General features: G+C 41.5%; 194 protein-coding genes, 1 other RNA gene and 1 pseudogene (2 of these 196 running past the window's edge). 98 read left to right on the top strand and 98 right to left on the bottom strand.

Annotated elements, in window-relative coordinates; translation table 11 throughout:
* The 14 genes from ACLOAU_RS22855 to ACLOAU_RS22790 all read right to left on the bottom strand — a co-directional run.
* Positions 1-1,326 carry the 5' portion of a hypothetical protein gene (locus tag ACLOAU_RS22855; RefSeq protein ID WP_427864227.1) on the bottom strand. 369 nt of this gene lie to the left of the window's left edge, so only the first 1,326 of its 1,695 coding nucleotides appear in the window; the start codon lies at positions 1,324-1,326; its stop codon lies beyond the left edge, outside the window.
* Between the two features lie 56 nt (positions 1,327-1,382).
* Complete coding sequence (locus ACLOAU_RS22850; protein WP_427864226.1) at positions 1,383-3,185, bottom strand: RagB/SusD family nutrient uptake outer membrane protein; 1,803 nt, start codon at positions 3,183-3,185, stop codon at positions 1,383-1,385.
* Between the two features lie 70 nt (positions 3,186-3,255).
* Entirely contained in the window at positions 3,256-6,447 is a 3,192-nt protein-coding gene (locus tag ACLOAU_RS22845; protein ID WP_427864225.1) for a SusC/RagA family TonB-linked outer membrane protein, read from the bottom strand.
* A 434-nt stretch (positions 6,448-6,881) separates the two neighbouring features.
* The gene (locus ACLOAU_RS22840) at positions 6,882-8,624 is read right to left on the bottom strand and encodes a hypothetical protein (RefSeq protein ID WP_427864224.1); all 1,743 of its coding nucleotides are present in this window, start codon (positions 8,622-8,624) and stop codon (positions 6,882-6,884) included.
* 20 nt (positions 8,625-8,644) lie between these two features.
* Entirely contained in the window at positions 8,645-10,654 is a 2,010-nt protein-coding gene (locus tag ACLOAU_RS22835) for a M60 family metallopeptidase (RefSeq protein WP_427864223.1), read from the bottom strand.
* Positions 10,655-10,674: 20 nt separating this feature from the next.
* Positions 10,675-12,402 (bottom strand): LamG-like jellyroll fold domain-containing protein, encoded by a 1,728-nt coding sequence (locus ACLOAU_RS22830; protein ID WP_427864222.1) that lies wholly within the window; start codon positions 12,400-12,402, stop codon positions 10,675-10,677.
* Between the two features lie 113 nt (positions 12,403-12,515).
* Positions 12,516-14,069: a DUF5008 domain-containing protein gene (locus tag ACLOAU_RS22825; protein WP_427864221.1), complete on the bottom strand. Its 1,554-nt coding sequence runs from the start codon at positions 14,067-14,069 to the stop codon at positions 12,516-12,518.
* Between the two features lie 81 nt (positions 14,070-14,150).
* On the bottom strand, positions 14,151-14,894 hold the full coding sequence (locus ACLOAU_RS22820) for a fasciclin domain-containing protein (RefSeq protein WP_427864220.1): 744 nt from the start codon (positions 14,892-14,894) through the stop codon (positions 14,151-14,153).
* A gap of 2 nt (positions 14,895-14,896) precedes the next feature.
* Positions 14,897-16,534 carry a RagB/SusD family nutrient uptake outer membrane protein gene (locus ACLOAU_RS22815; RefSeq protein ID WP_427864219.1) on the bottom strand — a complete coding sequence of 546 codons (1,638 nt, stop codon included), beginning with the start codon at positions 16,532-16,534 and terminating at the stop codon, positions 14,897-14,899.
* Positions 16,535-16,537: 3 nt separating this feature from the next.
* Positions 16,538-19,693, bottom strand: a complete 3,156-nt coding sequence (locus tag ACLOAU_RS22810) for a SusC/RagA family TonB-linked outer membrane protein (protein WP_427864218.1) — start codon at positions 19,691-19,693, stop codon at positions 16,538-16,540.
* Positions 19,694-19,731: 38 nt separating this feature from the next.
* Complete coding sequence (locus tag ACLOAU_RS22805) at positions 19,732-20,760, bottom strand: DUF5007 domain-containing protein (RefSeq protein WP_427864217.1); 1,029 nt, start codon at positions 20,758-20,760, stop codon at positions 19,732-19,734.
* 56 nt (positions 20,761-20,816) lie between these two features.
* Positions 20,817-21,506 (bottom strand): fasciclin domain-containing protein, encoded by a 690-nt coding sequence (locus ACLOAU_RS22800; protein ID WP_427864216.1) that lies wholly within the window; start codon positions 21,504-21,506, stop codon positions 20,817-20,819.
* 8 nt (positions 21,507-21,514) lie between these two features.
* Positions 21,515-23,038 carry a RagB/SusD family nutrient uptake outer membrane protein gene (locus ACLOAU_RS22795; protein ID WP_427864215.1) on the bottom strand — a complete coding sequence of 508 codons (1,524 nt, stop codon included), beginning with the start codon at positions 23,036-23,038 and terminating at the stop codon, positions 21,515-21,517.
* A gap of 20 nt (positions 23,039-23,058) precedes the next feature.
* The gene (locus tag ACLOAU_RS22790) at positions 23,059-26,031 is read right to left on the bottom strand and encodes a TonB-dependent receptor plug domain-containing protein (protein WP_427864214.1); all 2,973 of its coding nucleotides are present in this window, start codon (positions 26,029-26,031) and stop codon (positions 23,059-23,061) included.
* Positions 26,032-26,736: 705 nt separating this feature from the next.
* On the opposite strand from ACLOAU_RS22790, the gene ACLOAU_RS22785 reads away from it, so the two are divergent.
* From ACLOAU_RS22785 to ACLOAU_RS22730, 12 genes are all read left to right on the top strand, one after another.
* Positions 26,737-30,864 carry a hybrid sensor histidine kinase/response regulator transcription factor gene (locus tag ACLOAU_RS22785; RefSeq protein WP_427864213.1) on the top strand — a complete coding sequence of 1,376 codons (4,128 nt, stop codon included), beginning with the start codon at positions 26,737-26,739 and terminating at the stop codon, positions 30,862-30,864.
* Positions 30,865-30,899: 35 nt separating this feature from the next.
* Positions 30,900-32,330, top strand: coding sequence for an SDR family oxidoreductase (locus tag ACLOAU_RS22780; protein ID WP_427864212.1), 1,431 nt, complete (start codon positions 30,900-30,902; stop codon positions 32,328-32,330).
* Between the two features lie 49 nt (positions 32,331-32,379).
* Positions 32,380-33,369 carry a YCF48-related protein gene (locus ACLOAU_RS22775; protein ID WP_427864211.1) on the top strand — a complete coding sequence of 330 codons (990 nt, stop codon included), beginning with the start codon at positions 32,380-32,382 and terminating at the stop codon, positions 33,367-33,369.
* 219 nt (positions 33,370-33,588) lie between these two features.
* On the top strand, positions 33,589-33,855 hold the full coding sequence (locus tag ACLOAU_RS22770) for a hypothetical protein (RefSeq protein WP_427864210.1): 267 nt from the start codon (positions 33,589-33,591) through the stop codon (positions 33,853-33,855).
* Between the two features lie 668 nt (positions 33,856-34,523).
* Positions 34,524-35,306 (top strand): sensor histidine kinase, encoded by a 783-nt coding sequence (locus ACLOAU_RS22765; RefSeq protein WP_427864209.1) that lies wholly within the window; start codon positions 34,524-34,526, stop codon positions 35,304-35,306.
* Positions 35,296-35,937, top strand: coding sequence for a response regulator (locus tag ACLOAU_RS22760; protein ID WP_427864208.1), 642 nt, complete (start codon positions 35,296-35,298; stop codon positions 35,935-35,937). Before ACLOAU_RS22765 ends, ACLOAU_RS22760 begins: the two co-directional genes overlap by 11 nt.
* A 47-nt stretch (positions 35,938-35,984) precedes the next feature.
* A complete protein-coding gene (locus ACLOAU_RS22755) occupies positions 35,985-36,545 on the top strand; it encodes a hypothetical protein (protein ID WP_427864207.1) in 561 nt (186 codons plus the stop codon).
* Positions 36,546-37,184: 639 nt separating this feature from the next.
* Complete coding sequence (locus ACLOAU_RS22750) at positions 37,185-37,958, top strand: sensor histidine kinase (RefSeq protein ID WP_427864206.1); 774 nt, start codon at positions 37,185-37,187, stop codon at positions 37,956-37,958.
* Between the two features lie 76 nt (positions 37,959-38,034).
* A complete protein-coding gene (locus ACLOAU_RS22745; protein WP_427864205.1) occupies positions 38,035-38,727 on the top strand; it encodes a hypothetical protein in 693 nt (230 codons plus the stop codon).
* Positions 38,727-41,495, top strand: coding sequence for a TonB-dependent receptor (locus ACLOAU_RS22740; protein WP_427864204.1), 2,769 nt, complete (start codon positions 38,727-38,729; stop codon positions 41,493-41,495). The genes ACLOAU_RS22745 and ACLOAU_RS22740 overlap by 1 nt, the downstream gene beginning before the upstream one ends.
* 1 nt (position 41,496) lies before the next feature.
* Positions 41,497-42,648: a DUF4249 domain-containing protein gene (locus tag ACLOAU_RS22735; protein ID WP_427864203.1), complete on the top strand. Its 1,152-nt coding sequence runs from the start codon at positions 41,497-41,499 to the stop codon at positions 42,646-42,648.
* Between the two features lie 10 nt (positions 42,649-42,658).
* Entirely contained in the window at positions 42,659-45,007 is a 2,349-nt protein-coding gene (locus ACLOAU_RS22730; RefSeq protein WP_427864202.1) for a hypothetical protein, read from the top strand.
* A gap of 24 nt (positions 45,008-45,031) precedes the next feature.
* Here ACLOAU_RS22730 and ACLOAU_RS22725 read toward each other — a convergent pair whose 3' ends face one another.
* Both ACLOAU_RS22725 and ACLOAU_RS22720 read right to left on the bottom strand, forming a co-directional pair.
* A complete protein-coding gene (locus ACLOAU_RS22725) occupies positions 45,032-45,769 on the bottom strand; it encodes a copper homeostasis protein CutC (protein WP_427864201.1) in 738 nt (245 codons plus the stop codon).
* Between the two features lie 71 nt (positions 45,770-45,840).
* A complete protein-coding gene (locus ACLOAU_RS22720; protein ID WP_427864200.1) occupies positions 45,841-46,869 on the bottom strand; it encodes an isoaspartyl peptidase/L-asparaginase family protein in 1,029 nt (342 codons plus the stop codon).
* 191 nt (positions 46,870-47,060) lie between these two features.
* Here ACLOAU_RS22720 and ACLOAU_RS22715 point away from each other — a divergent pair, with 191 nt between their 5' ends.
* Complete coding sequence (locus tag ACLOAU_RS22715; protein WP_427864199.1) at positions 47,061-47,606, top strand: NADPH-dependent FMN reductase; 546 nt, start codon at positions 47,061-47,063, stop codon at positions 47,604-47,606.
* Between the two features lie 77 nt (positions 47,607-47,683).
* Positions 47,684-48,388: a class I SAM-dependent methyltransferase gene (locus tag ACLOAU_RS22710; RefSeq protein WP_427864198.1), complete on the top strand. Its 705-nt coding sequence runs from the start codon at positions 47,684-47,686 to the stop codon at positions 48,386-48,388.
* A gap of 218 nt (positions 48,389-48,606) precedes the next feature.
* On the opposite strand, the gene ACLOAU_RS22705 is transcribed toward ACLOAU_RS22710, so the two are convergent.
* Positions 48,607-49,095, bottom strand: a complete 489-nt coding sequence (locus tag ACLOAU_RS22705; RefSeq protein ID WP_427864197.1) for a nuclear transport factor 2 family protein — start codon at positions 49,093-49,095, stop codon at positions 48,607-48,609.
* Between the two features lie 93 nt (positions 49,096-49,188).
* Here ACLOAU_RS22705 and ACLOAU_RS22700 point away from each other — a divergent pair, with 93 nt between their 5' ends.
* From ACLOAU_RS22700 to ACLOAU_RS22690, 3 genes are all read left to right on the top strand, one after another.
* Positions 49,189-50,847, top strand: a complete 1,659-nt coding sequence (locus ACLOAU_RS22700) for a beta-N-acetylhexosaminidase (RefSeq protein WP_427864196.1) — start codon at positions 49,189-49,191, stop codon at positions 50,845-50,847.
* Positions 50,848-52,824 (top strand): glucosamine-6-phosphate deaminase, encoded by a 1,977-nt coding sequence (nagB, locus tag ACLOAU_RS22695; RefSeq protein ID WP_427864312.1) that lies wholly within the window; start codon positions 50,848-50,850, stop codon positions 52,822-52,824. It begins immediately after the preceding gene.
* Between the two features lie 261 nt (positions 52,825-53,085).
* Positions 53,086-54,498, top strand: coding sequence for a sensor histidine kinase (locus ACLOAU_RS22690; protein ID WP_427864195.1), 1,413 nt, complete (start codon positions 53,086-53,088; stop codon positions 54,496-54,498).
* A gap of 79 nt (positions 54,499-54,577) precedes the next feature.
* On the opposite strand, the gene ACLOAU_RS22685 is transcribed toward ACLOAU_RS22690, so the two are convergent.
* Both ACLOAU_RS22685 and ACLOAU_RS22680 read right to left on the bottom strand, forming a co-directional pair.
* Positions 54,578-55,585 (bottom strand): bestrophin family protein, encoded by a 1,008-nt coding sequence (locus ACLOAU_RS22685; RefSeq protein WP_427864194.1) that lies wholly within the window; start codon positions 55,583-55,585, stop codon positions 54,578-54,580.
* Between the two features lie 92 nt (positions 55,586-55,677).
* Entirely contained in the window at positions 55,678-56,499 is an 822-nt protein-coding gene (locus ACLOAU_RS22680; protein ID WP_427864193.1) for a DUF5694 domain-containing protein, read from the bottom strand.
* A gap of 194 nt (positions 56,500-56,693) precedes the next feature.
* Between ACLOAU_RS22680 and ACLOAU_RS22675 the strand changes: the two genes are divergently transcribed.
* From ACLOAU_RS22675 to ACLOAU_RS22660, 4 genes are all read left to right on the top strand, one after another.
* Positions 56,694-57,713, top strand: coding sequence for a sensor histidine kinase (locus tag ACLOAU_RS22675; protein ID WP_427864192.1), 1,020 nt, complete (start codon positions 56,694-56,696; stop codon positions 57,711-57,713).
* Positions 57,710-58,411, top strand: a complete 702-nt coding sequence (locus ACLOAU_RS22670) for a LytR/AlgR family response regulator transcription factor (RefSeq protein WP_427864191.1) — start codon at positions 57,710-57,712, stop codon at positions 58,409-58,411. Before ACLOAU_RS22675 ends, ACLOAU_RS22670 begins: the two co-directional genes overlap by 4 nt.
* Before the next feature lie 115 nt (positions 58,412-58,526).
* On the top strand, positions 58,527-58,976 hold the full coding sequence (locus ACLOAU_RS22665; RefSeq protein ID WP_427864190.1) for a GNAT family N-acetyltransferase: 450 nt from the start codon (positions 58,527-58,529) through the stop codon (positions 58,974-58,976).
* Between the two features lie 21 nt (positions 58,977-58,997).
* Positions 58,998-59,414 carry a DUF6157 family protein gene (locus ACLOAU_RS22660; RefSeq protein ID WP_427864189.1) on the top strand — a complete coding sequence of 139 codons (417 nt, stop codon included), beginning with the start codon at positions 58,998-59,000 and terminating at the stop codon, positions 59,412-59,414.
* A 54-nt stretch (positions 59,415-59,468) separates the two neighbouring features.
* On the opposite strand, the gene ACLOAU_RS22655 is transcribed toward ACLOAU_RS22660, so the two are convergent.
* Together ACLOAU_RS22655 and ACLOAU_RS22650 are read right to left on the bottom strand one after the other, a co-directional pair.
* Positions 59,469-61,253: a C25 family cysteine peptidase gene (locus ACLOAU_RS22655; RefSeq protein WP_427864188.1), complete on the bottom strand. Its 1,785-nt coding sequence runs from the start codon at positions 61,251-61,253 to the stop codon at positions 59,469-59,471.
* 105 nt (positions 61,254-61,358) lie between these two features.
* A complete protein-coding gene (locus ACLOAU_RS22650; protein ID WP_427864187.1) occupies positions 61,359-61,676 on the bottom strand; it encodes a ferritin family protein in 318 nt (105 codons plus the stop codon).
* Positions 61,677-61,823: 147 nt separating this feature from the next.
* Here ACLOAU_RS22650 and ACLOAU_RS22645 point away from each other — a divergent pair, with 147 nt between their 5' ends.
* From ACLOAU_RS22645 to ACLOAU_RS22595, 11 genes are all read left to right on the top strand, one after another.
* Entirely contained in the window at positions 61,824-62,462 is a 639-nt protein-coding gene (locus ACLOAU_RS22645; RefSeq protein WP_427864186.1) for an SGNH/GDSL hydrolase family protein, read from the top strand.
* Positions 62,463-63,065: 603 nt separating this feature from the next.
* Complete coding sequence (sufB, locus tag ACLOAU_RS22640; protein WP_427864185.1) at positions 63,066-64,550, top strand: Fe-S cluster assembly protein SufB; 1,485 nt, start codon at positions 63,066-63,068, stop codon at positions 64,548-64,550.
* Between the two features lie 138 nt (positions 64,551-64,688).
* Positions 64,689-65,102 (top strand): four helix bundle protein, encoded by a 414-nt coding sequence (locus tag ACLOAU_RS22635; protein ID WP_427864184.1) that lies wholly within the window; start codon positions 64,689-64,691, stop codon positions 65,100-65,102.
* A 28-nt stretch (positions 65,103-65,130) separates the two neighbouring features.
* On the top strand, positions 65,131-65,880 hold the full coding sequence (sufC, locus tag ACLOAU_RS22630) for a Fe-S cluster assembly ATPase SufC (RefSeq protein ID WP_427864183.1): 750 nt from the start codon (positions 65,131-65,133) through the stop codon (positions 65,878-65,880).
* Between the two features lie 108 nt (positions 65,881-65,988).
* Entirely contained in the window at positions 65,989-67,293 is a 1,305-nt protein-coding gene (gene sufD / locus ACLOAU_RS22625) for a Fe-S cluster assembly protein SufD (RefSeq protein WP_427864182.1), read from the top strand.
* Between the two features lie 80 nt (positions 67,294-67,373).
* Positions 67,374-68,621 carry a SufS family cysteine desulfurase gene (locus ACLOAU_RS22620; RefSeq protein ID WP_427864181.1) on the top strand — a complete coding sequence of 416 codons (1,248 nt, stop codon included), beginning with the start codon at positions 67,374-67,376 and terminating at the stop codon, positions 68,619-68,621.
* A 1-nt stretch (position 68,622) separates the two neighbouring features.
* Positions 68,623-69,171, top strand: coding sequence for a hypothetical protein (locus ACLOAU_RS22615; protein WP_427864180.1), 549 nt, complete (start codon positions 68,623-68,625; stop codon positions 69,169-69,171).
* A gap of 14 nt (positions 69,172-69,185) precedes the next feature.
* Positions 69,186-69,620, top strand: a complete 435-nt coding sequence (locus ACLOAU_RS22610) for a SufE family protein (protein ID WP_427864179.1) — start codon at positions 69,186-69,188, stop codon at positions 69,618-69,620.
* A gap of 37 nt (positions 69,621-69,657) precedes the next feature.
* Positions 69,658-69,969 carry an iron-sulfur cluster assembly protein gene (locus tag ACLOAU_RS22605; RefSeq protein ID WP_427864178.1) on the top strand — a complete coding sequence of 104 codons (312 nt, stop codon included), beginning with the start codon at positions 69,658-69,660 and terminating at the stop codon, positions 69,967-69,969.
* A gap of 9 nt (positions 69,970-69,978) precedes the next feature.
* On the top strand, positions 69,979-70,446 hold the full coding sequence (locus ACLOAU_RS22600; protein WP_427864177.1) for an Rrf2 family transcriptional regulator: 468 nt from the start codon (positions 69,979-69,981) through the stop codon (positions 70,444-70,446).
* A gap of 137 nt (positions 70,447-70,583) precedes the next feature.
* The gene (locus ACLOAU_RS22595) at positions 70,584-70,802 is read left to right on the top strand and encodes a hypothetical protein (protein WP_427864176.1); all 219 of its coding nucleotides are present in this window, start codon (positions 70,584-70,586) and stop codon (positions 70,800-70,802) included.
* Between the two features lie 64 nt (positions 70,803-70,866).
* Here ACLOAU_RS22595 and ACLOAU_RS22590 read toward each other — a convergent pair whose 3' ends face one another.
* The 5 genes from ACLOAU_RS22590 to ACLOAU_RS22570 all read right to left on the bottom strand — a co-directional run bounded on the left by ACLOAU_RS22590 (position 70,867) and on the right by ACLOAU_RS22570 (position 79,268).
* Positions 70,867-74,622: an ATP-binding protein gene (locus ACLOAU_RS22590; protein ID WP_427864175.1), complete on the bottom strand. Its 3,756-nt coding sequence runs from the start codon at positions 74,620-74,622 to the stop codon at positions 70,867-70,869.
* Positions 74,615-75,412 carry a nucleoside triphosphate pyrophosphohydrolase gene (gene mazG, locus ACLOAU_RS22585; RefSeq protein WP_427864174.1) on the bottom strand — a complete coding sequence of 266 codons (798 nt, stop codon included), beginning with the start codon at positions 75,410-75,412 and terminating at the stop codon, positions 74,615-74,617. Before mazG ends, ACLOAU_RS22590 begins: the two co-directional genes overlap by 8 nt.
* A gap of 163 nt (positions 75,413-75,575) precedes the next feature.
* Positions 75,576-76,397: an alpha/beta hydrolase gene (locus ACLOAU_RS22580; protein WP_427864173.1), complete on the bottom strand. Its 822-nt coding sequence runs from the start codon at positions 76,395-76,397 to the stop codon at positions 75,576-75,578.
* A 100-nt stretch (positions 76,398-76,497) separates the two neighbouring features.
* Positions 76,498-77,652, bottom strand: coding sequence for a 1-deoxy-D-xylulose-5-phosphate reductoisomerase (locus ACLOAU_RS22575; protein ID WP_427864172.1), 1,155 nt, complete (start codon positions 77,650-77,652; stop codon positions 76,498-76,500).
* 116 nt (positions 77,653-77,768) lie between these two features.
* Positions 77,769-79,268, bottom strand: a complete 1,500-nt coding sequence (locus ACLOAU_RS22570) for a GH3 family acyl-acid amido synthetase (RefSeq protein ID WP_427864171.1) — start codon at positions 79,266-79,268, stop codon at positions 77,769-77,771.
* A gap of 153 nt (positions 79,269-79,421) precedes the next feature.
* On the opposite strand from ACLOAU_RS22570, the gene rplU reads away from it, so the two are divergent.
* The 4 genes from rplU to ACLOAU_RS22550 all read left to right on the top strand — a co-directional run bounded on the left by rplU (position 79,422) and on the right by ACLOAU_RS22550 (position 82,300).
* On the top strand, positions 79,422-79,721 hold the full coding sequence (rplU, locus tag ACLOAU_RS22565) for a 50S ribosomal protein L21 (protein ID WP_427864170.1): 300 nt from the start codon (positions 79,422-79,424) through the stop codon (positions 79,719-79,721).
* A gap of 57 nt (positions 79,722-79,778) precedes the next feature.
* Positions 79,779-80,042: a 50S ribosomal protein L27 gene (gene rpmA, locus ACLOAU_RS22560; protein ID WP_114791204.1), complete on the top strand. Its 264-nt coding sequence runs from the start codon at positions 79,779-79,781 to the stop codon at positions 80,040-80,042.
* A 186-nt stretch (positions 80,043-80,228) separates the two neighbouring features.
* A complete protein-coding gene (locus ACLOAU_RS22555) occupies positions 80,229-80,513 on the top strand; it encodes a hypothetical protein (RefSeq protein ID WP_427864169.1) in 285 nt (94 codons plus the stop codon).
* Between the two features lie 104 nt (positions 80,514-80,617).
* A complete protein-coding gene (locus ACLOAU_RS22550; RefSeq protein ID WP_427864168.1) occupies positions 80,618-82,300 on the top strand; it encodes a helix-hairpin-helix domain-containing protein in 1,683 nt (560 codons plus the stop codon).
* Positions 82,301-82,676: 376 nt separating this feature from the next.
* Here the strand turns inward: ACLOAU_RS22550 and ACLOAU_RS22545 are convergent, their stop codons facing one another.
* Positions 82,677-83,150, bottom strand: a complete 474-nt coding sequence (locus ACLOAU_RS22545) for a DUF3276 family protein (RefSeq protein WP_427864167.1) — start codon at positions 83,148-83,150, stop codon at positions 82,677-82,679.
* A 256-nt stretch (positions 83,151-83,406) separates the two neighbouring features.
* Between ACLOAU_RS22545 and rseP the strand changes: the two genes are divergently transcribed.
* Positions 83,407-84,792: an RIP metalloprotease RseP gene (gene rseP, locus ACLOAU_RS22540; RefSeq protein WP_427864166.1), complete on the top strand. Its 1,386-nt coding sequence runs from the start codon at positions 83,407-83,409 to the stop codon at positions 84,790-84,792.
* 264 nt (positions 84,793-85,056) lie between these two features.
* Here rseP and ACLOAU_RS22535 read toward each other — a convergent pair whose 3' ends face one another.
* The 5 genes from ACLOAU_RS22535 to ACLOAU_RS22515 all read right to left on the bottom strand — a co-directional run bounded on the left by ACLOAU_RS22535 (position 85,057) and on the right by ACLOAU_RS22515 (position 89,627).
* Positions 85,057-86,043, bottom strand: a complete 987-nt coding sequence (locus tag ACLOAU_RS22535) for an IS256 family transposase, variant Zn-binding type (RefSeq protein WP_427864165.1) — start codon at positions 86,041-86,043, stop codon at positions 85,057-85,059.
* A 124-nt stretch (positions 86,044-86,167) separates the two neighbouring features.
* Positions 86,168-86,541, bottom strand: a transfer-messenger RNA (tmRNA) gene (gene ssrA, locus ACLOAU_RS22530).
* 90 nt (positions 86,542-86,631) lie between these two features.
* Positions 86,632-86,898, bottom strand: a complete 267-nt coding sequence (locus ACLOAU_RS22525; protein WP_427864164.1) for a hypothetical protein — start codon at positions 86,896-86,898, stop codon at positions 86,632-86,634.
* Between the two features lie 190 nt (positions 86,899-87,088).
* Positions 87,089-87,736 (bottom strand): rhomboid family intramembrane serine protease, encoded by a 648-nt coding sequence (locus ACLOAU_RS22520; RefSeq protein ID WP_427864163.1) that lies wholly within the window; start codon positions 87,734-87,736, stop codon positions 87,089-87,091.
* A gap of 61 nt (positions 87,737-87,797) precedes the next feature.
* Positions 87,798-89,627: an ABC transporter ATP-binding protein gene (locus ACLOAU_RS22515; protein WP_427864162.1), complete on the bottom strand. Its 1,830-nt coding sequence runs from the start codon at positions 89,625-89,627 to the stop codon at positions 87,798-87,800.
* 138 nt (positions 89,628-89,765) lie between these two features.
* Between ACLOAU_RS22515 and ACLOAU_RS22510 the strand changes: the two genes are divergently transcribed.
* The 3 genes from ACLOAU_RS22510 (at position 89,766) to ACLOAU_RS22500 (ending at position 92,425) form a co-directional block, all read left to right on the top strand.
* Complete coding sequence (locus tag ACLOAU_RS22510; protein WP_427864161.1) at positions 89,766-90,959, top strand: hypothetical protein; 1,194 nt, start codon at positions 89,766-89,768, stop codon at positions 90,957-90,959.
* Positions 90,960-90,998: 39 nt separating this feature from the next.
* Positions 90,999-91,691: an ROK family protein gene (locus ACLOAU_RS22505; RefSeq protein ID WP_427864160.1), complete on the top strand. Its 693-nt coding sequence runs from the start codon at positions 90,999-91,001 to the stop codon at positions 91,689-91,691.
* Between the two features lie 152 nt (positions 91,692-91,843).
* Positions 91,844-92,425, top strand: coding sequence for a DUF1003 domain-containing protein (locus ACLOAU_RS22500; protein WP_427864159.1), 582 nt, complete (start codon positions 91,844-91,846; stop codon positions 92,423-92,425).
* Between the two features lie 7 nt (positions 92,426-92,432).
* Here ACLOAU_RS22500 and ACLOAU_RS22495 read toward each other — a convergent pair whose 3' ends face one another.
* From ACLOAU_RS22495 to ACLOAU_RS22445, 11 genes are all read right to left on the bottom strand, one after another.
* A complete protein-coding gene (locus ACLOAU_RS22495; protein WP_427864158.1) occupies positions 92,433-92,606 on the bottom strand; it encodes a hypothetical protein in 174 nt (57 codons plus the stop codon).
* Positions 92,607-92,682: 76 nt separating this feature from the next.
* Positions 92,683-93,729: an oxygen-dependent tRNA uridine(34) hydroxylase TrhO gene (gene trhO / locus ACLOAU_RS22490; protein ID WP_427864157.1), complete on the bottom strand. Its 1,047-nt coding sequence runs from the start codon at positions 93,727-93,729 to the stop codon at positions 92,683-92,685.
* A 364-nt stretch (positions 93,730-94,093) separates the two neighbouring features.
* The gene (locus tag ACLOAU_RS22485; protein ID WP_427864156.1) at positions 94,094-94,438 is read right to left on the bottom strand and encodes a hypothetical protein; all 345 of its coding nucleotides are present in this window, start codon (positions 94,436-94,438) and stop codon (positions 94,094-94,096) included.
* A 75-nt stretch (positions 94,439-94,513) separates the two neighbouring features.
* Positions 94,514-96,964: a penicillin acylase family protein gene (locus ACLOAU_RS22480; RefSeq protein WP_427864155.1), complete on the bottom strand. Its 2,451-nt coding sequence runs from the start codon at positions 96,962-96,964 to the stop codon at positions 94,514-94,516.
* Positions 96,965-97,118: 154 nt separating this feature from the next.
* Positions 97,119-98,522: an MBL fold metallo-hydrolase gene (locus ACLOAU_RS22475; RefSeq protein WP_427864154.1), complete on the bottom strand. Its 1,404-nt coding sequence runs from the start codon at positions 98,520-98,522 to the stop codon at positions 97,119-97,121.
* 147 nt (positions 98,523-98,669) lie between these two features.
* Positions 98,670-99,575, bottom strand: coding sequence for an alpha/beta hydrolase (locus ACLOAU_RS22470; protein WP_427864153.1), 906 nt, complete (start codon positions 99,573-99,575; stop codon positions 98,670-98,672).
* Between the two features lie 65 nt (positions 99,576-99,640).
* Entirely contained in the window at positions 99,641-100,096 is a 456-nt protein-coding gene (locus ACLOAU_RS22465; protein WP_427864152.1) for a DUF4268 domain-containing protein, read from the bottom strand.
* Between the two features lie 63 nt (positions 100,097-100,159).
* Entirely contained in the window at positions 100,160-100,918 is a 759-nt protein-coding gene (locus tag ACLOAU_RS22460) for a polyprenol monophosphomannose synthase (protein WP_427864151.1), read from the bottom strand.
* A gap of 94 nt (positions 100,919-101,012) precedes the next feature.
* Positions 101,013-101,786 carry an exonuclease domain-containing protein gene (locus ACLOAU_RS22455; RefSeq protein WP_427864150.1) on the bottom strand — a complete coding sequence of 258 codons (774 nt, stop codon included), beginning with the start codon at positions 101,784-101,786 and terminating at the stop codon, positions 101,013-101,015.
* Between the two features lie 119 nt (positions 101,787-101,905).
* Positions 101,906-102,625, bottom strand: coding sequence for a DUF3307 domain-containing protein (locus ACLOAU_RS22450; protein ID WP_427864149.1), 720 nt, complete (start codon positions 102,623-102,625; stop codon positions 101,906-101,908).
* Positions 102,622-103,221: a hypothetical protein gene (locus tag ACLOAU_RS22445; protein ID WP_427864148.1), complete on the bottom strand. Its 600-nt coding sequence runs from the start codon at positions 103,219-103,221 to the stop codon at positions 102,622-102,624. Before ACLOAU_RS22445 ends, ACLOAU_RS22450 begins: the two co-directional genes overlap by 4 nt.
* Before the next feature lie 437 nt (positions 103,222-103,658).
* Here ACLOAU_RS22445 and hisG point away from each other — a divergent pair, with 437 nt between their 5' ends.
* The 10 genes from hisG (at position 103,659) to ACLOAU_RS22395 (ending at position 112,832) form a co-directional block, all read left to right on the top strand.
* Positions 103,659-104,516 (top strand): ATP phosphoribosyltransferase, encoded by an 858-nt coding sequence (gene hisG, locus ACLOAU_RS22440; RefSeq protein WP_427864147.1) that lies wholly within the window; start codon positions 103,659-103,661, stop codon positions 104,514-104,516.
* An 84-nt stretch (positions 104,517-104,600) separates the two neighbouring features.
* Positions 104,601-105,869 carry a histidinol dehydrogenase gene (gene hisD, locus ACLOAU_RS22435; RefSeq protein WP_427864146.1) on the top strand — a complete coding sequence of 423 codons (1,269 nt, stop codon included), beginning with the start codon at positions 104,601-104,603 and terminating at the stop codon, positions 105,867-105,869.
* A 34-nt stretch (positions 105,870-105,903) separates the two neighbouring features.
* Entirely contained in the window at positions 105,904-106,977 is a 1,074-nt protein-coding gene (gene hisC, locus ACLOAU_RS22430; RefSeq protein WP_427864145.1) for a histidinol-phosphate transaminase, read from the top strand.
* On the top strand, positions 106,978-108,117 hold the full coding sequence (gene hisB, locus ACLOAU_RS22425) for a bifunctional histidinol-phosphatase/imidazoleglycerol-phosphate dehydratase HisB (protein WP_427864144.1): 1,140 nt from the start codon (positions 106,978-106,980) through the stop codon (positions 108,115-108,117). It begins immediately after the preceding gene.
* 62 nt (positions 108,118-108,179) lie between these two features.
* Entirely contained in the window at positions 108,180-108,803 is a 624-nt protein-coding gene (gene hisH, locus ACLOAU_RS22420; RefSeq protein WP_427864143.1) for an imidazole glycerol phosphate synthase subunit HisH, read from the top strand.
* 1 nt (position 108,804) lies between these two features.
* Positions 108,805-109,935 carry a 1-(5-phosphoribosyl)-5-[(5-phosphoribosylamino)methylideneamino]imidazole-4-carboxamide isomerase gene (gene hisA, locus ACLOAU_RS22415; RefSeq protein ID WP_427864142.1) on the top strand — a complete coding sequence of 377 codons (1,131 nt, stop codon included), beginning with the start codon at positions 108,805-108,807 and terminating at the stop codon, positions 109,933-109,935.
* Positions 109,936-110,134: 199 nt separating this feature from the next.
* On the top strand, positions 110,135-110,890 hold the full coding sequence (gene hisF, locus ACLOAU_RS22410) for an imidazole glycerol phosphate synthase subunit HisF (RefSeq protein ID WP_427864141.1): 756 nt from the start codon (positions 110,135-110,137) through the stop codon (positions 110,888-110,890).
* Between the two features lie 75 nt (positions 110,891-110,965).
* Positions 110,966-111,559, top strand: a complete 594-nt coding sequence (gene hisIE / locus ACLOAU_RS22405) for a bifunctional phosphoribosyl-AMP cyclohydrolase/phosphoribosyl-ATP diphosphatase HisIE (protein WP_427864140.1) — start codon at positions 110,966-110,968, stop codon at positions 111,557-111,559.
* A gap of 271 nt (positions 111,560-111,830) precedes the next feature.
* Positions 111,831-112,334, top strand: coding sequence for a DinB family protein (locus tag ACLOAU_RS22400; protein ID WP_427864139.1), 504 nt, complete (start codon positions 111,831-111,833; stop codon positions 112,332-112,334).
* 54 nt (positions 112,335-112,388) lie between these two features.
* On the top strand, positions 112,389-112,832 hold the full coding sequence (locus ACLOAU_RS22395) for a VOC family protein (protein ID WP_427864138.1): 444 nt from the start codon (positions 112,389-112,391) through the stop codon (positions 112,830-112,832).
* 77 nt (positions 112,833-112,909) lie between these two features.
* Here the strand turns inward: ACLOAU_RS22395 and ACLOAU_RS22390 are convergent, their stop codons facing one another.
* From ACLOAU_RS22390 to ACLOAU_RS22380, 3 genes are all read right to left on the bottom strand, one after another.
* The gene (locus ACLOAU_RS22390; RefSeq protein ID WP_427864137.1) at positions 112,910-114,307 is read right to left on the bottom strand and encodes a Gfo/Idh/MocA family protein; all 1,398 of its coding nucleotides are present in this window, start codon (positions 114,305-114,307) and stop codon (positions 112,910-112,912) included.
* Positions 114,308-115,434: 1,127 nt separating this feature from the next.
* A complete protein-coding gene (locus tag ACLOAU_RS22385; RefSeq protein ID WP_427864136.1) occupies positions 115,435-116,628 on the bottom strand; it encodes a C1 family peptidase in 1,194 nt (397 codons plus the stop codon).
* Between the two features lie 139 nt (positions 116,629-116,767).
* Positions 116,768-118,393, bottom strand: a complete 1,626-nt coding sequence (locus ACLOAU_RS22380; RefSeq protein WP_427864135.1) for an ABC-F family ATP-binding cassette domain-containing protein — start codon at positions 118,391-118,393, stop codon at positions 116,768-116,770.
* A gap of 250 nt (positions 118,394-118,643) precedes the next feature.
* Here ACLOAU_RS22380 and ACLOAU_RS22375 point away from each other — a divergent pair, with 250 nt between their 5' ends.
* Positions 118,644-119,411, top strand: a complete 768-nt coding sequence (locus ACLOAU_RS22375; RefSeq protein WP_427864134.1) for a hypothetical protein — start codon at positions 118,644-118,646, stop codon at positions 119,409-119,411.
* 58 nt (positions 119,412-119,469) lie between these two features.
* Entirely contained in the window at positions 119,470-120,078 is a 609-nt protein-coding gene (locus ACLOAU_RS22370; protein WP_427864133.1) for a hypothetical protein, read from the top strand.
* A 16-nt stretch (positions 120,079-120,094) separates the two neighbouring features.
* Here the strand turns inward: ACLOAU_RS22370 and ACLOAU_RS22365 are convergent, their stop codons facing one another.
* The gene (locus ACLOAU_RS22365) at positions 120,095-120,400 is read right to left on the bottom strand and encodes a hypothetical protein (RefSeq protein ID WP_427864132.1); all 306 of its coding nucleotides are present in this window, start codon (positions 120,398-120,400) and stop codon (positions 120,095-120,097) included.
* Positions 120,401-120,473: 73 nt separating this feature from the next.
* On the bottom strand, positions 120,474-120,665 hold the full coding sequence (locus tag ACLOAU_RS22360) for a hypothetical protein (RefSeq protein WP_427864131.1): 192 nt from the start codon (positions 120,663-120,665) through the stop codon (positions 120,474-120,476).
* 194 nt (positions 120,666-120,859) lie between these two features.
* Between ACLOAU_RS22360 and ACLOAU_RS22355 the strand changes: the two genes are divergently transcribed.
* Positions 120,860-121,393, top strand: a complete 534-nt coding sequence (locus ACLOAU_RS22355; protein ID WP_427864130.1) for a hypothetical protein — start codon at positions 120,860-120,862, stop codon at positions 121,391-121,393.
* 8 nt (positions 121,394-121,401) lie between these two features.
* On the opposite strand, the gene ACLOAU_RS22350 is transcribed toward ACLOAU_RS22355, so the two are convergent.
* From ACLOAU_RS22350 to ACLOAU_RS22340, 3 genes are all read right to left on the bottom strand, one after another.
* On the bottom strand, positions 121,402-121,965 hold the full coding sequence (locus tag ACLOAU_RS22350) for a CPBP family intramembrane glutamic endopeptidase (RefSeq protein WP_427864129.1): 564 nt from the start codon (positions 121,963-121,965) through the stop codon (positions 121,402-121,404).
* Between the two features lie 63 nt (positions 121,966-122,028).
* Positions 122,029-122,193, bottom strand: coding sequence for a hypothetical protein (locus tag ACLOAU_RS22345; protein WP_427864128.1), 165 nt, complete (start codon positions 122,191-122,193; stop codon positions 122,029-122,031).
* A 456-nt stretch (positions 122,194-122,649) separates the two neighbouring features.
* Positions 122,650-123,714 carry a hypothetical protein gene (locus ACLOAU_RS22340; RefSeq protein WP_427864127.1) on the bottom strand — a complete coding sequence of 355 codons (1,065 nt, stop codon included), beginning with the start codon at positions 123,712-123,714 and terminating at the stop codon, positions 122,650-122,652.
* A gap of 374 nt (positions 123,715-124,088) precedes the next feature.
* On the opposite strand from ACLOAU_RS22340, the gene ACLOAU_RS22335 reads away from it, so the two are divergent.
* Positions 124,089-124,712: a TetR/AcrR family transcriptional regulator gene (locus tag ACLOAU_RS22335; RefSeq protein ID WP_427864126.1), complete on the top strand. Its 624-nt coding sequence runs from the start codon at positions 124,089-124,091 to the stop codon at positions 124,710-124,712.
* Between the two features lie 62 nt (positions 124,713-124,774).
* Here ACLOAU_RS22335 and bla read toward each other — a convergent pair whose 3' ends face one another.
* The 6 genes from bla to ACLOAU_RS22305 form a co-directional block, all read right to left on the bottom strand.
* On the bottom strand, positions 124,775-125,689 hold the full coding sequence (gene bla, locus ACLOAU_RS22330; RefSeq protein WP_427864125.1) for a class A beta-lactamase, subclass A2: 915 nt from the start codon (positions 125,687-125,689) through the stop codon (positions 124,775-124,777).
* A gap of 23 nt (positions 125,690-125,712) precedes the next feature.
* Complete coding sequence (locus tag ACLOAU_RS22325; RefSeq protein WP_427864124.1) at positions 125,713-126,369, bottom strand: YidH family protein; 657 nt, start codon at positions 126,367-126,369, stop codon at positions 125,713-125,715.
* Between the two features lie 218 nt (positions 126,370-126,587).
* Complete coding sequence (locus tag ACLOAU_RS22320; protein ID WP_427864123.1) at positions 126,588-127,505, bottom strand: alpha/beta hydrolase; 918 nt, start codon at positions 127,503-127,505, stop codon at positions 126,588-126,590.
* Between the two features lie 41 nt (positions 127,506-127,546).
* Positions 127,547-128,152 carry a hypothetical protein gene (locus ACLOAU_RS22315; RefSeq protein WP_427864122.1) on the bottom strand — a complete coding sequence of 202 codons (606 nt, stop codon included), beginning with the start codon at positions 128,150-128,152 and terminating at the stop codon, positions 127,547-127,549.
* Between the two features lie 123 nt (positions 128,153-128,275).
* Entirely contained in the window at positions 128,276-129,475 is a 1,200-nt protein-coding gene (locus tag ACLOAU_RS22310) for a S41 family peptidase (RefSeq protein WP_427864121.1), read from the bottom strand.
* Between the two features lie 232 nt (positions 129,476-129,707).
* Positions 129,708-130,628 (bottom strand): ClpXP adapter SpxH family protein, encoded by a 921-nt coding sequence (locus ACLOAU_RS22305; RefSeq protein WP_427864120.1) that lies wholly within the window; start codon positions 130,626-130,628, stop codon positions 129,708-129,710.
* A gap of 161 nt (positions 130,629-130,789) precedes the next feature.
* Here ACLOAU_RS22305 and ACLOAU_RS22300 point away from each other — a divergent pair, with 161 nt between their 5' ends.
* A complete protein-coding gene (locus tag ACLOAU_RS22300; protein WP_427864119.1) occupies positions 130,790-131,101 on the top strand; it encodes a winged helix-turn-helix transcriptional regulator in 312 nt (103 codons plus the stop codon).
* A gap of 31 nt (positions 131,102-131,132) precedes the next feature.
* Here the strand turns inward: ACLOAU_RS22300 and ACLOAU_RS22295 are convergent, their stop codons facing one another.
* The 7 genes from ACLOAU_RS22295 to ACLOAU_RS22265 all read right to left on the bottom strand — a co-directional run bounded on the left by ACLOAU_RS22295 (position 131,133) and on the right by ACLOAU_RS22265 (position 135,919).
* Positions 131,133-131,651 (bottom strand): hypothetical protein, encoded by a 519-nt coding sequence (locus ACLOAU_RS22295; protein WP_427864118.1) that lies wholly within the window; start codon positions 131,649-131,651, stop codon positions 131,133-131,135.
* 47 nt (positions 131,652-131,698) lie between these two features.
* On the bottom strand, positions 131,699-132,052 hold the full coding sequence (locus ACLOAU_RS22290; RefSeq protein ID WP_427864117.1) for a response regulator transcription factor: 354 nt from the start codon (positions 132,050-132,052) through the stop codon (positions 131,699-131,701).
* A gap of 1 nt (position 132,053) precedes the next feature.
* A complete protein-coding gene (locus tag ACLOAU_RS22285) occupies positions 132,054-133,553 on the bottom strand; it encodes a PAS domain S-box protein (protein WP_427864116.1) in 1,500 nt (499 codons plus the stop codon).
* Positions 133,554-134,104: 551 nt separating this feature from the next.
* Entirely contained in the window at positions 134,105-134,299 is a 195-nt protein-coding gene (locus ACLOAU_RS22280; protein ID WP_427864115.1) for a hypothetical protein, read from the bottom strand.
* A 212-nt stretch (positions 134,300-134,511) separates the two neighbouring features.
* Positions 134,512-135,270 (bottom strand): DUF72 domain-containing protein, encoded by a 759-nt coding sequence (locus tag ACLOAU_RS22275; protein WP_427864114.1) that lies wholly within the window; start codon positions 135,268-135,270, stop codon positions 134,512-134,514.
* 27 nt (positions 135,271-135,297) lie between these two features.
* Positions 135,298-135,654, bottom strand: coding sequence for a mechanosensitive ion channel domain-containing protein (locus ACLOAU_RS22270; RefSeq protein WP_427864311.1), 357 nt, complete (start codon positions 135,652-135,654; stop codon positions 135,298-135,300).
* A 25-nt stretch (positions 135,655-135,679) separates the two neighbouring features.
* Positions 135,680-135,919 carry a mechanosensitive ion channel family protein gene (locus ACLOAU_RS22265; RefSeq protein WP_427864113.1) on the bottom strand — a complete coding sequence of 80 codons (240 nt, stop codon included), beginning with the start codon at positions 135,917-135,919 and terminating at the stop codon, positions 135,680-135,682.
* 304 nt (positions 135,920-136,223) lie between these two features.
* Between ACLOAU_RS22265 and ACLOAU_RS22260 the strand changes: the two genes are divergently transcribed.
* Positions 136,224-138,068, top strand: coding sequence for a chloride channel protein (locus ACLOAU_RS22260; RefSeq protein WP_427864112.1), 1,845 nt, complete (start codon positions 136,224-136,226; stop codon positions 138,066-138,068).
* 33 nt (positions 138,069-138,101) lie between these two features.
* Here the strand turns inward: ACLOAU_RS22260 and ACLOAU_RS22255 are convergent, their stop codons facing one another.
* From ACLOAU_RS22255 to ACLOAU_RS22245, 3 genes are all read right to left on the bottom strand, one after another.
* Positions 138,102-140,249 (bottom strand): cation:proton antiporter domain-containing protein, encoded by a 2,148-nt coding sequence (locus ACLOAU_RS22255; protein WP_427864111.1) that lies wholly within the window; start codon positions 140,247-140,249, stop codon positions 138,102-138,104.
* Between the two features lie 25 nt (positions 140,250-140,274).
* Complete coding sequence (locus ACLOAU_RS22250; protein WP_427864110.1) at positions 140,275-140,862, bottom strand: hypothetical protein; 588 nt, start codon at positions 140,860-140,862, stop codon at positions 140,275-140,277.
* A 384-nt stretch (positions 140,863-141,246) separates the two neighbouring features.
* On the bottom strand, positions 141,247-141,441 hold the full coding sequence (locus tag ACLOAU_RS22245) for a hypothetical protein (protein WP_427864109.1): 195 nt from the start codon (positions 141,439-141,441) through the stop codon (positions 141,247-141,249).
* Positions 141,442-141,641: 200 nt separating this feature from the next.
* Between ACLOAU_RS22245 and ACLOAU_RS22240 the strand changes: the two genes are divergently transcribed.
* Positions 141,642-143,024, top strand: a complete 1,383-nt coding sequence (locus ACLOAU_RS22240; protein ID WP_427864108.1) for a sigma-54-dependent transcriptional regulator — start codon at positions 141,642-141,644, stop codon at positions 143,022-143,024.
* Positions 143,025-143,035: 11 nt separating this feature from the next.
* Here the strand turns inward: ACLOAU_RS22240 and ACLOAU_RS22235 are convergent, their stop codons facing one another.
* The 11 genes and pseudogenes from ACLOAU_RS22235 to ACLOAU_RS22185 form a co-directional block, all read right to left on the bottom strand.
* Positions 143,036-143,263 carry a hypothetical protein gene (locus ACLOAU_RS22235; protein WP_427864107.1) on the bottom strand — a complete coding sequence of 76 codons (228 nt, stop codon included), beginning with the start codon at positions 143,261-143,263 and terminating at the stop codon, positions 143,036-143,038.
* Between the two features lie 223 nt (positions 143,264-143,486).
* Positions 143,487-143,864 carry a response regulator transcription factor gene (locus tag ACLOAU_RS22230; protein ID WP_427864106.1) on the bottom strand — a complete coding sequence of 126 codons (378 nt, stop codon included), beginning with the start codon at positions 143,862-143,864 and terminating at the stop codon, positions 143,487-143,489.
* Positions 143,861-145,942, bottom strand: coding sequence for an ATP-binding protein (locus tag ACLOAU_RS22225; protein WP_427864105.1), 2,082 nt, complete (start codon positions 145,940-145,942; stop codon positions 143,861-143,863). Before ACLOAU_RS22225 ends, ACLOAU_RS22230 begins: the two co-directional genes overlap by 4 nt.
* Positions 145,923-148,637, bottom strand: a complete 2,715-nt coding sequence (locus ACLOAU_RS22220) for a CheR family methyltransferase (RefSeq protein ID WP_427864104.1) — start codon at positions 148,635-148,637, stop codon at positions 145,923-145,925. Before ACLOAU_RS22220 ends, ACLOAU_RS22225 begins: the two co-directional genes overlap by 20 nt.
* 68 nt (positions 148,638-148,705) lie before the next feature.
* Positions 148,706-149,794 carry a chemotaxis protein CheB gene (locus ACLOAU_RS22215; RefSeq protein WP_427864103.1) on the bottom strand — a complete coding sequence of 363 codons (1,089 nt, stop codon included), beginning with the start codon at positions 149,792-149,794 and terminating at the stop codon, positions 148,706-148,708.
* A 222-nt stretch (positions 149,795-150,016) separates the two neighbouring features.
* On the bottom strand, positions 150,017-150,355 hold the full coding sequence (locus ACLOAU_RS22210; protein ID WP_427864102.1) for a Rieske 2Fe-2S domain-containing protein: 339 nt from the start codon (positions 150,353-150,355) through the stop codon (positions 150,017-150,019).
* Complete coding sequence (locus ACLOAU_RS22205; RefSeq protein WP_427864101.1) at positions 150,319-150,468, bottom strand: hypothetical protein; 150 nt, start codon at positions 150,466-150,468, stop codon at positions 150,319-150,321. The genes ACLOAU_RS22210 and ACLOAU_RS22205 overlap by 37 nt, the downstream gene beginning before the upstream one ends.
* 106 nt (positions 150,469-150,574) lie before the next feature.
* Positions 150,575-152,707: a catalase gene (locus ACLOAU_RS22200; protein WP_427864100.1), complete on the bottom strand. Its 2,133-nt coding sequence runs from the start codon at positions 152,705-152,707 to the stop codon at positions 150,575-150,577.
* A 38-nt stretch (positions 152,708-152,745) separates the two neighbouring features.
* Complete coding sequence (locus tag ACLOAU_RS22195) at positions 152,746-153,282, bottom strand: YciE/YciF ferroxidase family protein (RefSeq protein ID WP_427864099.1); 537 nt, start codon at positions 153,280-153,282, stop codon at positions 152,746-152,748.
* Positions 153,283-153,451: 169 nt separating this feature from the next.
* The gene (locus tag ACLOAU_RS22190) at positions 153,452-154,024 is read right to left on the bottom strand and encodes an MDR/zinc-dependent alcohol dehydrogenase-like family protein (RefSeq protein ID WP_427864310.1); all 573 of its coding nucleotides are present in this window, start codon (positions 154,022-154,024) and stop codon (positions 153,452-153,454) included.
* Between the two features lie 165 nt (positions 154,025-154,189).
* A pseudogene (locus ACLOAU_RS22185) lies at positions 154,190-154,519 on the bottom strand (alcohol dehydrogenase catalytic domain-containing protein); the annotation flags it as partial.
* 232 nt (positions 154,520-154,751) lie between these two features.
* Between ACLOAU_RS22185 and ACLOAU_RS22180 the strand changes: the two are divergent.
* Positions 154,752-155,147: a hypothetical protein gene (locus ACLOAU_RS22180; RefSeq protein ID WP_427864098.1), complete on the top strand. Its 396-nt coding sequence runs from the start codon at positions 154,752-154,754 to the stop codon at positions 155,145-155,147.
* A gap of 17 nt (positions 155,148-155,164) precedes the next feature.
* On the opposite strand, the gene ACLOAU_RS22175 is transcribed toward ACLOAU_RS22180, so the two are convergent.
* Entirely contained in the window at positions 155,165-155,365 is a 201-nt protein-coding gene (locus ACLOAU_RS22175; protein ID WP_427864097.1) for a KTSC domain-containing protein, read from the bottom strand.
* A 130-nt stretch (positions 155,366-155,495) separates the two neighbouring features.
* Here ACLOAU_RS22175 and ACLOAU_RS22170 point away from each other — a divergent pair, with 130 nt between their 5' ends.
* The 7 genes from ACLOAU_RS22170 (at position 155,496) to ACLOAU_RS22140 (ending at position 161,013) form a co-directional block, all read left to right on the top strand.
* Positions 155,496-156,005 carry a CinA family protein gene (locus tag ACLOAU_RS22170; protein WP_427864096.1) on the top strand — a complete coding sequence of 170 codons (510 nt, stop codon included), beginning with the start codon at positions 155,496-155,498 and terminating at the stop codon, positions 156,003-156,005.
* A gap of 2 nt (positions 156,006-156,007) precedes the next feature.
* A complete protein-coding gene (locus ACLOAU_RS22165; RefSeq protein ID WP_427864095.1) occupies positions 156,008-156,673 on the top strand; it encodes a DUF6766 family protein in 666 nt (221 codons plus the stop codon).
* A 224-nt stretch (positions 156,674-156,897) separates the two neighbouring features.
* On the top strand, positions 156,898-157,365 hold the full coding sequence (locus ACLOAU_RS22160) for a hypothetical protein (RefSeq protein WP_427864094.1): 468 nt from the start codon (positions 156,898-156,900) through the stop codon (positions 157,363-157,365).
* 42 nt (positions 157,366-157,407) lie between these two features.
* On the top strand, positions 157,408-158,271 hold the full coding sequence (locus tag ACLOAU_RS22155; RefSeq protein WP_427864093.1) for a chromate resistance protein ChrB domain-containing protein: 864 nt from the start codon (positions 157,408-157,410) through the stop codon (positions 158,269-158,271).
* Between the two features lie 40 nt (positions 158,272-158,311).
* Positions 158,312-158,830, top strand: a complete 519-nt coding sequence (locus tag ACLOAU_RS22150) for a hypothetical protein (protein WP_427864092.1) — start codon at positions 158,312-158,314, stop codon at positions 158,828-158,830.
* Between the two features lie 8 nt (positions 158,831-158,838).
* Positions 158,839-160,008, top strand: coding sequence for a chromate transporter (locus tag ACLOAU_RS22145; protein WP_427864091.1), 1,170 nt, complete (start codon positions 158,839-158,841; stop codon positions 160,006-160,008).
* 348 nt (positions 160,009-160,356) lie between these two features.
* Entirely contained in the window at positions 160,357-161,013 is a 657-nt protein-coding gene (locus tag ACLOAU_RS22140) for a hypothetical protein (protein WP_427864090.1), read from the top strand.
* Between the two features lie 133 nt (positions 161,014-161,146).
* Here the strand turns inward: ACLOAU_RS22140 and ACLOAU_RS22135 are convergent, their stop codons facing one another.
* A complete protein-coding gene (locus ACLOAU_RS22135; protein WP_427864089.1) occupies positions 161,147-161,605 on the bottom strand; it encodes a hypothetical protein in 459 nt (152 codons plus the stop codon).
* 115 nt (positions 161,606-161,720) lie between these two features.
* On the opposite strand from ACLOAU_RS22135, the gene ACLOAU_RS22130 reads away from it, so the two are divergent.
* The 4 genes from ACLOAU_RS22130 to ACLOAU_RS22115 all read left to right on the top strand — a co-directional run bounded on the left by ACLOAU_RS22130 (position 161,721) and on the right by ACLOAU_RS22115 (position 166,553).
* Positions 161,721-164,126 (top strand): PAS domain-containing protein, encoded by a 2,406-nt coding sequence (locus ACLOAU_RS22130; RefSeq protein ID WP_427864088.1) that lies wholly within the window; start codon positions 161,721-161,723, stop codon positions 164,124-164,126.
* Between the two features lie 291 nt (positions 164,127-164,417).
* On the top strand, positions 164,418-164,966 hold the full coding sequence (locus ACLOAU_RS22125) for an RNA polymerase sigma factor (RefSeq protein WP_427864087.1): 549 nt from the start codon (positions 164,418-164,420) through the stop codon (positions 164,964-164,966).
* Positions 164,963-165,673, top strand: a complete 711-nt coding sequence (locus ACLOAU_RS22120) for an anti-sigma factor (protein ID WP_427864086.1) — start codon at positions 164,963-164,965, stop codon at positions 165,671-165,673. Before ACLOAU_RS22125 ends, ACLOAU_RS22120 begins: the two co-directional genes overlap by 4 nt.
* Positions 165,648-166,553: a DUF4097 family beta strand repeat-containing protein gene (locus ACLOAU_RS22115; RefSeq protein WP_427864085.1), complete on the top strand. Its 906-nt coding sequence runs from the start codon at positions 165,648-165,650 to the stop codon at positions 166,551-166,553. The genes ACLOAU_RS22120 and ACLOAU_RS22115 overlap by 26 nt, the downstream gene beginning before the upstream one ends.
* Before the next feature lie 133 nt (positions 166,554-166,686).
* Here the strand turns inward: ACLOAU_RS22115 and ACLOAU_RS22110 are convergent, their stop codons facing one another.
* The 4 genes from ACLOAU_RS22110 to ACLOAU_RS22095 form a co-directional block, all read right to left on the bottom strand.
* Positions 166,687-168,117, bottom strand: coding sequence for a Gfo/Idh/MocA family protein (locus tag ACLOAU_RS22110; protein WP_427864084.1), 1,431 nt, complete (start codon positions 168,115-168,117; stop codon positions 166,687-166,689).
* Between the two features lie 155 nt (positions 168,118-168,272).
* Complete coding sequence (locus tag ACLOAU_RS22105) at positions 168,273-171,428, bottom strand: glycoside hydrolase family 2 TIM barrel-domain containing protein (protein WP_427864083.1); 3,156 nt, start codon at positions 171,426-171,428, stop codon at positions 168,273-168,275.
* A gap of 109 nt (positions 171,429-171,537) precedes the next feature.
* Complete coding sequence (locus tag ACLOAU_RS22100) at positions 171,538-171,810, bottom strand: chaperone modulator CbpM (protein WP_427864082.1); 273 nt, start codon at positions 171,808-171,810, stop codon at positions 171,538-171,540.
* Between the two features lie 3 nt (positions 171,811-171,813).
* Entirely contained in the window at positions 171,814-172,725 is a 912-nt protein-coding gene (locus ACLOAU_RS22095; RefSeq protein WP_427864081.1) for a DnaJ C-terminal domain-containing protein, read from the bottom strand.
* Between the two features lie 166 nt (positions 172,726-172,891).
* Between ACLOAU_RS22095 and ung the strand changes: the two genes are divergently transcribed.
* From ung to ACLOAU_RS22080, 3 genes are all read left to right on the top strand, one after another.
* A complete protein-coding gene (gene ung, locus ACLOAU_RS22090) occupies positions 172,892-173,563 on the top strand; it encodes a uracil-DNA glycosylase (protein WP_427864080.1) in 672 nt (223 codons plus the stop codon).
* A gap of 138 nt (positions 173,564-173,701) precedes the next feature.
* A complete protein-coding gene (locus ACLOAU_RS22085; RefSeq protein ID WP_427864079.1) occupies positions 173,702-174,439 on the top strand; it encodes a lysophospholipid acyltransferase family protein in 738 nt (245 codons plus the stop codon).
* A 20-nt stretch (positions 174,440-174,459) separates the two neighbouring features.
* A complete protein-coding gene (locus ACLOAU_RS22080; RefSeq protein WP_427864078.1) occupies positions 174,460-175,119 on the top strand; it encodes a class I SAM-dependent methyltransferase in 660 nt (219 codons plus the stop codon).
* 11 nt (positions 175,120-175,130) lie between these two features.
* On the opposite strand, the gene ACLOAU_RS22075 is transcribed toward ACLOAU_RS22080, so the two are convergent.
* Entirely contained in the window at positions 175,131-178,076 is a 2,946-nt protein-coding gene (locus ACLOAU_RS22075; RefSeq protein WP_427864077.1) for a putative LPS assembly protein LptD, read from the bottom strand.
* 217 nt (positions 178,077-178,293) lie between these two features.
* Between ACLOAU_RS22075 and ACLOAU_RS22070 the strand changes: the two genes are divergently transcribed.
* The 6 genes from ACLOAU_RS22070 to ACLOAU_RS22045 all read left to right on the top strand — a co-directional run bounded on the left by ACLOAU_RS22070 (position 178,294) and on the right by ACLOAU_RS22045 (position 185,293).
* On the top strand, positions 178,294-179,238 hold the full coding sequence (locus ACLOAU_RS22070; protein WP_427864076.1) for an N-acetylmuramoyl-L-alanine amidase family protein: 945 nt from the start codon (positions 178,294-178,296) through the stop codon (positions 179,236-179,238).
* Between the two features lie 163 nt (positions 179,239-179,401).
* Positions 179,402-180,385 (top strand): MlaD family protein, encoded by a 984-nt coding sequence (locus tag ACLOAU_RS22065; RefSeq protein ID WP_427864075.1) that lies wholly within the window; start codon positions 179,402-179,404, stop codon positions 180,383-180,385.
* A complete protein-coding gene (locus ACLOAU_RS22060) occupies positions 180,382-182,100 on the top strand; it encodes an OstA-like protein (protein ID WP_427864074.1) in 1,719 nt (572 codons plus the stop codon). Before ACLOAU_RS22065 ends, ACLOAU_RS22060 begins: the two co-directional genes overlap by 4 nt.
* Before the next feature lie 95 nt (positions 182,101-182,195).
* On the top strand, positions 182,196-183,401 hold the full coding sequence (locus ACLOAU_RS22055; protein WP_427864073.1) for an ABC transporter permease: 1,206 nt from the start codon (positions 182,196-182,198) through the stop codon (positions 183,399-183,401).
* 99 nt (positions 183,402-183,500) lie between these two features.
* The gene (tsaD, locus tag ACLOAU_RS22050; RefSeq protein ID WP_427864072.1) at positions 183,501-184,541 is read left to right on the top strand and encodes a tRNA (adenosine(37)-N6)-threonylcarbamoyltransferase complex transferase subunit TsaD; all 1,041 of its coding nucleotides are present in this window, start codon (positions 183,501-183,503) and stop codon (positions 184,539-184,541) included.
* A gap of 35 nt (positions 184,542-184,576) precedes the next feature.
* Positions 184,577-185,293: a tRNA1(Val) (adenine(37)-N6)-methyltransferase gene (locus ACLOAU_RS22045; RefSeq protein WP_427864071.1), complete on the top strand. Its 717-nt coding sequence runs from the start codon at positions 184,577-184,579 to the stop codon at positions 185,291-185,293.
* 22 nt (positions 185,294-185,315) lie between these two features.
* Here the strand turns inward: ACLOAU_RS22045 and ACLOAU_RS22040 are convergent, their stop codons facing one another.
* On the bottom strand, positions 185,316-186,425 hold the full coding sequence (locus tag ACLOAU_RS22040) for a Gfo/Idh/MocA family protein (RefSeq protein WP_427864070.1): 1,110 nt from the start codon (positions 186,423-186,425) through the stop codon (positions 185,316-185,318).
* 74 nt (positions 186,426-186,499) lie between these two features.
* The gene (cmk, locus tag ACLOAU_RS22035) at positions 186,500-187,183 is read right to left on the bottom strand and encodes a (d)CMP kinase (RefSeq protein ID WP_427864069.1); all 684 of its coding nucleotides are present in this window, start codon (positions 187,181-187,183) and stop codon (positions 186,500-186,502) included.
* A 213-nt stretch (positions 187,184-187,396) separates the two neighbouring features.
* On the opposite strand from cmk, the gene ACLOAU_RS22030 reads away from it, so the two are divergent.
* The 7 genes from ACLOAU_RS22030 (at position 187,397) to ACLOAU_RS22000 (ending at position 195,045) form a co-directional block, all read left to right on the top strand.
* Positions 187,397-187,996, top strand: coding sequence for a bifunctional nuclease family protein (locus ACLOAU_RS22030; protein WP_427864068.1), 600 nt, complete (start codon positions 187,397-187,399; stop codon positions 187,994-187,996).
* Positions 187,997-188,055: 59 nt separating this feature from the next.
* Complete coding sequence (gene ispE / locus ACLOAU_RS22025) at positions 188,056-188,868, top strand: 4-(cytidine 5'-diphospho)-2-C-methyl-D-erythritol kinase (RefSeq protein ID WP_427864067.1); 813 nt, start codon at positions 188,056-188,058, stop codon at positions 188,866-188,868.
* A gap of 39 nt (positions 188,869-188,907) precedes the next feature.
* A complete protein-coding gene (locus ACLOAU_RS22020; protein ID WP_427864066.1) occupies positions 188,908-189,960 on the top strand; it encodes a prenyltransferase/squalene oxidase repeat-containing protein in 1,053 nt (350 codons plus the stop codon).
* 109 nt (positions 189,961-190,069) lie between these two features.
* Positions 190,070-191,887, top strand: a complete 1,818-nt coding sequence (locus ACLOAU_RS22015; protein WP_427864065.1) for an ABC transporter ATP-binding protein — start codon at positions 190,070-190,072, stop codon at positions 191,885-191,887.
* Entirely contained in the window at positions 191,887-193,053 is a 1,167-nt protein-coding gene (locus tag ACLOAU_RS22010) for a glycosyltransferase family 4 protein (protein WP_427864064.1), read from the top strand. The genes ACLOAU_RS22015 and ACLOAU_RS22010 overlap by 1 nt, the downstream gene beginning before the upstream one ends.
* 1 nt (position 193,054) lies before the next feature.
* Positions 193,055-194,044 (top strand): glycosyltransferase family 2 protein, encoded by a 990-nt coding sequence (locus tag ACLOAU_RS22005; RefSeq protein ID WP_427864063.1) that lies wholly within the window; start codon positions 193,055-193,057, stop codon positions 194,042-194,044.
* Complete coding sequence (locus ACLOAU_RS22000; RefSeq protein ID WP_427864062.1) at positions 194,041-195,045, top strand: UbiA family prenyltransferase; 1,005 nt, start codon at positions 194,041-194,043, stop codon at positions 195,043-195,045. Before ACLOAU_RS22005 ends, ACLOAU_RS22000 begins: the two co-directional genes overlap by 4 nt.
* Here ACLOAU_RS22000 and ACLOAU_RS21995 read toward each other — a convergent pair whose 3' ends face one another.
* The 4 genes from ACLOAU_RS21995 to rpsO all read right to left on the bottom strand — a co-directional run bounded on the left by ACLOAU_RS21995 (position 195,046) and on the right by rpsO (position 198,963).
* Positions 195,046-195,432 carry a DUF3037 domain-containing protein gene (locus ACLOAU_RS21995; RefSeq protein WP_427864061.1) on the bottom strand — a complete coding sequence of 129 codons (387 nt, stop codon included), beginning with the start codon at positions 195,430-195,432 and terminating at the stop codon, positions 195,046-195,048.
* Positions 195,410-196,177 carry a HipA family kinase gene (locus tag ACLOAU_RS21990; protein ID WP_427864309.1) on the bottom strand — a complete coding sequence of 256 codons (768 nt, stop codon included), beginning with the start codon at positions 196,175-196,177 and terminating at the stop codon, positions 195,410-195,412. Before ACLOAU_RS21990 ends, ACLOAU_RS21995 begins: the two co-directional genes overlap by 23 nt.
* Before the next feature lie 89 nt (positions 196,178-196,266).
* Entirely contained in the window at positions 196,267-198,438 is a 2,172-nt protein-coding gene (pnp, locus tag ACLOAU_RS21985) for a polyribonucleotide nucleotidyltransferase (protein WP_427864060.1), read from the bottom strand.
* A gap of 255 nt (positions 198,439-198,693) precedes the next feature.
* On the bottom strand, positions 198,694-198,963 hold the full coding sequence (gene rpsO / locus ACLOAU_RS21980) for a 30S ribosomal protein S15 (RefSeq protein WP_114791094.1): 270 nt from the start codon (positions 198,961-198,963) through the stop codon (positions 198,694-198,696).
* Between the two features lie 124 nt (positions 198,964-199,087).
* Between rpsO and ACLOAU_RS21975 the strand changes: the two genes are divergently transcribed.
* The 9 genes from ACLOAU_RS21975 to ACLOAU_RS21935 all read left to right on the top strand — a co-directional run bounded on the left by ACLOAU_RS21975 (position 199,088) and on the right by ACLOAU_RS21935 (position 215,404).
* Positions 199,088-199,696: a MiaE family protein gene (locus ACLOAU_RS21975; protein WP_427864059.1), complete on the top strand. Its 609-nt coding sequence runs from the start codon at positions 199,088-199,090 to the stop codon at positions 199,694-199,696.
* A 454-nt stretch (positions 199,697-200,150) separates the two neighbouring features.
* On the top strand, positions 200,151-201,374 hold the full coding sequence (locus ACLOAU_RS21970) for an ROK family protein (RefSeq protein ID WP_427864058.1): 1,224 nt from the start codon (positions 200,151-200,153) through the stop codon (positions 201,372-201,374).
* A 95-nt stretch (positions 201,375-201,469) separates the two neighbouring features.
* Positions 201,470-204,907, top strand: coding sequence for a SusC/RagA family TonB-linked outer membrane protein (locus ACLOAU_RS21965; RefSeq protein ID WP_427864057.1), 3,438 nt, complete (start codon positions 201,470-201,472; stop codon positions 204,905-204,907).
* 12 nt (positions 204,908-204,919) lie between these two features.
* On the top strand, positions 204,920-206,500 hold the full coding sequence (locus ACLOAU_RS21960) for a SusD/RagB family nutrient-binding outer membrane lipoprotein (RefSeq protein ID WP_427864056.1): 1,581 nt from the start codon (positions 204,920-204,922) through the stop codon (positions 206,498-206,500).
* Positions 206,501-206,929: 429 nt separating this feature from the next.
* Positions 206,930-210,307 (top strand): SusC/RagA family TonB-linked outer membrane protein, encoded by a 3,378-nt coding sequence (locus ACLOAU_RS21955; protein WP_427864055.1) that lies wholly within the window; start codon positions 206,930-206,932, stop codon positions 210,305-210,307.
* A 33-nt stretch (positions 210,308-210,340) separates the two neighbouring features.
* Positions 210,341-212,032 carry a SusD/RagB family nutrient-binding outer membrane lipoprotein gene (locus tag ACLOAU_RS21950; protein ID WP_427864054.1) on the top strand — a complete coding sequence of 564 codons (1,692 nt, stop codon included), beginning with the start codon at positions 210,341-210,343 and terminating at the stop codon, positions 212,030-212,032.
* A 68-nt stretch (positions 212,033-212,100) separates the two neighbouring features.
* Positions 212,101-212,667, top strand: a complete 567-nt coding sequence (locus ACLOAU_RS21945; RefSeq protein WP_427864053.1) for a redoxin domain-containing protein — start codon at positions 212,101-212,103, stop codon at positions 212,665-212,667.
* Positions 212,657-213,973: a cytochrome c gene (locus ACLOAU_RS21940; protein ID WP_427864052.1), complete on the top strand. Its 1,317-nt coding sequence runs from the start codon at positions 212,657-212,659 to the stop codon at positions 213,971-213,973. Before ACLOAU_RS21945 ends, ACLOAU_RS21940 begins: the two co-directional genes overlap by 11 nt.
* A gap of 9 nt (positions 213,974-213,982) precedes the next feature.
* Positions 213,983-215,404: an alpha-L-fucosidase gene (locus ACLOAU_RS21935; RefSeq protein WP_427864051.1), complete on the top strand. Its 1,422-nt coding sequence runs from the start codon at positions 213,983-213,985 to the stop codon at positions 215,402-215,404.
* Positions 215,405-215,411: 7 nt separating this feature from the next.
* Here the strand turns inward: ACLOAU_RS21935 and ACLOAU_RS21930 are convergent, their stop codons facing one another.
* The 5 genes from ACLOAU_RS21930 to ACLOAU_RS21910 all read right to left on the bottom strand — a co-directional run bounded on the left by ACLOAU_RS21930 (position 215,412) and on the right by ACLOAU_RS21910 (position 218,674).
* Positions 215,412-216,020 (bottom strand): DNA-3-methyladenine glycosylase family protein, encoded by a 609-nt coding sequence (locus tag ACLOAU_RS21930; RefSeq protein WP_427864050.1) that lies wholly within the window; start codon positions 216,018-216,020, stop codon positions 215,412-215,414.
* Positions 216,021-216,194: 174 nt separating this feature from the next.
* On the bottom strand, positions 216,195-216,749 hold the full coding sequence (locus tag ACLOAU_RS21925; protein ID WP_427864049.1) for an NUDIX hydrolase: 555 nt from the start codon (positions 216,747-216,749) through the stop codon (positions 216,195-216,197).
* A 113-nt stretch (positions 216,750-216,862) separates the two neighbouring features.
* On the bottom strand, positions 216,863-217,399 hold the full coding sequence (locus ACLOAU_RS21920; protein WP_427864048.1) for a YfiT family bacillithiol transferase: 537 nt from the start codon (positions 217,397-217,399) through the stop codon (positions 216,863-216,865).
* A gap of 4 nt (positions 217,400-217,403) precedes the next feature.
* Positions 217,404-217,847, bottom strand: a complete 444-nt coding sequence (gene bamJ / locus ACLOAU_RS21915) for a BamJ family beta-barrel-assembly machinery protein (RefSeq protein ID WP_427864047.1) — start codon at positions 217,845-217,847, stop codon at positions 217,404-217,406.
* Between the two features lie 65 nt (positions 217,848-217,912).
* On the bottom strand, positions 217,913-218,674 hold the full coding sequence (locus ACLOAU_RS21910; protein WP_427864046.1) for an ABC transporter ATP-binding protein: 762 nt from the start codon (positions 218,672-218,674) through the stop codon (positions 217,913-217,915).
* 148 nt (positions 218,675-218,822) lie between these two features.
* On the opposite strand from ACLOAU_RS21910, the gene ACLOAU_RS21905 reads away from it, so the two are divergent.
* Positions 218,823-220,097, top strand: a complete 1,275-nt coding sequence (locus ACLOAU_RS21905; RefSeq protein WP_427864045.1) for an aspartate kinase — start codon at positions 218,823-218,825, stop codon at positions 220,095-220,097.
* Here ACLOAU_RS21905 and ACLOAU_RS21900 read toward each other — a convergent pair.
* Both ACLOAU_RS21900 and ACLOAU_RS21895 read right to left on the bottom strand, forming a co-directional pair.
* On the bottom strand, positions 220,094-220,855 hold the full coding sequence (locus ACLOAU_RS21900) for a GLPGLI family protein (protein WP_427864044.1): 762 nt from the start codon (positions 220,853-220,855) through the stop codon (positions 220,094-220,096). The two genes, ACLOAU_RS21905 and ACLOAU_RS21900, sit on opposite strands and share 4 nt — an antisense overlap.
* 6 nt (positions 220,856-220,861) lie before the next feature.
* A complete protein-coding gene (locus ACLOAU_RS21895; RefSeq protein ID WP_427864043.1) occupies positions 220,862-223,660 on the bottom strand; it encodes an outer membrane beta-barrel protein in 2,799 nt (932 codons plus the stop codon).
* A gap of 297 nt (positions 223,661-223,957) precedes the next feature.
* Between ACLOAU_RS21895 and glgB the strand changes: the two genes are divergently transcribed.
* From glgB to ACLOAU_RS21880, 3 genes are all read left to right on the top strand, one after another.
* Complete coding sequence (gene glgB, locus ACLOAU_RS21890) at positions 223,958-225,922, top strand: 1,4-alpha-glucan branching protein GlgB (RefSeq protein WP_427864042.1); 1,965 nt, start codon at positions 223,958-223,960, stop codon at positions 225,920-225,922.
* 106 nt (positions 225,923-226,028) lie between these two features.
* Entirely contained in the window at positions 226,029-230,126 is a 4,098-nt protein-coding gene (locus ACLOAU_RS21885; RefSeq protein ID WP_427864041.1) for a hybrid sensor histidine kinase/response regulator, read from the top strand.
* 268 nt (positions 230,127-230,394) lie between these two features.
* Positions 230,395-230,686 carry the 5' portion of a SusC/RagA family TonB-linked outer membrane protein gene (locus tag ACLOAU_RS21880; protein ID WP_427864040.1) on the top strand. It continues 2,858 nt past the right edge of the window, so 292 of the gene's 3,150 nt are visible here — the first part of the coding sequence; the start codon lies at positions 230,395-230,397; the stop codon falls past the right edge of the window.

Below are 230,686 nucleotides of genomic sequence, written 5' to 3'. Positions count from 1 at the left end.
AGTAGTTCCCGAAAAATTATCACCATCAAAAAGTACAGCAGTGGTACCGATGGGAAGCGAAACAGACGATGCATCGTTATCGGTCAATCCTTTTGCTACCAATTCAGCAGTAGTATAAGAGCCAAAAGGCAGAGAGACCTTATAGCCTCCATAGCTACAGTTCTGATACAGTACCAAACTGTCTACTATTTGCGGTACATCATTCACAAATTTAAAGGCATAGGATTTTGTATGCAGATTGCCGTTTGCTAATATTAACCGGATATTCAGATTATAATCGATAGTGCCCTTTATCCTGAAATCATTGATATTACAAACCACCCTGAAGCTATCATTATTAAGAGTAGGTACCGCCCACTGTACCGAATTATGATCGGTGTTGTTGGTAGTAACCGGATCGAAATACAATAAGGCATGTGGGGCTGTATGAGAGCTGGTATATTTGCCGCTTATAGTAATAGTACCGGCGGTAGTATTTACATCAAACTGTTTTAGTACGATATTTGCAGAACTGCTGGTATAAAAACTACCTCCCGATGCAGGTTGAAATACCTCGTTTTTGTCGAGTATCGCACAATCGCCATAGCTCAGGAAAGTTGCAGAGTAGCCAAAAGTGCTATTGCCCGACCCCATAAGACTCGTCCCCAATGAGGGTTTTTCAGAAGTATATTTTTCTTCATCGTGTGGTAAATTCAAACCGTGCCCGAGCTCATGAAGCATACCGCCCATCAATGTAGATACCTGTGCAGCATTACCAAGATTGGCCACGCTCAAACCCGCGTGATCAACGGCAAAGCAGTTTTTACCCCATCCATAATAGGGCTGATCGAAAACATCTGTGCGTTTGGGGAGCAGGAGCAATGTATGATTATTACTGCTGAACTCAGAGGGATGGGACGCTTTATATACATTGATTTCATTAATGATCTTAGCGGCCGATACAGAAGCAGAATAAGGATAAGATGCCTGCCCCTCTTGTGCATTGATGGTAATAAGTCTTACTTTGTTGGTGGCAGAATCGAGTGGCAATCCAAAAGTCTTCTCACCAAAGCCATTCCTGTTCATTTCAGATTTGACCCAGTTTTGAAAGTAGATCAGGTATTCGCTTACACGCGTTTTGTAGTCGCTGGGCGCCGGATTATCAGTAGGTATAAAATAGACGACATTAAGATTGACGGGATTGGTTATAAACCCGGCAGTATTCACCGCCCTTGCTGTTGTGTTGCCAGACTTATCAGAAGCCGGTGCTTCATACTTTTTGCAGCCGTAGGTACCGGTAGCCAAAAGCGCGTAAAAACCAAAAACTGTGATCATTTGTTTAGCCATGAGAGTTGATTTTTATTATGAAGAGATAGTTAACGACGGCAGGTGAGACTCACATACTATTTGTCTGGCCAGCCCGGGTTTTGTGGCTTTAAATTGGGGTTTAATAAGAGATCTTCCAGTGGGATAGGAAACAGATACTGGCGATCATTAAACGCACGGTTACGACCCGGCAAGGTTTTTTGATAAGGTTCTATATATCCATTTTCATTTAAATAAATATCAGTACCTATTCGCAGTGTTGGATATTCGGATTGAACGAATTTCATTCCCAACACAGGGATATTCAAAAACCTGCCCGCTTTCCACCGAACTAAGTCGTCCCAACGGGTGTCTTCCGCTACCATTTCTATTCGCCTCTCCCTCCTAATTTCTCGCAGCAATGCGGACGGTGTATAGCCACAATATTGTGAATATGCGGCATCCAGTTCGGGGTCATTAGGTACGTTAGTAACCTGTAGAGCCGGCATTCCTACCCGGCCTCTAATGGTGTTTATAGTGCGGTCAATAACCGTTTGGCTGGCTTCACCTAATTCGGCCTTTGCTTCGGCATAAATAAGTAAGGTTTCTGCGTATCTGAAAACCGGCGTTGCCTGCATACCGTTAGTGATCCTGTTCCAGTCAGCAGGATCGTTCAAAAACCATTTTGCCATGCGGTATCCTGTTACCGCCTTATTACCCGATAGCCCGGGAATGTTAGGTTTAGGAGCATTGTTAGAACCCTGCACAGCTGTTGACGAATTTTGATAAGCGCCATACTGCGCTACGGTTTGTGCTAACCGGGGATCCCTATTGGTGAATTCTTTTGTTATAAGTCCCCTGTCTGCACTATTAAACAAAGGGCTGGTACTGATAGGTAGTCCATCTGTGCACAAATATTCATCGATCAGACTACGGGTAAGGCTGATCTGGTGTCTTAAATTCTGGGTATAATACCTGCTAAAGGCAGATCCCATCTGTAATGTTTCGGAATATTCACGCCAAAGGATCACTTCGGTGTTACCAGAGTAGCTGTATTGCCCAAAAAATTTATTATATGTATCTGTTGCCCCCGCATACTTATAAATCGTGTACCCGGCGGCCATAATTTTTTCACAAGCATCAGTTGCATAACGCAAAAACTTTTCTCCGTTGGGGAGGTTGTGGTATTTTCGAAATGTACCTTCATGTAAACCAATTCTCGCCTTTAGATGTAATGCAACATTTTTATTAATACGCCCTGCCTGCTCACTTCCTTTGTTAGGTAACCATTCAATAGCTTTATCCAATATATCAATTACCGAATCCATTACCTGAGCACGTGGCGTTCGCGGGGCCATTAGCTCAGAAGACGTTACATTGAGTTCGGTATTCAGCCAGGGCACGTCTCCAAATAGTTTTACCTTTTCGAAATAATCCCAGGCTTTGAAAAAATATACTTCTCCCAGGTACAGGTTTTTCACCGCATCAGAAGCATTTACTTTTTGATAATTGTTGATAAAAATATTAAGTCGCCTGATGTCGCTAAAGTTCCAGCCCCCTGATCCGCTCGCGGTAGGAACATTGTAAGTATTAGCGGGCACTGCCATAAAATTAACAGAAGCCATATTGTCCGAGATCACGTCTCCGTATACAATTTTAGATGCATTAACTCCCCAGGGTTGCAACGTACCATCTGCGAAGCCGGTTCCAAACCCGGTTATGTATATGGGATAGATAGCATTATTGTATAAACGAAGGTCATTTTCGGTTGCCCAAAAGTTATTATCGCCCAACCTATCCAGCGGAAGACGTGTGGTAAATCCGTCCTTTTTGCAAGATCCCAGAAAGAGCCCGGAGAGGGAAAGAACAATGAGTATATAATTATGTCGCAACTGTTTCATACTTTATATTTTGTAAATTTTGAGTTACCATCCCTTCTCCCGGCAAGCCAGGAAACCGGATACTATTCTTTTAGAAAGTAGCCTGTATGCCCACTGCAACAGATTTCAATACCGGATAACTGGCTGAAAGCACTTCGGGATCAAAATATTCAGGCACTTTGGATATCTGTAATAAATTGAATGCTGATGCGCTTACTCTCAGTTTTTGCATGGCCACCTTTTTTGCTATAGCTGACGGTAAGGTATATCCCAGAGAGATATTTTTAAGCCGCAGGTACGCCGCATTTTGCAGAAAACGGCTTTGAGTAGTCACGTTAGATGCCTTGCCCCGATAGGCGGGATAAATGGCATCCCTTCTATCGGGCGTCCAGCTGTTTTCATACACTTCCCTTGTACCCGAACCTCCGTTAATGGCTCCCCAGAAAAGATTATCCGTTATATAAACGTCCCGCTTGCCAATACCCTGCAAAAAAATATTCAGGTCGAGGTTCTTCCAACTCAAAAAGGTATTCAGGCTAAACGCATATTTGGGAGTTGAATTTCCGATCACTCTCAAATCGCCCGGATTGGTAACAGTTGTTCCTGCATAAATAGAGTCATTGCCATCAAGATCTCTAAACCTTGTATCACCGGGAAAAATAAGGCCCGTGCCATGTGGGCTCCTGTTGAAACTGTGCAAAGGCGCATTTTTTATTTCAGTGCTATCCTGGAAAATACCATAGGTTTCATAACCCCATATATCGCCTACCACCATACCATCAAACAAGGTGCTCAAAAGTTTGTTAGGATTATTTTTAAAACTTACCACTACTGTTTTGTAGTTCGACAAGGTAGCAGTAACATCATAGGTAAGTCCTCCAGAGGTAGTGCTTTTGTAATTTGCCTGGAAATCAAAACCTTTGGTATCTAATATACCAGAATTAGTAATGGGCGATGCTGCGCCCAGTACGGCTGGATATTTTTCACCATCAACCAAAATATTAGTCGTTTTTCGATCATACCACGAAAAGTTGATATTCAGCTTTCTGAATAAAGTAGCATCAAAACCAAGGTCGAGCGTCGTCGCCGTCTCCCATGTCAGTGCGGGATCAATCAAACCCGGTGGATTTACACCTACCGGCCTGGTGCCGCCAAAAATATAATTTACCTGCTGCGTAGTTGAATAAAGACGTAACCATAAATCAGTGCCTACATTTTGATTCCCAAGACTACCGTAAGAGCCCCTGAATTTCAGGTCGCTTACTACAGATTTTAAAGGTTCAAAGAACTTCTCTTCTGAAATGCGCCAACCAGCTGAAAACGTGGGGAACATTTTGAACCTGGTAGCAGTGGCAAACCTTGAACTGCCGTCATAGCGACCATTAGAACCCAGTAAATACTTGCCTTTGTAATCATAGGTAAAACGATAGAAAGCGCCTTTAACGGCCCACTCCCGTTCTTCGTCTCCACCCGTTAACTGACCTGTAGCCTGGCCAATAGTTGGGACATCTGCGCTGATAATATTTGTCTTATTATCCCATAAATAGTCTCTTTTATTCAACTCCTGGTTATATCCAACTAATCCATACAGATTGTGATTGTTTAGTTTCAATGTGTAATCTGTATAAATATTGGTTACAAAATGATTGATACCTGTAACTGACTTATATACATAGCTGGGGTTGGTATAATCCGTTGCTAGCTGGTTCCATACTGTAGCCACCCTTTCCTGGTAAGGAACCACCGTTTTATTGCGTGCATTTTCTGAGCGATAAGAAAAGTCTGCTTTGATGTTCCAGTTTTTAACCGGCGTAAGCGACGGCGAAGCAGTGACCAACAAAATATCCTCATCATCTTTATCCAGCGAATTGTATTGCATGAAAGAAAGAATATTATCCGTCAGGGCATTGGGTACCGGCGCGTTAGCAGGTGTTCTCAGTGGCATGAATATATTTCGTCCCGGCTCCTGCGATAAGGCTCTCCACCAGCCCCCCTTTCCTGAAGGATTTACGGGTTGTGTATAAACCGATCGGTTGTAACTGGTTTTCAGATCTACCTTGAACCAATCGGTTACTGTGGTTGATGTATTCAACATGAAGTTGTATCTCTTAAACTTATCGGTATTAAAACGATACATGCCCTCCTGCCCAAAATATCCCAACGAAGCATAGTAAGTTGTTTTTCCTGCACCGCCTGATAAATTAAGATTGTGTTTTTGCGACGGAGACCAGTCTCTTACAGCCAATTCGTATGGATTTACACTGGCGATCCAGTTAATAGTATTACCAGTCATGAAATACGGATTTCTCGACGGATCATTTTTGTAAGCGATGATGCTATCCAGCAACGCCTGTACATTCTGCGGCACTCCCTGATTGGTAAAAGAAAAAGCATTCACGGCTGCCCTTTGGATTTCCTCTGCACCCAGCAGATCGGGTACTGCACTGGGCCGGTTCCACTGAAACATATTAGAGTAACTCACATTGGCTTTAGTACCTGCTTTACCTTTTTTGGTCGTTACCAGTATCACACCGTAAGCACCTCTTGCTCCATATACTGCTGAAGATGCTGCATCACTTAATACAGAAATAGACTGTATGTCATCCGGATTCAGCATATTAATATCCATCTCTACCCCGTCTACCAATATATAAGGGCTACCGTTTTGTACCTTTATCGTATTATTATCGTTTACGTCCTTAAAAAACGATGTACCTCCACGTATATTGATGGAAGGCATGGTATTGGGAGCACCGTTGGCAATAGTTACATTCAGATTAGGGGCCAGGCCCTGCAAAGCCTGCCCTATATTGTTTACCGGCCTGTTCTCAAGCATTTTGGAATCTATCTGTGTAATGCTACCGGTAAGATATTGTTTCTTCTGGGTACCAAAGCCTACTACCACTACCTCGTCCATACCCTTTATTTCTGCTGACAACTTCACATCTATGATTACCTGATCACCAACCGTTACCGACTGAGTTTGATACCCCACATAAGTAAAATCTAAAACGGCATTGCTATTTTGAACAGTGATAGTATACTGACCACTTTCGTTGGTGACTACTGCGCTATTAGTCCCTTTCTCAGATATGGTAACGCCTTCAATTGGCTTCGTTGTTACAGCATCTGTTACCGTCCCTTTTATAACCAGCGCATAGCTATTAATGCCGGATCCTGAGGCGCTGCCAATAGTCATTAAAAAAATAAAAAGAATAAAAGCTGCCTGCCTCGAGAAAATCCATCTGATGGTACAGGGAATTATTTGTTTAGAATCGTGCATGATCAATACGGTTTAAAAAATTTGGCATAAGAGATCTTCATTGCGGAAACGGCTTTATTCTCAATGGCAACTTTTAAATATAAATTGCTGGCAAGCTTATTCAATATAGCTGCTTTAAAGGCGCCGGATTTATAGTTTCCTTGTTTTCGAATGTATAACCGCATTCAAAAAAAGGAAGGGGGCTATCTTAAATAAAATAGGTGGATTTTGTAAAACACCTGCAACATATTGATTAATAATGGCGCAGTTTTAGTATTATTGACGGCTCACTTTATACTTATGTAAAAAAAAGTTGCTAACAAAAATAAAAGGCCCTTCCTGCAAGCATTGCAAGGAAAATAATGGACACCTGATTCTACTGCGCGTACAATTCCAATGGCGATAATCAGTCACTCCCCATTTTAAAGAAAGGCCCCTAAAATGTCAGATGCTTTTTATTTTACAAATTCGGTTTCAAAATCTTTAAGCCATACCTTGCCTTCGAATCCCCAGGAGTCAGATACTTTGGCATTGAGCCAGTAGAAAATGGTGGGAACAATATCAGTACTTGATGTTTGAAGCGTATTACCTGATGTGATACAAGCCTGATCTACCAGGCTCCATCCCCTACCACCAAATGTGTTAAAAGAAAAATCTTTACCTGCGGCGCCCGGCGCATAATTTTTCAACAGCTTTCCCTCTCCTTCATCCATAGGCCAGTAACCGATTAGATTGGCGTACCTGGGATGATTGGTTTCGATGGCTGTGGCGCAGGTATTATTAGTTATTTCAACATCAGTAAGCGCGGTGTTCCATATATTCAGGTTACTAACAATCGCGTTGGAAGCGCCTAAGGAACTTCCGATATTGCCCACCACCAGGTTTGATGCTGGGGCAGCATAATTTGTTGATCCTATTGCCTTAGCCACACTTCGTTTTCCATTGGTGAACATCACAGCATATCGGGTACCTACAGAATCATATATCTTTACGGCAATATTATCCCAGCGGTTTACATCGGAGGATGCTTCGTTAGAGGTTTCTCCAATGAAATACTTAAATACATTGCCCGTTCCGCTGGCATCACCTATACCGAACCTGTAGTTCTTGTTGGTTCCCACCATCATAAATGCCCAGCCCCTGGGATTGGAATAGGCATGTGTAGCTTTTGATAGCAACACCGTATTACTTCCGGACTTTGTTATATTTCTCACTCTAAACATAATTGTATATCCCCCGGTAGCAGGAATATCATAAGACGCTGACATAGCCGCAGGCATTGAAATAGTATCTGCTTTGCCATTTACGTTTAATGCATTGGTAAGAGCCGGAGAGATCATCTCCTGTTTTACTATGTTGTCGTTATGGTAAATTCCAAATATTTTTCTTTCGGGAATAGTAGCACCACCATAACTGATATTGTCGGCCTTTACGCCATGGGTTGTTGTTACAATTACCAGCCAGTCTTCAGAACTGTAGGTAGCCCGCGCCCTTAAAGCCGTCATAATATCACCTATATGACCGTCAACAGTCTGGATAGCTTCTTTGTATTGTTGGGTACCTGCGGCAAAGCCATACTGTCTTCCTGCAATATTGGCTCCGTTCAGGTCAATTACGAGGTGCGTAATATTCGGATCCTTTAGTATGTTTACTGCTGAGTCCTTTACATTTTTATCGTTGGAAGCGAATATCTTTCTATCAGCAAATTTAAATGGCACATCCAAAAGGGTTTGCCAGGGACTGATAACTACCATTTTTGAAGCGCTTACGCCGACTTTCCCCGCTGCCAAAAGGCGCTGGGAATAATTAGGAATGTATCCCACCTCGCTGTGGTTTTCCTCAGTGCCATCCTCACTACGCACACTCAAGCTACTATCCACCAATCCATAAACATTGCTGGCTTTGCCCGAAGTAATACCAACCCAGGTTCCTCCTTCGGTAGTATTAGCATCACTGTATGTATTCCACGAATATTTAGCGTGGTCTAATAGTTTACTAATGTTGGGTGGCATTATTGTTTTAACTGCGTCCGATGTGGCCCCTTCGGCAACAATCAACAATACTTTTCTTTTTTTGGGTATAGCCGCCTCTTCTGCCTGCTCAAATACTAACGGTGGGTCGTAGAACTTTTTACAGGAAAGAGATCCCGTAATTGATGCACCTAATATAATGGAAAGATATATTACTCTCTTTTTCATGATCCGATGTTTTTGAATAATCAATAAATCCAGGTTCCTATTTCCGCCAAAGCAGTATAATTATCATTGACCGGTTTGCTCCAGGTATACCTGAAATATTGGAATGTTTTATCCCCTCCCGGGATTTCAATGTATTGCTTGGCCCAGGTGGCTACATTAGTATTACCATATAATAACGGGAAAGTTCCTAATGTCTCCCAATTCGTTCCATCGTTACTGATAGCGATAGTCAGGTCTTTTATATGGCTGTTAGAGTTGGCCGAGTTATTTCTTTGTTGCAGATAAAAACCCGATGCTGTAATTGGAGCCGCACCTGTTTTAACTGTCAAACTCTGAGGATAAACGGCACCGACCGCAGTATTGGTAGATTGATAGGTAATGTTGCCTACACTGGCTATGCCGGTACCGCTATAGTTACTATTCCAGAAAGTAGTAGCGTTGTTATCGATAAGGTTGGTACCCGGATAGCTGGCGTGAGCCGAAGGCAACGTTAAAAGCCAGCTCGTTCTTGCATGCTCCGAACGAAGGATCTGGTCACCACCCGTATTGGTAATAGGATTGTACATCCATACATTCGTCATCAGCTTGCGATACCCCTTGGCTGCAATAGCTTTCCTGGATGTCTGACTGACCTTTAATCCCCATTCTCTCATAAACCGGTACATATCGGTATGGGTGTATTCACTTAACCGTTCATAAAAGAAATCAATTTTAGATTGATTGTCTATCGAAGTAAAACGTGCATTCCTCGCTGCAGTGGCCAGGTAAGTCATAAAACCATAGCCATATTTCTCAAAAATCTGTGCATAGATTGCCATGCGTGGATAGAATTGGCCGAGATTAGTAAGCACCGACCAATCTTTTGCCGAAGAGTCCAATGCTAAAAATGACGCAGCTCCTGGTGTTTGGCCACCGGTACCGTACCAGCCATCGTTAAGTGGTCCGGGTATATAGTTATAGATAGAAGATTTTTTAAGAGAAAAGAGATTACAGGTAACTTCTCCATTGCTACTGAAGGTCCATGTACTGTGCATTTGCATATTATGCCCGATTTCGTGAAACACGCCCCAGTTGGATTGTTCCAGCTGACCAATAGTTACTGCCTGGTAAAAATAGCCGGATGTTTGCCCTGCCACAATAGGATCGCCGCTATGCATGGCACCTACAGAAGGCTGGATGTCGAATACAATTCTCCAGGGCAAATAGGGAGAGCGGTTTTTGATATCCGGATTATTATCGCTAAGGCCATACCAATCGTAATATACAGCCTTAATCAAGGAGTCCCATTTTTGCATCAACGCTGTTGGACTAGGTATGGATACCAGCGAAAGATTGGCTTTAGGTAAAGTAAAAGCGATACGTTTTCCAATGATTTCAAAAAAGGGAACAGATGTCTTGCTGATCATTTGCCGCCATTCTTCGTCAGTAGTTTTACCGAGAACAAAGTTGGCTCCGGCACAAACTCCGGAAAAGATGACTGGCAGCACTTGTCCCAATGGTCGCTGGGGTAATATATAAACCAGGCCGCCATATAAATTTCGTACATAATTGACACCGGGGTAAAGTGTCCTTCTGACAACTATCACCGGGTCTCGTTGAAGTACATCCTTTCCTGTAAGATTATCTGTGTGTGAACCCACTTGTACCGTTAAGCCATAGATGCCATCGGGAATAACAATTTTAATAAGTTCCCCTGCCGGCGCCCAAAGCCCCGTGCTGATCCAGTTACTCGGCAAAACACTCACACGTAAATCTGAAGCAGTTGCGGTTTGATAATTTAAATCGATTTGCAGCAAGGTGTCTTTTATCCGCGGCTGCACCGGCGTCACCATTCCCGGGTAAATTTGGGCAGCTGTGAACTTCGAAGCATCCACACGGTCCATTGCTGTATCCACTTCAAGACCTGTAGAATCGTTATACCCGACAGACCCTGTACCATTTTCAAACTGGTAACCGTAGTTTTTTGAACAGCTTGCCAGCAATGCGACAGCGCCGATTAGAATACAGCATATATTTTTTATTGATTTCATCCTGATACGTTTTATAGTATTTAATTGGCTGATCCGGTTGACCGGTAGGTAGGTGTTATTAATTTTCCGTCCAATTGATAAGACTGTACATTAAAAATTCCCATCCAGGTATAAATAAACCTGGGTATATCTACTGAGAAAGGAATTTTGTTCAATTCTACATCGGGGTAAACAGGGCAAATATTGGCACTTCCGGTTACATTCAGTCCGCCCCATACTGCAGCAGCACCAAACTTCACATCTCTTCTGCTTGCCGAATAATCTATAAATATTTTCTCTGAGGCTTCCCTTGAGTTCTCACCTACTCCCGGCCAGTACCCTATAAGATTCTCAGCATAGGGTTCCCCGGTATTCACAAAAGTTCTGCAATAATTAGCCCTGATATGATTCTCGGGTAGTGCTGTATTATAAATCCGGATATCGAATATTCGTCCCCTGAAAGAATTTGCACCATACGAGGGCCCGCCTCCTATAATTAAACTGGAGTTTGTAGAGAGCGACCTGTTAGAAATATCGGTTCGGGCACCTGCCACACCATTAAGATAAGTACGGGTGTAGCGTTTGCCGGCACTATCAAATATAACGGCCGTAAAAGTATTCCATACACCTAGTTCATAAGATGGTCCTGTATTAGCTATGTTATTGTCTACCCGGAAAGACCAATTGGTATTGGTGCCCGCGTGTAGAAGAAAAGACCAGCCGTTAGTCGGATTCGCGCCGCTGGAAGCACTGCTTTTTGAAAGAATTGCCGGAATGGTTGCATTGGTACTCCTGTTCGATATATTGGCCTTGAACTGGATGGTATAGTTGCCACTGGTACCCAGGTTATATATTCTTGCCGATGCAGAATCCAGTGCGCCCTGCCTGTCTGCAGGCCCCAACTCCTCAGGCGATGTTCCGTTCACCGAGTACTCGCGCATATCAGGCACAGGGAAATAATCGAGATTAAAATTGGGGTTGGAAATAATTATAAAACCATTACGTTCCGTATTAGAAAAATCAGAGCCATCATCTTCGTTTTCTGCAAGTGTATATTTACCGCCTTTATTAGAAGCAACAATGATAACCCAATTCTCCGATGCTGCTGAGGACCGGCTTTTAATTGCTTTCAATAAAGAGCCCAAAAAAGTATCGAAAGCCTGTAGAGCAGAGAGATAACTTGTAGAAGAAGGACCATAACCATCGGTTTCTCCCGCTCTTTTAAGCCCTGTGTACTGTGCAACGATCACCGACGAAGTCGTAGTGGTCAGGTTGGCTACCGCTGCTGCCTGTACCGTTTGGTCAGACGTTAGTAATTGACGGGATACCGCACTTTTTACCAGATTATTGTAAATAAATTCTGATTGTACAAAAGCACTGGTTGTGTAATTAGCATTTGCAGCTAAAAGATTTTCCACAAAAGGTTTGTACTGATTTAAGTTGTTTGTTCCGGATGATGCTATAACACCATGCTTAGCTTTCCTCACCCCGGTAAACATGTCAGCATAAGTAGTTGCTTCTACATTACTATTATCTGTAAGACTGGCACCCGAAAATATAGCCGTTTGAGCAAGGGCATTGATATTAGGATAGACATTGTCTCTTACAGATTGTTCGGTAATCACTTTCCCTATACCACCATCAACCACCACATATAGAACCTTATTTTGTGATGAGGCCTGGTGAATGGTTGTATCCGGGATAACGCTTGTATCCAACCGGGTATCAAAATCGCGGTTACAGGCAGTAATTACAGATATAAGTAACATACTTATTACAGCCCCATAAAATACCTTATGAATCACCATGTTTTATAATTTGTTTTAAACATCGAAATATATTTGAGCAATAGTTGTTATATTTTCGTCTTAATATGTGATTGTTAATTTCCCAAAACCAGTTTTAATATACCGCCGCATTTTTCTCCTTCAAACGTATCGATACTTCCTACCAGTATAACTGCTGGCAGTCCCCCTATTCCTGATTTAGTTTCAATCATTTTATAAGTAGTTCCGTTAAAGGCGCCTGTACTGTTATAATTTGCAGCCAGCGATCCGTCGGCATTTAAAACCATGAGTCCTTTGCGGGTAATAGCATTATACTTCTCAAAGCCACCGGTAACTATGATCAACCCATTTGAAAGTTGTCCGGCAAAAGTGGGTATACCACCTGAAAATATACCTGGCGTACGAAACCCGCTGTACAAGGAACCGTCGTTATTTAGAGTGGCTATGTTATTAATATTCGTTCCATTGAAACTCGTAAAACTGCCAGTTATTATGTATTTCTGGGTTGTGGCATTATAGGTTATTTTATTGATAGCTTCATTGGCTGCGCCACCGGCTGCAAAAGTGGGGTCCAGCGTACCATCCAGGTTCAACCTCGCGATGCGGTTACAACGAGCCCCGTTAAAAGTAGTAAATGCACCCACTACAATAAGCTTCCCGTCGGCCTGCATCCAGGAGTCATTGATGCTTCCGTTAAAGCCGTCAATGCGTTGTGCGGGATTATTTTTATTAAAGAGATAATTAGAGTCGAGCTCGCCTGTTAGTGACATCCGGCTTATCTGGCGTACCGGGGCAAAAGCCACCAGTTTATTATCCTTGGTTGAACGTTCGTAAAAATACTGGTAGTAATTAGTCATGCTCCCCACAGCAGTTATTTTATTATCGAAGTGGTATATTTTTTCTACGCCGCCTGATAAATTCCCGATAAACTGGGGAACCGTATCCGTTGCAAAAGATGGATCTGAATTTTCAGGAGCTACGTAAAGATCTACAATGCGTGTACGAAGTGATCCCGAACTATTTAACAAAGCTATATTGCCCATATCCGAAATGCTGTCGAACATGGAAAAGGTTCCGCTAATCATCAGATCAGCATTGGGGAGCCTGATAACTGACGTAATAATACCTCTTGAAGAAGTGCCATAACCTGTAGTCAGTCCGTCCACTTTTTCACCGGATGCATTAATACGCGTAATACCTCCCAGGCCGGTATTCAGGTTATAAGTTCCAAAAAGACCTGCTATTATAAACTGGTTGTTATCCGGTAAAATATCATAAACAAAACCATTAGTGCCAATACCCGATTTAAAAGAGGCATCACGATATAATTTCCCCTCTATATACACATTAGGTCCCTGAAAAACCTGCCCGTCTACCCGCAGTGATGCAGCACCTGAACTTACATTAGCCGGTAGTGTGATAGTGATCGTACTATCGGTAATGTTCTTTATAGTTGCCTCAAGATCACTTGCCAGGAATTTAATATCTTTTGCATTTGCCGATCTCAACCCGGTTATATAAAATGTCATATCCTGACCCGCCACACCTCTTGATGGCGTAGGCGCTTTACCGGAGAATTTTATTGGCAGCAATGTTTGTCCGCCCGCGTAAGGATCCGGAAATACATCGTCTTTTTTGCAGCCCGTCATTATTAAGGCCCACAAAAAAAAGATAGCTGTTATTGAGAAAAAGGATTTCATAATTCGTTGTAATAATTAGTGGTAAGGTGATTAATCAATACCGGCTTCGTCTGCCGCCTGGCTAAATCTGAACGGGTAGAATCCGAATGTATGGTTGCGATATTTCAGTATATGCAATCGCCCGTTGCGCGGGGCTATATCGGAAGTTGCTACAGGTGCGTTATACCATCTTACGCCAAAAGTGCCGCCGAAATCATATAAATAGGAAAGCATTAGCTGGCGATACCCTTTATACTTTAAGGTGATGTCGTCGGTGAGGTCGCCCGGAGTACCGTTATTATTCACTGCATCGTTATATATCACACCAATATTCATCACCTGATTATCCACAGATTCAAAAAGGTTACCCCGGTATGTATCTAAGGCCAGGGTATCTACCTGTGTATAATCTTTTAGCCCCCGGTTGCCCGGGAAAATATACTGGCTCAGGAATTTTTTCCATACAGACGGCTTGATCTGCTCAAAACGGGTAACGCTATCTCTGCCGCGCTCAAGCTGCGACTCATTTACAAACCTGATAATTTTATCAAAGCAGGGATCGGGGGGCGCAAAAAAAGTAACCTGTTCATTTTGCAGTATTGATTCAAGCCCTGCGTGTCTGATCACACGTACCAATGTATCGAAATAAAAACTGTCTTTTACAAGATACTCCATAATGGTACCATCGAAATTTGCATCATTGATACCCGTATCTGTGTAGTAATCCTTTTTGCAGGAACAGATGGCCAGAGAGATAATACTACAAAAAAAGATAGGATAGATAATCTTTGTCATAATTAATTCCAATAATTGTTTAATTGAATCAACGGGTTGTTTGTTTGGGCTTTTTTATTGATAGGCCATGTCCAGGCGCCCTGCAAAAACTGTCCATAGGACATGCTATTGGTATAATTATACTGAGGATTGTAAATCCTGCCGGTACGTACCATATCATAATAATAGTGTCCCTCACCCATCAGCTCCTTACATCGCTCATAAAAAATTGCGTCTAATAAACTACCCTCACCAGGATTTGCAGGGAACAGGGCTGTATTGGCCCGCGACCGGATACGGTTCAGCAACTGTGCCGCCTTCTCATTGTAAGGCCCCGCGGTACCTCCCTCTGCATTTCCTAAGGAAGCCCCTATTGACGCCAGAGCTTCCGCCTGAAGTAAAATAGCATCGGGGTAGCGAAATATAAAATAGTTATTACTTAGTGCATTGTCTCCACCTTTAGGTCCCAAAGCGATATTATAAAACTTCAGCATCTGGGAGTTTCCTGCATACATAGTATTGACATTATTAAAAGTAAACCAGGCTTTGATACGGTCATCCTGCTGCTCGTCCGGATACAATGTTCTGAGGAAAGAAGACATATAATTCATTTCAACATTATCTTCAACACTATTGGCTTCCGAATTATTGGTAAGATTGCTTTCCCATATCACAGTGCCCGCATAAGTCATACGGCGGTTTTGAGGAAATAAACCATAATTGATATTCTGAGGCACTTCAAACAACCCTTCCTGCGATCGGCCCTGAAACACGGTAAATATCTGGCTCATAGGATACAGTTTTAAAGCGCCTACTGCAAGCTCTCCCTCATTATAAAGAATATCGCCTAATTCGTCAACCTTTCGATAGTAATTGGTGGCATTGGTTTTATCAAATCCGGCCAGCCACATATTAAAATGCATCTCAAGTACCAGCATGCTGCTTTGCATAGCCCGTATAGCCCTGTAAGTAGGATCAGGGTAGGCCCAGGGAACATCCTTTCGGTGCTGCTCCAGATCTTCAATACATTTTTTTGCCACTTCTACATGATTGGTCCTGGGTAAAGATTTCTCATTATAAGCGTTTATATAATAAGGAACATCTGAGTAAAGCCTAATCAGGTAGAAGTAGGCCAAACATCTCATAAATGTTGCTTCTCCCTGGTATTGTTTCACCATTTTATCGGAAAGGCCGGGATCTTTCTGCTGCACTTTCGGCGCTTCTTCGTATAATATATTAGCAGCCTGCACTACCTTAAAAAGAGGAGACCAGTCATCAAGTAAATCCCAGCGGGTATTACGTTGCCACCATTCCCTGATCGCGTCGTAGGTAGGGCTTGTACGGCTTGCATCGGCGGCAATCGCATTTTTGAGATCGTTCCGGGAAAGAAAAGTAACATCGCCTCGGGGAGGATACGCTGCTCCCACTACAACCGGGGCGCATCTCACATCTCCCATGAAAAGCACTGCCGATTTCATTGCAAACTCATCCTTAAAAATGCGGTAAACATCATTGGTAAAACGTTCTACGTCGGATTGGGTTTCCCAGAAATTGTTCCCCGAAAGATCATCCAGGGGTTTAACGTTCAAAAACTTTTTACATCCTCCTGCCACCACAACAATGGCTATTATTACCAGTAAATATTTTATTTTCATCTTCATAAATTAAAATTGAAGGTTTAAGCCAATTGTATATGTACGTCGGGTAGGATAGCCATCTGCCCTGTCACGTCCGAGGTCTGTAACATTTTCAGGATCGGGACCTGAATAATTAGAAAATGTATATACGTTATTGGCTGTGAAATAGATACGGGAATAGTTGATTCCGTAACGTTGTGTTCTTGCTTTAGGCACATTATACCCCACCGTTACGGTATTGAGTTTAAAGTAAGAACCATCCTCCTGGAACAATGTCTGGTTAAAACGGAAAGGTCTTATAGCTGTGCTCCTGGTAAAATCGTAAGGGTTCGGGTAAGTGGCGTTTACATCACCCTGACCCTGCCAGAAATTATATTCATTAATAGGGACCAACGCGGCATTGCTTTGGCTGGCAACCGGATTATTGTAGCTGGCCAATCTTTGCGCTAACGAATTGTTCAGGATGTCTCTGCCAGCAGTAACCGACATATTCATAGTTAGCGTGAAGGCGCCGTAAGTAAGCATTGACTGAAACCCTCCGGTAAATTTTGGAAAGGCGTTTCCAGCCACTACGAGATCCCGCTCGTCCAGGATATAATTTCCGTCCAGGTCGGTCCAGTAGGGATCCCCCCCCTTGAAAAATATTTTATTTCCGCTGGCGTCCAGGGTATAGTAAGGCAGTCCGGTCGTAGGATCAACGGGTACTGACGCATCATCAGGAAACACACCCCGGTAATGATAGAGTACATTTGAAACCGAATTTCTACCCAGCCTGTACAGGATATCCTGTTGTATGCCACCCACTGTTGTTTCGTCTTTATGTAAGATCTGCCTTACATCATTAGGAAGCCTGGTTAGAATATCATGGTTAAAAGCTCCGTTGGCCGAAATGTTCCACCGTACTTTTTCTTTGTTGATGGGGCGATAAGTAACAGTAAACTCGTAGCCATAGTTTACGTGACTCATGTAATTGGTTTTAAACTTGGCAAAACCATTATGATCGGCGATGGCTATATTAAACAACTCATTGTCCAGTTGTTTATAATAAGATTCCAGAACGGTGGAAAATTTACCATTTAAAAATCCGGCCTCAAGTGCATAACTCAACTGTGTAGTAATCCGGGGAAGAAGTCCCACGTTGGGGAGGTATTCCCAGTTAAGACCGGTAGCAGGATTATTATTGTACTGTCCCGATGTTACATAACGTCCATAGGCATCAAAAATACTACCTGTGGGAACGATATTTCTACCCCAGCTTGCTCTTAACGAAGAATAGTCTATCCAATCAAGCCGCTCCATAAATTTTTCTTTATTAAAGTTCCATCGCAGCCCTACTGCCGGAACTTTCACAAAGGGCTGGTTAGGGCCGTTAGTAGAGCTTCCATCCAGGCGATAACTGAAATCAAGCACATACTTCTTTCTATAGTTATATTGAAAAGTTCCTCCATACCCAAACAGTCTTGTTTCATAATTACTGTTGAGGATACCCCCGCGTTTCTGAAAGTTTGATATATAGCCTACGGGACCTTCATACTGATCGTTAGGTGTACCCGATTGCTGCTGAACCTTAGCCATAAATTGATCTAGACTTACCTCGGAAAAAAGAAATGCTGTTATGAGGTGGTCTTCGGTGAAGTTGGTTGTATAATTGAGCGAGGCCCTGTTGTTAATACCCTGCCTGCGGCTATCATAACTATATCTCAAAGAATAATTATTATTAACTGAGGACGGTGTAAACGTATTGGTTCTACCCGTAGTAAAATCATAGCTCAAATTATTCTGAAGGTTCAGGCCTTTAATCAACTCATATCGTACATCAATATTCGTAGCAAGGCGCCCTGTTTTATTTTCGTTATTGGTTTGTGACACACCAAGAGCAGTACTGTTACCACTGAAGAATGACGGAGGTGGCAGTAAAGAGCTAGCTGACGCAGCCGTTGCCACACCTCCCTGCATCATGCCGGTACCGCTACCCATACTTTGGTTACCCAATGACGCAGTGATGGAGGTAAATAACCGGAAACGATCGGTGGGCATATATTCAGTATTCAAGCCCATCGTGTATCGTGAAAATCCTGTATTTTCTATAATACCTCTTTCATTGTAATAAGAAAGATTGGATTTGTAATTGAATTTGGTATCACCACCCGCCGCTGAAATATTATGCGTCATATTAAATTTAGGGCGGTAAAATATCGACTGCCAGTTAGTGGAATTATTGTAATAAGGATTCAGATAATCTGCCAAAAAAGGGTTCTCCTGTATTCGGTCACGGCCGCTGTATAAAGTTGTATCATTCTCCAATATCTGCTTGATCCTTATATCTCTTTCATCTTTACCGCCTAACACAGTTTTAAGACCCGGTGGAACGCTTAGCACAAAGTTGCCGGTATAGGTAATAATCGGCTTTTTTGAGCGGCCTCTTTTGGTGGTAATAATAATAACGCCATTTGCACCTCGGGATCCATATACCGATGTTGCCATCGCATCCTTCAAAAAAGAAAACTCTTCTATATCTTCCGGCGGAATTAAAGATACCGGGCTCACTCCCGGACCTCCCTGGTTAAAACCATATTCAAAATTGGTATTGGGATCGTACGGAACACCATCAATAACAAACAAAGGAGATGAAGGCGATAAAAAGGCGTCATTACCACCGCCCGAAACCCCGATATTAGATACCCCCCTTACAAAAATAGAAGAGCTGAAGCCGGGCATCCCTGTTGTATTTTGTATGTTTACCCCCGCCACGCGGCCCTGCAAAAGCTCCATAACGTTAGACGTGGGCACATCCTGAATATCTTTACCACTGATGGTAACACTGGAGCCCGTGCTGAATTGCTTTTGCCTCTTCTGAAACCCCTGAACTACTACCTGTTCCATACCACCGTCTTTTACAGCTAATACAACTTCCAGCTTATCACGACCGTTGAGATTAATTTTTTGTTTATCGTAACCTGTGTAAGAAAAAGTAAGTATAGCATTTGCTGCAACAGTTATTACAAACTCGCCTTTTTCATTCGTTGTAGTTATACCTGTTTCAGCCTTACCCACACTAACGGTAACATTACTTATCGGCAGGTTCGTATCCTTTCCTTTAACTATACCTGTAACCGTTATATTTCCTTGTGCAACGGCAAAAAGGGTCAATAACGAGCATACAGCAGCAAGTAGTAATTTCATGAAAGTATTGTTATGGTATTTTGAAATTGTTCTCATAATTAGTCGTTGTCAAACTTGGGTGATTCTTTAGGGAAAGACACGATAATTTCCCAGTCTCCTTTTGTGTAAATGCCAAAATCAAAAAGCAGGTGAGATACTTGCCTGAAGCCCCCGGCCGTGAGCCTGGAGTAACTGAAATCAAGATGAGCATACTTCCCGTCTGTAGTAGTATATTGAGTGCGCCTCTCTACCAAGGGAATAGGATATGCCACATCGTACTTAACATATGTAGTGGTTTTTTGCATGTTGAAACCATGCAAAAGGTTGGGCCAATCAGTTAAATTGAACTTTGACGGGTCAATGAATTTATTGTTCCTGTCAATGAATATAAACTTCAGGCTTGATCCCTGGCTGGATAATTTATGAATAGATATCCTGACGTCAGAAGGATTTAAAAGAGTTTGTGTGCTATCGCCGATAATGCCGGTGATGGATGAAGGGTTTAACCAATCACTGGATGCATAGCCTGAAATGACATCTGCGTTATTAGGTTCATATTCCCGCAGAATATAGGGTTGGATCCTGAGGTCTTTAATAACTTTACTACCACCACTGTTACCTACCTGCACATCGAATTTATAACCCGAATCAGGCATAGATTTAACGGATCTTGCCAGTATTTCATTACTGCCCCAGAAAAGCATGTCGCCTGAATGCTCCCTTATCTCTAAAAAGGGATGGTTCTCTAATGTTCTTTTAGACTCTATAGCTGCCAGAGATGTTTCATTACCTGTATATTGCTCATTCCAAACGTATACCGGAAACACAGCCGACAACTCAGGCGCAGGCAACCCGTCATAGGTACGCACGTTTACCAGTTTAAATGTTAGCGGCTTTGCAGAATTATTATTATCCAGAAAAATATTGCTAAACAAAGTATTCCTTCCCAAAATGGGATTAAATAATGTTTGTGTGTAAGAAGACTCAAGATTAAAAGAATCCAAATCCTGAGGAACATAATTTTTTACGCAACCCGACAACCCTATAATTGCCATAAACAGGATACCAGACAGATTTTCATTTCTCATCAACTGAAATTTTGATTATTTAAATGCCATACAATTCTTTGAACGGGTGCTCATGTTTACTTATTAAACCGGCTTATAAACTCACCAAAGCCCAATTCATGCTCCGGCTGCAGGCTATGCACTACCCCATTTTTTGTAACAATGTTTACCACGTTAGTTTGAGTACGGATCCAATCTCTTATAAAAGGTGATTTTTTTGTATCGCTGAAAATAATATTCGTCGGACCACCAGCCTGGAAACCTGTAGCTTCACTAAAGCTTCTTTGCCCATGCATGGGGTAATTATTGAGTATAGAAGTAAGATCAAGACCATCCACAAACTGAATAGAACTTGTACTTATTTTACCACGTATTACATACCTTGATATAATCGAATCCAGGTTGGGTACATCAAAATCATTAATGTATAAAAGCGATTTTCCTGCACTGGTTCTGGCAATATTCAATGTAGACATGATCAACCTAAAACTGGCGTTAGAAGGAGCAAACAAAGTGAGCGAAGTTGCTTCGCTGGAAAGGCTGTCTTTTAACCATGGAATACGGTTGATTGCTTTAACAAGTGAATCGTACACTCCTGTCTTGCCGGCAATATATTCATAACCGGTTCCGCTGTATGTATTTTCAGTATTGACATAGTTGTAATCCCCTCCGGGTTTGTTACAGGAACTTGCCATATACATCACGAACAGTAAAACCAAAAGACATACATTAAACGGACAGATATACTTAATAGATTTCATCATCATTGAATGCTTTAATTTTTCCAATAAGGGGTTTGCCGAATTAAATCGTTAGCGGCCAGAACCTCTTTTGCTACCGGCCAATAAATACCACCCGTTGATATCAGGTTATTAAATACGGCATCATTATTCCTGATCTTCTTGTACCTAACCAGGTCAAACCAATACCATGCTTCACCCATTAACTCTTTTCTACGTTCTTTGAATATTTCATCAATTACATTTACAGTAGCAGGCAAGCGGTCCAGCTTTCTGCCCGCGCGCAGCAGGTTTAGCAGGTCGAGTGCCAGGGAGGTATTACCCAGCACAGCTTTGGTTTCTGCCTGCAGCAATGTAATCTCTTCGGCCCTGCTAAAAACAATGGGCGAACCATAGAGCGTAAACACAGAGGTATTATTCCCGGTACCTGCGGTAGGGCCTACTATCGCTATTTTAGAAAATAAAGGATAGTCGCTGGTAAGATTACTGAAGAACATACTGCTTACGGTACCAGCTGCGTCAATATTAAACCGTTCGTCTTTTGGTTCATTATAAATGGTTGCAATATCTTCAGCCGGTATAAAAATTAACGGGTTGGTTCTTTGTATAAAAGGCGCTCCCATAGTCAGGTTTTCTATATGTCCTGTGGGGGTGGTTTCGTTTTTATCCTGTGACATTCCAAAAGCCAGCACATGTTTATTATTGGTATTGGTAAACACCCCCCCGGTTACAGAAACCAATGTGGCTGTTGAAGAAGTAGTGAGGGAAGCGTTGGATGCATTAGCAGATGCATAATCCAGGTAAGCTGAAGCATCCAGGTAACGGCCATCAAGTACAGAAATATGAGCCAGCAGTACATACGCCGTAAGTCTGTTAATCAAATCGCCGCTCCAGTCAGAGCTTCCATAATACAAACCGGAAAAGTAATCAGCATTGACAGAACCATACACGAAAGGCAATACCTGCGCGGCTTCCTTCAGTAACTGCTCTGCATAGCTTAATACTGCCGAAGCACTGGACCGGGGAATTTTCGGGAACTGGCCGTCATACGACTGCCTGATCAGCGGCACATCTCCCCAGGTTCTTACCAAATAATAATAAGCCATGCCTATCAACGCTTTCATCTGGGCAATATCCACCTGGTTGGTAAGGTTAGTATACTGCGGATCTGTAGATAAAACACTGCCAGATTTTTCGATAAATAGAAAACTGCTGTTAATTACAGCATAAAACCTTCTCCAATTAGCCACGTCTTCCAGCAAAGGAAACGGCAGATTAAGCTGCCCGTCTATTACAGCCTTCAGGTCAGTTCTTGAAACAGACTTAAAGGCACTCCCCCTTAGTTCCCCATACATCCAGTTGGCTTCATTATCTGCCAACGCAGAACGCATCAGCCCGTAATTACCTAACAAGGCAGACCGGGTATCTGTGATGGTTTTCCACGCGTTCTTTTCATTGATCGTGTTAGATGGCTCTAGGTCCAGTATCTTATTGCAGCCCATGCCGCTACAGGCAATTACAACAACAAAAACATAAATAGTTGTATATATTTTCTTCATGATGGTAGATGCGTAAGGGTTTACAGATTTAGTTTAAGACCTAAAATGACACTTTTAGTAAGCGGCAAAGAGAGACCGTTATCATATCCATAATAATTAGCCAGTTCTGGATCCCTGTTGGTATAGGGAGAAAGTTTCAGCAAGTTAGTACCGGTTAGGTACAAGTACAGATCTCTAATGCCTTTAGCTTTTCCAAAACCTATCTGGTTTTTCCCTGTTATCTTGTACCCGATAGTGGCCGAACGTAAAGAGAAATAATTAGCCTTTTCTAAAAACAGGTCCTGGCTTACCTGGTAAGGCGCAACTGCACTCCATGGATTGTACATTGGATAATTACCGGTGTTTACACGGGCCTCCCAATAAGTAATTTCTTTGATCCTGTCGAGGCTATTGGCATTGTCCCTGGTAATAAAATCCATATAGTTAGCCGCTTCCTGGTTAACAATATGGTGGCCAAGCGCGTATTGCAGATGGAAATTCAGGTCGAAGCCTTTATAAGATAACTGATTGATAAGCCCGCCAAATACTTTGGGAAGAGCACTACCCTTTAAAACCCTGTCGTCATCGTTGATAACATTGTTGCCATCCATATCGGTCCACTTTGGATCGCCGGCATGTAAAGGGAGCCCTTTAAAAGTCATACCTGATGGAATTTCCGACTGGGTATTGTAGATACCTTCGTTTTGATACAGCCAAAATTCATCTACAGCGTGTCCAACTTCAAGTTTACGGTCATTCAGAATAATACTCGAAACACCGCCGGGTAAGCCCTTCAATGTATTTTTATTGAATGTGGTATTCAAACTTGCACTCCATGCTATACCATTCTTACCGGCTGCAATCAGCTGAGCACCCAACGTAAAATCTACCCCCCTGTTATTTACCCACATACCTGGTTTCAGCTCATAATTGTACCCGCTTTCAGCTGTGGTAGGAATTGTTAATGTGAGATTCCGGTTATCTTTATTATATACATCGATATTTAACGAAAGGAAGTTATTAAAGAGGGCAACGCTCGTTCCTACGTTCAACTGCTGCACATAGCTCCACGGAATATCGTAACCAATCCATGCGCTGTTGTACGGTCTTGAATAAGTAGCATACCCGTTATAGCTGGTAATCGGAAAACCTCCCCAGCTCAATTGCGGCAAATATTGCGGACCAACGCCCGTCAGTTGGTCGGCCACCAGGTCACCTATCTGCCCCCACGAAGCATGAACATCCATACCTGAAAGCACGCCTTTACGTGGCTTCACCAGGTTATAAGCGGCATCGAAAACGGGCGAGATCAGCCATCTCTGATCAGGCTGCATGGAAGAGCTTCCATCACTCCTTATCATCGCTCCCACTTCAAGGCCGCCGGCGAACATGTATCTTGCCTTTGCAAAAAAAGACATTAACCTTTGTTGTACTTTGTCCAGATAACCATTTACGATATAACCGTTATGTACTAAATATTGAGTGGCTTGTGTGTTTCCATCCACTTCTGCTATTCTTTTCACATCGTCCGGCCCGTTATAACCCGCGAAATAGCTGTACCTGGAAAGATCTCCCTGGTAATTTAATCCACCGGTCAGATCCAGTTGGGAACCATTATCGAACAAGTGTTTGTATTCCAGCTTATCTTCTAGAACAAACCTCTGATTAAATCCAAAATAATTGGATACGTAATTGTTACCACTAAAAAGCACTTTAGGATAAAATAGGTCCCTCTTACCCTCGTTGTAATCAAATGAAAGGCGTGCCGTATTCACAACTTTACCCAGGGTGGCGGACAATGAAAAATATCCCTGCACCGATGAAGTCAGATTATTGTCTATTAAATCGCCCTCGTACACGTCAATAAATTGCTGGTAGATATTTTTATTAGGCGGCAAAGGATTCGCAATAGATGGCATATACCGCATCTCCGCAAACCGGTCGGTAAGATTCCGGTTACGATTGCGATTAAGAATGGTACCGCTGATCATACTGGAAACAGTAAGCCATGTAGCCGGCACCATGGAAACATAAAACGATCCTGTATATCTTTTTAAGCTGGTGGCATCCGCCGTACTGGTGTTTTGACTGGTTCCAAAAAAGGCCCTGAAATTGGAGCGGCCTGCACCGCCGGTCAAACTGGCATTTACATTATAAAGCGGAGTATTGTTATAATACAGATCCGTCCAGTTAGCTGCTCCATAGTAATCCGAATTGGACGAATCACTCAAATAACCGGGTAGTGAACTGGCATTGTTACCCGACGCATACTTTTGATAAAAAGGAAGCCTGAAATTCTTTTCGCTTGCCGCGTTCAGGGTATTTACACCAGGGGTTAAAGCATATCCGAAATAGCCATTTACAGATAATAGCTTTTCGCCGGGCTTCGCATTTTTGGTAGTTATATATACAGCTCCGTTGGCTGCACGGGGACCCAGCCAGCCGATGTCTTTAAAATCTTTAACTATTGCTATTTTTTCAATATTATCCTGGTCCAGGATACTCAACAGATTGGTTGCGGTACCAATCGGGTTGACATCGTAGGTTTGAATATTATAGGTATAAGGATTGTCCTGTATCAGCGGAATACCATTTACATATACAGCGGGCTGGGAAAGATAAAGCTCTTTAGGAGACAACAGTGGCCGGCTCAAACCACGAACATACATTTGCTGGTGAACAGACCCGGGTTCGCCGGTTGTTTCCTGAACGTATAACCCCGAAACAGCACCCTTAACCATTTGCTGAACACTAATTACAGGTAGGGTAGTAATAAGCCGTGTACGAACGGTATCACGCCTGAATTGAAAAGCTGCCGGATTCACATTATAATAAACTATGGAATCTACTTCCTCAACAGTCTTTTCTTCGGCAACCTGTGTTACAATAGTATCCTGGAACAGCTTATAATTAAGCCCGTTGTAATTTAAAATTGTAGCTTCCGAAGCCCGGGCTGCATTTGCGCCTGCAAGACAGCACCACATAAACAGCAATTGGAATAATAGTCGTTTCATTTTTTATAAAAGCAATAGTTTTTAAAAGTTTATTGCAATAGCCTCCTCATACTTACTGTCTTCACCACAGTAGGTCGGCTAATGAACCTTCACTCTATTTAGTTTATTCCTGCCGGCAAGTAAACAGGATATAACTCCCCTCTCTAATAGTATGCTCAGTTTTAAGTCACAGGCACTTTTATTATAGTCTTAGAAAACTGCAATCCGTGCTGTAATTCGGTTGTGAATATCATCAGGACTTTAAAAAAGCATCGGGGGGAATCTTTTAAAAAAAGAGGGGAAATTATAAACAACTCACAAACAATTGATTATCAATATATTTTTTTATCAAAATCTCTGCAAACTCATGAGTTGTTGGGTTGATTAGCGACCTTATAACACGGATATTAATAAATGATTGCGGTATCTAGAACTTAATTTCCCAGCCCAAAACACGCGGGAACAAACACTTATATATTGCCTTATACTCCAACGCAAACTCCACAACATTAATATCCGGATGTCTCCACAAAAAATAAGTCATTCTTTTATATACAAAAGCGCATATACACCTAATTATTCAGGAAAAAGGGGGGAAATCTTAAAAAAAATGAGGTATTTTTTATATCATCCTGGTGGAAACGTTCATTCCGTCCGTATTTTTCCTTTCTTTATACCAAATAACTGTTCACCCCACACCAACTAAACACAGTCGGAATATCAGGAATGCGTTACACTCGAAACCGGTACTTTTTTATAATAGTTCTGTCTATTGGCATAATTGCAGCCTGCATAGAAGCAAACGGCCAAAATCCATCGTTCAACAGCTGGAATACAGAGGCGGGGCTTTCTCACAACAGTGTATTTTCCATTGCTCAAGACAAATCTGGCTTTATATGGGCTGCTGCCGGCAACACGCTAAACCGGTTTGATGGCAAGGAGATAAGAATGTTTGGGCCACACAAGCCCGGCAATCCCGCAACAGAAAATGATATTAATACCCTACTCATCGACAAATCCAATCGTATGTGGATCGGTATGAGCAGGGGCTTCCTAACTTATGATATTCAAAAAAACAGATTTGATTCGGTACGGCTGAATACCTCCGATGCAGGACTTTATGTTTTTTGCCTTTTCGAGGATGAAGACGGCAATATCTGGGCAGGCACCAGCCGGGGCATATTTCGTTTGAAAGACCGTGAAAAATTCAGGTTTGAGAAATTTGGCGAAAAAGGTTCTACAAAAATTGAACAGGAAAGTATACGTTGCTTGTTTGTGGACAAAAGCAAGACTATATGGGTGGGCACTAATGCCGGCCTGACGGCCATAAAAAGTACAGCCCAAGGGTTGCAATACCAACATTTTAAGCACGACTCTTTAAATGCTTCCAGCCTTAGCAGTAACATCATTACCGCAATTTATGCTGACAAATATGATAATTTATGGATCGGTACTCAAAGCCAGGGAATTAATTTATTTCGAAAACACACGAATAGCTTTATTCGAATTAACACGGCATCGCCTCAGCTGCGCCTTAACAACAATATTATACGGGTTATTAGACCCGATGGTAACGGAAATATATGGATTGGCACACAGGAAGGGTTAACCAGGCTTAACTGGACGCAGCAAACTATAACTACTTACAAAAACGATCCGGGCGCTCCTCATAGTCTTAGCCAGAATTCGGTACATAGCATTTATATCGATCGCAATCAATTGGTATGGATCGGAACCTTTTTTGGAGGTATGAATGTTATCAACCCTTTTCCCTCAGAGTTTACAATATGGCAGAATAACGGAAACGCGACAGGATTGAGTAATAATGTGGTAAGTTCTGTTGCTTCAGATAAAGAAGGTAATCTCTGGATTGGCACGGAGGGCGGTGGATTAAATCAATACCGGAAGAATTCAGGCGACTTCACTTATTATACCCATGGAAGCAATGCCGTAGCCTCCAATCTCATTAAGTCGGTTTACAGGGATCGCAACGGGAATATCTGGGTAGGCACTCATGCCGGGGGACTAACGCTTTATGCTAACGGGACCTTCAAAAGATATTTTTACACTCCTGACAATCCGAATTTTTTAAGATCCGAAATTTCTACCATTGCGGAAGACCATAATAATAACCTTTGGATCGGATTGCAGGGCGGACTAAGAGGCGTGCAGGTTTATGAACGCTCCGGCACAACCCTCAATGATATTGGTGCCGCCTACAACTGGGCAGCGTTAAAAGGGAAAAATGTTAAAAAGATATTCCCCGATTCAGAGAACAATATCTGGATAGGAACCTCCTCAGGCCTTTACCTAATTAAAGCCGGAAAAAAAATAGTCACAGCAGCTAACAGATTTATAGGCCAGAATGATACCGCTGCCTTATACATCACCTGTATCCAGGAAGATCACCAGGGCAATATGTGGTTTGGTGTTGAGGATGGTGGGTTTAAAAAATATGACAGGCGACTACAGCAGCTGTATACTTTTACCTTTAGTCAGCAAATAAAAAGAAATAATATATATGGTATACTGGAAGATAGCAATGGTTTTATTTGGTTGAGCACCGGAAACGGCCTGGTTAAACTTAACCCCATTACTCGCAAATTTCAACGATACACTCAAACTGACGGGCTTCCCTCCAATACATTTAATTATAACGCATACTTTAAAGATGATAACGGAACCTTTTATTTTGGGGGCTACAGTGGCCTTGTAAGTTTCGATCCGGCTTCTTTTAAACCCAACACCATTAAAGCTCCCATTTTATTTACTGGTCTGAAAACCTTAAACCATCCCGGCACGGAGGATATAACAGCTGCCACTGAGCTGGAATTGAAATATAATCAAAATGTTTTTACCATCGACTTCGCCTTACTGAATTACCTGAAGCCTGAAAAAAATAAGTACGTATATCAATTAAAAGGGTTTGATGACCAATGGATAGGAACAGACAGGCCCTCCGTTACCTATATGAACCTAAAACCCGGTCATTACAGGCTTGCCGTGAAGGGAGCCAATAATGATGGGATATGGAGCGATGAAAAGGAATTGTCTATTATAGTACTCCCCCCCTTTTGGCGTACCTGGTGGGCCTATCTTATTTATTTCCTGGTTTGCTCCGCCATCTTATTTTTGATCATTCGTTTCTTTTACCTGCGCGAACTGATACAAAAGGAAGAAGCGCTGCATCAGAGCAAGCTTGATTTCTTCACCAACGTGACACACGAGATAAGAACACATTTAACATTGATTATGTCTCCGGTGGATAAAATGATTTCCGACCGGGCCAGTGACAGTTACCTCCAGCAACAGTTTCAGCATATTAAAAAAAATGCCAACAACCTGCTACGTTTGTCTGAAGAATTAATGGATTTCAGAAAGGCGGAAACAGAGAACATGCGCCTGCAGGTTGCGCCCCACGATATCGTGGCTTTTATTAAAGAGATATATGAACACTTTACAGAAATATCGCTGGCGCGGAACATGCATATTTCACTTACTCACAATATTCAGCATCAAACGCTTTATTTTGATGCCGAGCAATTAGAAAAAGTATTCTTCAACCTGATCAGCAATGCCTTTAAATTTACGCCCGACGGAGGAAAAATACAGGTACATATAGAAGATGTACAGCACTATGTTAAGATATCGGTTTCTGACAATGGCCGGGGAATAGCTCCCGAATATAAGGACAAGCTTTTTAATAACTTTTTCCAGGTTAATGATAGCGGTTCTCAAAATAAAGGTTATGGCATCGGCCTGGCTTTATCCAGTAAAATAGCCGCCCTGCATGGCGCGCGTATTGAAGTAGACAGCGAGCTTTCTGCCAATGAAAGTAATGAGCGGCGTACTACGTTCTCTGTCTTCCTTCAAAAAGGATCAGATCACTTCAATCAGCAAATGAGCATTCCCGCTCCTTATGTAACGCTGGATAAAACAGTATCCGGAGTTGCTGTATCAGAATCGCATGAAGCGCTTTCCTCAACGCCTGTTAGTGAAAGGATTGGCACCAACCAAAGCAAATTCACGATCCTCGTTGTAGATGACAATCCCGGTATCCGACAAACCGTCCAGGAAATACTGGAGCAAACGCATACAGTAATTTTAAAAAGTAACGTTGCCGAAGGTTGGTCTTATGCAAGTGAGCAGCTGCCGGATATCATCATCAGTGATGTGATGATGCCCGGGGAAGACGGGCTAAGTTTCTGTAACAAGCTTAAATCTGATATACGAACCTGCCATATACCCGTTATTTTACTCACAGCAAAGTCCACTCAACAGGATCATATTGAAGGGCTATATAAAGGGGCCGACTTGTATCTAACCAAGCCCTTTAATCGCACAGTTCTTGATCTCAGTGTAGGCAATCTGCTGAATACCAGTGAAAGGTTAAGGCAAAATGTGGAGCATCATATCCAAAAAGGTCTTTTGAGCACTGCTACTACTAATAATAGCGCTGAGCCAGCCCCCCTGACAAATCCGCTGGATGATGAGTTCCTGAATGATGTTTTGCACATAATAGAAAGCAACCTGGATGAACCAGATTTCAATGTTGCCTCCCTGGCACAAAAAGTGGCTATGAGTGTTCCGGTCCTTTATAAAAAAATGAAGGCGGTCACCAACCTCTCGGTTAACGATTTTATTAAATCAGTTAAACTACAAAAAGCAGCTCAGCTATTAAGTAATACCAATATGGCCGTGTATGAGGTTTGCTACGCCGTAGGATTCCAGGATCGCAAGCACTTTAGCACAGAATTTAAGAAGAAGTTTGGCACCAGCCCTAAACAATATGCCATGTCGGTGCGTAATAGCCATCCTCCGGGGGACACGGCCACGGGCCCGCAGGAAGATTAGCATCTTTGTGGCAGGGATTTTGACAATACCCATACATGAAAATCCTCCTGACCGGCGCCACAGGTTATATTGGCAAACGTTTATTAATTCAATTATTAAAAGAAGGGCATCATGTAATTTGTGCAGTAAGGGATCAGCATCGTTTCAACACCTCCAAATATAAAGACGCAAAAGGAACATTAGAAGTTGTTGAATGTGACTTTTCTGAGAAGTCAGGCTTATCGGTTATACCGCGGGAGCTGGACCTTGCCTACTACCTCATTCATTCAATGTCTGAGGGTGGTGACTTCTCCGCAACCGAAAAAAAGAGCGCCCAAAATTTCAGGGAAGCAATAGAAAAAACGACTGCTGAACAGGTCGTTTACCTTACAGGTATTGTAAACGAAGAAAAGCTATCCACACATCTCAATTCAAGGAAGGCTGTTGAAGCAGCGCTTCAAAGTGATCGATATGCGCTTACCGCTTTAAGGGCCGGTATTATCGTGGGTTCAGGAAGCGCCTCTTTTGAAATTATAAGAGATCTCGCAGAAAAGCTACCTGTGATGATTGCACCCATATGGATCAAAACCCGCTGTCAACCCATTGCTATACGAAATGTGATCGAGTTTTTAACCGGCGTCAAATTGCAGTCCTTCACCTACAACAGGCATTTTGATATTGCGGGTAAGGAAATACTAACTTATAAAGAAATGATCCTTCAATATGCACGGGCCCGGGGCCTGAAAAGACGTATTATAACAATCCCCTTCTTCTCCCCACGCCTTTCTTCTTACTGGCTCTATTTTATTACTTCAACCAGTTATACGTTGGCTAAAAACCTGGTAGATAGTATGAAAGTTGATGTAGTGGCACAACCTAACAGCCTCTGTCAGCAATTGAGTATACAACTGATCAGCTATACAGATGCTATTCGATTGGCTTTCGACAAAATAGAGCAAAACGATGTATTGTCCAGCTGGCACGATTCCTTTCCTGATCACTTTCACAAAAAAAATGTATGGCAATACCTGGAGGTGCCGGAAAAAGGATGTTTCAAAGACAGGAAACAACGCACTGTAACCAACGAAAAGGAGACGTTGAACCGTATATTCGGCATCGGAGGTTCCAAAGGATGGTATTCCTCCTCTATACTATGGAGGCTGAGAGGCCTACTGGATAAACTGTTTGGGGGTGTTGGGTTAAGCAGGGGCAGAAGAGATATTCGCTTTTTAGAACCCGGAGATAGCGTTGATTTTTGGCGCGTGCTGTATGCTAACCGAGATGAAAAGAGGCTGCTGCTTTTTGCTGAAATGAAAATGCCGGGTGAAGCCTGGCTTGAGTTTACTATTAGAAACAATGTGCTTTATCAAACTGCTACATTCCGCCCTAGCGGACTTGCCGGCCGTCTTTACTGGTATGCAGTTTACCCCTTCCACTTTTTCATTTTCAATTCTATGATCCGGCAGCTGACGGGTGAAGAAAAATAAGATTAAAGGGCTCCCTACAATTTGTCCGCTTCTTTCTTAAATTTAGCTAATGAAAAAATCATTACTCCTGCTGCTGGCTGTCCTCTTCATTATAAAAATGCAGGCTCAGCAAGTTCAAATAGTTGTACAAGGCTCCAAAACCAGTTTCCGCGGGCTCAGTATTAAAGGCAGGTCCATCTGGGTGAGTGGCAGCGGCGGTACAGTTGGTCGCTCTATCGACGGAGGTAAAAACTGGCAGTGGCAAACCATTAAGGGCTACGAAAAAATTGAGTTCCGTGATATAGAAGCATTGGATGAGCAAACAGCCGTTATTATGGGTATCGCCTCTCCCGCTTATATCTTAAAAACATCAGATGGCGGGCAAAACTGGACCAAAGTATATGAGAACAGGGACACGGCTATGTTTTTAGACGCCATGACTTTTAAAAATGCAAAAGAAGGATTGGTAATAGGCGACCCCATTAACAATAAAATATTTGTGGCGCAAACAAAAGATGGCGGCAATAGCTGGCAGCCAACAAATCAATTGAGCTTACCCAATGCCCAGCCTGGAGAAGCTTTTTTTGCAGCAAGCGGCTCCAATGTCATATGGTCAGCATTAGGTTACTGTATCGTAAGTGGCGGAGCGGCTTCCCGTTTCTTTACCCGGAATAAAGCAGTAAAGCTGCCAACAACCCAGGGCAGCCAAATGACCGGAGCTAATGGTATTGCAGCCCAAGGCAAAATGTTGCTGGTGGCCAGTGGAGACTATAATAATCGCAGTAATCCAGACAGTGCTTTTATTTACAGTCATGACCTGGGGAAAACCTGGCAATTGCCTGCTGTTATGCCGGCAGGTTACAGAAGCGCTGTATGCTTTACGGGTAAAACAACTGCTGTTACCTGCGGGATAACAGGTATAGACATTACCAGCGATGGCGGGGTTAACTGGAAAAAGATTAGTGAAGAAGGTTTTAACACCTGCGCTTACAATAAAGCTGATAACACCGTATACTTTGCAGGAAATAATGGCAGGGTTGGAAAATTACAATTACAGTAGTTCCCATCCCTGCCAGGTGGATCACTCATAGGAGAAAATGGTGCGTTGCATAAATTAGCCGTATTAAGGTCCAATAATTTTAATAAGTCAAAAATAAAAGGCGGTACGAGCACACACAACGGGGATTTACAGGATTAAATACGGGAAAATTCCCGTATTGGGGTTTATATACGCGCCGTAAGTTTGCTGCATATTCTGTGTATCATAAACACTATAAAAATGTCAGTAAATAATCAATGTAAGCTGGAGTTTTACTTTACCCGGGAAAAAATAGAAGCCCTTCTGAAGGAAAATCCCAATGCTAAAGGAATTATCGTTAGCCAGGAAATAAAAGTTCGTTTCACTGCTGATAATGAAAAATTTAATGTAATAGAAATATGCGCCCGTGCCGATAATGGGGCTGGTAAAAGCAGATCGTTACAAGCCCCTGTAGATGGTTGCCCTTATCCTCCGGGCTGCGGTACAACAACCGAGGCAGATCAATAACTAGTTATAATTATATCCTTGAAGTTCATTGCAGAAATATTGAATATTTTAGATTCATTGGGGCCGGCTCTTGCCGTAGGAGTTTTACTGTCCGGCAAACGGGCACTTCCCAAAGAGTTACAGCTTATTTTTATTTTCTGCCTTGTTCAGCTTTTATGTAATACAACTGCAACCATTATTGAGCGGCTGGCGATGCCCAATAGTTTCTTTTTTCTACAAAATAATTATTGGGTGTATAAATTGAATTCCACATCCTGTTTCCTCATAGTTTTATACCTGTTTGCCAGGCATCTGCTTCATTTCAAACTACCTTTACTATATACATTCTTGTTACTGTATGCCCTGATATCTGTTTTACTTATTATAAGCGGTGACGGCATCTCCCAATTTAATTCGGTAAGCTCCGCCCTCGAAAGTATTGTGATTGTAGCATTATGCCTCTACTTTTTTTATTCCAAACTCATTAACACACATGAAGAAGTAAGCATTCCCGAAACCAGTATTTTTTGGTGTGTGGTTGGAATATTTACTTATTATGCAGGAGCGTTTTTTATATTTATATCTTATAAATATCTTATAGGTTCAAATGATAGCACTGTTGGAGTTTTGTGGCGATTTCACAATATTCTTTTGTTCATTTGCAGCTTATATGTAAGTTATGGCATCTTATGCAAAAATTATCGAACGATATTGTCGTAATACTGGGTGCTTCTGTCTTCCTTCTTTTAATTACTTTATTTATAGTTGTATTATTAATGGCCTACAAACGCAGAGATTATAAACACCTGAAAGAAAAACGGCTTCTTGAAGAAGATTTCAATAGCCAGTTATTACGGTCCCAGATCGAAATGCAGGAGCAAACATTTACACAAATAGGCAAAGAACTACACGATAATGTGGGCCAGCTACTCAGTACATCCCGCATGCTGATTGGTTTGGCTGAAAGAAGCCTGCAAACACCTCCGGACACTTTATTAACAGCTAACGCTACTATAGGAAAAGCTATTAATGAGCTAAGGTCTTTGTCTAAATCTCTCGATAAAGACTGGCTCTCCCAGTTCAATCTGCTGGATAATCTGAAGGCAGAAGTGCTAAGAGTGAATGCAGGAAGTGCCATAAGTGCCCATCTTCACGTACAGGCCGAGCCTGCTCTTTCTTCCTCCAAACAAATCATTCTTTTTCGAATTATACAGGAGGCAGTACAAAACGCCTTAAAACATAGCAATTGTAAGGTGATAGATATCTATTTTTACAAAAACGGTACTGACGCTAAAATTACAGTGGCTGATGACGGCACAGGATTTAAAAACAAAGAAAACAAGGGAATGGGCTTAAAAAACATGCAATACCGTACTAAACTTTTAGGTGGCGCTATTAACTTCAACTCCTCTGTAAAAGGCACCAGTATCGTTATTGTAATACCCCAAACTTCAGAACAAGATGAAAACTAAAATAGGCCTTGTAGACGATCACCAGCTTTTTCTGAAATCATTAAGTTTAATGCTGGACAGCTTTAAAGTATATGAGGTTATACTGGAGGCGAGTAATGGTAAAGACCTGCAGGAAAAAATAAAAAACAAAAAAGAGTTACCCGAAATCATCCTCATAGATGTGAATATGCCTGTTATGAACGGCATTGAAACAGCTAAATGGATTACCGAAAATTATCCGCAGATCAAACCGGTAGCCCTGTCCATGAATGCAGATGATAACGCTATTATATCTATGTTCAGGGCTGGTTGTTGTGGTTATCTTTTAAAGGATACGCACCCCAATGAGCTGGAAAAAGCACTGGATGAAATTAATAAAAAAGGCTATTATAATGCCGATGCAGGGAATATTAATTTTCGACGAATACTAATGAGAGCCGATGAAAAAGAAGAACCGCTTTTAAGTCCTAAAGAAGCTATTTTTTTGCAGTATGCCTGCAGCGAACTTACTTATAAACAGATCGCCTCGGAGATGAACCTTAGCGAACGAACCATAGACGGCTACAGGGAGGCATTATTTAAAAAATTTAATGTACAGAGTCGCGTAGGCCTTTGTCTGGAAGCATTAAGAAAAGAACTGGTAAAATTATAATTATAGCTGATAAATATATACATTTACCGCAACTTAAACCCAATTACATGGCCCAAAACGAAACGATATCTGTAAAACGTATTCCATTCTACTTGTTTTTAATATTACTAGGCTTTTTATCATTTTATGTTTACGACCGGGTGATAAAAAGAGGCCAAGATGGAACCGGCAATCCTATTCCAACTAAGGCAGGGCCCATTACCAAAGAAGTTGCAGATGCCTATATTTCGAATTATCTGGCATCTCAGGATTCGCTGGGCGACGCTTATAAACTGGTAACTGCTGATGGTAAAACTACTTTACGTGGTTTTTGGATCTCAAGGGAGACATTGAGGGGTATGGATGAATCAATAAGAAAAATTGACAAACTGGCAAATATAGTTGGATACAGCGTTTATTTTGGTAAAGCCGAACCTTATACTAAAAACAAAAGTCAGGCATTAACTCTTATTATCAGAGGTACAGTGCCGGGGAAAAGCGGGCAGAAAGGTGCCACGGTACAGAAAACGTTAAAGCTAACCGGTGATGAAATAGATGACGAAGGGGACTTTTACGATCACACTGACCCCTGTCCTACTCTTTGCGGAGAACCAGAACCGCAACCCTGACCCGAATAATCATGAGCACACGTTTTTCAATTTACCTGATTGTATTACTCATTACTTGGTTTTTTGGACTTATAAATTTTAAAAAACTAAGTAGCCCGTATAAGCTTTTAACTTTTTTCATTCTCGTCACCTTTATCAGTGAATCAACAACGCGCATCTTCATCAAAGAATTCCGAAATAGTTGTCCGCCTTACCATATTTACCAGCCACTAAACTATTTTTTCATTACGGCTTTTTACTTAAGTCATTTGAAAAAGTCGGGTTGCATAATTTCCTGGTCCTGGGTAGCGTTTATATTATTTTCTATTGTAAACACAAGCCAGTTACAGAACATATGGACAGTACCTACAAATGCTATGCTACCAGCGAATATAGCGTATGTGCTCTGTTCTTTGTTTTTATTTAAAAGCATGCTGCAACACACCGGAGAACAGCAATTACTCCGACAAGGCTTGTTTTGGTATAATACATCTACATTAATATTGTATACCTTTAATTTTTTCTGCTGGAGCTTTTACAATGTATTATTGAAGCTGGACAATAATTTAATTGCATTGATCGATATAACATATTTTCTAAATATGCAATATTATATAGTTACCGGAATCGCCATATATTTAGATAGCAGGCGTAAACAAAATGAACAATAATGTATCTGAAATATATGTTTTCATAATTACCGGGATTCTTTTATTTGGGATACTGGCAGGGTTCATTATCTTTTTCGTGGTTGCCTACTATAAAAAACAACAACAGAATTCGAGGGAGAAGCAACTATTACAAACAAAATTCAACGAAGACCTTTTAACCAGCACTATAGAAATACAGGAAAAGGCTTTTGACGATATTAGCCGGGAGCTGCATGATAATGTCGGGCAACAATTATCAGCAGCTACCATCTATCTTAATCTGCTGATGCAGGAAGCAGGCCAACAACAAAACAGCAAACTACAAACCTGCCGGGAAATTATTTCTAACAGTCTCCAGGATATCCGTCATATCTCCCAAACGCTATTGGGAGATAAAATAACACAGGTAGGTTTCATAGCTTCACTGAGAATGGAGTTATCGAAAATAAACAAGCTGGGTATATGCCGCGCCACGCTTCATACTACCGACGAACCTTTGCTACTGGACCCCCGAAAAGAGATCATCTTATTTAGAATTGTACAGGAAGCCATCAGCAATGCTACTAAACATGCCGCGGGTAGCGATATTCATATAGCTATAAAAAAATACGAGGAGCAATTAAAAATCACTATTGCAGATACCGGTAAAGGGTTTAATACCAGTGATGTGGAAAAATCCGGCATTGGGCTAATTAATATGGAAAGCAGGGCAAAAACCATCGGTGCCACTTATCAGCTGTCTAGTAAGATTGATCAGGGAACACAGGTAGAGATTTTCTTATAATTATTTATCTGTCAAGAAGCTTTTTCATCTGCTTATTCAAATCTTATTATTATATTTATGTACTAGCCGAGCCAATATGCTAAAAAAACTGCTTACTCCGATATTTTCTATTCTTTTTTGCTCTGTCCTGGCAGCAAAAGAGAAAAAGGATACCTCGTATCTACCCGACGAATATTATTATACACTCGGTAATGACCTGCCAGTTTACAGCGGTAGGCTGTTTTTAGGTTACGCTTCAAATATAAAAGGGTCTCCTTATATTCCAGAAACAGGATGGTCATCGGGCTCCGTTTTATACAACAACATCTGGTATAAAATGAGCAACTTAAAATTAGATGTTCATACCAGGGAGCTCATCATTCAAACGCCGGCTCAGTTTTCTATCATCCCCTCCGGTTATAGAATAAGTAGTTTTATATTAGGCGAAAGAAAGTTTCTAAGAATTGATAGTACAACCAGATCCGTTGCAAAAGCAGGGTTTTACGAAATTCTTTTAGATGGGCCCTTAAAAGTTCTTGCCTGGAGAACTGCAACTTTGGAACAAAAAATTGAACAACTTACATTAGAATATGAGTTTTTAAGAAAAGACGAGTTCTTTTTACAAAAAAATGGACAGTTAATAAAAATCGTTTCCAAACGCGATGTATATGAGCCCTTAAAAGACAAAAAGAAATTAATAAAAAAGACGTTGAAACCTCTTGGGCTTAGTTTTAAGAAGAACAAAGAGCTGCTGCTATTAAAGGCTGTTGAAACTTATAATCAAAACTAATGCTCCAACGCTTTTTTATACTATACTGTTCATTATGTGCATTTTTCCTTCAGGTAAATGCTCAGTCCGGCGAGCCGTCAATAACAGCAAAATTTGACAGCGTTCTCGTAAAAGACTTTATCACCGAAATAGAAAAACAGTCGGGTTACTTCTTTTATTTCGACTCCACCCATGTCGACTCGTTATACGTAAACATAACAGTAAACAGGGAATCATTATCTCATGTTCTGAACGAGGCATTTAAACCTAATGGACTTGCCTATTCAATAGATAAAACAACTAAAAAAGTATACCTTTCAAAAGAACTGATTATGCAATTATGGTTACCCACAGGTTTCTATAAAGGTGTGACAACAGAAGATTACAGGGACGGCCGGCACGAAGCGGGTAATACCCTCGGATCAACCAGAAATGTGAAACGGGTGCCTACAGCAGAAAACAAGCTATATGAGATTGGGAACCGAAATGCGAAACCAGCGAAGACAGTGTTACTTAACGGTACCGTTCGAAATGCCCGCACAGGTGAGCCCTTTCCGAATATTTCTATATTGATAGATAATGAACAGTCTGTAACATCCGATGCTTACGGCAATTATTCTATCAATATGCCACCCGGAAAACATAATCTTAATATTATAGGCTTTGGTATAAGAGAGGCATTGCTCAACCTGCAGGTTTACTCCGATGGAGTAATGAACATTGATGTACAGGAACAAATGCCCACGCTCAAAGAAGTGATTGTTTCTGCTACGAGAACCCGGAATGTCAGAAATGTTCAGATGGGAGTTTCCAGGTTAAGTATTGCAGAAATTAAACAAATACCATCTGTTTTTGGAGAAGCCGACATATTAAGAGCAATTACTACCCTACCCGGTGTAAAAACCGTAGGTGAAGCCAGCACGGGTTTTAATGTAAGAGGCGGATCAGCAGACCAGAACCTGATTTTATTTAACGAATCCACCATCTATAACCCTTCGCATTTCTTTGGAATGTTTTCTTCTTTCAATCCAGAAGTAGTAAAAGATGTCGAACTGTATAAAAGTTCTATGCCTGCTAAATATGGAGGCAGACTTTCATCAGTACTGGATATCAATAGCAGGGAGGGCAATAAACGAAAACTATCCGGCTCGGCAGGTATCGGCCCCATAACAAGTCGTGTACAGCTGGAGGGACCATTGATCAGGGATAAAACCTCCTTCATATTGGGAGGAAGATCTACCTATGCTAACTGGCTGATTGATTTACTTCCTGAAGAGTTTGACAAAAGCCGGGCTTCCTTCCAGGATTTCAATCTCGGTTTAAGTCACAATATCGATTCTAACAATAATATCTATATAAATGGCTATTATAGCAGAGATCGCTTCACCCTAAATGAAGATACCGCCTATCAATACAATAACAAAAACCTTTCTGTGAAATGGAAACGACGCCTTTCCCGCAGATTGCAGGGAGAATTAATCGGAGGATATGACTATTACAAATACCAGGTCAGCAGTGAGGATAACGAAGTAAATGCCTTCAAATTATTCTTTGATATAAGGCAGTTGTTTGGCAAACTGAATTTCGTTTATTATCAAAGTCAGAAGCATGCTTTTGATTTCGGCTTGAGCACTGTTCATTATAAATTAAATCCGGGCAACTATGAGCCGGCCGGTAGCCAGTCGTTGGTGCGCCCCGATACGGTGAGCACAGAATATGCCCTAGAAAATGCAGCATACATTACACACCGGTTCAACCCTACCAATAAATTAGCTATTTCTACCGGACTCCGATATTCTTTATATTCCTTTATCGGCCCCCAGGATGTAAATTATTACCTTAAGGGACAACCAAGGACAGAAGATACGCGAACCAATACAATTACTTACGCCAAAGGAAAGTTTATTAATACCTATAACGGACCGGAACTTAGAGTGTCATTACGATATGCCTTCACCCCCGATTTTTCGGTTAAAGCCAGCTATAATACCCAAAGGCAATACATCCATCTGCTGTCCAACACTACAGCGATATCCCCCACCGATATATGGAAGTTAAGCGACCCTAACATTCAGCCGCAGATAGGTGACCAGGCATCGCTCGGCTTTTACAAAAATCTGCGTTCCAATACTATTGAAACATCGGTTGAAGTATACTACAGAAATATTAAAAACTACCTGGATTATAAACCGGGAGCATCACTGCTGATTAATGACAACATCGAAACAGATGTCATTAATACGAGGGGAAAAGCATATGGACTTGAAGTGCTGATTAAAAAACCAGTCGGCAAACTAAATGGCTGGATTGGTTACACCTACTCCCGTATACTTTTAAAAGCAACTGACGAAACCCTGGGTAACCTGATTAATGATGGGAACTTTTATCCGGCAAATTATGACAAGCCGCATGATTTCATTCTCGCGGGTAATTTCAAGGTTAACCATCGCTTCAGCCTCTCGGTCAACAGCACTTACAGCACCGGTCGTCCTATTACCTATCCTATAGGCCGTTTTTATTACGGGGGTTCCGAAAGAGTTTTGTATTCGGACAGGAATCAATATCGCATACCGGATTATTATCGAACCGATTTTTCGATGAACATTGAAGGCAATCATAAAGTGCACCAGAAAACACATAACTCATGGACAATTGGTGTTTATAATTTGATGGGAAGAAGAAACCCTTATTCCGTATATTTTGTATCTGAACAAGGTCAGGTAAACGGCTATCAATTATCCATATTCGGTAGTGCCATACCATTCATTAACTATAATATTCGTTTTTGATATGAGTAAACAATTGTTATATGGCCTGATAATACTGTTCTTTTTGATTGGATCCTGTAAGGACAGGTATTTCCCCGAATATAAAACTACGGACAACGGGTATCTTGTAGTAGAAGGTATACTGAACGCTGGCAATGAGCCAACCAATATTTATATATCCAGAACCTATCCTATCGAGTCTGCAGGCAGGAAACCGCTGGAGCAGAGCGCGCTTGTAACGGTAGAAGGCAATGATAACACCATTCAGACACTGGCAATGACTGCTCAGGGAATTTATCATCATGCAGGCCTGAGTCTCATGCAAAATATAGAATACCGCCTTCGAATTAAAACCGGTGACGGAAAAGAGTACCTGTCCGATTTTGTAAAGGTAAAAAAAACACCTCCCATCGATAGCATTGGCTTTAATGCTACGGATAAAGGAATTAATATTTATGTTAATACGCACGACCCTGCTAATAACACTACTTACTACCGTTGGGACTTTGATGAAACATGGGAAATTAACAGTCTTTATACGTCTGTCATTATTTATGACAAAAATGTAAATCCACCTCCTTCCATTAGGGACAGGATATTTCCTGGTGAGCAAATTAATCGTTGTTGGAGATACGGAATTTCCAATAACCTGTTATTCGCCAGTTCGGCCAAGCTAACGGCCGATATCATTCATGAAAAACCGATTCAGTTAATCCCTAACGCAGATGAAAAGCTTTCGGTGCTATATAGCATGATGTTACGTCAATACAGCATGGATAAAAAAGCTTATGAATTCTTCGATCTGATGAAAAAAAATACAGAATCGATTGGGACTGTTTTCGACCCTTTACCTTCGGAAATACGCGGCAATATTAAATGCATAACCCATCCCGCCGAAATCGTTATTGGATATGTTTCGGCGACGACGGTGGAAAGGAAAAGAGTTTTTATACGGAGACCTGCAAACTGGGGCTTTTCTAATCAGTGTCTGCCTCCTCAGGTAGTACCGCCTGATAGCGTAGATTACTATTTTAGCTCGAACGCTCTGATACCTATCAGCATTCAACCCCGCGAAAACTCCAATATCGTGGACTACCTGGGTGGAGTGCCTGCCTGTGTTGATTGCAGATCTAGAGGAGGTAATACACTACGACCGTCATTTTGGCCCAACTAATTTATTAAGAATGCAGTTAAGTACAAGAAATAGTATGATTCGCATTGGCTTTTTTCTGATCAGCCTGTTGTGCCTGGGCATAACACAGTTATTATCCCAACAGCCTGTATTACCTAAATTACTGACCAGTGAAAAGGTTTTTGTACATACAGACAAAAACGACTATATCGCAGGAGAAATACTCTGGTTTCGTCCTTATCTTATTAAAGAAGCTCCTGATTCGACTCATAACTATAATCATATTATTTATGCTGAGCTAATAAATGGTCAGGGTACTCCTGTATTACAAAGTAAAATTGCACTAAAAGATGCTTCGACTGGAGGAAACTTTTACCTACCAACCGACCTTGCTACGGGAGTATATACACTGGTAGCCTATACCACAGATATGAAAAATGTTGGGCCTCCATCTTTTTTCAAAAAAAGAATTCTAATTACCAACACTTTAAACGCACCTTTGCAGCCAACTCTGGAAAAGCCGGAAATACTACTACAGTTTTTTCCTGAAGGCGGTCCATTGATACAAAATACTACTTCCAGAATAGGCGTACAGGCCTTAGATCCTGCGACTATGAAAGGAATTGAGGTTAAAGGTTTTGTATTGGCAGATGGTAAAGATACTGTTACCAACTTTTTTACTGAAAAGTTTGGCTTAGGCCAATTTAACTTCACCCCGCTTACCGGTAAAAAATATTCGGCAACGATATTTATCCAGGGTAAAGCTATTGCTAATATCACTTTACCTAATGCGCAGCCGTCAGGATATCATTTAGGCGTAACAGGGAGCAATAGTAGCTATAGCATTAAAATACAATCAAAAAATAAAACGCCTGAGAAACTCTATCTTATTGCACACGACGGACAAGCCAATAAAGTTGTAAAAGCAATACAGGAGGGAATATCGGAAGATATTATCAATATAGACAAAGCGGCTCTGGGAACAGGTGTCGTTTATTTTACTTTATTTAATGAGCATTTTCAGCCTTTATGCGAGCGATTAGTATTTATACCTTTGCTTCCTGATAAAAAAACATTAACCATCACCTCGAATAAGCCGGTATACGACAGCCGCGAAAATACAACGCTTGCAATTAGCGGAGGGGAAAGCAGTATTGACGCGTCTGTATCTGTTTTTAAAGAAACCGGTGACTGTAAGGAAGAACCTATGTGGATTTATCTTTCACTAACGCGCCACCTGCAGGGAACAATAGAAGATCCGCAATTTTACTTTACGCCGGAAGCCATGCAACATAATTACATCGACAATCTGATGCTTACTCACGGCTGGCGCCAATTCAGAAACCGGGATACATCCCCCCCGGCTGTTACCGAATTTGATGGGCACATTATCAGCGCCCGGGTGAAGGACAGCTGGAGTAAAGCCCCTGTACCTGGTGCACCCTGTTTGCTAAGCGTGCCGTCAGTACCCTATGGCCTATACTTTGGAACCAGTGACTCAACCGGCATTGTTCGTTTTATTGTAAATGGATACTATGGCCCGGGGGATATTTTTGTTACGCCAATCCCCCTAACAGTTAACGCAAAACCTAACTACATCATTGAGATTATCAATCCGTTTGCCGACAGCGCTACGGAACGCTCATTTACACAGCCTCCCTTGTATTTACAGGAAGCAGACAGCGCTATTCTCCTAAAACGCAGTGTTGCGATGCAGGCTACACATATTTATCATAAAGATCAATTAAGAAGGTTTCATGCACCGGCAATTGCCGACACACTTCCTTTTTATGGTAAAGCAGAATTTAAATATAATCTGGATGACTACAAGAGGTTTTCTACTATGGAAGAAGTTTTGAGAGAATATGTAACCCCTATTAATGTATTAGCAAAAGGAGGGCAATTACGCATGAGCTTCTTCGATGAGAAGTACCAAACCATTTACAGTGACGGCTTTTTGGTGTTGCTGGATGGTGTTCCTCTTTTCGATTATAATAAAATTTTTTCTTATAATCCTTACAAGGTAAAAAAGCTGGAAGTGATTCCCAGAAGATATATTTTCGGATCCGTCGCCTTCTCGGGTATTGCAAGCTTCGAAACTTATAACTCAAAGTTTGACGGCTTTGAGCTCGATCCCGCTGCTATAGCGATCGATTACGAAGGGCTACAGATCCAAAGGGAATTCTATCTCCCCGATTATTCCAGGCATAAAGGCAATATACGCATACCCGATTACCGGACTACATTATTATGGCAACCGTCATTAGCACTACAAAAAGGGCAAGTCAATACACTAAACTACTCCACCTCTGATATAACCGGAAAATATAAAGTAGTTATACAGGGAATTTCAAAAGAAGGTATTCCTTACTACGGAGAAAACACTTTCGAAGTAAAATAAGAAGCAGGCTCCGGGTTCATTCGTTTAGGAAAGTGTACTCAAAGTTTTTTTCATTACCCTTACCGCTTCTTTATTGATGCTATAATGATCATTTTCATTATTGTTTTCAAAAGCGGGTGGGAAAAAGGTCATATTGCTTTTCTTCAGTTCACGCAGGGATGTATGAAATTCGTGACATTTTGTTTGGGCGGCTAAAGCGGCAAGATTGTTAGCCCGCACGCCACTTCCGGGCATTATACTAATGCGTCCGTTGGCAGCCATATTCAGTTCTGCTATTAAGCCTGCACCTTCGGGAGCTGTAAGCTCCTGTCCACTGGTTAAAATCCTTTCGCAACCAATGTTTACTAATTGCTCCAATGCTTCAAATGGCGCTTTACACCTATCAAATGCACGATGAAATGTAACACCCATCGGGTATACAGCCTTAACTAATTGTGCCGTTCTTTTTACATCGACAGATGCATCCCGGTTCAAAAAACCAATTACGACACCATCACATCCCAGCTCTTTACATTGCAACGCATCATATAGCATGCATTCAAATTCCTCTTCTGTATAAAAGAAATCGCCGCCCCGCACCCTGATAATGGGATAGATCTTCACATCAAAACTTTCCCTGCATCTCTTTATAACTCCATAAGATTGGGTAGTTCCCCCTTCTCCCAGGTTAGCGCAAAGCTCTATCCGGTCAGCACCACCGGCAACCGCGCTCCTGGCAGATTCAAAATCTGATGTAGCAATTTCTAATATATACCCTTCCATATAATTCGCTTATAAAATTATTAACTGCACCATTATTCCGGCCCATTCTCTATTCACTATTTTCCACTCTCTTACTTAAACCAACTATTCGCCTCCACCAGCTTCTCCACAGTATTTGTTTTCAATGCATAGCTAAACCCTTTATGTATGGCGAAAGAGCCCACCACACCATGCTTATTAATAGCAAGGAAAGCTACCTGTATTTTATGTACATCAGCTCCCTTTATTTTAACGATGCGCTCAATAACCTTTTGGCAGGCCATTTCAGGGCCGTATCCCTGACGCATCATTTCGACCACGCTATGCGATCCCGCTACCCGTATCACATCTTCTCCCTGGCCGGTTGCAGTACAAGCCCCCACCTCTCCGTCGACGTAAAGCCCCGCGCCAATAATCGGCGAATCTCCCAGGCGCCCACGCATTTTAAAACCCATGCCGCTGGTAGTACAACTACCGCCGAGATTGCCATTTCCATCTAATGCCACCATTCCAATGGTATCATGATTCCACTCGCCGTTGATCTGCGAAGGTGCAAAGGGACCATGATCTTTGTTCTCCTTATTTTCCCTGTTGATCTGCGGCTCATATTTGGCATTTTTCAACCATTCCTGGTAGGTTTTTTGGGCATCAGGTGAAAGCGCTGCCGGCTCCAAAGGAAAGCCTTCAGCTAGAGCAAATTGTTGTGCGCCACTACCTACCAGCATTACATGGGGCGTTTTTTCCATCACACGCCTCGCTACTGAAATGGGATGTTTAATTCTTTCCAGGAAGGCCACGCTACCGCAATTAAAACGATGGTCCATAATACAGGCATCCAGCGTTACAAAGCCATCCCTATCAGGATTAGCTCCCAGACCCACACAACAATTAATCTCATTTTCAGTAACCATCACACCCTTTTCTACCGCATCAAGGGCAGCGCCCCCCTTACCCAATACCTCCCAGGCTCCTTTATTAGCCCTCAATCCTGCATCCCAGGTAGATATTACCACCGGGCCGCTCACCTTGCTTGTTTGCTGAGCATAAGCCTTCTTTCCCCATATCGATGCTGCCGCCCCGGTTAAGGCTCCTAACTGTAAAAAACGCTTGCGATTCATCATAGAGCAAATTTTAAAATCGAAAATAAGAATTAATGATCCTAAATATCTCTAAGCGCTTCCGGTAACTTTTTAAATTATTTGAACCTCTTATACACAATAGACCATTCCTCCGGGAATATGTATCCTTGTTTACCCGCTCAGGTATGCCAACAATTGCTTTACTTCGCTGTTATTTTTTAAACTTTGATTTAATGAACATTGAAATAATATCCGGTAGTCCCCGGCAACAGAGCTTAACCATAAGAGCAGCCTATGCGGTGCAGAAATGGTTTCAAAAAAACACCCAACATAACGTTGGCATTATTGATTGCCGTGAACACCAGTTACCCTGGGTAGAGAAAGTGTTCAATTCTATTGACAATACGCCCGTTCCATGGAAACCATTGTTTGAGCGAATATTTAAAGCAGATGCTTTCATTTTCGTTACGCCCGAATACAATGGCAGCTACTCTCCTTCCTTAAAAAATATGGTGGACCATTTTCCTAAACAATTGCACAAAACACTGGGCGTTGTTACCGCCTCAAACGGTGGATTTGGAGGCATGAGAGCAGCGCAACAGCTGATTTTACTAGGCGCTGGGCTGTTTACGGTGGTTTGTCCGCAGTTATTAGTAATACCCACAATAGATAAAAAAATTGATGAAAACGGCGATCTAATTGATCCTGCTTTTGAAAAAAGTATTCACAATTTCGCATCTGAATATCTTTGGCTGGCAGAAAAGATTGCCTCTAAATAGATTATTAGAAAAGAATGACTCCCGGAATTACCGGGAGCACTGTTCTATTTATCCTATCTTTTAAAAGGAAAGCATTTATGAAATCAACAATAGCGGAAATACGCGAACGCTTTGACAATGACGTGGAAAGATTTGCCAACCTGGAAACCGGCCAGCAGTCTACTATTGATGCCACTATTTCGCTGGAGTTGATTACCGAAGCAGCTAAAAACATTGTGCCACAAGCAACACATTTACTGGATATTGGTTGCGGCGCAGGCAACTATTCGTTGAAAATGCTTTCCAAATTGCCCGGCCTGCATTGTACATTGGTTGATCTGAGCCAGCCTATGCTCAATAAGGCGCTCGAAAGAGTGTCTGTACAAACTGCCGGAGGTGTGGAAACCCACCAGGGTGATATCCGTGAGCTTCCCCTCCCTCAAAATGGTTTTGATATAATTTTAGCAGGCGCTGTATTACATCACCTGCGGGATGATGAAGACTGGCAAACTACCTTTAGCAAGTTGTATAGTTTATTGAAACCAGGCGGTTGCTTAATGATCAGCGACCTGGTAACCCAGGACGACCAGCGACTGGATGATTATATCTGGAGCAAATACGGCGACTACCTCGAAAACCTTGGCGGAAAAGAATACCGTCAGAAAGTACTCGATTATATCGCTAAAGAAGATTCACCCCGTTCAGTAACCTATCAATTAGGCCTTATGAAAGAAGTAGGATTTATTACAACAGAAATATTACATAAAAATCTTTGCTTCGCAGCATTTGGGGGGATTAAATAAGCGTAGCAGATTTTTTGTTTCATGCTAAGTGAGCAAAGAAATTAAGTCGCCGCATCTATTGCAGATTGAGCATCGAAAATTGAGTGTTGAACATTTTTCTCACTCACCACTAGCTAATCCTCCATTAGCCTTGTTTCGCGCAGAGCTCGCAGAGAAACGAAGGCGCAGGGCCATAAACTTTAAACAACAAACATCAAACATTTCCTTCCTTCTCATCCCTACCTATTCCCTATTAGCTTCTCTTCCTCATCCATAAAAATCCCCAAATTTTTCCTTGCCCTGTTTTGCACTTTCCGTTTCATAAAATTTGTCCAGCCAAATAACTTTCCTGTAACACCAAATGCCTGGGCCAGCCAGGTGCTTAAACGAAAACCATCACTGTGCTCTACAATAAGGCCATCATTAATTCTCATAAAACCCTTTGCACGATTCACAATCTTTCTGCCTGTACCGGAAAAAGTATAGGAAGCTACCCATTTGCAGGTCAGGTATTCCTGGTCAATCTCTGTTATTTCATCAAAAGTCAACATAAAGTCCTTCGCGTTAGTGCAAAGCATTTTCCACATAGCCCGCACTTCATCGCCCTTTAAAAAACCAAACACAGGATCGCTGAATACAATATCGTCTGCATAACAGCTATTCATTGTTTCAAAATCCCTTCGACTAAAGGCTTCATAAAACCTTTCTACTATTTGTTTATTTGTCATAAATACTTTTTAAAAGGCAATCGTTTGCACTGTGTTTGCGTTATCAGCTCTTGTAAAATTACTTATCTTGGCACCTTCTTAAACAATCTTGCTATGCTTAAATCGTTTTCTTTCACACTGTTGTTGCTCGCGACCTGTGCCTTGGTTACTGCACAAAAAGTAAACATCATCCCTCAACCCGCCAGTATTACTGAAAAAGAAGGTTTTTTTACACTTACTGCAAAGACAGCCATCATTGCTCAAACCAAAGATGAATTAAAATCTGCAAACTTTTTAAATGAATATCTTAAAAATTGCTATGGCTTTACCTTACCTGTAAAATCTAAAGGAACGACAGGTATTATTATCAAATCCGGCAATGGCGCTAAAGACGGTTATACTTTAAATATTAATAAAAGTGCAGTGGCTGTAACCGGCCTTACAGCTCCAGGTGCTTTTTACGGCATACAATCGCTTATTCAGTTACTACCAACCGAAAAAAGCAACACACTGTCAGTTCCCGTGGTAAGCATCACCGATGCGCCTACAGTACAATACCGGGGCCTGATGCTGGATGTAGGCAGGCACGTGTTTCCGTTAAGTTTTATTAAAAAATACATCGATTATATCGCTTTGCATAAAATGAACTATTTCCACTGGCACCTTACCGAGGACCAGGGATGGCGCATCGAAATAAAAAAGTATCCTAAATTAACACAAGTAGGAGCCTACCGTAATGGCACTATCATCGGCAGATATCCTGGCACTGGCAATACAAACGAAAGGTATGGCGGTTTTTACACACAGGAGCAGGTGAAGGAAATTGTTAAATATGCTGCAGACCGGTTTATAACAGTGGTGCCTGAAATTGAAATGCCCGGGCATGGCAGTGCGGCCATTGCAGCCTACCCGCACCTGAGCTGTTTTCCCGAAAAGCCTACCTATTACTTCTTTAAAAAAGCAGGTAATAAACCAGCTAACTGGGCAGGAGATACCACCGGTAAAGTAGTAATGCAAAGTTGGGGAGTATATGATGATATCTTTTGCGCCGGAAAAGAATCAACATTTAAATTCTTAGAGGATGTGCTAAACGAAGTTTTACCTTTATTCCCTTCCAAAATTGTACATATAGGAGGAGACGAAGCACCTAAAACCAATTGGCAAAATTGTCCTAATTGTCAAAAAAGAATAAAAGAGCTTAATATTAAAGGCGACGATAAGCATAAAGCAGAGCATTACCTGCAAAGCTATTTTGTACAACGTATGGAAAAATATTTAAACGCCAAGGGCAAAACCTTGCTGGGCTGGGACGAAATACTGGAAGGCGGCCTTGCACCTAATGCATGGGTGATGAGCTGGCGTGGCGAAGCAGGTGGCATTGAGGCTGCAAAAGAGCGTCATAATGTAATAATGACGCCTACTACCTACGCTTACATCGACTATCAGCAGGCAAAAAAAGAAGATTCTGTTACAATTAGTGATAATAGAGGTTTCCTGCCAATCGAAAAAGTATATAGCTGGAAGATCTTCCCCGATGCATTGTCGGCAGACGAAAAAAAATATGTGCGGGGAGGACAGGCCAACCTCTGGACTGAATATATCAATAATTCATCCAAAGTTGAATATATGATATTTCCACGTGTGGCTGCAGTGAGTGAAGTGTTGTGGACACCCCAGGAGCAGAAAAACTGGGATGACTTTAGCAAACGCTTAGAATTTCAGAAAAAACGGTATAACCTTTGGGGAACTAATTATTTCGGAAAAAATCAATAAATTATTCATTTAATCAATACGGCTACTCCAATCAAACAAACCCAAGCAATGAGTAAACAACAAACTTCAGGCAATTATATCGATAGTCTTGAAAAGATCAGTGTCAATATCCAGGCTGATGTAAAAAGTGGTTCAAAGGTAATTGCACAAACTATTGCCAACCTCATCCGCCAAAAACAGCAGCAGGGACAGAACTGCGTACTGGGCCTCGCTACAGGCTCCAGCCCTAAAACACTGTATGCAGAGCTGGTACGCATGCATAAAGAAGAAGGACTGAGCTTCAGCAATGTGATCTCCTTTAACCTCGATGAGTACTATCCCATCAGCAAGGAAGCACCGCAAAGCTACAACCGCTTTATGCATAACCACCTCTTTGATCATGTAGATATTAAACCAGAGAATATCAACATCCCCAATGGTGAAATAAAAAAAGAAGACATCAAGGTTGCCTGTGCAGATTATGAAAAGAAAATTGAAGCAGCCGGCGGTATCGACCTGCAGATATTGGGTATTGGTAATAACGGCCATATCGGTTTCAACGAACCTGGCTCAGGTATTTACACCCGTACCCGCCTGGTAAACCTTACCAACAGCACCCGTTTGGCCAATGCCTACGAGTTTGCCAATATTTCTGAAGTGCCCCGTATGGCCATTACCATGGGCATCAGCACCATTATGAAATCCAGACAGATCATTCTGATGGCCTGGGGACCGGCCAAAGCGATAGCGGTTAAAAAAGCTGTGGAAGACGAAGATTCTGAGATCGTTCCGGCTTCCTTCCTGCAAAACCACGATAATGTAAGTTTTGTACTGGATGAAGCAGCAGCTTCGGGTCTAACCCGGATTAAGTCGCCCTGGCTCACCGGCGATTGCGAATGGACGCCTAAGAATATTAAAAAAGCTGTGGTGAATATGGCTTTGCAACTGGGTAAAACTGTGTTGAGCCTCACCAACGAGGATTATAATGACAATGGCCTCAGCGACCTGCTGGTGGAAAAAGGCGATGCTTACGAGATCAACCTCGAAGTGTATTATATGCTGCGCGACAGCATTACCGGCTGGCCAGGTGGCAAGCCCAATGCGGTAATACCGGCACACCCCGAAAGATCGGAGCCTTACCCAAAAAAATGCATCATCTTCTCCCCCCACCCTGATGATGACATCATTAGTATGGGTGGTACTTTTCAGCGCCTGCACGACCAGGGACATGAAGTGCATGTGGCTTATCAAACCTCGGGCAATATTGCTGTTACAGATGAGTTTGTGACCCGCTTCCTGGATTTTGCGGTTGGATTTAACGAGATCGCCGATATCAACTCTGATAAACCCGGACAGATCTTAAGTGAAGCGAGGGCTTATATCTCCGGTAAAAAACCCGGACAGGTTGACTCTCCCACTATCCGGGCTTTAAAAGGATTGATCCGCCGCGGCGAGGCTAAAGCCACCTGTAACTATGTAGGTATTGATCCTAATAATGTACATTTTCAAAACCTGCCTTTTTATGAAACCGGTACTATTGAAAAGAAACCTTTGGGTGAAGAAGATGTGGAACTGACCATACAATTGCTAAGGGAAGTACAACCGCAACAAATATTTTGTGCAGGAGATTTTGCCGACCCACATGGTACCCACCTGGTATGTTTTAACGCCGTGTTGAAAGCATTGCAGCGTATTAAAGCCGATGGCGATGCATGGATCAATGATTGCTGGCTGTGGTTGTACAAAGGCGCCTGGCAGGAATGGGATATTGAAGATATTGAAATGGCCATACCTATGAGCCCGGCACAGGTGCTTAAAAAACGCTTTGGCATTTTTATACACCAGTCGCAAAAAGACAGTGTACCCTTCCAGGGGAGTGATGACCGGGAGTTCTGGCAAAGAGCCGAAGAAAGAAATGCCGCTACTGCAAAGATCTATGCTGACCTCGGTCTCACCCACTATGCAGCTATGGAAGCTTTTGTAAGATGGCAATACTAAAATTATAAAATGCTCAACCCTAAGTTGGCGTTCTGATATCATTAAATGTCGCAGTAATCTGCGGCATTTTTTGTTTCCCGCATCCTGAAGTACTATTCATCCTTGTGTCTATATGTGGATCAATTATTAAAACTGATAATCTGACTAAAAATTGGCCGCGCTATTGAAAATGAATACTTTTATTTGCCAAAGCAAGCTTGAGATTCATTTAAAGCGGTTATAAGCCGTTCTTGTATCTCCTCCTAAACCTCAGACTAAACAATGCGCAAAAAGCAATATCTAAAAAAATATGCCCGTACCCGGCAATGGTTCAATAATATTGTTAATATAGGATTGACTCCTGAACTTAGTTTTGAGGAGGCCAGAAGAGTAAGGATTCTGAATGTAATGGCAATGATGGGCCTTCTCATATCAACTACTTTTGTCATCATTCACTTTTCTAATGATCGCGTTACATTGGGCCTGCTTAATGTGGTGACCATGCTATCCACAGGAACTATTATCATTGCCAACTACAAAAAACGTTACTATTTTGGTCAAGTCGCCGTTAGCATCGCATTAACTTTTGTTTTTACCAGCACCAGTTTACTTTATCACGACGGCATGGAATTTTACCTGTTGCTGTTGACAGCGCTAATGGCTACCATTATGAAAGGGACCTGGTTTTTACGGACTTTATCTATCATCAACTGTGTTATATTTCTTGTGCTCATAAAGCGGTCAGCCGAGTTTTATACACCAACACCGGGTAATATTTATTTCATTAACCTGGTATTATTGGTAATGTTTTACCTCGTTTTTTTCAGGTATTCCGGAAAAATAAATCGTTTGTACCTCGCAAATATTGAAGAGCGGAATCATCAACTCCGGCAGCAGCAAGCCAGGCTCATTGAACAAACCGAAGAACTGGAAATCAGCAATCGCAAGCTGGCTGTACTAAACAGCACCAAAGAAAAGCTATTCTCTATACTGGCGCACGATGTACGTAGTCCAATTGCCGGATTGAAAACCTCATTGGATCTGCTCAACGAAAAAGCATTGTCAAGAGAAACTTTTACCGAGCTTTCGCACGAACTCTCATCACAATTGAACGAGCTACAGGACAGCATGGACAACTTATTAAAATGGAGCAACCGCCAAATGACAGGTATGGAACTGCAGCCGCAAAAAATAATGATAGAACCCCTGATAGCTGATACTATTGGATTATTGCAATATAACCTGGCCAATAAAAACATTAATGTCAACATCAGTATTGAAACTGATGCAACAATATATGCCGACCCCGACCATATCAAGCTGGTTATGCGCAATCTGATTTCCAATGCAATAAAATTCAGTTATGCAGGCAACGAGATTGACCTGCTCGTAGAACATAAAGATTCACTTATCCATTTCTCTGTTATTGATAAGGGTATTGGCATGAAGAAAGATCTTATAGAAAAATTGTTTAATGAAGCAGATGTAACCTCTCAAAGGGGCACTTCCAATGAAAAAGGAACGGGCATGGGATTAAAAATCAGCCGCGAATTTGCTGTAAAAAATGGAGGAGATATTTTAATATACTGTGAACCCGGCTCAGGCTGCACGTTCACTTTAACGATACCGGTAGCTGTAACAAACCCGATTGAATTAGCGGGATTAAGTGCTGATAATGATAGTTTAAAATCATAGATAATGGCTAATACACTGAAACTGATAATTATGATCATACCGTTTTGATACCATCGCCATTCCCCTCTCACGTCAGGCATTACAGCACAATATTATTCTTCGGAACAATAGCCGGCGGCAGGTTGGCTTCATCCAGCATATCGCGCATATCTATTTCTATGGTACGGCTGATTTGTGTGATGGGCACATCATTTGCGCTTCCTTCGAACGGGTTCACCGAGCTTTCGCCCACCGTATCCAGTGTATGAAAAGCCCAGGTAATAGCTGCTGAGAAAGGAATATTCAACCAAATGGAATATCCCTCTAAAAAAGTACCATCACCCAGTTTATCAAATTCCCGAAGCAATGCAAAGGGTACTAAAATAATAAATATGAAAAGCAGGTAGGTAGCTATAGATGAAAAATTACGGGGATAAGGGAAGTTTTTTATCCGCTCAGCCTTTCCCTGGTTATCGGTAAACTTCATCAGGCCCTGCTGTAGCTGCGTCCATTGAAAATCGTTGATCATGCCATCTTTTCTTAAAGCGGCTAACTCCTCCGATTGTAAGGCGGTTAATTGCGTAGCGCGGTTCTTTTTGGAAAGAATATAGCTTAATTCATCCTGGCCCAGGTATTTCGCCAGCTCTATATCAACCTTGGTTAATGTTTCCGGTATTTCGTAATGCGATGATCTGAAATTTTCATTCCGTTTATCGCTCATATTTTCCCAAACTCTTGGCTCCCGTAATTGGAAACGTAAGGCTGTAAGCCAGCCAAAATGCCTGTAAAACATCCGTTTCACAACAATGGATTGCTTGCCACCCAATGCATCGCGAAGTGTATAAGCAAAGCTCCGACTATCATTAATAATAGCCCCGTAGATCTGGCGTGCTTCCCATAGCCTGTTATAACTGGCGTTGTTTTTAAAACCTACAATAAATGCAACTGCCGTGCCCACAATGGCCGTGGGCTGCCAGGGCAATGTCAGAAATTTTAAACCCAGGAAGTACAATAAGGTGGGAACCGTGGCCAGGAACAACATCCAATAAGTGTCCCTGATAGTCCATTTCATAAACTCTACCGGTGTAAATCGTCTGCCTGCGTGCATATTAGTTTCTTTTTATTGGTACGAAACACCAAAAATAGAGGGTTCAAATCAACGAATCAAAATACCTGTGATAAATCTGTGTCTAAAAGGCGTTATTTCAAATAATCAAAAACATTTACGAGCTTATATTTAGGACTGCGCTGAAACCACATATTAAAAAATGCTGTGTGAGTAGCGCCCATTAATATAAATACCCGGTCATTTTTAGTAAGCGGCACCTGGTTAATATTGGAATACATTACCAGGTTGCGATGATAAAATTTAGCTGCTTCATCCGCACCCTCCCATTTTCCCGGAGATGATATATGTGTCAGCATATCAGCATTGACATTCATCAGCATATCCAGGTATTGAGGATGATTACAAATTCTGAGGTTATCTAATACCGCCATCTTATCTTCAGGATATAGCTTTTCATAGTTATTAACCATTTGCATATAAGCCCTCGCTGTTTTAGCATCCGGACTATTCGCCACTCTATTTCCGATCATGTAATCATACCCTTCTTTATAATCGACACCATAAATACGGCTGGTTTTACTTAACCGGCCAATTTCATAAGCCAGTAACTCTATTTCCGATGGATTACTAAACTTCATGCCGGGTGTTTTGAGGTATTGCTGATATTCTGCCTGCAACCGTTCATTAAAGCCGGGAGTAGTTTCCACTAATATAACTGTCGGCTTAAAGGCAGCTATTTTGCGGGCAATATCATGTACCTGTTTTACATTATTTACATCATGTTCATCAAATTCTGTTTTGCTGACATCCGTAGTAAAACCCATGTGAAAGCTGCCCATATTGAGCACGGCTATAGCTGTATCGAATTGGGTGGTGGGTACCAGTGGTTTCAACTGTGCGTTGGCTACTCCATTCAACAGCGTTACAAGGATAGTAAGGTAAATGATCTTCATGTCTCTATTAGTTTTTTTACAATAAAAAGCGATATTAATCGGAAGTCATCGCAAAATTTGATGGAAACAGGTTGTTATAAAAATTATTTCTGCAAACCCCGCTCCTTTTTCTGCCAACCGGTTCGCAATAAAAGCGTCAACGCTGTAGTTTTACGCTACAGTATTTATACACTTACAGACCAGATCATTAAACCATGCAATACAAAAGCTCGTTATCAGTTAAAAAAGAAGTACTGCTACATATAGGATTATGGTTGGTTGCGGCCTACTTCACATTATTCAGTCCCGGTAAGGGTATATTGCTAAGCATGTTTCAGCTAACCTGGATGCTGGTGATCATAGCTGCGTTTTACTTCAATTACCTGATTATATTGCCCCGGGTATTTAACCGGATCAATATTTTTAAAGCAATAGCTGGTCTTGTAGTAGCCTACCTGTTCTTTATTTTATTCAGGTATTTTATTGAAGAGCTAATAATGAGCTGGTTCTTCCATTCAAGCAATTACCCCGATGGCGTATCGCCTTTATACTATGCATTCGATAACCTTTACTTTGGCAGCCTGCCCGTGATATTAAGCACCTTTTTCTGGTTAATCATCCGCAACATCCGTTTAGCGGATCATAACCGGTTTATTGCTGAGGAGCAAAAAATCACAGAGATTAAATTCCTGAAAGCCCAGATCAACCCCCATTTTATTTTTAATACACTGAATAATATTTATTCGATGGTTTATTTCAAGGCAGAAGGTTCATTAACGGCAATACAAAAGCTAAGCAATATGATGCGGTTCACTACCTATCAATCGCAAAAAGATCAAATACCTTTGTCTGATGAAATGGACTATATAAAGAATTACATAGAACTGGAATCACTGCGCCACGAGGCGAAAGACTTTGTACAATGGGACTTACAGGTAGAAGAGCCAACAGTTTTAATTCCCCCTTATATTCTCTCTCCTTTTGTGGAAAATGCGCTGAAACATGGACTGCTATCATCAGCGACACCTATTTGTATTCATTTAAAGGCAACATCCTCGTATATTCACTTTTCGGTTGTAAACTATATAGGTCTTCAACAAAAAGACAGTCACCAGGGCATTGGTATTGACAATGTGAGTAAGCGGCTGGAAATTTATTACCCCGACAGGTATCAACTGGATATTAACCGGCAGGAGCAACAGTTTATCGTTCATCTCCAAATCAATTTACAGTGAGCTCAACCATAAAATGCCTGATACTGGATGACGAGCCTTTAGCCGTAAGGCTTATAGATGATTACGCCCGGCAATTACCCGAATTGGAAGTGATGTATGCGGGCACCCAGGTTTACCAGGCGATGCTGGTATTGAAAAGCCAACAGATAGATCTCGTATTTCTCGATATACAGATGCCCGAACTCACCGGGATAGAGCTCATGCGGCATTTTAACCAACAGCATCATTTTATCATCACTTCCGCATACCAGGAGTATGCATTAGATGCTTTTCAATTCCAGGTAGTAGATTTCTTATTAAAACCCATAGTATTTGATCGCTTCCGCCAAAGCGTTAATAAGTTTATACAATGGCAGCAGAACTTTACGCGGACAGCTGACAATGGCTACATTTTTGTAAGAGCAGACCGGCAATATCACCAGGTAGCCATGGACACCATTATATATATTGAAGCGCTTAAAGATTATATACGCATACATACTACGCAAAACACCATACTGGTTTGGGAGAACATGAAAGATATTCTAGACAGGTTGCCCGCGAAAGAATTCATTCGTATTCATCGCTCCTATATAGTATCGCTTAAACAGGTTAAGCTGATAGAAAACAATCGGGTACAACTACAAAATGCAAACTGGCTACCTATTGGCGAAACCTACCGGAAAGTGGTGGTTGATTGGGTTACCCCACCTGCTTAACCAAACAGCAAGCGGTGCCTTACCCAATAGGTCTATCTAAAAATTGATCGCTATTAAAGCCACCAGACATCGGTCTTCTTTAATATCTTTATTGCAGGATATTAAATTAGATAAGATGCAGATACGAAAAGCTCGTTTGGAAGATCTCAATACACTATTACAATTTGAACAGGGCATTATTGAAGCAGAAAGACCTTTCGATGTCACATTGAAAACCGGGCACTTCCACTACTACGATTTAAAGGAAATGCTTAACCGGGATAACTGTGCCATTATGGTGGCTGAAGAAAACGGACAACTGATTGGAAGTGGTTCAGTACGTATTTTAGAGGCAAAGCCGTATAACAATTACGATTCTTATGCTTTTTTAGGATTTATGTATGTAGATCCTTCTTTCAGAGGCAGAGGGGTAAACAGCCAGATCATTGACGCGTTGAAAGAATGGACAATGAGTAAAGGTTTGACAGAAATACGTTTACAGGTTTACAGTGAAAACAGCAGCGCAATCAAAGCTTACGAAAAGGTTGGCTTTAAACCTATCTTAACAGAAATGAGACTGACTTAGAGTATAGATTTTAAGCCTTATATGAAACAACATACTACTAATTATTTCAACACGCTGATAGAAATAGCGGAGGACTGTCCGGTAGAGACAGCAGAAATACCCACTTCAAAGAATGATTCTAAAACAATAGCACGGCTTCAATATGAACTTTTGGCTAAACATCCGTATAAATACAGTTCGGATGATGTGCTTTTCAAGATATATGCACAGCGTAACGATATTACTAAAGCAGAATACAAAGCTGCCAGGGAATTATTTTTTTCAAAAGGGCAACCTTGCATGAGAGCTTCGCCGCTTACTAAAAGATATGGTTTTGGTGTACATGCCGATCAAAATGGTAAGATTGCCCTTTACGGTGTAGAGACGGCTGATTATGACAGGCTATTAAAAGATGAAGGCATAAAAAAGGTAAAGGCCATGCGTACTTCTAAAAAGTAAACCAGCCTTTACCTCATCCAATTAAAGCACTCTATTGTAAAACAGTCCCTTTGTTTAAATGGTGTACCGGAAGTATCTCCAGGGACTCCACGAACAGTAGCGATCGCCGATCTTAGCCCTTACCCGCCATCTGCCCGGCTGTGCGCCCACAAAATTATGCGTGAAACTGGTACCATGAATATCATGGTAAACTGCAAAAGTCTTGAAAGATTGGGCCGCCCACTCCCCTGCTTTTATGGCACCGAAAGCATCTATCTCTATACTGTAAGTGGCGCCGGGTATACCAACAGCGTTCCAGCTAAAATCTGTTTTACGGGGATAGTTACTAAAAACTTTACCCTCCGCAGGTGCATTGAGTACAGGTACAGCGCCTTTTGACCAGGTAAGTGTAGGATCGCCCAATATGCTCATTCCATAAAACCATTGCCGTTGCCATAATTCATGCACATTACCCCGGGCCTGCCACCAGCTTACCATGGCATCGCCAATACATTTGCCATCCCCGAGTGGTTTATAAAAGTCTGCAAAAAATAACATAGAACCGGTTTTAGTACTTCCTATGGCCGTTAGACCATTGGATATTTCTCCTCCTGCTTTATCAAAGATGTACCAGCCTCCGATATACTCGCTCTCGGTAAACCTGGCGCTGCTGCAGCAGAACAGGTTGTAAAAATGTGCATTAGGCGCTCGTTCATCCCTAAAGTAACTATTATAAATCCATTCCTTGGAATTGGTTGAAGGTATTCTGAATGAGTGTACATGAGGTGATGAGTGAGAGCATAACTGTACAAAAGAACGCAACTTGTTTACTTCTGTTTTATACAGATCAGCATCCGTTGTATCAGGATTAGTGAACTTGGTAATAAAAGAAGCCGGTACCATCTGGTCCATCTCACAATCATCAAAATCCACCCAATCGTCTTCAACATAAGCAAGCGCTGAACGGGAATGTCCCAGCTGACCGGTTCTGAAGCGATGATTCCTTTCAAAATAATCATTAATCAGCGCAGCATCATTACCATTTTGTGTTGGTGTCCATATACGGCCTAGCCATATTTCCGGAGTCATATCGCCGGATATGGCATTAAATTTTCCATCATTATCGGCATCTGCCCAGTTACCATTGAGTGTAGTGTAATATAAATCACAGGGAAATTCGGTATCGGCGCCATCAAAGTCATCGGTCATTTCAAACCAGGCGGGAGCAACAGCGCCTACCATGATAACACCTACCCTGCTTTTGCCTTTGATATAGTTTTTGATATAAGAGGGTCCTCCTCCCCTTACTACATGAACGGTGGCCCAGTAACCGTCTCTGGCCAGATCGAGGACAAAACGTTCTACATTAGTTCGGGTAGCCGTGTAAACATCTTTATGAACCAATATTAATACACGCCCTTTCAAAAATCGAAGCAAGCTATAAGAATTGAGATAAGCCTCGTTGGAATTAAACGAAGGACGGGGCATCTCCTCAATCAACGGCAAAAACTGGTAGTAATCTTTAAACTTTAAACGATGTTCTGCATAGGAATCATACCTCTTATATAACGGGTCATTCAACTTCAGGTTACGCACATTTTTATAAGCATTATTCAGCTTATACTGCCGGCCGATGGCCTGCATATTAATGAGCGTATTATCTTTTAATACAGTAGCTGCCGTAAACTTATTACTGGTGATAACACCATTTTTTACTGCAGACAACGCATCACCCGCTACCAGTTCCGGTAGCTTTTTTGCAGCTCTTGCTGCTTTCGTTTGTCCTGATGTTTTCTTTGCGGGCGCTTTTGATTTTTTGGGCGCTGCGGCTTTCTTGGGAGCATTTTTCCTGGTGGCCATATCGGTATTTTTTGGGATTATTAAAAACCAAAAATACCATCTGAAAGCACGGGGAAATTCCCGGTCACCTGTTTTAGTGAGCCAACCTCAACCCTGTAAAAGTGGTTATTCTTCTAATTTATCTTCTGCTCTCTCTCCATTCTCTACAATATCACCTGGCTTAAATAACACGTTTTTCATAACAATTCGCCAGTCTTCTTTTTTACGCAGCAGAAACTCCAGGTCCATGGCGAAATGTATAAATTCTTCTTTCTGTGCCTGCTTCATGATCTTTTTTGCTTCCCTGTCTTTCTCTACATGAATCCGTTGTTCGTACCAGTCAATAGCTTCGGCTTCTTCTATTAACGACTGGATCATCCTTGCGAATGTTCTCACCGGCTGTGATAATTCCTCTGGTGGTTCGTGATACTGGTCAAATCCCATAGTTTTCGATTTTAATGATTAAAAATTGTTCTAAGGCAATTATTAAGCCAATAGCAATCTGCAATCCAATCCGTATCGGCTCTCGTATCTATAGATATGAAAGGCCTTATACTACTCCATATTTTGTCACTATTAAGTTGCTCTAAAATGCAGCCTGCAAATACACAATATGATAAAGTAGCGCTCAGGTATCTGGCCCTGGGAGACTCCTATACAATTGGCGAAGGTGTTACTGCAAATGAATCCTTTCCCTACCAGCTTGCTGCTAAACTGCAAACCGACAGCATATCGATGGTAACACCACAAATTATTGCCCGTACCGGCTGGACTACTTCCGAGTTACAGGCAGCGGTCAATAAAGAAAATCTGTCAAAAAACTTCAACCTAGTTACTTTGCTCATCGGTGTTAATGATCAATACAGGAATGCCTCTGTAGATCAATACCGTTTCGAATTCAGAAAAATATTGCAGCAGGCTATTATTTTTGCCGGAGGTAACAGGACTAAAGTAATAGTACTTTCTATACCCGACTGGAGTGTAACACCTTTTGCGAAAAACAGCGATCGGTCTGTCACTGCCATTTCAGAGGAAATAGATGCTTTTAACGCCGTCAATAAGGAAGAAACTGTGGCACTTGGTGTGAGCTATGTAGATATCACAACGGCATCTAGAAAAGCTGCCTCGAACAGATCCCTGATCGCGGCTGATGGTTTACACCCATCTGGTAAAATGTATACAGAATGGGTTGAACTTATTACGAAGCAAATGAAAAATGCAGGTCGGTAGATATAAGAAATTATACGCAACTCATCATCGTTAAGGGTTTCTAATGACCATCTTACTACTGTCTTACAAGTAGCCGATCTATCTAATAATACAAGTGATACATAGAAACATTTTCGCAATGCTAAAGGAATGGATTGAAGAGAGAGTACATCTAAACCCCAGGATAGAATTGGGTTTAAACATTAAGACGTAACTAACTAAAAATAGTGATGAGCAGATTCGGCAGGAGTAGCGAGACCATTATGTATCCTAAAATTATTTCTTCTTATTCATCGAAAAACCAGCCATGGCCACTATCACCAAAACTATAATAATAAACTCAAACATGGCATAAAAATAGGTTATTGACAGATACCACCCGGCATACGGCAGGCTTTTCTTTTCAATAACCACGATGCTGCAAAAAGATGCCTTTATACAGCCAGATCCATTCAGCGTGATTCCTTAATCGATTTTCGAACTGATTACCGGTTAATAAACAATGTTCAACTTTCAAAGCCCTACATGTGCTATCACTTTTATCAATAGCTTTATTCACAAAATTTATACTATTGACACCCCTTGCATTTATACTTTTTAGTACAAATAGCCTACCTTTGCAAAATGAACACAGACACAGACCAATTAATTAAGCCCGAAACCACAGAGGTTGAGTTTGATCCGATCGAAAGCCATGTCAACAGCGAATATAAATATGGTTTTGTAACAGAAATTGAATCAGAGTCGGCACCAAAAGGGTTAAGTGAAGATATAGTACGTTTTATTTCAGCAAAGAAAAATGAACCAGAGTGGATGCTGGAATGGAGGTTAAAAGCGTATGCGCAGTGGCTCAAAATGAAAGAGCCACACTGGGCTAATGTTACTTTTCCACCTATTAACTACCAGGACGTTATTTATTATTCTGCTCCTAAACAAAAAATAAAGCCCAACAGCCTGAACGAGGTAGATCCTGAATTGATCAAAACGTTTGAAAAGCTGGGTATTTCTTTGGAAGAACAAAAACGCCTAACAGGGGTAGCCGTAGATGCCGTTATTGATAGCGTATCCATTGGCACTTCTTTTAAAGAGCAGCTGGCTGAACTGGGTATCATTTTCTGCTCTATGAGCGAAGCTATCCAGGAGCATCCTGAGTTAGTTCGCCAATATTTAGGTAGTGTAGTACCGGTTACTGATAACTATTTTTCAGCTTTAAATTCGGCAGTATTTAGCGATGGGTCATTCTGTTTTATTCCAAAAGGTGTTCGCAGCCCAATGGAGCTCTCCACTTATTTCCGGATCAATGCGGAAAATACGGGGCAGTTTGAACGTACTTTGATTGTGGCCGAGGACGGGGCTTATGTTAGTTACCTGGAAGGATGTACCGCTCCTATGAGAGATGAAAATCAACTACATGCAGCGGTTGTCGAAATAGTTGCTTTAGATAATGCTGAAGTTAAATATTCTACGGTACAAAACTGGTATCCCGGGGATAAAGATGGTAAAGGTGGTATTTATAATTTTGTTACTAAGCGAGGTATTTGTAAGGGTGTTAACTCTAAAATAAGCTGGACGCAGGTGGAAACAGGATCTTCCATTACCTGGAAGTATCCCAGTGTAATTCTCCAGGGTGATAACTCTATCGGTGAATTCTATTCTGTAGCAGTTACCAATAATCGCCAACAGGCGGATACCGGAACCAAGATGCTACACATCGGTAAAAATACGAGAAGTCGTATTGTAAGCAAAGGAATATCAGCAGGTTACAGCAACAACAGTTATCGCGGTTTAGTGAGAGTGGGTAAGAATGCAGCAAACGCACGTAACTTTTCTCAATGTGATTCTTTACTATTAGGCGATAAGTGTGGCGCTCATACCTTCCCTTATATAGAGGTGAAAAATAGCACAGGTATGGTTGAGCATGAAGCCACTACCTCCAAAATTGGAGAAGACCAGATATTTTATTGTAACCAGCGTGGCATTGATACTGAAACTGCGGTTGCCTTAATCATCAATGGCTTTGCTAAGGAAGTAATGAATCAATTACCCATGGAATTTGCAGTTGAAGCGCAAAAGTTACTGGCAATCAGTCTGGAGGGAAGTGTAGGGTAAACTTTAATTTAAAGTTGAAGATTCAAGGTTTAAAGTTGAAGATTGAAGAATTGCTGTTACTAATCATTGTTATTTAAATAGACATTATATATCAATTAAATTATTAACAAATTTCTGAATACTTTAAAATTTAAACCTATGGCAACAATCAAACGCTTTGAGGACCTTGACATTTGGAAAGACGCAAGAATAATATGCAATGAGGTCCGCAAAATTATTTTAAATTCTGACTTAAAGAATGACTACAGGCTTAAGGACCAGATAAGCGGATCGTCCGGATCAATTATGGATAATATTGCAGAAGGATTTGAGAGAAACGGAAATGTTGAATTCAGGCAATTTTTATCAATTGCAAAAGGTTCTGCAGGTGAAGCCCGGTCTCAATTATACAGAATTTTTGATTTTGGATATGTAGACCAGGAAGCATTTGGAACTCTTAAAACATCGATGGAACTTTTAAGTGGAAAAATAAACGGTTTTATAAATTATCTTAATAACAATAACTACAAAGGAGTTAAGTTCAGAAGATCGGATAACGATAGTAAACTTTAAACTCCAAACATTAAACTTTGAATAAAATATGTTGAAAATAAACAACCTGAGAGCAGGTATTGAAGATAGAGAGATATTAAAAGGAATCAATTTACAAATAAATCCAGGTGAAGTACATGCGATCATGGGCCCCAACGGTTCGGGTAAAAGTACCCTGGCTTCTGTATTAGCCGGCAAGTCGGATTATGAAGTGCTAGATGGATCAGTTGAGTTCATGGGCAAAGACCTTTTAGAACTGGCCCCTGAAGAGCGTGCCGGCGAGGGAGTATTCTTAAGCTTTCAGTATCCGGTTGAAATTCCAGGTTTGAGTACTACCAATTTTATGAAAACAGCCGTAAACGAAGTACGTAAATATCGCGGTGAAGAAGAGTTGGATGCTGTTTCTTTCTTGAAAAAAATGAAAGAGAAAATGGCTTTGGTAGAAATAGACCAGGTAATGTTGAGCCGCTCTTTAAATGAAGGTTTCTCAGGTGGTGAGAAAAAACGTAACGAGATATTCCAGATGGCAATGCTCGAACCCAAATTAGCCATACTGGATGAAACAGATTCAGGTCTGGATATTGATGCGATCCGGATTGTTGCAAATGGTGTAAACAAACTGCGCACGCCTGAAAACGGCATCCTGGTAATTACCCACTACCAGCGTTTATTAGATTATATCGTTCCAGATTTTGTTCACGTCTTATATAATGGCCAGATTGTAAAATCGGGCACCAAAGAACTGGCTTACGAGCTGGAAGAAAAAGGATACGATTTTATCAAGAGCGCTTTGGTATAATAAGCCAATTAGCTAATGTGCCATTTAGCCAATCGCTCAATGCAAATTTAAGAGATGACAATCCATTAGCACATCAGCAAATTATCACATCATCACATTACAATATTAATGGACACAATTACTTACTTTAAAGGACGTTTTGAACAGCTTCAGGCAAATCCGGTGGATACCTATATTAAAGCCATGAGAGACGAGGCGTTCTCTGAATTTGAACAAACAGGCATTCCTACAGTAAAACACGAGGAATGGAAATATACCCGTATCAACGACTTCTTTGGTAAAGATTATCATTTTACTACCGATCTTAAAGAACAATCTTTTACAGCAGCGGACCTGGAAAAATTGCAGTTGCCCGGTCATGAAGAAGCCAACCTGATCGTATTTATCAACGGCCATTTTCATCCGGAACTATCTCATACAAGATCCGGGGAGCTGGAAATCACTTCGCTGCAGGCAGCAACCACGCATGCACAATATAGTGCTATTGTAAAAGAACATTTGGGACATAGTGCCTCTTATCATAAAGACGGCATCAATGCTTTGAATACCGCTTTTATACAGGAAGGTGTATTTGTACACGTTTTTAAAAGTAAGGCAGCCAGCCATCCTATTTACTTCTATAATATCACAGATGCCCGCAGCGGTAATATTTTTGCTCAACCGAGAAGCCTGGTGCATGTTGCTGAAAATGCGCAAGTGCAAATGGTAGAAACATTTGTTACGATTGGTGCTGATGAAAGCTTTACTAACCAGGTTATTGAACTGGTAGTAGAAAAAGACGCTATCCTGGACCTTTATAAGATACAGAATGACGAGCCTAACTCAAAAGTGGTAAGTACTACACATGTACACCAGGTAGGTAAAAGTGTAGCCAATGTAGTTACCGTTTCTTTAAATGGAGGGTTGATTCGTAATAACCTGAACATGGTTATGTCTGCCGAACATTGTGAGGCAAACATGTTTGGATTATACCTGGGAGACCAGCAAACACATATCGACAACCACACAGTGGTAGATAATCGCCAGCCCCATTGCCTGAGCAACGAATTGTACAAAGGCGTATTGAATGGCAACTCAACCGGTGTATTTAATGGTAAGATATTTGTGCGCCAGATTGCTCAGAAAACCAATGCTTACCAAAGCAATCGTAATATACTATTATCCGACAATGCCAGCGTTAACACGAAGCCTCAGCTGGAGATTTTTGCTGATGATGTAAAATGTTCGCATGGCTGTACAGTTGGAAGCCTGGATGAAGATGCGCTTTTCTATATGCGTTCACGTGGTATTGAAGAAAAAACGGCTACCGCTCTCCTGCTTCATGGTTTTGCATTGGATGTGTTGGAAAAGATCAGGCACGAAAATGTGAGAGCATTCGTAGAAGAATTAGTAGTAAAGAAACTGGATTTATAAATTTAAATTGTCATTAAGCCGAGCCGGGAAATCAAAAATATTTCTTGAAGTTGTTTTAATGACATTGAAACCGGGTCATTATGGAAACAGCGACTATAAATGCAATACATACTTTTGATGTAGCAGCTATCCGGAAAGACTTCCCCATTCTTAACCGGGAAGTAAAAGGCCACCCTTTGGTGTACTTCGACAATGCAGCTACCTCTCAAAAACCGCAATCGGTTATTGATGCACTGGTACATTATTATAGCTTTAATAATGCCAATGTGCACAGGGGCATTCATTCTTTAGCGGAAGAAGCTACCGCCGATTTTGAAGCAACAAGAGATGCGGTTAAAGATTTTATTAATTCCGCATCGCGGGAAGAGATCATCTATACGCGGGGCACCACCGAAGGCATCAACCTGGTGGCTTACACCTGGGCCAGACAAAATCTGGAAAAGGGAGATGAAGTCATCATATCCGGAATGGAGCACCATTCCAATATTGTTCCCTGGCAGATTATATGTGAGCAGAACGAAGCAAAATTGAAAGTAATTCCCGTTAACGACAACGGTGAACTACTAATGGATGAATACATTGCTTTATTAAATGATCGCACTAAACTGGTTGCAGTTAACCACGTGTCAAACGCAATGGGAACAGTAAACCCCATTAAAGAAATCATTCAATTGGCGCATGATAGAGGCGCAGTGGTTTTAATAGACGGAGCTCAAAGCGCCCTGCACCTCGACATTGATGTGCAGGATCTTGATTGTGATTTCTTTGTATTTTCCTCGCACAAATTACTGGGTCCTACAGGTATGGGCATCTTATATGGCAAAAAAGACATCCTGAATGCCATGCCTGTTTTTGCAGGTGGCGGTGAAATGATCAAAGAAGTAACTTTCGAAAAAACCACCTACAACGAGTTGCCTTACAAGTTTGAAGCAGGCACTCCCAATATCGCCGATGCCATCGCGTTAAAACCGGCAATAGATTATATTAATAGAGTTGGTAAAGACAATATCCGGAGGCACGAAGACTTGTTATTGAACCATGCCACCGAAAGACTGAGAACCATTGATGGCCTTCAGATTATCGGTGATAACGATCATAAAGTAAGTGTACTCTCTTTTGTTATCAGCGGTGTGCATCCTCAGGATGTAGGTATATTATTAGATAATAAAGGGATCGCAGTCAGAACAGGACATCATTGTGCAGAACCTTTAATGAACCGGTTCTGTGTGCCAGGTACAATCAGGGCCTCGTTTGCTTTGTATAACACTATTGAAGAAGTAGATAAACTGGCGGAAGGATTAATTAAAGCAGTAAAGATTTTAAGATAAGGTGAAATTTCAATTCGCCATACTATTTGTGATTGCTGTTTATACGTCTACACAGTTATTGAGTCAGCCCAGTAATAACATTAGAAAAAGTGAAAAGGCTGTACGCTCTTTTAAATGTTACGATGATAGATTGGATACATCAGATGTCTTTACGAAAACAGAAATTACTCCCAAGTACAAGGGAAGGGGTGGATTTGAAAGCTACTTAACCGAACGTTTAAGTTCTTCTATGTTGCTTTCAAGCGTTTCTGATAAGTTATTTACAGATACGGTACAGGTAAAATTTGTTTTAAAGCCAGACTCACTACGGATGAGTAGTGTAGCCTGCGGAGATGCAAAAAATAGCCAGTTTAAAGATCAGTTGATTCAGGCAATTAAAGAGTCGGCCTGCTCATGGATACCAGGAGGATTTAGTGGCAGGGAGGTAAAAAGCTGGGTAATTTTAAATATTTATTACACCGTTGATCGAAAAAGAAATAATCTTTCACTAAATGCGGGTTACGAAATGGCTAATAAATGGAGCCCGCGTGCTTCAACATGGAACGACTAATTCATAAAAGAAAAATGGCAAATACGATAGAACAAACAGAAGCTGAAATAATAGACGAGTTCTCGCTGTTTGACAGTTGGGACGACAAGTATGAATACATTATCGATTTAGGCAAGAAACTGGCTCCATTGCCGGATGAACATAAAAAAGATGAAAACAAGGTAAAAGGCTGTCAATCTACTGTATGGTTGGTAGCCCACTACAGGGAAGGCAAAGTTCATTTCCGCGCCGAAAGCGATGCTGTTATTGTTAAAGGACTGATCAGTATGTTAATTCGCGTATTAAGCGGACATACACCTGATGAGATCTTAAATGCCAACATGGACTTTATTAATAAAATTGGCATGACCAGTCATCTGGCGCAAACCCGTTCTAATGGACTTTTGGCCATGGTAAGGCAAATGAAAAATTATGCGCTGGCGTTTAAGAGTTTAAAGTTTGATGCTTAATATTGAACTCGTTACTCTTAACATTAAACTTTGACAAATGAACGAAGAAGAAATAAAAGAAAAAGTCATCGAGGTTATAAAAACCATTTTCGATCCCGAGTTGCCGGTGAATATTTTCGAACTGGGGCTTATTTACAAAGTAGAAGTAAATAAGGGGGGAAATGTTTTTGTTTTGATGACACTGACAGCACCTGGATGTCCGGCAGCTCAATCACTTCCGTTAGAAGTAGATGAAAAAGTAAGGGCAGTTGAGGGAGTTAGCGATGTATTGGTTACCGTAACCTGGGATCCACCATGGAACAAATCAATGATGAGCGAAGTGGCACAATTAGAACTTGGTTTTATGTAAATACTCTATATGAAAATTACTGCACAGGAAGAATATGGCTTAAGGATCTTAATCCGCATAGGGTCTTGCAAAGATCGTGACGGCATGAGCATTCCTCAACTAAGTGAAACCGAACAGTTGAGCCAACATTATATTGCAAAATTAACAAGGCTACTTCGCATGTCTAACCTTATACGCAGCACACCAGGTAATAAGGGAGGATATGTTTTAGCTAAACCTGCCGGTGAAATAGTAATTAAGCAGGTTTTGGAAGCTCTGGGCACCCCGCTTGATAAAGAATTCACAGATGAGAATGGAGCCGTAATGCGTTTTTGTACCAGTTCGGTAGACTGCTCATCCCGTTCTCTGTGGCAAATGATACAAATGACTGTAAATAATTTACTGGAACGCATCACTTTGCTCGATCTTGTAAGTGAAAATGATGCCTCCAGAACCATTTTTGATGCATTAAGTCCTGAATTTTTAGAAAAAAGGTAGCATATTTTTTATTTACATATTCAATAAATTGATTTTCAGTTAAAAAAAATTTTAAAAACTTATTATTTTTTGGGTTACCTCTTTGTCTTTTGGGTATTAATATTCAAATTATAATTTTAACAACAAAAAAGACAATCATGAAAAAATTATTCGCAATTGCTTTGATCGCTGTATCTTTCGCAGCTTGTAACAGTGCTGAAACTAAAACTGAAGAAGCAGCAGAAGCTACTGCAGATTCTTTAAACACTCAGGTTGAAGCTATCGCTGATTCAGCTAAAGCTACTATCGATTCAGCTGCTGCTACTGTAGATTCAGCTGCTGCTGCTACTGTTGATTCAGTTAAAGCTGCTCACTAATTGAAGCAATTACCATTTAACTATAAAGAGGCCGGTTGATTTTTCAACCGGCTTTTTTGTGCGACTAATCTACCAGGGGAAGTTCGATATGAAAGGTAGTACCCTTGTTAGTATCTGTTTCAAAGGTAATTTCGCCACCCGCCTGCTCTACAATGGTTTTACACATAGCAAGACCAAGGCCGGTACCGGAGGTTTTAGTAGTAAAATTGGGCGTAAAAATCTTGTCAAGCATTTCTTCCTTTATGCCCACACCATTATCACTTACGCTTACATATACCTTGTTTCCTTCTACCCTTTCCTTGACCGTCATTTTGCAGATCACATCTTCGCGGGCAGCTTCAATAGCATTTCCAAAAAGGTTGGTAAATACACGGTTCATATGCGTTTTATCAGCAAACACATTAATAGGCTGTGAAAGCGGTTGCCAAAGCAGGTCTACCTCAGGATTCTTACTGTAAATAACAATTAATGGCTGTATTACCTCGTGCAGATCAAATATCTCGGTTTTAACCTGGTTGATATTTGCAAATTGAGAAAAGTCTGCTGCGATCTTCGACAAGTGGTCAATTTGTTCTACCAGGGTTTTAGATACGTTAAAAGTCAGCTGCTGCACATTAGGGCTATCATTATCGATGGCCCTCTGCAGGTATTGCAAACTTAGCTTCATTGGAGTAAGGGGATTTTTTATCTCGTGCGCTACCTGCCGTGCCATTTCCCGCCAGGCCTCCTGCCGCTCCGATTTTGCCAAAGCATCAGCACTTACCTGTAGCTTGGTCACCATTTTATTATATTCTGTCACCAGGCTGCCTATTTCGTCATTCTTTTCCCAAATGATCATTTCATTGTGCTTGGACAGGTTTACCTGCATCAGCTTATCTTTTATAAGCGCAAAAGAGTGCGTAATGCGGTTAGTAATAAGTAAGGCTACCAGTCCGGTAATCAAAAAGATGAATGCGTTCAAATTGATCAATGTGATTAAAAACCTGGATATTTCTTCATTCAGTACCTGCTCAGAAATGAAGTAGGGTATGCTGAGATAAGCATAGAAAGACCCGTCTTTATTTCTTAAAGGAGCATACATATTGGTATACTTGCGATCCAGTATTTTCTCTTTTTGCGTATGTTCAATATGACGAAGCTTTTGCAAATAGTAAAAGGCACGCGGGTCTATCTTTGAACTCAACACGCCATTATCATATAGATCAGGATGACTGGTAGCTAATAAGTTTCCTCTGAAATTATAAAGATTCACATCTACCCCATGTATGTCAGCAACCCGCTTCATGATCTCTTCCAGCCTTTGAGAATTTAAAGAGTCTGCCTGTTCATATACCAGTGATCCAATTTCGGTATGCGACTGCATTTCATTCAGCATAATGCTCATTGTTCTGCCCAGGTGTTCCGAGTTAGAATCGTCAAAGCGCTTGGTGAAAAACGAGATGGTAGCTATACCAATCACCAGAAACGACAAAAGCGTTATCAATATAAAGGTATTATGTATTTGCCCGCGAATGCTGGTAGAAAATCGTAACTGCTTTTTCAACCGCCCCTTATTTAAAGCAAAATTGAGCAAATTGGATACGAGCTGTATCAAAGCTACCAGGAAGAGAAAGGCACAAAAGATATAGGAAAAAAGCGTGATAGTTTCCAGGACACGCTCGTTTTTGCGTGTCATTACAATGATTTTATCATAACCCGCACGATACCATAATTCACTGTAACCATTGTTTTCCCTTAATTCGAAAGTTGATTTCGGAATTTGTGATGTAACCAATGTAGACGTAAAAGGATACTTCTTGGATGAAGTAACTAATAAGTTTTTAGAATACACCGCATAATTATATACCGGCGAATTGAAGAAAGACGAATCTCTTGACTGCCTGAAGAGCTCAGGCCGAATGTTGTCGGGAGAATATTTGTTAGGCTTGGATATGATCCAGACCGTTCCTATCAAACCTCCCTCATCGTTAGTAATACGCCTTTGCGTTATATAGGCAAACTTTTCATAGGACGGCTCATAAATATAAAGATCGGGAGAGCTGGTTGCGTTAGACTGCCTCTGAATTATATTTTGAAGTGATTCATAAGAAAGATTCCCCGTATTAAACATGGGTCTGTTTAAACTATCAAAAAGGTAAAAACTGGGGGTATAATCCCTTATATACCTTGAATAGTTGTTGGAGAGGATGCTATCCCTTAAATATTCATTTTGCCGCTCATCATAAAACCTGTTATAGTTCTCTTTAAAAAAATCATTGTCCAGGTAAATATTCGCCATTACGATCAGTCGTTCTGTAGCCGAATCGCTCTTTACATTTAGCTTTTCAATATAAACCCGGCGTTGTTTCAGTTCGGCATTATCAATTTCTGATAACATCAAAAAAGATATACTTACAGAAAAGATAAATATCCAGACTATGGTTCCCGAAATATTAAAACGAATTAGTTTGTTTAGAGATCGCTCATTGTTAAACAGGAAAGTATATATCAATAACCAGAGTAAACAAAGCAGGTACAGTGAGCCGGAATTGGAAGCAACAACAGCGATATAAGAGAGTCCGCCTACCGCAATAAGAAGATATATAAGATACACCCGACTTCTAAATGCCGGAAACAGATAATGAAATAGTATGCGGGAAAAATAATGAAAACCGAATGAAAGAAAAGCCAGAATGATAAACCCGATTGCAGTATAAACAGATAACCCAAAGAAGTTGGTAACGTCAAAAGAAACTTTTGAGTTGGATATTATACTCCTGATAACGTTTACGACAACAAATGTGAGCAAGAGTAACAAAACAATATAAACAACTCCCTGCAACCATTGAATACGATGCACTCCCCTGCTTTCTCCAGGCGATATTGTACCATCCGGCTTGATCCTGTTCCAGATAAAAATACCAAACCAGCAAAAAAGCGCGCTGTTAAGCAATAAATCTCCCAAACTGGGTAATATCATATTGGCATTGTATAGCTGCTGACCAAAAAGATCGAGGCTATCTAATTTGAATAGGTTGCGACATATATATAATGACAGCCGGAAAAGCAGCAAACAGAAAAGAAACAACGGTATATCAGCAAACTTATGTTGTCTCACTACATTTTTAAATAGCAGGAAGTAAAGCGCCAGAAAAGCGAAAAAGAGGCTCACTAATCTTATGATAACCAGCAAAGGACCATCCGGACTGGACGTAGCTGCAGGCTTCTTATTCAGGTAGACAGAAGTTTTGCCTGACAAGGATTTTATAGCATGGGGAGTAGGCGTTTCGCTAACGCCCGCTATCGATGTAAGACCCGGGCTTAATGGAAAAGTTTCCTTTGCATAATCGGTCGAATTCAAATAATAGGTAGACTGAACAAGGATGGCGGAATAAACAGTTACGTCTTTTATATTGGCTGCTGTAAACTTTTTTATCAGGTAATAGCCATTAGCCAGCTTTTGCAGCTTTTCATCTGCGACCTTATGTAAAATACTGTCAGGTATTATAATAGTAGCTGTATTCCAGAAATGAAGATAGGGCTCATTACTCTGGGCTCCCTTATAAATGTAAAGGCCGTAAGGTTTATTATATAGCAGGTCTACATCGGTCTGCGTTTCTCTGTCTTCACTTAACCTGCGTATAAGAGCAGTATCCCTCACTACCGTAGCTGCATCCTCTTCCTGTTGATGAATACCTCTTTGAAGTTCTCTTTCTTTATACTCTAAAGACGTTTCATTAAGCGAGGGAGTCTTAAAAACAAAAGTGCCTGCAAATAAAACCAAGGAAACTATCAGTATCAGGTAGCTCCAAAAGTTTTTATTTTGATAGACCTTATTCATTCTCCTGTTTTGCGCTTTTTACGCTGTTCCACATAGCATCCATTTCCTCTAATGTCATATTGTTGAGGCTTTGCCCCCTACCGGCTGCAATTGCTTCCATTTGAGTAAACCGGCTTTGAAATTTTTTATTCGTGCGCTCCAGGGCTGCGTCTGCGTCAATATTTAAAAACCGGGCATAGTTAATAATCGAAAAAAGCAGATCACCCAATTCCTCCTGTTGTCGCAACTGGGACTCCTCCTGGCTTACCGCAGATTGTAACTCCTCCATTTCCTCTTCTACTTTTTCCCATACATCTTCTTTCTTCTCCCATTCAAATCCTACCTGCTTCGCTTTTTCCTGCAATCGCATGGCTTTGGTAATACTGGGTAAAGAAACAGGAACCCCACTTAAGACAGAAGTTTTTCCTTCTTTCAATTTAATACGTTCCCAATTCCGCTTTACATCTTCTTCGCTTTTTACCTCTAATAATCCCTCAGTCTTTTCTTCCGGTGGATAAATATGCGGGTGTCTTTTAATGAGTTTTTCACTTATTCCGCTGATCACCTCATCAATAGTAAATTGCTGTTGTTCTGCCGCGATTTTTGAGTAAAATACTATGTGTAGCAACAGATCTCCCAACTCCTCTTTTATATTCAACCAGTCTTCATCAAGGATAGCATCAGTCAGTTCGTATGTTTCCTCTAATGTCATTTGCCTCAGCGACTGAATGGTTTGTTTTCTATCCCAGGGACACTTTTCACGAAGGGTTTCCATAATAGTTACCAATCGTTCAAATGTATTTTGAATCATTATAATTATGAATTTTATAAAAAGTAAAAATTGATATCTAAGGTTTCATAAGCAACTGCTGTTTGAAACATTTTGGGTACCATCAACTTCACTATAACAAATATTGTGCTGAAATTGAAATTCGCAGTAAATCAAAAGATTCAAAATCAATAAAGTATTCGAATCAATTCTTCTTTGAGAAGAAGGTATGAAAGAAAAGCAGCTGGTACTTCACTGCATTTTCCCAATAGGGCCATGTATGACCTCCGGGACGGGTTATATAATCGTGTGGTATATTGCGGTATGAGAGCTGCCTGTGCAATTCCTGGTTGACCTCGTAAAAAAAATCTTCAGTACCACAGTCTATAATAATGCTTAAAGTTTTAGGTTCTATTAAATGCAGCATATTAATAACAGTATTTTTCTCCCAGAGATCTGCTGCTTCCGCGTATTTACCCAATCGTTTAGACATATCCCAGTTATTAGGAAAAGGTCTTATATCTACACCACCGCTCATACTGCCGGTTGCACCAAAAACATCGGGATGTTTAATAGCAAGATATAAAGCGCCATGACCTCCCATACTCAAACCGGCAATAGCCCTTCCAGTGGCACTTTTAATAGTTGAGTAATTAGCATCTACCCAGGCCACCAATTCTTTCGAAACATAAGTTTCATATTTAAACAAGGGGTCTACGGGACTATCCCAGTACCAGCTGCCAAAACCTCCGTCTGCACACACTACGATCTGGTTATATTGGTCGGCCGACGCTGATACTGCAGTTGCCTTTGGCCAGTTGGCGTAGCTGCCACTATAACCATGCAAAAGATATACAACAGGGTACTGCTTAGACTTGTCATAATTGTCGGGAGTAATAACCACCGCTTTAATATCCTTCTTCATCGCAGTGCTACGGGTCACAACCGTGTCAACCTTAGATGCAGATACTATATTAGAGATGAGGGTAAGAGCTAACAACCAGGTACCTAATTTGTAGTTCATCATTGATAGAAGTTTGAACACGAATTTAGGGTATTACGTTCAAAACGAAAGCGCATCTTATTGATACAGCTTACATTAAACAATCTTTATCTTTTCTGAATTATTAAAGACTCATGATATCGGCAGCCAGGGTTCTGGCCTCTGCGTCGCTGTTCAAATAGTCATCCAGCGAAGGTTTTTCTATGAACGGAACTTTAGCCATCACAGCTTCAATAATATCGGTCATTTCTAAAAAGCCGATCTTATTTTTAAGGAAAGCATACACTGCTATTTCGTTAGCTGCATTCATAACGCAGGGTAAATTCCCTCCTTTCTCAAGAGCTTCAATAGATAAGGCCAGGTTTCTGAATGTTCGAAGATCCGGTTCTTCAAAAGTAAAAGTATTGAACTTCCTGAAACTAAACCTCGGGTATTCATTAGGTATGCGATGCGGGAAAGCCAGCGCATATTGTATCGGCAGGCGCATATCGGCTACTCCCAGCTGGGCTTTCAGGCTACCGTCTTCAAACTGTACCATACTATGTATGGCACTTTGAGGGTGTACCAATACTTCTATCTGGTCTGGCTGTAAATTAAAAAGCCATTTGGCCTCGATCATCTCCAGGCCCTTATTCATCAAAGTAGCAGAATCTACAGATATTTTAGCACCCATTTGCCAATTGGGATGCTGCAAAGCATGTTCTCTTTTTACATTCACCAAAAAATTAGTCTTCCTGCCCAGGAAAGGTCCCCCCGAAGCGGTAAGATAAATCTTATCAATTTTATTACGGGTTTCTCCTACCAGGCATTGAAAAATAGCCGAATGCTCAGAGTCTACCGGGATGATCGGCACCTGATTTTGTACCGCCATATCCATTACAATATCACCCGCTACAACCAGTGTCTCCTTATTAGCCAGCGCTATAGCTTTTTTACTTTGAATAGCTTTTAATGTTGGCTTTAAACCTGCAAAACCCACTATGGCGGCCAGCATCATATCATAACAATCCATTGCAGCTACTTCTTCAAGCGCTTTTTCGCCGGCAAACACTTTTACATCAGTTGCCGACAAAGCTTGTTTTACTTTTTCATAATAAGTATCGTCTCCAATCACCACAATATTAGGATCATGTACAATTGCCTGCTCAATCAATTCTTCATAATTGCTATTAGCGGTAAGAATCTCCACGGAGAACTTGTCGGGGTTATGTTTAATAACCTCCAGCGCCTGCTTGCCGATAGAGCCGGTTGAACCAAAAATTCCTATTCGTTTTATCATAAACTTCCTGCGTGATTGAGATGATATTTATTACAATTGTAGTTGACGCCTGTAAAGGCTGCAAAAAGCAACACAAAATTGCTCTTTGCTTTTCAACATACCTAATAAAAACTGCACTAATTCTTTTCAGTCCACTGTGCAAGACTGTTGGCTATATTCCTATCGTTACTCAAACGGGGCACTTTATTCTGACCTCCCAGTTTCCCTATGGACTTCATGTAATCGATAAACCCGTTTTTCCGTACCGGCGTAATCTTTAATGTTTGCAAAATATTACCGGCAATCAGATCGTCATAATAAACGTTCTTCTCGCGCAGGTTAATATCCACTTTTGCAGAAAAAGCCTGCATATTTTCAGGTAAATTGTCAAACTCAATAAACCATTCGTGATAACTTTTACCTTCCCCCTCGTTTACATAAGGAGCTACGGTAAACTCCGTGATATGAATATTTTCTTCACGGGCGGCCTTCATTAAACTATGTTCTACCTCCTCTCCGATCACATGCTCGCCAAAAGCTGAAATAAAATGCTTGGTGCGGCCTGTGACAATCAACCTGTAAGGGTCGGTAGAGACAAACTTTACCATATCTCCAATATTATATCCCCATAACCCGGCATTACTATTAATGATCAGCGCATAATTCACACCGGTTTTTACATCCTTTAGCGAAATACGTTTAGGATGTTCCTTAGATATTTCTTCTTCCGGTATAAATTCAAAGAAAATACCACTGTTGGTATTCAATAATAAACCAGGTTCTGTTTGTGTATCCTGAAAAGCGAAAAAACCTTCCGACGCCGGGAATGTCTCGATACCATCTATTTTGCGGCCAATACTTTGTAAGAGCTTCGTCTTATAAGGTTCGAAATTTACACCGCCATACACCATCACCGAAAAATTGGGAAACACTTCCCCCACCGGCTTGCCTGTACGTTTCATGATTTCATCAAAATACATTTGTACCCATGGTGGTATACCGCTGATTAGCGTCATATCCTGCCCCAGTGTTTCATCCACTATCTTATTCAGCTTGGTTTCCCAGTCCTCGATACAGTTGGTTTCATAATCAGGCAACTGGTTTTTTCGCAAATACCGGGGCACATGGTGATTAACGATACCGCTTAACCGGCCCGTTGGAATACCGCCTACCCTTTCTAACTCAGGCGAGCCACTCAAGAAGATCATTTTACCGTCGGCAAACTGGTGATTCCCTGTTTCCGCCATATAACACAAAAGTGCATTACGGGCAGAGTTAATATGATTACCAATTGAATCTTTGGTGATGGGTATATACTTGGTACCGCTGGTAGTACCCGATGTTTTGGCAAAATAAATAGGCACCCCCTTCCACAAAACATTGTGCTTTCCTTCCTTAATCATGTTCACATAAGAAGTGAAAGCCTCATAATCTCTTACCGGGATGGCCTGTTGAAATTCTTCATAAACTGAAACCCCATCCAGCTTATGGTCTCTTCCGAATTGTGTAGATTTGCCTACCTTAATAAGGTTTTTTAGTATAGCCTGTTGATCAGCAACAGCCGTAAGCATCCCCTTCTTTATATTTTTATGAACGATTGAAGCAAACGGTTTTGCTAAAAATGATTTGATTTTCATTAACTTACGAAACTTTAATGGGAGTATCAGGCAACCAAATGTAAGGAAAAATAACAGGAGAACCCTAGTTGCAAAAAATGATTTGCATAAAGTTTGGTTTTCTTATTGATTATTCGGAAATAATATCTACCTTTGCCGCCTAATTTTTAAAAGATGATAGCAGTAATTAAGGTAGCAGGCCAACAATACAAAGTTGAAAAGGATCAGACATTATTTGTTCCACACCTCGAAGGTAAAGCGGGTGACTCTATTAACCTAGATGTACTATTTGTACACGCTGATGGAAAATTGTCTGTTGGCGCCGATAATAAAGCAAAAGTTAGCGCCGAAATCGTTGATCATATCAAAGGCGATACTGTTATTGCTTATAAAATGAAAAGAAGAAAAGGTTTTCACAAAAAGAAAGGTCACCGTACCGCTTATACTAAAATTAAAGTAACTGGTATCGCTTAATTTATCAGTGTACGTTTTTTAAGAACTTCTATCAATATCAACTTTAAATAATTCAATATGGCACATAAGAAAGGCGAAGGCAGTGTAAAAAATGGTCGCGATTCGGAAAGCAAAAGATTAGGTGTTAAAATATTTGGCGGTCAACCTGCAATTGCTGGTAACGTCATCGTTCGGCAGCGTGGTACTGTTTATCATCCCGGCACTAACGTAGGTGTAGGTAAAGATTTTACTTTATTTGCATTAACTGATGGTGTAGTAGAATTCAAAAAAGGGAGGAAAGACAGAACTTTCGTTTCTGTTTCTGAAGCAGCTCAAGCTTAGGAATATATTTTTTCTGGATACTATTAGGTCCCGCAAAACAGCGGGACTTTTTTTATGTATTACCATTTTGTGAATAACTATTACTTATACCTTAATAAATTGTGGAAAAAAAATTTGCAGGTATACTAATTTTGTATAATTTTACCATCGATAACCCATTTACTAATCAATTAAATTCAAAATCAAATGGCAAAAGCAGCAGCTAAGAAAGCAGCTCCTAAAAAAGCAGCGGCTCCTAAGAAAGCAGCGGCAAAAAAAGCAGCTCCTAAAAAAGCAGCAGCCCCTAAGAAAGTAGCAGCTCCTAAAAAAGCAGCAGCCCCTAAGAAAGCGGCAGCTCCTAAAAAAGCAGCAGCCCCTAAGAAAGCGGCAGCTCCTAAAAAAGCAGCAGCTCCTAAGAAAGCGGCGGCTCCTAAAAAAGCAGCAGCTCCTAAGAAAGCAGCTCCTAAAAAAGCAGCAGCTAAGAAAAAATAAGCGCTGATTTTTTAAAAATTATAAACCTCCCCTCCCGGGAGGTTTTTTTTATCCAGCTTATAAAGGGAGCGCTCATATTCCATTTTGTTTGCTATTTTGCATGAATGAACAATGCAGATATAGCAGAACACTTCTCCTTGCTTTCGAAGTTGATGGATATAAATGGCGAAAATTCGTTTAAGTCTAAAACTTACTCCATCGCCGCTTTTCACATTGAAAAACTTGAGTACCCGCTTACTGAAACAGATAGAAATACCATTGCTTCTATAAAAGGTTTAGGGCCCTCAGTAGCAGCCAAGGTTATCGAATTGCTGGACACAGGTTCGATGAATGTACTGCAGGAAATTATTGAAAACACACCTGCCGGCGTTAGGGAAATGCTGCATATTAAAGGACTGGGGCCTAAAAAAATTCATACAGTATGGCAGGAAATGAACATACAATCGATCGGCGAACTGGAATATGCCTGCATAGAAAACCGCTTAACCCGGTATAAAGGTTTCGGAGCCAAAACACAGACCAACGTTCTCGAAGCTATTCAGTTCTATAATCAAAACATCGGGCACTTCCTGTATGCCCAGGTTGCTACAATATACCCAACTATACAAAATTACCTGAACGGTTTGTTCGGACCCGATAAAGTAGCCCCGGCAGGCGACTTCAGGCGCCAGATGCTTATCATCAAAGAACTTGAGTTTGTAATTGCAGCAACGCCTGATGCAATAAAACCCAAATTTCAAACGGCCTATCCACCAGAGTTACTGGAAGAAACCGAAATCTCCATCCTGTATAAGTTAACGAATGGCCTTAAGCTGCGGCTTTATTTCGGAACAGATGATTTCTATAAAAAACAATTCCTTTACAGTTCAGGGGAATCTTTCGTAAATACATTTATTGAACATTTTGGAAAGGACAAATTTGACAAAGCTTCGTTTTCAAGCGAAGAGCATATATTTGAACAAGCCGGTGCAGACTTCGTTCTGCCCTATTACAGAGAAACCAGCGAAGCGGTTCACCAGGCTATAAGCAAAACACTCCCTCAAGTGTTACAGGTTAGCGATATAAGAGGCATTATTCACAACCATAGCACCTGGTCTGATGGCGTGAATACAATAGAAGAATTAGCCACAGATCTCATCAAAAACCGGTTTGAATATTTTGTTATTTCCGACCACTCCAAAACAGCAGCCTATGCCAATGGTTTGTCAGAAGACAGGATACTGCAACAACATCAGCAGATTGACGAGCTTAATAAAAAACTGGCTCCTTTTAAAATATTTAAAAGTATAGAGAGTGATATTCTGAATGACGGGAACCTGGACTATAGCAATGAAGTACTGGCCAGTTTTGACCTGGTTATCGCCTCTGTTCACAGCAATCTCTACATGAAGGAAGACAAGGCCATACAACGCCTGATTAAAGCTATCGAAAACTCACACACTACAATTCTGGGTCATCCTACAGGACGCCTTCTATTAAGCCGGAACGGCTACCCCATCGATCATAAAAAAATAATAGACGCATGCGCTGCCAATAAAGTAGCTATTGAAATCAATGCTAACCCGCACAGGCTAGACCTGGATTGGCAGTGGATCAGCTATGCGATGGAAAAAGGTGTACTGCTCTCTGTCAACCCCGATGCGCATTCTATCGCGGGACTTTATGATATTCGATACGGGGTTTTGGCAGCGCAAAAAGGAGGACTCACAAAAGCTTTCAATTTAAGCAGCTTTTCATTAACCGAGTTTGAGCAATACCTAAACACGACCAAAACAGCTAAAATTTAAACCGGTCTTAGTGGGTTATATTTATAAGATCATAGTTCAGCACACTATTGGCTGCTCTGTTTTCGTTGAAAGTTGGATATTAAATTTCTGATCACAGATGGAAAAGAAAACTGCTTGTTAATCCCGGGTTTACAGATTAGCAGCCCTTACGAATAGAACCGGGAACTGACTATTGACTTTAAGTACACTTCCCTATTATTTATCAAAAGCGGCACTGTTCAGCCACTAAGCGCCAACACACAGGTATAATTTTTGAAGATTCCTTGCAGGTAAGCAGGCTGGTTAATTTTTAACACCTGAGCCCATTAAATTATCGTGTATAAAAAAAGAGGTCACTACCAGTAGCGACCTCTTTCAATATCATTATATCCCGTTATTACCATTTATCTACTTCTTCATGAGCAGCAGATGTATTATCGGTTTCAGTGGTTTTAGGTTCCACATTTTCTATTACTTTTTCATCGTTGGCAGGTTCTTCAACCGGTGCAGGAACTTCAACAGGTACGCTGGCTGTAGCCGGAGCAACATAAGAATTATTATGCCCTCCTTCTTCATCATAATCATCATGATTGAAAGCATCGAAGTCAAAATCAGGCATCAAATCAGTTTTTACGTAATCAACCGCTTCATTCAAAGCTTTTAAAAACTTATTGAAATCTTCTTTATAAAGGAAAACTTTGTGCCTGTCGTACCCATTATCATCAAACCTTTTACGACTTTCGGTAATTGTTAAATAATAATCGTTACCCTTGGTTGACCGCACATCAAAGAAATAAGTTCTTCTTTTTCCGGCACGAAGCCTTTTGCTATAAATAGCTTCCAGTTTTTTTTCGTTGTTTCCGTTCTCCACTTTCGTAATATTTACTTTATAAAAGTTTACTAGCTAACAAATATAACTATGTTTTTGAAAAAACAATAAAATACTTGTTAAATAGACTAAATTAATCTATATAGGCAATTTTATCATGAAAGACAATACATTACACTAAATCAACAAGTATTACTGATCAAAAAATATAGATTTTTCAAATGTTGTTTTTAGCAATTCAATAGGACCATTCAATGTATCTTTGCATGATTTTTAAGATTAGATTTATTATACCATAATGTTTTATACTTTAGCTATTAACTGGTCTGGCGTTGGTGTACAGGTTGCTCAACTTATTCTGGCCCTTTCGATCCTCGTTTTATTGCACGAATTTGGTCATTACATTACTGCAAGATGGTTTGGCTGTCGCGTGGAAAAGTTTTACTTATTTTTCGACCCCTGGTTTTCCTTGTTTAAAAAGAAGGTAGGCGACACCGAATATGGTGTTGGATGGTTGCCGTTGGGTGGCTATGTTAAGATCAGTGGAATGATTGATGAGAGCATGGACAAGGAACAAATGAAACAACCAGCAAAGTCTTATGAGTTCAGAAGCAAACCTGCCTGGCAACGTTTGATCATTATGCTTGCTGGCATTATCATGAATGTGCTGGTTGCATTTATCATTTATGCTATGATACTGTTTGTTTGGGGTGAACAAAAAACACCGATGAGCTCCCTGAGGGATGGCGTAGCGGTTACCGACAGCCTGATGAGTGATATAGGACTGCGTTCAGGAGATAAGATACTGGCCGTTAACGGTGAGCCTGTTCCCTATTTTGAAGACCTGGCTGCGAAGATCCTGATTGGTAGTGAGACAATTGATGTAGAACGCAACGGCCAAAAAATGACGGTAAATGTACCGGTGAACCTGATTGGCAAACTTGTAGAAAGCAGACGGAAGAAAGCTTTTATGTTTACCGAACGCGTGCCTGCGTATGTAGGCGAATATGATAAGAAGTTTAAAATGGATACCCTTGGTGGATATAAAGCAGGATTACAAAAAATGGATCTGATCACTGCTATTGATGCTACCCCTGTAAAGTTTTATGATGAAATGTCCACTCTTCTTAAAACTAAAAAAAATCAAACAGTAGCTCTTTCCGTACTACGTAATGGTCAGCCTGTTGCATTAACTGCAAAAGTTGATGCTGACGGGAAAATAGGTATTCCATTTTTAACCGATAAAGAATACGAAGCCCTGGGTGCCTACAAAATAGAAAAACGGGAATACGGTTTCCTGGCGGCGTTCCCGGCAGGTGTTAATAAATCAATAGAAAAGCTAAAAGCCTATATAGATCAGTTTGCGTTGATCCTGAATCCTAAAACAGAGGCCTACAAAGGCGTAGGTGGTTTTAAGGCCATGGGATCTGTTTTCCCTACTTTCTGGAGCTGGGAAGCATTCTGGAATATAACAGCATTTCTTTCAATAGTGTTAGCGTTCATGAACCTGCTCCCCATTCCTGCATTGGATGGTGGCCATGTAATGTTTACATTATATGAAATGGTGAGCGGCCGTAAGCCTAATGAGAAGTTTCTCGAATATGCACAAATGGTAGGCATGATCCTGTTATTAGGACTGATGTTATATGCTAACGGTAACGACTGGTTTGGCTGGGGACGGTAAGAGTAGTTGACCGTTTGGAGTGGACAGACGAGAGTAAATATCAGTTACAAAATCTCATAAAAGCAAAAAGAGGTAATGGTGCAAAAAATAGTTGGTGTTAAATTGCCTTAAAAAGCTTTTATTAGCGATGTAAATCAGAAGAGGACTTAAGCTCTGCTGGAGAGCAACTTAACAGCAATATGATTTACTACGAAGAATGAGTCTTCTGCAACTGTTTGCAGAAGACTTTTTTATTTTCATTCTTTGTACTTATGGCTAAAAAACTCAAATATTATTTCTGAAGTACAGGTACCATTTTATAAAATTTTTCCGATGTTCCCTGGTTAATCCCCGGTGCAGTAGCAGGTGGCTTTTTAAGTGCCCGAAGAAAGATTCCAGTCCGTTTGTTGATTTTGGGATTTTAGAGTCTTGTAGAAAGTGAAACATATTGGGTAATGCATTTTTAAGATGAATAAATGCTTTGCGTACCATTTTATGCTTGAACCAATATCTGTTTGTTGTTACACTAAATGACTTTTCTGCAATATAGGTTTTGTGCATTTTGTGCCAGTCATACAGCTGCTTTAACCAATGCTGATAAGTCAGTTCGTCATTGATCAAACTCAACTGATTCACAATATACAGTAGTTCTGATCCCTGATCGCTTTTAGGTCTTTGAGTCAGCCATATCCTGCATTCACGCTGGATATGCACCAGGCAGCGCTGCACAATAGTATCTGTACAGCTATATTTTATTGCCTTTAAAATAGCTTTATGACCGTCACAGGTAATACTTTTAATGTTCACTCCAAGGCGTAACAGATTTTCAAGATCTTCTTTAATTTCTGTAAAGTGTTCTCCATCCGAAAGGCGGTACAACTGGGTAAACTTTATTTCATTATCCCTGTAAACGATCAGACATATATCATTGCTAAAGTAAGTACCATCTATGAGTAAATGAAGCTGTTCAGAAGGATATACTCTCAGCACAGGAGCGGCTGTAAGGTAGTTGTGAAACAGCGATTTCAAAGTGCGGATACTGTAACCGCTCTGCTGACTTAAATATTCAAAAGTGTGGCGATGAAGCACCCATCGCTCAAACCGGACAAACTGATTTTTCTGTTTAACTGACTTGTTTTGCCAGGTAAATAACAAACCACAGCTTTTACATTTAAATCGCTGCTTATCATTCTGAAATCCCCATTTTATCACATCATCTGAACCACATCCCCAACAACTTTTTTTTACAATTTCCCATTCACAAAAAAACAAATTGAAAACAACTTCAATTTGTTCTGTCCAAAATCAATACTGTAAAGGATTACAGCATATTTTACCAACTATTTTTTGCTATTATACCAAAAAAGACGTGTATTAAAAAATACACGTCTTTTTTTTGTGGAGGCGACCGGGATCGAACCGGTGTCCAAACATATTCTCCAAAAGCTTTCTACATGCTTATTTCCTTATTATTTGTCGGCCTAGAACCGGGAAAGAACAAACCAATTCAAAGCTTAGCTGGATAGTCTTTTGCTACGCTCACAGCCTTGCGCAGCAGCATTCTGTTTTTGTTTTTGAGTCGGCGGCGGAGCTTGGTAACAGACCAACCTGCTCAAGCGGCCCTAATGACTATCTAATCACTGATTAGGCAGCCATGGCATACTGTGTATTGCCATTTGAAGTTTGAGTATTCAGATTAACGGGCTAATTACACAACGCCCGACATGCTTACACTTTCAAAGACCTACGCTGTCAAAACCAAACGCCCCCATTCAACTACGATTCAAGACTTTTCTATTTCATCACGCTTAAATGAGCATACAAAGATACAACTTTTTGAGCGATTTGTTTTGTGCTACCTTAATGTTTGGTTTCTTTATAAACGAACTCTTCTATTAAATCAAACAAAGTGCTGCCTCCTCTTTCCACTTTTTCCGTTTCAAATTTGTCGGTAAGCTCAATAGCCATTTGATATAAATCTTCAGTGGCACTTCTGTCAAGCATTTGAGAAAAGTTTTTACTTTCTTTCTCTTCCTGCAGATCTCGTAAATAACATAGCGCTTCAACCACTTCAAAATGGGTCTTTTGCCAGGAATCGAAGCCGCGCGGGAAATGATGTTCAGACATTGCAATTCGTTTTATTAATAAATCAATTTAACCTAACTAAAATAACACTTTTAAGTGACTATTTTGCTGATTTTGATAAGGAGCTTGAGTAACATGTTCCAATTCCTGATGACAAGTATTATTCTGCATTAGCCAGGTCGTCAGTTAAGCGAAATTGATACCAAAAAAAGGTTGGCCATTTACACGAAAATCATCTTCGGATACTATTAATAAAATTTTCCCAAACATTAAAATCAGTCTTCAGCGAAACAAAGAGCACGGTAAAAACGACACCGAATATAGCTCCCCATAAATGAGCTCCATGATTAATATTGCCTCCCCCTTTTTTATCAAGGTAGGCTGAAATGCCTACATAGGCCAAACCAAAGACCCAGCCGGGTATAGGAATGGGTAAAAATATAAAATAGATGGGCGAGGTAGGCAATAATACAATACTTGAAAAAATGACTGCCGATACAGCTCCCGAAGCACCCAGACTTCTAAAATGGTAATTATCCTTATGCTTAAAATAATCAGGAACACTAGACATGATCAGGCCGCCTATATACAACATTGTAAAGTAAATGGGTGCGTCCTCACCAAATATATCGGGCGATGCAAAAAGCGCTTTTTCAAGGCTGATACCAAACGTATAAAATGCCAGCATGTTAAAAGCCAGGTGCATAAAATCAGCATGAATAAACCCGCAGGTAATAAACCTGTAATATTGATTTCGACGGGAAATAGCCGGTCCATAAAAAACAAGACTATCAATTACTTTAGGATTATTAAACCCCAACAAAGAAACAATAACGGTGATGGCCGCAATAATCAGTGTAATAGAAAATGTAAGTGTCATCTTATAAAAATAAAATTTAATAATTTAAGAAGTATAGCGGAATGAAAACAGGTAATTGCTATTAGTGCGCTGTACGCCCTTGCTGCCGGGCATAAAGCCTGCTATAAAAGCCGCCAGGGATCTGCATCAACTGCTCATGCGTTCCCTGCTCCACAATACTTCCCTCATCTAACACAATAATCCGGTCGAAATTCAGGAGTGAAAAAACACGATGGGTGATAATAATAGCTGTTTTGTCAGCGAGGTATTCGTTTAACCGGCCCATGATCTCTTTTTCTGTTTTGGCATCTACCGCACTGAGACAGTCATCAAAAATAACTAATCCCGGATCTTTGATCAGAGCTCTGGCTATAGATATTCTTTGTTTTTGTCCGCCACTTAGCGTAACACCACGTTCGCCGATCATGGTATCATATCCGCTCGCAAAACCTTCTATTTCTTTGTTGACGCCCGCAATGCGCGCAGCTTCTACCACGGCTTCTTTTTTGGCATTGGGAATACCAAACCGGATATTGTTTTCAACCGTATCGCTAAATAAGAAAACATCCTGGGGTACATAACTGATCTGGTGACGCAGTGACGACAACTGCAGATCGACCAGCGGAATTTTATCCATTTGAATACTTCCCTCCTGTACATTATACATTCTCAGCAACAGCTGAGCAATAGTTGATTTACCACTACCTGTTCTACCTGTTATGGCGATCTTCTCTCCTTTTTTTATATGAAGATCGAAATTCTTAAGCGCTACAATTCCGGTATCAGGATAAGTAAATGTTACATTGTTAAAATCAACAGCGCCTTCTATAGCCACCTCTTTTGCAGATGCGCTGTCTTTTACTTCCGGTTCAATATCCAGGAACTCATTCAACCGTTTTTGAGATGCAGCAGCACGCTGTACCATACTAGCTGTTAAGCCTATAGCACTTACCGGAAAGGTGAGCATATTTACATAAACTATAAACTCAACAATGGTTCCAAGGCTGATATTATGTTCGTGATTGATATAATAAAGGCCGCCGATCATAATGGTACACAAAGTACTAATACCGATCAGCAGGTTAATAGCGGGGAAATAAATAGCTTCTGTTTTAGCCAGGCTTACTGCATTCTTTCTGTAGCGCTCGGTATTTACCTGGAAAAAATCAAGCATGGAACGCTCCTGCACAAATGATTTAATAACGCGGATGCCCGAGTAAGACTCCTGCGCATTGGTGGTAAGATCTGACAAAGCTTCCTGTATCCGCTCGCTTTTTTTATGGATGGTGCTGTTTACAAAATAAATAATGATGGCCAGTACCGGCAAAGGAATCAGTACGTAAAGCGTAAGTTCCTTACTACTTTGAAGCATAAAAAAAACGCTTAAAGCAATTACCGAAACAAGATTTACAATATACATGATGGCGGGTCCCGTGAAGATACGAACGCGGCTTACATCTTCTGCTATCCGGTTCATTAGATCACCAATCGCATGCCGTTTAAAGAACAAATTATCAAGACTCTGGTATTTGGTATATACTTCGTTCTTCTGATCATACTCAATATGACGGCTCATTACAATAATGGTTTGCCGCATCAAAAACATAAAAAAGCTTCTCAATAAAGCCAGCACTAATATAACAAGGCTCGCTATAATAACTACCCTGCTTACATTGCTTTGCACGCCAATCCAGCCGATTACTTTCTTTACCAGGAAGTCATATCCCTCCCCGCTATTCCCGGCCTGTCTATTGGTAAGCGACAGTGCGTTATCAACATAATTGATAATAAACCGCATGAGCTGTGGCGACAAAACGTTAAAGTAGTTGGATAACACTACAAAAAAAATCCCCGCTCCTAATCTTACCCTGTATTTCCAAAAATATTTTCCCAGGGCTCTTAAATGCCTCATAAATGCAAGGTAGGGTTTTAGCAGTTAAACTCCTCATTTATCAATCATTACCAGCTATATTAACTTATAAAAACTTTTTCTCATTTAATTATTGTCACTAAAACTTATTTACTATCTTGTCCAATATATTTTGTTGCAATGGTACCCGAATTAAGAGCACAGTATAACAATCATTTTACGCAGGAGAAATATGAGGCCTTCCTGAAAGAACTGAATAGCCAGCACGGCCCTATACAATTCCGGTCTGCCGAAACACCTGTTTTTATACCAAAAGATTTTACCAATCAGATGCTAAGTGCCTGCGAAAGTATCGTAGACGTGATCCTTAAACCTGATTTTAAAGCGCTTACCCAAAATGCGATCCCCGAAAATTTACAGGTATTGAACGAGGATGATTATCCCTCATGCATTACTTTCGATTTTGGAGTTTGTGTAAATGAACAGAATGAGCTAGAGCCTCAACTTATCGAGATGCAGGCATTTCCTACTCTTTTTGCTTTCGAGGTTTTGCTGGATGATATTTACTATAAACATTTTAGCGCTCCGGCTAATTACTCCAGCTACCTGAGCGGCCTCGACCGGGAGTCTTATCTTAAACTGCTCAAAGATCTGTTACTTAACGAACACGAGCCCGAGCATGTTATATTGCTCGAAATATTTCCCCACCAGCAAAAAACCAATATAGATTTTTATTGTACAAAGGAATATACGGGTATTCAGCCCGTTTGTGTTACAGAGCTGATCAAAAAAGGAAGACAACTTTTTTATTTGAACAACGGTAAAGAAACGCTTATCAAAAGAGTTTATAACCGGGTAATTTTTGATGAGTTGCAGCAACAGGAAGACTGGGTAAAGGAAAAAGCTAAAGTATTATTTGAAGATATTGATGTAGAGTGGATGCCGCACCCTAATTGGTTTTATCGTATCAGCAAATACACGTTACCATTGATCCAACACAGGAATATTCCACCTACGCAATACCTGGACCAGGTGCAGCAGATGCCGGAAGACCTGGAAAACTATGTATTAAAACCGCTTTTTTCTTTTGCCGGTCAGGGCGTGGTAATAGATATTACGCCTGACGATATCCAAAAAATTGAAGACCCTCAAAACTGGATCCTGCAAAAAAAAGTTGTGTATGCTCCCGTAATACAAACTCCGGATGAACCGGCTAAAGCAGAAATACGACTGTTTTACTTCTGGCCCAGGAATGCAGAAAGGCCCATCCCAACAAATAACCTGGCCCGTTTAAGTAAGGGTAAAATGATTGGCGTACGCTACAATAAAGATAAGACCTGGACCGGCGGAACTTTTAGCCTGTTTGAACGATAATTACAAAGCAATATAACTCCAACCGTATAAACAATAATAATGGCAGCAATTACACTTTCGATAGATATAGGCGGATCTAAAATAAAGGCATGCACACTTAACAAAAGTGGCAAAATATTACAGGAGTACACTAAAGTGCCTACTCCACAGCCAGCCAACACCAAAAATGTGCTGGGATCTATAAAAGAGCTGGTGAAAGACTTTAAATATGACCGGGTATCTGCCGGATTCCCGGGATATGTAAGAGATGGCATTGTTCATACGGCGCCCAACCTCGGTACTGGCTATTGGGCGGGGGTGAACCTTGCTGAAGAATTAATGGTAACATTGGGAAAACCCGCCCGGGTTGTTAACGATGCAGACCTGCTGGGCCTGGGCTGCGTGAGTGGCAAAGGATTTGAAATGATGACCACACTGGGAACCGGCTTTGGTACTGCCTTTTACCTCGATGGAAAGGTTTTACCTCACCTGGAAGTAGCTCATCACCCTATTCATAAGGGACAAGATTATGATGCATTTATTGGAGAAGCAACTTACAATGAGATCGGTAAGAAAAAATGGAACAAAAGAATGCAGTATGTGCTCTCGGTAACCAAGACTGTGTTTAACTATGACAGATTATACATTGGGGGCGGCTTATCGAGAAAGCTGGACTTTAAACTGGACGATAACATCATATTGGTAAATAATATAGATGGTATTGACGGGGGTGTGAAGCTTTGGGATCAATAGTACCTGACTACGACCTACTGTCATAGGCGCAAACTCCACAATGCCCGCAAGATATTTGGTCTATTGCCAGCTACTCAGGTAAATTGTCATACACCGATAACCGGTTTTCATTTATGTAACAGTTAGATTAGCTAATTTTGCGCCCTCATTCTATGCAACAGTTAAAAGACACACACACATTAGGAGAGCGCAACCGGGAGCGGCTGGAGCGTATTGCAGACGTAGCTACACGGTGGATTGGCTCTACGGCATCGCTGGCGGTGCATACTTTGCTGTTTATAGTAGCTTTTTTACTCCCCCTTTTACATATTGTAAGCTTCGATAAAATGCTATTGGTACTCACTACCATTGTTTCTCTGGAAGCTATTTACCTCGCTATTTTTATCCAGATGTCGGTAAACAAAAACAGCAAGGATATTGAAGAGATACAGGAATATGTTGAGGAGATACAGGAAGATATTGAAGAAATTCAGGAAGATGTAGAAGAAATGCAGGAGGATGTAGAAGAAATACAGGAAGACGTAGAAGAAATTCAGGAGGATGTTGAGGAAATTCAGGAAGATGTTGAGGAACTCCAGGAGGAGATGGATGACGAACCCGCAGATGACAAATTACCGTCAGTTACGGTACAACAGCCTCAACCACAAAATGCCAGGGACAAAATAGCACAGATACAGGAATTGATTATACGTTTACAGCAGGAAGTGGAATTATTGAAGGTTGATAAAAGTTAATGTCCCCTTATTCGGGGTTGTTAAATACCGAGTAGACGGGAGTTGCAGATCTCGCAGGTTCCTTTACCGGTATCACATCTTTTGCATTTTCGGCCAGAACCTGCCGGTTATCAAGAACAAACAGTACGACCGGTAAAATTACCAGTACAAGAAGAAACAACATTTTGGATATCCTGTTCATAAAAGTTTAGCTTTAAACAATGCTTCAGACGCAAACTTCATTCCAAACGCTGCAATATTCTAAAAAAAGTTATTTTTTATGTTGCATTGTTCTTTATAGATAGATTGCCTAACCTTGATTTTGATTTATTAAATACATTCCTGCCCAAATCGATTCCACTTCGTAGTTCTTTTTGCTGATCGGCCGGTAAATGTATAAAGTCCTTACAATCATTACTGCAACAGCCATCAAACTCCCTGGCACAGTCTTCACATTGAATAAAAAGGAGGTGACAGGCATCATTCACACAGTTCACATGTGTATCTGCCGGCTTCCCGCATTGGTGGCATTTGGCTATAATCTCTTCAGTAACTCGCTCGCCTAATCGCTGATCAAACACAAAATTTTTGCCATGGAATCTATTTTCCAGTCCCGACTCCTTTACTTTATTCACATAATTGATAATCCCCCCTTCGAGATGAAATACATTTTTAAAGCCTTTATGTAACATGTAGGCGGATGCTTTCTCACAACGTATTCCTCCAGTGCAGTACATAATAATATTCTTATCCTTATGTTCCTGCATCATATCCACTGCCATGGGTAGCTGTTCCCGAAAAGTATCGCTTGGAACTTCAATCGCGTTCTCAAAATGCCCTACTTCAAATTCATAGTGGTTACGCATGTCGATAATAATCGTCTCGGGATCGTTACTTAGCCGGTTAAAAGTTTCAGCATCAGCATATTTTCCTTTATTGGCCATATCAAAATCAGGATCATCTATTCCATCTGCCACAATTTTATTGCGTACTTTGATATCCAGAACGTAAAAAGACTTGCCATCGTCATCAACCGCGATATTTAAACGTAAGTTATTCAACGCAGTATCCAATTCATATAAGAATTCTTTGAATGTGTCTAATTTTTCGGTAGGCACACTTATCTGGGCATTGATGCCTTCCTCTGCAATATAAATACGGCCTAAAACGCCTATATCAGAAAAACTCCTATAAAGATGGTTACGAAACTGTGTGGGATCTGCTATTTTAAAATAGCAGTAAAAAGAAACAGTCGTGCGCGGCGTATGATCCTGTAAAATACGCTCTTTCAGCTCCTTGCGGGAAACACGATTATGTAAGGCCATTATTTTTGAAATTTGATCCCGCTGGTTGCAGGAAATTATTTAATAATTGGGCAGTTGCAGGCTGCACCAAATTTCGCGCTGCAAAGGTAAAGCTTATTTGAATTTAAAAGAATTATTCCCGGGCTCATTCAATTTGTTTGGGAATAATTTTCAGAAGACTGGTTAATTTCGCGTTTTATATACCATGAAAAAAATCGCAAATCGGAAAAACGTAACAAGGATGATATCAATGAAATCCCGCCGATGCTAAAATATATAGGTTGGGTATTCCTAATACTTGTTGCGCTATACCTTGTATTTTTCTGGACATACACACCTTCAACCAATTTCCCATCTTATCGTCCAAATTAAAACGGATTTTGTATTACCGTTGTGTCCTGATATAAGAAGCAGTTAAAGCAGCGAACCCGGCAACAAGACCTCCAACTAATGCAGTAATAAAAGCTAATAATACCGCGCTCTGCCCGATGCCTAACATTCCCCCAATTCTATTAGCTAAGATACCGCCATTGGCTGCGTTAATCAATAATGCTATAATCAACCACAAAAGAAAAACGCTGGTGAATCCGGATAAAAATGAAGATCCGGGCCTTTGTGAAATAAAAAGGGACACGATGAATGCCACTAAAGCAATACTCCACCAGGGTGTATATAAGCCAACGACAAATGACAAAATTGCTATGGATAAAAGGGAGATAAAAAATTTCATGATTACCTGATTAATGTTCAAAATTCAAAGTGTAAGATTAAATAGAGTTGCTTGCGAGCCATTACGCTGAGGTCTTTAACTTTTGATGAAGTTCATAGTCCATTTAATGCGGGCATCCCCCTCCTGTCCTTTCTGCATCATCCAAAGCTGGTAATATTTGCCCTGTACCCAACTATCAACGGCATTATCATAAAACCTGCTACCCGGATTACCACTTTGCCCGCCCGGGTAAACGCCATAAGCTTCGGTTGTTGCCGACATCTGAACAATCATTCTCCAGCTCGGCCCATGACTTTTTTTGATGGCATTGATCACAGTTCCTGCTCCACCTACCGGCAAATGAGTACGGGCAAAAGATGGGAGATTATTTTTCAGCAAATGATAAATTGCCGGTTCTTTAAACTTTGCCCATTCCAGCCTGCCCTCCTTTTCTGATTGCGCCAGCTTAGCCGCTGCACCGTCAAGGGCAGCTGTAACTACGTCTCTTAAAGTCTCCACCTGCGGAGTGTTCTTATTATCCACAAATCCCAAAGCTGTTGAGTCTATCTTTAAAAGTTCCATCAGGGTTTGCTCTTCCGGAACAGGCACTTTAACTCCTGTTTTACTTAATTCATCTGACCAGATATTTCTTTGTAAGCTATCCAACCAAAACTGGTAAATTGTTTGACCGACAGAACGAGGTCCTGCATCAAAATCCCATTGCTTAATAGTATTCAAATAAGTTCGTGCTTCAGGTGTCAACGCGGCCTCGTCAGTATTGTACAGGAAAATAGGTAGCATCTGGCTGGCCAGGATATTGTAGTTATTATTTTGCAGTTCCATCATATTCTGCACACTGATGCCATTCATCTTGCTCAAAAAATGTTCGATGGCATTTGCCCGTGGCGTAATATAGGTGCCCGGAATAAAATAAGGATAAGTTCCATCGGCAGGTCGCTGATTGGCACTTTCTAAAAATCCACGTTCAGGGTTTAAGGCATGTGGATTTTCTGCCTGGGGGATATAGCCCTGCCATAGATAGCTGCTGTCTTGTCCGGGCATGATATATTGTCCCTGCCCCTGCCACCTGTCGGGAAATTTACCCTGCTGCCAGATAGCTATATCGCCCGATTTGGAAGCAAATACAAAATTCTGGCCGGGACATTCAAAATCTTTTATCGCCGATACATAATCATTATAATTACCTGCCCGGTTCAGTTTATAAAAAGCGCTGCCATCGTCTCCTGTATGATGTGCCATCCATTTCACTGCCAGCGCATCCTGGTGGGCAACTGTATCTGCATATGCCCCATCATAGATCACAGGTCCAAATATGGTATATGCTACCGTATCAAAAACAGGTAATGCTCCTTTCACTTTAATTTCTTCTATTCTTTGCTGGGCCGGCTTCCAGGCATTATCGAACCAGTATTCTTTTTTACTACTGTCTTTAAACCGGATCGTATAATAATCCTTTACATCTCTTTGGGAATTGGTGACGCCCCAGGCAATCGAATCATTGAAACCAATGATCACAAAAGGACTTCCGGGCAAAGTTGCACCATATACGTTTGAAGTTGGTGTAGTCAACTGCATTTCATACCAAATAGAAGGTAAGGACAACTCAAGATGCGGATCGTTACAAAGAATAGGTGCGCCGCTTGCTGTTTTGCTGCCCGCTACCACCCAGTTATTACTGCCATTATCCTTATCCTCGGGATACCGACTCCTGGCTGCTACTGCCTTCTGGCTTAGGAAATAAGCAGAATCTACATTAGCAGGTAGTTTATAATCGTGCATGGGCTTAGGGAAGACAGTCCCTTTTGGTACAATAGGCAATAGTGAATCTGGTACCTGCGGATACAAAAGATTAAACTGCTCAGAAGTAAGAATAGAGCGAAGGCTGGTATTCTCGAGATCATGCTCGGTGCCAGACGACAGCATTTTTGCCATCATCTTCAACAGCAGCATCGTTCTTAAGTTAGACCATTGCTCAGGTTTAAAGTTAAGTATTTTGTATTCTAACGGCAAAGAGCCTTCTGTCAGTGTGTTAATATAAGCATTGATCCCTTTTGTATAGGCGGTGTACCTCGCCAATGTAGGTGCATCCTGCTCCACAACACGCAGGGTATTTTCTGCAGCGAATTTCATTCCCAGCCGGCGTTGCTCTTTGTCATAATTAACAGCTACAGGGCCTGCTATTTCACTTGCCCGGCCTTCTGCTGCTTTGGTTTGCAGATCCATTTGAAACAAACGAAATTTTGCATGCAGGTACCCTTGTATAAAATAAAGGTCTTCATCATTCTCCGCAAACACATGTGGTACGAGCCTTTCATCAAAATACACTTTTGCATTCCCTTTTAAATCGGCCTGCTGAATATCAAGGTTATAATTGAAAGCAGTGTCTTCGGCATTTTGCCAAAAGCCGGTTTGCGGACTTAGAAAACCACCCAGAGGCATTGGCACTTTGGTACCTATGGGCCGGTTAAGGATAAATATCAATACAACAGTTATCAATAAAGAAAAGCAGAATGGCAGCAGTCTCATATCGATCTTTTAGGAAAGATAAATTATTTTTTGATAGTCTGAATTGATAAAGATCAAGAAGTAGAGAGGTGCCCGAAATAACAAAACAGAAGCAAGCCCCGTTAAATAACAAAACCGCCCTTGTATCCAGGCGGTTTGTTATTTGCTTTTCTTTTTAGTCCAGTCCTATTTCAAAATGACGTTCGGGAATTTCTATATCCATAAAACCTTTTTTCAATAAGCGGTTCTTGAAATCCAACTGCACATCGGGCTCACCATGCACCAGGAAAAGCTTCTTCACGGCTCTTGCGTCCTGACAGGCCAGCCACTGGCTCATATCTTCATAGTCTCCATGTGCGCTCATACTACGTATTTGACCTATCTCTGCATTTACCTGTCTTTCTGCACCGAATATACCTACTTCTTTCATACCCGAAAGCAATCTTGCACCCAAAGAATTGGGCTCACAGTAACCCGTCATTACAATGGCGTTTCTTGAATTTTCTACGGTATTATTGATATGGTGTTTTACGCGGCCTGCATCTGCCATACCACTGGCTGATATAATCACCATCGGACCGCTTCTAAAATTAAGTGCCTTAGAATCTCTTACGTCTTTGATATAAGTAAGCCCGGGGAACATAAACGGATCGTCATCATTCTTCATCACGTTCTGAATACGTTTATTAAAGTATTGAGGGAAACGTTTTATCATATCTGTGGCTTCTATGCTGAGCGGACTGTCAACAAAAACCGGAATCTTGGGCAGCCGGTTCTCAAGGTCGAGCTGATTTAAGAAATACAGGATCTCCTGGGTACGTCCTACACTGAAAGCCGGTAAGATCAGCTTCCCTTTACGATCTACACAAACACGCTGAATCCATTCCAATAGCTGGTCGGGAGTGCCTGTAATGTTATCATGCAGGCTATTGCCATAGGTAGATTCCATAATGATATAGTCTGCCTGTGGGAATACTTCAGGAGATTTTAGAATAATATCGCGATAACGACCAAGGTCACCGCTAAAAGTGATCTGTCGCTCTTTGCCATCTTCTTTTATTTTAAGATGTACACATTGACTACCTATAATATGGCCGGCATCTGTAAACATACACCGAACGCCTTCTATCACATCAAACCATTCGCCGTATTCTCTCGGCGCAAAAAGCGGGATCGTACTTTTTGCATCTTCGATAGTGTATAATGGTTTTAATAATTCGGGCAAACCTGTTACCCGTTTCTTTTCCATAAACCTCGCTTCACTTTCCTGTATTTCTGCACTATCCATCAGTAAAATGGCGGCCAATTCTTTGGTCGCAGGAGAGCAATAAATATTTCCGTTAAACCCTTCGGATACAAGTTTAGGTATCAGCCCGGAGTGATCTATATGTGCATGCGATAAGATCATCACATCTATCTCGCTGCTTATAAAGCCAAAATTCCGGTTCAGCAGTTCTGTTTCATCACCCATACCCTGGAACATACCACAGTCAAGCAGTATCTTTTTCCCGTTCTTTAATGTTATTAAGTGTTTGGAGCCTGTCACCGTTTGTGCTGCTCCGTGAAAAGCAATTTTCATCTGTTTATTTTTTGTATTTTTTTATGGTCAGATACCTACCTGCCTGCAGACAGGAAATCCGCAAAAATCATCATCGCTAAGAGCCAATTTCATCCGCCTATTTTCTGTTCATTTCATAGCTACAGAATTGTTATGCTTGTTTGATGCTTATTTTTTCAAAAACTTTTCTTTTACCAACCACTGTTGCAACTCACTCATCCAATCGCCCGCTTCTTTTTTATTGTGCATACCAAATCCATGTCCTCCCTTTTCAAATAACCTAATGGCAGCAGGTATTTTATTTTTTTGCAGGGCCTCATAATACACCACGCTATTACCAAACGGAACAGCTCCGTCATCTTTAGCATGTACCAAAAAAGCCGGTGGTGTTTTTTTATTAACCAGTAATTCGTTGGAGAACTTCCTGATCTTACCCGGATAAGGATTTTTACCGATCAGGTTATCGCGGCTACCGGTATGACCCAGGCTATCGGTAAAACTGATAACAGGATACACCAAAACCGAAAAATCAGGTCGAAAAGAAGTATGCTTATGATTTTCGATCACCTCCTGCGTATACTTTGTAGAAAGTGACGCCGCCAGGTGCCCACCGGCCGAAAAGCCCATCACTCCTACCTTTTTAGGATCAACACCCCATTGTTTTGCATTTTGACGAATCAATTGAATGCCACGCTCTGCATCCTGTAACGGCCCAATGGTTTTATCCATCATCGTTTTATCATCGGGCAAGCGATATTTCAAAACAAATGCAGTAACGCCCCACTGATTAAAAACTCTGGCAACGTCATGTCCTTCGTGTGTAATTGCCAAAATACGATACCCCCCACCCGGGCATATTAACACGGCGGTTCCGTTCGGCTTCTCGGGCCGGTATATGATTATTTCGGGGGATACTACCTGGCTAACACGGGTTATACCATCAGCAGCCGTTTCACTCTTCTCGGTGATATCGGAGGTTTTGCTGTTGGGAACAACATCATAAAGCTTTATTACTTCCTGTGCATATAACATATTCGAAGCTAATATCAGGATAAATACAAGTACCTTTTTCATTTGGCATCTTTTTAAAAGTGCAGATCATGAAGATAGTAAACCTGATAGGAATAAAGTAAGAAATTTTATAACTCGAACTGAGTTTTAACATCATTCCAGAAAAGGTCAAGTTTAATGATCCTTTCTTTAAAAAAAGAAATGATCGCAGGCCAGTGCTCTTTATTGAAAACATTCACGCCTTCTAACTGAGTAAAGATGCGCGAGGCGCTGCTACCATCTTCATCGTAAAATACCGGCTGCCAGATCCAGGGCTCTTCCAGTACCTGCCCTAGGTAGTTTTTCAATGATTCCATTTGCCCATATATCAAGGCGCGCCCGGCTGCATCAGGATGTTTGATTTCAATAGCAACGGTAGCTTCCCGCTTGGAAGCATCCATTCGAAAGTAAATATGGCGAATAGCGGTTTTGTAGTTAACCCAGTTAATGGTGAGGTGCTCGGCATTTTTCACCGGCTTCATGTACAGGCCAAACGTAGTCCAGAATTCTTTTTTAATATTAGACGCTTCTGATTTACCGTACATGATGAGTAATGTAATGAATAATAAGTGATGAGTAATGAATGTAGAATAGTAACATGCGAAAGTCTACTCGCTGCCAGCAACCTTGGTTCGCACTCTTCTCCGGTAATTTTTAAATAGACTTTGCCAGCGAAGATTTAATACACCCAATATACCTTCTTTTACAATTCCCTTATTCATTTTCGATTGCCCCTTGGTTCTGTCCTGAAAAATAATAGGTACTTCCTTTATCTTAAACCCAAGTTTCCAGGACGCAAATTTCATTTCTATCTGGAAGGCATAGCCGACAAATGTGATACTGTCAAAATCAATGTTCTCTAACACTTTGGCTGTATAACACATAAATCCCGCTGTAGGGTCTTTAATGGGCATCCAGGTAATAATACGGGTGTAAAGCGATCCGCCTTTGGATAAAGCAATACGGTCCGCAGGCCAGTTAATAACACCACCACCCTTTACATACCGGCTACCGATAGCAACGTCAGCTCCCTGGTTCTTGCAGGCATCATACAATTTTATAAGGTCTTTAGGATTATGTGAAAAATCAGCGTCCATTTCAAATATGAAACCGTAGCCGTTTCTCAAGGACCATTTAAACCCGTGAATATAGGCGGTACCTAATCCGAGCTTACCTTTTCTTTCTTCCAGAAAAAGGCGCCCCGTATAGGTTTGTTGCAGCATACGCACGATATCTGCAGTACCATCCGGCGAGCCGTCGTCAACGATCAGCACATGAAAGTCTCCCTCCAGCTCAAACACTGCTTTAAGGATGCTTTCAATATTCTCCTTTTCATTATAAGTAGGTATGATAACAATCTTATCCAAGAACAATCATAATTAGATCAACAAAATCCGGCAAAGCAATTTGATGGATACCCGGGCACTGTTATTCCATCATTCCTTCACTCATCTGATATCATCAGAGTTTTAAACCCTTCAATTTAGTACGGGTAAATATTTCTGTTAGCTTTTGCTTGGTTTGCTGGGGAAAATCTCCACGCATCATCCAATCGTAATACTGAGGCTCTTTCGTAAGTATCTCTGCAATAGACTGGCCTTTGTATTTGCCAAAATTAAAAACCTCTACTCCATCTTGCATCACGAACCTGCGGGCGAAATCTACCACCATATCCTCACCTATAAACTTATTGATAGACTCAATTGTGGTGCCTAGTTCGGGATAACGCTCAAGTTGAGCTACCAAAACCTCATGGGTAGCAGAAGCATCTGCCTCTGCAGAATGTGCTGACTCTAATACCTTTCCACAATAAAATTTATAGGCTGCGGATAAAGTACGTTGCTCCATTTTATGAAAGATGTTTTGCACATCTACCATCCTGCGTCCTTTCATATCAAAATCAACACCGGCACGTAAAAACTCTTCTACCAGTAACGGAATATCAAACCTGTTAGAGTTATACCCTGCCAGGTCGCAATCATCTAATACCTGTTTCAGTTCCTGTGCTGCCTGCGCAAAAGTGGGCGCATCCTTTACCATTTCATTGGTTATACCGTGAATATCTACAGATGTTTTAGATATGGGCATTTCAGGATTAATCAGTTTCCGTTTAACCGTTTTAGAACCATCCGGCAGCAGCTTCACAATAGCTATTTCCACTATCCTGTCCGTTCCCAGGTTTACCCCGGTAGTCTCCAGGTCGATAAATGCTATAGGCTTGGTAATTTGTAACATAACAATATTTAAAGGCGGCTAAGATAAAGAAACTTGTGCTGAAGATCAGAAATTTTCCTTTTAAACAAAACCCAAATTTTGCCGGTGTTTAGACATTCCTGTACCTGGTCTACGATTGGTTAATTTAAAAACTGAAGCACATACTTATAAAGTAATCCTGTAATAATTGCAATAGCTATACTCAACAGCGTACCGATTATGATGTATTCTGTAAGTTTGCGGTCTTTAGCCTTAGACAGATCGCTGAAACGCAAAATAGACTTGGCGGCGATTAAAAATCCAATGGCAGACCATTGATTTAATACTACAAACAAAAAAACGAGCAGGCGTTCTATCATTCCGATATACATCCCTGCCCTTGTCAATGAGTCTGCCGCCTCGTCGTCCTTCACCTTCCAATAATCCATGATCACACGCATACTTACAGATGCGGCGTAGGTAACTATTATAACAGCGCATAACAGCAACAGGTATTGGGAAGAAAAAAGGACAGCCCAGTTGATGCCTGAGTTGCCATACATTGCTGCTACCGCCAGCAATATGGCTATGTGCATTAACTGGTCTGCAAAAAACAGGTATCCTTCTTTCCATTTTCCCTGTAATTCAAGTTTTGCCCAGTCTACCAGGTAATGGCTTACCAAAATGCATAAGCTTCCCAGCCAGTATTGGGTATCAAATTGTAATACTATAGCCAATAAAACGGCATGAACAGCAATATGCGCATATAGATAAGGGGACAAGATTTTATGCTTCTTCTTATCGACCACCCAGGATGTGGGCTGAAAGACAAAATCGCCCAGCAGGTGTGCCAACATTAGTTTGAGGAAAAGTGTAATCATAGCTGCCCGATCTTAGATTGATAATATTTATTCAGCTTTTTAATTTCATCATACCCTCCCCTTTTTAAAGCTTCGCTTATACTGCTTTGTGTTTTTTTCAATATTGCTGCCAGCTCGCTCTGATTTTTCTGAGGGTTTTCGATACTGGTTGTAATAGTCATTGCTACTGTTTCGCTCCAGCTGTTTATAGTCAGTAACGCCAGGCTAATCATTAAATTCAGTGTATCATTTAAATCAGCTTGTCCTGTATCTATTACCAGCATTTGCTTTCCAAGCTCATCAAACCGGCTGCCTGAGCGTATAAATGCGCTTCCGGTAACTTCGGTAACCTTTTTGGCCTCGGCATCTATAGTACCTATCCCAATCGCCATGCGCACATCCAAACCCGGTATTTGCCTGATGGTACTTTTAATATGTGTCGCTGCCATTAATGCAATACCAGGCTTTAAGCGAAGCTGAAAACTATCACCCCTGTAAATCTCCCAATGCTTCGGCTCTTTACCATATTGATTTAATACGCTTTTTAGCGCGGGCTGCCATTTACTGGCTATTTCAGTTCTTGAATTAACAATATCGCCTGTAATTACCGCAATCATTCAGTTCTGTTTTAAAAATTTAATCTCCTAACTCAGAAAACGCTATCGATCTTTTGTTTTTCTGTTTTATAAATATCGTTCATATACCCGATACCACAAAATATCGGACAAATAACCGATAAATAAAATTATCGGACTAATATCCGATAATGCAAATTATCGCCCAATAAGCCTATAGTGGTCGGTTTACGTCAGAACGGGAACGCAGTGATAAGATGAATAAATAATTTCACTTTTTTGAATTAAATATGCAATTTTATTCAATTAGTTTCTATATTTGCCGCGCAATGACATTTAACAACATACATATTCATCATCATTTTACAAACTTACAGCAGTAAGCCGGTGGTGCTATGTATCAACTTATATAAAGGCTTACAGTTTGTAAGCCTTTTTTATTTTCAAAAACCAGGTGATCAAAAAATAAAAACAAAAAAATGGAAAAGCTACGAATCGCGGTACAAAAATCAGGCAGGTTAAGCGAGGACTCACTTAAACTGCTGAAAGAATGTGGTATAGGGGTACCGGCGGGAAATAACCAGTTAAAAATAAGTACGGAGAATTTTGATGCGGAAATATTGTTTTTGCGCGACGACGATATCCCGGAGTATGTACAGGATGGCGTAGCAGATATTGGCTTTGTAGGGGAAAACGTAGTGCTTGAAAAAAATAAAGAAACAGAAATTGTAGAGCGACTGGGTTATGGGAAATGTCGTTTATCGATTGCCTTGCCTAAGGGTAAAAAGCCTAAAAACATACAGGCTTTAGACGGGATTAAAATTGCTACCAGCTATCCGGTAATACTGCAGGGATGGTTAAAGAAAAACAAACTAAAAGCTGATATTCATGAAATCAGCGGATCTGTGGAAATAGCGCCCCGTATAGGTTTGGCTGATGCTATTTGTGATTTGGTTAGTAGCGGCAGCACGCTTTTCAGCAACGAACTTTATGAATATGAGACCATCCTGAAATCGGAAGCGGTTTTGATCTCTGGTAAAAATATCTCTAAAAAAAGAACGGCTCTTTTAGAGCAGCTTTTATTCCGTATCCGTTCAGTAAAAAAAGCCAAGTACAATAAATATGTTTTGTTGAATGCACCCAACAGCAGCATTGAAAAAATCTGCAAATACCTGCCTGGCATCAACAGCCCTACTATTGTTCCTTTGGCTAAAGAAGGCTGGTCCTCTATTCACTCTGTAATTGGCGAAAATGACTTCTGGAATGTGATCGAAAAAATAAAATCAGCCGGTGCAGAAGGTATCCTGATCTTACCGATTGAGAAGATCATCGAGTAAACAGAATAGTGAACCAGCTAAAAGGTTGACAGGTTAAAAGTGATTCTTTCAAACATACGTATTGACTAATAAAACTCCAATAATTTGAAACTCTATAAATATCCCTCTTCTAAAGCCTGGCCTGCCATTTGCCAACGGCCCATGCAGAATAGCAATGCTATACAGGCCACTGTGAACGCGATTATTTATGATGTGGCTAACAATGGCGATGCAGCTTTAAAGAGTTACGCAGAAAAGTTTGACGGAGTAGTACTGAAAAATCTGCAGGTGTCGCCTAAAGAAATAGCTGCAGCCACCAAGAATATCGACCCCCAACTGAAGAAAGCTATACAGCAGGCCAAAAATAATATCCATAAATTTCATACCACACAAAAACAGGCTGTGGTAAAAACAGAAACTACTAAGGGCATCACATGCTGGAGAGAAGCAAGGGCTATTGATAAAGTAGGCCTGTATATTCCCGGAGGCTCGGCCCCCCTGTTCTCTACTGTATTAATGTTGGGCGTACCCGCTTCCATTGCGGGATGCCAGGAAGTAATTTTATGTACACCGCCTGATAGAAATGGCAGGATCAATGACGCCATACTATATGCTGCATCTGTTTGCGGCATCAGCAAAATATTTAAAACCGGCGGAGCCCAGGCTATTGCTGCAATGGCCTACGGAACTAAAACTATTCCTGCTGTCTTTAAAATATTTGGTCCGGGTAACCAGTATGTAACTGTAGCAAAGCAGATTCTTCAAACCAAAGTAGCCATCGATATGCCGGCGGGCCCTTCAGAGGTTTTGGTTATTGCAGACGAAACATCAGTACCTGAATTTGTAGCAGCCGATCTGTTAGCCCAGGCCGAACATGGCCCCGACTCCCAGGTAATACTGGCCTGCACTACTATTGATATCGCAAAAAAAGTACAGGCTGCCATTACCCTGCAGGTTGCAGCGCTTAGCCGGAAAGACATAGCGTTGCTGTCCCTGCAGCATGCCCGGCTTGTTGTATTAAATACAGTGAGTGATGCTGTTGCCTTTTCCAATCTTTATGCCCCTGAGCACCTGATACTGGCTTGCAAAACCAGCAACACTATTTTAAAACAGATCACTACCGCCGGTTCGGTATTTATCGGCAACTACTCCCCTGAAAGCGTGGGAGACTACGCCAGCGGCACTAACCATACTTTACCAACGAATGGTTATGCAACTGCCTATAGTGGCGTATCACTGGATAGTTTTTATAAGAAGATCACTTTCCAGCAATTAACTAAAGACGGTTTACATAACATAGCCAAAACGGTTACTACAATGGCTGAAGCTGAGGGTTTACAGGCTCACAGCAATGCAGTTAAGATCAGATTATAACACATTTGAAGCAATGAACGAATAATATAAAGAAATGGAATTTAATTTAGACTACCTGATAAGAGACAATATTAAAAATCTTGCACCGTATACAACGGCAAGGCATGAGTTTACCGGGGAAGCCAGTGTAATGCTGGACGCTAATGAAAATGCTTTAGGCTCACCGGTAACATTAGATATTGGCAACTTACATGAGTCGCTGAACAGGTATCCGGACCCTTTGCAAATAAGCTTCAAAAAACGTATTGGCGAGATTAAAGGAGTGCCGGTAGAAAATATATTTGCAGGTAATGGCAGCGATGAGGCTATTGATGTACTCATGCGTATTTTCTGCGAACCGAGTGTTGACAATATTATCACCCTCCCTCCCACTTATGGCATGTATAGTGTTTGTGCTGCCATTAATAATATCAAGGTAAAAGAGGTACCACTTAATTCCGATTATCAGATGGATATACAGGCTATTGCAGATGCAGTAGATGATTTCACCAAGATCATATTCATTTGCTCGCCGAATAACCCTACAGGTAACAGCATCACGCGCCAGGATATAGAAATTCTATTGAATAATTTCGACGGTATTATAGTTATTGATGAAGCTTATATCAATTACGCGCGTCAGAAAAGTTTTGCCCAGCAGCTGATGGATTACCCCAACCTGGTAGTAATGCAAACTTTGTCTAAAGCCTGGGGACTGGCAGCTTTACGCCTGGGTCTTGCCTTTGGAAGCAAAGAGATCATCAACCTGATGAACAATGTAAAATATCCTTACAATATTAACGAGGCAACACAGCAACTGGCATTGCAGGCTTTAACTAATGTGGACCAGGTTAATCAATGGACTAAAACAACCATTGAGCAACGCAGCTGGCTCGAAACTGAATTGGCAAAAATTCCGCTTGCGGAAAAAATATTTCCTTCAGACGCAAATTTCCTGTTGGTTAAAATAACAGATGCCCATAATGTTTTTATTTATTTGCAGTCCAAAGGTATTATTGTAAGAAACCGCAATACGACCAAAGGATGTGAAGGGTGCCTGCGCATTACGGTAGGCACAGCGGCTGAAAACCAGGCATTGATTGAAGCATTAAAAAATTATACTGTTTAAATGAAAAAAGTTTTATTCATAGATAGAGACGGCACCTTAATTAACGAGGCACCACCCACTTACCAGTTAGATTCGATTGAGAAAATAACATTTTATCCAGGCATGTTTACCTGGATGGGGAAGATAGCGCGGGACATGGATTTCGAGCTGGTAATGATCACCAACCAGGACGGCCTGGGTAGTGATGCCTTTCCGGAAAATACCTTCTGGCCCTACCAGGAGCTGGTGATGCGCAACCTCGAAAGTGAAGGAATTATTTTTGATGAGGTTTTGATTGACAAAACCTATCCCGCAGATAATGCTCCTACCCGTAAACCCGGCACTGGCTTACTTACGAAGTATATTGATAACCCGGATTATGATCTGGCTAATTCTTATGTAATAGGCGACCGGATTACCGATATACAACTGGCCAAAAACCTGGGCAGTAAAGGCATCTGGCTAAATATCGATGAAGCTTTAGGCTCGGCAGAAATTTCAGACAGCCTGAAAGCACTGGAAACCACTATTGTTCTGAAGACAAAAAACTGGGAAGACATTTATGGTTTTCTTCAGCAAAAAGAACGCGTGATTCAACACACCCGTAATACCAACGAAACTAAGATCGATATAGAGATCAACCTCGATGGAACCGGCATTTGCGAAATTGAAACAGGACTTGGTTTTTTTGATCACATGTTGCACCAGTTAGGTCGCCATAGTGGCATCAACCTCAAGATCATTACCAAAGGAGACCTGCATATTGATGAACATCATACCATAGAAGATACTGCTATTGCACTGGGAGAAGCTTTTCAACTGGCGCTGGGTAATAAAGCCGGCATTGAACGTTATGGATTTTTATTACCCATGGACGACTGCCTGGCACAGGTAGCGATCGATTTTGGCGGACGCCCCTGGCTGGTGTGGGATGCCGAATTCAAACGGGAAAGAATCGGGGAAATGCCTACTGAAATGTTCTATCACTTTTTTAAATCTTTCAGCGATGGTTCAAAATGCAACCTGAACATCAAAGCCGAAGGAGAAAATGAACATCATAAAATCGAAGCTATTTTTAAAGGACTGGCAAAAGCCATTAAAATGGCGATCAAAAGAACACCGGGCAACGAGCAGCTGCCCAGTACCAAAGGTTTGTTGTAGTCCAAGGGTTAATAGGTTTACAAAATCAAAAAAGTAAATATCTTTTACTGATTTTAAAGATTATGACAGAGAATATAAGCGGAGCCAACGCAAGCAAAGGTGATCAAATTGTTATTGTAAAATATAACGCAGGTAATATACAATCGGTACTTTTTGCATTGGAACGCATTGGTGTACAGGCAGTAGTTACTGATGATAAGGAATCGATATTATCTGCTGATAAAATAATTTTTCCCGGAGTTGGAGAAGCAAGCACAGCTATGAACTACCTGAAGGAACGCAACCTAGACCAGGTGATCCAATCGGCTAAGCAACCCTTATTAGGTATTTGCCTGGGTATGCAATTGCTTTGCAATCACAGCGAGGAAAACGATACACCGTGCCTGGGCCTGTTCGATGTTGAAGTTAAAAAGTTCACCAGTGATACTTTGAAAATCCCCCAGATTGGCTGGAATAATATACAAGTAAAAGACAATCCCATTTTTAAAGGGGTTGCCAATAATAGTTATTGCTACTTTGTACATAGCTACTATGCCGAATTAAACGAGTGTTCTATTGCTACTTCGAATTATGCAATTGATTTTAGCTGTGCGTTGGCCAAGAACAATTTTTATGGAGTACAATTTCACCCGGAGAAAAGTGCGGACACAGGCGAACAGATCCTTAAAAACTTTTTAGCGCTTTAGTATGGATATAAGATCGGTACCCTTACACGAAGTATGGCTATTGCGACATGAAGTAATGTATCCTGACTACCCAGCTGATGTAGTAAAATTAAAAGATGATGAGCAGGGTATACATCTGGGTATTTACAAAGCAGGTGAACTGGTTTCCGTGGTATCGGTTTTTCAGCAAGAAGGGAACATGCAATTTCGTAAACTGGCCACCCGTAAAGACTGGCAGGGAAAAGGCCTTGCAACGGCATTGTTAAATTACATAGACAAGCTGGCGCAGCAGAAAAGAGCGCAAAAGCTTTGGTGCAATGCTCGCTTAACTGCTACCCGTTTGTATGAAAAAATGGGCATGCACACTACGGGCCAACCCTGGCAGGCATTAGGACAGGATTTTATAGTAATGGAAAAGAAACTGAATCAACAAAAAATGGAAATTATACCAGCAATAGATATTATAGACGGTAAATGTGTGCGCCTTAGTAAGGGTGACTATACGCAAAAAACAGTGTACAATGAAAATCCCCTGGAAGTGGCCAAAAGCTTTGAAGACGCGGGCTTAAAAAGACTACACCTGGTGGACCTGGACGGAGCGAAAGCCGGTGAAGTGAAAAACTGGAAAGTACTGGAACAAGTAGCCGGGAAAACAAGCCTGCAAATAGACTTTAGTGGTGGCATTAGCTCTAATGAGAGCTTGGCTATTACCTTTAATTCGGGAGCTGCTTATGCCGCCATCGGGAGCGTAGCCGTTAAAAATGAAACATTGCTTAGCGACTGGTTCAAAGCTTATGGAGTTGAAAAATTCATACTGGGTGCTGACGTACTGGATGAAAAAATACAGATCAAGGGCTGGACGGTGGCTACAGACATCAACATTATCGACTTCATCCGCAACTATGCCGCCAAAGGTGTGCAGCAATTCTTTTGTACTGATATCAGCAAGGACGGTTTGTTGCAAGGCAGCTCTAACGACCTGTACAAAAAAATATTGGACCATGTTGAAGGTATCAGCCTGATCGCCAGCGGCGGTGTAAGTTCGATGGAAGATCTTGAAACCCTGAAAGAAGTGGGATGTTCGGGAGCGATTGTGGGAAAAGCGATTTACGAAAACCGGATCTCGTTAGAAGACTTAAAAAAATTCAATTAAAGATTAGTTTCGGGAGAAACCTCTGATCAAGTATGCACAACTGCTATCGCGCTGAAGTTCAAATAAAAAAGAACCAGATCTTTAGAATGACAAATTAGATCGTAAAACGAATGTCATGGTGAGCCCGACGAACCATGTTTGGATTTAAAAAGCACCCTTCGTCAGGCTCAGGGTGACATAAGATAAATATCAAATTTCCATGCTCGCAAAAAGAATTATACCTTGTTTAGATATAAAAGACGGACGAACAGTAAAAGGTACCAACTTCGTGGAATTGAGGGATGCCGGAGACCCGGTAGAACTGGCCATCCGTTATAGCCAGGAAGGAGCCGATGAATTAGTGTTCCTGGATATTACAGCTACCGTAGATAAACGCAAAACCTTATCAGAGCTGGTGAGGAAGATTGCAACGCATATCAATATACCTTTCACTGTTGGTGGCGGCATTAATACCGTTGATGATGTTTCTGTTTTACTGGAAAACGGGGCTGATAAAATTTCGGTGAATACATCTGCGGTAAAACGCCCGGTACTGGTTTCTGAGCTGGCCAAAAATTTTGGAAGTCAGTGCGTGGTCGTAGCAGTAGATATCAAGCTTTTCGATGGTATATGGAAAGTTGCAACACATGGCGGACGCACGCCTACCCCGCTTCTTGCGACGGAGTGGGTAAAACAATGCAGGGATCTGGGGGCCGGAGAAATTCTTTTAACTTCCATGGAGAATGATGGCACTAAAGCCGGTTTCGCAGTTGAAATTACCGCTGAAATCAGTCAATCGGTAAATATCCCTGTTATTGCATCCGGAGGCGCCGGTTCCATGGAGCATTTCCATGATGTGTTCACCCGTGGATACGCTGATGCTGCGCTGGCAGCCAGCATTTTTCATTTTAAAGAAATCGAGATACAGGATCTAAAAGAATATCTACGAAAAGAAAATATAACTGTACGGCTGTAAATAATGGGTGATAGCATATCATCAACACATTTTTGTATCAAAATCCTAAATAACAATCTCAAATCATAAATAATTATGGCTCCTGATTTTTCTAAATATACCGACGGACTGATGCCGGTAATCGTACAAGATGTACTTACACTCGAAGTACTGATGCTGGGCTTTATGAATGAAGAAGCTTTTGCAAAAACACAGGCAGAAGGCAAAGTCACTTTCTTTAGTCGCAGTAAACAACGTTTATGGACCAAAGGAGAAACATCCAACAATTTTCTCCTAGTGAAAGAAGTATTGGTAGACTGCGACAATGATACGATTCTTATTAAAGCTGAACCGCAGGGACCTACCTGCCACACGGGCGATATCAGTTGCTTTGGGAAAGCCAATGATCAATTCTCCTTGCAGCAACTGGAAAAAGTGATTATCAACCGGAAGAATAATCCTTCGGAAAAATCTTATACAGCCTCTCTATTTGCAAAGGGCATTAACAAAATAGCACAAAAGGTAGGTGAAGAGGCTGTTGAAATTGTTATCGAAAGTAAAGATGATAACAAAGACTTGTTTCTGGGAGAGGCGGCCGACCTGATGTTTCATTACCTCGTACTATTACAAGCCAAAGGCTTTTCGCTGTCAGATGTATTGCAGGTGTTAGAAAGCAGGCATAAAAAATAGAAACTAAATAATTTAACAGATCTATCCGGGCTAGTAAAGTCCGGATTTTTTATTTATACATATTCTCTGCAAATTTTCCCCAGGCTAACAATTAAATCATCCTGATGTCTTTACACCACACTTTTACATTACAACAAATAATCATATATTCGCGTTGACTTTCCTAAAGGAAGAAGATTGCTTATGCTTTGTCTATTGCCATATCCGTAAGATTAAGGCTATAATCCCGTAGCATACCCAACATTTATCAGCTTATTAAATTTAAAAAACAATGATTAAACAGGCACTACTCGGCGAGTTTTTGTATGAAGCCGAAAACACAAGAAAACTATTAAGCGTAATTCCGGATGCAGCCCTGGAGTATCGCCCACAACCCCATTTATGGTCGGTCGCTCAGCTGGCCTCCCATATCGCTGAAGTATACAATTGGTACGAGAGTACTTTTTTACACGACAACTTCGATATGGCGAGCTATCAATATAACAAAGGTGATATCAGCAAGGCATCTAATATCCTGCAAAAATTTGAGGAAAATCTGGCAAAGGCAAAAACGGTGATTGAACAATCGGACGAGTCGCAATACATGAATGTTTGGACCATGCACGCCGGGGGAACACCTTTGATGCCTCCTATGCCCAAAATACAGGTTATTCGTGGTTTTCTTTTTAATCACCTGTATCACCATCGCGGTGAAATGATCTCCCATTTAAGAGCTACAGGTAATACTGTGCCCGGATTATACGGCCCTACCTACGAACAATCCCGAAAATCTTAATAAGAATTGATTGTTTAAAATACTTTTATCTATTTATATTAAAACAACAATACAATGGCTACAGTTAATATCTATTTAACCTTTAATGGTAATTGTAAGGAGGCTTTCGATTTCTATAAATCCGTTTTCGGCGGTGACTATCCTTATGTGGGAACTTTTGGAGAAATGCCGCCGCAGGAAGGCATGGCAATGACCGAAGAAGACAAAAACAGGATCATGCATATTAGTCTGCCTATCAGTAAAGAAACGCTTCTCATGGGTAGTGATACAGGTGGTGAGTGGGCGTCCAGCTATCAGCCAGGCAATAACTTTTCTGTATCTATCAATGCAGATAGTAAAGAAGAGGCTGACAAATTATTCAACGGACTTTCCGAAGACGGGCGGGTAACCATGCCCATGAATCACACATTCTGGGGTGCTTACTTTGGTATGTTCAGCGACAAATTCGGAATCAGCTGGATGGTTAATTATGATGACCCGGCTAAAGCACAGCAATAATCATTAAGGCGAGCAGCAATAAAAAAACTCCGGCCCGTACAACCGGGCCGGAGTTTTAATAAATATAATCATTAGCCTTAAACCCGGTTGGCCGATGGTTTCAGATCAGTAAGATTTGCAATTTTGATTGGCTGGCCTGTTTGTATACTTTTTCTGGCTGCCACTCCTATTAATACCGACATTACGCCGTCCCTTACTCCTGCCGAATGTTTCAAAGGATCGGCTGCATTTGGATTGACAAAGATCTTATCATGCAATCTTTTGTCACCGCCTCCATGCCCCCCACGTTCGCTGGTCACGTTAATTGTTTTAAAGTTCTCCCAGTTCTTAAACAAGATTACAGGTTCGACAGCTGTATCTTCTTTTAAATTCTGGTTCATTTCTGCAGCATGTAATTCAGCCTGGCTCAGGTTTTCATTTTTGAAGAACGGTATATCAGTCCATGCTTCAATGCGTCCCTTTTGACCGTTAAACGCCAGTCGCCATCCTTCAAAGGGTGAATAAGTAGTTAATGAATAATTTACAACTGCTTTATTGGCGTACCTGATCTGCGCCGACATTTTATCATAAATATCGATCTCATTGCGAAACAGGCAGGCATCCCGGAGATAACCGTCATATTTTTCATTGTCGACATACAGCCGCATATCATGATAACTCTTCGTGATATCCCAGTAATATTTACAGTCTTTTTTATGATCACAGCTACGGCAGTTCTTCGCTCGGAAAGGGCCGTTTTTCCCATAGTGTTCCAAAGCTCCATAGGCAAATACTTCTTCGGGATCGGAGTCAAGCCACCAATTGAGCAGATCAAAATGATGCGTGGCCTTATGTACCCATAAAGAGCCTCCGCCATTCATCAGTCCATGCCATCTTCTAAAATAAGATGCGCCATGGTGCGTATTGAGATACCAGTTGAAATCAACGGAAGTTACTTCACCAATGGCTCCTTCCGCCAGCAGCTCCTTTATTTTTGTAACATAGGGTCCCCAACGGTAATTAAACCCGACAATCAATTTCCTATTGGACGCGCGCTCTGCCGCGAGAATCTGCTGGCATTTGTCTTCATCAATAGTTAATGGCTTCTCGGTTAATACGTCACATCCATATTTTAATCCTTTGATGATATACTCGTGATGCACCGCATCCTTTGTTGTAACAATAATCAGGTCAGGCTTTTGCTCTTTGATCATTTTATCAAAGTCGGTAAATGTTGGACAGGACGCACCCATAAACTTTTTGGCATACGCCACCCTGCCCGGATTAATATCACAAAGACCTACGAATTCAAGTTTATCGGGATATTGTTCAAGAAGTCGTTTACCCCAGAACGAGATGCCTCTTACACCGGTTCCTACCAATACCAGTTTTAGTTTTTTAGTCGTGCTAAATCCATAGAGCGGGCTCGTTAATGCTGTGCCTGCAGCCAGCATACTTAAAGAATAAAGGAATGACCTTCGGGAATGATTTTCCATTTTTAGACAGCTTTACGTTAGAGATAATATAATTTTCCAACATAGCAACATGATACATTCGAGAGTAGCCCTCTTAATTATGACAATAAATAAAAAGGCCTGGAAGCTATGTTGCTTCAATATATCACAATAAAATTTCCGACTAACGAAACCAGCCAGGAAAATGTACGCAAACGTTCCCGAAATGGGGTTAAACAATTTGTTTTGCTAATATGTTGATTGGTTGCGTACCTACGGCACGCTAAATTTCGCCTTTGTATTCCTCTGGGACAATGGAGCAACTTGACCGCATCGGCACGTAAACGACGACGATGCACAGGGCAAACGCATCTAATTTTGATGGGCATTGGCCGTATTTATAATCCCGCAGGGATGGAATAATTATAAAATGTGTCGGCGTGGTATTGAAGAACCCCGGAAGGGGTGAAATATCTCAGGGATTTTGAACTATCTAAAAACATACTTTTCTATAATAAAGGTCAGCCCTCTCTGACGGCAGGCTTTCTGACTTAAACATTTTTTTAGATGCGTTTGCCCTGCGACGATGCATATCTTCAATTGTATATTCAGAAATGTTGCGTACCTACGGCACGCTGAATTCATACGATATATATCAGCTACCTATATTTTGTCCTTACAGGACATATGACATAGCGCCCCCATTGGATTAATCTCTACAACGATGACGCATATATTCAAATTGATATTCAGATACTGTATACGTATCAATACTATTGCGTACCTATGGCATGCTAAACTCCTACCCTTATATTAGCTGCAAACAGGTTGCCCCTACGGGACAATGGAGCGAAACAACCTGGATGCATCAGGAGGCTTACAGCGGAGATGCATATCTTCAATTGTATATTCAATACCTTTTTAGAAATATTGCGTACCTAGGGTGCGCATATTTATGTGGTATATGTAGGCTACTGATATTTTGTGCCTACAGGACAAAGAAATATCAATAAATCATTATGAGATTGGATAGACGTATAGAGGTTATGATGCCATCATATTAAGGGCTATATCTCTAAAGAAAATTATTGATGCATAGCGTCTGCTACTTAATAAAAAACCTCCTGCAAATTAACAGGAGGCTTCATTCAACTACGGGAAATGATATATTAAATACCGATCTTCTGCTTAATATTTGCAGGCAGTGCTTTTTTGTTTACCATTAAACCTGTCGTCTTGTATTGCACATAAGCTTTGGTTACATATAAAAAGCCTTTGAAGTCGTTGCTTTCACCCCAGGAATTTTTAACCAGGTAGTAGTCTTTACCATTCTGATCTTTGGCCATGCCCACGATATGCATGCCGTGATCATCTGTAGTTCTGAGATTTTCTAATCCTTTTTGCCTTAATTCGGCGGTAATCACCGGCTCCGGTTTAGGACCATTAAATAGCTCTTTTTTCTGCTCATCTGTTAACCCGCCCTTATAATTTTCAGGATTTTCGGGAACAAAAGCTACTCCATTGGGCCAGCTAAAGAACGGCTCCGATACATCGGTACCCCATGCTACTGTATAACCCAATTTCAATGCGTTGTCAATAATATTTGTAAACTCCTGAGCAGGAATATTCCAATCCCACTGAAAAGCCCAGTTATCAGGCACCATCATCATGGCCTTCTGCCAGTAAGGTGTATTGTTCTGGGAAATAAACTCTATATAATCATTGGGGTTTAGGCCCACCACTTCTTTTGCAAAGCTTACCGGTGTATATTGTTTACCCTTGTACTCAAATTGTTGAGGTACTGCGCCTAGATACTTATCCAATGAATCTTTAAACCGATCCTTCCAGGTCAGATCAACTGTACCAGTAGGATTCTTCACAATAGAATCGAGCATAGCCTTCAAACCAGTTTGCATGGCATTGAAATTATTTTTGGTGGCGCCATTTACCAGGCCAGTGTAGTTGTCATAAGGCAGAATGCCGTACTTGGCATACATGTTTACCACATCATGCGGCTCTCCACCGTCACCCCAGCTTACAGCGCCATTCATCCTCACAAAATTGTCGGCCTTATCAATGTAGGAGCATCGGGCGGTGTATATCTTAGCAAGCGGCACCGGGGTTCTGCCGGATTTGATCATCTCCGATTCAAGAAAGGAATTGGTGGAATAACTCCAACAGGTTCCGGAAGAGCCCTGGTTTTCTATGGGTGTGGTTGCCAGGTCAATCGTTCTTTTAAAAGTATAGCCAGCCTTGCCCTGGGTTTTGTTATCACTTATTTTTTTAATCAACTCGTCCTGTGCATGTAACAGGCCCTCTGCAGCAAATAACAGAGAAATAGTAAATAGAAACTTTTTTGTCATAATGAATTCTTAATGTAAAACGAAAAAATCAACGCATAGCCGAATGAAAGTAGCAAAAACCAACGTTCGGGGTATAGAATTGTGATGAGCGGTAGGTATAAAGAAAGAGGCGGGATAAACCCGCCTCTGCTATAATTTGTTATTTATACATTTCTTCTCTTAATGCTTTCACCCTGTCATCTGCAAGGTATTCATCAAAGGTCATTAGCCGGTCAATAATACCTTTGGGCGTTAACTCAATGATCCTGTTGGCGACTGTTTGCATGAAAGTATGGTCATGGCTGGTCAACAATACCACACCGCTGTAAGCCGTACACTGTTCGTTGAAGCTCTGAATACTTTCCAGGTCAAGGTGGTTAGTAGGTTGGTCTAATACAATCACATTCGGATTCTGCAGCATCATTTTACTGAGCATACATCTTACTTTCTCCCCTCCACTTAACACATTCGTTTTCTTCATTACGTCCTCACCACTAAAAAGCATTTTACCTAAAAAGCCGCGTAAGAATGGTTCATCCACATCTGTTACATGCGGAGGTACGTACTGACGCAACCAATCCATCAGGCTTAAACCTTCCGTAAAAAACTTACTGTTTTCGATCGGCAGATAAGCTGAAGTTACTGTTGTTCCCCACTCGTAAGAACCCGAATCAGCTTTCGCTTCACCGTTTACGATTTCGAAGAATTGTGTTACGGCAAGAGGATCCTTTGAAATCAACGCGATCTTATCTCCTTTGTTAACGCTAAAAGTTACATCATTAAATAACACACGATCTTCCGTAGCCGCTTTTAACTTCTCTACGTTTAATATCTGGTTACCTACCTCGCGCAAAGGCTGGAAAATGATACCCGGATATTTACGGTAGCTCGGCTCAATCTCTTCAAAATTCAACTTCTCGAGAGCCTTTTTACGGCTGGTAGCCTGTTTACTTTTAGAAGCATTGGCACTGAATCGCGCAATAAAGTCAATAAGGTCTTTACGCTTTTCTTCCATCTTCTTATTCTTATCTGCTACCTGGCGCGCCATCAATTGCGAGCTCTCATACCAGAAAGAATAGTTACCTGTAAATACTTTGATCTTCTGCCTGTCTACATCGGCTACGTGTGTACATACCGCATCTAAAAAGTGACGGTCGTGGCTCACTACCAATACAATATTTTCATAATCGGCGAGGAAATTCTCTAACCAACCAATGGTTTCAATATCGAGACCGTTGGTAGGCTCATCCAACAACAGAATATCGGGGTTACCAAATAGGGACTGCGCCAATAGCACCCTTACCTTCATATTAGAAGGAATATCCTTCATCAGCATCTGGTGCATTTCATCAGTTACACCCAGGCCATTTAAAAATGAAGCCGCATCACTCTCACTTTCATACCCTCCCATTTCCCCATACTCAGCTTCCAGTTCTGAAGCTTTCATGTAATCATCTTCTGTAGCATCCGGGTTCGCATAAATAGCATCCCTTTTTTGAACGGTATCCCACATTTTCTTATGTCCCATCAGCACCGTATTCAAAACGGTTTGCTCATCAAATTCAAACTGGTTTTGCTTCAATACGGCCATGCGTTCACCTGGCGTAATGCTTATAGTTCCTTTATTAGGCTCAATTTCACCGCTTAAAATTTTTAAAAAGGTAGATTTACCTGCCCCGTTAGCCCCAATCACACCATAACAATTACCTTTGGTAAAGTTTAGGTTTACATCTTCAAACAACACACGCTTACCGTAAGCGAGCTTCAGATCTTTAACACTTATCATTACTTGACAATTTTTAAGGCTGCAAAGGTAACCTAAAGTTGGAAGGATTAAAAGTTTATCCTGCGAAAAACTTAATGGCACTTAGTATAGCCGCGATGGTGTCTTAAAATTCTCAAAGCTTAACCAACACCGCTTTTTATTTAAACCTATAATACTTATTATCAATATTTTACGAAAAAACATTTTATAAAATATTTTAAAACTCCAATCAGAATGGTTAGTAGACATTTATATTTGCAATAACACAGCTATGAAATTAATCTTATCCCTGCTTTTTTTATCTTTTGTGCAGTTGTCTTTTTCTCAGTCGGTTGACCTTGCCACCGAACGATCAATCATCAGCGAAACACTTTGCCAGTACTTAAACACGAATCCTAATTCGGCCGCGAGTTTCTTAAAGGCTAATAAGGGCTACCAATTAATGAGCGAATCTTTTAAAATGGCTCTTGCTTTTGAGCCAGACTCGGCCAAGCAAAAAGATATTTATAAGGAAATGTCTGACTTTGACCGTTATGTTGATTCGATTACGCTGCAACTTCAACACAAAAAAATAATGGTTCAACTGACCGACACGTTATATGCCTACCGGTATGTTGCAGGAAGCCGTAATTTAAAAACCGAAAAAGACTGGCACGATAACTATACTTACCTGCTGAATGATTTTCAGAAGAACAACCTGCATCGTTTTGACACAATCGTAGGAGAATCTTATATAGACCTGATAAAGCAGCAGATCCATTATAAAGGGGAAAGCGTACCACTGGAATTATCTTCCTTTAACCTGGCTCACTATCAATATCAAAAAAAAGCAGCAGATTGTGAACAGAGTGAATTCTGTATGCAAGCGGACAAAGTCTACCGTGCTGTATTCAATGCGGATGGCACGAAAGGTTGTTACCTGTTCTCTTTTTTATGTGGGGAGAATAAAATTTGCCGGAGTTTCATTTTTATTAAAAAAGAAAACGGCCGATGGATTTATGTAGCCGAATACCCTTCGTGGATCATTGACGAAGCCTGATGACCTGCGTACAAGGCTCGCCGGGCAAAACTAACTGTAATAAAATACAACGAACTGTATGACAAAGTTAATAATACTACTAACTGTGCTGATACTGCTGGCGTTCATCATGCTCGTTTTTCTTATTGCTGCCATTATCAGAAAAAGTAAAGGCCCGCTCATCGTTTCTTTGGTTGCTTTTTTTGCATTGCTTGGAACAGGATACTATACACTTTCCTATACCGTAGACAAGGGAACAGCGGTAACGGTTAAGCTGGCGAAAAAGATTATCGATCCTTTCTTCCCTCCTTTCGACAGCGACCAACCCGATACAGAAGCTAACCAGAAAAACTTCAGGCATTTTTTGCAGGTAGCTATCACGGCTGATGTGAAAAACATCTATTGCTTTGATGATGCCATCGGACAAGATACAGACTACATGTTCTCCTTTAACTGCGACACTGCCACGGCGACCGCCATTATCAAAAAACTGGACTTAAGTAAAGACAGTTTGCCCGGAGATAATCCTGAAAGTATGCAGCACGACTTCGACTGGTGGGATAAAAAAAGAATTAATGAATTAACCGGTTACTCCTGGCAAAGCAACACACAGGGCAAAAATCTCCATAAGCGGTTTTGGTACGACACCATTGATCAAAAAGCCTATTTCTTTCAGTATAGCTTGTAGTATTCTTCTCACACGATCAGGTAAACTGAAAAATAAAATATCGTTTACCACAATGTTTGCAAGCAAAGCCAGCTACTTCCCTTAAGCTTTCCGGGCATCCATAAATCCGGAAATCGAGTTGCCGGGTTTTCATTTTCGGCTCTTTATCCCAATGTACATCCTGCTCGCTTATCTTATATAGTTCTTCTTTATCCGAAGGATAGCCCATAAATTCAGCAATATCATTACAGCATAACGGCCGGTCTACGCCCTGCAGAAAAATCGGAACATCAGGCGTTCTCCTGTTCTTGCTGATCAATTCTTCCACCAATATTAATTTCATCTCTTCGGTCAACTGATCCCGAGGTTTATATATTTTTTAATGGTGTCCGTGTACTCATTTTCACTGGCATGTCTTAACTTCTTAGAGCCAATACAGGTTGCGCAGACAGCATAAATATCGTCATCCGTGGCACCATCATCCAGGGTGAGCACTCCTGGTAACTATGAAGATCTACGTCTGTAGCTCCACATATATGACACTCATCATAATACGCATCCAGCTTTTCTAAAGCCTGTTCTGCTATCAATTCAAATATTTCTCCCATGGCCAGTTATTGAACAGCTTTCTCCAGTTGTTGCTCTTTCAAATATATTAAAACAAACTGCCGGATGTACTGTATTCCCGTATCTGGCAAGAATCAAACTGAGCTTCGCTATTTAAGAGATGGTATTAAAAGGCTCGTGTTTATTGACTCGGCTAACCTAAAATCTATTATTTTTGTGTTTATAGCTATTTATTATGAAAAAAAACTTGCTGTTGCCTATACTTTTCCTGTTATTTCTTGGCCTATCCTGTGGTAGTAAGAAAGATGCTTTTGACACATCTAATTTTTATTTCAAAGTAAAAATTGATAACCAGTGGAAAAATTTGCATGATGACATGGGTGCTTTTCTGCGAACAGAATGGGATGGCAGAACAAATCCGAATGTAGCATTTGGAGGTGGGAATGCGTCTGGCAAAGAATACATGCTCTTTAATTTCAATATAGATATAACAAGATTTGGCACGGACAGTTTGCCGACAACTCCAAAAATGGAATATAATTTCAGGTACTTTGAATACCGTATTAACGATAAAATAGTAATTAGTACGCCGCAAAGCGGGTGGAGCGACCCGGTTGGAAAATTTTCCATGAATGAATTTAAAGTTATTGATACCACCGGGAAATTTGCGGGCTATTTCAAAGGCAATATGTCTTATGTTAATGAACAAGGCAAAACAGTCACTATTACTGAGGGACAGTTCAATTTCCCGAGGAACGATCTGAAATAACTTCAGGCTTACAGATTTGTATTTAAAAAATTTTGATCAAGGCGGCTAAACAATAACGTTTGCTTATTTACGGATAGTTTATGCCCATTTCTCTTTTTGTACATTATAGTTAGTACAATAGCCAATGCTATAGTTATGCCCCTGTATATATTAAACGAAGCTGTTCCCAATGCATTCTCACTAACAGCAAATAAATGCCATGAAAGATTCATCATTGTATGCATGAAAACAGGTATCCACAAATTGTAGTTCCATTCTACAAATAACCAGGCAAACAGTACCGACCCCATAAAGGTTGTCAGAAATACGCCTAATAGCACACCCGGATCCTGGCTTTGATACAAATGCCCCATAGCAAAAATAACTGAGCATAAAATAATCGCAGGCAAAAAGCCTAACCTTGTTTTGCGGAATAATTGACCGAAAAGAAAACCTCTGAAATATAATTCTTCAAAAAGGCCAGCAAAAATTGTCTTTGCAATCAGGTTGGGAATACTGATATCTGCCGCCAATTTTGATTGTAACAATCCTCCCACAAACATCGGCAAGGAAAATACTGTACCAGCGATCAATCCGGTTAAAATATTCGACTGTAAACCCGGGTATTTTAGAAAATTGAGTTCCCGGTTTACCAGTCAGGTAGCAACAAAAGCAGGTATCCCAATCAATATATAAGTCAGGAAATAACTGCCCAGTTTATATTGAACCAATCGGTCAATATAAAGCATGATAGTTTCAAAATAACAAAAACCCCAATAATAAAGCGCAAATCCGAATACTATTAAAATGCCGTTCTTCATTGATTAAATTTAATAGTATTTATCGATACTTACCAGCGCGAACGATCCCGGATGCCGCCATTTTTTGTGAGCGATCATCTTCGGAACAACGCATGACCCGCCCTTACTTAACCAGTTTAAAACCCGGCTTCCATCAGCACCTGATAGTACCGGCTCTTATCTCGTCAGGCTGATTTGGGTAGCAACGGCCTCAAAAGTGTCATAGTCGGCAACGGCTTGTATATTATCGCGAAAGAAATAGCATCCCTTCATCCAAGGCCCCTATATGTATTATGTGACCTTACATTTGTGACCGCGACGGATCTGTTTTAAATTGCTTAAAAGTACGATCGAAACAAAAAAACAAAATCCTAACGGGGTTCAACAGCTGCATTTACAATTCGCCACATCCATTTTATAATTCGCAGTTATCTTTTTAAAATTGCCGGCAGGGACAGGCGTTCCTGTTTACGGGTACTAAAACCTGATTTTGTTTAATTGAACTGTATACACTTCTTTACTATTATACTCATCGTAAAGTATTTCAATAGTTTCAGGGGAAACAAACCTTATTTTTTTGTCGCAACCAGTAATGCAACTTTCGATATAAATAGGAAAGTACAACTGCTTCTGTTTATCGAAACCCAGGATATTTCCCCTGAAATAAGACAGGATTTTAAAATGCTCATTCTCTATAGAATCAGTAACGCTGGCGTGCGCTGCAGTAAGTTTAAAAATATCTTCTTTATAATACGTGCTATATACGGGTTCTGAAACACCCGAATGTCCGTTTGCCAAATGATTGTCTTCCTGATTATCCTCGTTCCATTTTTGCTCGTAGTTAATGAAATGACGGGCATCTTTCTCTACCTGTGTTGCCGGTCGGTACACCCATTTGCTTTTATTGGCGTACTCAAAGAGTATCGATTTCAAACCCGGTTTTTTGTCCAACAAGGGAACAGGATGAAAATCACCATCTATGCACTCATAACAACGAATAGATGATACACCTTCGTACATCAAAGTATAATGCTCCAGGCTGTTTACATCAAGGAGAATAAAATTGATGGTCTTCTCAGTAATGGCCTGACCTTTAAATGTTTCCCTGGCCGTAAGCAGCAGGTAATAATTATTACCTACCTTCTTTTGCTGAATGCTGGCGGAATCTATCTGGGTATAAACAAACTCATTTTTAAGTAAAGTATCTGCTTTTACGACCCTTTCATCCAGGTACTTGGTTGCTACAATATAGTTAGCATCTCCAATAAGAAAAAAAGGATCATGTTCTGATTGTTCAGAAGCTGCAATCCCTATTACTTCGCCCCCTATTGTATTAAAACTGTAAAGTGCGGGAAGCGCATCCTGCAATTCATTAGCTTCATTGCTGTTGCTTTCAGAAGGCGCCTCCGTTAAAACAGTATCCTCTTTAACCGTTTCCGGCATTCCCTTTTTCTGGTCTTTGCAACCAGCTATCAGCACGATCCCTGCAAAAAGTATTATAGACTGAATTAAACGACACGAAAAAAAAATAGCCTGTTTCATTTAACTGATCACTTCGTTGAAATCTATAAGGTTAAAGCCGGGTCATTTTTTATAAAATCATAAAACATAGCAGCATGACCCACGCCTGCAATTCCCATCAAATTCACAACGGTTCCCTCCGGCAAAAAACAATTGTAAACACACACGAGGCAGAGTAAAAGAGTGATCCTTTTAATTTTCATCCGATTATTCATTAAATATTTTGACTGTTGCGCACAACCGTTTACCTACCAGTTGAACCAGCGACTATATTAAAACATGCCAAAACCCAAACAGTAAATTCTGATGCTACAAATTTACAATAACTCACTAATTAGTGATGGGTAAAAGTTAATTAACTTTAAAAAAGTATTTGATTTTCGAATTATATTTTTATGAAAAGAAAAATTGTTGAGGGACCGATAAGAAGTAAAGAAAAAAGTAAGCAGAAGCTATTGAATGCTGTGGGAAAACTGTTAAAAACAAAGGGATATAACGCTTTGAAAGTAAATGACATAGCGCTTACTGCCGGCCTGGATAAAAAACTGATCTATAATTATTTTGGAGGCACGGATCAATTAATTGATGAATATATTCGCTCTCACGATTTTTGGAGTAATATAATTGAAGTGCCATCCGAAATTACCGACGGTGGAGAAGCTCTTACTAAAGAGATGCTTATATCACAATTTGATTATATGTTTAAGAATAAAGAATTTCAAAGAATTATTTTATGGCGTCTTTCAGAAAGCAGGAAATCGCTTAAAAAGCTAACCGACAAACAGGAAGAAAATGGTGAACGTTTGTTCGAAGCAATTGTGGATTCGCATTTTGGTAAAAATGCTGCCCGTTACCGTGCCATTACCGCATTATTAGTTTCCGGCCTTTATTATCTCAATATGTTTCAGGCTGTAAATGGCAGCATATTTTGCGGTTTGGATATGAAAACCGAAGAAGGGAGAAATGAGGTAAAGGAAGCCATCAATTTTTTGATTGAACAGAGCTACCGGAATTTATAATTTTCGTAAATTAAGATATTTCCATTGGTCCTGCTATTGCGCATTACTTTATAAAAGAAAGTTTACTTAGCGTTACGATTAAAATAATCCCAGGCAGCTGTTGTTATATCTGCAATGATCTTTTCTGTGGCAGCCCTCTCCTCCCTGATATTTTTCAGATAAACCGAAAGTATAAAATATTGCCCGTTAGCTAGCTTTACAATACCTACATCATTGAGGGCAGCCCTTAGATGATCGCTATTAATATCTGAAATACCTGTCCTATGTGCCAATTCGGTTCCGGCTGGCAATCCGGCCTTCATCCAGGTTAATCCTCTTGAAGTCTCCACCATTATTTGATACAGGTAACGGGTTGTATGTTGTTTCAGTACATTGCCTTTGTAAAATTTTTCCAGCAATTTAGTTGTGGCCAAGGCGCTGGTCGTATTCACATAAAGATTTTCCCAGGTGCTCATCTGTTGCTCGTTCATTTTAATAGTAAAAGGCCTGATGCCTTGTTTATTAATAAACCGCTGAACGGTTTTTGTTCCGCCTATAATATTCAGTAACAGATCACAACCATTATTATCGCTATGAGAAACCGTGTATCTTAATAGCTGATCGAGGGTGAGGTACATATTACCATCAGGATATTCATCCCGAATAGGACTCCAGGTACCAGGATACAAATCTCCTTTTTTAATAAAAAAGAGCTGGTTTAACTGAAGCTTTCCCTGATCAACCTTGTTTAACACTGCCAGGGCGATATGAAACTTAAACACGCTCATCATCGGCATTAATACATTACCATTGACACTTAAAGTATCACTGCTTTCCACACCTTTTATGGAAACTGCCACTGTTGCATTCTTCGAAGCGATAATCTGAGACACCCTGTTTCTGAGATCGTTGGTGGACTGACCATTAAGCGCTATGCTGATAAAACCGGGAACAACCAACAATAAGGTTTTACTTCGTGACAACATTTGTCTGTTCATTTTTTACTAATGCCCGGGCAATACTATCTACTGCCAGCAAAACTTTTAATTTGATTGTTATAATCATCCATCCTCCGGCTTTGAGCAATAATGAACTGCAATTGTTCTGGATCATTCTGATCGGCCTTTAGACCCGCTGTAAATATATTCAGCTCATTATAAGTAGTCCAGCTTTTAGATGGATCTTTCTCCTGTATCGCTGCTTCCAGGTTTTTGATTAGCTGATCATACTGTTGTTTTGATTCCCGGCTAAAAGACGATGGAAAAACGACAGTGCCTGCTGCTATTGCTACGGCATTGGCCGATGCAGGCGGCTCCTGCAATAGGCTGGCCGTTGATGCCTCTTTGCTTCTTCCTGCATCCATTGCATATACGCCTCCTATTATTAATAGTGCCAGTACCCCGACTATTAAAATCCATTGTACCGGCTTACGACTGCTGCTTATCCACCGGAAAAAGCTCCAGCCAGCTAACAGCGCTCCTAACACCACCATACTTACGGCAAGGCCTGTCGGCCCAAATGCCTTATATACAGGCAACAATATGCGGGGCACATCATAACTAAGATGTGGTGTAAAATAAGTGAGCCCTTTACCAGCTATGCCCGCACCTACCAATGCGATCGCTATGTTTTTAACGCTTGCAAGGAAGGCCTGGCTCTTATTAGTTTCTACAGTCATTTTAATATTTAATAATAATAAAAATAGCTACTGTCAAATTCATCTTATAAAACTATTTACAATACGGTTTGAAGATTTACATTCCGCCTTTACTTCATTCGACGAAGCAAAAATCCGGTATCAGTTTATTGTATCGAACCGATAAGAAACCAGCTTACTATTGATTTCATCTGCATTACTGTTCCTCGTTATATTGGCAATCATCAAAAGCCAATATACTACCTACGGAGCATTTGCTCCATAAACTGTAAAAAAGCCCCTTGTTGATCTGCAAACAAATAATGGGAGCAATTGCCGATCAATTGAAAATTATTTTTGCCTACTATGTTTTTTAAATTTGAAAGTTGCGCAACAGAGAATATTCCATCATCCTGTCCATATACCGCGTAAATAGGGATACCCTTTTTACGTATGGTTTTTAATACCGGTTGATTATCCACGTTATTTGCCGCTTCATTTTTATAAAACTTTACAGGAGACTCATGGTTCTTTACATTTGTTGTATAAAATATGCTTTTTTCAAAGGCCTCCCTCAGGCTTTTACTGTTCTCTGTTGGATTTGGCATATTGAAAAAATTCATCTTACCGGCAATTTCATAGCAGCGTTTCCGGTAGTCAGCTGTATTCCTACCTAATTGTTCTATAGCTGCTATTTCAGCCATCTTAGTTGTATCATTTTTAAAATAAGTTTTAGCTGATTTCAAAATATGATCATAGGTTTCCTGTTGCGAAAACAAAGCGCCCGCTAAAATAAAAGCATTGACCTTATCAGGGTACTGCTGTACAAAAAGTGTTGCAATAATACCTCCAAAACTGTGAGCAAGGATTATCGCCTTCTTTAAGTGATACTTATTATATATGCCCAACAGATCCACGAAGCTTTCCTTGAAAGTCATAGTAGCCGCTTCATCCTTGGAACGCCCCTCTCCGCGGCGATCGTATGCAATTACATAAAATCCCCGATCGGCCAGAACCTGGGCCGTAGTTCCTTCAAAAAGATTGGAGTTACCAGCCGGACCGCCATGTATAAATATGATGGCCGGGTTTTGTGAGCTACCATAGTCTTTTGAATAAATAGTCTGTGCATTCACAGAACCATAGAGCAGCATCAATAGCGCTGCAGTAAAAAATCTCATTGGGGCAGGAATTATTTTTAAAAATTCAGTATGTATCTAATTTAATAGACTTCACTCTCTAATCTATAAGGTCTGAAAATATCCGCAGTACAATTTCCCTGGGTTTCGGTTTTACTGATAAGAAATTCAAAAGCCGGTTCCAGCCCGCTTAAGGTAACTTTATCTCCTTGCTGGTTGGTTATTTCTGATGACTGCAAAATTTGCCCACCCAAAACTTCTACGCGGTACCAGCCATTCTGTAATTCAATCCGGGGTAGCTGATGGTTTTGGACATATTGGATCTTTTCTGCAACACGCTCATCGGTAAAGTTGTTTAAGATCCACCAGGTATATAACATGATACTGCCGCTTTCTACCTTCAATATATAACCTTCCTGGCGAAGCTGTAATTGATTTCCAGGCTGCAATAGCTCGGGTATTGTCGACAAATTAAATATAATGGTATAGGGATAGTTGGCAACATCTGACAATGGAATCATGATCCCATCGAATACCACCTGGTCGCCTGTTTCCTGAGTCGTAAATTCCGTTGCCAGGTTGTCGGGTAATTGATGTGCTTTCTTATAATTATTCAGGGCCACCAGATCGCCTAGTAAAAAGTAAGATAGCGTATCGTTTAAAACTTCGGTAAACTTATAAATGTTCATTGCCATTCTTATGCTAATGTAAGATACCGGAATTGCGCCATTCCCTTATACCATACAACTTCTTTTTCACCAACCATGTTGCTCCAGTACATAAGGCAGTGCGTCCTGGGTATGTTCTTATTATTACCGGACCTGTTTGGCTTTCAAAATCGTTTCTTCCATATTCCGGGTTAAAGTACCCGGAACAAAATTTTCCCGAGGTGTTCCGTTTACATGATATAATCTTTCGGTGGGTAACTGGAAGCCTATCCCTGTTTCCGTCATCCGGAACCCTGAAACGGCTCCTAACAGACCAGCCATTGGCGTACCTATAATGTCAGCTCTTTTCATGCCGTCAAAACCAATCGCTATTCCCTCTCCCATACTCCCCGTCCACCTGCTTACTAAAACATACACTTTTCCTGAGAAAACTTTTTTGCGGGGTGTTACATACTCTACCCAATGCCTTTTAGTTTGGTACGCTTTTTCATCAAATTCATGAACCTGGTAAGGCAATGATGTAGTTATAAACCGTCCCATAATAGCACGAGCTACCGTTGAATTTCCACCACCGGGCGTCTCTGTCAAATCAATAACCAGGCTCTTCAATAAAAGCAGGCTATCCAGCGCACTGTCAAACGCCGCAATCAGGTCATTATTTCCAAGAGAATTATTGATACGAATATACCCTGTATTTTTATTTATCTTTTTACTAAAAAGTAGTTCGGGGCTGTTCCCGTAATTCAATGGGTGGAACGTTTTTAATCGCCCGCTATCTTTAACAGTAATAGCTCGCAGTGTATCATGTGTACCGGCGAATAGCATGTCCAGTGCATATTGGTACATGTTTGAGTCCCATTGTGCTGTATAACTGGGCAAAAACTGCTTCAATTGTTTATCAATAGGTTTATCGTTAAATGCAGTCACTTCCATTCCAATCTTCAACCCGCACAGATCAGCGCCAAACCCCTTCCTTAGGTCGGTAATTAAATATTTGTTTCCCAATTGCTCTACACGCAGATCTAATCCAGAAGGCACTAACCGGTTGGAGCCAGGCAGGTTAGTGCTTAACGAGACATGACCATTATGTAGCTCATTCAAAACCCCTTCCATCAAACGTATATACCCGGCTTTGTCAGAAACCTGGTTCACCAATGGTGTGTATATCTCTTTTACCTTACTCCAATCAATTTTTTGCTGATCCAGGTAAGCATAATGTTGGTTGATATCAGTCCAAAATTCCTGGAAGTCTTTTTGATATGGGGTTTGGGCTGATAGCTTGTAACTCATAAAAACAGCATTCGCTGCAAACACAATAAGCAGCACGAGTGATTTTATTTTCATATCCTTTTAAATAGCTTTCAATTTTCAATTTTTAGTGCATAATCAAACTGTAGTGGCTACTATGCACTGCCCATTTTCAATGTAACGAAATACACCTGTTATTTAGTCATTCACTCCCCGAATAATACGATCCAGGCCTAAACTCTGGATTGTTATAATAAAAGTAAGTTGCCCTGGATGATGCCAGGCAAAATACCATCAATTCACCATATGGTGATATTTACTTGCCTCTTTAATGTTCCTTCAAAGTCCACAACGAACCATTCTTTGTAACCAGCTTCTTCAGTTTTCCGCTATTGGTCAGCTCTTCGAGCAAGTTTTCAGCTTCAGTGCGGGCAATTTGTGTCAATTCCGAAAACTCCCTTGCCGTAAGAGATGGATAAGTAGCAAACAGCACTGTCCAGTCTTTATTATACGATTTAGGAGACAAGTCTGGCTGCAACTGCTGAATAGCTTCCTCGTAAGCACTATAGGGCTTTGACCCATACACTACCTTCTTTTTTCCTGCTGCATCAATAAAAAACATGGTAGGAAAGCCTCTCACGCCCCATTCGCGGGCCAGCTTCAGGTCTTCTTCGAAAAGTATTTTAGCGTCCCCCTCATAATCCTTTTTTAGTTGGGTGGTATCCAATCCCACTTTTTGTGCCGCCAGGCCCAGGTTTTCCCAACGGGTAATATTTTTCTTCTGTAAAAAAACCATTTCCCTGATCATGCGCAGGAAATCAATGGCCTTATGATGATCCTGCATCTGAGCGGCTTTAAAAGCGATAGATGGCGGATAAGAAGACGGCAAAGGATCTTCCAGCCACACTTCACCATCGATGGGCATATCATAATAAACGCTTACTTCATCCCAGTGATGCGCCACATCAGAGGGCTTGCTGATCCCTCCACTATTGTAACTCCAGTCGGGTAATAAACCGCCCATACGATAATCAATTTCTATGTTGTCTCCATATTCGAGCTTCAGCTTTCTTAATTGGGGCTCTATGCCCCAACAGGAAGAACAGATAGGATCAGTAAAATAGATTAACTTTATCGGTTTTTCTATGGTAGAAACAGCACCTATGCCACCCGATATTTGTGTGCTGCCAGGTATTTCGCAAATGCCTGTTTCCGGATCGCATAATAGCGGATTGTTTTGTTGTTGCATAGTTTTTTCTTTTTGAGAGCGACATTGCATATTGCCGGATGCCAGTAAAATAATTAAAAGTAAATAAGCCGGTTTCATTATTCTTAATGCCCTGTGCAATTTTTTATAAATTTGCACAAAGTTGCCTGTTATCAACCGGGTGTACAATAAGTCAGATTTTTATGACTACTCAAATGGCTATGGAAGAGAAAGAAACCTGTCCGGCACAGGCCCTGTTAAAAATGCTTTCGGGTAAATGGAAACCCGAAATATTTCGCCTGGCGATGGATCATCCCCTGCGCTTTAGCAGCCTGCTTCGTGATATACCCGGCGCCAATAAGCAAAGTCTTGCTGTTGCGCTCAAAGAGTTAGAGGAGATTGGTTTATTAGAAAAAACCACTATCAAAATAAAGCCGCTACATATTGAATATTATCTCACCGAGAGAGGCCGTTCATTTATCCCTGTATTGCAGCAATTAGAACATTTAGGTTAAGGCTGGTAACGAAGCCAGCTCAGTCCTTAGCTTACTTTTCTATTTTTTTCAGGGCATCCTGGTATTTTTTCTGAACACCTCCATCGGCCTCCTTTAAACTTAAGGCTTCTATTGCTGAAATCAGTTTTTCATTATCTGCTGTTTTAAGTTTTAGTATTTCAGCTAATGCGAAAGCGCTGGACCAACGGACTACAGTACCTGAATGGGTGGCGTTAACGAGCAAACGATCAATGGCTCGGGATAAGCCTGTTGGGAATAATTTTGCAATATTGCCAATTACCCGTGCGCTTTCCCATTTAATGCGGGGTTCATCTTCCTGTAAAGTGGCAGTCATAAAATCAAGCAAACCTTGGTCTGCAATACCCGGCTTTTTGCGGGTGGCATATTCCAAGGCCTCTATACATGCTGCTTTATCCGACGCATTCTGTGTTTCACTAAAAGCCAGCAACTCATGTACCGGCAAAGCACCAGACAATACCCAATCGCCTACCTGCGCCATTTTAGATTTGGCTTTGATGGCTTTATCTTTAAATAATGTGGTTAAGTTCATCCGTCGTCTTGCGATACAGTTACAGTATTGGCTATGGTGCCATTTCTTTATAGATAGCTTTCAACAACCGTTTTAAAATCGCCGATATTAAAGGGTTTGGCTATAAAGGAATCTGCACCGGAGTCTTTCTGCCATTCGTTTTCATGTGCCGACATCAACACAACAGGCACATGGCTGGTTGAAGGATTATTTTTTATATGCCTGCACAAATCTATCCCATTTCCATCCGGCAACATAATATCCAGCACAATAACATTGGGCAGGTTCTTACTCATTTCAGTATTGAGTGCACCGGCAGTAGCACACATTTTCAACTCATAGGAGTCTTCAGTTAAGATAAAACCGATCAACTCACGGATATCATTGTTATCTTCTACAATTAAAATTTCCTTTTTTTTCATTTTATAAGCTTGCGGTATATTGTTGGTTGCTGGATTGCCTGGGTAATAAAAAACTAAAAACAGACCCCTTTCCCAGTGCGCTTTCAACAGCTATAGAGCCGCCATGGCGCTCAATAATTTCTTTGGTGATATATAAACCCATTCCCAATCCAGGTATGCTATATCCCGGTTCAACTGCCCTGAAAAACTGGCTAAACAGTTTATGCTGTACCGCATCATCAATCCCAATGCCCTCATCTTTTATCTTTACTTCAACTGCATCTGCCCTACCGTCTATGGTTATATCAATGCTTCCGCCCTCGGGTGAATACTTTATTGCGTTACTAACAAGATTATCTACCACCTGCTCAATCCTCAAACGATCAGCCTGCAATTCAAGTGATCCGCTACAATTTAATCTAAAGGGATGGGTACTACTTGTTGCGTATAATTCAAGACAATCTTCTACAAGCAATTTCATGTCAAAGGATTCAAAATGCATGCCCAATTTCCCAGCTTGTAGTTTAGAGAAATCCACCAGGTCATTAATAAGCATTGCCAGCTTCTCTACCTGCCTGATGCTGCGCTCCACGAAAAGCCTGCCTTTATCTTCGGCCCCGGTATGTATTTGAAGTAGTTGCAAAAACCCTTTCAACGAAGTGATCGGTGTTTTCAGCTCATGGGTAGTCATGGCAATAAATTCATCTTTTTTATCGCTTAAGGTTTTTACCTGCCGGTACAATTGCTCTAATTCCTCATGAGCGGCAACTTTTTCAGATATATCCCTGGCAATTTTGGAAGCGCCGATAATTGTTTTTTCCTCATTCAGGATCGGAGAAACCGTGAGCGAAATGGGTATAAAATCACCATTTTTGGTAACCCTGATGGTTTCGAAATGAGAAATGCTATGGCCTTTTTTAATTTCGCCGATAATGTAATCTTCTTCGTCAAGGCGCTCGCGAGGAATGATAAAAGATATATGTCGGCCTAACGCTTCGGCCTCGGTGTAGCCAAACATGCGGGCAGCTGCATTATTCCAACTGGTGATTATTCCTTCAAGGGTTTTACTTACAATAGCATCGTCAGAATTATTAACAATAGCCGCCAGCATTCCCTGCTTTTCAGCAGCTTCCTTCTGGCGACTGATATCCCGGGCTATTTTTGAAGCGCCTATGACAACGCCTTTACTATTTTTAATAGGTGAGATGGCTAACGACAGGGAAATTTCCTGTCCCGACTTGGCCCTTCGGATGGTTTGAAAGTGCTGAATTTTCCTTCCCTGCCTTATTTCGTTAATTATAAAACTTTCTTCATGCAGGCGATCCGCCGGAATGATCAATGAAATATGCTGCCCCACTGCCTCCGATTCATGATATCCGAAAAGAGCAGCTGCTGCATGATTCCAGCTGGTAATTTTGCCTTCGAGGGTTTTGCTGATAATAGCATCTTCCGAATAATCAACTATTGCAGCTAATAGCGCTTGCCGCTCTTCTGCAACCCACAAAGGCATCGATTCATTCATCGGGTAAAACTAATTAAAAAAACAATTGATACCAGCTATTATGACTGATTTACAATCAGCTATCCAACATTTTGTAATTTGACACTACTGTCAGAACGACGAACCTCCTTTTGCGGGACACTTTGTTTAATTGATGACTTTTTAGTGAAATGCCAGCCCCGCCTTAATAATTCCATACTTTTTTCCTGATTGAAACTCCGTATGTAATAGTAAATTCTATTCCCATAAAATGCTTTCACAGCAAACGAGGGCCTATGTAGATAGTGATAAAGAGATCATAAATGAAATCTATTGCAATTTTCATTCCTAATAATCTCTTGCAACAGATATACCTCTAACTTACAATAAAAATCTCACTATTGCATGTATGATGCTATCCCAGCGATAACAAAGCTATCGCCACTTTCCTGCTAAACGGTCATGATACCTATCAGTTTTTTTTACAGGTGGTGTTTTCGAAGTAGGCACCCATTTAAAAAAAAACCTCATGTAGAAACACGAGGTGTATGCGAAAACTATTAAGAAAAACTAGCCAAAATGGTCATTATCGATTATCCTTTAAGAAAGAGGTTCTTGTCGTACTTATCTTTTAAAGAATTATGAGTGAATTGCCGGAGGTAGGCTCTCATTTTGTCGCCGGGAAAACCGATAGCTCCTGAGTCATCGAGACTTTTTCCTGCAACCCAATTGCGCGGACCGAGCTCGGGCTGCACTATTTCTTTTTTATGATGCCTGTTATTTTTCATATCCAAATTTCATATAACAAAAAACAGCAACTATAATGCCTCCTGGCACGCAATGGCCCCTATAATAAAAAATGACCTGACTTTAAGCATTTTAAAAGAAAAGTTGCAAGGCCATGCATATGGGGTTTAGTAGAAAATATGCTACAACCTCTTGTTTTTGTGGAACAGCTTACTCTTGTTCCTAAACAGCAGGTGGTTATTAACTAAAGACGTCACCCTCTATTTCTTTCCCTGATTGATGCTCTCAAGGCCTGCGCATTACCTAAGGCGTCGCCTATTGTGTTATTGAAGTAGATAAATACCGATTTACCTGAATGCATCCAGTCCATCACGTATCCTGCATATTCATGTAATAATCCGGGGTCGTAACTGCCTTTGTAATCACCCCCGGGACCATGAAAGCGCAGGTAAACCTGATCTGCTTCGAGATCGGGCTGTGGCGATTCACTTCCCCATTTATCGTGGTAAACCATGGATGCATGATGTTGATTGAGCAGTTCATAAGTTTCGTCCTTGTACCAACAGGGGCTTCTGAACTCAACGGCTACCGGCCACACACCATGGTTTAATTCTTGTATATCGGAAAGCAGAGTTCCAACTTTTTTGATGAAACCACATTTAACAGACGCCGGAAACTGGACTAATAAACATCCGGCTTTTTCTTTTGCCGGAGCAATCACTTCAAAGTATTTTACCAGGTCAGCATTATTAAAATCAAGCCGGAGACTATGAGTTATTTGCTTCCATAATTTAAATGTAAAACGAAATTCGTCACCTACTGATTCACTCCATTGGGCAATAGTAGCGGGGCGCGGCAACTTATAAAAAACGGAATTTACTTCGAGTGAATTAAAAATAGTGCTATACACACTCAAGCGGCTTAACCCCCTTAATGCTTCGGGGTAAGCCAGTTGATTTTTATAAGGCAATACAATTCCACTGGTTCCTATATATAGTTTTTCTACGTTCATTATTTGCTGCCAACGTATATTCAAAGCCTATGCCATACCTGGCAACTTGAGGCCCGAACTCTTTAGCCTTTGCAACAACATTTCCTGGAATCTTATTTTAGTATCTACAAAACCATGTGCATTGATCCAGAGATTGAGCATCACTTTGCACCCGTCTGCCTCCAGCGACGAAATACCAACCCTGCGGGGTGGGTCTTCCAGGATATTCCCGGCATCGGCTATCGCCTGGTCAATAACGCTTTTTACCTGTTCATAATCGATAGCATTTCCAAACTTCATTTCTATATCCAGTTGCCTGTTACCCGAACCACTGAGGTTGATGATCACTTCGTTCGACAGTTTACTGTTGGGCACTACTACCATCCGGTTATCATAAGTAGTAATGATGGTGTAGATAATCCTGATCTCGTTAACGGTGTCCTCCTGCGACGCCTAAGGATGTGATCAATGCAGCAAATAGCGTCATTGCAATTCCTGCTATCTGTATAAAGGCCAATAATAACAATACCTTCAATAACACTATGATCAGGCTGCGCATAAAAGGTTTTAACGAGCGGTCGATCTTTTTACGCTGCATGACCCTGCCAAGGTAATTGGAGAAAATCCTGATCAGCCATAAGCCAATTAACAAAACAACTATAGCCAACACAATCGCAGTTCCTCTACTAACCACCCATGTTGATACCTTATCTAGCCATTCTTCTGTTTTTATCGCGGCCTGCTTATTAAGCTGTTAGGCAGGACACAGCGTAAAAAGAAAAGCGTGTAAACAATTAGTATTAATACCATAGCAGACCGAAGGCTTCTATGCTGCTACATAGTGAGCAACACGCACGCCATCAGCACCGGTAGGCAGCGACTGCTTACAACTTATCCCTGATGAAGAAATATTCTTTTTTTATGCTGGGGCACTCTTTAATACCTTTGACGCATTGGTGATCAAAAAAAGGACCGTGCGCAAAAGTTATTTAAGAAAATATCATAGCTTTTTAAAATTCAAAAGAGACTTTACAAGATACAGCCTCCGCAAAGTAAGAAGCTACGAAGTAATACTATTCTGGCTTAAGAGCCGTATGAACCGTACCCAGTTCCTTATTCTTTCAGGGATGCTGGTAGGTTGTACAGCAGGCCTCGCGGGTGTTGCATTAAAGTCGCTGGTTCATTATATTCACTATTTTATCAGTCATAAAATACATTTCGAATACCAGGTACTTTTTTATATCATTTTTCCATTTCTGGGCATCGTGCTCACCACAGCCATTGTGCTCACTTTTTTTAAAGGGCAGGACCGCAAAGGGATCGGCGCTATTCTTTACGAGATCGCTCAGAACTCCAGTATCGTATCATCTGTAAAAATGTATTCACAAATGGTGCAAAGTGCCGTTACCGTTGGGCTTGGCGGATCAGCGGGCCTGGAAAGCCCTATTGCCGTTACCGGGTCGGCAATAGGCTCGAATTTTGCACAAACCTATAAACTTAATTATAAGGAAAGAACGTTGCTTCTTGCCGCAGGAGCAACAGCCGGTATTGCCTCAGCCTTCAATGCACCCATTGCAGGCATTATGTTCGCTTTTGAGATTTTATTAACGGGTGTTGTATTTTCGGATTTCGTGCCCCTGGTAGTAGCAGCCATTTGCGGAAGCCTCGTTTCTAAAGTGCTGCTACAGGAAGATGTACTTTTTCGCTTTCATACCCGCGAACCTTTCAACTATCATAACACACCTTTTTACCTGGCGCTGGGTTTGCTTACAGCTCTTTATGCCCGTTATTTTGTTGTGGTGGCCCAGAAAGTAGAGCACTTTATTGCCCGGCTTCATTTATCAAAAATAAGAAGAGCGATGCTGGGAGGAACTGTACTATCTATCCTTTGCGTAGCTTTACCTCCCCTTTTCGGTGAAGGATATGATGCTATCAAATCATTTACCAACGGCCATGTTGATTTTGTCATTCATAACAGCTTCTTCAGGTATTTCGAGCTCAAAGACTGGACGGTTGTTATCTTCCTTGCATTGATCTGTTTACTAAAGGCATTTGCTACGCCCATCACCATTTTTAGCGGGGGTAATGGAGGTAACTTTGCGCCATCGCTTTTTGCCGGCGGCACATTGGGCTATCTTTTTGCACAGGTTTGCAAACTGATTGGTTTAAGCGAGGTGCCCGAAACCAACCTGGTGTTAGCCGGCATGGCCGGTGTTATGAGTGGCGCCTTATACGCTCCGCTTACTGCCATCTTCCTGATCGCCGAATCGAGTTTCGGTTACGACCTGTTTATTCCTTTGATGATCGTTTCTGTAATTTCATACCTGGTCGCCAAAAGATTCTCACCTATTTCCCCCGATCTGAAAAAACTCGCCGACGAAGGAAAGATCTTTACCCGCGAACATGATAAAAACCTGATCACCAGGCTGCAGGTAGCTGATGTGATGGATGCTAATCCACAGATCATTTCTTTAAATGCTACTGTTAATCAATTATTAAGTATGGTAAAAACAGGCAGTAAAAATGTATTTGCCATTGTTGATGACAAGCAAAAATTTACCGGGATGTTGACACTGGATGACCTGAAACCGGTTATATTCTCAAAAGATCCCGAATCGTACAGTATTGCCAACATCATGAAAGAACCGCCGGCCCTGATACAGGAAGGAGAAGACATGGTTGAAGTGGTACAGAAGTTTGACCAAACAGATGCCTGGCATCTGCCGGTATTAGATCATGACGGGAAATTTATTGGCTTCATTTCCAAACCTACTATTCTGATCCAATATCGTAAGCAACTGCAAACCTATTCGGATTAATGAACAGGTATCAAATGGCTGATTCCGGGTTCACTACTTTCTTGTGAAGAGTTTTTCAATTTCCTTGCCCAGTCCCTGTATATCCACAGATCCATCCAGAATGGGGTTGTGCGCGCCGGCAAAGAAATCATCCTGAACATCTGCTTTTCTTTGTGAAGGATAGATCAGTAAAAAATTATTTTGCCTGAAATATTTATCCAGGTAAGAAAATATTTTATCCATGTGAGGATTATGGGAAATACCTTCTTTACGACTCAATACAAATGTGAGCAGGTCATTTGCTCCTACCTCCCTGCTTAAAACCAGCAGGTCTTCCCAGCGGGTAAATTCAGAAAAGCTATAGCTGATAGGGTTTAACTCGTTGAGTGTTTTAAAAACAGGCTCCAGCTCTCTTGCCGCAAAGAACTTCACCCCACCTCCGCAATTTTTTGCCAGCGTCCACAAGTTGGAAAGCCAATAGTAAAACCCGCTTTCTTTTTCCGCTTGAGGCGGTATCACTACAATATTCTTCTTGATAGTTGAAATAGGTTGCACGGGATTGTATACGTATGTAGTAATCTGTTCATTGGTTAATATCCCATTGATCAAATGAAAACTTTTATCTGAGCTATAAGGCTTTGTGCTATAACCCATGATCAGGTCGGTGATCTTTTTTGCTTTTACTTCACCGCTAATACCATTTATGATCGTATCATAGCGGATCACTTCTTCAATTTCAATATCGGCAGATGCGCCGGTTTGCGTAGCCAGATGCAGCATTTTTTTAGCATTTTTGTCTGATTCATCAGGCGCTTCCTGTTTGTTAATAATATTAAGTGCATACATTTTATCATAGGGATTATGCCTTCTTATATTCAAAGCCAACTGAACTAATTGCTCGGTTTTGGAAAGTGTGTTGACTGCTATAAGAATGTTCATGCCGTCAATATCGGTTGTATCCTCGTGATCTTTTCCGGCTTCCGTTTCTTCAGCCAGCTGCCTGCCTCCTTTCTGAGTAACGAATGAAGCCAGGGTACAGGTGATCAATATAACCAATATAGACCCATTTAATACATCTTCATTCAACAACCTTATAGGTACACCATCAGGGGTTTCCGATATAACAATATTATACCCAACCATTACTGCTGCCAGCGTGGCTGCAGCCTGCGCCACACTTAGCCCGAAAATAACACGCAGCTGGCTCTTACTCATTTTAAATGTTTTGGTGGTAGCCCATGCCGCCAGCCATTTGGCTGTGATCACGCCAAGAGTAAGTACGGCAGCCACTTTTAAAGTTCCTATACTTTTGATAAACACGCTGAAATCTATCAGCATACCTACACTAATGAGGAAGAAGGGAATAAACAGTGCATTGCCCACAAATTCAACCCGGTTCATTAAAGGAGATGTGTGGGGTATCAGCCTGTTAAGTGCCAGGCCCGCTAAAAACGCACCGATGATGCCCTCTACTCCCGCGAGTTCGGCAAGCACCGCCCCGAGATATACCATTACCATTACAAAAATGAATTGCGATATTTTATCACTGATCACTTTAAAAAACCAACGGGCTATTAACGGAAATACCAATAACACAATAAGACCGAATGCCAGTATTGACAAACTCAGGCGAACCCAGAATGCCGTGCCTACATCACCTTTCGTCATACCCACAATAGCAGCCAGTACCAGTAAAGCCAGTGTATCGGTGATCATGGTACCTCCTACGGTTACATTAACAGACTTATCTTTGGTAATTCCCAATTTGCTGGCAATAGGATAGGCCAGTAATGTATGGGAGGAGATAAGACTTCCCAGCAATATAGAAGTCATCCAATCGAAATGAAGTACATAATAACTGGATAAAGTACCTATGATCATAGGAATGCAGAAAGTATACAAACCGAATCCGATACTTTTCCATTTATTTTTTTTAAATTCTATCAGGTCTATTTCCAATCCCGCCAGGAACATAATATACAGCAACCCGGTAGTGCCTGAAACCACAATGCTGCTGTCGCGCTCTAATACGCCAAAACCATTGGGACCGATCAATGCACCGGCAATGATTAACCCGATCAAATGCGGTATTTTTAATTTGTTCAATAATATAGGCGCCAGCAACACAATCAGGATCACAATCAGATACCTTAAGATCGGATCGGATATAGGCAAACTGAGATCAGCAATATTCAATAGCATATAATTCGATATCAATTTTTACAGATTATTTTTTAGAAACAGCAGGGCGTGTTACATCTACTTTAAAAAAAGAACTGCACCCATCGGCCTGGCGGATGATCCGTTCTCCCGAGAGTTTGTTGATACCTTCAAGCTTCAGGTTAACCGTCATAGAAGATGAAAGAGAATCTGTAGCTGTTGGTGGTACCGAGAGCTGGAAACCGTCTCCCTGAAAAGTACCTACGTAAACCCTGATCAGCTTTTCCCCCTGCATGGCCCGTACACTTACCGCTTCATCCCTTTTTATAAACAACCAGGTTTCTTTACGTGTATCTCCTACCGCAAAACCGTTGCAATTCGTTTTGGTACAAAGCATACTTACATCCCATGCACCCGAAAGTGAGTCTGGTAAAGGCAACGAACTGCTATCAGTTAGCAGCAGAGAAGAATCTCTTATAGCAATATTTCTTTTCAGACTATCTTCAAAAAGTTGCAGTTCTTTTTCCTTCAGTATAACCAGGCGCTCCCGCGCGGCGATACTTGACTCCCGCTCATCCAGTTCCTTTTTACGATCTTCCAGTCCACAACCGTAAATACTCAGGATCATTAATAGTAAAGCAAAATTTTTTTTCATGAATCAGGTATATTTTACAAGTTCAGAAAACGAACGTTCAAAAAAATGCGACCTAGCCAGCCGGTACATGTTAGCTATCGGCAATGATGGCGTGGCCGCTAAAATAGAGATATTACAACTAAAATCAATAAATTAATTGCGTTAAAGGATAGTTGACTGTTCCGCAGGGCTGAAAGTTTTCCGTCTCCAGGGTCTCAAAGGAAAAATCGATAGAACAAATGGAAAATCCATTTATGCCTTGCTATCATTAGGCCCCACCAGCGCTGTTAATGGCCTTCTACAGGAGCGAAAATATTTCCTCATAGCGGCTTGCCTGCTTACAATAGCAGTAGTATCATTTACTATTGATTACAGAACTTATTCTTCGCAAGAAAACAGGGTTAGCTAATCTTCCATAAAATTGCTCAACATGGTTTTAATCTGGGTATAATTCTTCCTGATCTCAGCAGTATACTTTTGTCTATCGTCAATACTGATTTCATCTTCTTCCAGTAATGCTGTAGCAATCGCTATATTATTCAGGCAATTTTTTACATCATGAAACAAGGTCACCAGCAAAGTATCAGTCTTATAAGCCATGTTTAGAATTATTAGGTAAAAATACTAAGAATATGGTGCCAACAAAAACGAACTAGTATTAAGGTAAAATATCTACGAATCGTGTATAAAATTCCACAGTTTTAAATTTTAAGTACCTTTAATAAAACTTTGCTTGCAAAAGCGGTTTTTTTTGTTTTATTTACAGTCCCTTACTCTAATGTTGTACCAAACCGCCCGGAATGAAAAGAATACTCATCATAGACGATGACCCATCGACGTGTAATTTACTCGCCTCTTTCTTGAAGAAACATCACTATCTTACCGATACCAGTCTATCGGGAAAAGAAGCACTGAACCTGATACAGGAAAAAAAATTTGACTTGATCTTTTGCGACTATATCCTGACAGATATACGAGGTAAAGAAATGTTTGAAAAGATCAAGCGTATACAGCCTAAGACCTCCGTGATATTTATAACCGGTCATGCAAGTGTGCAGATTGCCGTTGACCTGATGAAGGCCGGTGCTTTCTATTACCTGGAAAAGCCTTTATTCCCGGAGAAAATACTCGAGTTAATGCAATATGCGTTTGAGTCGAGCGAACTGCCGGATATAGCTTCCAGAAGCGCTTCACAGGCCGATGACGATTCCTACGTAAAAGGCGTCAGTTCTGCATCAGAAATGTTATACAGCAATGTAAGCCTTATTGCGCCCACTAACTATAGCGTGATCATTTGCGGTGAAACAGGTACCGGTAAGGAACGCCTGGCCAGACAAATACACCTGGAAAGCAAAAGAGCGCATGGCCCTTTTGTAGCCGTTGATTGCGGCAGCCTGTCAAAAGAGCTTGCTGCCAGTGAGTTGTTCGGTCATGAAAAAGGTGCGTTTACCGGCGCTATACAAAATAAAACTGGCGCATTTGAAATGGCAGACGGTGGTACTTTATTCCTGGATGAAATCGGTAATCTGTCTTACGATGTACAAGCCATGTTATTAAGAGCTATACAGGAAAAACATATCCGTAAAGTGGGAGGCAGCAACGAAAAGCCGGTCAATACACGCATCATCGTAGCCTCTAATAAAAACCTGTATGACCTTGTAAGGGAGCAGCGCTTCCGCGAAGATCTGTTTCATCGCCTGAATGAATTCACAATAGTAATTCCTCCGTTAAAAGAACGGGAAGATGATCTTGGGCTTTTTGTTGAATCATTTATAACTATGGCTGAAAAGGAACTGGATAAAAAAATTCTTCGCCCCGCACCTTCCTGCATTGAGCAGCTGGGCAATTATACCTGGCCCGGTAACGTAAGAGAGCTTAAAAATTTTATAAAACGTATCTGCCTGCTTACACCAGCCGGCACTGCCATCTCAGAAACGCTTGTTGAGCGTGAATTGAGCCAGCTCTCATTATCAGCACAGGTTGAAAAAGCGGAGGTTACCGAATCGGATATTGCTACCGATCATGACCTGAAAAATGCTTCACAAAAAGCAGAATACCGCAAGATCATGGAAGTACTAAAGCGCGTACAGTACAATAAAACTAAGGCAGCAGCGCTGCTGAATATAGATCGTAAAACCCTTTACAACAAATTAAACCTTGAGAAAAAGTCAGGTCAGGCGTAACTATAACATAGTTAGTTACCGGCGGATACAAAGGAGCTTGCGTCAGGAAATTTTTTATCGGTAATTACAAATGTTCGGGCGCCCTCAATAAATTCTTCGTGCCACTCCCATTCGTCTAAGTTTACCGGCAAATGAGTGGTGGCCAGGTAATGGATACTATTAGCAGTAAAGCAAACTTTTTGCACCGGCGGTTTGGCTTCTGCCCTCGTTATATCTCCATCTGAAAGAAATCTCTTCATAAAGTTTTTGTTTAGATTGAATGACAGGACTTAACGTTGACGTTAAAATAATTATTATGTCAGCGACACGATCCTCATTATCATTACAAAAACAAAATACATGCCTTTTAAAAATATATTCATTACCCGCAGGCCAAACGGCTATATAAAAGATTTAATGGGAAGAAAACAGAAAAACGGGTATTTACGTGAGGTATTTATTCTACGTTATGTAGAGCAAATACTACGACGAAAGTGGTAATTTCATAGTTGCTACCAGGTTGCCTACCACCATAAGTAATTCTTTTATTTCAAATGGTTTTTCCATAACTGCATCAGCACCGGCCGCAGAGGCCAGGTTTCTTATTTGCGGATTAGCAGATAGCATCAATATTGGTATAGCACTGGTTTGAGGACTTGCTTTTAACTTACGGCAGAGTTCCAACCCGTCCATATCCGGCAATTGTTTATCTAAAATAAAAATATCAGTTTCAGCGCTTAATTCAGCCAACAAACTTTCAGCTGAGCCATGTAACGAAACCGAATAGCCGGCCTTCTCAAAAATAAAGCGGGCCACTTCCAGTATCCCAAGGTCATCCTCCACAAATACAATTTTTTTCATACTCCATTTAAGTTGATAGACGGAATGGCAAAATAAAAAGTTGTGCCACTTCCGAGGATACTTGAAACTCCTATGGCGCCATTGTGGCGCCTGATAATTTCACCACAAAGGTATAGTCCCAATCCTATACCTGACCTACCCGACTCAAGTAAGCCTGCCGAACGATAATATTTATCAAAAATCTTTTCCTGGTCTTTTTCAGAAATCCCTATTCCTTCATCTGTTACGCACACTTTTATATTGTTTTCCGACTGATCGCAATCAATTGTAATAGTACTGCCTTGAGGAGAATATTTCACTGCGTTAGAGATAAGATTATTTAATACCTGGCCCAGCGAAGTTTTATCGCCATAGATCCAGGCCATTTCACAAGGATTAAAAACAAACCTGAAATGAGGCGCTGCCAACTGATTTTCTTTAACTTTCTCGCTGATCATTTCATTAATATCCATTTTTTCGAGATTCAAAGAATACTCCTGTCGCTCCAGCTTGGTGGTATCCAGAATGGTACCCACCAGATTTACAAGCCGGTCTATATGAAGGTTCATCCTGCCAATCATATCTGCCAACTCTTCTGCATTACCTTCTTTGGATGTTTGCTGCACCAGCTGGCCATAAGCCTTTACGCTGGTCAAAGGTGTTTTCAGTTCGTGGCTGGCAATACTAATAAATTCATCTTTTTGCTGCTCCACTGCTTTCTGCCGGCTAATGTCTACCGAAACCACGATGGCACCTATAGGTTGTTTCAGGCTGTCGAAGAGGGGCGCTGCATAATTGGTTACCCATATTACTGACCGGTCTTTTCTCTTCAAACGCTTGTCCACCTCGAAGGGTTGTCCCGACTCAACCATGCCATTAAAACCGGCAAAGGTTTTATCCAGGTCATCGGGATGTACAATATCTTTTACAGTAAACTGCATCAGTTCTTCAGCAGTATATCCCAGCATCCGGGCAAAATAATTGTTGGTGAAAAGGATTTGCCCGTCAAGGCTAAGCTTGAAAATCCCTGATACACTTTGGTTCACTATAGCCTTGTAGTTCTCTTCAGATGCTTTTAATTTTTCTTCAGCTTCAAGATGGGCCAGTTTATTCCATGCCCTGCCTGCCAGTTCGCTGAGCAGGGATACCTGGTCGTTAAACCAATGGTAAGGACTAGTATGATACACGCAGAGCATATACCGGATCTGCTGATCTCTTACAACGGGAACATATAAGGCGGTGCGCATTAATCCCAATGCAGGTTCTTTGGGTATGGTAGGCTCAGTATCTTCCTGTTGCAGTATTAGTGGAATAGCCTGCGAAAGCTGCACCAGATTGCTTTGACTTACCAGCGCCGATAACTGTAAAATGCCTGCAGGAAGAGGCTGAGACACTTCCTCCCATCCGGCAACAAGTTGCAGGGTATCCTGGTCTTCTTCAACCTTCAGAAACGTGCAGGCATTGACACCCAGGTAAGTGCGTGCATTTTCACCAATGGCGTCTACAATTTCTTTCAAGCTCCCTGCTTTGAGCAATGCCACACTACAATAAGCCAGAAAAGACTGGTTCACATCATGCCTTTTGCGCTCGGTAATATCGGTGAGCAGGATCATGAAACGGTCGCCTTCCATTTGCGTTACAAACACATCCAGCCAACGATCCTCGTTCATCCGGGTCTCAAAGCGTGCAGGGCTACCATTTTCTTTTACCTGCTCGCAGTACCTGAACCAGGGCTGATCCCGCGCCGGCAGCTTTTCTACTTTTTGATTCTTTACAGGTTCCTGGTTTGCACCGGTAATATGAATCCAGGCAGGGTTTACATGTATGGGCTGTAAATCAGTAACCGCCTGTGCTTTATTACGCACCAGCTCACATATCTGCACGCCCTGGTCGATATTATCAAAGAGAAAACGGTAACGGGCTTCGGACTGCCTAAGGGCCTGCTCCGAAAGAATGGCATCCTCCATAAGATTCAGAGCCGCCAGGCGGGCCTCCTTAAACTCCTGGTTAGCTTTCTGAAGTTCCTTCAGGCGCCAACGGTCTTTTAGGTCGCCCAATGTGGCTTCATTTTTATTTTCGTCAGGTTTGTTGTCCATCATCCGTATCGTTTTCAATGGAGAAGCGATAAATTTCAGGTTCACCCAACCGTCGCTTCAATTCATTTACTTCTTTTTTTAGTTCGATCATACGGGTTTCCCTGCTGATCATCGCCTTATTGAACCTTGTAAGTTCTTCGATGGTTTCTTTTAACTTCTCCTCAGCGATTTTGCGGGTATTGATATCAATAAAAGTCACAACAATTCCATTGATCCGGTCATCTGTTGTACGGTAGGGAAATAAACGCATCAGGTATACCTGGTTATCTGTAGTAGTTACTTCCTTTTCTACCATTGTCAATTTATCCAACACCGCTTCTGCATCTTTTAGCAAGTCACTATAAGTCAGCCTGCTCGTAATATCCGTAATGAGCCTCCCGTAATCACTAAGTATCAGATTAAAAATGTTGCGGGCGGCCGGCGTAAATAAAGCTACCCTGAAACCTCTATCCAGAAAAATCGTACCAATATCGGTAGAGTTGATCAGGTTCTGCAAATTGTTAGCGAAAAGACTGGTCTCTCCTATTTTTAATTTCAATTCCTCGTTTACTGTTCGCAGCTCTTCGTTGATGGATTGCAATTCTTCCTTGTTGGTCTCCAGCTCTTCTGCAGCCGAACGCAATTCTTCATTCATCGCCTGCAGTTCTTCATTGGATGCTTTTAGTTCTTCTGCCTGAAATTCATGCTGCTCGTTGGAGAAACGCAGCTGTGTTTTTAACCTCGCTAATTCGTCTTCCAGGTGTTTAGTCACCGGTTCGTCTGTAATCCTGGCTACCTCCTGTTCTTTACCAGTTGCAATGCCAAAGATGATAAGGAAATAGGGCTGGCTATTATCCATATTCACCACGGGCCTTACCAGGATATGAATAGTTTCCTTGCGTTCCCCCAGGTCTACCTCCAGCCCGCTGGTACTCACCGCTGTTTTGCGCTGCGTGGCCTGGTATAACGCTGTTCTCAACTCAGGTCTTAACTCGGGACGGATCAACCTGAGGATATTGCGCGTCATATTTCCCCCGGCCATCTGGAGGTATTGCCCCGCAGTTTCCGAAAGATGTACCAGATCGTACTCTTCATTAACCAACAACGATGGAGGTGCATATTGCTCCAACAATTGCAGGTGCAGATTCCCCATCGATAAGGTTTCGCGGGCAGCATCTGATTCGGGGTTACCAGTTTCGGATGCAGTAATCTTATTTAGTGCTGCCGTGGCACGCGGTTCTGTTGACGCATAAACTCGGCCACCCGAGCGCCGGCTCTGGAAGATGTGATGCTCACGACTGTAAATAGAAAACAGTCCTGAAGCCAGATCTACTGATTCAGAGGAGCCTAGCAACAGAAACCCCCCGGGATCTAATGCAAAATGAAAAGTATTGATCACACGGTCTTTGGCTACGCGATCTAAATAGATCAACACATTGCGGCAACTCACCAGGTCGAGGTGTGAAAAAGGAGGATCTTTCAGAAAACTATGATTGGCAAACATGATGGTCTCCCTTATTTCTCTCCTGATGCGAAACATATTTTCTTCCCTGGTGAAAAAACGCCTTACCCTTTCAGATGATACGTTAGACAATTCATTAGCGGTATATAAACCTTCCCGGGCAGTGCTAATAGCTGCAGTATCAATGTCGGTAGCAAAAATCTGTATCTTGGGCAGGTCTTTAATATCAGCTGTTTTTTCAGCACATAAAATAGCAATGGTATATGCTTCTTCCCCTGTAGCACAGCCGGGTATCCATATCCGCAGGGGTTCCTCTTTTTTCTTTGCTTTTAACAGCATGGGTAAAACTTCCTGTTCGAGGGTTTCAAATGCCTTCACATCACGGAAAAAACTGGTAACCGATATCAGCAAGTCGTTTACAAGGGCTGCTACCTCTTCCGAATGATCTGTAATAAAAGCCGCATAGGATGTAAGGTCAGGCAATTGATGTACAGCCAGTCGTCGTTCTATCCGCCTCAATAAAGTAGGCTTTTTATAATTAGTAAAATCATGCCCCGTATGATGAATGATTTCGTTGAAGATTTGTTCCAACGCCTGGTGCTGCCGCTCCGGGGTAGTCGCCGGAGTTGCCTGTACCAGTGTATTACCTTTTTTAATGGCATGGATCCTGGAGGGTATTTCGCCGGCGGATAAAATTTCATCTACACATTCGGTAACAATAGCATTACGGCACATTTCGCTCTGCTCCGCCTCTCTTGGATTTTGTGTAAAAATAACTCCGCCACTCTTTTTGATGCTTCGGATACCCATGGCTCCGTCGGATCCTTCACCTGAAAGAATAACCCCGATCGCATTCATCCCGAAGAAGGATCCCATCTGCTCCATTAAACGATCAATAGGATTCAACTCTTTTGCTGATTCGGTCGTTACTAACAGGTAGTCTTCTTCCATCCGCCATCCATCAAGGTGCGAAAAGATATAGATATGATTAGGAGCAAATTCGATCTTTCCTTTGGCGAGGGTTACCGGTAAAGAACTTATGTTTTTTAATGACCGGACAAGGGTTGCTATTTCATTAGCGTCAAGGTGAGCCATTATCAAATAACATGCATCACCGGGAGTTGTATGCCTGAAAAAATCCTCCAGCGCCTTGGGGCCTCCTTTCGCTGCACCCAGCACTACCGCTAAAAAAGAACCCGACCCATTACTATCGCCTGTATGATCACCACCGTCCCGTCTATTGAGTGGTTTTTCCATGCCGCTTAAATTAATATGATTGGTAATTGATACGCGCAATATAAAACCTACAGTTCAGAACCCGGTTATTATGCCGTTTTGTTTTTCCCCATATTCAGCTCTTCTGTAATCCGCTCCCTGGTTAGCGCCTCCTGGTTGCTGATAATATTACGCACCTGTTGCGACCGTTCTTCCGCCTCTTTGGCTTTCTTAAAACAGAAAGCAGCTTTAGCGGGTTCATTATCCTCGGCATAATGGTCGCCCATATGATTCAACAATAAAATGCTTTCTTCCATACCCCGCATCGCACTGTACAATTCCTGTTCTACCTGTTCAGTCAATCCCGACAATAAGGTGTCGGCAGAATACGCATGGCCGGTATGGCAACGATAACGGATAATGTTTCCCTCTTTAATGAGGGCCAGCACACCATGACATTCGGGACAGGAGAAAGGACTTAATTCGCCAAGACTAAAGGCTTTCATACCAGCGCCTTTTACGTCCCCGGCTATATCCTTTTCCAGCTTCACCGGCACCGGCTCCGGCTTCGACCTTCTCGCCGGCATTCGTTGTTGGGTAATCTTTAATAGTAAGGCCGGGAAATCGGCAGCAGGCACACAATGATCGACCGGGGTGTCCCGTAATGCATTCTGTGGCATGGATGGGATATCGGCGTCAGCCGGATCCTGAACAATAGAGATGCCACCATTATTCTTGATAGTCCAGAGACCTGCAACCCCATCATCTAGCGCCCCGGATACAATAACGCCTATGACACGGTTCCTGTAGGCATAGGCCGCGGAGCGGAACAGCGGATCTATCGCAGGCCTGAAACGGTTTTCTTTAGGACCACGTGTTACCCGCACATGCCCCTGCTCTATCAACAGGTGATGGTCGGGTGGCGCTACGTAAATGCGTCCCGGCGCTATCGGCTCATAGTCGAGCGCATGCGCCACTTTCAGAGAAGTAAGAGTACCTAATAATTCAGGCAGGATACCGCTGGCATCGGGCGACATGTGCCAGGCTATAAAAACGGGTGACATAAAATCTGCAGGCAGGCCTTTAACGAACGCCCTTAATGCATTTACACCACCCGCAGAGCCGCCAACCACAATGATCCTTTCCTTTTCGCCCAGCACTTTTTCCTGTGCCGGCCCTGCATCTTTTTTTATTTTCATATGTTATTGATCGGTTTAACGGTTTCAGCTAATAATTTACTCCCGGCTAAAAATTCCCTATACGCTCTAAAAAACCGGTTAAATGCCTAAGTTAATGGCTTTATACTTATGTGCATAAAAAAGGAGCGCAGTTTGCTCCTTTTTTATGACCGTAAATTATTGAAGTATGTATACATCCTTCCCTGTTGCTGCACTCTGAATTTTATACGACAGGTATGTTTTTTAGCTGGTCGAGGCTGGTTCTTCAGCCAAATGTACCCGTTCCAGGTCTTTTACAGCCGGCGCATTCAGTACTTTGCCATTAATATTAAACCTGGATCCCTGGCAGGGACAATCCCAAGTTTTTTCCGCATTGTTCCAAACCACGTTGCAATGAACATACGTACAGGCACAACTCACAGCTTGCAACTGCCCACCATTATCCTTGTACATAGCATAAGCCTCGCCATCATAATTCACTACTTTGGCCTGGTCTTTATTTAGCTCCACCAAAGATTGGATCTTCTCGACAGAAAGCTTATCCTTTATAAAGCCGGATATAAAATCGGCGCCCTGCTCCACAAATTGGCTACTGCTTTCCCTATACCACTATCACCGCCGGTGATCAGTAACCTTTTGGATTGCAGCTTACCGGAGCCTTTACCCAAAGGGTCGGTTTCCGGTACAGGTTTCATCTGACCTTCTAACCCGGGCCTCGACTGCTCCTGTGGCGGGTTTACTTCTTCCTTAAGTTTTAACTTCGATATACAAAATATTGCTTTATTAGAATGATAACAATGGTCATGCAGCCACCACAGGTGTTTCTTCCCGCTCCCAAAAGCGATGTTGTGCTACAGCGTGTATAAATTCCTGCGTATTGCCATCGGTTATAATGCCTGCACTATTAATTGCCTCCTGGGGTAACGCAATTTGTAACAGTGCATTGCTGGTTTCAGGAGCCCCGATAGCTTTACAATGTTTGAAAGCTTCGGCTACAAAATGCACCGCATCTTTACAACTTGCCAACAGGGCTGTATTGGAATGATCAGCTACAAAAACCGCATCATACAAAACAGAGGAAGTGATCAGGAAACTTTCGTCAACTTTTACCAGTTCGCCATTATTACTGCTGATAAACCCTTGCTTGGGTGCGACTACTTTACAGCTAGCTCCGGCCTCAACCAGGGTGGTTTTAAGTTGTAACAGAGCCTCAGCGTTTACGCCATCAGCCGCCAGTAAAGCAATCCTGCGCGTCTTGATATCTTTAATGGTATTTTGCATACTTAATGCTTCAGATACAGCTACAGGCAGCTCTCCTTTAAAAGAATGATGCGATTCCGGATCACCATCTGCAGGGATACTCCCGGTAATAGGTTGCGACAATTTCTTAGGAACCAGTCCCAGGTTAGCGGCTACTATATTGGCCAGGTCCGCATCTACTTCCAGCAACATATCTACAATTCTTTGCCTGATACCTTCTACCATTACTTTTCCCAGTTCGAAAGAAAAAGAATTTTGTATATGGCGCTTCTCTGCTTTGGACTGACTGTTGTAAAACAATGTAGCCTGACTAAAATGATCAAAGAAGCTCTGGCTACGCGCTCTTACTTTTTTCGCGTCGATCCGCTCCTCATAAGAATGAAAGCCACCTTCAGCCATCTTGGCCTGGAAGGGGCAGCCACCAGCCAGTGTGTTGGGATTATAGGCCACTTTACCTTTATTGATCTGCATGCGGTGCATACCATCACGCTGGTGATTATGCACTTCAGGAATGGAACGGTTAATGGGTATTTCGTGGAAATTAGGACCGCCCAAACGCGATAGCTGTGTATCGGTATAGGAGAACAATCTACCCTGTAATAAAGGATCATTGGTAAAATCGATACCCGGTATGATATGGCCCGGATGAAAAGCGATCTGCTCCGTTTCGGCAAAGAAATTATCAGGGTTCCGGTTTAATGTCATTTTACCGATTCTCTTTACAGGAACCATTTCTTCGGGAATGATCTTAGTGGGATCCAGCAGGTCAAAGGGGAAATTATGTTCATCCTCTTCAGGCACAATCTGCACGCCCAGTTCCCACTCGGGATACTGGCCCTGGTCAATAGCATCCCAAAGATCCTGCTTGTGAAAATCGCTGTTCTTTCCGGATATACGCTGTGCTTCATCCCACGCTACCGAATGTACACCCAGCAAGGGCTTCCAGTGAAACTTGACAAAGCTGGCTCTATTTTCGGCATTAATAAAACGGAAGGTGTGTACGCCAAATCCTTCCATCATCCTGAGGCTGCGCGGAATAGCCCTGTCGCTCATGAGCCATTGTATCATGTGCATACTTTCTGGCATTTGCCCTATAAAGTCCCAGAAAGTATCATGCGCTGACGCTGCCTGCGGAATTTCATTATGAGGTTCGGGTTTTACGGCATGCACCAGGTCGGGAAACTTCAACGCATCCTGTATAAAAAATACCGGCATATTATTACCGACCAGGTCATAATTTCCTTCCTGCGTATAAAATTTTACGGCAAAACCCCGTACATCCCTGGGCATATCCGTTGATCCCCTGGAACCTGCTACCGTAGAGAACCTCACAAATACAGGTGTTTTTGCTGATGTGTCAGTAAATAATTTAGCTTTTGTGTAGGGCTCCATTGATTCATAGAGTTCAAAATAACCATGCGCTCCCGAACCTCTTGCATGAACAATCCGCTCAGGAATACGTTCATGATCGAAATGTGTTATTTTTTCGCGCAGGATAAAATCTTCCAGCAACGTAGCGCCCCTGTCTCCCGCTTTTAAAGAATTCTGATCATCATTTATTTTTAGCCCCTGGTTGGTATTCAGATATTCACCCTGGTGATTGCTGGTATAGGCTTTTAATTGCTCGGCCTTGGGATTATTACCATTATTATAGCTTTTATTATTGTCTTCCATGTATACGGTGTTTGAAATTTTTATTGAAAAAATGAATACTATGCATGGCTGGCAGCCGACGCATTGAGATGCGTATCGGCTATTCCAGATAAAATCTGGTCCGACTTCTTTTCTTCTGTTAGTGTTTTGAGAAGAAGATCTAATGCCTGCTTTTCATTCAGCACTTTTGCATAAGCCGCCAGGGTTCCATAAGAAGCAATTTCATAGTGCTCCACCAGCTGGCAAGCACCAATAATTGCGGCATCACGAACGGGGCCTTCTTCGGCCTGGCTAATGGTTGCTGCGCCTTCTTTTAAAATGCCCTGTAGCCCTTCGCATTTAACTGCGCCTGCTTTTTCATTTAAGGCTGAGAATATCTCTTCCAACCTCGTAACATGCATTTGTGTTTGTGCAATATGCTCGGTTATAGCCGCCTGTAACTCCTGCGAATTACTTTGCTCTTTCAATTGGGGTAAAGTCTTTACCAGCTCCGATTCGGCCCAATAAATAGTTTGAAGGCGTTGCCTTAATAAATCAGCTAATCCCGCCGAAGTAGGCCGGGTAGCTTTTCTGGTGGTTGTAGCTGCTTTTGCCATAATAAAAATATATCAATAAGGTTTAAGTATGTGTAGATCGCAACAAGAATAAAGCCATGACTGCTTTAAAAATTTAGCTCAGTGATTTGCATTGCTTCGCGCGGTGTAGAGCCGGCAATTCCACAACTAATGGTTTTATGCGTGTAAATAATTCCACAAAAGAGGAATCTTACTTCCAGGGATCTAATACCACTTTTACACAATTGTCTTGTTTTTTATTAAAGATTTCGTAGCCGTGTGCGATCTCCGAAAGTGGCAAACGGTGCGTAATAATATCATCCAATTTCACCTTACCTTCTGCTACATAACCCATCAGCATATCGATATATTTATGAGCAGGCGCCTGACCGCCTCTCAGGATAATACCCTTATCAAAAAACTGGCCTATAGGAAAATTGTCATAGGTAGTTGGGTAGACCCCTAATACCGACACATAGCCACTTCTTCTCACCGCACTCATACATGCTTCCAGCACTTTAACCGAACCTGCTTCGAAATTAATCACTGCTTTCGCTTTCTCTAATATACCCCTCGAAGGCTCAAAGCCCACTGCTTCAATGCATAGATCTGCTCCACGGCCTTCTGTCAGGTCCCTGATCTGTGCCACCACATCCTTAGCGCCGTCTTCCCATAATATAGTATGGCAACCGGTAAGCTGGGCTGCTTTGTGCAGCCGATACTGTAATGTATCCACAATGATCACTTTGCCTGCATCGCGTAGTATAACACTTTTAGCGGCCATGATCCCTACCGGACCAGCGCCAAAAATTGCAACCGTTTGCCCGGGTTGCAACTCACCCCAGTCAACACCCGTATAATCCGTAGGAAAAATATCCGTAAGAAACAACACCTGCTCATCGGTGAGATTTCCTGGTACAATACGGGGACCATAATCCGCATAAGGTACCCGCACATACTGGGCCTGACCGCCATCATATCCGCCATACAAATCACTGTAGCCAAATAGTCCGCCTCCCTTCTCCGTCACTAATCCACCTTCGGAACCGTAATGTTCCGGGTTGCTGTTTTCGCAATTTCCAGGCACATCATGCTGGCAAAAAAAGCAACGGCCACAAGCCACGGGGAATGGCACTACTACCCTGTCTCCCTGTTTCAAATTGTTAACTCCTTTGCCCACTTCTTCTACAATGCCCATAAACTCATGGCCCATGACCATGGGACGCACCTGGGGGATACCACCACTATATAAATGCAGGTCGGATCCACAGATTGCTGTAGCGGTTACTTTTTAAATAATATCGCGATCATCCTGAATCGCCGGATCATCAACGGTGTCATAAGATATATTGCGGGGGCCTTTGATCAGTGCTGCTTTCATGTAAGTATGTTTAGAAGGTTAAAAAGAAGTACTACCCAAATTCTTTGCCACTTACCGGCCCTGCAAAGTTTGCGATGCACTCCTAACCGGAACGTTAATTGCACATATATCATTTCCTGAATACTCAACAATGAAAAGAAGCCGCTTTATTGTACATCTGTTGTGGATACAGGGTATCTATTATGCACTCACTGCCACTTGGCCACTGGTACATATTGACAGCTTTATGATGGCTACCGGACCTAAGCAGGACATATGGCTTGTAAAGACCGTAAGTGTACTTATTCTCTGCATGTCCCTTGCTTTACTTTATGGCGCCTGTTATAACACTGATTACAGGCTGATCCGTTTGATAGCGGCATCTGCAGCTTTAGGTTTGATGGTAATAGATGTTTGGTATTACCTGCAAGGTGTGATTAAATGGGTATACCTGCTGGATGCCTTTACAGAACTGGTACTCATTGCGTGTTGGTGTATGCATAAGATCCCCCGCAGTCAGCTATTCCGTAATAGTTCGCGATACTGAGCCTCGCATCACTGCATTCATTCATTAACCCGCTCAAAGGCATAACGGTTCTTTATAAACTGGTTGAAGTAAATGCCTTTACTACCCAACCTTTTAAATGATTCGAATATAGACAGTGGCACCCCTTTATACACGTATATCATTCCCGATACAAATACGATTCGCAGTATCTGCTCCTCTTTATCATAACCATAACTGGCAATAACCGAAGATGGCATTGGATGCTTTGTTTACTGATAATGCTATTACTGCTCTGCACCAAAATTTATGCCTTTCATCCAAAAAAAAAATCTGCATCTTCTTTTTAACCGGCAAGCGATTCGGTATTAAAATTGTCTGCCCTTCTTTATGAACAATGAACTTATTTCAAAGACTCTCAGCAATCAGCTGGAGCTCATCAAAAAATTTTGTATTCAAAATGGTGAAACGATCGCGACAGCAGAAAGTGTAACTTCTGGTGCCATACAGTTTATGTTAAGTACAGCAAAAGAGGCCCAACAAATTTACCAGGGCGGTATTACTGTTTACAATTCTGCCCAGAAAGCCATTCACGTAAAAGCAGACCCGGTATATGCGGAAAAAGTAAAAGGGGTAAGCAGCGAGCTCAGTACACAGCTGGCCCGGTCAGCCTGTACGCTCTTTCGATCACAGATCGGCATTGGCATCACCGGCTTTGCCACCCCTGTTCCGGAAGAAGGTATCAACGAGGTGATGGCTTATGTGAGCATTATGAGGAATGGCGCATTACTGGTCAACGAAAAATTAGTACCCAAAAGCAAAGGCCCGGCAGCGCAATGGGAGTTTGCAGAAAACGCCATTCATCGGCTGGCCAACATTTTATCCAATACGAAACACTAACTATGGCATCAAAACATCCCTTTTTAAAAAGAAACGGCTTGAGCATAGCTTTGCTATTGCTGATGCTGTTTTCGCTGGCCGGACAATTTTTAACCGGCTGGTCGGATAAGAACAATGAACTGATTTTAAATGATGAACAACAACTGAACGCCTGGGCCTATTTACAGAGCGGCCATTTTATACAGGCAACTTTTGAAAACTGGGAAAGCGAGTTTTTGCAAATGGCCTTATATGTGTTGCTCACCGTAAAATTGTTCCAGGTAGGATCATCTGAATCAAAAGACCCCGATAAAGAAGAAGAAGTGGACCGTGAACCCAAAGTTACACCAGACGCGCCTTCACCCGTAAAAAAAGGGGGCGTTTGGTTATGGCTGTATAGTCGTTCATTAAGCATTGCTTTTACATTCTTATTCCTCGCATCCTTTGCCCTCCATTTTTATGGCAGTTTAAAAAACCATAACGAAGAGCAGCTGCAAGATAGATTACCCACTGTGCCCTGGAATCAATATATCGGGGAGAGCGGTTTTTGGTTTGAATCTTTCCAAAACTGGCAAAGCGAATTTCTAAGTGTGGCGTCTATTGTTATTTTATCCATCTGGCTACGCCAGAAAGGTTCGCCCGAATCCAAACCTGTAGATGCGCCGCACTCCGAAACGGGTGGTGGATAAGTTTAAGTTCTAATTAATGCCGGGAGATTAAAACGGCAGCATTTTTGACTCAATGTTTGTAAAGCATAAGTCACATACATGTATAGCTTTTTCGTGGTGAGGTTATTTATAGAAAAATATAGTAGCTTAAAACAACTCCCAATGAGCAGCGACCACATCCAGGTGTTCATGTATTTTAATAAATGAGCTGTAAAATGTATTAAAAGGATTTGAAAATTATCATTATGACTACAAAAACAAACCACCTGCAGGAGGATACATCGTCAGAAAAGATGGCCACTTTATCCGACCTGGTTAATAAAGCAGGAAAAAAAGGTTATGGCGCCAACTTCAATGTCAATCCCAATGGCATGCTCTGGGACAGCAAGGACCAGTATTACGAACCCGCTGAAGTTAGTATAGATGACTTTTACCGGTTTGAAGGGGAAAGCGACCCTGCTGATAGTGCCATTCTTTACCTGATCAGCACTACAGATGGTAATAAAGGCACCCTCATCGACGCATATGGTGTATATGATGATGCCAACTCATCCGAATTCATCCGGCAGGTAACAGACATTCAAAAGCAAAAACAGCGGCTGGAGATAAGTCCAAGAGATCGTAACCGGTATATTGCTGCAGCGGCTTTGTTGGCTATAAGCGGCCTCTTATTCATAACTATGGGCACAAAAAGAAAACACCGGTATTTCTAACCATCCTTCAATTTACAGCAACTTCCTGATTATCTTTATTGAATGAAATGGATAACGAGGGAGCGTCCGAAAATTGACCGGTTGGCCTGTCCCTGGCTGATCAAAAAATTTGTAGATACCGACGCGCAATTTTTATATGTGCCCTTTAAAGATGTAATGACCATTGCGCAGGCTGAGAACGCCATTCCTTTTGACATACCCGATGTGGAATATACCCATTATGGCGACCAATGTACTTTCGATTATATTATAAAGAAACACCAAATTCAAGATTCCGCAATAACGATCATAGCCAATATTGTTCGTGGAGCCGATACTGACCGGCACGATATTGCCAATGAAGCGGCAGGTCTTTTAGCCATTTCATCAGGACTGGCTTACAATATTGCTGATGATTACAAGCTATTGGAAATGGGCAACCTTATTTATGATGCCTTGTACAGTTGGGCCAGTCATTTATACCAGCAAAAACATCTGCAAAACAGTCCTTTTGAAAACCTGTTACATGAAGTGTATCTTAAATTTCTTAAATCTAAAAGTACCGCCAGGCAACCCCAATGGGTAATAGAGTTAAAAGAAATGATACAAGACCAGGTGGATGCGCAAATGAGCATTGATTTCAAAAAGTTATCGTCAGAACTGGAACTAAATCCATCGTACTTGTCCAGGGAATTTTCCAAATATTTTGATGACCTGAATTTCGGCGATTATGTAAGAATGAAACGGATTGAGAAAGCCATAGAACTCATGACCAATCCCCGCATTTCGCTTACGGAGATCTCCTATCTTACAGGGTTTTCCGACCAAAGTCATTTCACCCGTATATTCAGGAAGCAGCTGGGTGAAAGTCCGTCTCAATTCCGAAAAAATTTAAAAAAAGTAAACAACATTCCAAAAGGTAAATAGCCTTCTATTTATGGACGTCGAGGATATTTAGGTTTGCATCATGCAATACTTCAATAAACCCCTGACCCTATTTTTATTCAGCATTTTTGTGCTGATATGGCAACCCGCTTATTCCCAGGCAGTCGAAACCTTTCCCAAAATTACCGGTTATGCCAGTATCATGCACCCAATTGTGGTGATCAATAAAGAACACACCAGTACCAACTTCGATGGTTATTACCAGGTTTTTTTCCCCTTTGGCATCAACATCTGGAAATCGAAAAAAATAGGTTTCTCTATTGAACTGGCGCCGGGCGTCAGGGCTGAAAATGGAAGCAGCAAGATGAACAGCCTGCTCATACATCCGGGAGTATTGGTTAACCTGGGTAAAGGCTTTGGATTTGCGGGACGGCTGGCTTTTGAAACTTCAGGGCGCTATGGCGTCACACCCGTACTTAGTAAAGTGATCAAGAAGAATAAAGGCTCGGCTTTTTATATTGCCACACCCATGCCGGTACGTTTTGGTAACCAACAACCCGGCTCTTTTGCTGTCGGGTTTCAAATAGGTATTTCATTTTGATTTTTTTTATGAAAGAAGAAGCAACATATACATTGCGTCAGCTTATCCTTTATTTTTTAAAGCTGGGTGCAACCGGGTTTGGCGGACCTGTAGCGTTAGTAGGTTACATGCATCGCGACCTTGTAGAGAAACGAAAATGGATACCGGAAGCGGCCTATAAAGAAGGACTGGCCCTGGCACAGCTGGCGCCGGGCCCCCTAGCTGCCCAATTGGGTATTTATATGGGTTTTGTACATTACCGTTTTTTAGGTGCTACTTTAGCCGGACTGGCATTTGTATTACCCTCCTTTGTGATGGTGCTATTGCTGGGTATGGCCTACCGGTTATACGGCGGCCTTCCGTGGATGCAGGCCGTGTTTTACGGTGTGGGCGCAGCTGTAATTGGCATCATTGCGCTAAGCTCTTATAAGCTCACTACCAAATCTATCGGAAAGCTGAACGTACAGTCTGCGCGGGACAACTGGTTATTATGGTTGTTTTTTATAACAGCGGCAGTGATTACTTTTATTACCCGCCAGGAATATATATGGTTGTTTGTAGCCGCCGGCTTCTTATACATGTTCATAAAAGCTCCACCAAAGCGGGCCGGCCGCTCAACTATTAACAGTTTATTCCTCTTACAAGTTGGTTGGACTGTGGCCGAAGACTCTATATTGGCTAAGATCGCTATTTTCTTTGCAAAGGCAGGCGCATTTGTTTTTGGTAGCGGGCTGGCCATTGTTCCCTTTTTGCATGCTGGTGTGGTAGAAGAACATCACTGGCTCACCGAACGACAGTTTCTAGATGCCGTGGCGGTAGCCATGATCACACCAGGCCCGGTTGTCATTACAGTTGGTTTTATCGGATACCTGGTAGCCGGGGTTCCGGGAGCCTCTGTTGCGGCCTTAGCTACTTTTTTACCCTGTTACCTGTTTACGGTCATTCCAGCACCTTATTTCAGCAGAATTGCTAAAAATAAATCCGTTAAATTTTTTGTAGAGGGTATCACTGCCGCTGTTATTGGCGCCCTGGCAGGTGCAGTAGTAGTAATTGCCTCCAGGAGTATCGTAGACGTTCCCACTGCATTGATAGCACTTGGCAGCGTTCTTACACTGGTTTACCTGAAGAAAATACAGGAACCCTATATTATTTTGATTGCTGCCCTGCTGGGGATTATGCTGAAATCATTTTTACCATAAGGAAACCAGTAAATGGCATAGTTATTGCTACTTTATTAGAAATAAAATTTTACAATATTTACCTTAAATAAAGATTTTCTCATAAGCAGTTAGTTTTGGTTGCGACCCCTGTTTCCACAGGGGTCTATTCTTTTTAATTGATGCTGTTAGCTGTTGGAAATTATGAAGAAAAGCGCTTCAAGACGCCGAAAATTTGAAAGAAATCTGCAGGAAGCCTTGCATTAACGTGCCGCACAGATAGCGCTTAATAGTTTCGTCCAGGGAGTCTTACAGCCTTGAACATAGCCGATTTCAAATATCTTCGCATCTATTAACTAACCCAGGCGGGATTACATAACTCGATATGTAATGAAAAAAATCAGCACATTACCAACAATAATCTCCATTTTACTGGTCTTTTTAAGCTGCACCAATGAGCAGAAAAATAAACCCCGAAAAGAAAGCTCCGGACAACTATCTTCCATCGCTCCAACCGAAAAGCGTGCGGCATACCTGTTATCCCCGGAAAACAAAAAAGATGAGACCGTGCCCTTAGCTAATAAAGATTATTTAGATAGCAGCTGGGCAGGCAAAACCACCTCCGAAATCGCTCCTTACCATCTTCACACTTGTTTTGGCGGAATGGTTGCAGGACATTCCGAAAATGGCAAATATGCTGTTGCCGCGTATACGTCAACAGTTAACCAATGTCAAAAGGGTAAAAATAAAATAGTGCTGGAGAAGTTGCTGAAGCATGACGCTCAGGGGAAAGCGCATTTTGAGATCAAAGATGAATTAATAGTCACCAGTAATTACCCCAAAAGATGCTACTCGACCGTTGTACTGCAATTGCAGGGAGACACTGCTGAGAGAAGTTATTTGATAGCATACGAAGACAATAATAAATCCGTATTGAAAAATGTGTATCAGATTTGGGAGATCAATACAATTACCGGGAAGTTTATTAAAATGGACGTACCTAAAAATCTCAAGTGCAATAATCCGGGGTATGCAGACGGCTTATAAATTAAGGCTAACTTATAAAGCTATCAAAGGGATGAAGCAACCAGGCTTATTAGCTAGCACGCCGATAAATCAACTATTTCGTTTTCAAAATAACGGGCGTCACTTAAAGGCTACATCATTGCAGCTGACAGGGCTACTTCCTGCTACTGATTAACTTAAATGTAAGCACGCTGCTAATCAGGAGCAATCCTGCAGCAGCTATCATCAATTTGTTTTTCGTTTGAAGCTTCCGCTCCCGAGTAGCATCGTATCGTTTCTCCACTTCATTCGTAAAACGAACCATTCTGCTGTCTTCATAAATACCGTCAGCATCTACCAAAATTCCCTTGTCGCCCTCGTCATTACGTAATAAATAAATAGTGGTTGCGCGTATGCTGCGGCCATCTTCTGGGTTCCCTTCAAAAATGCGCTTATAGGCTATTTTCATTTGCGCGGGATTATAATAAATACCGTTTTGATCCCATAAGCTACCGTCTTCTTTCAGGCGAAAGATCAAATCAAACCCTTTACCCACCGCCTCGTTAATAACAACTGTAACAGGTGATACCTGCTCTTCTACCGTTTCCACAACTGCTTCATTTATTGTACCCATATTTATTTTTCAAAATAGAAGACAAAAACACTGCCGTTTTTTAGCATAAGTATTGCTACGCTTTTACAGGAATGACCTGCTGGTCAATAAAATTTTAATTATCTTTTCGGGCCTTATGCACTTAATTAAAGAAGAAGACCTGCTCACCCTGGTAAAGACTGCCCCTATTGGCATCTGTATCCTTGATGCGAAAACCCTGGTGGCAGAACTACTCAATGATAAATACCTGGAAGTAGCCGGCAAGCCGAGGGAGCGGATCATCGGGCATTGGTACTGGGACGCCTTTCCCGAATTCAGGAATCCTTACCAGGCTATCCTCGAAAATGTAGTAAAGACCGGAACTCCTTTTCATGCTGATGAAGTATCGATGATATTGCCCCGACAGGGCAGGCCTGAACCAGTTTTTGTCACTTTCGTTTATGCACCTGTAATTGCATCAACAGGCAGGGTTAGCAAGGTAGGCGTATGGATATTAGAAAATACCAGCGAGGTTCATCAAAGAGAAAAAGCGCTCGCCGCTAAATTAGCCATACAAAGAGAAAGAGACCAGCTACAGAAATTTTTAATGCAGGCCCCTGCAGGTATCTGCATACTAGGGGGTAAAGATTTTGTTTATGAGCTGGTGAACCCACTTTATCAACAGCTATTTCCGGGGAGAGCATTATTAGGAAAATCCCTTTTAGAGGCGCTGCCTGAAATAAAAAACACTCCGATCATTGGCATTTTACAGGAGGTTTTTCGAACGGGTAAGCCTTTTGAAGCGATAGAATTACTGGTACCTCTGGCGCGTACGCCGGATGGGCCGGTAGAAGATCGCTATTTTAATTTTATTTATCAGGCCCGCTATAATGAACAGGAACAACCTGATGGTATACTTGTATTCGTAATTGAGGTAACCGGTATGATGGTTATTCAACAACAACTCCGGGATGCCCGTGAAAAGGCCGAACAACAGAAAAGAGTGTATGAAGCCATCACTTCGGGCACACCCGACCTGATGTATGTATGGGACCTGGACTATCGTTTTACCTATGCCAACAGCGCTTTGCTCACCATGTGGGGTAAAACCTGGGATACGGCTATCGGCAAGGGATTAAGAGAAAATGGATATGAAGAATGGCATGCTCAAATGCATGAGCGGGAAATTGACCAGGTGCGCGCTACCAAACAACCGGTCCGGGGCGAGGTTTCATTTCCTCATGCAATATTAGGCCGGCGTATATATGATTATATACTGATACCGGTTTTGAGCGATACGGGCGAAGTAGAAGCCGTTGCAGGCACTACCCGGGACGTTACTGAACGCAAAAAAATGGAAGAAGCCCTTGCCAAAAGCAGGGATGAACTACAATCTATAAACGAAGAGCTGGCCGTTACCAATGAGGAACAGGCAGCTTCCAATGAAGAATTAATTACCATCAACGAAGAGTTGGCCAGGTTAAATAACCGCCTGGCAGCAGCACAACTAAAGATTGAAGAAAACCAGGTAGCATTGAGGCTGGCGATTGAGGCGGCTAATATTGGAACCTGGTATTTGCATTCGGCTACAAGAGAGTTGATCGTCAATGACCGGCTTAAAGAACTATTCGGCTATCAGCCTGATGAAACGCTTAGTTTCGAACAGGCATTAGCACAGATTTCTGATGAGTACCGGGAGATGGTAGCAGTCAAGCTGGAAAATGCCATCAGCCACGGTGAAGATTTTGATGTAGTATATCCGGTAACAGGTTTGCACGACCGGCGGATGCGATGGCTACGGGCAGTAGGCAACCTGGCCCCCGACCCTTCCGGAACTTTTTCTGCCTTTACCGGGGTAATCATGGATGTAACAGAACAGAAAGCAGACGAACAGCGAAAAAATGATTTTATCGGAATGGCCAGTCATGAATTAAAAACGCCGCTTACATCACTAACTGCCATTATTCAGGTAGCTCATGCCAAACTAAAGAATAGCGAAGATCCTTTCATGGCCACGGCCATGCATAAAGCCAATGTTCAGGTAAAGCGAATGGCTTCTATGATTAATGGGTTTTTAAACCTGTCCAGGCTGGAGTCGGCCAGGTTGGTTATCGACAAAAGCGACTTCGATCTTGGTGAAGTTGTAGCAGACGTCATAAAAGAAACAGAATTAACAGCACCCACGCACCAGATCAACCTGAAAAACCATGATACAATTATAGTCAATGCTGATCATGATAAAATCACATCGGTGATCACTAACCTGCTCAGCAACGCAGTAAAATATTCACCAAAAGGCACTGAAATAAAGGTTGGTTATGAGCTCAAAGGAAGAAAAGTTCTGGTTAGTGTAAGTGACCAGGGCATGGGTTTAACCGAAGCGGATCAGCAGAAGGTATTTGACCGGTACTACCGGGCAGAAAACACGCAAATGCATTTCACTTCAGGCTTTGGAATAGGGCTTTATTTAAGCGCCGAGATTATAAACCGGCATAATGGCTCCATTTGGGTAGAAAGCGAACCAGGGAAGGGTTCTACCTTTTATTTTACCTTACCGCTATAACATTATTGGTCGCAGGAAAGAACAAGTTATGATTAGTGAAAGTGATATCAACAGCTTAAACACTAACAAGCTGGCATACGGTCACTCATTTACCATAAAAACCTTTATTTTTTCTATTTGATAGAAAAATACCACTGCCCTCGTCTAGAGTTCCAACAACCAGTCATCCACAATAGACATTGATTATAAACATCTTAAGAAATATATTTTACCATAAATTATTTTTTTTTTGCCAAAGTGTAACATTCTTCTCTTTTTTGCTATTATTATATAAAAGACGCAGATACTAACTTGAACCTTACGGTAGAAATAGCATTGGATGAACAGGTGGAACTTTGCCGCGAGGGCAATAAGCAAGCCTTTTATGAAGTGTATCACCGGTATGCCAAGGCAATGTTAAATAGTAGTATGCGGGTATTGAATAACCTGGCAGATGCAGAAGATACAGTACAGGAAGCTTTTATAGATGCATTTAATGGTTTGGACAAATTCACTTATAAGAGTTCGTTTGAGGCCTGGTTGCGCAGGATCGTTATTAATAAATCTATCAGCCTGCTGCGTAAAAAGAAGATCCAATGGGTAGACGCCGAGATCACCAATATTAATGCCGGTGACGATACTGAACTGGACGAAGATGATTTTTCGGCAGATATCGACAGAATTAAAAGAGCTATTGCAAAGCTCCCCGAAAATTACCGCGTGATCTTTAACTTATTTGTTATAGACGGCCTGAAACAGGAAGAAATTGCCGCGCTTCTCAATATATCTCATAATAATGTAAGAACGATTTACCACCGTGCAAGGAAAAAGGTGATCGATACAGTAAACGCAATAGCATGAGTAAAAAACTGGAAGACTTTATCAGGAATAATAAAAATGCGTTTGATGAATACACTCCATCTGACGAGCTATGGCAACGTGTGGAAGGAAAGCTGAGCGTAGTAAAAGAGGCGCCATCTAAAGGCAGGGTATTTGCCTTAAAAAGCTGGATGAAGGTAGCTGCGGTTTTGGCCTTGCTGGCAACAACAGCTGTAGTTTTTTATAACCTGAACCGAAACGGTGGTCAAACACCAGATATTGCGAAAATAACCGGAAATGAAAACGATAGCACTCCGGTTATGGTTAATAAGAGTCCTAAAGATATTATTGAAGACCAACCCATAATAGAAAATGATAGTCCTCAAGGTCAACTGGCGGGGAATGATCCTAAAAAAGAAAAGAGCGGAGGCCCTCAAAGAAGTATGGAGGAAGAGGAATTATATCATTACGTAAAGTTGATTGAAATAAAGCAGGGACAGATGAAGGAACTGAAGAAGACGGAGCCCGAACTTTATAAAGAATTCTCAAAGGACGCCGAAATGCTGGAAACTTCTTATGATGCGTTAAAAGCGCAGTTATCGAAGGGAGTCAACAGCGAAAAATTATTGGAAGCCATGATTGGCAACTTAAAAATGCAAGCAGATCTGCTCAATAAACAACTCGAGATTTTAAAACAAGTACACAAAAAAAAGAAATTGAACGATGAGAAGGACTATAAAAATCTGTAGCCTGTTGTTTCTGCTGATGGCACTGACAACCTCCGCTGTACATGCGGACAACTCCAACGAAAAAAGGAAGACCTATAGTAAGAGTTATGCTTTATCAAGTAACCAGAGAGTGAAAATAGCCAATAAGTTTGGAAAGGTCGAGGTAAAGGCCTGGGATCGCAATGAGGTTAAAGTAGATGTAACCATCATAGCTTTTTCTGAAAACGAACGCGTAGCGCAGGGCATTCTTGATAATATAACGATAGAAAGCAGCGACGGTAACCCGGTTACTTTTACTACAAAGTTCCAGGGAAATACTAACACCAAAGGACAAAAGTCAAAAATGGAAATTAACTACATGGTATATATGCCAGCCAGCAATCCATTAGATATTAAGAACGAATTTGGCAGCAGCAGTATACCGGACTGGGAGGGCGAAGTAAACATTAAGCAATCTTTTGGCCCCATTACAACCGGGAAGCTTCAAAAAGCCAAAGATGTGAACGTAGAGTTTGGATCACTTATATCCACCGCTATCAACGATGGCCGCATCAGAATTTCCTACTCAGATATGAAAATTGATAACCTATCAGGAAATGTATCCGGCACGATCGACTTCTGTAAGGGAACCAAAGTAGGATTAAACGATAACTTAGAAAAGCTGGACATGAAAGTATCGTATTCTGATGTCTCTATCAATGTGTCATCCAGGCTAAATACAACACTCAATATCAAGACCAGCTTTGGAAACCTGAAAAACAACAGTAAGGTAGATATTGTAAACAAGACAAAAGAGAATAAATACGGTCCCACATTTGATAAAACCTATTCGGGTACGCAGGGATCGGGTAAGGCTTCGGTTACCATCAGCAGTAGTTTCGGAGATATTACACTAAAGTAACCCCGCTATAAAGTCTGCTTATCAGTCACTCCGTTCGTAGTACATATAAGAGAATGCCTCCGTCACCGGAGGCATTTCTATTTCTAACTGATTGCACGAAGAGAAAGTTTAAGCTAAGTGAGCCGCTATCATTTTACTTAACAAAAGCATGCTTATAGCCCTGTATTTTATTCCATGCACCGCGTGTAAAGTCTGGTATTAATACCGGTGCACTCCCATTATCAAGAGAAATAGCAGACAATTCGGCCAAGCAACACCATTCAGCCAGGTCATATACATCCATGTCCAAAGGAAGGCCATTTTGCAGGCAATAAGCCAGGCGATAGTCCATGATAAAATCCATCCCTCCATGTCCGCCTACTTTTTTTGCTGTCTCCTCCAGCTCCTGATGAATAGGATGTTTGTATTTATTCATCAATGCTTCTTTCACCTCTTTAGTAACATAACTGTGGGCGCTTAATTTTTCATGATTGGGCGCTACATCGGCAGACAATTGATCACCCTCCAAAGCATAACCCTCTGAAGGATATTTATTGGCAAATCCTTTTGTGCCCGTCAACTGGTACATGCGCGAATAAGGCCGGGGCGTCATCACATTATGCTGTATTTCGATAGATTTTCCTTTTTCGGTACCAATTAATGTAACCGTATGATCTCCGTTTTTAAATTGATCAGGATAAGATCCTTTTTCGTTTTTCCAATGCTCCCGCCCATTAAATGATTTAGTATCTACCGAAACCAGGAAGTTCATTTTATCACCACGATGAATATTCATTGCCTGGCAAACGGGGCCGATACCATGCGTAGGATAAATATCCCCCCTGTGGTCTTTATTATAATCTAAGCGCCAGTTATTCCAATACTCCTTCCAAAACGGAGACAAATCGTGAATGTAAGCACCTTCTCCATGGATCACTTCACCAAACAGTCCTTTTTGTGCCATGTTTAAAGTGGTCAGCTCAAAAAAGTCGTATACGCAATTCTCAAGCATCATGCAATGTTTACGGGTCTTTTCAGAGGTATTGATCAGATCCCAGATATCTTTCATATTCATTGCAGCAGGCACTTCGATAGCCACATGCTTGCCTTTTTGCATCGCATACAATGCCATCGGAACGTGATGCTTCCAATCGGTAGCAATGTATACCAGATCAATATCCGGTCTTTCACATAATTTCTTCCAGGCATCTTCAGAGCCTGAATACTCAGCAGCCCTTGTTACATTGTTTTTGTCGAGGATCTTCTGGGCTACCTCTACCCGCTCGGGCCTAAGGTCAGCCAGTGCAATTATTTTGGTATTGGGTATTTGCGTCCAACGTCCCACAGCTCCGGGGCCACGCATACCTAAACCTATAAACCCTACCCTTACCACTGGTATTTTAGGCGCTGCGTATGCCAGCATATCCTTTTGTCCTGCAGGCCGGGCTGCCACGGGAAGTACAATAGATCTGTCTGTTTTTGTTTTTTGAGTACCTGATTTAGAGGTCTGTCCGGAGCTTTCCAAACTTTGCACGGTTAATGCAAAAGAAGTAACAGCTACGAAAAGAATTTTCAACCTGTTCATAAATAATTTTTTTGTAAATAATTTGCTTTTTCGATATGGCCCTTTGTTCAATATTATTTTGACACAACTAAGGTAGTCATTCAGCTATGTTTCATTGCACGCAACCGTTTGCGCAAAATAGACAGGCCCGAATAACATCATCTTCCATTTTGCAGTTATAGAGGCTTTATCCAATAGCTATAGCTGTATTTACCGGGTGTGATCCAGTATTTCTTCAAAGGCATAGATCCCCAGCTGTCAATACCCTGAACACCCAGCTGTTTCAGATCAATATGTAAGTAGATCTGATCCCTTGCTAACAGTTCTCCCGAATGATACTGATGTTTCTCTGGTGCAGGATCCAGGTCATCTATGCTATAGGGCAAGGCCGAAAACGAAAGCAGGCTGTCGGCGAAACTCACGCGAATACCTTTTCCTTTCCCGTTTGTAAGTGTAAACCAGCGTACATCTGTTTTATTACCACTCTCCTGGGGACGGGCATAAGAGAAATATTGCTGATCCAGTTTTTGCTGGTATAGTCCTACTTCGCTGGCATATTTCCGATCCCAGTAGTTTTCCCAGGGACCTCTTCCATACCATTGAATGTTATTGAACTGGCTGTTAACCTGCAAATCGTTACCTATACGCATAATAGTTTTAGGAGCCGAAGCTTCTATTGTAAAGTTATTGCTAACATGAAGTGTGCCATCGCCATATACAATAAATATTTCATTAGTACTGGCCTTGCCATCCAGTATAGACTTGGTGATGCTTACCTTGTACTTGCCTGCATCGATCTTCTCGGTTGTTACGTTAGCCATACCACTTTTCTCATATGCGTCTTTCCATGGGCGTAATGACTGATTTAAGCCGGCGCCTATGTCATTATCTGTTGCAGCCCTGTAAAAACCTGGCTGCGGACCGCTTTTAATCAACTCCAGGTTACCGCTGCGGTAAGAAGACAATATTCCCTTTTCCGTATCAAATACAAGGCTGAAATTTTTACCACTTAAAGTAATGGAATGACCTGTTTTAGATTCATTGATAGTTCCCGAAGTAGTAACTGAGCCAATGGTAGTTGGTTCCCCTGCATAAGATATCTGTTCGTAAGCCAGCTCATAATCTTTCTCCAGCAAAGGCTCGGGACTCTTTAAACGATAATAAACATTCAGGAAATATTCTTTACCGGTTTTAGGCTTGGTTTTAATAGGCAAATTAATATCAAGATTGGTGCGAGGCTGAATATTCAGATCGTTAACTGTTCCTTTTTCCACCGGTTTTCCATCTTCCAATATTTCCCAAACTAACCGGATATTGTCTATACCCCGGAAGAAATAAGTATTAGCTATATTGATAGTATTGTTGGCTATATATTTTGTTTTGATAAACTGGTGTACTTTTTTAAGTTCTACTGCCATAGGCGTTAGTTCCCGGTAAGCAGTTACCACTCCTTTTACACAAAAATCGTTATCGCTGAAATCTTCATTTACCGGACCTGTTAAAGGAAAATCTCCTCCATAAGCCATAATACGTTTTCCGTTTTTAACCGTATCGAAGGCCTGATCGATCCATTCCCAAACATAGCCGCCCTGTACACCGGGTGTTGATTCTATCGCATCCCAGTATTCTTTAAAGTTGCCCAAGCTATTACCCATAATATGGGCATACTCACTCATGATCAGTGGTCGCTGTTCTTTAGCTCTTCCCCACCCTGCCACCCAATCGGGTGAAGGATATTGAGGACAGATCACATCAGTATTATAGTCGCGCTCGGCACGCTCGTATTGCACCGGGCGGCCATCTTTCTTCCTGAGCCAATCATAGGCTTCGTACATATTAACACCATTGCCAGCTTCATTACCTAAAGACCATGTGATAACCGAGGGATAATTCTTGTCGCGCTCGTACATGCGTGTTATTCTTTCGAGATGGGGCATACGCCATTGCTTATCATTAGCAAAAGTGTATTCCAGGTCATAGTACCGGCCATGGGATTCAATGTTGGCTTCGTCTATCACATACAAACCGTATTCATCGCAAAGCTCCATCCAGTAAGGATCCGGAGGATAGTGTGAATGTCTCACAGCGTTTACATTCAGCTTCTTCATCATTTCCATATCCTTCAACATGTCAGCCTTAGTTAAAGTATGACCGGTTTTAGGATTATGTTCATGCCGGTTCACTCCCTTAAAAAATACACGTTTACCATTTACCAGGAAATCGCGTCCTTTGATCTCAACAGTTCTGAAGCCTACGCGCACCGGAACCACCTCAGTTACAGTACCGGTCTTATCCTTAAGAGACAAATATAAAGTGTACAGGTAGGGCATTTCAGCAGACCATACATTTACTGAAGGTATAACCCCACCCAAAGAAACATTGGTTTTATAGCGACCCAGTACCGTTTGTACTTTTTCATCATTCTTCCTGAATACCTCCTTTCCTTTCGCATCCACCAGTTGAAGATCAACATAGAAACTATCCGGTTTGGAATGCAAGGTTTTTATGTCTGTCTTATAGCTGTTTACTTCAATATCCACCTGCAATTGTCCATCCTTATAATTATTAATAAGTCCACTCTGCACCTTAAAGTCGCGTATATCCAGTTTAGGCGTAGCATATAGATACACATCACGCTCAATGCCAGAAATGCGCCACATGTCCTGGCATTCCAGGTAACTACCATCGCTCCAGCGATACACTTCTAACGCTATAATATTTTCACCCGTTTTTACATACTTTGTAATATCAAATTCAGCCGCCAGTTTACTATCCTCGCTATAGCCTACTTTTTTTCCGTTCACCCAAATAAAGAAAGCAGACTTCACTGCACCCAGGTGAATAAATACCTGGCGTCCATCCCAATTGGCAGGAATAGTAACCTTTTTACGGTAAGAACCAACGGGATTATTATCTGCAGGAATATCAAAAGGAGGATTCATTCTCGCGCCGGTAAGCCTGCGCCCGGCAAACTCGTAAGGATGATTTACATAAATAGGCAAGCCATATCCATTTAACTCCCAGTTAGCAGGAACGGCAAAGTTCTTCCACTGCCTGTCATCAAAATCTGTTTTATAAAAATCTTTAGGACGATCATTAGGGTTTTGTACCCAGTTAAACTTCCAACTGCCGTTCAATGATAAGAAAAAAGCAGACTGCTCTCTCACCCGCTTTTCCGCCAATTCCTTGTTTTCATACGCAAATGCGGTGGCACGCATAGGCATGCGGTTGACAGAAACAATCTCCGGTGTTTGCAACTCGGTGGCGAGCTGCTGTGCGAATGCACCATAAACGGTTAAAAACGACAGCAACAGACAAGATAAAAACTTCATAAACTTTGTGGTTGGAATAGTTGAAAAACAATCCCTCAAAGAAACAGTTAAACCCGCTAATCACAAAGCTTTGCGCAAACGATTGCCCTTATCAGGCTATGAAAAAATATTAACTCTTCAATGTTCTCAGCTCTAATTGAAGCCGTTCTATCTTTTCCAACAAATGACTGATAGCTTCAATGCCTTCCATATTTATATCCAGGTCGTAATGCAGGTGCATATATTTTTCTAACAACGAAAGCTGATCGTTATGAATAAAATAAGACTCATTGGTATAGTTCAATTCAATCAACCCCTGCTCGCTTAAGGTTCTTACAAAAGAGGTTTCAATGCGGTAATGTTTGCAGCACTCCTCTATTAAAATACTGTTTTCGTTGGTCATCGCTTATTTTTTAGAGGCTTCATCGGCCAGTTGTTGAAATAATTCTTTTTCCTTTTCGGTAAGATGTGTAGGCAGCAGCACCTGCCAGGTAATGTAAAGATCTCCGAAATGTCCTTCGCTTTTATAAACCGGAAAACCCTTTCCCTTTAGCCTGACTTTTGTACTATTAGGTGTTTCTGGTTGCAAAGTAAGTTTTACCTTTCCATCCATAGTTTCAATGGTTTCTTCGCCCCCTAAAACTGCTTTATACAAATGAACAGGTACTTCTTTATATAAGTCATTACCTTTTCTCGTAAACGAAGTGTCATTAATAATATTGAAAGTTATAAACAGGTCACCGGCAGGTCCTCCATTTACTCCGGCACCTCCGTATCCTTTAATTTTTATTTCCTGTCCGTTTTCGATCCCAGCAGGTACTGTAATGCGAATATTCTTTCCATTCACAGTAAAAGTTTGCTGGTGGGTTTTATAAGCCTCACTTAAATTCAGTTTCACTTCAGCCCGGTAGTCCTGTCCCTTGTATTTTACGCTTCCCTGCGAAGCGCCCCCTCCCATACCGCCAAACATCTGCGAAAAAAAGTCAGAAAAATCACCTTCATTGCTGTGTGAAAAATATTCTTCGCCGCCGTACGCCCTTTGTGAGCTACCCTGTTGCTGACGTTGCTGACGTGCCTGTTCAAACTGATCGGCATGCTTCCAGTCTTTTCCATACTGATCATATTTTTTGCGCTTATCAGGGTCACTCAGCACTTCATGCGCTTCGTTGATCTGCTGGAAGGTTTTAACGGCTTCCGGGTCATTCGGATTTAAGTCCGGGTGATGTTTGCGAGCCAGCTTGCGGTAGGCTTTTTTGATATCATCCGCCGTTGCATTCTTTTCCACACCCAACACTTTGTAATAATCTATATACTCCATAGTTTAAAAATCGTTGCAGTAATTTACATCATTTTTTATATAAAGCAATTGTATGAGCTCATTAGTTCCTATCCTCAATGCGTGTGCAAAAATCATCCCATTAGTGGTCTAACTGGTTTTGGGATTGAAAAATTTCATGTAGGTTTGAGACTTAAACTACGAATCAATGGATGTACAGATAGAAGCTTCCTGGAAAGAAAAATTAAAAGAAGAATTTGATAAGCCCTATTTTTCGAATATTGTCAATCATCTTAAAACAGAAAGAGAGCAAAAGAAAATCATTTACCCTCCCGGAAAAATGATCTTCAACGCTTTCAATTCTACTCCATTTGATAAAGTTAAAGTACTCATCCTGGGACAGGACCCTTATCATGGTCCGGGACAAGCTCACGGATTATGTTTCTCCGTACAGCCAGGTGTACCGCCTCCTCCCTCCCTCGTTAATATTTTTAAAGAATTACAAACTGATATAGGCATGGAAAGGCCGAAGGACGGTGATTTGAGTAAATGGGCGGCAGAAGGTGTTTTTTTGCTGAACGCCTCACTGACTGTTCGTGCCGGCGAGCCTATGAGCCATGCAAAGATTGGCTGGGCCCAATTTACGGATGCCGTTATTAAAAAGATTGCTGAAGAAAAGGAACATGTGGTGTTTTTGCTTTGGGGAAAATTTGCTCAGGAGAAAGCAGCTTTCATCGATGAGTCAAAACATCATATTCTTAAAGCAGCACATCCCTCTCCTTTATCAGCCCATGCCGGCTTTTTAGGATGTCAGCATTTTTCAAAAACCAATAAATACCTGATGGGAAAAGGTATAGAGCCGGTAGATTGGCAACTGTAGGTAAGAGAGATGTTGGATGTACAATATACTGAGGTGCAGGTGGCGAAAAATATTCAACATACAATATACAATACCGCCTTAAAAGATAAATAGCAAAAAAATGAAATCTACTATTTTTGCTGACATTCAACAGTAAGCATGAACATTTTCAAAGAGATAGCAGGCAGAGTTTGGGCCACCTGGGGCTTGCTGAGTTTTATTATTACATTTTTGATCATTTTACCCATTTCGCTGATCTCTTACCTGATACCCGAGCCAGGCGGCACCCATTTTCTCATAAGGATTTCCAGGGTTTGGATGCGGGTATGGCTGTTTCTTATCGGGTGCTCCTTCAGAGTTACAGGTAAAGAACATTTTGAAAAAGGCAAAAGCTATATAGTTACCTGTAATCATAATTCACTGCTCGACATCCCTCTTTCATCACCATTTATACCTGGCCCCAACAAAACCATCGCTAAAATGAGTTTTGCCAAAATACCTTTGTTTGGCCTTTACTATGCGAAGGGATCGGTACTGGTTGACCGGAAAAGCGAAAAAAGCCGCCGGGTAAGTTTTGAAAAAATGAAATGGGTGTTGAGAACAGGAATGCATATGTGCATTTACCCCGAAGGAACCCGAAACCGTACTGAGGAACCGCTAAAACCCTTTTACAATGGAGCTTTTAAGCTGGCCTATGAAACGAAGACGGACATCATCCCTGCTATTATTTCAGGCACAAAAGAAGCTGTTCCCTTACATAAAACCTTTTTCTTTTTACCTAAAAGACTGGAGATTCGTTTTTTGCCTCCGGTCTCTTCTAAGAATATAACTGCATTGGATTTAAAAAATAAAGTGTTTAATACGATGTACGATCACATTCGAAACAATACTCCTTAAAAACAGCTCATTCAATTATCATGCTTCGTTTTCTAAAAAAACAAACGCCCAAGTTTCTCTATATCAATAAAACATTTGGTAATAAATCCTTCACTTTACTGGATGTCGGAGCGGGAAACCGGTCGGCCTCTAAAACCAAAGCTATGTATCCCAATTGTGAATATCATGGCCTGGATATAGTAAGGGATTTTAATAACGGAGAAAGTGACTTTGCCGCGATGCATAGCTTCTATGAGCTGGACCTTACCCAATTAAACCTGGAGATTATACCTGACAGTTATTTTGACTTTATCAGAATGGCGCATGTGATTGAACATCTCCATAATGGCGACCAGGTTTTGCCCGCACTTATCAAAAAGCTTAAGCCTAACGGGTATTTCTATATCGAGTACCCGGGTGAAAAAAGCATGCGCCTTCCCAGCATGCATGGTACTTTAAATTTTAAAGACGACCCTACTCATGTGCGACTTTATTCTGTAAAAGAGATATCAGCAATATTCGAAGGCAATAACTGTCGAATCATACAATCAGGTATCCGCCGAAATAAATTATTTATCTTATTAACCCCCTTCAGGCTGGTTGCTGGTGTACTAAGCGCTAAAAAGTTAAATGCAAATATCTTCTGGGATATCCTGGGCTTTGCCGAATTTGTCTTTGCGCAAAGGAATTCCTCTAAATAACAATCGCGATATTATCTTCCTCCAACAAAAGAGCGGCTCCGATTGATCTTAAGGTCTTGTAGAATACCCGCTTTCGGACTAATGGTGAAATTGAAGAAGCGGTACAAACCAATAGGCGTTACATTAATAGCCATTTGCCAGCAATGCAGGTCGCGTGAAATAGCCATAGAGAATGTCTGGATCTTAGCTGTTGAAAAATCATAGAATCCGTTTACGCTGAAATTCCATTTCGGAGTCAGGTTAAAGCTACCATTGAAATTAACGCTCGAAGTGATAGGACTGGTAGAACTTTGTAAAGTAAGCGGATTACGATTCTGCCGGGAATAGTTTAATGAATAAGATAAATTAATAGACCACGGCGTGTTGAAATCCACGAATTGTGCAGGGTTTTGGCGCATATATTCCAACAGCCTGGTTTGATCTCCCTGGAGCATGGGATCATTCAAACTTTGATTAATAGCTTTCTCCCTTGCTTTCGCCTTCTCCGGATCCTTTGGCTTACTTTGAAAGCTGGTGCTCATAGAAATGCTGGCATTGGTTACCGTACCTACTTTAAATCCACCATCGCCTGCCCAGGCATAGGTTGAACTGGCATACCCTGATTCATTTAACTTATAAGGAACCAATGTAGCCGAGGCATTCAGGTTTATTTTCTCAAATAGATTGGTCCTGAAATACATGCTGATCGGCGACAATTTCAAACTGTCTGCCAAAAAGTTATAAGAACCATTGAACCCGAAACCATCTATCAGCTTTATTTTCTTAATGCCGTTTTCAGCATCCTCCTGCTTGGTATCAACGAAAGAGTCTTTTTCCTTATCAGCTTCGCTTCCTTCAGACTGAGTGCTGGCGGCTTCCTTCTTTTTCTTCGGCTTTGCCCTTACTTTCATTTCCAGGTTATTATCCAATCCAAAACTGATACCTCCTGATCGTTTGCTGGTAAACTGGCTTACAGGCGAAGAGTACAGCCCGTCCAGCGTATTCACCCAGGCGCTATCATTGCCGCTGCTGATACGTACCCTTTCCCAGGCATCTTTATTCAAATCAGGTGTATAATTTAAACCAAAAGTGGGACGCATCACATGTCGGATCGCTTTTACCTTTTCACCTTTAAATTCATAACTACCATATAATGCTGTATTAAAAGAAATACCGAATGAGGTTTGTTGCTTTATTTTAAAGCCTCGTTCTGCAATAGCATTAATAGTATCCCTTGTGTAAACGCTATCCCTGCGACCATCCAGCGAGCGGCCGTAAATCGTTTTTGGCCCCCAATAAAAGCTGTTCTTTCTGTCCACCCATTCCTGCGAATAAGAAATTGAGGGCGCAATTACCAAAGCACCGTTCAGAATAGATGGCAGTGAAAGGGTAATGGGAATATTATGGTTAGCGCTCCAACGGGCCGTATCCATCAAGAATTTCAGGAAGCGCCTGTTGTTAATTAAATCATTACTTTTTGAATAGGCTACCGAATCGTAAAAATTAAAGTCATTTCTGAAACTACCATTATAACCGATACCTAACTGCTCATACCATTTTTTCTTACCTACGCTTTCTTTCTTCTGCAAAGGATATATAGTAGTGACCGCAAAGTTGGCAGTCGGGAAGTTAATGGTCATAGACCGGTTCTGGTTATTCTGGCTATGGTTCATGGATAGCGATAAGTTAAAAGGCTTATCCTGCCATTGTTTCGAATAATTGATAGAAGATCCGATTACGTTTTGAAAGTTTAGCTGTGCATTATTAGGGATCAACCTGCTATAATTAGTAGAACTCCAGTTAACACTGGCACCAAAGTTCACACCCGGCCTGGAACGGTTATCCGAGCTATGCGACCAGTTGAATGTATAGCTCATGGTCTTCATATAATCCGGATCGTCCCTGGTATTTCTTTTCGTACTTCTAACACCCAGATTCAGGTTCCCCTGGTATTTGTATAGCTTTCTGTAGGTAGGAAGCGCATTGGCACTCCAGGTTCCGAAAGAATAAATATCGCCGGTAAATTGTACATCCCAATAATCACTGATACCGAGGTAATACCCCAAACCTGTTAAGCCTACCCCTTCCTGGTCGTTGGTTTCAAAACTTGGCGCCATTGCACCCGAGTGCCTGCCCTGGTAAAGGGGGTAAAAGCCAAAAGGCAGATAAACCGGTACCGGTACCGAATCAAATTCGGGGCGGACAGCACCAGTTACTGCCAGCTTTTTATTGACAATTTTTGCTCTGTTGGCTCTGAAACCAAAGTGCGGATGATCCAAATTACAGGTGGTAAAAAAGTTGCCGGTGGCATATACCGTATTTTCATTCACTTTTTTGGCGATCTGGGAGTGCACAAACATTTCTCCCTGCTGAGAAATGGTGCCGCGTATTAAACCACGCTGATTTTGAAAATTGTAATCCAGGCTATCCGACTTATACTGGCTTTGACCATCATTCATTTCAATATAATCGGTCACAGCACCCGTGCTATCTCTGCCCGCCCTTGCTGATACGACACCGGTAGCCTGGTTGAGTTTCATGTAGGGTGCCTGCAGCGAACTGGTTTGATACTCCGTTTTAGCCTTGCCGTACAATTCAATAGTTTTGCCTTGTACTAACCCTATGGCAGAATCCTGTGCTTCATATTGCACCGGAGCCTCCAGGCTATCCTTGGAAACTTTTAAGGTAAATGTATCTACTCTTGATCTCGCTGAACTGTCTGTTAGAGTACTGTCGGGAAGTTGAAGAGTGTCTTTTAACCCGGGGATCGTATCTTTCGGCAGCTTGAGAAGGGAATCTTTTGTTGGGGGAACCGTATCAGATATGGAAAAAGGGAATACCGCCTGCTTACTCGTCTCTTCATAAGCGGGAGTTCTTTTAAATAAAAAATTTATAGCGCCAATTTGTTTACTGACCGTTAAAAGGAAGATAACAGTAAGTATAAGTACGGCATGGTAAATTCTTTTAAATTTGCGCATTGGTTTTCAAAGTTCGCAAACGTACAGTAAATTTTTCATTCTAATTTCATGCGCCCGAATGAAAAATGACGTATAATGTCACATATATTGATTTTTAACAAAAAATATGTTACAAACCAGTATGTAAAACTTACTGAGCGGGCTCTATAGTTAACGTAAATATAAAACCGGCTCCTTCGTTAAAGAGGGAAGCCTTAAAATGATACTTTATAAATTAATGATCCGATTCTTATTTATTGCCGGCTGCGTTTTCAACTGTTTAGGTACGGTATTCGGCCAGCCAAACGCTTCATCTGTAAAAACGATAGTTGTTGATGCCGGCCATGGAGGACCCGATGTGGGCGCCAGAGGAACTGAAACCAACGAAGCCACTGTTACCCTGGCAGTGGGATTAAAATTAGCTAAAGCGCTGAGAGAAACCTTTCCATCTATAAAAACCCTCGAAACAAGATCCAGTTACCCACTGCCGGGAGGCAATACCAACGCTAATGCGGCCAACAGATTCCGCGCACAATTCGCAAATGAAAATCATGGTGACCTTTTCATTTCTTTGCATTGCAATGCCGCAGGAAGAAAACCGGGCGGATGGTATGCTAAAAAAGTAGTGGGCAGGGAAGCAAGAACCAGGACGGTTAAAAAAGGAAAAAAAAGGGTAAAACAAACCTATTATGTTAATAGCTACCAGGACGTATGGGTAGAAAATAAAGCAAAGGGAACGGAAACCTATATCTGGGCAGTTAACAAAAACGACCAAAAACTTTCTTCGTTAAAAAATAATGTACCGGATGATGACGAAGACTATTATAACGAGGAAGGCGAAGACCTGGATCCGGACAGTTTAAAATTACCTGATCTGAATGACCCTGCAGAGAAAGCACGTATGCTTATTTATGCGCAACATTACTTTCGGAAAAGCTATGCATTGGCAACCCTTGTTGAAAAGGAGTTTATAGCAAGCGGAAGAACCAGCCGGGGCGTGCAGCAACGCAACCATAAAGGTATATGGGTTCTACAGGCTACCGGCATGCCGAGTATACTGGTAGAAATGGGGTTTATAAGCAATAACGACGACCAGGCCTACCTGATGAGCGAAGAGGGACAAAACACCATTGTTAAAGATATTGTTAATGCTGTAAAGGTTTATTTGGAAAAATATGGTTAAACCAACTTATTTAAGCTACTTTGCCAAATGATTAACCAATAACTGATCAATAGAAAATCAGGCATATAATTTGTCTTAGGCAGATATTGTAATACTTATTAATTTGACTATCAGAAATATGTCGCACGCTACCTGGCGTTTAAACCTAAAGTAAATTTGTACAATGAAAATTTCAAATGAAGTAAAAGTGGGTGTCCTGGCACTTGTATCTATAGCTTTATTAATTATTGGTTTCAGATTTTTAAAAGCAAAAGATATTTTTAACCGTACACCGAAGATCTACGCCATTTTTAAATCGGTAGGCGGACTTGAAAAATCAAATTTTATAAAAATAAACGGCCTTACAGTTGGAACGGTTTATTCTATGGAACCGGCAGATGAAAACGTAACCGCTATAAAAGTAGTATTGAGCATTACTGAAGATGTACACATTCCCTCCAACTCAGTTGCCTATATTGAGGGAAGCCTCCTGGGTTCCGCTAATATCGTTATTGAGCGGGGTACTTCTACTACATTAATTGAAGACGGGGGCCGGATTGCTACCAAAGAGGAGGCTGGTCTGCTGGGTAATCTTTCTTCTGAAGCGAAACCATTGATGACAAAGATCAAAACAGTAGCAGATTCCGTTACATTGCTATTATCTAACTTCAACCAGATCTTAAACCCCAATACTCAACGCGATGTTCAGAACGCAATTGCCAACCTGAACTATTCTACGGCTTCGCTTAATGCATTGCTGGCCGGGGTTAACAAGCCATTGGCAGCTACATTGGATAATGTTAGCGCTATTACCGGTAATCTGAAAAACCAGAACGAAGCTATTGAGGGTATCCTGCTTAATGCCAATACCTTTACCGGCAACTTAAAGCAATTACAGTTTCAAAAAACAGTGGACAGCTTAAATGCAACTATTTCTGATCTGCACACTGCCATCAATAATATTACAAACCCGAACGGCAGCCTGGGCGCGTTAACTAACGACAGGCAATTGTATAATAAAATGAATGATGTATTATTAAGCGCCGAAATACTGCTGGATGACCTAAGAGTGCATCCTAAGCGCTATGTAAATATATCAGTGTTTGGCAAAAAAAATAAAGCAGGTGAATTAACTGCGCCTGCTATAAAAGATTCAGTACCCAGGTGATAAAAAAAACTTCAAAATCGCTCCATCTTTTTTTCCCCGTTGCACTGTTGGTGTTAGGATGTTTAGTAGCCTATAGTACCACCACTTCGATTACAAAACATACAGGTAACAGGGCAAGAACAGTTTTAAAAGATACAATAAAGATCATACATTCCAATACCCTGTCCTTAAAAAAGGAATCAGATACTAATAGCCTTGTTATACTGGAAGGTGATGTGGTACTTAAGCAGGGAAATACGCTTTTCAAGGCCGATAAAGCTATTAAAAACGACCGTCAAAATACTTTTGAAGCCTGGGGTCATGTTCATATTAATGACGGCGATACCACTAATATTTATTCAGACCATCTCAAGTATTTCGGCAATCCCCAGGTAGCCAATCTGGACGGCAATGTAAGATTGACCGACGGGCAGGCTACGCTTACTACGCCCAGCCTGGTATATAATATGGTTACCAACACAGGGGTGTATAAAGAAGGCGGGAAAGTAGTTAATAAAAAAACAGTTATTACCAGCAAAGAAGGAGAATACTATAGGGATGTACAAAATGTGTTTTTTAAAAAGAATGTAATCGTCAATGATCCTGCCTATAAAATAACGGCCGACTCTTTACAATATAATACAGCCACGGAAATTGCCACCTTTATATCAATGACCCATATAAGAGATAGTGCCCGAAGAAGCATTGACACTAAAGAAGGCTATTATAATCTTCGAACCAAACAAGCTGAATTTGGCCAGCGGCCTTTTATTAACGACGACAATAAGTCTACTCTAAATGCTGACAAAGTTTATCTCGACGACAATATAGCCCGTGCAGAAGGCAATGCAATTGCTGTAGATTCTGTACGGGGAACCATCATTATTGCCAATACTATTTTCCAGAACAGGCTTAACGAGGCCATATTAGCTACGCAAAAACCGGTCATGATCATTAAACAGGATAATGACTCCCTTTATGTGGCGGCCGACACACTATTTAGTGCCAAGCTATCAGATCTTTTTGAAACGGTGGTTTTACCTCCGGTTATTGACAGTGTGAGCCATGCCGACAGCATTATTGTCGGCGACAGTATCGTAAAAACAGATAAAAAAAATGCGCAGGTTATTTCGCAAACCTTCCAGAAAGACCTGAAAGCTTCTAACGACAGTACCGATCGCTATTTCGAAGCCTTTCATAATGTGCGGATCTACTCAGATTCGATGCAGGCAGTATCCGATAGCTTATTTTATTCTTTCAGAGATTCCACCTTCCGCTTGTACAAAAAACCAGTGGTATGGGGTAAGGAAAGCCAGATCACCGGAGATACTATTCTGCTACATACCAAAAACAAGCAACCACTTTGGATGGAGGCATTCAAAAACGGTTTTATGGTGAACTCTATGGGTCATGAAGTTTTTAACCAGATAAAGGCCTCCAGGATTGATGCCTATTTCATCGATGGAGGATTGGATTCTGTGAGGGCTAAAGGATCTGCCGAGTGTATTTATTATTTACAGGATGATGACAGTGCCTTTACAGGCGTTAACCAGAATACCTGCGATATTATTGATTCTTATTTTGAAAATAAACAACTGAAAAAGGTAGCATTCCGAAGTAATGTTAAGGGAACTATTTATCCCATACAGCAAAAGAAGCCTTCGGAGATGAAACTGGAGGGTTTCCAGTGGCATGAAGCCATCAGGCCAAAAACAAAATACGAGCTGTTTGAGTAAACAGTCTTCCATTTCCCGATATTAAATACTAAATTGCCTGTTAAATCGTTGCAACTATACGTTCTACTTTAGAAATAATAGGCAATAGTTTTAAGATGGCTTTACAGGAGCTATTGAAAAACAAGCTACGGACTTTTTTAAGTTTGTTTGGCGTTACTATCGGCATATTCTGTATTATTGGCGTGTTGGCTACCGTAAACAGCCTGCAACGCAATATTCAAAACGAAATAAAATCGATGGGGGATAATATCATCTTCATCGACAAATGGGTTTGGAGCGGCGGCCCCGACTACCCCTGGTGGAAATTTGTGAATCGTCCCTACCCCAAATTCCATGAGCTCAAACAGATCAAAGAACGCTCTCCCAGTACACAGTACGCAGCATTTTTCTATGATATTTCTGACAATATTGAATTCGGCGGCTCTGTTTTAAGTGGCGTAAAAATTTATGGTGCGAGCGAAGAATACAACCAGATTCAAAAGCTCACTTTCGGCCAGGGCCGGTATATTTCCGATGCTGAATTTAATTACGGAACCAATGTAGCTGTTATTGGTGATGAGGTAGCCACCAAGCTTTTTACCCTTCCGGAAGCTGCCATCAACAAAGATATCAGGCTGAAAGGGCGACTGGTAAAGGTAATTGGTGTCATTAAAAAGCAAGGCAAGCAATTAACAGGCGGCTGGGACTATGATAAAAGCATTATTATACCTTATGCATTTGCCAAAACTATTTACCTCGAAAGATTTTCTGATCCCAAAATAATGGTCAAGGGTTATGAGCATATTACCAGTACCATTTTGAAAGAGGAGCTGGAAGGTGTTATGCGAAGCATCCACCGTTTAAGTCCTACCAAAGAATCAGACTTCGCCCTGAATGATCTGAACGATATCAGTAAGGAAGTGGAAGCTGCTTTTGTAGGTTTGAACATTGGCGGCGCCATCATAGGAGGCATCAGCCTTATTGTGGGACTATTTGGTGTAGCTAATATTATGTTTGTCACTGTTAAAGAACGGACCTCTCAAATCGGACTAAAAAAAGCCATTGGAGCTAAACGGCATATTATCCTGACAGAATTTTTACTCGAAGCCGCTTTTCTTTGTATTATAGGCGGTATTATAGGCCTCGGATTGGTGGTGTTACTAGCCTTTATTCTTACCAGGGCCCTCGAATTCCCGATCTACGTTTCTGTTGCCAATATGGCCTGGACCTTCTTTATCTGTATACTGGTAGGTATCATTGCCGGAATAATTCCTGCGATGCAGGCGGCAAAGATGGACCCGGTAGTAGCTATCAGGAGTTAGTAATTGATTGGTGAGCAAGATGTCTGAAACGGGCTTTTTGCTTTATCCTAATCAGCTTAGCAACTAGTCAACTAAACCACACAAACCTTATTTTTGCACATGCCTATAATACTAGCTATAGAATCGAGCTGTGATGAAACCTCCGCAGCCATTTGCGAAGACGGAAAAATATTATCTAACAATATTGCCACCCAGGCCGTACATGCACAATACGGTGGTGTCATTCCTGAGCTGGCTTCGAGAGCTCATTTACAGAACATTGTGCCGGTGGTAGATGTGGCTCTGAATAAATCCGGAAAAACCTTGTCAGAAGTAGATGCGTTTGCATTTACGCAGGCCCCGGGTCTCATAGGCTCACTTTTGGTTGGAGCAGAATTTGCCAAATCACTGGCGCTATCACTTAACAAACCATTGATCACTGTAAACCATATGCAGGCTCATGTATTAGCCAACCTGATACCCGACAAAAAACCTTCATTTCCTTTTTTGTGCCTTACCGTTAGCGGCGGACACACCCAGATCGTACTTTGCAAAAGCCCGGTAGAGATGGAAGTTATTGGCGAAACTATTGACGATGCAGCCGGCGAAGCATTTGATAAATGTGCTAAATTATTAGGGCTGCCCTACCCCGGCGGTCCTTTGATCGACAAATATGCCAAAGAAGGAAATCCAGACCGCTTCCAGTTTCCCGAACCTAAAATACCGGGATACAATTTTAGCTTTAGTGGGTTGAAGACCGCTATTTTGTACTTCCTGATGAATGCCGGCAAAAGCCAGGTATATAAGCAGGAATTCGCCGCTTCAGAAGAAGAAAAAAAACAGTTTATAGACGATAACCTGGTTGATATTTGTGCCTCTGTTCAAAAAAGGATCATCACCATTTTACTCAATAAATTCAGCAAGGCTACCCGGGAGCTCGGTATAAAAGATATTTGTATTGCAGGCGGCGTTTCTGCCAACAGCGGACTTCGCACGGCATTTACAGAAATGGGTAAAAAGAATGGCTGGAATGTATTTATTCCCGAGTTTCAGTATTGCACCGACAATGCGGGGATGATTGCGATTACTGCCTATTATAAATTACTTGCAGGAGATTTTGCTTCATTAACGGCACAACCCGCAGCCCGGGGATTTCAGTAGAAAGCACTCATTACTCATTACTCATCACCAAACCCTTGCCCAATCCCTATTTCAGGTTTAAGCAATTTACCATCAACCACGATCAATGCAGCATGAAGGTAACCACCGACTCCTGCCTCTTTGGTTCGTGGGTAGCTGGTCATATCCGAAACCTGGATGCTGATAAAAACATACTGGACATCGGCAGCGGCAGCGGCTTGTTGAGCTTGATGATTGCACAGCAAACGCAGGCTTTAATAGAAGGAGTAGAAATACAAAAGGATGACTACGGGCAGAGCATTTACAATATATCAAATAGTCCTTTTGCAAACAGGATAACCATTCACCAGGCTAACGCATTACAATTTAATTACACCAAAAAGTACCATGCTATTATTAGCAATCCGCCATTTTATGAAAACGATTTGAAAAGCGCTGCAACCGGTAAAAATATTGCACATCATGATGAAGGATTAAAGCTGCCGGAACTACTCAACCTGATAGGCCGTCAACTCACTGTTGATGGCGCTTTCTTTCTCTTATTGCCTCAGAAAAGGCTGGCAGATTTACAACAGTTCATTGCTAAGAGGCAACTTTTTGTTAACGAAATAGTATCTGTACATCAAACACCCCATCACGATGCATTCAGGATCATGCTCCGTGGGTCTTTTCTCGAAAGCAGGTCCGAAGTATATAAAATCGTAATTAAAGAAGGTACTGATTACAGTGCAGATTTTACCAGGTTGCTTAAAGACTACTATCTCTATTTATAGTAGCAGCTCTTCACGCTAACAATTATAATGTTATTTTTTTCCCGCTCGCCGCTGCCTGGTAAATAGCCTCTATGATCTTCAGATCTTTGAGTCCTTCCTCACCATCTACGGGAATAATGGGCTTCTTTCCGTCCAGTATAATACCAGCCATTTCATCCATCTGAACGGTTTGATGAACTACAACAGGTGCGTCGATAGTGCCCTTATGCGTTCGTCCTTTAATAGGACCATACCCTGTTGAAGGCTGCATTTCTGCAAAACCTTTCTCGCCGTTCAGAAAAAATTTGTCCAGGTTGTTCATATTATAGGTTGAAAGACAGGATGCTGTAGCTCCGCTTTTAAAGCCTAGTTGAAATTGTAGGGTCTCATCTACACCCGCTTTAAACTTCACCGGATCTGTTTTTGTTTCCTGCGCGGTTACCCAAACCGGTTCCTCCCCAACCATATAACGACTGCCATTTAAAGCATAGATGCCGATGTCCATCATAGAGCCACCTCCGGCCAAAGCTTTGTTTAACCGCCATTGATTAGGATCGCCAATTCTAAAACCGCAAAGTCCCTGGAAGAATTTGATACTCCCGAATTCCCCTTCACTGCGCATACGCACTACTTCCAGTGTCGTTGGTTCGAAATGCATACGATAGCCCACCAGCAATTTTACGCCCGCTTTAGCACAGGCATCTACCATTTCCCTGCCTTCTTTTACACTAATCGCCAGGGGTTTTTCGCAAATCACATGTTTACCCGCCCTGGCAGCACGAATGGTATGATCATGATGCAACGCATTGGGTGTGATCACATATACAACATCTATCTCCTTATTCGATTTAATACTATCAAAGTTCTGGTAGTTATAACAACTGCTTTCCGGCACATTGTATTTTTTACTCCAGGTTTGAAGTTTTTCAGGAGTACCGCTCACCAGGCCGGTTATTTTTACACGTTTACAATTTTGTATAGACTCGGCTACCCGGTTCGCGTATCCACCAAGCCCCATTAAGGCAACCCGCAGTACAGATCCGTCATATCCCGGCTCGCGGTTAAAATTTAAACTAAAAAGATCGGTACTTAAAAAAGGGATGCTTGCAGAAGCCATACCTATTTTTTGCAGGAATGCTCTCCTTGTTTTCATACTTTATAGGTTTAAGGGTTTATATACGAATCTTTGAACAGCAGTCCCACAGACTTGTAGCCTACACCTACCACCTACCTGAGGAGACCGTTAGCGAGCTCCAAAGCTTTATGCAGCTGTTCCTCCTGTGTAAGATGTGTATTGTTTATTTCTATGGCATCATCTGCTTTACGTAAAGGGCTTATTTCACGGTTGGCATCAATATAATCGCGCATTTCTATATTATGCGCCACTTCTTCAATCGTAATATTAGGGTTTTTCTGATACAACTCCCTGAAGCGCCTTTCAACCCTTACTGCATTATCTGCAGTTAAAAACAGTTTCAATTCAGCATGAGGAAAAACTACAGTGCCTATATCCCGGCCATCCATAATAACTCCTTTTAATTTGCCCATTTTCTGCTGCTGGCCTACTGCAAAATCTCTAACTGCTCCAAGGGCCGCCACTTCACTTACCTTTTCAGCAACGATCATTTCACGGATCAGGTATTCTACATTTTCATCATTCAAAAATATTTCTACCTGGCCGCTTTGCCCGTTCAACCGAAAATCAAGTTCTATTTCAGTCAGCGCTTCCTTTACCTGGCTTTCGTCGCTAATGTCAACATTGTTGCGTAAAAAATAAAGCGTAATAGCTCTATACATGGCACCACTGTCTACATATACATACCCCAGTACCTTTGCCAATTGTTTAGCCATGGTGCTTTTACCACAGCTCGACTTCCCATCTATCGCTATTATTATTTTTTTATCGCTCATTTAAAAGGCAACCGATATTTTTATAAAGGTAAAAATTTAATCCTTATTCTTTTAACTAATTTGAAACGCCGGCTCTGTAAACACGATTACTACATTTAAGTCAACGCCTCTTACTTGGTAGCTACAGATATTAGGGTTTGATTAAAATGAGCTCCTGCCCTGTGCTCAACTTCTTTTTAACAGTAAAAATCCTTAGTTTCGTGGCTTGTTTTTATGAAAAAAATAGAATTAGAAGTTGTAGCACTTTCTCATAGTATTACTCAAACGCATTCTTATGCGGTAGTTTTAGGGGAAGTAAATGGTTTACGCCGGTTGCCGATAGTTATCGGAGGTTTTGAGGCGCAGGCCATTGCCGTTGCTTTGGAAAAAATGAATCCAAGCAGGCCTTTGACGCATGACCTGATGAAAAACTTCATGACTGCATTCTCCATCGACCTGCACGAAATCATTATTTCTGACCTGCAGGAAGGGATATTCTTCAGTAAACTGGTTTGCTCCTCCGATCACGATACTATCGAAATTGATAGCCGCACTTCTGATGCTATTGCCCTGGCCGTTCGCTTTGGATGTCCTATTTACACATACGAAAACATTTTGAGTAATGCAGGGATTGTAATGGATGAAAAAAACCAGGCACCCGCTGCAGAGAGTGTGGAAGCCATTGGTGCAACCGTTACCGAAAGTGCAGATGATGATCTTAAAAGCATGAGTGTTGAAGAATTGAATAAACTGTTAAACGAGGTACTGGAAAGCGAAGATTATATGAGAGCCATTGCTATCAGAGATGAGCTAAACAGCCGGAAGAGCCAATAGCAGGCGGTTCATTTATCATTTTCAGGAACCATTATTCCACACCTATTATACCCAAGACCTTGATCCGATTTTCCAATTGTAAAATCAACATTGGTTTACATATTACCGGCAAAAGGCCGGACGGGTACCACAATCTTGAAACCGTTTTCTTTCCGCTGCCACTTTACGACGTTATTGAGCTCATCGAAGATTCACGAACAGACGTTTCAGTTATGGGCCAGCATATTCCCGGTTTGCCCGAAAACAACATAATCATCAAGGCATGGAACCTTCTAAAGAAAGATTTTCCCACTCTGCCCTCTGTACATTTTTATCTCTTAAAAAACATTCCTGCCGGTGCCGGACTTGGCGCCGGCAGTGCTAATGGCGCCTACACTTTACTGGCATTAAATCAAAAATTCTCGCTGGGCTTAACCGGGCAGCAGCTCATGCATTATGCTTTACAGCTGGGTAGCGATTGCCCTTTTTTTATTCTAAACAAACCGTCGCTGGCAAAGGGACGCGGAGAAGTTTTTACCGCATCCGCAATTGATTTAAGCGGTTATCAGATAGTAATTGTTAATCCCGGCATACATATCTCAACACCCTGGGCATTTTCGCAGATCACCCCTTCTGCCCCGGCTACGAGTCTTGAGAGTGCTATAGCCCGGCCGGTAGCAGAATGGAAACAGCTGATAACAAATGATTTCGAGGTTGCTGTTTTCGAGGCACATCCGGAAATTAAAGAAATTAAAAATGACCTGTACCAGGCAGGAGCCATTTTTGCCCTGATGAGTGGTAGTGGCAGCTCAGTATATGGCTTATTTGAAAAGCATAAAAAGGTAAATTACAGCGCCGCCCAACACCACTTCGTGAAACAAATGAACCTTTGATAAGGTATCAGTTTTCTAAACCTTCTAAATGCCCCGGCAATGTCACAACACGATGAGCTATTATCCAAAGTTGATCTTGCAATAGATAAAAGCATACAATACCTGGAGCAACGCCAGATGCATAACGGAGAATTCCTGGCCTATATCTCTGGCGAAGAGACTATGGAACAATGGTGCGCACCGGACACTACCAATTACATGACCGCCATCATCGCTCATTGTCTGCTTCCCCTGCAACATCACCCGGCAGTAGATAAAATGCTGAAAAAATCTACTGATTTTTTTCAGTATCAAATGATGCGGGGCGGTACCTGGAACTACCTCACAAAATTCCATTGGCTATTCAGGCTGAATGCCCCTGATGTTGATGACACTTCACTGATATCAGATTTATTAAAAAAGAGAAACATTAGCATACCCGATAATATTGCGTTGTTAAAAAGTAACCGGAATGCAAATGGATTATTTTATACCTGGTTTACTTTTCATGGCCGTTTCAGCAATTATCCGATGACCTTTTGGAAAATAGTTGCCCGGGAATTAAAAAGTCCGTTCCGCAATATAATCCTCTGGAAAAGAAGCGGTATCAACCGGAATGATATTGACTCGGCTATTAATGCAAACGTCATCTCCTACCTGGGCCATAACGAAATAACAGAACAGGCTATTCAATTCCTGGTAAAACTGATAAAAGAAAACTCGGAGGAGCATTCTGATCACTATTATAAAAACCCGTTTGTCTTTTATTATTTTGTATCGCGGTTGGTTTTCTTAAATATTCAACCATTGGTTGAAATCAAAAACCTGATAGCCCATAAATTAAAAAACCTGGTTCAGGCAAATGAAAAACACAACCGCAGCGATCTTGAATTAGCATTAGCTGTTTCATCACTTTTAAAGTTGCATGAGCCTGCCGATGAGGTTGCCGAACAGGTGCAGGATCTGCTTCAACGCCAAAACGCCAGCTTCCATTGGAAACGCCATGCTTTTTACTCTACCTCCACGGGATATTTCTGGGGATGCGAAGAACTGACCACCGCTCTTTGTATAGAAGCGCTTCATTTGTATAAAAAAGCTGTGTCATATAATTAGTGTTGATACGCTGTCTTATGTTAAAGGATCTTTAAATTCTCACCAGAAGGTTTTATATTTGTCAATCTTCTAATCCCAGATAGCTTACCTGAAGCTATGAGATCATATTATGTCTTCTATCCGAAACCGCATCTCTCATCTTAAAAGCAGCCTTAATATTTCAAGAATATGGGGCCTCATAAAAACTGCTGCGGCAAAATGGTTATACATATCGCTGATCCTGATCATTCTCGAAAACCTCCTGTTCTTCAGTTCATTATACCTGATGAAGTTGCTCATTGACGTGGTTGCAGCTGCCCAGCTTCATTCTCAGGAAGCTCATAAAGAAATCATAACCTATGTAATACTTAGCGGACTGGCGGGTGTGTTATATTTCGTATCAAGGTCCTTCAGCGCCTATTCAACAGAAGTACTTTCAACCCGGGTAGGAGAATATCTTAATACTAAAGTGCACGAAAAAGCAGTAAATCTGCAACTTTCTTTTTATGAAAGCCCGTCCTACTACGATATATTAAAACGCGCCATTGAAGCAGGTGCAGACAAACCAGGGCTGATTATAACCACCCTGATTGAAATGCTAAAGAACTGCCTGTCCCTTGTAGCAGTGGCATCTGTACTATTGCTTATTAACTGGGTTTTGCTTCCCATTATAGCATTGTTTATTCTGCCTACACTGGTGATCCGTTTAAAATATTCAAAAAAGCTTAACGAACTCAGAATAGCCCAAACTCCGTTAGAACGTAAGTCCAACTATTTCAGCAATCTAATCACAACGGACACGGCAGCTAAAGAAATCCGTACTTATTCTTTAGGTAATTACCTGCAGCAAAAACTAAGTATCATCAGGTTAGCTTTGGTGAAAGAAAAACTTTTTCTGAACCTGAAAAGGACCCAGCTCGAAGTATTCAGTACTACACTATCCTATATAGGTGTTTTTTTCTGTATCGGTTTTATCGCATTAAAAGCCGTAACAGGCGAAACCAGTACCGGGGATATAACCCTGTTCCTGGTTGCTTTCCCCCAGGCATTCACTTTGCTGCAGCATATAGCTGGCGGGCTATCTTCTGTTTACCAGAACAGTATCTATATCAATAGCGCATTCGAATTACTGGAGTTGGAAAACACGATCGAACATCGGGCTAATGAAACCCCTATCCCAACAGGTAACGACGTAAGTATCCGTTTATCCAATGTTCGTTTTACATATCCGCATGCAGATAAAGAAACATTATCAGGTATTAACCTTTCTATACCATCAAGTAAGATTGTAGCTTTGGTAGGGTTAAACGGCGCCGGCAAATCAACACTGATCAAACTATTATGCAGGCTATATGATCCTTCCGAAGGGCAAATACTGTATGGCGGTACCGACATCAGATCCTTCGATCCCCAGGCATACCGGAAACAAGTTGGTGTTGTGTTCCAGGATTTCAATAAATATAGCTTTACAGCAGGCGACAATATTTTCTTTGGCAATATACATGAGCCCTTTAATGAAGACCGCGTAAAAGATGCGGCGCATAAATCGGGAGCTGCAGCTTTCATAGAAACATTTCCCGCCTCCTACGAAACCACTATGGGAAGAGTATTTGAAGATGGTGAAGAAGTCAGCATCGGGCAATGGCAAAAACTGGCACTGGCCAGGTGTTTTTATTCAGATGCGCGTTTCCTGATATTTGATGAAGCATCCAGTGCACTGGACGCTGTTTCAGAAAAAGAACTATTCAACACATTCAGGGAGCGGATCGGCAACCGGGGCGCAATAATTATCAGCCATAGGCGTTCAGCTATCCTGCACGCGGATTACATCTATGTTTTATCGCAGGGAGAAATTATAGAAGAAGGAACTGACGAACAACTTATGCAGCGTAATGGCGCTTATGCCAATTTATTTAATGAACAGGTAGAGGAACGCCAGGTACAATAATGAGTAATGCCGCCAAACATATAGCCATCATCACATGCTGCTCAGACGACTGGGGAGGAAGTGAAGAGTTATGGGCAAAATCGGTTCCCCTCCTGCTGCAACAGGGCTATCAGGTTACAGTTTACAAAAAGGAGTTCAACTGCGCTCACCCCCCGGTTGCCGAACTGTTGAACAAAGGCATTCACCTGGTTAGCTTCAAACCCCGTACCCCCGGAGTGGTTAAAAAATTCATTAATAAGATCAGGGGGTATTTTGTTCGAAATCCTAATCCCATCAACTATAATAATGAACACGTTGAAGCGCTGGGTGGTTTGCTGCAAAAGAATAAACCCGACCTGGTGCTGATCAACCAGGCCATTAACTTTGATGGAATGGGTTATGCTTACCAATGCCTGATGCTGGGTATTCGCTATGCGATGATCAGCCATAAAGCTGTAGATTTTTTTTGGCCTTATCACACCGAACGCCCCTATATGATTGAAGCATGGAAGAAAGCTATTGCCTGCTTTTTTGTGTCGGCTCATAACCAACGTATAACGGAAGAGCAGTTTGGGCTTCGGCTTGCCCACGCCTCGCTGATATGGAACCCGGTAAAATTCAACCGGAACATCATCCCTTTCCCTGAAGCGAACGCGATTTACAAATTTGCCTGTATAGGTCGATTTTTCGTTTTAGACAAGGGACAGGATATACTCATCAAAATACTTTCACAGGAGCCCTGGAGATCCCGGCCGGTTGAGGTAACTTTTATTGGCGGTGGTCCCGATGAAGCAGCATTAAAAGATCTGGCTCAATTACTTGACGTAAAAAATATCAACTTTCTAAACTACCAATCTGATGTGGCAGCGCTATGGGAAACACATCACGCCCTGGTTTTACCCTCCAGAAGTGAAGGCATGCCCCTGGTTACCATTGAAGCTATGGCCATAGGCCGCCCGGTGATTGTTACAACTGCCGGCGGCCACCCGGAGATCATCCGGCATGGCATTAACGGCTACATTGGTGGTGCCACAGAGAAAGATTTTGCCAGCACGATGGAAGACGCCTGGAACAACCGAAGCCATTGGGATAGGATAGGTAAACAGGCACATGATTTTATAACACAACATATACCGCAGAACCCTGAAACCCTTTTTTCGAATGCCGTCTCAAAACTGATTCAATAAAATGAGCTCAAACCAACCTCTCGTAACCGTAATCATACCAACTTATAACCGGGCAAGTACTATAAGCAATGCCATAGATAGTGTATTGAACCAAACCTATACAAATTTTGAAATTATAGTTGTTGATGACGGATCAAAAGACAATACGGCTGAGGTACTAAAAAAATATACTACCGTTACCACGGTTCATAAACAGAATGGCGGACAGGCCAGCGCCAGGAACGCGGGGTTAAAACAAGCCAAAGGGAGTTTGATTGCGTCACTGGATTCGGATGACATCTGGTATCCCGATTTCCTGCAGGAATGTGTTACTAAAATTGTTGCGGATAATCTGGATTTTGTGTTTACCAATTGGGACCAGCAGGACCAGGACGGAAAGGTAAGGGACTTTCTTTCGAGCGATTTTGTTATAGAGCCTTATTTTGACAGAATGAATAACGGATGGGTAAACCTGGAAAGCGACGATCTGCGAATCATCTATGTAAGAGGTTGCCCCTCTCCTTCTTCATCGGTAGTCATCAGGCATGAACTGATACAAAACGGGTGGAACAATGATATAAGAATTGGAGATGACTGGTACTTATACTTATCCGCAGTATATTCCGGCGAAAGAACAGCTGCATTTACCCTTAAGCGACTATGGAAAAAGTATTCGGGTTATTCCAATGTGTATGACGGCCGTAAAAGAAAAGAGATACTTGAGCATCTCTACATTGCCGACCTGGGAAAAATCATGCACGACTTCAAGCCGCAGATGAACAAATCACAATACAAGATTTTGAGAAATAAACATGTATATGGCATGGTGGAATTGGCTAAGCATAACCTGGTAAGGGAATTTGATATTATTAAAACAACCCGGCTGCTTTTGAAATCCTGCTATCTTGATTTTTCACAAACACTGATAAGTATCCCGCAGGTAATAAGATTAGGTATGCAGCGGGTAAGAGATGATAAAGCAAGAAAGGCCGGCAAAGCGATAAGTCAATGAGTTTTTCGAGGTTTATAAGGTCACATGATTGGTGGGATTACAAACTCCCCCCCATATTGGCCGTAGGCTATGCAACGCTTTTATCCGGAGACAAAAATATTTTTGATTATTATGGCTATATCGTGCTGATCCTCCTTTCAGTGGTGGTAGGCGCTATATATGTAAGCATCATCAATGATGTAAGTGATATAGAAGTAGACCATAAAGCAGGTAAGAATAACAAAATGGCATCACTGCCTAAAGTGATGCGTTGGCTCTTACCCCTCGCCTGCCTTTCTTTGGGAGCAGGGTTTATTTATTTCTTTTACTACCCCGATATACTTTCCTGTATTTTTTACACCCTTCCCTGGATCACCTTTAGCATGTATAGTTTTCCTCCATTCCGTCTTAAAAACAGGGGAATATGGGGCGTACTGGCAGATGCCAGTGGTGCACATATTTTCATCAGCCTTTTGATGGTGAGCAGCCTGTCTTATCTTTCAGGACAAGCTATTAACTATGAGTGGCTGGCAGCCGTATTGGTATGGGCTACCTGTGGCGGACTAAGGGGCATTCTCTGGCATCAGTTTACTGACCGGGACAACGACATCCAATCAAGAATTGAAACTTTTGCGACCTCGAGAAATCCGGCTGGTTTTAAGAAAATTGAATGGATCATTCTAACGATCGAGCTGGCGGCGCTGGCCCTGATGCTATCGATGCTTCATAATCTTTTTGTTTATACAGCAATGCTTGCCTACCTGGTTTTGATGCTGCTCAGGTATAAAATATTACAGCAACAACCTATACCCATCCTTCATAATTCAAACTACCAGATACTATTATTAGATTTTACTGACCTGTTTTTTCCTGTAGCATTACTATTATACGCCTCTATTAACCAGCCAGATACCTGGATCGTTTTATGCGCGCAACTGTTGTTATTCCCAGCCAGGTGGATTACGATACTCAAAGACGTTTACCGGATCTTATTTAAACGCGCCGGCGTTAAGCCCACCTGATCATAAAACCATTTCGTGGAGTAACTTCTCCATGGCAATGGAAAGATCGGCTGTAAGTCCTGGGTGAACCTTCGAACATTGTATAACCGTACTACGGGTAGCCGTAAGCCATCTGAAGCGCGAAGGTGCATCCAGTTGTGCAATGGGCGAAGAGCTAAGCCGGTCTCCCAAAGCTATTTTTTCAAATGCCAGCAGGTTTTGCCGGATAAAATCCAAATCAATACCGGGACTAAAACACTGCAGTTTCTCTGTCGGCAATGCAATCCGGCAGTCTACATACTTTGTTTTTTTACAAAACAGTATGATGCCCGCATTCACAAACTCCTCCCGCTCCACACGCGGCACCACCCGTATTACCGCGTACTCATATAATTGCTGCTCTTGCATCAATAGCTTGTTTTAAAAATATCCCGCTATGCTGTAACCTGAAGTTGAGAAATTCCCGGTACACTTTTTTGGTTGCTTCGGCTATGCCGTTTGTTTCTTCGTATGCCAGCCATTCAACAGGCAACGCGTCGAGTATTTCATCAATAACCGTTTCATTTAATAGTTCCCTGCATATTTCGTCAGCTTCAGCTAATAACCCCGCTTCCTTCAGTAATACATGGTCCTTAACCAATGGAAAGGGACTCTTCATCTGGGCCTCCCAGTTTTGCCAGTTGTGATGAAAATAAAGGTTGGCGCCATGATCAATCAGCCAAAGCTCGCGGTTCCATATCAGCATATTGGTATTCCGCGCTGTTCGGTCCATGTTCGTTAAAAAGGCGTCCAACCATACTATTTTAGATGCCAGTAAAGCGTCTGTCTTGCTTAATGCGGGATCATAAGTGATCGCGCTGCTCAGGTAATGCAGGGCCAGGTTAAGCCCCTGGCTGGCTTTTAAAAGATCCTGTATCTCTTCATCCGGCTCTGTTCGCCCAAAAGCTTCATCGAGATACGCAAATACTATTTCAGGAACTTTTAGTCCCAGCACCCGGGCCAGTTCTCCTCCAATAAACTCCGAAACCAGCGCCTTGATCCCCTGGCCGGCGCCCCTGAATTTTAATGCATATAAGAAGCCGTCATCGCCCTCTGCTATGGCAGGCAAAGATCCTCCTTCGCGTAAAGGGGTTACATAGCGGGTGACATTTATAGTTCGTATTTCTGGCAGAATAGTAAATTTTAAGGTGGCAAGATACAGGTTATAAAGAAAAAGCCCCCTTTCGGAGGCTTCTAATTTTATTACTGAGACGCAGCGTCATCTCCCGGCTCCGGTTTTCTTTCCGGTTTAGGGATTAATGCTTTTCTCGACAATTTAAATTTACCCGATTTAGGATCTGTTCCAATCAGTTTCACTTTCATAGAATCTCCTTCTTTTACCAATCCTTCCAGGGTTTCCAAACGTTTCCAGCTTACTTCACTAATGTGAACCAAACCTTGTTTGCCTGGTAAGAATTCTACAAAGGCTCCAAAAGCAACTACCGATTTTACCGTAGCATCATAAACATCACCCACAACCGGAACCGCAACAATGCCTTTGATCCAGTCTTCGGCTTTAGATACAGATGACTTCTCCACACCAAAGATGCTGATCTCACCCATATTGTTTACTTCTTCAATATTGATCGTTGCGCCGGTTTCACGCTGAATTTCCTGTATCACTTTACCACCTGGCCCGATCACCGCACCAATAAATTCTTTATCGATGAACATCTTAACCACACGTGGTGCATGAGGTTTCACTTCTTCTCTTGCTTCCGGTATCGCTTTGTACATATGCTCCAGGATATGCAACCTGCCGGCTTTCGCCTGCTCTAATGCCTGGGTCATTACTTCCATGGAAAGACCGTCTACTTTAATGTCCATCTGCACCCCGCAAATACCTTCGCGTGTACCGGTTACTTTAAAGTCCATATCTCCCAGGTGATCTTCATCACCTAAAATATCACTTAATATAGAAAACTTTTCTCCTTTGGTAATCAATCCCATAGCTATACCTGCCACATGTTTTGGAAAAGGTACGCCCGCATCCATTAATGCTAACGAACCCGCACAAACTGTAGCCATTGAAGAAGAACCGTTTGATTCGAGGATATCGCTCACTACGCGAACCGTATATCCAAATTCAGAATCAGCAGGCATCATTTGCTTCAACGAACGCATTGCCAGGTTGCCGTGTCCTACTTCTCTGCGACCAGGGCCACGCATCATTTTTACCTCACCGGTTGAGAATGGCGGGAAATTATAATGCAGGATGAATTTAGAATATTTGGAAGATGCTGCTGTTTCAATCAACAATTCATCTAAACCAGTACCCAAGGTAACAGTTGTAATAGACTGAGTTTCACCTCTTGTAAATAAAGCAGAACCATGGGGAGAAGGCAATACATCCACTTCCATATCTAAAGGACGAATTTCATCCAGCTGCCTTCCATCCAAACGGATACGGTCATTTAAAACCATATCTCTTACCACATCATACTGAACATCGTGGTAGTATTTTTTAGCCAGTCTCTTTTCTACATCAGTAAAGGGCAGCTCCTCAGTTGATTCTTCAACCAGTTTAGCCAGCAACTCTTCTTCCAATGCTTTAAACTGATCTGTCCTGTCGTGCTTTGCAGATTTGCTTTTCGCTATCTCATAAACCTTATCACTTGCAAATGCATATACCCGCTCTTTTACAGCTTCGTTAATCGCAGGAAGTGTGTATTCTCTCTTAGTAGTTACACCTTTCAGGTCTCTTAACTCCTGCTGCGCTTTTATCTGCACGCGGATCGCTTCATGAGCTACTCCTAAAGCAGCCACCAGGTCCGCCTCAGAACACTCCTGAGATTCACCTTCCACCATCATCAGGTTCTTTTCAGTAGCTGCCACGATAAAGTCCATATCGGCAGTTTCCAGTTCTGTTCGGGTAGGGTTTATTTTAAAAGCACCGTTAATACGGGCTACGCGTACTTCGCTCAAAATTTCTTTGATGGGCACATCAGATACAGCCAGGGCAGCCGATGCAGCCAAGCAAGCCAACGCATCCGGTAATATTTCAGGATCGCTGCTGATTAATGTAACCAGCACCTGTACTTCGCAGAAATAATCATCGGGGAATAAAGGTCTTAAGGCACGGTCAATTAAACGGGAGATCAATACCTCGTAATCGCTTAAACGGCCTTCACGTTTAAAGAAAGATCCCGGGATACGGCCTGCAGAAGCAAATTTCTCCTGGTAATCAACAGTTAAAGGAAAAAAGCTTTGCCCTTCTTTGGGTTCTTTATTCGCAACTACGGTAGCCAGCAATACTGCTTTACCTACGCTTACCGTAACCGAGCCGTCCGCCTGGCGGGCAAGGCGACCCGTTTCTATAGCAACTTCGCGGCCATCGCCTAAATCGAAGGTTGTTCTTAATGGTTGTTGTAACATAAAATATTTTTGTAAGTATTTGATTGTGAAGCCAGCAATAAACTCAATTAGCATTCTGTTGTTCAAAACGTATTAAAGAACGTTTTCAAACCGATACTTCGATTTATAATTGAGCAGGTAAAAATTGCAAGCAGGTAAAAACACGTATTCCCAACAGCGAATGTTGGGAATACAAAATATATAAATAAGTCTGAAATTAGTGCATCAAACCCAGGATATAGAACCGTTTTCCCAACTTTTGCAAGATGGAAAATACTATTTTCTTAAACCTAGTTTCTCAATTAAAGCACGGTAACCAGAAAGGTTATGTTTTTGCAAATAGCTAAGCAGGCTTTTACGCTTACCTACCAATTGCATTAAACCGCGGTGAGTAGAGAAATCTTTTTTATTTTGCTGTAAGTGCTTACTGATTTGGCTGATACGCTCTGTTAACTGCGCAATCTGGCCCTCAATAGAACCTGTGTTAGCGGCGCTTCCACCAAATTGTTCAAAAATTTGTGCGTTTCTTTCTTTTGTAAGTGGCATACTGTCTTTTTTAAAAGGTCATCCTGTTTTTGTATCCTGTAATTTAAGGCGGCAAAGGTAAGGAATAATTTGATATTTCTAATGTGAAATTTGATATTTCTGATAATATAGCGATTTTTACCGCATGAACTTATCCCAGGATACCAAAAACATATTAGGTCTTCAGCTGCCTACCGACCCTCGCTGGGTAAATCTGGCCGAAATATCATTGGAAGCCATACTTACCGACCATGCCTACTGTGAGCAAAAAGCCGCCACTACCTGCATCACTTTAATACAAAGATACAGCGACAGAGAGCAACTGGTAACAGCCCTTGCTCCTATTGTAACTGAAGAATGGGGACATTTTCGTTTGGTATTACAGGAACTGCATAAACGAGGCCTGAAACTTGGCAAGCAGCGAAAAGACCTCTATGTAAATAAACTGATCGAATTTCAACAAAAAGGCGGGTCTCCCGAAGACCGTTTTTTAGACCACCTTTTAATGATGGCAATGATCGAAGCACGCAGTTGCGAGCGGTTTAAACGCCTGAGCGAAGGACTCAATGATACTTATATGGCTAAATTTTACCGCCGCTTTATGGAAAGCGAAGCAGGCCACTATACTTTATTTATAGAACTTGCAGAAACCTACCTGCCTAAAGAAAAAGTCCGCACAAGGTGGGCCGCATGGCTGAAGCACGAAGCAGAAATAATGAAAGATTTAGAAATACGTGGAGATAGAATTCACTAATACAGTCCTTTCTTATTCTAAATAATAAACCTCAAAAGAAAGAGTTTTAAAAATTGTGATCAGGATTTTGTGATCGAAATAACCTGATCACAATTTTTTAATCACAAAACTCCAGCCCACTAACAAAAAATCTGCCGTAGAACAATTGCTGAGACGATTAGACATGATATAATAATGTATAACGTACAATTTTATATGCCTGATGTACGGTGTATATTTATAGTCTATTATATACTATTAAATATTGATTATTATGTAGTTGTAAGTCAATTTACTTTAACAACTGTCAGATTAAGCTTTAACTTCTACAGCTTATATCTACATCTCAGCGCTTAGTGCAAATCCTTCATGTTAATAAAATGTTTAGTAAATTTTTTAAAAAGTTTTTTTTAAATTAAAAAAGTTTCTATATTTATATCGAATTGAATATACTGCCTAACGAAAATAGTTTTATATGATTGCCAATATTATTTCAAAAAAGCAGAAATTCTATAAAGAAATTTTAAAGCACCTGTTTTTTAACAAGCAGCTGTCTTGTGCTGACCTGAGTAACCTGATCGGCAAAAGTATTCCTCTTACCACACAGTACCTGAGCGAGCTGATCAGCATGAAAATGGTGATTGAAAAAGGCTATGCTGCATCTACAGGCGGCAGACGTCCGCAAACTTACAGTATTAAATCAGGCGTTTTTTACGTGGTAGCGGTGGCGATGGACCAGCTGGTAACACGTGTAGCACTTATTTCCAATGATAACAGTATTGTTGGCGAGGTAGAGAAATTCGACCTGGTGTTAGCCAATAATCCTAATAGCCTGAACGAGCTGATTGAGCACCTGAAAACTTTTATCAGTAATTCCGATGTACCTGTATCAAAAATTGCCGGTATTGGTATTGGTATGCCCGGCTTTGTAGACGTAGCGAAAGGGATTAACCACACGTTTCTTCCCAGTTATGGAGATTCTATCGTTAATACCATCCAGGACGCCCTGCACATTCCTACGCTAATCGACAACGACTCCAGCCTGGTAGGATTAGCTGAACTGAAGTGGGGTGCTGCGAAAAACAAACAACACGTAATGGTGATCAATATTGGCTGGGGTATTGGCCTGGGTATTATTGCCGATGGAAAATTGTTCAGGGGTAAGGAAGGGTTTGCCGGAGAGTTTAGCCATATCCCGCTATTTGACAATAATAAGATATGTAGTTGCGGAAAGCACGGTTGCCTGGAAACAGAAACCTCCATGATGGTGGTGGCTCAAAAAGGTATCCAGCAGTTTAAAAAGCTCACCCAACCTTCTATTTTAAAAGAGCTGAACAAAGAACGTATTGAGGAATCGGCTAAAAAAATAATTGAGGCGGCACAAAAGGGAGACAAATTCTCCATTGACCTGATTTCTGAAGCAGCATACAATATTGGCCGGGGGGTTTCTATCCTGATCCATTTATTAAACCCCGAGCTGATCGTCATCAGTGGCATTGGCTCGCTGGCCGGAAAAGTATGGGTAGCTCCTATTCAACAGGCCATTAATGAGCACTGTATTCCCAAGATTGCCGAACACACTGATATTAAAATATCCTCCCTGGGTTATAATGCCGAGTTGGTTGGAGCTACGGCTTTGATTATGGACAACTATGAAAGGCTGCCCAGGTTATTAACAGAAAAAACGATTGCACTATAAATATTTCTAACATTAAAAATCCATTTGAAAAAGACCCATTCAAATTAATCAATTAGGGTAATTACCAGAATCCAGATTAAAATCCATTTACAAACATGAAGAAAACAATGCAAAAACTATTGTTAGCATTGGTGATGGGCTGTTGCACGCTCCTGTCACATGCTCAACAACGAACAGTAACCGGCACCGTTACTGATGAGACAGGAAAACCTATTCCAGGCGCTACGATAACGGTTAAGGGCACATTATCAGCCACAGCCTCCGATGATGCGGGCACCTACTCTATTCAGGTAGCCAATAACACAGCTATTCTTGTCGCCTCTTCTCTCGGCTTTATTAATAAAGAAACTACTGTTGGCAACAACGATGTGGTCAATTTTATACTCACAGCCGGCATCAAATCTGAAGAAGAGGTGGTTGTAACAGCTTTGGGCATCAAAAGAGAAGCCCGATCCCTGGGGTATTCGGCACAAAAAATTTCCACAACAGATATTATGAAGGCCGCTCCGCCTGACCTTGGCTCGGGCCTGATGGGCAAAGCTGCAGGTTTGAATGTAACTGCCTCTAATGGTATACAAGGCGGCTCACAAAGAGTGGTAATACGTGGCAACAATAGTATTCTGGGAAATAACCAGGCATTAATTGTAGTAGATGGAATACAAATTGACAATGGTGCCTTAGGTGGCCGGCAAGCCAGGATGAACAGCAATGAACCCGGATCCGGCAACCAACTGGAGAATACCAAAGAGTGGGGATCCTTTTTAAACACATTGAACCCAGATGATATCCAGGAAATTACAGTATTGAAAGGGGCAACAGCTGCAGCCCTTTATGGTTCTAGGGGGGCTAACGGCGTATTACTAATTACAACCAAAAAAGGTGAAAATCGCAAAGGACTTGGAATAGATTATAATTTCAGCACCTTATTTTCTAACCCCTACCGCTACTCCGATGTTCAAAATTCATATGGCATGGGATTAGCTAGTGCTATGTGGAAGGCCAACAACACTTTTAGAAAAGATGCCAATGGTCAAAACCGTTTTCCAGACCCCTGGGTGGATATGTATGCCGACATACCCGGAGGTTATCAGGCCTATGAGCACTTTAGCTGGTTTGGAAGGGGAGCTTCCTGGGGACCTAAACTAGACGGAACGGAAATTATATGGTGGGATGGCGTGAAAAGAAAGTGGGAAGCCCAGCCCGATAATCGCGAAGCATTTTATCGTACTGGCAATACTTCAACACACAATATATCCATTAACAAATCCGGAGACTGGGGTAGCTTAAGGATGGCGTATACCAGGTTAGACAATACTGCCATTATTCAAAATACGAATTATAGCCAGAATAACTTTAACCTGGGATCTAACATCAATATTTCAAAAAGGCTGAAATCCGAAATCACAGCCAGCTATAACAATTATTACAGGCGCAACTCTCCTGACCTGGGACAGGACTTTGGCTGGAGTACATTTACTACCTATAATATGTCAAGGGAATACAGGCCTCTTGAGTTTGATATCTACAGGAAGGCTGATGGCAGCAAGGCTGATCTCGTAGGCTTATCAGCCATCGGGGCCTACCCTTATCAAAACAACTACAATAATCATCTTTTCTGGCATTTAATGGAGCAAAACCAGTTCATGACCAGGAATCAGTTTCTAAGTACGGTAAAACTAACTGCGGAAGTAACCCCCTGGTTTAACCTGACCGGAAGAGCCTCATTAGTAAATGCTAACACCAGTGTAGATAGCAGGTATACGCCTGTTGATGCTGCTGGTTTACAGGGGCAATATGGAATAGAAACAGTAAAGAATCAGGATGTGAATCTGGAAGGGTTTGGCGTTTTTCACAAAGACGAATTGTTTGGCGGCAATTTTTCAGGCAGCCTGATGCTGGGAGCCAGTTCATTAAAAAGCAGGATGTATGGTAACAGCGCCTGGAACAGCGGTGAAAAAGATGCCACTTATGGGCAATCCAGTAACTACCCTTGGATTATCCCTAATAAATATTATCTGGGCAACACGTCTTACAACGGTTTATTTTCACTGCCCGTTGAAACCTGGGCCGACTATAACATCAATTCTGTGTATGGCATTGTGGATCTTTCTTATAAAAACTATTTATTCTTACAGGTAACAGGAAGAAATGACTGGTCCTCTACCCTACCTATTCAGAATGCTTCCTACTTTTATCCATCTACCAGCTTAAGCTTTGTATTTACTGACGCTATTCAGGGACTTAAAAACTCCAACTGGCTGAACTATGGAAAGCTTAAGCTTTCTTATGCCGGAAGTGCTAATGGAACAGACCCGTACCTTGCTTATTATACTTATAGTCCTTTTGTTATTTCTAATTATTTAAATGCACAAGCTCCATCTACATTTGGAGGTGTGCCGGTAAGAAGTTATAAGGCAAGCTTACCACCAGCTGATGCTTTGAAACCTCAACGAAACACCAGCCAGGAAATAGGCCTGGAGTTAGGTTTCCTGCAGAACAGATTAGGCTTTGAGCTTACTTACTATGCTACAAAGAGCCGTGATCAAATTTTATCGAGCTCTTTGGCTGGGTCTTCCGGAGCAACATCAGTAACATTCAACACGGGAGAATTATCGAATAAAGGTTTCGAATTTATTGTAAGGGCTACTCCGGTAAGAACGCAAAACTTCAACTGGAACATCGTTGTGAATGGTGCACATAATAAAAACAAAGTGTTGGCACTGGCTGATGGTATTGACGTTTACCCATTGCAGGATCTTTGGGGTAATAATGGTGTAAGAATGTACGTAAAAGCCGGAGAAGATTATGGAACCATTTATGGATACGACTACACTTACAAAAATGGCCAGAAAGTGGTAGAGCCTATCTACAGCAAAACAGATCCGACTAAAGTAGTAGGATCCAGATATGTGACTACGCCTGATTTAGTGCCTATTGGTAACGCAATGCCGAAACTAACCGGTGGTATCTCTAACAGTTTCCGCTACAAAAGAGTAAGCCTTTCGGTATTAACAGACTTTAGAATTGGCGGACAGATATATTCTGCCGATTACGCAGCATCCATGGCCAATGGTACTGCTCCCGAAACCCTGTTGGAACGCGATGGCGGAGGCCTTCCTTATACCTACCCAGATGGCAGTACAGCCAATCATGGTGTTCTTTTCGACGGTGTTTATGCTGACGGCACCCCCAATAAAGACGTTGTACATTACATGTATAAGTACGCAGGACAATATGGAGCGTGGTCAAATGTGGCGATGCCAAGAAGCAATGCTATATTTAACAACTCATGGGGTAAATTAAGAGAACTTACTTTAACCTATTCAGTGCCTGCGAATGTGTTGCAGGGTACCGGTTTTATACAGGGATTAGATGTCTCCCTGATAGGCAGAAACCTGTTTTACCTGTTTACCACCCTGCCTAACCGCCTGAATCCGGAAGCTTTAAACGGAATTGGGAATGCTCAAGGTATTCAATGGGCGCAATTACCCGGAACCAGGGAGTATGGTGTATCTGTTAAAGTGAAATTTTAAATTTTTACACAAATGAAGAAACTAATATATCTGACACTATTTAGTACAACCTTTTTTTCCTGTACTAAGAATTTTGAAAAAATTAATACTCCGCCGAAAGACCCGGTTACGGCTTCTACAGAGGAATTATTCAATGGAATTATAAGTTCCCTACCCGTAACTGCCGGCGAATATTCCGTAATGAACTCCTGGATCTACCCAATTACACAACAAGGAGTAGTTGCAGGTAGCAATAGCTATAATTTCGACAATGCCAGGGGTGGCTTGTGGACTACCTATTACCAGGCCATGGCTAATTACAGGCTTATTCAATCAAGAATTGAAGCTGCTGCTACTCCGGCCAGTATGAATAATTTATATGCAATGCTTAAAACGTTAATGGCGTACAAGACTTTCAAGAATACCAATTACTTTGGTAACATGCCTTATTCTAAGGCCGGCTATGCTCCTATTAATGGTGCCGCAGGGTATAATGTACCTTACGACAAGCAGGAAGATATCTACCCGGCCATTTTAACCGATCTTAAATGGGCGGTTGATAATCTATCTACTGCTGCAGGTCAATATAGTCCTGGTAACTATGATACCTTTCTGAAAGGCGACATAGCCAAATGGACCAAATTTGCCAACAGCCTGCGCCTTTATGTGGCCATTACCATGTATGATAAAAACAGCTCACTGGCAGGACCACAAATAGCAGAGGCTTTAGGCAAGCCATTACTAACGGATGGGGAGGATATTGGTCTTTGGCCTACGGCAATACCAGGTTTAGAGTTTCAATGGCGCCAATGGTCGTTTACCCAGGATTGTAATTTAAGAATGGGCAGCACTATGTGGAACCTGCTGTCTGACAATAATAACACCGATGGAAGTGGTATTTTCGACATCCGTGCTAAAATATTTTTCGAAACAAATGGTGCGAACAGTTGGGTGGCGATTCCACAAAACCAGGCCACTGTTACTGAAACAGGTACCCCTTATAATATTGCCAATCGGGATATTGACTGGAACAATAAAGGCAATACCAACTACTCGGCATTTAATTTTTATTTTGTAAAGGATGTAAAGTATATTCCTGAATTGATGCTAACAGCGGCCCAGGTTCATTTCTTAAAGGCGGAAGCTTATAATCGCGGGCTTGGCGTTACAGCTAATCAAACAACTGCTAAAGCAGCTTACGATGCCGGTGTTACTGCGTCTTTAACCATGTGGAAGAAGATCGCATTCAATACACCTTCATGGGCAGTTAACAAACCGGCACAGGAAGCTTTAACTACGGCTGAATTGAACCAGGTATTAACTAATTCCAAAGTAGCTTACAACACAGCGGATGCAGCAGGATCTTTACTAAAAATATATGCACAAACCTGGATTGATCAATACAGGCAGCCTTTCGATGCCTGGACACTGTTGAAAAGGACCGGTGGTAAAACACCAATGGCGACAACCGATGCAGGTAATTATACAGGCAAATACGGTAAGCTATACAAATTCAGGTATCCTGATGAAGAGCAGAGCTTCAACAATGCCAACTGGAAAGCTGAAACCGGTGGTTCAGATGTGTCTGATAAAAAGATCTGGATTCAACCATAATAAAAAAAAATACCATTTTTCAGACCGCCTTCGGGCGGTTTTTTGTTTTATATTATTATTTTCAAAACCAGCATATAAAATAGTTAAACCTGCTATCAGCCTCCTATCACTTCACCTACCCGTTTAACAAAAGTTATAAAAAAAATTTAAGAAGTATTGTATATTATAAAAAAGATGGTTTACATTTACTTAACAATTAAACCAAAGAAACTGATGTGTGCCATAGAGAGCGTTGGAAACGATTGATACATCAGTAAACAGGACTTTCAAAATACAATTACTTCGGAAAATCGTGGTAAGGGTAAAGAAGTATTTATAAAGATAATTTAAACCGTAAACTGTAAGGGCACACTAAACAAAATAAGTGAAGCGAATGATCGCTCGTATTAGGCTGTCTACAAAACTTTTATCAAATCAAAAACAACAGGTATGAAGAAAACAATGCAAACCCTACTGGTTTCGCTCTTCCTGAGCTCTATGGCTTTAACAGCCTGGTCTCAGCAAAGAACAGTAACCGGTACTGTTAAGGACGATCAAGGTGTCCCCCTGGCCAATGTTTCGTTTATTGTGGTAGGAACGACAACGGGAGGTGTAACAAAAGCGGATGGAAATTTCTCGATTTCTGTTAATACCAATAATACAGCACTTGAATTCAGCTCAATAGGCTACCAAACCAAACAGATTGTCATCGCCGACAGTACTAACCTAAACGTTATATTAATAAAAAATGACGCAACCGGTCTTGCTGAGGTTGTTGTTACAGGGTTTGGGGAAAATAGGGCCAGGAGAAACCTGGGTTACTCCGTTACTCAAGTAAACGGAGATGATATCCGCCGGGCCAACCCCATCAATCCAATAGCAGCATTACAAGGCATGGTCCCTGGTTTACAGGTAAATCCTGGCATTTCCGGCCCTCAATCAAGTACCAGGTTTTTAATCAGAGGAAGTGCATCGCTTGACCCATATGGCAACCAACCCCTGGTGGTTGTTGATGATATCATTATGGATCAGGATGTTATTTTACCCAACAAGGGCGGCGAGCAAGACTTTGGTAATATTCTAAAAGACCTTAACACAGACGATATCGAATCCATATCTGTATTAAAGGGAGGCGCCGTAACCGCCTTATACGGAAGCCGTGCTTCTAATGGAGTAATTCTTATTAAGACAAAGAAAGGATTTTCACAAAGAGGACTTGGTGTTACCTTTTCACAGTCTTTTTTGTTTGAAAAAGCCTATAAGACAGTAGATTTTCAAAACCGGTTTGGCGGCGGTGCCAACATCAATGACTGGGATACACTGGCAAATGGAACACTTGCCATTAATCCTGCCACCTATTTTCAATCCTTCGGTCCTGAAATGAACGGACAGATATTCCAAGATGTAACCGGCCAAATCAGGGCCAATGTTCCAGGGATTAATGACGTACTTAGCCTGTATCAAACAGGACTTACCCGCAACACGAATCTTGGCATTTCGGGGGGAAATGAAAAAACAACATTTCGTTTTTCTTATTCCTACATGGACTCAAAGTCCCCAACACCTAATAATAAGCTTACGCGCAACAGTTACAATTTCAGAGGTACACACCGGCTTTCCAATAAAATATTATTAGATATCAATACCAGTTACGCCAATTCCGACACTAAAAATCCGGCTTTACAGGGTGGCAACTCATTGCTATATGCCCTTTCTTATGGCGTAGCGAGAAACTATGACCTCGGATATTATGAAAAAAACAGGGTGGACACGGTTAATGGAGGTATCCGAAATGACGAATCCGGAGGAAATGGGACAGGTGCCAATCAGGCATTTTGGGAAATATTTGAAAACAATTACCGCAGAAAAGAGGACAACCTTCGGGGAAATGGTTCGATAAGGATTGATTTTACTGACTGGCTTAGGTTTGATGGTGCAGCAGCAGTAAACTATTTAGCGCACTACTATACAGCAGAAAAAAGAGGAAAAGGTACCGGTTTTTTGGATGGCCAATACGAAGTTCGATCAGGCTCAACCACAACAAACAGGTATAGAGGTAGCTTTAACATTACAAAAAAGGTCTCTGACTTTGACCTTTTAATGCAGCTGGGAGGTGAATTAAATAACTCCAAGTCAAACTCCGCCTATTCGTACACCCAAGGAGGGTTCGTTTATCCCGATGTATACAGACTGAGTAATTCCAGGCAAAATGCCCGCACTGAAGAGGGCACACCCAGGTCGACTAAATTGAGCTCAGCTTTCTTCCAGGGAACCGTTGGTTTTAAAGACCATACAACATTAAATATATATGGAAGAAATGACTGGAACTCTACATTGGTGTACACCGATGGTCATGGTATCTATTCCTATTTCTATCCCGGAGCAGATCTGGCGTTTGTATTCAGCGATGCCTTCAACATTTCTAAGAAAGTTCTAAATTTTGGTAAACTCCGACTATCTTATGCACAGGTAGGTGGTGGTGCCAGTGAACCTTATCAGGTTCGAATTCCCTCCTATGCACCTTACAGCCCTTATGTAGACTTCGGCGGAAACAGCATCATTAGGTACGGATTAGCAGGAAATGAAATAATCGATCAAAACTTTGTACCCGTAAGAAATAGTAAATTAGAAGGAGGACTTGAATTCAAGCTGTTCAGCAACAGATTGGGTGGAGACTTCACGGTGTATACACAAAACTCTGAAAGGCAAATCATCTTATTTGACATACCGTCAGAATCGGGCGCAGCTAAGACCAGAATCAATGGGGGCAAGCTGCGTAATGCAGGAGTTGAGCTTACACTGTATGGCTCTCCTATTAAGAAAAATGATTTCTCCTGGGATGTGGTGTTTAACTATACAAGAAACAGGAACAAATTATTATCACTTCCGTTTGGGCTACCCGCACAAACCCTCGATGGCGGAGATGGAATCTATTCCGTTGCCTATGTAGGTGGCGATTATGGCACCATCCTGGCAAATTACGGCCATGCATCCTTTCAGGCTTTAGCAGATAACACAAAACCGTTGGCAAAAGACAATCAGCCCGTTGCAAGCCCGTTAAATGGACAGCGCGTTGTAAGTATTAACTCTAACGGAGAGATGATCTATGAGAGAGCCGGCAATTATAATCCAAAAGTATTGGGAGACAGGAACCCTGTGGTAGGCTCCACCCTTCCCAAATTCCTGGGAAGTATAAGAAACAATTTCAACTATAAATCTTTGACACTGGGCGTATTCCTGGATGCGAAAATTGGTGGTGATGTATGGTCTAGTACCTATTATTATGGTTCTCAATATGGTTCACTTACGAATACATTATTCGGCCGAAACAGCGAATTAGGTGGTTTAACCTACACCCAAAATGGACAGCAGCGTACTGATGGTATATTGCTTGATGGAGTATTTGCCCAGGGCACAACCGTTTCGGCTGCACAAAGTGCCGACGGCCAGGCACACAACTTATCGGGAATGACCGTACAGGAAGCTTATGACAAGGGTTATGTAAAGCCCGTGGCCGCAGCCTCCTACTATAATAACACATATGGTTGGGGTACCGGTATCAGGAGTATGGGAAAATTTGAATCTTCATGGGTTTCTTTGAGGGAAGTATCGCTTAGTTATGATTTACCGAGACCTATTACTTCTAAAGTTGGCATTAACAGCCTTAGGCTTTCCCTGATAGGCCGCAATCTGATGTTCTTATATAACAGCTTACCGGGTAATTTAAATCCTGACAATTTAAGCTCAACCAGCAGCGGTGCCTTTATTGAAAACGGGGGAACACCTTATTTCAGAAGCTATGGCGTCTCATTAAATGCGACTTTTTAATCCATTTTTAGATTACTCTATCAATCAAAAAATATGAAATTCTTAATCTATTCAACCATCCTGTTTCTGGCCGTATCCTGTAGCCGGGAAGATTTCAGGAAAGTCAATACTAATCCAGATAATATCATCCTAACTGATAAGGACATCGACGTAAGAGCCATATTCCCTAATGCGGTTTTAGCACAACAGGGAAATGATTTTGAAGCCTATTATGACTGGAATCGTAATATTAAATATTGGTCTGCGGGATGGGTACCTGTGGGTGGAATGGGCGTTGTAGCTACAAGATTTCAAACACCCTTCTCCGCTTCAAGCAACCCATATCGCCTGGAAAATCTTTACACAAGAGAAACAATGGGTGTGGGTGGTGCCTGTTTTGAAATGCGTAGTCTGATCGATAAAATGAGTGCCGACTCCAGTCAAAAGTTTAAAAACATCAGGGCCATTACCTATGTACCCCAGGCTTATAGCGCATTTTACTTATCAGACATTGTAGGAAGTGTTGCTTACTCTGATGCATTCAGAGTAAGGTATTCAAATGACCCCAATGCACTCAGGCCTAAATATGATACCCAGGAAGCTTTGTTTGATACATTGGAAAACCAATTGAAAGCTGTTGTTGCAGTAATTAACAGTAATCCCACTTCTGGACAAAGTACGTTGGGTACTTACGACCTTTATTACCGCGGGATAGGCGACGAAGGCAAAAACTGGGCAATGGCAGCCAACTCCTTAAGATTGGTAATTGCCATGCGTATGATGGAAAGAAAACCGGCAGCTGCAAAAGCGATCGTGCTTTCCGTATTGGCAGACCCCATTGGCCCAATAAACAGCAGGGCTGCAAATTGGGTTTTTAAAGGCGGGCCAGACAGGGCAAATGGTGGTAACTATAATTTGGCAGCCAACATCTCCGGTCAGAAAAATGTGGTTGATTTTATGTACCGGAATGCAGATCCAAGGATCCGGAATATGTATAGGAAAACCGCGCTTACAGAAGCTCAGTTTACAGCAGCCAAAAACAATGGTTCTATACCAGCTACCGAAGTTTATCAGGAGTACACCGGCCGGCCAGCAAGCTTTGATGCGGCTACGTCCAATAGTACCAGGCATTACTTTAACAACTTTCCTGGTGCCACAGTGCCTTATAGTTCTGAGATACAGGCTGGATTATTTAATGCAGCCGTGGGACAAGGAAGAGTAAATTTCCCGGTGATTACCTATGCTGAGGTTTGCTTTATGCGGGCAGAACTAGCTGCAAAAGGAGTAACCACTGAAAATGCCATGGAGTGGTATTATAAAGGTATTGACGCTTCAGCTGGGGACTATGACGAATGGGGAAGTGATGCAAAAGTTTTTAATTATACAGCACTTACTCCTGCCGAGCTTACTGCTTACAAGGCCAAACCCGAAATTATATTCAACCCTGCCAGAGCGCTCGAGCAAATTTACGCGCAGCAGCTTGTACATTTTTACAGGAGTTTCAACGAGCTTTGGGCTTTCAAAAAAAGAACAGATTATCCTTTCGCTACAGGTTACATTCCTGCTGAAATACTTACCAATGGAGGTAACGTAGTACAAATGCCAAGAAGGTGGTCCATAGCCCCTCCACAAATTACCGACTTCAACTATGCTAATAAAACTGCAGCGATTAGCCAAATGGAACAAGATCCGGAGTTTCGCGCTTTATCAGACATTACTGGAAGAGTATGGTGGGATAAACAATAAAATATTTATTGACATTCTTAAACAAGCCTCTTTGTAAAAGCAAGAGGCTTGTTTAATTTTATAGAAATATGAAAGCAGTCTTGTTTATATTTTTTTTGATTGGCGCAAGCTTAACAAACTATAGTCAAACCATACAATTCTCTCATGACCGGTGGAAAACTATTGACAGTAAAAAGCTTCACTTAAAGGAAACCAATCATCTGAAACTTTTCATCTTTCTATCACCCGAGTGTCCATTAAGTCAGAAATATGTGTTTTCATTGAACCAGATTTATAAACTATACAAAAAGCAGGTATACTTCATAGGCGTTTTTCCAGGCAAAGGTTATAAAAATAAATATTACAGAGCTTTTAAGACTAAATACAACATCCAATTTAACCTTATCAACGATCCCCAAATGAAACTTGTTTCAGCATTGAATGCAAGCAAGACCCCTGAAGTATTTTTACTTGACTCTGCAAATAAGATCCTTTATCAGGGAGCTATCGATGACTGGGCTATTAGCCTGGGCAAAAACAAACTGCAGCCCACAAAGAACTATCTTCAAGATGCCATTTCAAATTCAATAAGAGGTTCACTGATAAATCCTAAATTTGTTGAGGCCGTTGGCTGTTATATAGAAAATGAAAATTAGTTTCCTTTATAATAACGTATTGTGTTCAGTTTTTACACTATTTGCTCACTATACATATGCTCAAACGTATGCAGATGTAAAATCAATTGTAGACGTAAAATGTGTTAGTTGTCATAACTCCAGAACAGGCGACGCGCCCTTTTCTTTAGAAACATTTAAAGATATAAAGAAGAGAATTCAGACAGTTCGAAAAACAATTGCAGATAATTATATGCCGCCCTGGACAGCCGATCCTCATTACCAGGATTATGCTAATAACAGATCGCTTTCACCAAAAGATAAGTCTCTGCTAATACAATGGATTGATAGCGGGGCGGAAGAAAGTGCTATAGCACGAACAACTAAGCCTGGTATAAGTTCATTTTCGAATTCGACACAGCGCGCTCCCGATCTATTATTGAAGATTGATAAATCATTTATTGTTAAGGGCGATAACAAAGAACATTTCATTTCGTTTAAAGTTCCGTTTAATCTTTCGGAAGAAAAAAATATTGAAGCTGTTGAGTTTTTTTCCAACAACAAAAAGATTATCCACCACGCCAACTATATGTTCTGCTCTGTTCCCGATAACGAAGTAGACGTTGAAGCTGGCCCAACCTATATTGACGGATCAAACGATGCAAATCGGGAAAAAGCGTCTCCATATCAAGTGTATCAAAAAGACCCCGTTTTTTATACCGGTTGGATACCGGGGGCTTCTAAGGAATACTACCCTGATGGCTTTGGTTGGCAGCTCCCTAAACGCGGCGTAATCATTTTCACCGTCCATTACTCAGCCCTTTCGGCAGATGAGAATTCCAATATAGGCGTACATTTATACTTTAGAAAAAAAGCGGCCGAAAGAGATATAAGAATAATTAGTTTAGGATCGGGAGGAATTGGCGAGCAGGACATTCACCCTAGCTTTTTAATTCCACCTAATAAAGTTTCTACCTTTTCGCTAAAGGTCATGACCCCCGAAGACCAATCTGTTTTATATGTGTGGCCACATATGCATTATTTAGGAAAACAATTTCTTGCATATGCTATAACACCAGCAAAGGATACTGTTCCCCTTGTTCGAATTCCCGAATGGAATTTTAAATGGCAGGAACTGTATCGCATGAAAAAATTCAAGAAAATACCCGCGGGTTCGGTTATTCATATTTCCGGCATGTACGACAATACATCCAACAATCCTCAAAACCCTCACTCACCACCTCAATATGTCGCTTCTGTAGGGAACATGACATCTACGGATGAAATGATGACCTTATTGATTATTTACACGCCCTACAAAGAAGGCGATGAAGATATAGACCTATAATTTTAAACGATGAAGCCATTATTTTTTCTTATACTATTTTCAGTAGCTCTTCTTTCAACAGCCCAGCAACAGGGCATCCACCCCTCTTCCAGCCAATACGAATGGCCAACCGATCCGCAGGTGAAACAAAAGCTGGATCAGTGGCAGGATCAGAAATTTGGCATGATCATTCATTGGGGCCTGTATGCGGTGCCGGGCATTATTGAATCATGGTCCTTATGCTCGGAAGACTGGATCACCCGTGACAGCAACTCTTATTATGGCGACTATAAAAAGTGGTATTGGGGCTTGCAAAAGGATTTCAATCCTGTAAATTTCAACCCGGAGCAATGGGCTAAGGCTGCAAAAACAGCTGGTATGAAATACCTGGTATTTACGACCAAGCATCACGATGGCTTTTGTATGTTCGATACCAAAGAAACTGATTTCAAGATTACCAACGGGCCTTTTAAGAACCATCCCAAAGCCAACGTAGCCAAATATGTTTTTGATGCTTTCAGGAAAGAAGGCATGATGATCGGCGCTTATTTTTCGAAGCCCGACTGGCATAGCGAAAATTACTGGTGGCCGGTATACGAAACGGCCAATCGTAACAATAATTATGACATCCGGAAATTTCCCTGGCGATGGAACCAATTCAAACAATACACCTACAACCAGATCAGCGAACTAATGACCGATTATGGCAGCATAGACATCCTTTGGCTGGATGGCGGCTGGGTGCGCCCGAAAGAAACGGTAAATGCAGAAGTGCTAAGCTGGGGAGCTCCTATACCCGAGTGGAGCCAGGATGTAGACATACCTAAAATTGCAGCTATGGCCCGCAAGAAGCAGCCCGGCTTATTAGTGGTAGACAGAACCGTGCACGGGCCTTACGAGAACTACCAGACACCGGAACAGCGTATACCCGATCATAAGATCGACAATCCATGGGAAAGCTGCATGACATTAGGCGGCGCCTGGGGTTATGTACCCAACGAAAGTTTTAAATCGGCGCCTAAAGTAATTGCCAGCCTGATTGAAATCGTTGCCAAAGGAGGAAGCTTACTGCTGGGTGTAGGGCCTGGCGCTGACGGCACTTTGCAACAACCCATTATTGACCGTCTTGCTGAAATAGGTAGCTGGATGGATGCCAATGGCGAAGCGATCTATAACACAAGAGCCACTGACATTTACAAGGATGGCAACGTATTTTTTACGCGCGCTAAGGCCAGTAAAAAAATGTATGCGCTGATACCGGTGCCGGATGGAACTACCCTTCCTACTGTTGTTGAATGGAGCGGCAATCTCCCGGCTAAAGGCACTACGATTACTCTATTGCAGACAAAACAAAAATTGAAATGGACAATCAAAAATAATAAGGTTATTGTACAGCTTCCCAAATCCGTTAAAACTGCGGCCATAGCACTATCCTTTACACCTGGCAATTAACCATGCTTTACATCGGTATCAGTGTCGCATCTAAAGCCCTCCATAGATACCGGCAGGCGTAGGTTCGGTAAGGAGACCAGTTACCGGCAATGACATTCATTTTTTCGAAAAGCTCTTTGGAGTTGGAATATTCCACATTGTAAAGTTTGATAATAGCTTTTTGCAGGCCCAGGTCGCCTGTAGCAAACACATCGGGTCTTGCCAGCGTAAACATCAGCAACATTTCAACCGTCCACTGCCCTACTCCCTTTATCTGGGTCAACAGGGACAGGATTTCTTCATTGCTCATTTTATAGAGCCTGGCATCCGTCAGCCGGTGTTCTATAAAAAAGTTACATACGTTTTTTACATATACTGCTTTCGCATTGGACAGTCCGATACTTCTCAGGGTTTCATGCGGCACCTGTAATATAGCTGCAGGCTTGGGCGATTTCGATTTAAAAAGATTCAGAAACCGGTTATAAATGACAGTAGCCACTTTGGTACTCAACTGCTGGCTCATAATGGAAGCACAGAGTTGCAGGCAAACATTCTTTTTCTGCTCAATGGTATAAACACCCTGCGACTTGATCAGGGCCTTCATCACTTTGTCTTTATTTAGTTGCTTGCGGTACATGGTGCCGGATATTCGATGCTGGATACTGGATACTTGATATTAGATGCCGGATACGGGATACTAGATGTTGGATGCCGGATAATATGCATGCTGATCTTCACTATTCAATACTTCCCCACTTCCCACTCATGTTCTCTACTCCCTATTCACTATTCCCTATTAACCACTCTCTATTCACACCTTCAACTCACCCAATTTCATCAAAGCATACAACATACAGGTTACATGCATCGATTGTATAAATTCATTGTTCCTGAACTTTTCTTTGAATACATCCAGGTCCATCAGTTCTACGTGTATTTCTTCGTTTTCATCAAGATCCTGATCAGCTGTTTTTTTGCCGCCTCTTGCCAGGAACATATGCATCCAGTTATTATTGGTAGATGGATTGGCGCAGGTTTTCCCCAGGTATTCAAAACTTTCAAACTCGTACCCTGTTTCTTCAAGCAATTCTCTTTTTATAGCGAATTCCAGGTTATCATCTGTATCATCTACACAGCCGCCCGGAATTTCCCAGCAGGTTTCACCTATGGCATGACGGTATTGTAATTCCATCACCACTTTATTATCCTCTGTCAAAGCAAAGCAGGTCACCCAGGTCGGAAATTCATATACATAGTAAGGATCTACAATTTTCCCTTGCGGTGTTTTACAGGTATCCTTTCTCACTTTAAACCAGAGATCGTTAAACAGCTGCTCCGATTTCAGTATTTCCCATTTCAAGTCCATTGTCATTTTTTTTGTCAATTGTTCATGTTAATGGTTCATTGTTTGCAGCCCCCCCATCAACCCTTCCAACCTTTCAACCAATCAACCAGTCAACTTATCAACCTTTCAACCAACTACCAATACCCCCACCTCATCTTATCTCTTAGTCCATTTATTTGCGCTACATGGTGCCTGCCATGCCATGAATACATTTGCAGCAAGTACCATAAGGATAATTCTTTTTGTGATGCAGGGTGAAAAACCGTTCGTTCCCAGGCGGCATCATCCAGGTCTTTGAGAGCGGCGTACCAACGCTGGTGCAGGGCAAATAATAATGTAATGGACACATTGATGGGAATAGACGCTACATCATTTAACCCGGCCCACAATTGTTCCTCGTATGGCTTAATAGTAGGCGTTGCTTCCGTTAAACCCAGTTTAAACCTTATATATGCATTCATATGACTATCGGCCACATGGTGCACCAGTTGGTTAACAGTCCAGCCATCTTTACGGTAAGGTGTTTGCAACTGTGCTTCATCCAGGTTTAAGATGGCAGCTTCCAGTGCATTGGGCAAGAACTGTATATCGCCCAATGCACTTTCTTTTGCCGCAGTAGAAAATTCTACAAAAGAAGCAGGCCCAATCGGGTATTGGTTTTCTATTTCCAATGTATTATTTATTAACTTTTAATAACTCTACTTCAAACAATAAAGTAGCGCCTCCGGGGATATCACCGCCGGCACCCCTGTCTCCATAAGCCAGGTCTGAGGGAATCCATAATCTCCAATGACTGCCTTCTTTCATTAACGGAATCGCAATTTGCCAACCACGGATCAATTGAGTAAGACGTGCAGTAAAGGGCTGATTGCGCTTGAAAGAACTATCGAATTCCTTACCACTTAATAATGCCCCTTTGTAATGAGCAGTTATAGAGTCAGACAACTCAGGCTGTATACCCGTACCCTCTTTAATTACTTCATATTGGATACCGCCTTCCAGCTCCTGCACCCCTTCTTTACTTTTGTTGGTTGCCAGAAAATCGCGGCCTTCCTGTTTTTGTTTTTCTATCTTTTCATTCATAGCGGAACGTAATTTGTGTTGTAAATTCAAATCCATAAAAACATTTTTTCAAAAATAATTCATAAAATCTATACACCTAGAAGATTCACCTGATAAGTCATTCAGGCATCTCTAAGCGTCTTACCTGTTAATTGTATAAATACATCTTCCAGGTTGGCTTTTTTAACTTCCCTTGGTCTTTCAAAACCAGATGCGACCAAATGATCGATCAGGTTATCGGGCGTATCCAATGCCACAATTTTACCGGCATCGATGATGGCAATCCTGTCACATAAATATTCTGCCTCGTCCATATAATGGGTAGTAATAATTACGGTGGTACCCTGTGCCTTAATCGTTTTAACTAACTCCCATAAATTACGGCGCGCCTGGGGATCCAAACCCGTAGTAGGCTCATCCAGGAATATGACCTGTGGCTGGTTAATAAGGGTGGTAGCCACAGAAAACCGCTGCTTTTGCCCCCCGCTTAATTCTTTAAATTTAGCTTTTGCTTTTTCTTCCAGGTTTACGGAGCGTAATAATTCCATTCCATCTACCTTCCGGTTATATAAGCCGGCAAACAAATCGATCAGCTGCAGCAAATTCAGGCCGGGGTAATAACTGCTGGCCTGCAACTGCACTCCTATCAAACCCTTAATAATATTAGGACTTTTATCCAGGTCATATCCTCCTACCTGTACCGAACCACTTGTTTTTTTACGAAGAGTTTCTATTATTTCCAGTGTAGTAGACTTGCCCGCGCCGTTAGGTCCCAGCAATCCAAATATTTCGTTCTCAAATACATCAAAAGAAATACCTTTAACTGCATTGAAATCGCCATAGTTTTTTACCAGGTCCCTTACAGATATCTTCACATTTGCCATGCGCTAAAACTACAATTTAGTTGGCAGATGACCCTTGAAAAGTTGACTATATAAAAAGATACTAAACTTTACTTTCTATAGGCACTTAGGCTATACGCTCAAAATATTGCCAACAAACCACGACATTTGCACTTTCTAAAAAGTACAAATGGTTAAAGTTTTTAAGTTTGGGGGTGCATCAGTTAATAGTGTAGAGAGAGTAAAAAATGTTGCAGACATTTTACGGCAGTACCAAAATCAACAGCTACTGGTTGTAATTTCTGCGATGGGCAAAACCACCAATGCGCTTGAAAAAGTAGCTGAAGCTTTTTACCAGCAAAAAAAAGAGGAAGCATTGCAGCTCTTTGAGCAGGTAAAACAGCAACATCTAACCACAGCAAAGTATCTTTTAGTAACCCATTACCTGGCTTGCGAAGCACAGTTAAAAGACTTTTTCACCGAAGTGGAATGGCTCCTGCATGATCAGCCGGTTCGAGAGTACGACTATTACTACGACCAGATCGTTTGTTCGGGCGAGCTGATGTCCACTGCAATAGTGAGTCAATATTTAAATGAGGCCGGTATCCGCAACGAATGGATGGATGTAAGAGATATTATCAGGACAGATGATAATTTCAGAGATGCCAATATTGACTGGGACTTCACGCAGGCGAAGGTAAATGAGTTGATTCGCCCGGCTTTAGAAGAAGGCTATCTGGTGTTAACCCAGGGATTTATAGGGGCCACTGATGAAAACGAGAGTACTACCCTGGGACGCGAAGGAAGTGATTATACGGCAGCCGTGTTCGCTAACATGCTCGATGCAGAAAGCCAGACCATTTGGAAAGATGTTGAAAGTGTAATGAATGCCGATCCCAAGGAAATTGCTGACGCGGTACCCATTCCTGAGTTAAATTACACTGAAGTAATTGAAATGGCTTATTACGGTGCACAGGTTATTCACCCCAAGACGATTAAACCCTTGCAGAACAAAAGCATCCCCCTGTTTGTAAAATGCTTTTTGAATAAGGATATGCCCGGCACTCATATCCATAATAATATTGTTAAGCAGCTTCCGCCCATTATTGTAATTAAAAGAAACCAGGTGATGGTTGAATTAAAATCGAAAGATTTTTCTTTTATTGGAGAGCATAATACCGAGATATTATACGGACTGTTTGAGAAACTCTTTATCACTCCTACGCTTACTCAAAATGGAGCCATCAGCATTACCTATGCCTTTGACAATCGTGAAGAAAAGATCAGCCAGTTTGCTGCTGAAGCATCTCAAAATTTTGATGTACAGGTAACCCCGGGGCTAACCCTGCTCACCATAAGGCATTACAATGAGGCTTCACTGAAAAAATATGCCGAAGAGAAGCAGTTCCTGGTGAGGCAACAAACGGTACACAATATGAGATTATTATATAAAGAGCAAGGCTAAAGGAATGTTCGCCATATCATAGGGTTCATCCACTTGGTGGCGTTCTTCCATTCTTTTGCCCTCGACTTACCCACTTCAGTTAAAATGGCTAACATATCAGCCTCTGTTTTCTTTTTCCCCCGGGTAGGTTCTTTAATAACAGGCTCACCTAAAGTTACCTGGGTAGCGATCCAGCTGGTATACATACGTGGAATGGTAACGCCGAGAATCATGCCAGGAAGCCCATTTAAACTCATAGGACCTCCATTAACGGTTATTTCATCAGTATAGTATACAAATACATATACGCTGTCAAATAAAACCGTCTGCGCTTTGCGGCAATTAAAGCCCGCGATTACAGTAACATCATTGGGCGATAATTTCCATTCGATATTTTTTAGATCTCCCGAAATAATATAGTTATCATCAATGGCTTTCTGATTTACAAATTTTTTATTTGTGTAGTCATTATACCACATGTCGTCTTCATTAACATTGCTGAGCCAGGGTGTTACTTTTTTAGTATCACCAGACCTGTCAAACTTATATTCTGACCGGTTATTATGAAAGTTATACTTATAATAATTGACTGTCATTTGCGGCTGAGATGCAATTAACTGCTTTGCCCAGTCGCCTTCCTCATCTCCCCACATAGAAGAAAGAGACTTATGCAAATTTGTTTTTACTTCAAATTCTATGGTTCCGCTGCCAATAAATTTCTGGGCATGCATCGAGGCTGAATAACTCAATAGAATTATAAACATTAGTACCTGTTTCATAGTAAATTATTTAGCGGCGGGTGCCGGCGTGCCGTTTTTAGTAATGTTCCACACAAAAGAAACCAGCCAGAAACGCTGCAAAGTGGTTCTGTAAGTTTCAGCAAAACTATAGTTTCCGAAATTCCTGTTATATCCTCTGTTTTGATTCAAAATGTCATATATAGAGAGTCTTGCTTCAAATTGATTTTTATAGAATTTCTTGGTTACAAAACCGTTCCATATTACATAGTTATTATTCGCAGGGAAACGGGGATCTTTTTGTACATAATTGGCATCTACATCTGTTCTTATTTCTATCTTTCCTGGCAATTGTACATTTCCCCAGATATTCAGACCACCACTCCAGTAGTCGGCGTTGGCATTGCTGCTCACGGTAGCCCTGGTATTATTGTACCTGGCATTGGGAGCCAGGCCAAAATCATACTTTTCGTCTACACTTTTATAAACATCAATTGAAAAGCTATAGGTATTTGTTTTGGTAATGTTCTTAGCACTATTGCCGTTATTGGTTGAAAAGCTGCTTACGAAATCCACATTCCTGTTAAATCCATACCCCACACCAGCGCCGACGCGAATACCAGGACCTTTCCATTTAAAATTATAATTAAAGTTAGAATTAAAGCTGGCTACCCCATTGGTATTAACGTCATAATACTTTCGTATACCGTCAGCAAATTCACTGAATTGTGTAAATGCATTCTGCCTTAAATTATAGCTCGCAGATGCCCATATCCCCCGCTCCTTTAGTGTTTTGAAACTATTATAGTAAAGATCGAAATCGTGAGAGAAAGATGGTTTCAGCAACGGATTTCCAACACGTATATTCAACGGATCTGAATTATCGGGAATAGGTTGTAACTGGTTCAGGGAAGGTGCACGTCCGGCTCCGTTATAATAAAAGCTCAGGGTTTCACTAGGTTTAATCTTATAAGAAAGATTGGCCCTGGGAGAATGATTCACGAAGTTATATCCGCGCGTTGTCCCATTAGTAAGATCACGTTGGTCGAGATTGGTAAAAGCAGCCGAAGTACCTAAAGAAAAATTAAGTTTCTTTTTATTGTACCTGAAGTTGATGCCCGGTGCATTACTTAATGTATTAAACTGAAAATCGTTGCTTAACGAATCTATAAACTGATTATAGCGGCCCGTTCCATCATTAAAAAATACGTTCCTGTTATTGGCATTTTTTGTTAATCCAAAAGCATAACTCAACTCAAGATAGAAGTCCTTTAGCAAAGGTTCGGTATAAGCAATGCGGGTATTGATATTGTTGAGCACATTGTCCGAAATTGTATTTTGATCCAGCTCACCGGTACTGTCTACTACCCCATTCCTGTAAAAATCAATATTAGAATAGAGTAAGGCAGTACCTTTTGCCTCTGTGTGATTAAAGCCGCCATTGACAGATATAGTTCGGTATAATTTTTTAAACTTGTGCATCCAGAGCAGGTTGGCCCCTATATTACTGTTATCCGTTTTATTCTGCCCATGCCGGTTGTTTACATTAATGAAAGAACTGTCTACATTTCGGTTTTCACTGTAGTAATTATAGCTGGCATCCATGTTATTGAAATTGCCCTGGGCTGTTAATTTCAGGGTATTCATGGAGTCAATTTTAGTTTCAAATATCAGGTTGGCGCCTTGCTTCAGGTTGGAGCTAAAGCCACTGTTATTATTATAATTCAGCCAGGTTGAATCAGGCAAAAAATTCCTGGAATAGCTTTTCGTTTCCCCGGGTGCATTTATTTTAGTAATCCTGTAGCCGGCGTTAATACTTTGCTTATCATTATTGAATTTGTTATTGTAATGAATTCCTCCGTTCCAGTTAGTAGGTATCCCATCGCTCCGGTTATAATCGCCTCCCATGGAGCTAATAAAGATACCACCGTCATCACTGGTTTGTACATCACTTCCACCACCATATTTACTTCTGTCGTCCCAATCGAGGTTGAGCTTACCGGTATTGCTCATAATACCATAAGCTGATATTTTCCTTTTTGCCTTAAAGGCATTAAACATGAGTGCGTTATTAAACTTGTCCCCCTCTCCCAGGTTATTTCCGTTCTTAAGTCCTCCTCCCGCTTCAATTTTTGCAAAATATCCCTTCTTTTTGTCTTCCTTTAAAACCAGGTTCATGGTTTGCTTACTCTGCCCGTCATCAATACCTGTAAAAGCGGCCTGGTCACTTTTGCCCTTATAAACCTGCACATCTTTTACAATATCTGCACGCAGGTTTTTGGTGGCAATGCCGGGGTCGCTGCCAAAAAATTCCTCGCCATCCACCAGGAAGCGCTCCACCTTCTCACCCAGAGCTGTTATTTGCCCATTCCGGTCTACCTGCACTCCTGGCAATTTCTTCAACAGTTCTTCTACAGTGCCGCCTTCTCTTACTTTAAAGCTATCAGCTGTGTAAATGGTCGTATCACCTTTAATTCTGATGGGTGATCCGGTCTTAACCACTACTTCTTCCAGTAACTTACTTTTAGAGATCATGTTAATGATACCAACATTGACAGGCTCACCCGGCTTCATAATGATCTTATCTGAAAAGTCGGCAAAATAAGGATGCGTTATCAGTAGTATGTAGCTACCCGTGTCTGGTACATTTAATTGAAACTCACCCCGGGCACCCGCCCTTGTATAGCTCATTAAAGTTGAATCTTTACTTTTAAATAGTGTAACAACTGTATTCTGAAGACTTTTATTCTCTGAAGAATCCACCAGGGTTCCTTTTAAAACAGATGTTTGACTATAGGAACCAATAGCACTTACTAATAGTATCAAAAGTGTGAAGTATAATCTCATAAGTTGTTTTGACAAGTAGTTATATCGTTTATGACGCGCAGTGAGCAAATTTCCATAAACAATTAGCATCATTATATTATTTAGCAACCAATTTTTTGTTAAAAAACGATACCACTGGATATCTACGAATAGAACGTAGCGTCATTTTAACATTCAATAGAGATAAAAGTAGATGTATTTGTTTTAATTGGGCCTAGGCATCCGGTAAACTGATAATTTTTGTCGGTAAACACCGGAATTAAACTCAAACACAGTTGTTGGTATTATAATTATCGTAAATTGCTTCAAACATGTACTATGCCTATTGATATCAAAATTTTGCAGGAAAAGTTTGAAAAGGAAAATTTTATAGACACCTCAAAACCCGTTTGGAATTACTCCATTCTTACCGAAGAAGATGTTAATAACTTTCAGAACGGCTTCAATTATACATTATATGAAAAATTCGGCTCCAAATCTATCCAGGTAAACGGTGTGCAGGGCATGTATTTCTGCGTATGGGCTCCCAGTGCCAAATTTGTTTTTGTAACCGGCAATTTCAACGACTGGAACAAACTTTCGCATCCGCTTACACCCAGGTGGGACAACAGCGGTATCTGGGAAGGGTTTATACCGGATATCAGGCATGGTGAATTATATAAGTATCATATAGTGGGCCCTAATAATCGCATTGCTGACAAAGGCGACCCCTTCGCTAATTTCTGGGAACTAAAACCTCTTACAGCTTCTATCACCTGGGATCTTCAATATGAATGGAACGATACGGAATGGATGCAGAAAAGGGCAGAACATAATGCACTGGATGCACCCTGGAGTGTATATGAAGTTCACCTGGCCAGCTGGAAAAGACCTGACGCAAATGACGAACATAAATACCTGAGCTATGACGAAATCAGAGAAAGCCTGGTACCCTATGTAAAAGAGATGGGCTTTACCCACGTTGAGTTTATGCCTGTAGCAGAGCATCCTTTTGATGGGAGCTGGGGATACCAGATCACAGGATACTTTGCGCCCACATCCCGGTTTGGAGATCCGCAGGGATTCATGCGACTGGTAGATGCTTTTCACCAGGAAGGCATTGGGGTAATATTAGATTGGGTACCCTCGCATTTCCCCTACGATTCGCACGGACTGTTTATGTTTGATGGCAATCATACGTACGAATATGCTGATATGCGAAAAGGTTTTCACCCCGACTGGAACAGCTATATTTTCAATTATAAGAGAGGCGAGGTTAAGTCCTTCCTGATCAGTAATGCCCGGTTCTGGTTTGACCTGTTTCATATCGATGGCATACGTGTAGATGCAGTAAGCTCTATGCTTAAACTGAATTATTCACGCAAGGAAGGCGAATGGGAACCCAATGAGCATGGTGGGGATGGCAACCTGGAAGCCATTGAATTTATAAAAAACCTGAACGAAATGGTTTACCGCGATTTTCCGGGCGTACAAACCATTGCGGAAGAAGCAACCGATTGGCCCGGTGTATCAAAGCCCACTTTTACAGGCGGCTTGGGCTTTGGTATGAAATGGATGATGGGCTGGATGCATGATTCGCTTGATTATTTTAAACTGGATCCTGTTCACCGCCCCTATCATCAAAACCAGTTTACATTTAGTATGATGTACTATTATGATGAAAACTTCATGCTACCCATCAGTCATGACGAAGTAGTACATGGTAAAAGTCCGCTGCTATTTAAAATGCCCGGCGACCTCTGGCAAAAGTTTGCCAATCTACGGTTATTCTTTACTTATATGTGGACTCACCCCGGAGGCAAGCTCTTGTTCATGGGCAGCGAGTTTGGACAAACCAGCGAGTGGAATTACAAATCAGAACTGGACTGGCATCTGTTACAATATGATAGTCATAAAGGAGCCCGCCATAGCCTTAAAATATTGAATCAACTATTAGAAGAAGAACCTGCGCTTTACACCCGCCAGTTTGACATCGGAGGATTTGAATGGACAGACCTTAATCACCAGAATGAAGGTGTTATGGTATACAAGAGAAAGGCTGAAAAAGATGATGATGATGTGTTGATTATACTAAACGCCACACCAGAAGTTCGTCACGACTGGGTAATTGAAACCTATGGTAAAAAGTATACCCGGGAACTATTCAACTCAGACCTGAAAGAATTTGACGGAACCGGTAATGTTTACAATAAGGATATCAGGTGTGAGCTACTGGATGATGTTACAAAAAAATACCGTATCACGATCAATCTTCCTCCTTTAGCGGGTTTAATACTCAAGTAACCAGCATTTCCCGGAACATCATAGTAGAGTGATTTGTTACCCCGGTAATTAATCTATTTATGCAGCCTGAAGATTCCGTATACTTGCTTTATAAACGATGGCCTTAATGATCAATAACTACACAAGATGGTTGTGGCTATGGTGTGCCGTTTTCTTTTTAAGCACCAAAAGTTTTGCGGCCTCCCCATCCGACTCGTTCCTGGTACAGGCTTACGACAACTATAATGGCTTGTCTAATAGTTCCATCAACGACCTGCATATAGATAAAGATGGATTGCTTTGGCTGGGCACCTGGGATGGCCTGAATATGTTTGAAGGTAACCGGTTGCGGATATTTAATTACAATCTTAGTAATGATCAGCAAAGTATCGGCGGTAATATCATCCAGGGAATAGATGAAGACAAAGCAGGAAATTTATGGATCACTACGGTTGGCGGCATTACCCGGTACGATAAAAAAGAAGGCAGGTTTTATAATTTCTTTTACCAACAGAACCTGCCGGGGAATATTACCGAGCATGAGTACAAAATTGCCATTGATCAAAACGGACAGGTATTTTGCTATACCCACCGACAGGGTTTAACACGTTATAACCTGCAACAAAATAAGTTCGAGAACATTCCCGGAACAGCTTCACTCAAAGTTAAAAAGATCACCTTTGACAACAGTAACCGCTTAATCATCCTGACAGAAAACGACCAGCTTCAACTTTGGGTCAGCAATACAAATGCACTTAGGCTGAGTCACTCTATACAAAATAATGTCGCCAATTTCTTCCTTGTAAACGGACAATTGTTTTTTACCAAAAGCAATGATGAGTATTTATACCGCCTTGATCAGGTAGCTACAGCCCTTGTTCCATTAAGTGGTGCTATTAACTCTATTGTGTATTATAATAACCACTATTTAGTTGCCTGGGCAACGGGTGGCTGTACTGTATTTAATAACACATGGCAGTCTACCCGCTTTATGTCGGGTTTACTGCGATCACTGGCCAATATTCGCATCACCAGCTGGGCATTGAAAAATGAAACCCTATGGGCAGGCACAGATGGTAGCGGTGTAATAAAAATAACACCCCAAACAAAATTCTTTGGAACAGTTACCATGTCTAAGGAAGGTAGCGCCTATAACCGGCCGGTGCGTGCTTTTTGTGAAGACGGACAGCAATTATGGGTAGCTACGAAAGGACGGGGCATCATCACCTACAACAACATATTAAAGGAGCAGGAGCTTAAAAACATTACAGCCCCTCAATATCTGGACAACAATGCCGTATATGCATTGAAGAAAGGCATTGACAACCTTATTTATATGGGAACAGATGGGAACGGATTGAATATATATGATATTAAAAGGAACCAATTCTTTAAATGGTCCGACATTCTAAACAAAGAAGGCTGCCCTGGTTTTGGTTCGGTATACAGTATTTACCAGGATCCTGATAGCTCTGTTTGGGTGGGTACCAGTGGGTATGGGCTCTTACATCTTCGATTCTCAAGAGAGGAAGATGGAAAAATAAAGTTTGTATATGGAAGAAAATACAGCGCCGGGGAAAAGGACAAAGGACCTGCCAATAATATCATTTACTCCCTTACCCCTTACGACAACGATCATATATGGGTGGGTTGCCGGTATGGCGGGCTAAGCCTTTTAAACAAAAAGACCGGCCGTTTCAGAACCTTTAAAGCTTTTACATACGAAGGCAGCTTATCTAATAACGACATTATTTATATACACAAGGATAAAAGAAATATCCTGTGGATAGGCACCAGTTATGGACTTAACTTTTTACCGCCAGACGAAATACAAAAGTCTAACCCTGTTTTTGGAAAAATTACCACCGAAAAGGGTCTTCCTAATAATACCATACATGCTATTACCGAAGATGATGAAGGAAATATCTGGATCAGCAGCAATAAAGGTATCGCCAAGATAACCTGGCCTAATTTATCGGTTAGTAACTACCAGCAAACGGACGGCCTACAAAGCAGTGAATTTAGCGATGGTGCGGTGTGGAAAGACAAAACCGGCAAATTATATTTCGGAGGAATTTCAGGATTTAATAGTTTTCTACCGGCCCAGATCAGTAAAAGTAACTACCTGGGCAATATTCTTATTTCATATGTAACAGCGGGGAATCATAGCTCTGGACAAAATAGTCTTTTTGTCTTTCAAAATAACAACGCGGCTACACCCCTCTCCTACACCACCCCAAGGGATGAAAATTATATCAGCCTGGAAGCCTCTGCCATTAATTTTGCAAACGCTGAAAAGTTTGAGATATCCTATTTTCTCGAAGGATATGACCATACCTGGAACGCGCAAAAAGCTACCGCCAAGATATCCTATAGCAATCTTCCACCCGGTAACTACGAGCTAAAAGTGAAGTGGAATAATGGCGAGGGTCTCAGCTCAGATGAAATAACTGTACTCCAGGTAAAAGTGCAGCCCTACCCCTGGTTGAGTATTTGGGCTTTTGTTGTATACGCGTTGATCATCAGTTTTGCTATTTATACTTTATACAGCTACCGGAAAAGAAGGGCTGCAATAAAGCAACAACTGAAATTAGAACAATTGATGCGCTTAAAGGAGGAGGAAGTACATGAAAACCGGATCGGATTTTTTACCAATATAGCGCACGAACTGCAAACACCTTTAACCCTTATTATGGGCGGATTTGAACGTTTCATGGAAAAAGCAGACACGTTGGTCATCAAAGGCGATAAGGGTAAATACCTTTCTTTAATAAAACAGCAAACGGCCAAACTCACTTACTTGCTACACCAGCTATTTGAATTCAGAAAAGCCGACACAGGATATACGCAGAACAATTTCAGCTACCTTAACCTTACAGCACTATTAACTAATATTGTAGAACCATTTGCACCACTCGCTGAAAAGAGAAAGCTGGAATATGACTACCATATTTCAGGTAATATGATGGGCTGGATGGACAAGGACAAACTGGAAAAGATCCTGTTCAATTTGCTATCCAATGCCTTTAAATATACCAGTAAAGGAGAAAGAATAATCTTCCAGGCCGCCCAACGGGAGGGTCTGCTTTATTTGGAGGTCTTTAATTCAGGGGTTCAGTTGCCCCAGGACCAGCTCCGGGATATTTTCAGGAAATTTTATACCGGTGATAATATTAAAAATGCGCCGGACACCTATGGTACAGGTATCGGACTGGCTTTTACGTCTCAACTGGTGAACCTGTTGGAAGGAACCATTATTGCCGAAAACCGCGGGGACGGGGTTTGCTTTACAACCACCATCCCTTTAAAAAATAACAGTCAGCAGGTTGAAGATCATCCGGTAGCGGATGCTACGCCTTCAGAATTATTTACGGTAATGACATCTGATAGCGTGGCACACCCGGCCAACATAGGCAATAAAACGGCTGCTATGGAAGAAATTCTGAACGCCGATAAAGATATTGTGGTTATTGTTGATGATGAGGCCGAAATACGCTACCTGCTCAGAGACGTTCTGAAAAAAGATTATATCGTTTACGAAGCCGAAGATGGACAACAGGCTGCAGCGTTAATTAATACTTATATGCCGTCCCTGGTTATAGCCGACATCCTGATGCCCAAATTAAATGGCCTGGAACTATGCAAACTGATCAAAGAAACACCTGCTACCTGCCAGATACCGGTTATCCTGCTATCGGCCCGGTCAATGGAAGAACAACATATTGAGGGCTATGAAGCCGGGGCCGATGCCTACATTTCTAAACCCTTTAACACTTCTAACCTGAAAGTAAGAGTTAGAAAACTGATCGAATACCAAAAAAGGATCCAGCAATTATTCAAAAACGCAGATAATAGTAATGCTACCGTTCGCGACGCGGGGATCAAAAAAGATGATAAAGCATTTCTTGAACAACTTACCGGGATCATCCGGGAGGAAATACTAAACCCTGAATTAAATGCCGCTTTGCTCGAAAAAACCATCTTCCTGAGCAAGATGCAGCTATACCGTAAAACCAAGTCCCTGACCGGGATGACTCCCGGGGAATTTATCAAACATACCCGCCTGGCGAAGGCCGCCGACCTGTTGGTGCATACTAATATGCCGGTTGGAGAAGTATTCCTGAACAGCGGTTTTAATAACGAGTCTTACTTTTTCCGCGAGTTTAAAAAAAGGTATGAATGTGCGCCTCAGGATTATCGGAAAAACAGCGAACTAAAAGCCTGATTTTTCTTCAAAACTGAAAATCAAGTCTTTAACAAAGACAAAAAGCCTTCTTTTGCAATAATAATACAGTAAAATGCAATAATGGTACACCTGTTTCGCGGGTATGTAACTGTAGTTTTGATCAATCATCAGAACAGTGATTGCCTGTTTATATTATTGGTTTACCCACGCCATCAAACAAAGAGAGGTCTCCTGCTTGTCGAAAAGGTAAACTCATCCTTGCAGTCTCTGTGTGAAAAATAAAAACGATTTAATTAAAGCCATCAATATGATACAACAACCGAACGAAAATTGTTTGTCCGCAGCGGAATCCCAATGGCCCCGCGTGCTTCGCCTGCTGAGCTTCGGCCTGGCCTTGTTTTTATGTACCCTTAGCAGCTTCGCTCAGCAAACCGGCCGGGATATATCCGGGAAAGTGGTTTCAGCCAATGCCGAACCGCTGGCGGGAGCCACCATTTCTGTAAAAGGCACCAGTAATGCTGTCGTATCGGGTAACGATGGCTCATTCTCTATAAGTATATCCGAAAATGCCGTTCTGGTTATTTCTTCCGTCGGATACA

The sequence above is a fragment of the Paraniabella aurantiaca genome, assembly GCF_050309965.1.
Lineage (GTDB): Bacteria > Bacteroidota > Bacteroidia > Chitinophagales > Chitinophagaceae > Niabella.
The sequence above is the reverse complement of the archived record's forward strand: the minus strand, read 5'-3'. Positions and strand labels throughout refer to the sequence as shown.

What these genes read in the sequence shown, in the direction of transcription:
- ACLOAU_RS22850 (WP_427864226.1), bottom strand. Translation starts at nt 3,185, where the DNA reads ATGAAACAGTTGCGACATAATTATATACTCATTGTTCTTTCCCTCTCC.
- ACLOAU_RS22845 (WP_427864225.1), bottom strand. Translation starts at nt 6,447, where the DNA reads ATGCACGATTCTAAACAAATAATTCCCTGTACCATCAGATGGATTTTC.
- ACLOAU_RS22840 (WP_427864224.1), bottom strand. Translation starts at nt 8,624, where the DNA reads ATGAAAAAGAGAGTAATATATCTTTCCATTATATTAGGTGCATCAATT.
- ACLOAU_RS22835 (WP_427864223.1), bottom strand. Translation starts at nt 10,654, where the DNA reads ATGAAATCAATAAAAAATATATGCTGTATTCTAATCGGCGCTGTCGCA.
- ACLOAU_RS22830 (WP_427864222.1), bottom strand. Translation starts at nt 12,402, where the DNA reads ATGTTACTTATATCTGTAATTACTGCCTGTAACCGCGATTTTGATACC.
- ACLOAU_RS22825 (WP_427864221.1), bottom strand. Translation starts at nt 14,069, where the DNA reads ATGACGGGCTGCAAAAAAGACGATGTATTTCCGGATCCTTACGCGGGC.
- ACLOAU_RS22820 (WP_427864220.1), bottom strand. Translation starts at nt 14,894, where the DNA reads ATGACAAAGATTATCTATCCTATCTTTTTTTGTAGTATTATCTCTCTG.
- ACLOAU_RS22815 (WP_427864219.1), bottom strand. Translation starts at nt 16,534, where the DNA reads ATGAAGATGAAAATAAAATATTTACTGGTAATAATAGCCATTGTTGTG.
- ACLOAU_RS22810 (WP_427864218.1), bottom strand. Translation starts at nt 19,693, where the DNA reads ATGAAATTACTACTTGCTGCTGTATGCTCGTTATTGACCCTTTTTGCC.
- ACLOAU_RS22805 (WP_427864217.1), bottom strand. Translation starts at nt 20,760, where the DNA reads ATGAGAAATGAAAATCTGTCTGGTATCCTGTTTATGGCAATTATAGGG.
- ACLOAU_RS22800 (WP_427864216.1), bottom strand. Translation starts at nt 21,506, where the DNA reads ATGATGATGAAATCTATTAAGTATATCTGTCCGTTTAATGTATGTCTT.
- ACLOAU_RS22795 (WP_427864215.1), bottom strand. Translation starts at nt 23,038, where the DNA reads ATGAAGAAAATATATACAACTATTTATGTTTTTGTTGTTGTAATTGCC.
- ACLOAU_RS22790 (WP_427864214.1), bottom strand. Translation starts at nt 26,031, where the DNA reads ATGAAACGACTATTATTCCAATTGCTGTTTATGTGGTGCTGTCTTGCA.
- ACLOAU_RS22785 (WP_427864213.1), top strand. Translation starts at nt 26,737, where the DNA reads ATGCGTTACACTCGAAACCGGTACTTTTTTATAATAGTTCTGTCTATT.
- ACLOAU_RS22780 (WP_427864212.1), top strand. Translation starts at nt 30,900, where the DNA reads ATGAAAATCCTCCTGACCGGCGCCACAGGTTATATTGGCAAACGTTTA.
- ACLOAU_RS22775 (WP_427864211.1), top strand. Translation starts at nt 32,380, where the DNA reads ATGAAAAAATCATTACTCCTGCTGCTGGCTGTCCTCTTCATTATAAAA.
- ACLOAU_RS22770 (WP_427864210.1), top strand. Translation starts at nt 33,589, where the DNA reads ATGTCAGTAAATAATCAATGTAAGCTGGAGTTTTACTTTACCCGGGAA.
- ACLOAU_RS22765 (WP_427864209.1), top strand. Translation starts at nt 34,524, where the DNA reads ATGCAAAAATTATCGAACGATATTGTCGTAATACTGGGTGCTTCTGTC.
- ACLOAU_RS22760 (WP_427864208.1), top strand. Translation starts at nt 35,296, where the DNA reads ATGAAAACTAAAATAGGCCTTGTAGACGATCACCAGCTTTTTCTGAAA.
- ACLOAU_RS22755 (WP_427864207.1), top strand. Translation starts at nt 35,985, where the DNA reads ATGGCCCAAAACGAAACGATATCTGTAAAACGTATTCCATTCTACTTG.
- ACLOAU_RS22750 (WP_427864206.1), top strand. Translation starts at nt 37,185, where the DNA reads ATGAACAATAATGTATCTGAAATATATGTTTTCATAATTACCGGGATT.
- ACLOAU_RS22745 (WP_427864205.1), top strand. Translation starts at nt 38,035, where the DNA reads ATGCTAAAAAAACTGCTTACTCCGATATTTTCTATTCTTTTTTGCTCT.
- ACLOAU_RS22740 (WP_427864204.1), top strand. Translation starts at nt 38,727, where the DNA reads ATGCTCCAACGCTTTTTTATACTATACTGTTCATTATGTGCATTTTTC.
- ACLOAU_RS22735 (WP_427864203.1), top strand. Translation starts at nt 41,497, where the DNA reads ATGAGTAAACAATTGTTATATGGCCTGATAATACTGTTCTTTTTGATT.
- ACLOAU_RS22730 (WP_427864202.1), top strand. Translation starts at nt 42,659, where the DNA reads ATGCAGTTAAGTACAAGAAATAGTATGATTCGCATTGGCTTTTTTCTG.
- ACLOAU_RS22725 (WP_427864201.1), bottom strand. Translation starts at nt 45,769, where the DNA reads ATGGAAGGGTATATATTAGAAATTGCTACATCAGATTTTGAATCTGCC.
- ACLOAU_RS22720 (WP_427864200.1), bottom strand. Translation starts at nt 46,869, where the DNA reads ATGATGAATCGCAAGCGTTTTTTACAGTTAGGAGCCTTAACCGGGGCG.
- ACLOAU_RS22715 (WP_427864199.1), top strand. Translation starts at nt 47,061, where the DNA reads ATGAACATTGAAATAATATCCGGTAGTCCCCGGCAACAGAGCTTAACC.
- ACLOAU_RS22710 (WP_427864198.1), top strand. Translation starts at nt 47,684, where the DNA reads ATGAAATCAACAATAGCGGAAATACGCGAACGCTTTGACAATGACGTG.
- ACLOAU_RS22705 (WP_427864197.1), bottom strand. Translation starts at nt 49,095, where the DNA reads ATGACAAATAAACAAATAGTAGAAAGGTTTTATGAAGCCTTTAGTCGA.
- ACLOAU_RS22700 (WP_427864196.1), top strand. Translation starts at nt 49,189, where the DNA reads ATGCTTAAATCGTTTTCTTTCACACTGTTGTTGCTCGCGACCTGTGCC.
- ACLOAU_RS22690 (WP_427864195.1), top strand. Translation starts at nt 53,086, where the DNA reads ATGCGCAAAAAGCAATATCTAAAAAAATATGCCCGTACCCGGCAATGG.
- ACLOAU_RS22685 (WP_427864194.1), bottom strand. Translation starts at nt 55,585, where the DNA reads ATGCACGCAGGCAGACGATTTACACCGGTAGAGTTTATGAAATGGACT.
- ACLOAU_RS22680 (WP_427864193.1), bottom strand. Translation starts at nt 56,499, where the DNA reads ATGAAGATCATTTACCTTACTATCCTTGTAACGCTGTTGAATGGAGTA.
- ACLOAU_RS22675 (WP_427864192.1), top strand. Translation starts at nt 56,694, where the DNA reads ATGCAATACAAAAGCTCGTTATCAGTTAAAAAAGAAGTACTGCTACAT.
- ACLOAU_RS22665 (WP_427864190.1), top strand. Translation starts at nt 58,527, where the DNA reads ATGCAGATACGAAAAGCTCGTTTGGAAGATCTCAATACACTATTACAA.
- ACLOAU_RS22660 (WP_427864189.1), top strand. Translation starts at nt 58,998, where the DNA reads ATGAAACAACATACTACTAATTATTTCAACACGCTGATAGAAATAGCG.
- ACLOAU_RS22655 (WP_427864188.1), bottom strand. Translation starts at nt 61,253, where the DNA reads ATGGCCACCAGGAAAAATGCTCCCAAGAAAGCCGCAGCGCCCAAAAAA.
- ACLOAU_RS22650 (WP_427864187.1), bottom strand. Translation starts at nt 61,676, where the DNA reads ATGGGATTTGACCAGTATCACGAACCACCAGAGGAATTATCACAGCCG.
- ACLOAU_RS22645 (WP_427864186.1), top strand. Translation starts at nt 61,824, where the DNA reads ATGCAGCCTGCAAATACACAATATGATAAAGTAGCGCTCAGGTATCTG.
- sufB (WP_427864185.1), top strand. Translation starts at nt 63,066, where the DNA reads ATGAACACAGACACAGACCAATTAATTAAGCCCGAAACCACAGAGGTT.
- ACLOAU_RS22635 (WP_427864184.1), top strand. Translation starts at nt 64,689, where the DNA reads ATGGCAACAATCAAACGCTTTGAGGACCTTGACATTTGGAAAGACGCA.
- sufC (WP_427864183.1), top strand. Translation starts at nt 65,131, where the DNA reads ATGTTGAAAATAAACAACCTGAGAGCAGGTATTGAAGATAGAGAGATA.
- sufD (WP_427864182.1), top strand. Translation starts at nt 65,989, where the DNA reads ATGGACACAATTACTTACTTTAAAGGACGTTTTGAACAGCTTCAGGCA.
- ACLOAU_RS22620 (WP_427864181.1), top strand. Translation starts at nt 67,374, where the DNA reads ATGGAAACAGCGACTATAAATGCAATACATACTTTTGATGTAGCAGCT.
- ACLOAU_RS22610 (WP_427864179.1), top strand. Translation starts at nt 69,186, where the DNA reads ATGGCAAATACGATAGAACAAACAGAAGCTGAAATAATAGACGAGTTC.
- ACLOAU_RS22605 (WP_427864178.1), top strand. Translation starts at nt 69,658, where the DNA reads ATGAACGAAGAAGAAATAAAAGAAAAAGTCATCGAGGTTATAAAAACC.
- ACLOAU_RS22600 (WP_427864177.1), top strand. Translation starts at nt 69,979, where the DNA reads ATGAAAATTACTGCACAGGAAGAATATGGCTTAAGGATCTTAATCCGC.
- ACLOAU_RS22595 (WP_427864176.1), top strand. Translation starts at nt 70,584, where the DNA reads ATGAAAAAATTATTCGCAATTGCTTTGATCGCTGTATCTTTCGCAGCT.
- ACLOAU_RS22590 (WP_427864175.1), bottom strand. Translation starts at nt 74,622, where the DNA reads ATGAATAAGGTCTATCAAAATAAAAACTTTTGGAGCTACCTGATACTG.
- mazG (WP_427864174.1), bottom strand. Translation starts at nt 75,412, where the DNA reads ATGATTCAAAATACATTTGAACGATTGGTAACTATTATGGAAACCCTT.
- ACLOAU_RS22580 (WP_427864173.1), bottom strand. Translation starts at nt 76,397, where the DNA reads ATGATGAACTACAAATTAGGTACCTGGTTGTTAGCTCTTACCCTCATC.
- ACLOAU_RS22575 (WP_427864172.1), bottom strand. Translation starts at nt 77,652, where the DNA reads ATGATAAAACGAATAGGAATTTTTGGTTCAACCGGCTCTATCGGCAAG.
- ACLOAU_RS22570 (WP_427864171.1), bottom strand. Translation starts at nt 79,268, where the DNA reads ATGAAAATCAAATCATTTTTAGCAAAACCGTTTGCTTCAATCGTTCAT.
- rplU (WP_427864170.1), top strand. Translation starts at nt 79,422, where the DNA reads ATGATAGCAGTAATTAAGGTAGCAGGCCAACAATACAAAGTTGAAAAG.
- rpmA (WP_114791204.1), top strand. Translation starts at nt 79,779, where the DNA reads ATGGCACATAAGAAAGGCGAAGGCAGTGTAAAAAATGGTCGCGATTCG.
- ACLOAU_RS22555 (WP_427864169.1), top strand. Translation starts at nt 80,229, where the DNA reads ATGGCAAAAGCAGCAGCTAAGAAAGCAGCTCCTAAAAAAGCAGCGGCT.
- ACLOAU_RS22550 (WP_427864168.1), top strand. Translation starts at nt 80,618, where the DNA reads ATGAACAATGCAGATATAGCAGAACACTTCTCCTTGCTTTCGAAGTTG.
- rseP (WP_427864166.1), top strand. Translation starts at nt 83,407, where the DNA reads ATGTTTTATACTTTAGCTATTAACTGGTCTGGCGTTGGTGTACAGGTT.
- ACLOAU_RS22525 (WP_427864164.1), bottom strand. Translation starts at nt 86,898, where the DNA reads ATGTCTGAACATCATTTCCCGCGCGGCTTCGATTCCTGGCAAAAGACC.
- ACLOAU_RS22520 (WP_427864163.1), bottom strand. Translation starts at nt 87,736, where the DNA reads ATGACACTTACATTTTCTATTACACTGATTATTGCGGCCATCACCGTT.
- ACLOAU_RS22515 (WP_427864162.1), bottom strand. Translation starts at nt 89,627, where the DNA reads ATGAGGCATTTAAGAGCCCTGGGAAAATATTTTTGGAAATACAGGGTA.
- ACLOAU_RS22510 (WP_427864161.1), top strand. Translation starts at nt 89,766, where the DNA reads ATGGTACCCGAATTAAGAGCACAGTATAACAATCATTTTACGCAGGAG.
- ACLOAU_RS22505 (WP_427864160.1), top strand. Translation starts at nt 90,999, where the DNA reads ATGGCAGCAATTACACTTTCGATAGATATAGGCGGATCTAAAATAAAG.
- ACLOAU_RS22500 (WP_427864159.1), top strand. Translation starts at nt 91,844, where the DNA reads ATGCAACAGTTAAAAGACACACACACATTAGGAGAGCGCAACCGGGAG.
- ACLOAU_RS22495 (WP_427864158.1), bottom strand. Translation starts at nt 92,606, where the DNA reads ATGAACAGGATATCCAAAATGTTGTTTCTTCTTGTACTGGTAATTTTA.
- trhO (WP_427864157.1), bottom strand. Translation starts at nt 93,729, where the DNA reads ATGGCCTTACATAATCGTGTTTCCCGCAAGGAGCTGAAAGAGCGTATT.
- ACLOAU_RS22485 (WP_427864156.1), bottom strand. Translation starts at nt 94,438, where the DNA reads ATGAAATTTTTTATCTCCCTTTTATCCATAGCAATTTTGTCATTTGTC.
- ACLOAU_RS22480 (WP_427864155.1), bottom strand. Translation starts at nt 96,964, where the DNA reads ATGAGACTGCTGCCATTCTGCTTTTCTTTATTGATAACTGTTGTATTG.
- ACLOAU_RS22475 (WP_427864154.1), bottom strand. Translation starts at nt 98,522, where the DNA reads ATGAAAATTGCTTTTCACGGAGCAGCACAAACGGTGACAGGCTCCAAA.
- ACLOAU_RS22470 (WP_427864153.1), bottom strand. Translation starts at nt 99,575, where the DNA reads ATGAAAAAGGTACTTGTATTTATCCTGATATTAGCTTCGAATATGTTA.
- ACLOAU_RS22465 (WP_427864152.1), bottom strand. Translation starts at nt 100,096, where the DNA reads ATGTACGGTAAATCAGAAGCGTCTAATATTAAAAAAGAATTCTGGACT.
- ACLOAU_RS22455 (WP_427864150.1), bottom strand. Translation starts at nt 101,786, where the DNA reads ATGTTACAAATTACCAAGCCTATAGCATTTATCGACCTGGAGACTACC.
- ACLOAU_RS22450 (WP_427864149.1), bottom strand. Translation starts at nt 102,625, where the DNA reads ATGATTACACTTTTCCTCAAACTAATGTTGGCACACCTGCTGGGCGAT.
- ACLOAU_RS22445 (WP_427864148.1), bottom strand. Translation starts at nt 103,221, where the DNA reads ATGATTGCGGTAATTACAGGCGATATTGTTAATTCAAGAACTGAAATA.
- hisG (WP_427864147.1), top strand. Translation starts at nt 103,659, where the DNA reads ATGGAAAAGCTACGAATCGCGGTACAAAAATCAGGCAGGTTAAGCGAG.
- hisC (WP_427864145.1), top strand. Translation starts at nt 105,904, where the DNA reads ATGGAATTTAATTTAGACTACCTGATAAGAGACAATATTAAAAATCTT.
- hisB (WP_427864144.1), top strand. Translation starts at nt 106,978, where the DNA reads ATGAAAAAAGTTTTATTCATAGATAGAGACGGCACCTTAATTAACGAG.
- hisH (WP_427864143.1), top strand. Translation starts at nt 108,180, where the DNA reads ATGACAGAGAATATAAGCGGAGCCAACGCAAGCAAAGGTGATCAAATT.
- hisA (WP_427864142.1), top strand. Translation starts at nt 108,805, where the DNA reads ATGGATATAAGATCGGTACCCTTACACGAAGTATGGCTATTGCGACAT.
- hisF (WP_427864141.1), top strand. Translation starts at nt 110,135, where the DNA reads ATGCTCGCAAAAAGAATTATACCTTGTTTAGATATAAAAGACGGACGA.
- hisIE (WP_427864140.1), top strand. Translation starts at nt 110,966, where the DNA reads ATGGCTCCTGATTTTTCTAAATATACCGACGGACTGATGCCGGTAATC.
- ACLOAU_RS22400 (WP_427864139.1), top strand. Translation starts at nt 111,831, where the DNA reads ATGATTAAACAGGCACTACTCGGCGAGTTTTTGTATGAAGCCGAAAAC.
- ACLOAU_RS22395 (WP_427864138.1), top strand. Translation starts at nt 112,389, where the DNA reads ATGGCTACAGTTAATATCTATTTAACCTTTAATGGTAATTGTAAGGAG.
- ACLOAU_RS22390 (WP_427864137.1), bottom strand. Translation starts at nt 114,307, where the DNA reads ATGGAAAATCATTCCCGAAGGTCATTCCTTTATTCTTTAAGTATGCTG.
- ACLOAU_RS22385 (WP_427864136.1), bottom strand. Translation starts at nt 116,628, where the DNA reads ATGACAAAAAAGTTTCTATTTACTATTTCTCTGTTATTTGCTGCAGAG.
- ACLOAU_RS22380 (WP_427864135.1), bottom strand. Translation starts at nt 118,393, where the DNA reads ATGATAAGTGTTAAAGATCTGAAGCTCGCTTACGGTAAGCGTGTGTTG.
- ACLOAU_RS22375 (WP_427864134.1), top strand. Translation starts at nt 118,644, where the DNA reads ATGAAATTAATCTTATCCCTGCTTTTTTTATCTTTTGTGCAGTTGTCT.
- ACLOAU_RS22370 (WP_427864133.1), top strand. Translation starts at nt 119,470, where the DNA reads ATGACAAAGTTAATAATACTACTAACTGTGCTGATACTGCTGGCGTTC.
- ACLOAU_RS22365 (WP_427864132.1), bottom strand. Translation starts at nt 120,400, where the DNA reads ATGAAATTAATATTGGTGGAAGAATTGATCAGCAAGAACAGGAGAACG.
- ACLOAU_RS22360 (WP_427864131.1), bottom strand. Translation starts at nt 120,665, where the DNA reads ATGGGAGAAATATTTGAATTGATAGCAGAACAGGCTTTAGAAAAGCTG.
- ACLOAU_RS22355 (WP_427864130.1), top strand. Translation starts at nt 120,860, where the DNA reads ATGAAAAAAAACTTGCTGTTGCCTATACTTTTCCTGTTATTTCTTGGC.
- ACLOAU_RS22345 (WP_427864128.1), bottom strand. Translation starts at nt 122,193, where the DNA reads ATGAAGAACGGCATTTTAATAGTATTCGGATTTGCGCTTTATTATTGG.
- ACLOAU_RS22340 (WP_427864127.1), bottom strand. Translation starts at nt 123,714, where the DNA reads ATGAAACAGGCTATTTTTTTTTCGTGTCGTTTAATTCAGTCTATAATA.
- ACLOAU_RS22335 (WP_427864126.1), top strand. Translation starts at nt 124,089, where the DNA reads ATGAAAAGAAAAATTGTTGAGGGACCGATAAGAAGTAAAGAAAAAAGT.
- bla (WP_427864125.1), bottom strand. Translation starts at nt 125,689, where the DNA reads ATGAACAGACAAATGTTGTCACGAAGTAAAACCTTATTGTTGGTTGTT.
- ACLOAU_RS22325 (WP_427864124.1), bottom strand. Translation starts at nt 126,369, where the DNA reads ATGACTGTAGAAACTAATAAGAGCCAGGCCTTCCTTGCAAGCGTTAAA.
- ACLOAU_RS22320 (WP_427864123.1), bottom strand. Translation starts at nt 127,505, where the DNA reads ATGAGATTTTTTACTGCAGCGCTATTGATGCTGCTCTATGGTTCTGTG.
- ACLOAU_RS22315 (WP_427864122.1), bottom strand. Translation starts at nt 128,152, where the DNA reads ATGAACATTTATAAGTTTACCGAAGTTTTAAACGATACGCTATCTTAC.
- ACLOAU_RS22310 (WP_427864121.1), bottom strand. Translation starts at nt 129,475, where the DNA reads ATGAAAATAAAATCACTCGTGCTGCTTATTGTGTTTGCAGCGAATGCT.
- ACLOAU_RS22305 (WP_427864120.1), bottom strand. Translation starts at nt 130,628, where the DNA reads ATGCAACAACAAAACAATCCGCTATTATGCGATCCGGAAACAGGCATT.
- ACLOAU_RS22300 (WP_427864119.1), top strand. Translation starts at nt 130,790, where the DNA reads ATGACTACTCAAATGGCTATGGAAGAGAAAGAAACCTGTCCGGCACAG.
- ACLOAU_RS22295 (WP_427864118.1), bottom strand. Translation starts at nt 131,651, where the DNA reads ATGAACTTAACCACATTATTTAAAGATAAAGCCATCAAAGCCAAATCT.
- ACLOAU_RS22290 (WP_427864117.1), bottom strand. Translation starts at nt 132,052, where the DNA reads ATGAAAAAAAAGGAAATTTTAATTGTAGAAGATAACAATGATATCCGT.
- ACLOAU_RS22285 (WP_427864116.1), bottom strand. Translation starts at nt 133,553, where the DNA reads ATGAATGAATCGATGCCTTTGTGGGTTGCAGAAGAGCGGCAAGCGCTA.
- ACLOAU_RS22280 (WP_427864115.1), bottom strand. Translation starts at nt 134,299, where the DNA reads ATGAAAAATAACAGGCATCATAAAAAAGAAATAGTGCAGCCCGAGCTC.
- ACLOAU_RS22275 (WP_427864114.1), bottom strand. Translation starts at nt 135,270, where the DNA reads ATGAACGTAGAAAAACTATATATAGGAACCAGTGGAATTGTATTGCCT.
- ACLOAU_RS22255 (WP_427864111.1), bottom strand. Translation starts at nt 140,249, where the DNA reads ATGCTATTGAATATTGCTGATCTCAGTTTGCCTATATCCGATCCGATC.
- ACLOAU_RS22250 (WP_427864110.1), bottom strand. Translation starts at nt 140,862, where the DNA reads ATGAAAAAAAATTTTGCTTTACTATTAATGATCCTGAGTATTTACGGT.
- ACLOAU_RS22245 (WP_427864109.1), bottom strand. Translation starts at nt 141,441, where the DNA reads ATGGCTTATAAGACTGATACTTTGCTGGTGACCTTGTTTCATGATGTA.
- ACLOAU_RS22240 (WP_427864108.1), top strand. Translation starts at nt 141,642, where the DNA reads ATGAAAAGAATACTCATCATAGACGATGACCCATCGACGTGTAATTTA.
- ACLOAU_RS22235 (WP_427864107.1), bottom strand. Translation starts at nt 143,263, where the DNA reads ATGAAGAGATTTCTTTCAGATGGAGATATAACGAGGGCAGAAGCCAAA.
- ACLOAU_RS22230 (WP_427864106.1), bottom strand. Translation starts at nt 143,864, where the DNA reads ATGAAAAAAATTGTATTTGTGGAGGATGACCTTGGGATACTGGAAGTG.
- ACLOAU_RS22225 (WP_427864105.1), bottom strand. Translation starts at nt 145,942, where the DNA reads ATGATGGACAACAAACCTGACGAAAATAAAAATGAAGCCACATTGGGC.
- ACLOAU_RS22220 (WP_427864104.1), bottom strand. Translation starts at nt 148,637, where the DNA reads ATGGAAAAACCACTCAATAGACGGGACGGTGGTGATCATACAGGCGAT.
- ACLOAU_RS22215 (WP_427864103.1), bottom strand. Translation starts at nt 149,794, where the DNA reads ATGAAAATAAAAAAAGATGCAGGGCCGGCACAGGAAAAAGTGCTGGGC.
- ACLOAU_RS22205 (WP_427864101.1), bottom strand. Translation starts at nt 150,468, where the DNA reads ATGAAACCTGTACCGGAAACCGACCCTTTGGGTAAAGGCTCCGGTAAG.
- ACLOAU_RS22200 (WP_427864100.1), bottom strand. Translation starts at nt 152,707, where the DNA reads ATGGAAGACAATAATAAAAGCTATAATAATGGTAATAATCCCAAGGCC.
- ACLOAU_RS22195 (WP_427864099.1), bottom strand. Translation starts at nt 153,282, where the DNA reads ATGGCAAAAGCAGCTACAACCACCAGAAAAGCTACCCGGCCTACTTCG.
- ACLOAU_RS22190 (WP_427864310.1), bottom strand. Translation starts at nt 154,024, where the DNA reads ATGGCCGCTAAAAGTGTTATACTACGCGATGCAGGCAAAGTGATCATT.
- ACLOAU_RS22180 (WP_427864098.1), top strand. Translation starts at nt 154,752, where the DNA reads ATGAAAAGAAGCCGCTTTATTGTACATCTGTTGTGGATACAGGGTATC.
- ACLOAU_RS22175 (WP_427864097.1), bottom strand. Translation starts at nt 155,365, where the DNA reads ATGCCATCTTCGGTTATTGCCAGTTATGGTTATGATAAAGAGGAGCAG.
- ACLOAU_RS22170 (WP_427864096.1), top strand. Translation starts at nt 155,496, where the DNA reads ATGAACAATGAACTTATTTCAAAGACTCTCAGCAATCAGCTGGAGCTC.
- ACLOAU_RS22165 (WP_427864095.1), top strand. Translation starts at nt 156,008, where the DNA reads ATGGCATCAAAACATCCCTTTTTAAAAAGAAACGGCTTGAGCATAGCT.
- ACLOAU_RS22160 (WP_427864094.1), top strand. Translation starts at nt 156,898, where the DNA reads ATGACTACAAAAACAAACCACCTGCAGGAGGATACATCGTCAGAAAAG.
- ACLOAU_RS22155 (WP_427864093.1), top strand. Translation starts at nt 157,408, where the DNA reads ATGAAATGGATAACGAGGGAGCGTCCGAAAATTGACCGGTTGGCCTGT.
- ACLOAU_RS22150 (WP_427864092.1), top strand. Translation starts at nt 158,312, where the DNA reads ATGCAATACTTCAATAAACCCCTGACCCTATTTTTATTCAGCATTTTT.
- ACLOAU_RS22145 (WP_427864091.1), top strand. Translation starts at nt 158,839, where the DNA reads ATGAAAGAAGAAGCAACATATACATTGCGTCAGCTTATCCTTTATTTT.
- ACLOAU_RS22140 (WP_427864090.1), top strand. Translation starts at nt 160,357, where the DNA reads ATGAAAAAAATCAGCACATTACCAACAATAATCTCCATTTTACTGGTC.
- ACLOAU_RS22135 (WP_427864089.1), bottom strand. Translation starts at nt 161,605, where the DNA reads ATGGGTACAATAAATGAAGCAGTTGTGGAAACGGTAGAAGAGCAGGTA.
- ACLOAU_RS22130 (WP_427864088.1), top strand. Translation starts at nt 161,721, where the DNA reads ATGCACTTAATTAAAGAAGAAGACCTGCTCACCCTGGTAAAGACTGCC.
- ACLOAU_RS22120 (WP_427864086.1), top strand. Translation starts at nt 164,963, where the DNA reads ATGAGTAAAAAACTGGAAGACTTTATCAGGAATAATAAAAATGCGTTT.
- ACLOAU_RS22115 (WP_427864085.1), top strand. Translation starts at nt 165,648, where the DNA reads ATGAGAAGGACTATAAAAATCTGTAGCCTGTTGTTTCTGCTGATGGCA.
- ACLOAU_RS22110 (WP_427864084.1), bottom strand. Translation starts at nt 168,117, where the DNA reads ATGAACAGGTTGAAAATTCTTTTCGTAGCTGTTACTTCTTTTGCATTA.
- ACLOAU_RS22105 (WP_427864083.1), bottom strand. Translation starts at nt 171,428, where the DNA reads ATGAAGTTTTTATCTTGTCTGTTGCTGTCGTTTTTAACCGTTTATGGT.
- ACLOAU_RS22100 (WP_427864082.1), bottom strand. Translation starts at nt 171,810, where the DNA reads ATGACCAACGAAAACAGTATTTTAATAGAGGAGTGCTGCAAACATTAC.
- ACLOAU_RS22095 (WP_427864081.1), bottom strand. Translation starts at nt 172,725, where the DNA reads ATGGAGTATATAGATTATTACAAAGTGTTGGGTGTGGAAAAGAATGCA.
- ung (WP_427864080.1), top strand. Translation starts at nt 172,892, where the DNA reads ATGGATGTACAGATAGAAGCTTCCTGGAAAGAAAAATTAAAAGAAGAA.
- ACLOAU_RS22085 (WP_427864079.1), top strand. Translation starts at nt 173,702, where the DNA reads ATGAACATTTTCAAAGAGATAGCAGGCAGAGTTTGGGCCACCTGGGGC.
- ACLOAU_RS22080 (WP_427864078.1), top strand. Translation starts at nt 174,460, where the DNA reads ATGCTTCGTTTTCTAAAAAAACAAACGCCCAAGTTTCTCTATATCAAT.
- ACLOAU_RS22075 (WP_427864077.1), bottom strand. Translation starts at nt 178,076, where the DNA reads ATGCGCAAATTTAAAAGAATTTACCATGCCGTACTTATACTTACTGTT.
- ACLOAU_RS22070 (WP_427864076.1), top strand. Translation starts at nt 178,294, where the DNA reads ATGATCCGATTCTTATTTATTGCCGGCTGCGTTTTCAACTGTTTAGGT.
- ACLOAU_RS22065 (WP_427864075.1), top strand. Translation starts at nt 179,402, where the DNA reads ATGAAAATTTCAAATGAAGTAAAAGTGGGTGTCCTGGCACTTGTATCT.
- ACLOAU_RS22055 (WP_427864073.1), top strand. Translation starts at nt 182,196, where the DNA reads ATGGCTTTACAGGAGCTATTGAAAAACAAGCTACGGACTTTTTTAAGT.
- tsaD (WP_427864072.1), top strand. Translation starts at nt 183,501, where the DNA reads ATGCCTATAATACTAGCTATAGAATCGAGCTGTGATGAAACCTCCGCA.
- ACLOAU_RS22040 (WP_427864070.1), bottom strand. Translation starts at nt 186,425, where the DNA reads ATGAAAACAAGGAGAGCATTCCTGCAAAAAATAGGTATGGCTTCTGCA.
- cmk (WP_427864069.1), bottom strand. Translation starts at nt 187,183, where the DNA reads ATGAGCGATAAAAAAATAATAATAGCGATAGATGGGAAGTCGAGCTGT.
- ACLOAU_RS22030 (WP_427864068.1), top strand. Translation starts at nt 187,397, where the DNA reads ATGAAAAAAATAGAATTAGAAGTTGTAGCACTTTCTCATAGTATTACT.
- ACLOAU_RS22020 (WP_427864066.1), top strand. Translation starts at nt 188,908, where the DNA reads ATGTCACAACACGATGAGCTATTATCCAAAGTTGATCTTGCAATAGAT.
- ACLOAU_RS22015 (WP_427864065.1), top strand. Translation starts at nt 190,070, where the DNA reads ATGTCTTCTATCCGAAACCGCATCTCTCATCTTAAAAGCAGCCTTAAT.
- ACLOAU_RS22010 (WP_427864064.1), top strand. Translation starts at nt 191,887, where the DNA reads ATGAGTAATGCCGCCAAACATATAGCCATCATCACATGCTGCTCAGAC.
- ACLOAU_RS22005 (WP_427864063.1), top strand. Translation starts at nt 193,055, where the DNA reads ATGAGCTCAAACCAACCTCTCGTAACCGTAATCATACCAACTTATAAC.
- ACLOAU_RS22000 (WP_427864062.1), top strand. Translation starts at nt 194,041, where the DNA reads ATGAGTTTTTCGAGGTTTATAAGGTCACATGATTGGTGGGATTACAAA.
- ACLOAU_RS21995 (WP_427864061.1), bottom strand. Translation starts at nt 195,432, where the DNA reads ATGCAAGAGCAGCAATTATATGAGTACGCGGTAATACGGGTGGTGCCG.
- pnp (WP_427864060.1), bottom strand. Translation starts at nt 198,438, where the DNA reads ATGTTACAACAACCATTAAGAACAACCTTCGATTTAGGCGATGGCCGC.
- rpsO (WP_114791094.1), bottom strand. Translation starts at nt 198,963, where the DNA reads ATGCCACTTACAAAAGAAAGAAACGCACAAATTTTTGAACAATTTGGT.
- ACLOAU_RS21975 (WP_427864059.1), top strand. Translation starts at nt 199,088, where the DNA reads ATGAACTTATCCCAGGATACCAAAAACATATTAGGTCTTCAGCTGCCT.
- ACLOAU_RS21970 (WP_427864058.1), top strand. Translation starts at nt 200,151, where the DNA reads ATGATTGCCAATATTATTTCAAAAAAGCAGAAATTCTATAAAGAAATT.
- ACLOAU_RS21965 (WP_427864057.1), top strand. Translation starts at nt 201,470, where the DNA reads ATGAAGAAAACAATGCAAAAACTATTGTTAGCATTGGTGATGGGCTGT.
- ACLOAU_RS21960 (WP_427864056.1), top strand. Translation starts at nt 204,920, where the DNA reads ATGAAGAAACTAATATATCTGACACTATTTAGTACAACCTTTTTTTCC.
- ACLOAU_RS21955 (WP_427864055.1), top strand. Translation starts at nt 206,930, where the DNA reads ATGAAGAAAACAATGCAAACCCTACTGGTTTCGCTCTTCCTGAGCTCT.
- ACLOAU_RS21950 (WP_427864054.1), top strand. Translation starts at nt 210,341, where the DNA reads ATGAAATTCTTAATCTATTCAACCATCCTGTTTCTGGCCGTATCCTGT.
- ACLOAU_RS21945 (WP_427864053.1), top strand. Translation starts at nt 212,101, where the DNA reads ATGAAAGCAGTCTTGTTTATATTTTTTTTGATTGGCGCAAGCTTAACA.
- ACLOAU_RS21940 (WP_427864052.1), top strand. Translation starts at nt 212,657, where the DNA reads ATGAAAATTAGTTTCCTTTATAATAACGTATTGTGTTCAGTTTTTACA.
- ACLOAU_RS21935 (WP_427864051.1), top strand. Translation starts at nt 213,983, where the DNA reads ATGAAGCCATTATTTTTTCTTATACTATTTTCAGTAGCTCTTCTTTCA.
- ACLOAU_RS21930 (WP_427864050.1), bottom strand. Translation starts at nt 216,020, where the DNA reads ATGTACCGCAAGCAACTAAATAAAGACAAAGTGATGAAGGCCCTGATC.
- ACLOAU_RS21925 (WP_427864049.1), bottom strand. Translation starts at nt 216,749, where the DNA reads ATGGACTTGAAATGGGAAATACTGAAATCGGAGCAGCTGTTTAACGAT.
- bamJ (WP_427864047.1), bottom strand. Translation starts at nt 217,847, where the DNA reads ATGGATTTGAATTTACAACACAAATTACGTTCCGCTATGAATGAAAAG.
- ACLOAU_RS21910 (WP_427864046.1), bottom strand. Translation starts at nt 218,674, where the DNA reads ATGGCAAATGTGAAGATATCTGTAAGGGACCTGGTAAAAAACTATGGC.
- ACLOAU_RS21905 (WP_427864045.1), top strand. Translation starts at nt 218,823, where the DNA reads ATGGTTAAAGTTTTTAAGTTTGGGGGTGCATCAGTTAATAGTGTAGAG.
- ACLOAU_RS21900 (WP_427864044.1), bottom strand. Translation starts at nt 220,855, where the DNA reads ATGAAACAGGTACTAATGTTTATAATTCTATTGAGTTATTCAGCCTCG.
- ACLOAU_RS21895 (WP_427864043.1), bottom strand. Translation starts at nt 223,660, where the DNA reads ATGAGATTATACTTCACACTTTTGATACTATTAGTAAGTGCTATTGGT.
- glgB (WP_427864042.1), top strand. Translation starts at nt 223,958, where the DNA reads ATGCCTATTGATATCAAAATTTTGCAGGAAAAGTTTGAAAAGGAAAAT.
- ACLOAU_RS21885 (WP_427864041.1), top strand. Translation starts at nt 226,029, where the DNA reads ATGATCAATAACTACACAAGATGGTTGTGGCTATGGTGTGCCGTTTTC.